Source organism: Novosphingobium olei (assembly GCF_012927405.1).
GTDB classification, from domain to species: Bacteria; Pseudomonadota; Alphaproteobacteria; order Sphingomonadales; family Sphingomonadaceae; genus Novosphingobium; species Novosphingobium olei.
In genome coordinates this window covers 245,343-470,441 of the sequence record NZ_JABBGM010000001.1, presented here as the reverse complement: position 1 = coordinate 470,441, position 225,099 = coordinate 245,343, and the positions used below count along the sequence as shown (strand labels likewise).

Here is a 225,099-nt window from a genome sequence, read left to right as displayed (position 1 = left end):
CGCGGCGCATGCGGCGCACGATGATCGCCCCGCCAAGCACGACGCCGAGGAAGAACAGGATATAGGTTGCAAGCAGGGGCGCAGTGCGGCGCACGATCGTGGGGCCCGGGGTCTTGGCACGCCAGGTGATCCAGCCGATCCGTTCACCATCCGCTTCGTCCAGCGCGATGGCATTCAACGAGGCGCCGGGCGCGTTCGGGGTGAAGCGCAGTTCGGGCAGCAGCAGATCCTGCCGCATCTGCGGCAGCGTGCTGTTTTCCATGAAGCGCAGGCTGGCGACGAAGGCCGGTTCGCGCTGGAGCAGTCCGTAATTGCGGTCCGGTACGATCGAGGCGACGGCAAGGAAGGCGGGCCGCCCGTTGTACAGCACGGGTTGCGCCGCCCAGCGGGTCAACGGCCGGCCGGCGGCATCGGCAGGCCAGGTGCCATCGGCAAGGCGCAGGGTACGCTCCGCCTTGCCGAACGTCGCGCCCGGCAGGTGCGCCTGCGCAAGCAGCGCATCGACATCGGCCTCGATCAGCGGATCGAGACGTGGGGCGACAGGCTTGCCCTCCGCCCACGCGTGGACCGGCCGGCCATCGGGCCGCAGCAGATAGAGCCGGTCCGTGCCGAAGTTGGTCCAGAAGAAGGCGCCGAGGTAATAGTTCGACCACGCCACGTTGTCGCCGAGCACGGCGTTGTTCATGGCATCGTCCCAGGTCAGCTGCACTTTCTGCGTAGCGACGAAATCGCGCATCGCGCGATCGAGGTACTGGTTGGCAAGGCCACGTTCGTCCTCGCGCGCCAGTTCATCGGCCACGCTGGTGGAATGATTGAACGCTGCAATGAGCGCGAGCGTGAGCGAAAGCAGCGCGACGAACGTCGCCAGCGCCACCCAGCCCGTGCGCAGACCTTCGGCCATTCGCCGTGCCGCACGCCTGCGCGTAATGGATCTCGCCGTCCCCATGCGGGACGTCTTAGAAGGCCGGTGCGAACAAATAGTTAGCAAGCCTTACGCCTTGCGCCGTGGAACCCGGAGCGATCGTCGTGGTTCTGCTGGTCAGACCGTTCCGTTTCGGAGCGACCCAATAAGGGAGAGCCCCATGCTTCTGACCATCGCCCTTGTCCTGCTCGTGCTCTGGGCGCTCGGCGTTTTCGCGTTCAAGGTGACCGCGGGCGTAATCCACATTCTGCTGGTACTGGCCATCATCGTCGGCCTGGTGCAGCTTTTCCGTGGACGCCGAACGATCTGATATCCCCTATTCGTCCCTCTGGCCGTCACATCCAACGATAGACGGGTTGCAATCCGCCACGCAATGCTGCCATCTTCCCCCGGTGATTCCTTAATCAGGTAACTGGGAGTAATTTGTGATGCGCGAGCGGCTTCAACAATACATCGACGGCCAGTGGGTCGATAGCGAAGGCGGCGTCCGCCACAATGTGATCAATCCGGCGACGGAAGAGCCGACCACCGTGGTCACGCTCGGCACCAAGGCCGATGTCGACAAGGCGGTCGTGGCTGCCCGCCGGGCGTTCAAGACGTTCAGCAAGACGAGCCGCGAAGAACGCCTCGCGCTCCTCAACCGCATCGTGGAAGAATACAAGAAGCGCGTGCAGGACCTTGCCGTTTCGATGGCCGAGGAAATGGGCGCCCCGGTAAGCTTCGCCTCGACCGCGCAGGTCGGCGCGGGCATCGGTGGTTTCCTGGGCACCATCGCCGCGCTGCAGAACTTCGAGTTCGTTGAAGATGCGGGCGCGTTCAAGGTGGCTTACGAGCCGATCGGCGTGGTGGGGATGATCACCCCGTGGAACTGGCCGCTGAACCAGATCGCGCTGAAGGTTGCGCCGGCACTGGCCGCCGGCAACACCATGATCTTGAAGCCGTCGGAAGAATGCCCGTCCAACGCGATGATCTTCGCCGAAATCCTGGACGCGGCAGGCGTACCGCCGGGCGTGTTCAACCTGATCAACGGTGACGGTCCGGGCGTGGGCCAGGCAATCAGCTCGCACCCCGACATCGAAATGGTCAGCTTCACCGGTTCGACCCGCGCCGGCATTCTCGTCGCCAAGGCGGCGGCCGACACGGTCAAGCGCGTTCATCAGGAACTGGGTGGCAAGTCGCCCAACCTGGTCCTGCCCGATGCCGACTTCGCCACGCACCTTGCCCCCACCGCCATGGGGCCGCTGGTCAACACCGGCCAGTCCTGCATTTCGCCGACCCGCGTGCTCGTCCCGCGCGAACGCGAAGGCGAAGCGGCGGCTTTCCTTTCGGCGATGTATTCGGCGACCCCGGTGGGCGACCCGATGCAGGAAGGCAACCACCTCGGCCCGGTGGTGAACAAGGCGCAGTACGACAAGATCCGCGAACTTATCCAGTCGGCCATCGACGAAGGCGCGAAGCTGGAAACCGGCGGCACCGATCTGCCCCCGGGCGTCAACCGTGGCTATTTCATCCAGCCGACCGTGTTTTCGGGCGTAACCCCGAATATGCGCATCGCGCAGGAGGAAATCTTCGGTCCAGTCGTAACCGTGATGGCTTACGACAGCTTGGAAGAAGGCATCGAGATCGCCAACGATACCGCCTATGGCCTGTCGGCCGTCATCTCGGGCGATCCGGCCAAGGCGGCCAAGATCGCGCCCGAACTGCGCGCCGGCATGGTCGCGATCAACAACTGGGGTCCGAGCCCGGGCGCGCCGTTCGGCGGGTACAAGCAGTCGGGCAACGGGCGTGAAGGCGGCCTCTATGGTCTCAAGGACTTCATGGAAATGAAGTCGATCAGCGGCCTGCCTGCCTGATCCATTGCTGATGCACGAACGAGGAGGGCCGCCTGAAAGGGCGGCCCTTTTTCGTGGCTGGCTCGAAGGACACCAGCCCGCAAGCGACATCACGGCCGTGCGCGGGATAACGGCAGGAAGGGCAGCCCTTCGACACGCTCAGGGACGGCGGTGCTGCTGATCAGATTTGGCGCAGCACCACGCTGAGGCGTCCGCTCAGTAATCCTTGCTAGCCTTGAGGTTGATCGATTCGCGTCCGATGGTGGAGACGGTGCCAAGCAGCGCCAGCCAGCGGGTGATGCGGAATTCGATCGAGGTCGCCGAATAGCCGCGTCCGTCGGTGACCAGTTCAACGAAGAAGCGCCGCCCAAGATACTTGCCGACCGCGATCGAGGTACCGCGCCCGGTGGCGGCGTCCGCACCGACGATCCGGAGGCGATCGAGGCCGATGGCGCTGCGCAGCTTGTTGATGGGATCAAGGCCGCCGCCACCGCGCAGGGACGCGAGGGCCGAGGCGAGCTGCACCGCTTCGGGAGCGGAAATCTGCGTGATCGAGCTGCCGAACAGCAGGCGGCTGAGCAGTTCCTCCTCGGGCAGCGAGGGCGTGGACGTGAACGCAATGATCGGCTTCTGCGCCGTGCCGCCGATGCTGATCTTGGCGCTGATATCGTTGGCATCGCCTTCCGCCACGATATCGAGCTGCGGATCGATCGGGGTTTCGCCTGTGAAGCGGATGCGGCCGCGGGTCAGTTCGAAGCGCTTGCCCGCAAATTCATAGCCGCCGCGCACGACTTCGGCAGTGCCGAGGATGCTGGGTGCCGACGTATCGCCGCGCAGGCGGATGTCGGCGCCCCATTCGCTGTCGAGCCCCATGCCGCGCACATCGATCCGGTTGGCGCCGGCGGCATCGATCAGGAAGCGCCAGGGCGCAGAGCGGACCCGCGCCGGCGCAGCGTCGGCGGGCGTGTTGATCTCGGTGGTCTTGATCACCGGCAGCTCGGTGGCGGCGTTCGCCATCCCGAGGCGCCAGCGCGCCTGTTCGATGCGCAGACGGCCGGCGATCGTGCCGCCAACGCCATTGCTGACGATGCGCAGCGGACCAGTGACGGTGGCCCCCATGTCATCGCGGTTGATCAGCTGGGCATTGCTGGCGGCAAGGCGCAGATCGAGCTTCACGCCGCCGGTCGAGACATCGGACAGATCGACCGTACCACTGCCGCTGACCTTTCCGCCGTTCGCCGTGGTGCCCGAGAAACGGGCAAGGCTGAGGCGCGAATCGGCGAAAGTGCCGACTGCTTCGACGTTGCGGATATCCGATCCGGTCAGCGTCGATTGCACACGCAGCGAGCGCGAGGCGACCGCGCCCGACAGCACCGGATTGTCGATGGAACCGCTGACGTCGGCGGCGACGCCCAGGGGGCCGGTCAGGTCGAACACCTCGAGCGCGGCGAGCCGCCAGAGCGCGTCGGCGGGGCCGGAATAGCGCAGCTGACCGCGCAGGCGCCCGGCACGGAGCCTTTCAGCCATGGTGCCACCGCGCGGCAGGTTGTCGATGCGCGCCTGCAGGCGACCACGCACCGCGCCGCTCTCCTTCATCACGGCGCGCGTTTCGAGGCTGGATGCGTCAAGCTGGGCGACAAGAAACAGGTCGAGTGGGCGGGAGGTGAGGACGAGACCGGACCGCGTGAGATTGCGCACCTGCAGCGCGGCGTGGCCCTGCGGCGCGCCGGTGCCATCGTTGCGGTAATCGACCACGCCCGAGGCGAGACCGCCGAGCCCGAGATCGGCGACGACGATGTCGAGCACCGAAAGCGGCATGCGCGAAACGGCCAAGTGCAATTCAGTCGGGCCGCCGAGCAGGTGTCCGTCGGCGATGATCACGCCGCGCCCGAAGTTGACCTGGGTCGGCTGAAGCCGCCAGCCGCCGCCGGCCTTTTCGTCCTGCTTTTCCATGACCATGCGGCGCGGCATGGTGATCGACCGGCCGGCATACTGGCCCGAGACGAAGGCGATGATCTTGTCGGGCGCGAACGCGGCGGTGCCCTGCAGATCGAAGTCGGTGCCGCGGCGGCCCGACATGGACGCGGTGACCGAACCCGAACCGTTGACGATCGCGGCGTTGGCCGCCAGCCGGCCGATGAATACCTTGCCGAGGCCGATGCCCTGCGCCGCGACGTTCGCGTTCACGGTGGAGTTACCGTTTGCGAACAGGCCGTCGACATCGACGTTGGCCATGCCGATCGAGATCGGGTTCGCGCCTCCGAAGCGCGCGTTGCGCGCGTTGACCAGCGCCGTAACGCCCTGCCCGCCATCGCGCGGTTCGAGGTGGACGGTACCATCGAGCCCGCCTCCGCGCATGGCGAGATCGCCGGTCACGCCCGCCTTTCCGAGCACGACCGCGCCGGTCACGTCGGTCTGGTAGACGTGGAATTGCTGGATATCGATTCGCGTGTCGCCACCGGGAGGCGAGACTAGGCCGAGCGAGCCTTCAAACGGGCCAAGGCGGGAATCGCCCTTGGTATCGATGCGGAAGCCATCCCCCACCGGCGCCAGCGCAACGCGCACGTCCTTGAGCCCGGCGGCGGGCAGCGGGCTTGCCAGCACGAGCACGGCGTGGGGGCCGTCCTTCTCGATCGTGGCATCGACGGTGAACGCGCCGTAATCGGCATGGCGGCCGCGCCCGACGATCGTGCTGCCACCGCCAGGCAGGACCTTGCCATCGAGCGCGAGATCGAGCTTGCGCGCGGTGATGCGTCCGCCGCGGATGGTCAGCGGGATGGCCCCACCCATCGCGACGTTGCCGTTGAAGCGGATGCCGCCGCCCGTCAGCGTCTGCAGCGTGGCGTTGTCGACGCGCGTCATCCGGCCGGCCGCATTGGCCTGGACCGACCAAGGCAAGCCGCTGCCGACCTTGAACAGGATCTTGGCATTGGCATCGACCGCACCGAGATTGGGCGCGGTAAAACCGCGCGCAGTGACAGGGCCGGCCAGCGCATAACCGCCTCGGGCGATATCGCCGCGCAGGGTCAGACGGGCAGCAAGCCCGCGCAGGTTTATGGCGATATTGTCCGATGACAGCGAATTGCCGGACAACACGATGTCGGCATTGGCCGTCGCCCCCGACAGGCGCGGATCAAGCTCTGCATTGCCCGTGGCGAGCTTGCGCGCGGTGAGCGCGACCGGCAGGCGCAGGGTCTTGCCATCCCAGTGGGCGGTTCCGGCCGTACGCAAGTCTTCGGCCGCGATGGTGCCTGAGCGCAAGCGAGCCACGCGCAAATCGTGCTGGATGGAAAGATCGTCGAACGGTCCGTCGAACGTGGCGTCGAAGCGGACGCCGGCGAGCTTTGGATCGGCAAGCACTCGCTCTGGCCAGGTGAGCGCAAGCTTCGTGGCAAAGTCGTTGGCGCGATTGTTGCCCAGATCGATGGCGCCGCGGCCCGCCATGCGGAACGCCGCACCGGTGGCGAAGACCTGGCCATCGGCAAGGCTGCGCGCGAAAGTGCCGTCGTAGAACAGCGAAAGCTTGTCACCCACCGCGCTGCGAGCGCTGCCCTTGAGGACGTCTGCGGGGAAGACCTGCCCCGCCAGGCGGTATTGTCCGGCGCGGTTGTCGAGGAGGAACGCGGCGAACTTGGCACCGCCCTGCGAAGCCCAGGCAATGCCATGCCAGTTGCTGAAGCTGCCGTTGCCGAAGACGCGGGCATGCATGTCACGCTTGATGCCCACCAGCCCGGCAAGAAGGCCGTCCTTGGGCGCATCGGCAACAACGCGCAGCTCGAACTTGTCGCGATCGGGCTCGCTGTCGAGGTGGACGACAAGCCGGTCACGACCACCGAGGCGCGAGTTGAAATCGATCAGCGCGCGGCCACCCCGGATATCTGCCTTCGACCACAGGTCGATGCGGCGCCGCTCGCCCATGATGCCCTTGGCGACGGTCAGATCGTCGAATTCGAGCTGATCGATGCGGATATCGAAGTTGGGGAGGATCGGCTCGTCAGGATTGCCCGGGTTCATCCGTGGCGTGCGCAGCAGCGTGGCGCGGTGGACGAGCAGCTTGCGGATATCGAGCCCCCGCTTCATCCACGACAGCGGACGCCAGTCCAGCTCTGCCTCGGGAATGGTCATGAAGCGGCCCTGGGGGTCGCTCAGCACCACATTGCGCAAGGTGGCGCTGCCGAACAGCGAACCTTCGATGCGGCCGATGCGGATGCGCAGGCCGGAGCCCGGCGTCAGCGCGGCGATGCGATCGACCACGAAGCGGTGGCCGAGCGAGCTGTCGAGCACGGCGAAGCCAGCGAGCAGCAGCCCGATCGCGGCTATCGCGGCAAGTGCGACATTGCGGCTCCAGCGCACGGGCCGGCGCCAGCGTGCCGGCCTTGCCGCGACCGGAGCATCTTCGGCCGGAGGAACGGTCTCGCCCGCCATCAGAACGCCTGCCCGAGCGCGACGTAGACCCCGATCCGGCTATCGCCCTTGCGGCGGTTGAGCGGCGTGCCGACGTCGATGCGGATCGGGCCGAAGTTGGTATCGTAGCGCAAGCCGACACCTGCACCGACCTGCAGGCCGGACAGTGTCGGCGTTCCACCCGTGCCGACGCTTCCTGCATCGACGAATGGCACCACGCTGACCGCACCGCCGACGAGCCCGGTCTTGACGCGCGCTTCGAGCGAGAATTCGGCTAGCGAGCGCCCGCCGGTGGGATTGTTGGAAGCATCGCGCGGGCCGACGGCCTGGTAGCCATAGCCACGCACCGAGCCGCCGCCCCCTGCATAGAACCTGCGCGAGGGGGCGATGTTGGCAAGGTCGGTGCCCTGGATGGTGCCGAGGCGGGTGCGCGCCGCGAGCACGACCTTGCCCGCCACCGGCAGGTAGGCCGAGGCATCGAACTGCGCCTTGAGGTAGGTCGACTTCGTGCCGTCCTGCACCGAAAGCTCGGGCGAAAGACGCAGGCCGACGCGGAAGCCCTTCTTGGGATCGAGCAGGCTGTCGCTATCGTCGAATTGCGCCGACAGCGGGATCGCGCCGATGAAGTAGGTGGTCCGCGGGGTGTTTGCTGCGGCCGAATCCTGCAATTCGCTGGTGGCCACCGCTTCCAGGCCTACCGACCAGACGAACGGCTTCTGGAACAGCAGCGTGGTCTGCCGCTCGAAGCTGGCAATGAACGAAGCCGTGCGCGCATTGAACGCATCGGTATCGCGCGTCTGGGCATAAAGGTCGGCCGTAAGGACCTGATCGCGGCCCCAGAAATTGTTGCGGCGGAACGTGACTCCGGCAAGCTGTTCGCGCGTGCCGAGCACGCCGCGCACGCGCAACATGCCTTCGGGCGGGAACAGGTTGCGGTGTTCCCAGCTGCCTTCGAGGCGCACGCCTTCACCTGTGGAGTACCCGATCAGGCCGGCAATGGTCCGCAACGGTGCCTTGGTGATGTCGACATCGATATCAACCGTGCCCGGCTGGCCGAGCGATGCCGCCGTCGCCTCGCGCGCCTTGACGGTGACGGACGAGACGAGCCCGGTGGCGAGGACCGCCTGGCGCAGATCGTCCACCAGCGAACGCTTGTAGAGATCGCCCGGCTCGAACCGCGCAATTTCTTCGAGGTGGTGGCCAGAGAGGAATTTGGGCATCGAGCTGACGATGCGCCCGAAAGCGTAAGTGCCGCCGGTGGTGACGGGAATGGCAAGATCGCCGGTGCGCGGTTCGTGGTCGATGGTCAGCTCAGGTTCTCCGACCTTGGCAAAGGCATAGCCGGTTTCGCCGAGCGCGGTGTCGAGATGGGTGCGTTCCTCGACAATGCGGTCGGAATTGACCGGATCGCCGGAGTTGAGCTTGAATGCCGCACGGAGCTTGGCCGCATCCGCAGCCTGGGCGATATCGCCGAGGTCGATCTTCGCCAGCTTGTACTGCGGCCCTGGGATCACGTCGAAGCGGACGACCGCCTTGTTGACATCGACCCGGGCGCGCTGGCCGGAAGCTCCTCCGCCCTCGCCCGGGCGCTCGATACCGGCAATCGACTGGATCACCTGCGCATCATAGTACCCATAGACGCGCATGACCTGCTGCAGGAGATCGATATCCTCCTTCGCGCGACGGGTCAGCTGGGCGAGATTGTCGTCGTTGTCGTCGAGCGCCTTGAGGTTCGACAGCCCGCCGAAGCGGGCGGCAATCGCATCGCGTTCGGGCAAGGCCGCATCGGGCGGGAAGGCGAGTTCCACCTGATTGCCGACCTTGACGATCGCGGCGTTGGCAATCTGCGCCTTGGCGCTACTCTCGCCTTCGGGAACCGCGGTGTCGAGCAACTGGCCGGCCTGCTTGGCCTGTTCTTCCGCCAGCGCGATATCGGGATCTGGCGTAAGCGGCTGAATCGCCGGCAGATCGGTTTCATCCGGCCAAGGCAGCGCGATTTCCGGCATGGCCGACATCGGCGCCAGGGTATCGGGACTCTCGATCGAGGCAATGTCGGGCACGGGGGTACGCGCTGCATCGGTATCGCCGGCCCATGCTTCGGGATTGTCGAGCGCGGAATCGGGGATCAGATCCTCCAGTTCCTTGTCGGCATTACGGGATTGGGCAACAGCGGGAACGGGTTGGGCAAGAATGGCGATCGCAGCGCAAACGCTCGCAAGGCCGCCAGAGCGCAGAAGCTCAAGCCTCGCCCGAAAAATTCCCGCACTCGACAACGTCCTTGCCGGCACCCGCAGGAACGCCGCTCGCACTGCGCTGCAGCGATGCGGCGCGAACGATGGCATCGGCTTGCTCATCGGGGTCGAAACGCACCCATCCTTCGCGGCCCAACCGCTCCATAGGGCGGAAACGGACCTTATACTGCATGCGGTCGGATCCTTCGACCCAATAGCCGAGGTACACGTAGGGCAGGCCGATCCTCGCGGCGTGGAGGATGTGGTCGATGATGATGAAAGTGCCAAGCCCGGTCCGCGTCTCGTGATGGGGGTCGTAGAAACTGTAAATCATCGAGAGCCCGTCTCCCTGATGATCGGTCAGGCAGGCCCCCACGAGTTTGCCCGGGCTGCCATCGGCAGTAGGCTCCCTGTATTCAATCACATAACTTTTTACCGGCGTGTGTTCCACCATGTCGGCGAAATCCATTTCGTCCATGGTGGCCATCCCCCCGCCCGGGTGACGGACCGAAAGGTAACGCTGCAAGAGCTCAAACTGTTCCGGCGTGGACCAAGGCTTGCAGATCGTCATGACCAGATCGGAATTGCGCTTGTGGATGCGCTTCTGCGAAGCCGATGGCTGGAAGGCTTGCGCGACGACACGGACCGAGACGCAGGCGGTGCAATCGACGCAGCTGGGCCGGTAGGCGACGGTCTGGCTGCGACGGAAACCGATGCGCCCCAGCGCATCGTTGAGCTCGTCGGCGTTGTCGCCCTTCAACTCGGTGAAAACCTTGCGCTCGCTGCGGCCCGGAAGGTACGGGCACGGCCCGGGGCTGGTGACGAAGAAGCGGGGAAAGCGTACGGGCGCAGTCACGGCCGGCAAGATTCCTCAGTCGCCAGCGGCCCACCCGCCGGCTCGGTCCTGCAACAATGCATGAGCCGGCCGATTGGTGAAAGAGCCTTAACCACGAATGCGCGAATTGCGGTGCAGTTTTGCCCCGCCCGTGACCTTTCCGTGCCGCTTCGACACGAGTAGGCGCAAGGAAAGCGCGGTCAGGCGAGCTCGACCTGGATGACGTCGTAGCCGCTGTCGCGCAGGGCGCCCACCAGCCCGTCAATCTGTTCGCGATCGCGCGCTTCGCATTCGATCTCGGCCGTAAGCCCCTTGGCCGGAAGCGACGTGAAGATGCGATTGTGCCAGACTTCCAGGATGTTGACCTGATGGCGGTTGAATTCCTCGACCACCTTGAACAGCGCACCCGGCCGATCCTGCAGCGTCAGCCGCAGCCGTGCGAGGCGGCCGGAGCGGGCAAGATCGCGCAGCAGCACGTTGGCAAGGAGGCGAGTGTCGATGTTGCCACCGCACAGCACCAGCCCGACCTTGCGACCGGCGAAGCGCTTCTTGTGAGTCATCAGCGCGGCTAGCCCGGCGGCACCGGCGCCTTCGACCACGGTCTTTTCGATCTGCAGCAGCATCGCGACGGCGCTTTCCAGCGCCGGTTCACCGACCAGCACGATGTCGTCGACAAGCCGACCGATCGTGGCAGCGGTGAACACGCCCGGTTCCTTGACAGCGATGCCTTCAGCCAGGGTGTCGCCGCCGCAGGGCAGATCGAGGTGCTTGAGCTTGGCGTACATCGACGGGAACAGCGAGGCCTGCACCCCGACCAGCCCGATCGAAGGCTTGATACCGCGCGCGGCGGTCGCCATGCCGGAAAGGAGCCCGCCGCCCCCGATCGGCACGACCAGCGTCTCGATCTCCGGCGCATCCTCGAGCATTTCGAGCGCGACGGTGCCTTGCCCTGCCGCCACCCTGGGATCATCGAACGGGTGGACGAAGGTCAACCCGAGTTCGGCTTCGAGGGTGCGGGCGTGAGCATAGGCTTCATCGAAGGTTTCGCCCTCGAGCACGACGTTGCCACCGACAGCTTCGGTCTGCATCACCTTCACCATTGGCGTGGTGCGCGGCATCACGATGGTGACGGGCACACCAAGCCGGGTGCCGTGATAGCTGAGCCCTTGCGCATGATTGCCGGCCGAAGCGGCAATGACGCCCTTGGCGCGTTGTTCGGCGGAAAGCTGAAGCAGCGCGTTCAGCGCGCCGCGTTCCTTGTAAGCCGCGGTGAACTGCAGGTTTTCGAACTTGAGCCAGATTTCGGCGCCGGTGATCGCACTCAGCGTCTTGGAATGGAGCGTCGGCGTGCGCACGACCTGCCCCGAAATTCGCTCCGCCGCCGCGCGCACGTCGGCAAGCGACAGCACGGGCGCATCGGCGCCGGGCTGCTGGGCGGTCTGGAGAGCGAGGTTTTCCATAGGCGCCGCCCTAGTCGAAAGCGTTCGTGATGAAAACCCGCGGATTGCCGCGGACGTGCTCAGTCCTGCTTGAGCGGGCGCACCGGCCGAAAGAGGTTCATGACCCCGACGACGACGATAATCGCAAAGGTATCTGCGACCCAGTCGCGAATGTCGCAATCGCGGTGCAAGGCGGGGATCGACTGGACCACTTCGATCAAGGCCCCCAGGAACGAAAGCCGCTCAATGATGCGGAAGCGCGGCGTGTGGCGAAACGCGAGGACCGCCAGGAAGGACAATGTCGCGAAGGCGACGATGTGCTCCACCTTGTCGCCGTACCGGTCGAGCGGGACGCGCGGCGGCTTGGGCAAGACAGCCATGACCACCGCGAACGAGGCGGCGAGCCAGAAGGCCCCAAGTTCGGCAAGGTCGATGAGCCGACGAATCCGGTTGCGCTGCAGCATGGCCCGCCGATTGCCGCAGCGCGTGCAGGCGGGCAAGCGAAACAACGCCGCGCCTGTGCACCCCGTTTCCCCAGCCTTTGACTTGGCAGCACTTGCAAAGCGGCGGAAATTGGCCGATTCCTTGACCATGTTACCGGCGATCTTCGGCCTTTCGGGCCCGGTCCTTACCGCTGACGAGCGCGCGTTCTTCCGCGATGCCGATCCGGCGGGCTACATCCTGTTCGGCCGCAACGTCGAAAGCCGTGCCCAGTTGCGCGCGCTGACCGACGATTTGCGTGCGCTGCATGGACGCGAGCGCACGTTCATCTGCATCGACCAGGAAGGCGGGCGCGTCGCGCGTATGAAGCCGCCGGTCTGGCAACCCTACCCGCCCGGAGAACGCTTCGACCGGCTGTGGGACACGGCACCGGCGAGCGCCATCGAGGCGATGCGGGCCAATGCGCAGGCTCTCGGCCTCGATCTTGCTGAAGCGGGCATCAACGTCGATTGCCTGCCGCTGCTCGACGTGCGCGAGCCGGGCGCACACGATGTCATCGGCGACCGTGCGCTGGGTGCGGAGCCGTTGCGCGTCGCCGCGTTGGGCCGCGCTGCCCTGGACGGGCTGGCCCGCGCGGGAGTGATGGGGGTGGTCAAGCACATGCCCGGGCACGGGCGCGCCATGGCCGACAGCCACAAGGAGCTGCCCACCGTCACCGCTTCGGCCGAGGAGCTGGAACGTGATCTTCAGCCGTTCCGCACGCTGAAGGATGCAGCGATCGGCATGACCGGGCACATCCGCTTCACGGCGTGGGACGCCGAGAACCCGGCAACGCAATCGCGCTTCGTGATCGAGGAGATCATCCGCAAGTCGATCGGCTTTGCCGGGCTGCTGCTCACCGACGACCTCGACATGCAGGCGTTGGGCGGCACGGTGCCCGAACGCGCTGCCAAGGCTCAGGCGGCGGGCTGCGACATCGCGCTCAACTGCTGGGCAAAGATGGACGACATGGTCGGTATCGCCAATTTGCTGACGCCGATGAGCGATGCAACTGCGGCAAGGCTCGAGCGGGCGTTGGCTCCCACCACCGCGTTCGATGCGCCGGCCGACATGGCGCGCCAGGCGGCGCTGGCCGACAAGCGCGACGCGCTGCTCGCGCTTGCCTGATGGAAGATGCATCGTCCCCGCCGACGCTGTTTGACGGCGACGAAGCGTGGGATGGGCTGCCTGCAAATGCCGCCACGCGCGACGACGACGCACTGCATCTCGAACTCGACAACTGGGAGGGGCCGCTCGACCTGCTGCTCGATCTGGCGCGGCGGCAGAAGGTGGACCTGAGGACGATATCGATCCTCGATCTGGTCGACCAATACCTTGCCTATATCGACGAAGCCGAAGCGCTGCGGCTGGAGCTTGCCGCGGACTATCTGGTGATGGCGGCCTGGCTCGCCTACCTCAAGTCGCTGCTGCTGCTGCCGCGCGATCCCGAGATGCAGCCGAGCCCCGAGGAACTGGCGCTGCGGCTGCAACTGCGCCTGCAGCGGCTTGGCGCGATGCGCGAAGCGGGGGCTCGGTTGATGGCCCGCGACCGGCTGGGACGTGACGTGTTCCTGCGCGGCGCGCCCGAGGGGCTGCGCGTCGATCGCCGCAACCGCTGGCAAGCCGACTTGTTCGCCGTGATCCAGGCCTACGGCACCGTGAAGGCCCGCACCGCGCCGGTCGTGCACATGGTCAGAGAGCGGGCGGTGATGACGCTGGAATCCGCACTGGCCCGGGTTGCCGCGTTGCTCGGCACCACGATCGACTGGCAGGACCTGCGCAGTTTCCTGCCACCGCGCGGCGAGCCCGGATGGGACGATCCGGCCCTGCGCCGTTCCGCGCTCGCCTCGAGCTTCGTGGCCGCGCTCGAGCTCGCCAAGCAGGGAAAGGCCGAAATTGCGCAGGACGAAACGTTCGGACCGCTGCGGCTGAGACCGGCGGCGGCTGCGTGAGCGATCCCGACGATCTGATCCGCGCGGTCGAGGCAACGCTGTTTGCCAGCGAACGCGCTTTGAGTCCGGAGGAAATCTCCCGACACCTGGGTGGTGCCATGGTGCGCAATGCACTGGCGGAATTGCAGCGGCACTACACCGGGCGCGGGGTCGAACTGGTGGAGCGCGGCGGACGCTGGCACTTCCAGACCGCCGGCGATCTTGCCCACCTGCTCCGGCGCGAAAAGGAAGAAGTCCGCCGCTTGTCCCGCGCGGCAACCGAGGCGTTGGCGATCATTGCCTATCACGAACCTGTCAGCCGCGCGGAAATCGAGGCAATCCGCGGCGTTCAGACGGCCAAGGGCACGCTCGACGTATTGATGGAAGCGGGCTGGGTCAGGGTTGCCGGAAGGCGCGAGGTGCCGGGCCGCCCGACGATCTATGCGACCACGCCCGATTTTCTGGCGCACTTTGGCCTGTCCAGCCGGCGCGACCTGCCCGGAATAGACGAATTGCGCGCAGCGGGCCTGCTCGATCCCGTCGAGGATGCCTATGCGCTATTGACGGGGGGCGAGGACGGCGACAGGGGGCCGGAGTCCGAAAAGGAAGACGAATCTTCCTGAGCATTGCTAGCAAGTCGGACGCCGATGTCCTATCTGGGGGGCGAAGGAGAATAGTAATGGGTGGCCTTTCCCTACCGCACCTGATCATCCTTGCGCTGGTGGTCCTGATCCTGTTCGGCCGTGGCCGGATTTCCGAAATGATGGGCGATTTCGGCAAGGGCATCAAAAGCTTCAAGCAGGGCATGAACGAAGAGACCGACCGCCCGGTGACGCCGCCGCCGGCCCAGCTCTCTCAAGTTGCGCCGCCGCCTGCGCCACAACCGGTGCCGACCGATCACCAGAACAACACCCCGTCTGCCTGACCTTCAGCGGCGTCTGGCCTGACCCATGTTCGACGTAGCGCCTTCGGAGCTGCTGCTGGTTGTCATCGTGGCGATCGTCGTGATCGGCCCGAAGGACCTGCCGATGGCGCTTCGCACGGCTGGCCGCTGGATCGGTCGCATCCGCCGCGTGTCCAATCACTTCCGCTCCGGCATCGAGACGATGATCCGCGAAGCCGAGCTCGAGGAAATGGAGCGCAAGTGGAAGGAGCAGAACGCGGCGATCATGGCCGCGCATCCGCAGGGAGATCCTGCTGCGGGGCAGACGATCGAGGCGGCGCAGGATCAGAACGCGCCGGTGGACCCGTCGATCGCGGCGCATGCACCAACCGAAGCGCTTGCCGCACCGGTCACTGAGCACGGGGCAGCGCACGCGCCGGCCAAGGCGCCCGAAACGCCATGATCCCCATTCGCGACATAGACGAAACACAGGCACCGCTGCTCGACCACCTGATCGAACTGCGCGCCCGGCTGCTGCGGTGCGTCTACGCACTCGCGATCGCGTCGGCGGTAAGCTATTATTTCGTCGATCAGATCCTGGCGATTCTGGTCCATCCGCTGTCCACCGCCTTCCCCGATGGCCATGGCAAGCTGATTTACACAAAGCTTTATTCGGCGTTCTTCGTAAACCTGAAGGTCGCGCTTTTTGCCGGCTTCCTGTTCAGCTTTCCGGTGGTGGCCAACCAGCTGTGGGCGTTCGTGGCGCCGGGGCTCTACGCGCGCGAAAAGAAGGCGTTCCTGCCGTTCCTGATCGCGACGCCGGTGCTGTTCACGATGGGGGCCAGCCTTGCCTACTTCATCGTCATGCCGACCGCGTTCAAGTGGTTCGTCGGCTTTCAGGGCGACAAGGGCGGGCTGCAGCTGGAAGCGCTGCCGGGGATCGAGGAATACCTCAATCTGGTGATGCAGTTCATCCTCGCCTTCGGGGTCAGCTTCCTGCTGCCGGTGCTGCTGATGCTGCTCAATCGCGCCGGAATTATCACGCGGGCCCAGCTGGTCGCCGCGCGGCGCTATGTCATCGTGGGCATCACCGCGCTGGCAGCCGTGATCACGCCGCCGGACGTTGTCAGCCAGCTGATGCTGGCGGTGCCCTTGCTGGTCCTGTTCGAAGGCACTTTGGTGGTCATGCGCTTCGTCGAGAGGAAGGATGCCGAAGCGAAGGCGGCGGAAGACGCTGCTGCGAGCACCCTGCCGACCACGCTTCCCTGAAGCGCCCCAGCCCTCTCAGAAAACTGGGGCGGAAAGCCTTCGCTTCCCGCCCCGTATGTCGGGGGTCATTGGCATTTGATCCGGCTCGGCCCCAAGCGGGACTTGGGAGGGGGATCGATCCCCGCCCGGTGCCGTGCCGGACGCGACAAGGTAAAAGGTGTACGCCTGGGAGTCCCTGTCGCAACGCAGCTTCCGGGAACCGCAGTGCCCCTTCCGCCTTCCGCGTCGGGGCCCTCAACGGCCCTTCGAAGGTTTGGTTTCCGACGACGTAATGCCTTTTGCATCCGGGTCGGCCGCATCCCAGACCTTGCCCCCGCCGACCCAGGTTTCCAGCACCTTGGTCTTGCGGATTTCTGCCGGTGACGCCGACATGGGATCGGTGTCGACGAAAATGAAATCCGCACGCAACCCGGGCGCCAGCCTACCGAAGCGGCTTTCGGCAAAGCCCGCGTAGGCCGCCTGGCTGGTATATCCCGCCAGCGCCGTCGCGCGATCGACCTTCTCCTGCGGCTGCCAGCCGCCGGGCGGAAGGCCGTTTTCGTCTTCGCGGCTGATGGCCGCGGCTAGGCCGGCCCACGGGTCCGGCTTTTCAACCGGAGCGTCCGATCCGAACGCGAGCGTGGCGCCGGTGCCCTTCAACGACTTCCACGCATAGGCGCCCCTGAGTCGGTCCGGCCCGAGACGCGCTTCGGCCATGACGCGATCCGACGTCTGGTGAACCGGCTGCATCGACGCCACGATCCCGCCGTTTGCGGCAATGCGCCCCATCCTCGGCCAGTCGGCCGGATCGATGACCTGGGCATGTTCGATGCGCCAGCGGCGATCGCCCTTGTAGGTCTGCGACAGGTCATCGATGGCGCCGAGCAGCGTGCCATTGCCGGCATCGCCGATGGCGTGAACGGCGACCTGGAAGTTGTCCATCGCGGCGCGGCTCATCAGGTTGCCGAGCTGGGTCTGGTTAAGCTGCGGCAATCCGCGGGTATCAGGCTTGTCGGCATAAGGCGCCTTGAGCCACGCCCCGCGCGAGCCGAGCGCCCCGTCCATGTACAGCTTGACCCCGTTCAGGCGCAAGCGATCCGCGTAGAGCCAGGGCGACGGCCCCGGGCCGCCGATCAGCTTCATCGCATCGACGCCCATCGCATAGGACATGATGCGGACGTACAGCTTGTTGGCATCGCCCGCGCGGCGGAAGGTCTGCCAGTCTTCGATGGTCGAGCCCATGTCGGCGACGGCGGTGAGCCCGTAGCGGATGAAGATGCGCTGCGCTGTGGCGAGGGCGAGATCGCGGTCGCGCGCGCTGGGGGGCGGAACAGCCTTGGCAACGAGGTCCTGCGCCGCATCAACCAGCACGCCCGCCGGTTTGCCGCTGGCATCCTTGTCGATGCTGCCCCCGGCAGGCGCCTGGCTGGAAGAGGTCACCCCGGCCGCCTTCAACGCGGCGGTATTGGCCCAGCCCGCATGGCCATCCACGCGTTCGAGCCAGACCGGACGATCCGGCACGATCATGTCGAGTTCGGCCGCCGTGGGAAAACGCCCGAGCTTCCACTTTTCCTGGTTCCAACCGCGCCCGATGATCCACGCGCGATCGGGATGTTCGGCAGCGAACGCGCTGATCTTGTTCAGCGCATCGGCCAGCGACGTGGTCTCCGACAAATCGAGCGTGAGTGCGGCAAAGCCGGTGCTGAGCACGTGCAGGTGCGCATCGATCAGGCCGGGCAGCAGGATGCGTCCCTTGCCGTCGATGTGAAAGCGCACGCCCTTCTTCGAAGGCTTCTGGCCGGGCGCGTAAACCGCCTTGATCGTGCCCGCATCGTCGAGAACCATCGCGCCGACCTGCGCGACGGTGCCGTCTGCGCCGACAGTGTATCCCTTGAAATTGTCGACAAGGACATCGGCATGCGCCGGCGTTGCGAATGCGCCGGCAAGAAGCGTGGTGAGCAGGAACCTTGAAGTCATTGACAAGCCTTCATGAGTGAGGCCTGCGACGCTAACCGATGGCGATGATCAGGCCGAGCCTTTTTTCGGCAGCCGGCGAATGAGCGCACTGGTATCTTCCCGGCCGCCGCCCATCGCCTGAACATCGGCGTAGAACTGGTCGATCAGCGCGGTGGTCGGCACGCTGGCGCCCAGGTTGCGCGCTTCCTCGATGGCAAGGCCCAAGTCCTTGCGCATCCAGTCGATGGCGAAGCCGAAATCGAATTCGCCCTTGGCCATCGTGTGGAAGCGGTTGTCCATCTGCCAGGATTGGGCAGCCCCGCCGGAGATGGCCTCGAACACCTTGTCGAGATCGAGCCGGGCTGCCTGGGCAAAGCGGATCGCCTCGGACAGGCCCGCGAGAGCGCCGGCGATGCACATCTGGTTGGCCATCTTGGCGGTCTGCCCCGCCCCGGACTTGCCGACGTGGACCACGCGCTTGGCATAGGCGGAAAGAACGGGACGCGCCGCCTCGATCGCCTTTTCACTGCCGCCACACATGATGGCGAGCGTTCCGGCCTCCGCGCCCGACTGGCCGCCGGTGACCGGGGCATCGACGCAAAGAAGTTCCTTGTCACGCCCTTCCACCGCGATCTGGCGGGCGATGCGCGCCGATACTGTCGTATGGTCGATGAACAGCGCACCGCGACGGGCGCCGGCGAAAACCCCGGTGGGGCTCAGGACTACATCGGCAAGATCGTCGTCGTTGCCCACGCAGGTGATAACCGCATCGGCGCCTTCTGCCGCTTCTGCAGGCGTCGCCGCGACGCTGGCGGCAAGGCCGGGATTTGCCGCTTGCCAAGCCTCGATCCGCGCCGGCGAGCGATTGAAGATGGTCAGTCGGTGCCCGGCCTTGCCAAGGTGACGCGCCATCGCTCCACCCATCACGCCCAGGCCGATCATCGATACATTCAACGGCTCGCTCATTTCGCAATCCTGCTGGAAGTCGCGCGCCGTCCAGTCAGCGCTTGACCTGGCACTTCAGGCCACCTGACTGCAGCGCATTGCACAGGGCGTTGGCGCTGGCAACGTCAGCCGAGACGGCTTGCAGGCGATAGACCGTGCCGATGTCCGCGCGCCCTTCGACGACGCGATGCGACAGGCCCTTGAGCTGCTCATGCACGCTCGAAAGCTTGCTCCATGCAGCCTCTGCCGCAGCGTTGTTCGAAAACGCACCGATCTGGACGCCCACGCCCGTCCCTGCCGGCGCCGGTGCGGCAGTCGCCGCGGCCGACGCGGTGGCGCTGGGCTTGGGCGCAGGCGGAGGAGTGCTCGCGCTGCCCGCGATCACGGCGGGAGGCTTGCCCCCTTCGCTGACGGTAAAGCTGGAATCGCCCGTGCCCTGGAAAGTCTTGCCACCCGGATCCTTGGGCGCAACCTTGTAGGGCTCGCGGCTTGCCTCGATCAGGCTGCCATCGGCAGGCGCGCTGCTCGTGCTTGCGCGGTGAGACAGCCAGTAGATTCCGCCGACCAGCGCAGCGAGCAGGACCAGCGCAAAACCTGCAAAGGCGAAAAGGCGACCGTTGCCGCTGTCGACCGGATCGTCGAGATCGACGTCGTCAGCGCTTTCGAGCCACGGCAGGCGCTGTTCGTCGCCCAGTGCGAGGCGCTCTGCAGCCGTCCGTTCCGCTTCGCTCTTGTCGTGATCGTCCCAACCGGACGTGACGCCCTCGCCCCCACTCATGCCTGCCTCACAATTCCTCGGCCGCCGCTACCCCGAGCAGGGCGAGCCCGTTACGCACAACCTGCCCGATTTGGTTGGCAAGGAAAAGCCGGGCTGCGGTCAGCGCGGCATCCTGTGCCACGATGAACCGCTTTTCGGGGCGATCATTGCCCACGTTCCAGTAGGCGTGGAACGCGGCGGCAAGATCGTGGAGGAAAAAGGCCACGCGATGCGGTTCGCGCGCGGCCGCCGCACCTTCGACGACGCGCGGGAATTGTGCGGCCAGCTTGATCAGCCCGAGCTCTTCTTCGCCCAGCAGTGCAAGGTTTTCGCCGGCTGGTGCAAACCCTTCGGCCGATGCCTTGCGCAGCGTAGAGCAGATGCGGGCGTGGCAATACTGCACGTAGAAGACGGGGTTGTCCTTCGAAGCTTCGACCACCTTGTCGAAATCGAAGTCCATCTGCGCGTCGGGCTTGCGGGTCAGCATGGTGAAACGCACCACGTCCTTGCCCACCATCTCGACCACGTCGGCAAGCGTGACGAAGTTGCCGGCACGCTTCGACATCTTGAACGGCTGCCCACCCTTGAGCAGGGCGACCATCTGCACGAGCTTGATCTCGAACGGCTTCGGCTGCTGACCTTCGGCGCTGGTGAGAGCCGCTACCGCAGCCTTGATCCGCTTGACCGTACCTGCATGGTCGGCGCCCCAGATATCGACCAGAGCATCGGCGTTCTGCGCCTTCTGAAAGTGGTAGGCGAGGTCGGCGCCGAAGTAGGTCCAGGCGCCGTTCGACTTCTTGATCGGACGATCCTGGTCGTCACCAAACTTCGTCGAGCGGAACAGCGGCAGTTCGACAGGCTCCCAGTCTTCGGGCGTCTTGCCCTTGGGTGCTTCGAGAATGCCATCATAGACCAGATCGTGCGCGCGCAGCCACGCTTCGGCGGCATCGACCTTGCCCGAAGCCTGCAGTTCGGCCTCGGAACTGAACAGGTCATGGTGGATGCCGAGCAGCGCGAGGTCCGCACGGATCATGTCGAGCATCGCGGAAACCGCCTTCGCGCGGAACAGCAGCAGCCATTCGCTCTCGGGCGCAGTGGCATAGCGATCGCCGAACTCGGCCGCGAGCGCCTGGCCCACGGGAACGAGATAGTCGCCAGGGTAAAGCCCTTCAGGGATAGCGCCAACGTCTTCGCCCAGCGCCTCGCGATAGCGGACGTGGGCCGAGCGGGCGAGCACGTCGACCTGCGCGCCGGCGTCGTTGACGTAGTATTCCTTGATGACCTTGTGACCGGCAAATTCAAGCAAGGCCGCCAAAGCATCGCCGACCACCGCGCCACGACAGTGGCCCATGTGCATCGGCCCGGTGGGATTGGCTGAAACGTATTCGACGTTCACCGTCGTACCGCCGCCGACCGCCGAACGACCATAATCGCCCTTGGCCCGCGCAATCAGCGCAAGCTCGGCAAGCCAGGCATCGACGGCCAGACGCACGTTGATGAACCCGGGGCCCGCGATCTCTGCCGAAGCGATGCGCGGATCCTTAACCAGTTCCTCCACCAGCGCAGCGGCAAGCGCGCGCGGATTGGTGCCGGCAGGCTTGGCGAGCACCATCGCCGCGTTCGTCGCCATGTCGCCATGGCTCGCATCGCGCGGCGGTTCGCACGTCACTGCGCCGCGCGGAAGGCCCGCTCGAAGCATACCAGCGGCGGTCAGCGCATCCAGCGCGGCATCGATCACGTTCGCGACCTGGGCGAACACGGGCTGGGTCTGGTCGGGCGTCGTCTGATCAATCATGGCAGGCCCGTTAGCGGACCTTGCACGAAAGCGCTACCGGCTGGGTTAGCGGGTAGCGTTGTAGGCGAGTTGATCGTTGGTCAGCTGGAAACCGACGAGCAGTTCGAAGCTCGCCTTGGCAAGCGCCGCCTTAACATCGGGCTGAGCGAGAGGGTCGGTCGCCGCGTCAGCGTCTCCGGGCTTGCGCTTCTTGTTGAGGCGATCGCGCACTTCGCGCGGAAGGGTTGCCTCGGCACGGTCCACAGACGAGCTGGCACTGCCGCGAGCGCTCGCACGCTCCTGACCGTCGGCAAAGTCGATACCGATCGTCCCAACGCGCTTGGCCAGAACCTGCGTACCACCGCGCATCACCACGCTGAAATAGGGGATGTCGACATGGCGCGCACCGCGCGTGTCGGTCCGGCGAGCGACGACGTCGAAGGTGGCGTTCGACGTCAGCTTCGCGCCATTGGTCGCATCGTCGCACGTGCTGCGAAGGTTGGTGATCGACGCCACCACATCGATCGCCCCCGAATCAGTCCGTCCGGGCGCATTGAACAGCGTGATGTCACCGGTCATTTCCGGGATCGCGACAACCGGGCACGGGCTGCGCAGCGCGGTCACGCCAATGCTGTCGTCGACGACCAGCTCGCCCTTGTTCTTGGCACAGCCAGCCAGCGCCAGGACGCCAAGGGAGACGCCAAGGACGGCGCCGAACGTGGCGGGGCGGCGGGTGCTGAAGATCATTGAGGCAAGTTCCTGTCAATCGGGCGATCGGCTTTGGGCCACCTCTAGCCAGCCCGACCCGCTTCGGCAATGGCGCAACCGGACGCGGCCGGTTCGCGACAAGGCGAGGCGGACGGGCTACCGTCGAAGCGCTACCGCTGCTAAGGGGGCGGCGATGAACGCCACCTTTCCAGACGAGACTGCCGCGAAGGCTCCCCTGCAGCTTCTGATCGCCGCCCCGCGAGGGTTTTGCGCCGGGGTCGATCGGGCCATCGAGATCGTCGAGCGCGCCATCGAGCGGTATGGCGCTCCGGTCTATGTCCGGCACGAAATCGTGCACAACAAGTTCGTCGTGGACAGCCTGAAGGCGAAGGGCGCGATCTTCGTCGAGGAACTGGAGCAGGTACCGGACGGCGTGCCGGTGGTATTTTCGGCCCACGGCGTACCCAAGGTCGTGCCAGCAGAGGCGACCGCGCGCGGGCTCGACTGGCTCGACGCAACCTGCCCGCTGGTGAGCAAGGTGCACCGTCAGGCAGAGCGCAAGGTAGAAGCAGGCAAGCACATCCTGTTTATCGGCCACAAGGGGCATCCCGAAGTGATCGGTACGATGGGCCAGGTGCCTGAGGGCGCGATGACGCTGGTTGAGACGGTCGACGACGTCGAAAATCTGAACTTCGCGGACGACGCCCACCTCGCCTTCCTGACCCAGACGACGCTGTCGGTCGATGACACCGCCGCGATCGTCGATGCGCTCAAGGCGCGCTTTCCGCAGATCGTCGGCCCGCGCGCCGAAGACATCTGCTATGCAACGTCAAACCGCCAGGCAGCCGTCAAGGCGATCGCCTCGCGCTGTCAGCTGGTGCTGGTGATCGGAGCGCCCAACAGTTCCAACTCCGTGCGGCTGGTCGAAGTGGCAGAACGCGAAGGGGCGCGGTCGCGATTGATCCAGCGCGCCGCGGAAATCCAGCCCGAATGGCTGGATGGTGTCGAGACGCTGGGTCTGACGGCAGGCGCTTCGGCGCCCGAGTTGCTGGTGCGAGAGGTCGTCGAACGACTGCGCGATTGGCGCTCGGTGTCCGAGGAAACCATCGTGAGTGCAGAGGAGCACATGGTGTTCAAGCTGCCGCGCCAGCTCGTCGGCTGAAGTCGTCACCGTGGCAGTCTATACGCATCTCGGCGCCGAAGACATGGCGGCGCTGATCGCCGAATTCGATGTCGGTACTCTGGTTTCGGCCAAGGGCATCGCCGAGGGCGTGTCGAACAGCAACTGGCTGATCGAAACCACGGGGCAGGATGGCCGTGGCGCCCGCTTCATCCTTACGATGTACGAATTCCGCATCGATATCGGTGAATTACCCTATTTCCTGTCGCTGCTCGACCACCTTGCCGCGCAGGGTTGTCCAGTGCCGCGCACGATCCATTCGCGCGATGGAAGGCTTTACCTCGAACGCCCCAACGCGGCGGGGGAACTGAAAGCGCTCGCACTGATCGAGTATTTGCCGGGGGTTTCGGTTTCGGAACCCACTGCCGCGCAGGCGCGCGCCGTGGGTCAATCACTGGCGCAGATGCACGAGGCGGCGGCCTCCTTTCGGGGCGTGCGCGCGAATGGCATGGGCGTTGCCGAATGGCGGCGGCTCGCTGACGCCTGTGGCGTCGATGGCCTTGCCGAGATCTCTCCCGAGCTTGCCCGCATAGTTGCCGAAAACCTGCCGCGGCTTGAACACGACTGGCCGGCTGGGCTGCCGGCGTCGGTCATCCATGCCGACCTTTTTCCCGACAATGTGCTGATGCTCGGCAGCACGGTCACCGGCCTGATCGACTTCTACTTCGCCTGCAACGACACGACCGCCTATGACGTGGCCGTGACCCACGCCGCGTGGTGCTTCGATGCAAGCGGCACCAGCTTCCGGCCCGACCTGTCGCAAGCGCTGCTCGAAGGCTACCGCGACCGTCGTCCACTTTCCGCGGCCGAGCTGGCGGCGCTGCCCCGGCTCGCGCAGGGCGCCGCAATGCGTTTTGCCATGAGCCGTGCCTATGACTGGCTCAACACCCCAGCCGATGCGCTGGTGACCAAGAAGGACCCAATGGCCTTCGCGCGCCGTCTGGAATTCTATCGGGATCATCCCGAGGTGTTTGGACCGGAAGTGTTCGCCGCATGAAGCATGTCGAAATCTTCACCGACGGCGCGTGCAAGGGCAATCCCGGCAAGGGTGGCTGGGGCGCGCTGTTGCGCATGGGCGAACACGAACGGGAAATGGCCGGCTCCGAACGCGAGACGACCAACAACCGGATGGAACTGATGGGGGCGATCAAGGCGCTCGAGGCGCTGAAGCAGCCTTGCAAGGTCACCCTTCATACCGACAGCAAGTACGTGCTCGACGGGATAACCAAGTGGGTTTTCGGCTGGCAGAAGAAAGGCTGGAAGACCGCCGACAACAAGCCGGTGAAGAACGAGGACCTGTGGCGGGCGCTCGTCGCAGCGGCGAGGCCGCACCAGATCGAATGGGTGTGGGTAAAAGGCCACGATGGCCACCCCGAAAACGAACGGGTCGACAAGCTGGCCAGCGACGCCGCGATCGCAGCGTAACAGGTGGGCGCCGCCGAAGCCGCGCCCACCCGATGTCACATTCTTATAACGAGCTGTCGGAGTGATGCCGCAGCGGATCAGGCGGCAGTGGTATCGACCACTTCTGCGCTCGGCCCGTTCTTCAGAATGGATTCGATCGCATTCTTCGCGCTGGCCTTGCTCGCATAACCCTCCGTCCAGAAGATCGTCTCGGCATTGTGACAGAAATAGGCCACGAATTCACCGGCCTTGTTCTTCCTGATCTCGAAACGATGTGCCATGGCTACCCTCCTGTGTCGGCGTCAGGCAGCGAAACTAGCACCATGTCGCGCGGTTTTCACCGAAGGAAACGATCCGGATCGTAGGTCTTCGCGTTGATGCGTTCGGTCAGCGCATCCGCCCCAAGCCCCAGCAAAAGCTGCGCACCCAGGCGGGCCGCGGCCGGTGCCGTCTGGATACCGAACCCGCCCTGGCCAGCGAACCAGAAGAAGCCCGCAGCTTGTGAATCGAAACCGTAAACGGGCAGGCGATCGGGCGCAAAGCTGCGCAAGCCAGCCCAGCGACGCTCCAGCGCATCGACCTTCCAGTCGACGACCTGCTCCATGCGATCGATCGCGACGGCAACGTCGAGCTCCTCCGGCGCGGCGTCACGCGCAATATCGGGCGTTTCGTCGTGGGGAGAGAGCCAGAGGCGGTCGCCCTGCGGCTTGAAGTAGAAGTCCTCGTTGATCCCAAGGGTCAAGGGCAGGTCTGCCGGCGGGACCGGTGACGTCCGCAACTGGACGACGGTGCGCCGCAGCGGGCGGATACCGATTGGACGAGCGCCGGCAAGCTCGGCCAGGCCGTCTGCCCACGCGCCGGCAGCGTTAACCACCAAGCTCGCTCGCGCCTCGCCATCGCGCCACCGCAAGCGCCAGTCGCCAGCGACCCGTTCCAGGTGCTCCACGCGTGCACGGACTCGCAAGACAGTGCCGGTCCGGTTCGCCATGGCGAGATAGTGCTGGTGCAGGCCGGCAACGTCGATGTCGGCGCAATCGGGCTCCCACGCAGCACACGTCCAGTCTTGGCGCAGGCCGGGCACGCGATCCGCGAGCGCCGCACGGCCAAGCAACTCCACGGTGACGCCGTGCTTCGCGAACGTATCGACGAAACCTTCGACCTTTGCCCGGTCGACCTCTCGCCCGATGTTGAGCGCCCCACGCGGGCTGAGATAACCTCCATCGCGCAAAAAGCGCCCCGAAGCCTCGGTAAGAGGTAGAACGCCGGGGCCGCCGTAGGCTTCTTCCCAGAACGCTGCGGATCGTCCTGTGGTATGGTAGCCCGGCGTATCCTCCGCCTCGACCAGCAGGACGCGCGCATGGGGCGCGCATTCCGCCGCCAGGCTGGCGCCGGCCATGCCAGCACCGATGATCGCCACGTCGAAAACTTCGTCCATACCTGCGATCACCCCTGCGGCGGGGGCGCGCTCCGGTCAAGGAAGTCGTCGATGATCTTGAGCACACGGTCGCGCACGGGATCGACCTCGCGCAGCAGTTCGTGCCGTGCTTCCGTTCCCCAGACATGCAGTTCGGCATGCGGAAGCCGGGACGAGGCCCGCTCAATCGCCTTGCAGGCCACAAGCCTGTCGTGCCGGGCAGCCAGAAGCAGGACAGGTGCGGTCACGGCTTCCAACAGCCCCGGTTGATTCAGCACTGCAACCGACTGCGCGGCACGCTCGACCCAGCCCCAGGTTGCCGGACCCATCGCAAGTTCGGGACGGGCCTGCTTCCACCAGAGCTCGTCGGCATAGCGCTCGACATCGTGCGTAAGCAGTGCGGCTCGCGTCGCAAGCTTCTCACCCGGCTTCTCGCTCGTTTTCCAGGCCAGGCGCGATGGATCGCCAATGTGGCACATCAGGCGAGCGACAGCGTGCTGGACGAACCTGGGAATCGGGGTGACGAATCCGAGCATCGGTGCGCTGAGCACCACCGCGGCCGGATCGACCATCCGTTCCGCCAAAGCGCGCAGCACGAGATGACCGCCCATCGAATGTCCGACCAGGACGTGGGGTCCGGGGGCCGTGGCAGTCCATTCGCCCCACAACGCGGCGAGATCGTCGATCCAGATCGAGAAGTCGGTCACGTGCCCGGCCATCGGGTTCGGCGAGAAGCGGCCGGAGCCCGCCTGGCCGCGCCAGTCGGCGGCGGTTACGTGCCAACCCTGATCGGCCCAGTAAGCCAGTGTTTCCAGATATTTTTCATAAAAGTCAGCGCGTCCGGGAAGGAACAGCAGCGAGCCCCTTACACCATCAGGGTGGCTTGCCGGCATGGGCCAGTCGATGCGGCGAATCGGATGCCCATCGCGCGCCGCCCACGTCGTTTCGTGTGCGGCCGAAGGGATGCCGCGCCGGTCGAAAGCCATCGTCATGCCCTTGCTCCGCACCTTCACCTGCTGCCCAATTGCCACGAAGGAGGCGCATTATGCGCCGTTTTCTGCGGCCGATCTTGGTTACCGTTTGGTAAGTGATTGTCCGGTATGACTACGGTCATGCAGGAAACCACCCTCGTCTACGCACTGGTCGCAGCGCTGGCAATCGCGCTCCTGACTGCGGCCTTCACCGACCTGAAGCGGCGCCAGATCGACAACTGGCTCAACGCGGCGATCGCGTTGGCGGCGCCACTTTACTGGTGGGCGCAGGGACTGTCGCTGTGGCCAGACGTTGCCATGCAGATCGGCGTGGCGGTTGCCGCTTTTATCGTTCTGGCAGGACTGTTCGCGATCAAGGCCATGGGGGGCGGCGACGTGAAGCTGCTGACCGCGCTCGCGCTCTGGCTGCCGGCGCAATTGTTTCTGAAGATGCTGCTGGTGATGTCCATCGCCGGCGGCGTTCTGACCATCGTGCTGGGCATGTGGTACATCACCCGTCGCCAGCGCGACAAGATCAAGATTCCTTACGGCGTGGCCATTGCCGGCGCCGGACTGTGGGCGCTGAGCCCCCAGCTGACCGCCGCCTTCCGCGCTGCGGGTTTCCAACAATAAATATTAACCATTTTGGTCGATTGATGCCGGCCAATCGAATTCGTTCGACACCATTCAACAGGGCGAGATCGTAGCATGGACAAGAAGAAGCTTTTGCTGCTGGTGGGGGCGCTGATCGTTGCGATCGGCACGGCCTTCGCCGCCAGGAGCCTGTTTTCCGGCGCGACCACGCCGCAAGCAGAGGCCGCAGCAAAGGTGCCCGAAGGCCCCAAGGTGCTGGTAGCCCAGCGCGCCCTGCCGGTCGGCACGATCATCACCGCGGACTCGATCGGCTATCAGCCCTGGCCCAAGGACATGGTTCAGGACGCCTACTTCGTCGAGGGCGAGGCGGACATGAGCAAGATGCTCGGAACCGTCGTCCGTCATCCGATCACGGCGGGCGAACCCATCACGCAAGGGTCGCTTGTTGCGCCTGGCGACCGCGGCTTCCTTGCCGCCGCTCTCGGGCCGGGCATGCGCGCCGTGACCATTCCGGTCAGCGCCCGCACCGGTGTTGCCGGCTTCGTCTTCCCGGGCGATCATATCGACCTGGTCCTGACCCAAACGGTCAAGGGGGGCGACGATGCCATGGCGCTGAAGGCGGCGGAAACGATCCTGCGCAACCTGCGCGTCCTTGCGACCGACCAGTCTACCGACCAGGAAACCGTCGACGGCAAGACCCAGGTTCGCCAGTTCAGCACCGTCACGCTCGAAGTGACGCCCAAGATCGCCGAGGAAATCGCCGTCGCGCAGACCATCGGTACGATCAGCCTTTCGCTCCGCTCGCTGGCCGACACGTCGACCGAGCTCGACCAGGCGATTGCCTCGGGCGCCGTGAAGCTGCCCGCCGGTGCGACCAAGGAGCAGGAAGAAGCGCTGCTCAAGACCGCTCTCAACAAGCCGCGTGAAGGTGGCACGACCTTCGTCACCGGTGGAGACGTCTCCCGCTTCCAGCGCAAGGCTTCGGGTCGCTCGGATTTCGACTCCATGCAGCGCCCCACCCCGGTTGCCGCGCCTGCCTCGCCCATGCCTCAGATGGCGCCGCCTGCCGGTGGTGTGATGATGGCTCGCGGCCCGATCGTCCGCGTGACCCGCGGCAAGGAAGTCGAAACGGTCTCGGTGGGGAGCAAGTGATGCGCCGCCGGATCGACACGAACAATCGCCGCACGGTTGTGAAAGGCAAGACGATGAAGTCCCCTACCCTGTCCATGCTGCTGGGCGCCACGATGATGGCTGGCATGCTTGCCACCCCGGTGCTCGAAGCGGCGCACGCCCAGAGCGTTACCGCTCCGGCCCGATCGCTGGCGCTGTCCATCGGTCGCGGTGAGCTGGTGACGCTGCCGGGCAAGATGGCCGATGTGTTCGTCGCCAACGACGCCATCGCCGATGTCCAGGTGAAGGCATCCAACCAGCTTTATGTCTTCGGCAAGGCCGGCGGCGAGACGACTGTCTATGCCAGCAACTCGGCTGGCGCGGTGATCTGGTCGGCCAACGTGCGGGTGGGTACCAATCTCGACAGCATCGACCAGATGCTTCACCTCGCCATGCCCGAAGCGCGCATCGCCACCTCGACGATGAACAACACCGTCCTGCTGACGGGCACTGTTGGCGCGCCGGAAGACGCTGCGGAAGCCGAACGGCTCGTGAAGGCCTTCGTCGGCGAAAAGACCAACGTGATCAGCCGCCTAAAGATGGCCACGCCACTGCAGGTCAGCCTTCACGTCAAGTTTGCCGAAGTGAGCCGTACCCTCGTCCGCAATCTCGGCATGAACTGGACGAGCATCGACAGCTCCAGCGGCTTCAAGTTCGGCATCGGACAGGGCCGCTCGGGCTGGGCGTCGACGGTGACCAACGATCCCAACCTGCCGCTTGGCGTCGGCAATTCGGTGACGGGCTACACCACCGACCCGACTGCAGTGACCGCGAACAATCCTCTCGGTCTTGTCCAGAAGTCGGGCACCGCCGTCAGCGCGCTGACCGGAGCAACGACGCTCGTCGGGCAGGGCAAGCTTTTCGGCCTCGACCTGCTGGGCGCGCTCGATGCGGGTGAGACCATCGGGCTGGTGACCACGTTGTCGGAACCCAACCTCACCGCGCTTTCGGGCGAAACCGCCGACTTCCTTGCAGGCGGCGAATATCCCATTCCGATCAGCCAGGGCCTTGGCGCCACCTCGGTGGAATACAAGAAGTACGGCGTCAGCCTGTCCTACACCCCGACCGTGCTTGCAGACGGACGCATTTCCATTCGCGTCCGCCCGGAAGTGTCAGAACTCTCGTCCGACGGTGCCGTGACGCTCAACGGGTATTCGATCCCGGCGCTCACCATCCGGCGCGCCGAGACGACGATCGAACTGGGATCGGGCCAGAGCTTCATGATTGCCGGCCTGATGCGCAACGGCAATCAGAACAGCATCACCAAGCTGCCCGGTGCCGGCGACCTGCCGATTCTAGGCTCGCTGTTCCGCTCGACCGCGTTCAAGAAGGGCGAGACCGAACTGGTGATCGTGGTGACGCCATATCTGGTGCACCCGGTCGATGCCAACGACATCAAGCTTCCGACCGACGGCTTCCGTGCGGCCGATGCCGTGAGCCAGCTCCTCGGCAACATGGAGAACAACGGGGTGACCGGTGGCGACCGCCACAAGCCGAGCGAAAAGCCCGGATCGGTCCAGCCTGCCCCGAAGGTCGGCGCGCTCGATCGCCCGGCCGAGGTTGCCCCAGCCGATGATCGCCAGACCGGCGCGGCGCCGCGTTCCAAGGACAAGAAGTCCGCAGCTGCCGCCCCCGGCTTCAACCTGAAGTGAGAAGGAAACCCGAGATGTCCACCATCAAGCCTTCCAGCTTCCGCACATTCGCGAGCCTTGCCGCGGTTTCGCTCGCTCTCGCCCTTGGCGGATGCGCCGGAATGCCGACCAATGCCGCGCTCGACAGCGTCCACCAGCCGGTGGTGCAGCGTGACAGCTACACCATCGATCTCGCGACCGATGCCGGTCAGGGTGTCTCCCCTGCCGAGCAGCGCCGCCTGGCGGGCTGGTTCGAGACCATGGACCTTGCCTACGGAGACAAGGTCGCCATCGACGATCCCAACGAATCGCCCGATGTGCGAAACGCAATCGAGAACGTGGCGGGCCGCTTCGGCATCACTCTTGCCCCGACAGCACCGGTAACCCAGGGCGAACTGTACCCCGGCACCGTGCGCGTGGTCGTCACGCGCACCATAGCCTCGGTGCCCGGCTGCCCCGACTGGTCGGCCAAGTCGGATGCCAACATTGGTAACGCCACCTCCAAGAACTACGGGTGCGCCATCAACGGCAACCTCGCCGCCATGGTCGCCAACAAGGAGGACCTTGTCCACGGCGCCCGGACCCGCGGCGAGACGGTGGTGATGAGCTCGAGCAAGGCGATCGAAAGCTATCGCTCGATGGAGCCGACGGGGAAGTCCGGGCTCAAGGAAACGTCCACTAAGTCCGGCGGGGGTAACTGATCGATGAGCAGCACCTGGAAAAACGGCAATCGCGATACCTTTGCCGCGTTCATGTGCGACGATGCAGCGCTCGACGTGCTGCGTCCCGTCGCCGTCGACATGGGCTGGCAGCCCGAAAAGTGCGCCAAGGGTGGTCTGCGCAACGCGGTGCAGTCGCTGTCGATCAGCGCGAGCCCTGCTATCCTGATGGTGGACCTGTCGGAAAGCGGCGATCCGCTGAACGACATCAACGCGCTGGCTGAAGTTTGCGAGCCCGGTACCGTCGTGATCGCGGTGGGCCAGGTCAACGACGTCCGTCTCTACCGCGATCTCATCGCCTCGGGCATTCAGGATTATCTGCTGAAGCCGCTGTCGCCGGGACAGGTGCGCGATGCACTGGTCCAGGCGCAGGCGATCTTCGCTGCGCCCAAGAGCCATGATGCAGCCACTGCCAAGCGCCACATCTCGACCGCGATAGTCGGAACGCGTGGCGGAGTTGGCGCCTCGACTCTGGCGACCTCGATCGCCTGGCTGTTCAGCGCCGATCACAAGCTTCCGACCGCGCTGCTCGATCTCGACGTCCATTTCGGCACCGGCGCGCTGACGCTCGATCTCGAGCCCGGTCGCGGCCTGACCGACGCGATCGACAACCCCAGCCGCATCGATGGCCTGTTCATCGAACGGGCGATGATCCGTGCGAACGACAATCTGGCGATCCTTTCGGCCGAAGCCCCCATCAGCGCCCCGCTGATGACCGATGGCAGCGCGTTCGTGCAGCTTGAGGAAGAGTTCCGCCATGCCTTCGAGATGACGGTCATCGACCTGCCGCGGAACATGCTGATAAACTTCCCGCACCTGCTCGCCGATGTGAACGTGGTCGTCGTGGCTACCGAACTGACGCTTGCCGGCGCGCGCGACGCGATCCGCGTGCTGTCGTGGCTCAAGACCAATGCCGCCCACGCGCAGACGGTGGTGGTCGCCAACAAGGTGCACGCCGGCGTCGGAGAGATCAGCAGGGCAGACTTCGAAGGCTCGATCGAACGCAAGATCAACATCGTCGTGCCTTACGACGTCAAGGCGGCGGCCAACGCCGCCAAGCTTGGTCAGACCTTCGTTGCCGCCAACCGCGGGACGAAGGCGGGTATCGCAGTGCGCGAACTCGGCGATGCGATCATGGCGCTGCAGGACGAAAAGGGCGAAGCGGAAAAGCCGGCCCGCAAGGCTGCTGGCGGTTCGCTCCTCGGCTTGATCGATTTCAAGAAGATGCTCGGCTCCAAGGCCAAGGCCTCGGCCTGAGCCATTCCAGCGACGGTCATGGTCAACGAACACGCGGTCAGCGAGGCAGGATAACGCGATGAACATCGCCCAATTGCTCATCATGTCGATCGGGATCATGGCGGTCCTGGTGCTGAGCTACGCCGCCTTCAGCGGGCCATCGGCGACCAAGGAAAGCTCGCGCCGGCTCCAGGCGGTGCGCTTTCGGCATTCGGACAACGCGGTCGACAAGGTCGAGGCGCAGTATCGCAAGGCCGTCGCCGCTCGAAAGCCAAAGGCCTATCGGCCTGCGGGAAGCAGTTCGCGGCTCGAAGCGCTCGAGATGCGGCTGCACAAGACAGGTCGCAGCTGGACGCTGAGCCAGTACCTTTACGTCTCCGGCGGCCTTGGCCTGGTGGTCATGGTGCTGCTCTATCTCAAGACCTCGGCTCCCCTGCTTGCGCTGGGCGGAGGCGTGTTCATCGGTGCCGGTCTGCCCCACCTGGTGGTGGGCCGCGCGATCAGCCGCCGCGTCAACAACTTCGTGGTGCGTTTTCCCGATGCGTTGGAACTGCTCGTCCGCGGCCTTCGCTCGGGCCTGCCGATCAGCGAGACGCTGGGCCTGGTTGCCACGGAAGTTCCCGGCCCTGTGGGCGAAGAGTTCAAGATGATTACCGACCGCATCAGGGTCGGCCGGACAATGGAGCAGGCGCTTCAGGAAACGGCGGACCGGCTCGACATGCCCGAGTTCAGCTTCTTCTGCATCACGCTCGCGATCCAGCGGGAAACCGGCGGCAACCTTGCTGAAACGCTGGCGAACCTCGCCGACGTGCTGCGCAAGCGCGCGCAGATGAAGCTCAAGATCCGCGCCATGAGCTCGGAATCCAAGGCCTCGGCCTACATCGTCGGTGCGCTGCCCTTCATCGTGTTCGGTCTGATCTACTCAATCAACCCGACGTACATGGAAAAGTTCTGGCTGGATCAGCGCCTGATCGTGACGGGCATTGGCGGCTTCGTCTGGCTCGGCATCGGCGCCTTCATCATGGCCAAGATGGTCAACTTCGAGATCTGACGGGAAGACGGCAAGACCCATGCTTACGACACCGCACGGCCCCACCCTTCTCGGCTTCAACGTCATTGCCGTCGGCTCGATCCTTGCCGGGATCGCTGCCCTTGCCGTGATGCTCGCGATCTACGCTGCGATCACCGTGCGCGATCCGATGTCCAAGCGGGTCAAGGCGCTCAACGAACGACGCGAGCAGCTCAAGTCGGGCATCATGACGGCCAATGCGCGCAAGCGTGCCAGCATCGTCCGTCGCAACCAGACCACGGATTCGATCCGCAGCTTCCTGGAATCGCTGAAAGTTCTGCAGGACAGCCAGGTGAAGGTCGTCCAGCAGCGGCTTGCGCAGGCGGGCATCCGCAAGAAGGAATGGGCCGTCGCGGTTATTCTTGGCCGCATGATCGGGCCGATCGTGCTTGGCGGGATCGCGCTTATCGTGGTCTATCTGATGAACCACTTCCCCGAATGGGGCTCGTTCAAGCGCTTTGCCGCTTTTGCAGTATTGGTGATCGGTGGCTACAAGGGCCCCGACCTTTTCGTCAGCAACATGGTAACAAAGCGCACGGCTGCCATTCGCAAGGGCCTGCCGGACGCGCTAGACCTGCTGGTGATCTGCGCAGAGGCCGGCCTGACGGTCGACGCGGCGTTCAGCCGCGTGGCCCGCGAACTCGGGCGTGCCTATCCTGAACTCGGCGACGAATTCGCGCTTACCGCCATCGAACTCTCGTTCCTGACGGAACGCCGCCAGGCCTTCGAGAACCTTGCCTACCGGGTTGATCTCGAATCGGTGAAGGGCGTCGTCACGACGATGATCCAGACCGAGCGCTACGGCACGCCGCTTGCGTCGGCACTGCGCGTGCTTTCGGCCGAATTCCGCAATGAACGCATGATGCGCGCCGAAGAAAAGGCGGCACGCCTTCCCGCGATCATGACCGTTCCGCTGATCCTGTTCATCCTGCCGACGCTGTTCATCGTCATTCTCGGCCCGGCGTCGTGCTCGATCGCCGACAGCCTTGGCGGCAACGGGGCCTTTGGGTCGAAATAAGTCAGGCGGCGGCGCGTCTCGGCGCCCCGCCCTCCTCTCAGGCCGGAACGACGGTCTGTTCGATCGCGCCGAAAACGCTGTGTCCGGCAGCATCGCGCACCTCGATCCGCACGACGTCGCCATGACGCAGGAACGGCGTGCGGGCTTCGCCGTGCAGGATCTGCTCGACCATGCGCTGCTCGGCGATGCAGGCATAACCGCGCCCACCTTCCCCGACCGGACGGCCAGGCGATCCGTCGGGATCGCGGTTGGAAACGGTGCCCGAGCCGATGATCGAGCCCGCCGCCACACGACGCGTCTTGGCAAGATGCGCGATCAGCACGCCGAAGTCGAAAGTGCACTCTTCGCCCGCCTGCAACCGACCGAAAGCCTGGCTGTTGAGGTCGATCGACAGGCGATGGTTGAGCTTCCCGCCCTGGAATGCCGCGCCCAATGTGTTCGGCGTGACGAAAACCGGCGAAAAATGGCTCGCCGGCTTGGACTGGACGAAGCCGAAGCCCTTCGCCAGTTCGCCCGGGATAAGGTTGCGCAGTGATACGTCGTTGACCAGGCCGACCAGGCGAATGGCATCGAGCGCGGCTTCGGCGCTCGCTCCCCGATCGACATCGCCGGTCACCACCACCACCTCGGCTTCGAAATCACCGCCCCATGCCTCGTCGGGCAGGACCAACGGTTCGCGGGCCCCACGCAGGTCATCGCTGCCGCCCTGGTACATCAACGGATCGGACCAGAAGCTTTCGGGTAGCTCCGCACCGCGGGCCTTGCGCACCAGTTCGACGTGATTGACGTAAGCACTGCCATCGGCCCACTGATAGGCGCGCGGCAAGGGTGCCGCCGCTTCACGCTCGTGAAAGCGCTTGCGCGGGATGGCACCATGTTCGAGCTCGATTGCGAGCGCCTCCAGCAGCGGGGCGTATCGATCCCAGGAATCGAGCAGGCTCTGCATCGTCGGCACGATATGATCGGCGTCGGCATACCAGGCGAGGTCGTTCGAAACGACGATCAGCCGCCCATCGCGGCCCTGCGGCAGGGATGCGAGCTTCACTTGGCGTCGCCTTCGAGCGCGCTGACGGAAGCGCGCAACTTGTCGAGCAAAGCCCGCAACTTCTCGATTTCGCGCGGGGACAGCGCGGCAAAGATCTTTTCGTAGATATCGAGCGCCTGGGGCCAGATCTTGCCATGCATGTCGAGCCCTGCCTCGGTCAGCTCGAGGTGATGCGATCGGCCGTCGGCCTCGTTCGGGCTGCGGCGGATAAGCCCGCGGTCTTCAAGCACCTTGCAGGCACGATTGACGGCAACCTTGTCCATCAGGGTGAACCGGACAAGATCCCGCTGCGTCAGTTGGCCTGCATCGCCAAGCACGGCCATGATCCGCCATTCGGGAATCTTGAGCCCGAATTCGTTGCGGTATTCACCTGCGATAAGACCGCTCACCGCATTCGAGGTGATGGCCATTCGGTAGGGGACGAAGTCTGCAAGGCGGGTCTGGGATGCGGGCATGCCATTTGGTATCCACTGAAACTAGCGGAGGTGCAAGTGAAAGAATGTGACAGCGACCGTTGCCTGCGCCTTTAGATAATGCCCATCATGCGGGCATAGTGAAATTTTCTTTACAGCGCCAAGCGTCCAGCTATCGCGTCAAGCCTGCTGATCAGAGCTCTGTCGCGCTTGGCTGGCGCTGTCATGATAGCATTGTCGAGCGCATGGTCGATCGGACTCCCGGCGCGCTCGGGCGGAAGCAGGCGAGCAAGCTCGTTCACGGTGCGGCGAGCGAGCGCTGCATTTGCATGCATCACCTGCACCACCTGATCGACTTCGACATGTTCGCCATCGCGCCAGCTGTCGTAATCGGTCACCATTCCGAGCAGCGCATATGGAAGTTCCGCCTCCCGCGCGAGACGCGCCTCGGGCATCCCGGTCATGCCGATGACATCTACCCCCCACTGGCGATACATGCGGCTTTCGGCGCGGGTCGAGAACTGCGGCCCCTGCATGGCAAGATAGCAGCCACCACGATGCACCTTTGCCCCAGCCGCCTGTGCAGCGTCGGCTGCAAGGGACGAAAGCCGCGGACACACCGGGTCGGCGAGCGAAACGTGCGCGACGAGACCTTCGCCGAAAAAGCTGCCGTCGCGGCCGCTCGTGCGATCGATGAATTGATCAACGGCAACGAAGCTGCCCGGAGCGAACTCTTCGCGCAGGGAGCCGATGGCCGATATCGCGATCAGATCGGTCACGCCGCACCGCTTCAGCACGTCGATATTGGCGCGATAGTTCACGCCTTCAGGCGGAATGCGATGCCCTTCGCCATGGCGTGGCAAGAAGGCGAAGCGAACTCCAGCAATCGTACCGATCGTCACGGGACCGGACGGTGCACCGAAAGGTGATGCTATCTCGATCCGCTGCGTATCTTCGAGCAAGGCCAGGTCATAGACACCTGAGCCGCCGATCACACCGATCCGCCAGCCTCGCTCAGGCCGCGGGGGGGGCAAGGATCCCGGCCATGATGAAGTCGACCGTGTGCTCGCGATAGCGGTCGCGAAGGTTTTCGGTCAGCGTGTCCGTGCCATAGCAATGCCGCAGCACGAGCCGGGCCGAGAAGAACCTGTCCGCAGCGCCGGTAACAGTGAAGTAGAACAGCTGCGGGTCGATCTGACGGAAAACACCCTTCTTGATGCCTGCCCCGATGAACTTGTCATAGGCCTGCCCCAGCGGCGTCAGATATTTGTCAGCGATCCGCTGCGCTTCGGATTCATCGCTGTCGCGAACAAGCCGCATCAGCAGGCGGTTGAGGTAGGGATAGGCGTAGTAGGTATCGATGCAAGCCGCGATATGGCGACGCAGCTTGACCTCGGGGTCCATGCTGTCCTTCTCGACGAGCGCATCGACCGACTTCACGATGGTGGTCATGTCGCGATCGAGCAAGGCCTTGAGAAGGCCCGCCTTGTTCCCGAAATAGTACTTCACCAACGCGGAGTTCAGACCCGAGCGAAGGGACAGCTCCGACAAGGATATGTCGACCTGATCCCCTTCGCGCATGATCGACGAAGCCGTGTCGAGCAACAGCTCGCGCGCGCCTTGCTGCTCCACGATGTCGCTGCTTTCCCCTGTTGCGCCCATTCCTACCTGTTCTCGCTCACTCGTAGCCCGGTTCATCCCACCACGGATAGAACGCGGGCATATCCGAAGAAACACGTGCTGGGTAGTTGGGCGCGCGCTTTTCGAGGAAGCTGGCCACACCTTCCTTGGCATCTGCCCCGCGCGAGAGCGTGTAAATGGCGCGGCTGTCGACGCGATGCGCCTTCATCGGGTGATCGTATTGCGGATTGTGCCACAGCATCGCCCGCGTCATCGCAACGGAAACGGAGCTGGTGTTGTCGGCAATCTCGCGCGCCAAGGCATTGGCGGCAGGCAGCAGATCTTCAGGCTCGTGCACCGAGCGAACGAGGCCGCCGCGCAGTGCTTCCTCCGCATCGAACACGCGCCCGGTCATGCACCACTCGAGCGCCTGGGGCAGTCCGACGATGCGCGGCAGGAACCAGCTCGACGCCGCTTCGGGCACGATGCCGCGGCGCGCAAACACGAGACCGAAGCGCGCCTTCGTCGAAGCAAGGCGGATGTCCATCGGCAGCTGCATGGTGACGCCGACGCCGACAGCAGCCCCATTGATCGCACCGATGATCGGCTTCTTGGATTGGTAGAGGCGCAGTGTCAGCAGACCACCGCCGTCACGCACGCGCGGGTCGGACAGATCCTCGACCGCCTCGCCGCTTGAAAACACATGCTTGCCGTCCTCGGGCGTGAGGTCGGCCCCGGCGCAGAACGCGCGGTCGCCGGCACCAGTCACGATCACCGCCTTGACGCTGTCGTCAGCGTCGGTGCGATCGAAGGCATCCTGCATTTCCAGCATCATCGTGCCGGTGAAGGCGTTCATCTTCTCCGGGCGATTCAGGGTCAGCGTGGCGACACCATCGGCGATGTCGAGGATGATCTGCTTGTATTCGGTCATGGATCTCTCCCGGGGAAGGAAAAAGGGCCGGGGTTCTTGTGCCCCGGCCCTTTCAATTTCAGCTTTCGATCAGCGCGGCGCCATGCGGATGGCACCATCGAGGCGGACGTCTTCACCGTTGAAGTAGCCGGTCTCGATCATGCAGAGAGCGAGATTGGCGTATTCCGCTGGATCGCCCAGGCGCTTGGGGAACGGCACCGACGCGGCCAGCGCGGCCTTCACGTTGTCGGGCGCCGCAGCCAGCAGCGGGGTATTGAAGATGCCCGGCAGGATGGTGTTGACGCGAATGCCTTCGCTCATCAGGTCGCGGGCGATCGGCAAGGTCATGCCGACGACGCCGGCCTTCGACGCCGAGTACGAAGCCTGGCCCATCTGACCATCCTCAGCGGCAACCGACGCGGTGTTCACGATCGCGCCGCGCTCGCCGAATTCGCCCACCGGATCGAGCGTCATCATGCCCGCAGCCGACTTGGCGATGCAACGGAACGTGCCGACCAGGTTGATCTGGATGATCATGTTGAAGGCGTCGATCGGGAAGTGCTTGATCGAGCCGTCTTCCTTCGACCGGCTGGCGGTCTTGATCGCGTTGCCGGTACCGGCGCAGTTCACCAGGATGCGCTCCTGGCCGATCGCAGCGCGCGACTTCGCAAAGCCGGCATCGACGCTTTCGTCGCTGGTCACGTTCACTTCGCAGAAAACGCCGCCGAGTTCGGCCGCCAGGGCCTCGCCCTTTTCCTTGTTCAGATCGAACAGGGCGACCTTCACGCCCTTGGCAGCAAGCGCGCGGGCGGTTGCGGCGCCAAGGCCGGAGGCGCCGCCGGTAATGACGGCGGACACGGTATTGTCGAGCTTCATGGTATCATCCTCCCAGGGAAATTTCTCAGAGCGCCTCGACGATGGTCACGTTGGCGACGCCGCCGCCTTCGCACATCGTCTGCAGCCCGTACTTGCCGCCACGGGCCTTGAGGCCATGCAGCAGGGTCGCCATCAGCTTGGTGCCCGAAGCGCCGAGCGGGTGGCCGAGCGCGATCGCACCGCCATTGACGTTGAGCTTGGCGGGATCGGCATCGTGATGCTTCAACCAGGCCATCGGCACCGAGGCGAAAGCCTCGTTGACTTCGTAAAGGTCGATGTCGCTGATCTTGAGACCAGCCTTCGCCAGCGCCTTGTCGGTGGCGAACAGCGGCTCTTCGAGCATGATCACCGGATCGCCGGCGGTCACGGCCAGCGTGTGGATGCGGGCAAGCGGGGTCAGGTTGTACTTCTTGAGCGCCTCTTCCGAAACGATCAGGGCAGCCGATGCACCGTCGCAAATCTGGCTCGAGGTCGCGGCCGTCAGCTTGCCATCGGGGCTCAGCAGCTTGACGCCGGCAATGCCTTCAATCGTCGCGTCCATGCGGATGCCTTCGTCGACGGTGTGCTGTGCGGCACCCTCCGGCGTTTCGATGTCGATCGGCACGATCTCATTCTTGAAGGCGCCGGACTCGGTCGCCGCCTTGGCCTTCTGGTGGCTCTCGAACGCGAACTGGTCCATCATCTCCTTGGAGAAGCCATGCTTGTTGGCGATGGCTTCGGCACCCGCGAACTGCGTCCAGCCGGCTTCACCGTAGCGCTCGACGATGCCCGGCGAACGATAGGTGCCAAGACCCTCCTTCATGTAGAGGATGGCGGTCGAACCCATCGGAACGCGGCTCATGCTCTCGATGCCTGCGGCAATCACCACATCCTGCGTGCCGCTCATCACCGCCTGCGCGGCGAAATGGATCGCCTGCTGCGAGGAACCGCACTGGCGGTCGATGGTCACGGCCGGGACCGATTCCGGCAGAACCTTGGAAGCGAGCACGGCCATGCGGCCGACCTGCTGGGCCTGTTCGCCGCCCTGGCTGACGCAGCCCATGATGACGTCTTCGACGGCAGCCGGATCGATGCCACTGCGCACGACAAGCGCGTCGATCGTGGTTGCGGCAAGGTCGACGGGGTGAACGCCGGCAAGACGACCGCCGCGCCGTCCACCGGCGGTGCGCACTGCGTCAACGATATAGGCGGTTGCCATGGTACTCGACTCCTCTCGACAGGATCTGTTTAATTGAGCGATTAAACAGGATCGATGGCGATGGTCAAGCACCCATGAGGCGATATTTCACTCAGGCGATCAGGCGGTCGGTCCGTGCAGCCACTTCGCGCCAGAGGCCATGGCCACCCAGCCCTGCGGCCTTGCGCCCCAACACGCGCGCCCAATGCGCGTCACTGCCGAATTCGCTGCGCCAGTGCATCAGGCGGCGGGTGTAGCGGTTGAGGGCGTATTCGATGGTAAAGCCGATCGCACCATGGACGCGATGCGCGATCGGCACAGCACGATCGACAGCAAGGCCAAGACGATACTTGCCCGCGGCAATCTCGAATTCTGCATCCCCGGCATCGAGTGCCGCGGCGCAGGCGGCGGCAGCGGCATCAACGGCGGCAGCTTCCTCGGAAAACTCCGCCAGCGCCTGCTGCACAGCCTGGAACTTCGCTAGCGTGCGGCCGAATTGGACGCGCGTGTTGACGTGGTCGATCGCGAGCGTGAACGCGGCTTCCATCGCGCCTGACGCCTGCGCCAACCGCGCGAAAGCGCCCAGCCCGTCGAGATTGGCGGCGCAAGGTGCGGTGGCCGTCGGCTCACCCGCAAGCTTGATCAGGTCGGACGGCTCTCCGGCCAGCGAAGCCCCTTCCTCGACCGCGAAGGCGCCGTTGGCGTAAAGCGACAGCGTGCCGTCGCGCACCATGACGACCGCATCGGCATGGCGACCAAAGGGGGCGCGACCATTCGCGGCGACGAACGTCACCAGCCCTTCGGGCGCGGCGATTCCCGCCTGCGCCAGCAAGGCGTGGGCGATAATCGGTTCCGCGACCGGCGCGGCCACGGCGTTGAGGCCCGCAAGGCGCAGCACCGCCAGGACGTCGCCCCAATCGCCGCCGAACCCGCCTTGGTCGGCAGGAATTAGCAGCGTGGCGAAACCCGCTTCGGCAAGTCGGGGCGCAGCGTCCTCGAACGATGCTGTGGCGAGATCGGCGAACAGTCCTTCGGCCATCTCGACGAGAAGTTGACGGTTTTCACTCATCCCAGATTCCTCACCGGAGCCCAAGTCCCTTGGCAATGATCCCGCGCAGGACTTCGGGCGTACCGCCGCGCAGCGAGAAGCTGGGCGCGGCCAGCAGGTAATAGGCAAGCAGCTGGGACAGCGCGCTGCTTCCCGCAAGATCCGTATCGGTCGCCGCCTGGACCAGACGCGGCAGCGCCTGTTCGTAGGCATTGCCGAGGTCCTTGACGATCGCCGCCTCAACGATCGGATCCTCGCCCGCGTCGAGCTTGGCCGCGGTCGACATCGACATCTGGCGCAGCGTCCACATTTCGGCGGTAAGCCGTCCGATCAGCTCGGCGATCTCGTCAGCGGGATTCGGGCCGATCGCGTCGATCAGCGCAACGAGCAGGACATGGCTCGAAAGATACCGTTCGGGTCCTGATCGTTCGAGCGCCAGTTCGGCCGTCACCTGCCTCCAGCCCTGCCCTTCGACACCGACCAGCGCGTCGTGCGGCAGCAGCACGTCCTCGAAGAAGATCTCGTTGAAGTGGTGCGTGCCGGTCATGTCGATGATCGGCCGGATCGTGATCCCCGGCGTGTCGAGGTCGATCATCAGCTGCGACAGCCCCTGCTGGCGCTCGCTGCCTTCCTCGGTGCGCAGCAACGTCAGCGCAGCATGGCTCTTGTGCGCACCGCTGGTCCAGACCTTCTGGCCGTTGACCAGCCAGCCCTCGTTCGTCTTCTTCGCGAAGGTCCGCACGCTGGCGAGGTCGGAGCCCGAATTGGGCTCGGACAGGCCGATGCAGGCATAGATCTCGCCGCGCGCCATGCCCGGCAGGTACTTCTCCCGCTGCGCCTCGGTGCCATAGCGCACGAGCAGCGCGCCCGTCTGGCGGTCGGCGATCCAGTGCAGCCCGGCCGGCGCACCTGCCGCAAGCAGTTCCTCGAGCACGACATAGCGTTCGAGCATGGTCCGCTCGTGGCCGCCGTACTGCTTGGGCCAAGTCATCCCGAGCAGGCCCGCTGCGCCCATGGCGCGCGAAAACTCGGGGTCGAAGCTGAACCAGCAGTTCGCCCGCTGCAGCGGGGTCCAGCGATGTTCGTGCTCGGCCACCAGCGCGCGCACCTGCTGGCGCAACGCCGGAATGTCACCTTGCGGACGGAAGGGGTGAAGCGGGAATATTTGCATCGCTGCGATGCCTATGGCAGCCCCCGCACAACCGCAAACCGAAAGCCGGTTTTTCACGATGTTGAATTACCCTTTCAGGCAACGAGAAACAGGAGATGCTGCCATGACCAGTCCGTTCCTATCCGTCGAGCGCCGTGGCCGCGTCGCCATCCTCACGATGAGCCGCCCTGAATCGATGAATGCGATCGGCACGCTCGAGGATTGCGACAATATCGTCGACACTTTCTTCCAGCTCGGCAACGATCGCTCGGTCAGCGCGATCGTGCTCACCGGATCGGGCCGCGCCTTTTCAAGCGGTGGAAACATCAAGGGCATGAAGGAGCGCCAGGGCATCGGCGTTCTGGACCAGCCCGACTCGACCCGTGCGAACTACCGCCGGGGCGTGCAGCGTGCGACGCGTGCCATGCTCGACTGCGAAATCCCGATGATCGCCGCGATCAACGGCCACGCCATCGGCTTGGGGCTCGACCTTGCCTGCCTGTGCGACATTCGCGTCGCCGCAGAAAGCGCAAAGATGGCCGCAAGCTTCATCAAGGTCGGCATCGTGCCCGGCGATGGCGGGGCGTGGACGCTGCAGAAGATCGTCGGCTATTCGAAGGCCGCCGAACTGTTCCTCACCGGACGCACGTTCGATGCCGCCTATGCGCAGAGCATCGGCCTCGTCGGCACTGTCGTGCCCGACGCCGATCTCATCGAAACCGCCGTCGGCATCGCCAACGAAATCGCTGCCAATTCGCCGCGCGCGCTGCGCCTCACCAAGAAGCTGCTGCGCGAAGCCCAGCACGGCCGCGCGCACGACGTGCTCGAACTGTCCGCCGCCTACCAGGCGATCGCGCACGAAACCAAGGATCACGCCGAAGCGGTCGCCGCGATCCTCGAAAAGCGCGCGCCCAATTTCACCGGAGACTAACGTTCATGGCGGGCGAGGCCGACTTCATCGCCGCGCTGCGCGGCCTCGCCACCCATCCTGCCGCGCGCGGGCTGGCCGATGATTGCGCCGTGCTGCGTCTGGGCAGCGAGACGCTTGTCCTCACCCATGACGCGATGGTGGAGGGCGTCCACTGGTTGCCCGGGCAGGATCCCGCCGACATCGCCTGGAAGCTGGTAGCAACCAATCTTTCCGACCTCGCCGCCAAGGGCGCGGAGCCGCTTGGCGTATTGCTGGGCTACGCGCTGGGCGATGATGACAGCCGCTTCCTCGAAGGCCTGCACGAGGTGCTCCGCGTCTACGATGTGCCGCTGCTGGGCGGCGATACAACGGGCGGCGCCGGAAGGCGCACCTTCGGGCTGACGGCACTCGGCCGCGCCACCTGCGATCCCGTCCCGGCCCGATCTGGAGCGAATGTGGGTGACAGCCTGTGGCTGACCGGCCCGGTCGGAGCGGCGATGCTGGGGTTCGAGGCCTTGCGCGACGGCCTTGGCGATGTGGACACGACCGCTTTCCGCCGCCCTGTCCCGCGCCTTGCCGAAGGGCGCGCCCTCGCCCCGCTTGTCAGCACGATCATGGACGTGTCGGACGGCCTGCTGATCGATGCTGCCCGGCTGGCGCAGGCGAGCGCCGTCACGCTGGCGCTCGACCTTTCACTGATTCCCGTGGTTCCTGCCCTCCCCGCCGATCGCATAGACGATGCACTGCGCTGGGGAGACGACTACGAATTGCTATTCACCTTGCCCGCCGGAACTGTCCCGCCGGTGGCGGCCCACTGCATCGGACGGGCGTTGGTACAAGTCGACCATCCCCTGCTGCTCGACGGCAATCCTCCGGCTGGCACGCTCGGTTATTTGCACGATTGACGCAGATCATCGAAAGGCTTGCAGGCCTGCCATAAACCTATAGCTTCCCTGCCAACCCGCAACGACGGGGTGCGGCTTTCAAGGCCGTTTGAATAAGGGGGATGCCAAAGTGAACTTAGTCACATTGTCCATCATATTAGGGTTGCTGGCCGTCGTTTATGGCTTCGTGACCAGCCGCCAGGTGCTGGGCGCACCTGCCGGCAATGCCAAGATGCAGGAAATCGCCGCCGCCATCCAGGAAGGCGCGCAGGCCTACCTCAAACGCCAGTACACCACCATCGCCATCGTCGGCGTGGTCGTTGCCGTCATCGTCGCCTGGGCACTTGGAGCAATAAGCGCGACCGGCTTCGTCATCGGCGCGGTCCTTTCCGGCGTTGCCGGCTTCATCGGGATGAACGTCTCGGTTCGCTCGAACGTGCGCACCGCAGCCGCCGCACAGAGCGGGCTGCAGGCAGGTTTGACGCTTGCCTTCCGGGCGGGCGCGATCACCGGCATGCTCGTGGCGGGCCTCGCCCTTCTCGCGATTGCCGGCTTCTTCTGGTACCTGACCGGCCCCGCGGGCCATGCCGCCAACGATCGCGTGGTCGTCACCGGTCTCACCGCTCTGGCGCTCGGGGCCTCGCTCGTGTCGATCTTCGCGCGTCTCGGCGGCGGCATCTTCACCAAGGCCGCCGACGTCGGTGCCGACCTCGTCGGCAAGGTCGAAGCGGGCATCCCCGAAGACGATCCGCGCAACCCGGCGGTCATTGCAGACAACGTGGGTGACAACGTCGGCGACTGCGCCGGCATGGCCGCAGACTTGTTCGAAACCTATGTCGTCACCGTCGGCGCTACCATGGTCCTCACCGCGCTGCTGGTGAAGGGTGTTTCCAATCTGATGCCTTTGATGAGCCTGCCGCTGCTGATCGGCGGCGTGTGCATCGTCACCTCGATCATCGGCACCTACTTCGTCCGTCTCGGCAGCTCGAACAACATCATGGGCGCGATGTACAAGGGCTTCCTCGTCACCGCGATCCTGTCAATCCCGGCGATCTGGTTCGCCATGCAATACGCGCTGGGTGACATGAACACCCCCATCGGCGAAGAGGCCTATTCAGGCCGGATGCTGTTCTACTGCGGTCTCCTCGGTCTTGCCATCACCGGCCTGATCATCTGGATCACCGAGTACTACACCGGCACCAACTACCGCCCGGTCAAGTCGATCGCGCAGGCCTCGGTCACCGGCCACGGCACCAACGTGATCCAGGGCCTCGCCATCAGCCTCGAAGCCACCGCGCTGCCGACGCTGGTGATCGTCGCCGGCATTATCATCGCCTTCAAGCTCGCCGGCCTGATCGGCATCGCCTATGCCGCCACCTCGATGCTGGCGCTGGCCGGCATGGTCGTCGCGCTCGATGCCTACGGCCCGGTCACCGACAATGCCGGCGGCATTGCCGAAATGGCGGGGCTCGAGGATTCGGTCCGTGAAAAGACCGACGCGCTCGATGCCGTGGGCAACACAACGAAGGCCGTGACCAAGGGCTATGCGATCGGTTCGGCGGGCCTTGCCGCGCTCGTCCTGTTCGCTGCCTACACCACCGACCTGCGGGAATTCTTCCCGACGCTGACCGTCAACTTCAGCCTCGAAAATCCCTACGTCATCGTCGGGCTGCTGCTCGGCGCGCTCCTTCCGTACCTGTTCGGCGCAATGGGCATGACGGCAGTGGGTCGCGCAGCCGGCGATGTCGTCGTCGACGTGCGTGAACAGTTCCGCGAAAACCCGGGCATCATGACTTACGCCTCCAAGCCCGACTACGCCCGCACGGTCGACCTGGTGACGAAGGCCGCGATCAAGGAGATGATCGTGCCCTCGCTGCTACCGGTGCTCGCGCCGGTCGTGGTCTACTTCGTGATCTCGGCGGTCGCGGGTGCGGAGAACGGCTTTGCCGCTCTCGGCGCGCTGCTCCTCGGCGTGATCGTCGGCGGTCTGTTCGTTGCGCTTTCGATGACCTCGGGCGGCGGCGCGTGGGACAACGCCAAGAAGTACATCGAGGACGGCCACCACGGCGGCAAGGGCAGCGATGCCCACAAGGCCGCGGTGACGGGCGACACGGTCGGCGATCCCTACAAGGATACCGCGGGCCCTGCCGTCAATCCGATGATCAAGATCACCAACATCGTGGCGCTGCTGCTTCTTGCAGCGCTCGCGGGTCACGCGGCGGGATAAACCCGCGCGGCAGACGCCCCGAGTTGGGGAGAGGGTGCAACCCCCGCCGGTCGCAGGACCGGCGGGGGTTGGCTTTTTTGGACCGCACGCCATGCACACGCGCGGTTGACGTAAACGTCAACGCGTAGCATCGAGTTGCAATGAGCAACGAATCCTTCATCGCCCCGTCGCCCGAAGAACTTGTCGCCGACATGCTCGATCTGCTGAACGTCGAGGATCGCGGGGGCGACCGCTTCCGGGGCAAGCGCAAGAAAGGCGGCGTCGGCCGCGTCTTCGGCGGACAGGTCATCGGTCAGGCGCTCGCCTCGGCCGAACTCACTGTGCCCGCCGATCGCCCTGTGCATTCGCTGCACGCCTACTTCGTCCGCGGCGGCAACGAGGATTACGAGATCGACTTCCGCGTGGAGCGGGATCTTGATGGTGGCAGCTTTTCCAACCGCAGGATCGTCGCCAGCCAGCAGGGTCAGACGATCCTCAATATGCTTGCCTCGTTCCACAAGCGCGAGGAAGGCGCATGGCATGCGGCTCCCATGCCCGATGTCGCGGGGCCTGAAACGCTGGCGAATGAAGCGACCTTGCGGCGGCAGGCGGCAATCGCTGCCGGACGAACCCCGCGCGGCCCGGCACGCCCACGCCCGATTGAATTGCGCCCGCTCGATCCACTGCACTGGATGCAGGAAGAAGCCCGCGCGCCGGTCTCGAACGTCTGGTTCCGCGCGGCGGCCCCGCTGCCCGATGATCCCAAGATCCACCGCGCCGTGCTCGCTTATGCGAGCGACATGACCCTGCTATCCACCTGCGTCCTGCCCCATGCGGAGCTAAGCTGGGCGAAAGGCACAATCATGTCGGCCAGCCTGGACCACGCCATCTGGTTCCACGACGATTTCCGCGCGGACGAGTGGCTGCTCTACACCTGCGAAAGCAACTGGGCAGGCCGCGCCCGCGGTTTCAACAGCGGCCGCATCTATGCGCAGGACGGGCGCTTGGTGGCCAACGTGACTCAGGAAGGACTGATCCGGCCGATCGCTCCAAAGTCGAAATCCTGATCGATCAGTTCCACAGGACAGAGCGGTAGCGATCGAAGCAGCGTTCGCCGCATCGCAAACGGATCAACGCCCCCTCTGCCATGGCCGTGGCGCGGGCGGGATCTTCATCGACCGACGGCCGGATCGCTTCGCGGTTCCAGTCTTCCGAATGCTTCACGTCGAGCACGGCATGCAGCGAGAAATACCGCCGCTCCTTTTCGCTGAGGCCAATCCGCCGCAGCCCCTCCGCGGTGCAGGCTGAGCGCCCGGGCGCCGTCAGTTCGATCACCCCCAGCGCGCCAACGCTATGCCAGGCGTAGCGGCGGCTGCTGGCCATTGCCGTCATCGCGTTGGCGAGCGCCAGGCTTTCCCAGCAGGTCTTTTCGATCGTGGGATCCAGATCCAGCGTCTCGACCAGACCGTTCAGCATCGGACCGTGCATGCCCTTGACATTGCCCCGACCCATTTCGTCCCAGTAATTGCGCGCCAGTTCCATCTTCGCGCTCGTAGGCAGCTTTACCTGCGTCATGGCGACGAGATCGTCGAAACCGGCTTCACCGGCAGCTTCCTGTTCAAGGAACCAGCAGATGTCGCTTCGCTCCGCCTCGTTCGCGATCCACGGGAACAGAGCATCGCCCTGCCCCGGCCCATCCTTTAACAGGCCCTCGAACCAAGCGATGAAGCCATCCGGATCTGTCGGCACCCGCGCCGCTTCATCGACGACCTGCGCGCGCAATTCCTCCAGGAACGCGCCTTCCAGACGCAGCATCACATGGTCGAGATGGAGACGATCCGCCCAATCCTTCGTCGGCATCGCGGGCGCCAGCCTCTCCCGGTTCCAGTGGGCGAGTCGTCGCTGGAAGGCGTCGTTGAGGAACTGCGACCGCGAAGCGATCGCATCGGGCAAACTGGCCATTTCAAAAATCCGTTCTGCGACAATATCTTACTCAAGGTAACCAGCCGTATAGGGGCTGGTTCCTGTCACAGCGGATTGCGTTGGTCGGCTTTTCAGCGGCCAGCGGGGCAGAGCATATCGCGCAATACGGGCGCAGCGATCATCGCGTCGGCGACGGCGGGCAGCGCGCGTGGGTCGCTTGCCGGATTGGCCAAGGTGGCAGCCACGGCGCGGAACATCGCGCACTTCTGCGGATCGGTTGCCCCGCCGCCATAACGGTTGGCCACCTGGGTCACGTACCGATCGTAGCCGGTCCCCCGTGTCGTCCCGAACAGCCGCTGGACCGCCTCATGCGCGCCGTTGAAGCGTGCAGCATTCACGCTGAGCATGCCTTCGTACACGGGGCGAAGGTCGACCCCGGCGCGCGCGCAGCGCAGCGACACCGCCATCATCAAGGTTTCGAACTCGATCAGCTTGCCCGAGCGGACGAGCTCCGCAGTACCGCTGTCGGCGCCGCACGCCTGTGCGCTCGCCGTTTGCGCAGAAAGCGTGGCGACTGCTCCCAGCGCCGCGAGCACTGCCTTGCCGCGCATCGTCACTTCGCCCCGGCGCAAGGTGCGACCGGTACGGCCATCAGCTCGTCGAAGGCGCGGACCAGCGCGGCCTGCTGCGAGAACGTCGTCGCCGCATCGGCTTGATAGGCGCGCGCCTCGGCGGCAAGCGCGTTCATCGCCTCGGTATCCTTGCCCAGGTCATAGCCGTCGTAGATGCCCTGCAGTGTCTTGAGATAGGCCACCGCCGCATCGTTGTTGCGCTTGGCGGCGTCGACCGCCGGCCGGTAGATCGTGTCGTGATAGCGGTTGCGATCCTCGGCGGAGCAGAAGCTTGCCGGAAGGATGAGTTCCGGAACCGAAACCATCTGCGGATGCGGCGGCAGGGCATAGCGCGACGATATCGGCGATACCGGCGCGACCGCAGCCGGCAGGGTTGCCGGCGCAGCCGTCCCGGCGGCCGGGGTTTCCTGCGTATGCGCCAGATCGGCCAGCATCTGCCCCAGCGTGGCGCCGGCACCAGCGGCAGCGGCCGCCGAAACCGGCAGGCCACCGGGAACGCCGACCGGCGAGGCCATCGCCAGCGCTGGCCCGTTCGAGGATGCAGACGGCGCCGGGGCAGGCGCGGCGACGGCCGGGCTTGCCACGGGGTTCGCTACGGGCGTGGCCGGCGGCTGCGCCGCAGCGGGGGCTGCCGTTGCCGCCTGCGTCAGCGGGGCCTGCGTGCCCGCCGGCACGTGTCGCAGCATCTGCACCTTCGCGCGTGCCAGAGCGGCAAACGTACCCTGCGGATATTGCTGGAGATAGGCTTCATAAAGCGATGCGTCCTCGCTCGAACCGATCGACTGCCAGAACGTCAGCTCGAACGGCGAACCGACTCCATTCGCGGCCTGCGCCTGCGCCATCGGTGCCTGCATCAAGAGCGCCAATGCAGCGACGCTCACCCCTGCCCATCCCGCTTTCTTCATCGAACCCGTCCCCGCTTCGGCCGATGCCGACGGCATCGCGCACTTGTCCCACAGCAAGGCCACTATCGTTCATCGACGTCGCCATGCCTTCAACAAGGGGGGTTAACCTGACACTTACCGTAATGGTACGTATCGCGCGGGTCCGTAACGCTAGTTCTCAGCCGCTCGGGTGGTAAAAGTCATACACGGTCTGCGCCACGGTCCCGCTCACCCCGGGCGCGCGCTGCAGATCTTCCAGGCTTGCCGCGCGGACCTTCCCCGCCGTTCCGAAGTGCAGCAGCAAGGCCCGCTTGCGCGCAGGGCCGATGCCCGGAATCTCGTCGAGCGGACTCGCCGTGATCGCCCGGCTGCGCTTTTCGCGATGCGCGCCGATGGCAAAGCGATGGACCTCGTCGCGCAGGCGCTGCAGGTGAAACAGCACGGGCGAATTCACCGGCAGCATCTTTTCGCGGCCATCGGGGAAGTGGAACACCTCGCGCCCTTCGCGGCCGTGGTGCGGGCCTTTCGCGATCGCGATCAGCGGCACGTCCTCCACGCCGATCTCGTCCAGCGCTTCCTTGACCGCGCTCATCTGTCCCTTGCCGCCATCGATCAGCACCAGGTCCGGCCACATGCCGTTCTCACGGTCGGGATCCTCTTCCTGTGCGCGCGAAAAGCGGCGGCGCATCACTTCGCGCATCATCCCGAAATCGTCGTCGGTCTGCGCCGACTTGATGTTCCACTTGCGGTACTGGCCCTTGAGGAATCCTTCGGGCCCCGCGACGACCATCGCGCCCAGCGCATTGGTGCCCTGGATGTGGCTGTTGTCGTAGATCTCGATCCGCTGCGGCACTTCCGAAAGCTCGAGGAACTCGGCCATCTCGCGGTTGACCCGCGCCTTGGTCCCGCTCTCGGCCATGCGGCGGTCGAGCGCCTCGACGGCATTGCGGCTCGCCTGCTCCATCAGCCGGCGCCGATCGCCACGCTGCGGCACGGAAATCTCCACCTTGCCGCCTGCCGGAACGGACAGCGCCTCGGCCAGAAGCTCGCATTCCGGCAGGTCGCGATCGACCAGGATCAGCCGGGGTGGCGGCACTTCCTCGTAGAATTGCGCCAGAAAGGCCGTCAGCACCTCGCCCTCGTCCAGACCTTCGGTATGGCTGGGGAAGAAGGCTCGGTGCCCCCAGTTCTGGCCGCCGCGGATGAAGAAGGCCTGGATCCCGATCTGTCCGCCCTTGGCTGCCAGCGCGAAGACATCGGCATTGCCGACCCCTTCCGCATTGATCGCCTGGCTGCCCTGGATGAAGGTCGCCGCCCGGAGCCGGTCGCGCAGCATGGCAGCGCGTTCGAAATCGAGCGCCTCGGCCGCTTCTGCCATCTGCGCCTCGATCTCCTTCTGCACGGCGCCCGACCTGCCGCCCAGGAAGTCCTTCGCCTGGCGCACAAGCTCGGCATACGATTCCTCGTCGATGCGGCCGACACAGGGGGCGCTGCAGCGCTTGATCTGGTAGAGCAGGCAGGGCCGGTCGCGCCGCGCCATGAAGCCGTCGTTGCAGCTGCGCAGCAGGAACAGCTTCTGCAGCGCATTGATCGTGGTGTTGACGCTGCCGGCGCTGGCGAACGGTCCGTAATAATTGCCCTTGGCCCGCCGCGCCCCCCGGTGCTTCATGATCCGTGGATAGGCGTGATCGGCGCGCAGCAGGATGAACGGAAACGACTTGTCGTCGCGCAGCAGCACGTTGTACGGCGGCCGGTAGCGCTTGATCAGCTGCGCTTCCAGCAGCAGCGCCTCTGCCTCGGAATTGGTCGTGACGATCGTCATGCTGCGCGTCTGGCTGACCATGCGCCGCAGCCGGTTGGAAAGCCGGTCGACCTGCGTGTAGTTGGCCACGCGGTTCTTCAGCGCGCGCGCCTTGCCGACATAGAGCACGTCGCCACGCGCATCCTGCATGCGATAGACGCCCGGCTTCGGCTTCAGCGTCTGCACCACCTCGCGGATTGCAGCGACGCCCGCTTCGATGTCAGGCTGCTCGGCCCCGCGCACGGCGTACGTCGCCTTGTCCTCGTTGAAGCGCTCGGCGCCCTTGGGGTTGGCTGGTGTTCCGGCTGGGGTACGCGACATGGCCTGCGAGATAGGACCTGCCGGGGCATTACGCAAACGTCCGAAGGGGGTCGCTTGCACCGTCGAAAGCATGGCAGATGCATGCGTGCGATGTGTCCGCCCCCTTCACCCCGCCCTCTGGTACGCAAGCCGGCAATGCCGGCCGCAGGGCCGATTCACGCCTGCGCCTTGGCGCTGGGCTTCCCTGCCGACTGGTGCTGTTGAGCGGCACGCTGCCGGGCCGGGTCGAGGACATCTCCGCGACGGGCGCGCGGATCGCCGTTGCCGCGATCGTCGCGTCCGGTTCGGAAGGCGTTCTGGAGGTGAACGGCGTCGAAGCTTTCGGCGAAATCGTCTGGTGCCGTAGCGGGCGGGTCGGATTCCACTTCGAGGAAAAGCTCGCGCTCGAACAGCTCGTGCGGCTGCGCCACTTCTCCGATGGTTTCGGCGAGCACGAACGCATGCGGCGCGAACGGATCGCGCATGAGTTCGTGACCGGCCGTCGGGTCTGAACCCTCAGAACTGCTTGCGGAACTCCAGCTTGATCACCCGCCCAGCCGGATCGAGATAGCCAGCCTGATAGCGCAGCGGAACGTCGCCATTGCCATCGGTCACCTTCTGCTGTGCATCGAACAGGTTGTCGACGCCGATCGACAGGCGCGCGCCCTTGAAGAACGGTGTCTTGTCGGCAAGGCCCGGCACGCGTCCAAGATCGGCGAAGAGCCGCATGTTGAACGTCGCGATGGGCGCGAAGTCGAGCCGCGTCGATCCCGGCGCGCCGCTTGAATCGACATGCGTTCCTCCGGTGTAGGTGCCATTCAGCCGCAGCCCGAAGCCGCGATAGAAGCCGCCTCCTTCCAGCTGGATCGAATGCCGCGCAACACCGCTGCCCGATACCGCATCGCCATCGAGCAGGTTCAGCACCGCTCCGCCCGGCACGATCTGCACGGTGTTGGTGAACTGGATCGTGTGGGTCAGCGACAGGTTCCAGCGCCCCCGCCCGTCATTGCCGCCCCCACCCGGACCGCCACCGCCAGGACCGCCCCCACGCATCCGTCCGAACCCGCCGCCGGACCCGCCCGGGCCACCGGGTGGCGGACCGCCAGCGCCCATCCCACCGGGGGGAGGGCCGCCCATACCGCCCATCATGCCGCGAAAGCCGCCGCGCCGCTGGGCCTGCGAAGGGTCCGGCTTGCCGAAGTTGCCGGCGATATTGATGCCCCAGCGCAACCGGCTCGATTTTTCCGACGCGAAGGTCACCGGGCTCTGGTCGACCGACACGATCCGCCCGTTCGCATCGCGCACCACCCGGCCCGGGAACGCGGCCTCCACCGCCGGGGTCAGCAACGGAAAAGCATTGGTCGTATCGGTCGAACGGTTGCGGAAATACTCCACGATCAGCGACGAATTCTTGAGGAACGGCAGCGTCCAGTTGGCCGCCAGCTTGATGTCGTGCTGGCGCTCCTTGCGCAGATTGGGGTTGCCGCCGTTGATCACCGTGGCAAGCACCGTCTCGCCGCGCGTGAAGTCATACAGCGCCACGCCCTGCGTCACCGTGGTCGGCGCCCCCAGGTCTGACAGCCCCGGCGCTGCCTGCGTGGCGATATAGCTTGCGGTCAGGCTCAACTTTTCGGTCGGCCCCCAGGTCAGTCCCGCGCCATAGTCGGTCAGGCTGCCGAAGTCGGACAGGTGGTGAACCTCTCCGTTGAGGTTGAGCGACAGGTCGCCGATCGCGCTGCCGAAGTTTTCACGCCGGCTGGTGATCGGCACATCCAGGCTGAAGCCTGCCTGCACATCGCCACGCGTCAGGCGGATATCCCCCGATGTCGTGCGCGTGTCCGAAGACCGGATGCCCGAATAGGCATAGCCCGCCTTCACCGTCAGCGACGCCGGTCCGCCGGGCAGGGTCAAGGGCTGCCCGGAAAGCGTCGCCAGCGACGTCAGGCTGTTGGTCACGCTGTGCGCGCGGTCGGCGCCTACACCCACGATCGCGTCTTCCGGGATCGGGCCATCGGCCCCGAACGCGCCGCTGTCGACCAGCGCCTGCAGCCCGGTCAGGTTGGCGCGGTTGTCGATGCGGCTGTCGGTCACGACATGGCTGCCGTCCGCCGTTGCGGAAAGCTGCCAGCTTCCGAGCGGCTTGTTGAGCCCTGCCCCCAGCGACATCGTGGTCGTCTTGCGGCGCGTGGTCAGCGCCTCGGGATCGAGCAGCGTGCGGGCATAGGCCGTGCCGGTCGCCGGGTCGGTCAGCGTCACGGTGTTGAGCCCGTTGAGGCTCTTGGCGTCGTCGCGCTGCACCAGGGCGTTGAGCGTCAGACCTGCCCCGCCGCCAAGCGGCTTGGCCCAAGTCGCGTTCAATTGCGCGCTGGTCGTGTCCGACAGCAGCGTGCGATACTCGGCGGCATTGGGATCGCCAGCCACTTTCACGCCGCTGCTTGCGGTCTGCACGATGCCGCGCTCGGCCTCGGTCAGCGGGCTCTGCTTCTCGAAGCTGCCGGTCACATTGAGCCGCGCGCCCTTGTCGATCCGCGCCAGCGTCAGCTCCTGCTTCCAGTCGGTATAGCCGCCCCGCGCGGGCAGATTGAGGTCGCTTTCGCTGCCGAAACTCTTGAAATTGTCCTTCAGGATGAAGTTCACCACCCGCTGATCGGGGCGATAGCCGAACTTGAGCGCAACTTCCTCGGGCAGCACTTCCACTCGCCGGATCGCCTCGGGCGGAAGCCCGCGCATCTCACGGAAATTGGATATGCGCATCCCGTTGAGCAGGATCACCGGCGAACCATCACCCCGGCCGCGTCCGGAACCGGTTTGCGGCGCCAGCGCCGCCAGCAGTTCCTGGATCGAACCTGCGCCATAGGACGCGATCTCTTCCTCATCGAGCGTCACCAGCGGCGGCTGCGCGGCCGCGACCTGCCCCTTCAGCCGCGTCGCCACGACCAGGATCTCGCCAGCATCGTCGATCCCATCGCCATTGCTGTCGACCGGAATATTGTCGCCGTTTACCGACGCGGGCGGCGTCGGGTCCTGCGTCGTCTGCGGCTGTTCCGCTGCCAGTGCCAGCACCGGCAGGACAACCGACGCCGGGGCGCCAAGCATGGTCGAAATAAGAAGTCTGTTCATCGCTCTGCTTCAAAAGGAAAATCGGCGCCACGGCGCAACAACCCCGTAGCTGGCTTCCCGGTCCCGGCGAGACAACGACCCTTTGGTATCATTCTGTCGCAACCGCCCCGGTGCAGACGGTTGCAACACGCTCTTTTCTTTTGCGCGCCGGGCCGCTATGCGCGCGGCGCGCGGTCGCTTGTCCATGCCAGGTGCCCGTTTCAAGGTATCGACTTCCAGCAGGCATCAAGCGAAAGGCGCCCGTTTCCGCCCATGGCGAAAGAAGAACTCCTCGAAATGCGCGGCACGGTGGTCGAGCTGCTGCCGAACGCCATGTTCCGGGTGAAGCTGGAAAACGATCACGAGATCCTCGGCCATACCGCGGGCAAGATGCGCAAGAACCGCATCCGCGTGCTCGTCGGTGACGAAGTTCTCGTGGAACTGACGCCCTACGATCTGACCAAGGGGCGCATCACCTATCGCTTCATGCCCGGTCGCGGCGGCCCCGGCGGCTTCTGATCATCGCCATGTCCGCGCCAGCCGCCGACCAGCCGCTGGTTCTCGCTTCCGCCAGCCCGCGTCGTCTCGAACTGCTCGCCCGCCTCGGCGTCAAGCCCGATCGCGTACTTGCCACCGATATCGACGAATCCCCGCTCAAGGGCGAATTGCCCCGCGCCCACGCCGTCCGCCTCGCTGCGGCCAAGGCGCGCGCTGCTGCCGCGCTTGCCCCTGATGCGCTGATCCTGTCCGGCGATACGGTGGTGGGCGTTGGCCGCCGCATCCTGCCCAAGGCAGAAGACGAAGCGACCGCGCGCCAATGCCTCGCGCTGCTGTCCGGCCGCCGCCACCGCGTCTTTTCCGCAATCGCCGTGCTTTCGCCCGACGGCATTTTGCGCGAAGCGCTGAGCGAAACCATCGTGCGCTTCAAGCGGCTGAGCGCGGAAGAGATGGAAGCCTACATCGCCGGCGGAGACTGGCGCGGCAAGGCCGGTGGCTATGCCATCCAGGGCGCCGCCGAAGGGTTCTGCCAGTGGCTCTCGGGCAGCCACTCGGGCGTCGTCGGCCTGCCGCTCTACGAAACGCGCCGCCTGCTGCGCGCGGCCGGGGTCGCGCTTGGCTGAATGGCTCCACGAAGCCGGGATCGGCGAAGAACGAGCCATCCTGGTCGAAGGCGGCAGCATCATCGCCGCCCGCATCGATTGGGGCGAACCGCTGCGCGCAGGCCATGTCGGCACCGCGCGCATCACCCGGCGCCTTGCCGGGACCCGGCGCGGTTTCGCCCGCTTTGTCGATGGTAGCGAAACACAGGTCGATTCGCTGCCGCCAAGCGCCACCGAGGGATCGGCCCTTCGCCTCAGGATCACGCGCGGGGCCATTGCCGAAAAGGGGCGCACCAAGCTGCCCCAGGCGCGGCCCGCTGCGCCTGACGAACCAGACCGCCCCGCACCCGACCTGCTCGAATCCCTGCGCGCCGAAGGCCACACCGTGCGCAGCCTGCGCGTGACCGACCGCGATTTCGATCAGGCCGGCTGGGATGAACTGGCCGAAGAAGCGCTGTCTGGCGAAATCGCCTTCGACGGCGGCAGCCTTGCCATCACACCCACTCCGGCGATGACGCTGATCGACATCGACGGGCCGCCGCCCCTCCCCGCGCTGTGCCTCGCCGCCGTCCCCGCCATCGCCAGCGCGCTGCCCCGCCTCGATATCGCTGGGTCGGTTGGCATCGACTTTCCCTCACTGCCCGAAAAGCGCGATCGCCAGGCCGTAGACACTGCGCTGGCCGCCGCGCTCGATGGCATGAAGGTCGAACGAACCGCCATGAACGGGTTCGGGTTCGTCCAGCTTGTCTCGCGCCTCGAACGCCCGTCGTTGCCAGCGCGCTTCGCCCGCCATCCCGCCGGGGCCGCCGCGCGCATGCTGCTGCGCCGGGCGGAACGTGTGCAGGAGCCCGGGGTGCTGCATCTGATCGCGCCAGCCGCCGTGCTGCGCGCCATCCCCGGCGATTGGCTTGCCGAACTCGCCCGTCGGACGGGCCGCGAAGTGGTGTGCGAAGAACGCACCGGACTTGCCCTTGGCGGCGGTTTCGCGCAGGCGGTGGCACGATGAACACCCCGCCATCTTCCCAGGGCAAGCGCTGCCCGATCTGCGGCAAGCCCCGCAAGACAGAGCATGCCCCCTTCTGCTCCACCCGTTGCCGCGACCGCGATCTGGTCCGCTGGCTGGACGATGGCTACGCAATTCCCGGGCCTCCCGCGGATCCCGAAAGCGAAGCGTGATCGGGCAGCGCCCGTCGCGCAAAATTTATGCACGCCGGGGCTGGACAAGCCTCGCCCCGTTCGCCATAGGCGCGCTTCCAATCGCCCGCGACCGCCCGAAACGGCCGCCGCGGACCGGATGCCCGGGTAGCTCAGTTGGTAGAGCACGTGACTGAAAATCACGGTGTCGGCGGTTCGACTCCGTCCCCGGGCACCACCTTCCCCTCTTCATATTTTCGCTGAGCCGAGGGTCCGTCCCAACGCCACCACTCCGGCATGCGCCTTGTCCCGGCGATCGCAACAACCATCCGCACATGCTGCGATCGATGCTGCGCGGCGAACGGCGGGATTCGGCCCCTTCCGACGCCTGGCGTTCGTGCCTTGCGATGCGTATTCCAGTCGCTATCTGTACGGGATGGTCACCAAGACTCGTCTTCCGAGATCCGCCCCGGACGCGCGACGAGACGACATCGTGCGCAAGGCGAGCGATCTCTTCCTCGAAGAGGGCTTTGCCGCGACTTCCATGTCGACCATCGCGCGCGCCGTCGGGGGATCGAAGGCGACGCTCTACAAATACTTCCCCACCAAGGAAGCCCTGTTCGAAGCGGTCATGGAAAACTGTTCGCAGATCGTGCTGGGCCCGATCTGCAACTCCAGCATCCCGCGCGAAAGCCCGAGAGCATTCCTCACCGCAGTGGGCGAGCGCCTGATGCAGGGCATCTACACGGCCGAAGCCATTGCCCTCAACCGGGTTGTCGTGGGTGACAGCGGCCGGTCGCCCGAGATCGGCCGCGTGTTCTTCGCCGCCGGGTCCAATCGGCTCAAGACCGAAGTCGTCCGGCAACTCGAGGAATTCTCCAAGGCAGGCGTGCTCAAGCTTCAGAACACGCTGACATCGGCCGAGGACTTTCTCTCGCTGTTGAGCGGGGATCTGCACCTGCGGATCGTGGCAGGCGTCCGCAAGGCGCCCGACCAGCCCGAGATCAGGGCTCACGTGGCACGGATCGTCGACATGCTGCTGCAACTGTGGACGCCGTCAGCCCCATCGGCACACCCGGCGGACTAAGCGTCCGATCCGCGGCAACCGGGCAGCCTTACCCTAGCTGGACGAGGATCCGGCCGTTCTCGGCACGCACCTGGTAGGTTTTAAGGTCGTCCCACACCGGTCCGCCGGTTGCCTCGCCGGTCTTCACGCAGAAGCGGCCCTGATGGAGCGGGCAGATCACTTCGCCGTTCTCGAACTTGCCCTTGGTCAGCGTGGCGCTGCCGTGCGTGCAGATACCCTGCATCGCGTAGTAACTGCCATCGTGGCGGAACAGGGCAACCAGCCGGCCTTCGACGGGCACGGACAGGCAGCCCGCCGCGATCAGGTCGTCTTCACCACAGGCATCCAGCCATTCCGCCACTCTTGCCGCTCCCTTCGAACCAGGCGGGTTGCATAGGGACACCGCCGCGCCCCGGCAACCGCCGGCTCGAAGCGCAACACTCAGCGGCCGTGCTGGCCGTCGTCCACCCGCACGCAAGTGCCGGTCACCGCGTCCGATGCGGGCCCGACCAGGAACAGCAGCGTCGAATCGAGCTGCGCCGGGTTGCCGAGGCGCTTGCGCGGCATGTGCTGGCTGATGTCGCCCATGCGTTCGAGCATGCCGGCCAGCATCTCGGATTCGAACGCGCCGGGTGCGATCGCGTTGACGTTGATGTGGTTGCGCGACCATTCGACCGCGAGCGTTTCGGTCAGACGCACGACCGCCGCCTTGGTCACCGAATAGAGCGCCGCGCCATTGCCGCTGTAGTGGAACGCTGCTTCCGAGGCGATGTTGACGATGCGGCCGGGGTTCTTCGCCTCGATCAGCCGCTTGGCGACTTCCACTGCCATGATCCAGGGGGCGCGCAAGTTGATGTCGAGCACGCGGTCGACCAGTTCGAGGTCCATCTTGTGCGCGCGCTGTGCATCGGGGATGCCGGCGTTGTTGACCAGGATCGTCACCGTGCCGAGCGCGGCTTCGGCCTTGGCCACCGCGGCGACGAGGTCTTCGGCCTTGGTCGCATCCATCGCGATCGCCACCGCTTCGCCGCCGCTGGCCCGAATCTCGTCGGCGAGCGCCTCCAGCCGGTCCATGCGGCGCGCGCAGAGCGCAACCTTGGCACCACTCGCCGCCAGCACCTTGGCAAAGCGCAGGCCAAGGCCGGAAGAAGCGCCGGTCACCAGCGCGACCTGGCCGGTCAGATCGGTCGAAGCATTGGGCAGCGGATAATCCATGGCACATCCTCTCATGGCCGGAAGGTCCTGGCCCCGGCTCTTGTCCTTGCGAATTGCGGTTGGGTGCGCCGGCCCGTCCTGCTGGGACCAGGCCGGCGCTCGCCCGTGTTACTGCGCGAAGGCAGGCTTCTTGCGGCGGACCAGCGTCTGCGCGTTGGTGTATTCGAGCAGGCCTTCAAGCCCGCCTTCGACGCCCACGCCCGACTGCTTCATGCCGCCGAACGCCGCCAGCGGCGACAGGTGCTGCGTTTCGTTGACCCACACCGTGCCCGACTGGATGCGCTGGGCGAGTTCGAAAGCCTTTTCCTCGTCGGTCGACCAGACCGACCCGCCAAGGCCGTAATCCGTCGCGTTGGCGCGCGCGATCACGTCGTCGTAGTCGTCGAACTGAATCAGCGGCAGCACCGGGCCGAACTGCTCTTCCTGCACGATGCGGCTGTTCTCGGGCGGGTTGTCGAGGATGGTGATCGGAATGAAGTAGCCCGGAACGTCGGCCTTCTCGCCGCCCATCAGGAACTTGTAGCCCTTGTCCTTGGCGTCCTGGATCAGGTCGAGCACGCGCTCGTACTGCGGCTTGTTGTTGATCGGGCCGATCTGCGTCCCCTGCTCCGAACCGTCGCCGACCTTCACCGTCTTGGCATAGGCGACGATGGCATCGCGCAGCGGTTCGTACACGTCCTTGTGGATGTACATGCGCTTGGTGGCAATGCAGATCTGGCCGTTGTTGGTGAAGGCCGCCCAGAACAGCTGCTCGGCGATCTTCTCGACATCGACGTCGGGCATGACGATCGCGGCGTCGTTGCCGCCCAGTTCCAGCGTCACGCGCTTGAGCGTGGGCGCGGCCGAAGCCATCACGCGGCGGCCGGTCTGGGTGGACCCGGTGAAGCTGATCTTGTCGAAGCCGGCATGGCCAGTCATCCACGGGCCAAGGTTATCGCCGCCGGTCACGACATTGAGCACGCCGGCGGGCAGGATCTCGTTGGCAAGCTCGGCGAACTTCAGCGTGCACAGCGGGGTGAACGGCGAAGGCTTGAGCACCATGGTGTTGCCCGCGAGCAGCGCCGGGGCGACCTTGAACATGGCCAGGATCATCGGGAAGTTCCACGGCGCGATCGCGCCCACCACGCCCAGCGGCACGTGGCGCGTGATGCTGATGCGCTCGTCCGAATCCTCGTTGACCGTCTCGGGCAGGTCGAGCGCGGTGAACGCCTTCAACCAGTAGCCCGCGCCCATGATCTCGCCCTGCGCTTCGGTGCCGGGCTTGCCCTGCTCCTTGGTCAGCAGGCGGGCGAAGCCTTCGATGTTGCCGAAGATCGCATCGCCCAGCGCGTTCAGCTTGGCCTTGCGCTCCTCGATCGGGGTGGCGGCCCAGCCCGGGAACGCCTTGCGCGCCGCGGCGACGGCAGCGTCGAGATCGGCCTCGGTCGCGTCGGGCACGCGCGCCAGCACTTCTTCGGTCGCGGGGTTGAGCACGTCGAGCGTGGCGCTGCCGGCGACCAGTTCGCCGCCGATCAGCATCTTGTAGGTGTCGTTGAATTCCATCGGAATCTCCGTCTGGGAGGAAAGGGGGTTGCGTCAGGGGACGAGCACGACCTTGATACATTCGCCGCGCGCCTGCGCCGCGATCGCCTCGTTGATCTGGTCGAGCGGGAAGGCCTTGATCAAACGCTCGAACGGGAACTTGCCCTGCGCCTGCAGCGACAGCAGTTCGGGGATGAAGTCCTGCGGCACGGCATCGCCTTCGATGATGCCCAGGATGCGCAGGCCCGGTGTCATCAGCGCGGCGATGTTGACCGTGATCGACGCTTCCATCGCCTTGGGCACGCCGACGAGGCCGATCACGCCGTGCGGGGCAAGGTTCGCCAGCCCCGTCTCGATCACGCCGACATTGCCGGTGGTATCCAGCGCGGCATCCACGCCGAGCGGCAGGATATCGCGGATCGCGGTGGCGAGATCGCCCGCCGCAGGGTCGATCACGTGCGTAGCACCCAGTTCGAGCGCGATATCGCGGCGCGACGCCACCGGTTCGACCAGCAGCACATGGCTGCAACCACGCACCTTGCCGGCCATGACGGCGGCAAGGCCGACCGGGCCGCCGCCGAACACGATCAGCGACGAGCCTTCCTTGCAGGCCATCGAATTCATCACCGCGCCCGCACCGGTCATCAACCCGCAGCCGAGTGGCCCCAGGTATTCGAGCGGCAGGCTGTTCGAGGCCGGCACCTTGACCACGTTGCTGGCGCGCGTCACCGCCAGCGTCGAGAACGACGACTGGCCGAAGAAGTGTGATGAGATGCGCTCGCCATCGTTGCCGGCATAGGCGGTCGAGCCGTCTTCCAGCCGCATGCCGGCATAGTTGAGCGGCACGAAGGTATTGCAATAGCTCGGCAGGTGTTCCTCGCAGCGCGGGCACCCGCCACAGCTCGAAAAGCCGAGAACCACCTGGTCGCCCACGGCAAGGCCAGTCACGCCCTCGCCCACCGCCTCGATCGTGCCCGCGCCTTCGTGGCCAAGCACGCCGGGCTTGGCAAAGGCATCGAACTGGTCACGGAATACGAGGTCGGTGTGGCACAGGCCGACGCCAGCGATCTTCACCCGCACTTCGCCCGGACCCGGAGGCGAAACCTCGATCTGCTCGATGGTGAAGTCGACATTGGCGCCGCGCGCGACGGCGGCTGTTGCAGTGGTCATCCAGGACTCCCGGGTTCTTGGCCGCGCATGCACCACGCGGGCACCCCTCTTTAATCGTGCAATTAAACCGCGTCCAGCCCCTCAGGGCGCGATTGTGACGCTACGGCGCCAAAGAAAAACCGCCGCCCCTCTGGTGAGGGACGGCGGCCTTTCCGTCATGCTTTGGCGAAGCGCTTAGAACGCGGCGCGCAGGCGGACGCCATAGGTGCGCGGTGCACCCAGGTAGCCGTTGACGTCGCCGGTCTGCAGCGGAGTCGCAAAGCCATAGGTGAAGTAGGTCTTGTCGAACAGGTTCTGCACCCAGCCCTCGACGGTCAGGCCGGACTTCGGCAGCTTGAAGCCGAGGTTGGCGTTGACCAGGCTGACCGCGCCCTGCTCGGTAAGCCCGGCGGTGTTGATCAGCTGGCTCGAGGTGTACTGGTACTGGGCACGGGCGGTCAGGTTGACCGTCTCGGTGATCGGCTTGTCGATGTTCAGCGTCACGTTGCCCGACAGCTTCGGTGCGAAGCGGAAGCGCTTGTCCGACAGCACCGGATCGATGTTGGCATCCTTGCCGAAGTCGGCCTTCGGGATCCAGGTGCCATCGATCGCCAGTGTCACGCCGTCGGTCAGCTCGAACAGGTTCTCCAGTTCCACACCGTAGTCCTTCGCCGACTTGGCGTTCAGAACGGTGAACTGCAGGCCGACGAACTGCGCAACCTGCAGGTTCGACAGGTCGTAGTAGAACAGCGCGATGTTGGTGCGCGCGCGACGGTTGAAGTACTGGATCTTGGCGCCGACTTCGAACGCGTTGACCGTTTCTGGCTTGTAGGTCGGGTCCTTCGGAGCCGACAAGCCCGCACCACCGTTCAACAGGCTCACGGCAATCTGCTGGCTCGGCGACAGCTTGGCGAAGGCCGCCGCGTTGTTGAGCAGCGTGCCCGCCGCGTTGGCATCGATGTTGACGCCGCCAGCCTTGAAGCCGCGGTTGTACGTCGCATAGAGCATGACGTCGTTCACGGGGCGGTACTGGAGACCGAAGGTGCCCGAGAGTGCCTTGTTCGTAATCTCGCGGTCATAAGCAGGGCTGGGCGCCAAGCCGAGCAGGGTGAAGAGCTCGGTGCTCGAACCGTTGGGCGAAGCACGGTAGAACGGGTTAGAGAACGAACCCTGCTTCTTCTCGATCGAGTAACGCAGGCCGGCGATCACGTTGACCTTGTCGCCCACGGCGAAGTCGAGGTGCGCAAAGCCGGCGTACGACTTGGCCTTGCCCCGCATCCGTTCGATCGCCCAGGTACCAGGCGTCGCGTTGGGCGAAACCGGGCCGAGACCCTGCGAAGCCAGATAACCGTTGATCCCGGCGAGCGGCCCTGCGAGCAGCGTGCTCCAGTAAGCCTGGCCCTGCGAGGCCCAAGGCAGTTCACGGCCCATCTTCAGCTTTTCGTCCGAGAAGAACGCACCGAACACCGCGTCGGCGTTAAGCGCCTCGATCTTGGTGTTGTAGGTCAGTTCCTGCGAGATGAAGCGGCTCGAGAAGTTCTCGTAGTAGCGGAAGATGTCGGCGCCGGTGAAGTCCGGGTCCATGTCCTTCTGGTCCACGGTGAACTTGCGCACCGCCGTGACCGACTTGAGCGTGCCGGCACCGATGCCGAAGTCCATCTGCAGCGTGCCACCGAAGTCCTCGATGACCTGGTTGCCCTTGCCGTTGAGCGTCTGCTCCCAGTCCGAAGCCTTGGTCGACGGAACCACGCCGCCGTTCAGGCGGGTGAGAGCATCAACCAGCGGCTGGGTCGGACCATCCTTGAGGTTGGTCGTCGCGTAGCAGCAGTTGCCCGCGCTGTGCGAATAGTCGCCGATCAGGCGGATGGTCACGTCCGACGAAGGTTCGAACAGCAGCTGCGCCTTGACCGCCTGGGTGGCGTCATTGTTCAGGTGCTGGCCGTTGGTGGGGTTGGTGTAGAAACCGTCACGCTTCGAAGCGAGGCCCGCGATGCGGAACGCCACGGTGTCCGACAGCGGCACGTTGCCCGCCGCCTTCACGATCAGCGAATCGTAGTTGCCATAGGTGGCGTCGAACAGGAACTCGGGGCGCGCGGTCGAAGGCTTGGCCGAAGCCAGCAGCAGCGCACCAGCGGTGGTGTTCTTGCCGAACAGCGTGCCCTGCGGCCCGCGCAGGACCTGCAGGTTGTCGATGTCGAGGAAGTTCTGCAGCGCCGAGGCCGCACGGGTGCGGTACACGCCGTCGATGAACACGCCGACCGAACCTTCGAACGAACGGCTGTTGCCGGTCGTGCCCAGGCCGCGGATGACGAGGTTGGCCGAAGACGACGAGATGTTCGACACGCGGAACGTCACCGACGGGGTGATCGTGCCGATGTTCGAAACGTTGTCGACACGCGCTTGCGCCAGCGTGTCCGAATTGGCCGCGGTGATCGCGATCGGCACGTTCTGGAGGTTTTCCGAACGGCGCTGCGCGGTAACGACGATTTCCTGGAGACCGCCGGTGTCGTTCGATTCCGCCTGTGCCTGCTGGGCCAGGGCGGGGGTCGCGATCACGGCTGCAAGGATTGCGCCAGCGGTGCTGGCGCGCCAGATGCCTTTCATACTGCTCCCTTTCGAAAGGCGGGCGCGGTCGCGTCCGCCGATGCCACTTGCGCCACCCCTCTTGCCACGGGGGTTGGCTACGCTGCGTTAACTGCGTCAATTCGCCAGTTAAATCTTGACATATCCCGACATGATCATGACAGATCGCGACATGGCCAACACTCCGATGGCGCATGCGTCTTCCATGCAACAGTTTGTCCGCTTTGCCCGGATTTCCGGTATCGATCTCAATGCGATACTCGATCACGACATGCTGGACCTGATCGCTGCGAGCAGCACGGCGGAAACGGTACCGGCCCATGCCATGGTCGACATCATGCAGCTCTGCGCCATCGTCGCGCGCCGGCCCGACATCGGCACCGCCTTTGCCATGTGGTGCAACCTGCGCGGCTATGGCCCGTTGAGCCTGTTGTGGGACCACTGCCCCACGGTCGAGGATTCGATCCGCATCAGCGCGCGCTTCCTCCATCTCGAAAGCGAAGCGCTCGGCTCGCGCATGCGCGAACAGGGGGACGAGATCGTGCTGCAGCAGTTCATCGCCATCCCGGCGCGGTTCGGTGGCAGCCAGTATCTCGAATCAACACTCACCCTGCAGATGCGCGTGCTGCAGCTGGTGCTGGGGGAAGACTGGCATCCCCTGCGCATGGAATTCGACCACCCCGCACCGCCCAGCCTAGCCTTTCACCGCAACGCCTTCCGCTGCCCGGTCGTATTCGGCGCCGATCGCTCCGCGCTCATCCTGGCGCGAGCGGACATGCGCCGCCCCTCGCCCAACGGCAACGCCCACCTCCTCGCCTTCCTCGAACGCCAGCTTGCCGGCGAAGAGCAGGCCCGCACCGCGCGCGATTCGGTCCTGCGCGTCGAGCGGCTGATCGCGGCCAACCTGTCGAGCGGCCGCATCACGCTGGAAACCGTCGCGCAAGGGCTCGCCATCGGCCCGCGCAGCCTGCAGCGCCGCCTGACCGACCAGGGAGAAACCTTTGCCAGCGTGCTCGAACGCGTCCGTCGGCGCGCGGCCGAGGAATACTTCGCCAACGAACGCAAGCCGAACCTGACCGAGCTTGCCCACCGCCTCGGCTATGCCGAAGCAAGCGCCGCCAGCCGTTTCCTGCGCACCAGCATGGGCTGCGGCGCCAAGGTCCTTACGCGCCGTGCCCATGCCCGCCGCATGGCGGGGGCCACGGGATCGCGTCAGTAATGCCGGAGAATGCCATGCTTGCCGTCGATGCAATCGATCACGTCGTGCTCAATGTCCGCAATGTGGAAGCATCAGCGCGCTGGTATGTCGCGCACCTGGGCATGGAGCGGCGCGAACAGCCCCGCCCCGATGGCACGGCGCCCCGCGTCAGCCTTCATTTCGGGCAGCAGAAGATCAACCTGCGCCCGATCTCGGCCAGCCAGGACGAATGGTTCACCGGGCACGCCCCCATGCCCGGCAGCGACGACTTGTGCTTCCTCACGCAGAGCCCGCCCGAAGCCGTGGTCGCGCACTTTGCCGCAGCGGGCCTCGCCATCGAAACAGGCCCGGTCGAGCGTTCGGGCGCGCGCGGTACGCTCCGCTCGGTCTATGTGCGCGACCCCGACGGCAATCTCGTCGAGGTCGCGAGCTACGCCTGATGTTCAGACGGCAGTGAAGTCCGGCTTGCGCTTGGCCAGGAACGCGCCGATGCCTTCGCGCCCTTCGGCGCCGTCCGCCGCCGCGGCAATCGTCGCCGCCTCGGCTTCGAGCTGTTCGGCAAGGCCGCGCGTCTGGCCATCGACCAGCAGCTTGCGCGCCGCGCCCAGAGCGCGGGTCGGCGCCGCCACCAGCTTCGCAACTACCGCCTCGACCTCGGCCTCCAGCGCCTCGGCCGCGACCGTGCGGGTGATCAGGCCCAGGCTCGCCGCCTCGGCCGCGCTCACCCGGCGGTTGGTCAGGATCATGTCCTGCGCCGTGCGCAGCCCGACGAGGCGCGGCAGCGCCCAGCTCATGCCGCCGTCAGGCGTCACGCCGATGCCGGTATAGGCGGCGGTGAAGTGGCTGGCTTCGCTCGCCAGCACGATATCGCCCAGCGCCACCAGGCTCAGCCCAGCACCGGCCGCCGGACCGTGGACCGCCACCACCAGCGGCTTGTCCATACGGCTCAGCACCAGCACCGCTTCGTGCAGCTTGTCGGCCAGCGCGCGCAGGAAAGTGCCCATCTGGTCGCCCGCCGCAGCAAAGCTGCCGATGTCGCCGCCAACGCAGAACATCCGCCCCGCGCCCGACAGCACCACGCAGCGTACCGAGGCGTCCTCGGCACAGGCCTGCGCTGCGGTCAGCAGATCCTCGGCAAGGCCCATGTCGATCGCGTTGCCCATGTCCGGGCGGTTCAGCACGATGCGGCCGACGCCGCCGGCAATGGTGTGAGTCACGCTCGTCACTTGCACTTCTCCATCGCTTCGCGCGCCAGCGCAGCCAGCCGGGGAAAAGCCTCGGCGCGCTCCTTGGCCTGCGCATTGGTCGCCGTGCCGCGCAGCACCCGGCCCTTGATCCCGTGGAAGATCGCCGCCAGCCGGAAGAAGTTGAACGCCAGGTAGAAGTCCCAGTTGGGAATGCTGTCTCGCCCGGTCCGCTTGCAGTAGGCGGCGATGTATTCCGCTTCGGTCGGCAGCCCCAGCGCCACCGGGTCCTCGCCGCCGATGCCGGCAACGATATCGGCCGGCATGCGGTACATCATCGCATGATAGGCAAAGTCCGCCAGCGGGTGGCCCAGCGTCGAAAGCTCCCAGTCCAGCACCGCGACCACGCGCGGTTCGGTGGGGTGGAAGATCATGTTGTCGCAGCGGAAGTCGCCGTGGACCACGCTGGTTTCGTCGCCCTCGGGGATCGCCGTCGGCAGCCATTCGACGAGCGCGTCCATGTCCGGATTGCGCCCGGCAAGCTCGTCCTCGAGGTACTGCTTCGACCAGCGCCCGATCTGCCGCGCGAAGTAATTGCCCGGCTTGCCGTAATCGGAAAGGCCCGCCTTCTCCACGTCGACCGAATGGAGCGCCGCGATCGTCGCGTTCATCGCGTCGTAGTAGGCGGCGCGGCTCTCCTTCGGCACTTCGGTGAAGCCCGCGTCCCAGAAGATGCGCCCGTCGACCAGGCCCATGATGTAGAACGCGCTGCCGATCACGCCGTCGTCGTCGCACACGCCATGCACCGGCGGCACCGGCACGTCCGTCGGGCCCAGCCCGGTCAGCACCCTCGCTTCGCGCAGCACGTCGTGCGCGCCCTTCAGCAGCGGCCCCGGCGGCTTGCGGCGCAGCACGTAGCCGGCACCCGGCGTGGTCAGCTTGTAGGTCGGGTTCGACTGCCCGCCGTTGAACTGCTCGACCGTCAGCGGCCCGGCAAAGCCCGCCACGTTCGCTTCCATCCAGCGCGCCAGCGCATCCTGGTCGAACGCGACGCGGACTTCACCCGCGCCGATGTTGGCCTTGGCGACGTCAGTGGGCATTGGCATGCTTCCAGTCGCGACGGATCTTCTTGGCAAGGCTCCACTTGTGGACCTCGGTCGGGCCGTCATAGATGCGGAAGGCGCGGATTTCGCGGAACATCGTCTCGACGATGGTCTTGTCGGTCACGCCGGTGCCGCCCATCACCTGCACGCACTTGTCCGCCACGCGCATCAGCGCTTCGGACACCGCCACCTTGGTCATGCTGCTTTCGACCGTGCCCAGCGATCCGGTGTCGAGCACGCTGGCGCACCAGTCGATCATCAGCTCGGCCTGCTTCAGGTCGATCATGTTCTCGGCCAGCATGAAGCCAACGCCTTCGTGGTCGATCAGCTGCTTGCCGAAGGCCATGCGGCGGTTGGCATAATCGCTGGCGATTTCCTGCGCGCGCATGCAGCCCCCCAGCCAGCGCATGCAGTGCGACAGGCGGGCAGGGCTCAGGCGGATCTGCGCATACTTGAAGCCTTCGCCTGCATCGCCCAGCATCTGGTCTGCCGGCACGCGCAGGTTGTCGATGGTGATCTCCGCATGGCTGCCGGGCATCGAGCTGTCGATGGTGTTGGGCACGCGGGTGATCTGGATCGCCGGGTCGGGCAGGTCGACCAGGAACATGCACGCGCCGCCCTTGCTGTCGGGATCTTCCGACCGGGCCATCACGATGCCGACCTTGGCCCCTTCCGCGCCGGTGATGAACGCCTTCTTGCCGTTGATCACCCAGTGGTTGCCGTCCTTGCGGCAGGTGGTGATCATCATCGAAGGGTCCGCGCCCGCGCCCTGCAGCTCGGCCGGCTCGGTCATGAAGAAGGCCGAACGTGCCTCGCCCGAAACCAGCGGCTTGAGGAAGCGCTCCTTGAGGTCGGGGCTGCCGACCTTGCCGATCAGGTACATGTTGCCTTCGTCGGGCGCCTGCGTGTTGCAGGCCAGCATGCCGAGCGGCGTAAGGCCCGACTTGATCAGGATGACCGCCGTCTCGCGCTGGTTGAAGTGGCCGCCATCGTGCTTGATGTGCGGGGTCAGCACGCCCGCCTCGCGCGCCAGCGCACGCAGTTCCTGCACCAGTTCGTCGGTCGGTGCGCCATGGTGGTCGCGGCGGGGGTCCTGCTCATAGGGGAACACCACTTCGCGCACGAACTTTTCGACACGCGCGGCAATCTCCAGCGCTTCGGTGCTGATCGTCATCCTGCCCTCAACCCTTCATCTTAATCGGACGATTAAACGCATCGTCCATAGGCGGGCGGCGATGATCCGCCAACCCGCCAAGTTGTCAGGCCGGTCGCCTGACGTGCAGCCTCGTATGGCCGCCTTACTTCGCCGCCATGCGGATCGCGCCGTCGAGGCGGATCGTCTCGGCGTTGATCATCGGGTTCTCGATGATCGACTGGGCGAGCTGCGCATATTCCTCCGGCTTGCCCAGGCGGCTGGGGAACGGCACCTGCTTGCCCAGCGAATCCTGCGCTTCCTGCGGCAGCGAGGCGAGCATCGGCGTCCAGAAGATGCCCGGCGCGATCGTGTTGACGCGGATGCCGTAGCGCGAAAATTCGCGCGCGATCGGCAGCGCCATGCCATGCACGCCCGCCTTCGAGGCGGCATAGGCGGCCTGGCCGACCTGGCCTTCGAACGCCGCCACCGATGCGGTGTTGATGATCACGCCGCGCTCTTCGCCCACCAGTTCGGCATCGAAGATGCGCGCGGCGAACTTCGACAGCACGTTGAACGTGCCGATCAGGTTGATGTTCACGATCTTGGCAAAGTCAGCGAGCGGGATCGCGCTGCCGTCACGGTTGATCACCTTGGCCGGCGGGGCGATGCCGGCGCAGTTGACCAGGATGCGCGCCTTGCCGTGCGCCGCTTCGGCAGCTTCCAGCGCGGCCTGCACCGAAGCTTCGTCCGTCACGTTGACCGAGAAGAACTTGCCGCCGATCTCCTTGGCATGGGCTTCGCCCGCCTCGGCGTTGAGGTCGAACAGCGCAACCTTGGCCCCCAGCGAAGCGAGCCGCGCCGCGGTTGCTGCGCCAAGCCCCGATGCACCGCCGGTGACGACCGCGGCAAGTCCGTTGATCTGCATGTTCAAACTCCCGATTCTGCAAAAATCTACTCGCGAGTAGATTGCATTCTTGCCGGTAGTGCGTCAATCAAAAGCGGTGAACGAACCGCCTGCCCAAAATACCAAGTCGCCCTTCCCCGACGCTGCCCAGCGCAAGGCTGCACGCGAAGCCAAGCGCGAAGCGGTGCTGCTGGCGGCGGTGCGGATGTTCAACGAACGCGGCTTCCACGCAACGTCGCTCGATGATGTCGCGTTGAGCCTCGGCGTATCCAAGCCTACGATCTACCACTACCTCGGCAACAAGGATCAGGTGCTGCTCGAATGCGTGTCGATCGGCCTTGCCCAGTTGCAGCAGGCGGTCGAGGAAGCGCGCGCCCGCCCCGGCGCCGGGATCGACCGGCTGCGCTATTTCCTTGAACGCTATGCCCAGGTGAACATGGACGATTTCGGTCGCTGCGTGATCCGCACGGGCGAGGAACTGCTTGTCCCTGCCAGCGCCGCCAGCTTCCGCGCCAAGAAGCGCGAGATCGACGATGCCCTGCGCAGCCTGATCGACGAAGGCGTGGCGGACGGCACCATCACCGCCCCCGATCCACGCCTGCTGGCCTTCACGCTGGCCGGCGCGCTCAACTGGCCGGCGCGCTGGTTCGATCCGGCCGGGCCGATGACCCGCGAAGAAGCCGCGCACGGCATGGTAGACGTCCTCCTGCACGGATTCGCCCCGCGCTCCTGACCCGTGCTAAGCGCCGGGAATGACGAACCTTTCCTGTCCCAAGCTGTCCTGCCACTGTGGCTCCATCGCGATCACCATCGACACCCGCCCCGACTTCATCTTCGCCTGCAACTGCTCGCTCTGCCGCAAGACCGGCGCACGTTGGGGCTACTTCGCGCCGCAACAGGTGCAGGTCACGGGCGAACCCACGCGCTACCGCCGCACAGACAAGCCCGATCCCTCCGCTGATATCGCCTTCTGCCCAACCTGCGGCGCAACCACGCACTTCACCCTCACCGAAAGCGCCGTCGCCGCCCACGGCAACACGATGATGGGCATTAACATGGCGCTGCTTGCCGAAAGCGACCTCGCCGGCATCGAAATGCGCTATCCCGATGGCGCCAACTGGGACGGCACCAGCCCCTTCACCTACGTCCGCGAACCGCGCCTGCTCGGCTGAGCCCGCCTTGCCGAATGGGCGGGACCTGCGCATAGTCCCGCCCCATGAACCCGGTCCGCACGTTCCTGGCTGCCGCGCTTGCATTGGCGCTCGCCCCTTCCGCGCAGGCGCGCGCGCCGCTCGATTGCCCGTTGCGCGACGCGCCGTTCTCGGCCGCATCGCCGCTGGTCGATATCCTGCTCAGCAAGCCTGCCACAGCGGCCTTCGAACAGGCGGCGCCGGGCATGCTCGCCAAACTGCCGCCGCTGATGACGGGGACCGCCGCTCCCACCTTCGGCGCGATCGTGACCCCGCGTGAAGCGCTGATGTTCGTCGGCGCCGATACCGCATCGGTTGACCGGGTCGACGTCGCGCTGCGCAAGGTGGCTGTAACGCCCGCGGACCGCACCGCGCGCTGCGCCCGCTACGACGCTGAACGCACCCCCTACCGCCTTGCCCCCGGCAAGCCCGCGATCCTCCTCTTCGAAAAGATGACCGGCTTTCGCGACACGCCCAGCGTGCTCGCCGCCCACGCCATGGTCGTCGATCTGGCGAAGGCACGGGGCTGGCAAGTCGTCTCAACCGACCGCGCCGGACTGATCAACGCCGCCGATCTTCGCCGCTTCCGCGCGGTCGTGTGGAACAACATCAGCGGAGATGTGCTGACGCTGACCCAGCGCCGGGCCTTTCGCAGCTGGGTCGAAAACGGCGGCGGCTATGTCGGGATGCACGGCTCGTCGGGCGATCCGGTCAGCTTCTGGCCGTGGTATGCCGATACCCTGATCGGCGCGCGCTTCGCCGGCCATCCGATGAACCCCCAGTTCCAGCAGGCCCGCGTGCTGGTCGATAATCCCCGCTCGCCGATGGCCAAGGGCCTGCCGGCTTCATGGTCGATGACCGATGAATGGTACAGCTTCGTTGCCAGCCCGCGCGCCGTGCCGGGCACGCATGTGGTCCTCGCGCTGGACGAAGCGAGCTATGCGCCCGGGACCGGCTTCGGCCGCGATCTGCGCATGGGCGATCACCCGATCGCCTGGACCCGCGCCGTGGGCAAGGGGCGCATGGCCTATTCCGCGATCGGCCATCGGCCGGAAGTCTATGCCGATCCCAACAACCGCCGCCTGATCGAAAACGCGCTGGCTTGGACGATGCAGCTCAAGGACGGAGAGGCCGCAAACTGACCCGCGCCAATCGCGCGGGGGGTCAGCGCAGCTCCAGCGGAACTTCGGCCAGCACGTTGGCATCGGCGGCGATCTGGCCCAGCCACACGGCCAGCGCCTCCCAGTTGCGCATGCCGATCTTGGACACGATCGTGCCCTGCGTCATCGCCCAGCTCTTGCGCGCGGCCTTGATCCGCGCCGTACCCGCCTCGGTCAGGGTGGCCACGCGGCTGCGCGCCGGGCCATCCGCCACCGCCACCAGCCCGTCGCGCTCCAGCGGCACCAGCGCCCGGGTCAGCGAACTGCGATCGAGCAGCTCCCGCTCGGCAAGGCGCGCCAGCGGCAGCTCGCCCGCCCGCGCCAGCGTGTCGAGCAGGCTGTACTGCGCAAGGCTCAGGCCATGGGGCGCCAGCGCGCTTTCGTAAAAGCGGGTCAGCGCGCGATTGGCCTTGCGGACCGTCGTCGCGACGCAGGGCTGCTTGGTCGATCCGGTGCGTTGCATACGCAAGTTGTATCGCTAATCTCTGCGCAGAACAAGTACGTGACTGTCCTACACCGCCCCGGCTCGCTAAACCCAAGCGATGATCGCCCGTCAACCTTCCGTAAACCACGCAATTCCGCGCCTTTGCGCGATTGGCCCGCTCCGCGCACAGCCGCGTGGCTTTCGTTCAGGCGGCATCTGCGAGTTTTGCTTTAGAAGTCTGTCAACTTTGTCAACTTGCGCGATTTAGCAACGCCGTTCTGAGGCACGAACAGACCACTTCCCCGCGCTGGTTGATCAGCTCGTGGCGGAAGGTCACGATCCCCGCCTGGGGCCGCGATTTCGATTCCTTCAGCTCCACCACCTCGCTCGTCGCCCGCATCGTGTCGCCGATGAACACGGGCTTGGGCATCACCAGCTTGTCGTAGCCAAGGTTCGCCACCAGCGTCCCCAGCGTGGTGTCCCCCACCGACAGCCCCACCATCAGCGCGAAGGTGAATGTGCCGTTGACAAGGATCTGCCCGAACTCGCTGGCCTTGGCCGCCTCGGCATCGATGTGCAGCGGCTGCGGATTGTGGGTCATCGTCGAAAACAGCAGGTTGTCGGTCTCGGTCACGGTGCGCCGGATCTCGTGCTCGATCCGGTCGCCCACCTGCCATTCATCGAAGTAACGCCCTGCCATCAGCTAAACTCCCGTTCCGGCCCCCGACCCCGCCCACCCTGAGCTTGTCGAAGGGCCGCTCTTTCCTTTGACGCAAACGCTGAACCCGGAGAACAAAAGCAGTGCTTCGACAAGCTCAGCATGGACGGAGTTGCCGACAGCCCGCTCGCTATTCCGCCTTCTCCACTTGCGCCAGCAGCGCTTCGACCTGCACTTGCGCCCCTGCCTCCACGGTCAGGCCGGTGACCGTCCCGTCGAACGGCGCGGTCAGCGCGTGCTCCATCTTCATCGCTTCCAATACCAGCAGCTTCTGCCCCTTGGTCACCCGTTCGCCGTCGGCAACGTCGACCGAGATCACCCGCCCCGGCATCGGCGCACGGATCGCACCGTCGCTGGCAAGACCCCCTGCCCCGCCCTCGGTCCGCGCAAGCCGCAGCACGAAGCGCTCGCCGCCTTCGTCCACGCCGGTTTCCGCCTCGGCGGGCCAGCCGTCGAACACCGGCCCATCCGGCAGGGCGGCTTCGAAGCGGCGGCCGAACTGGTCGGCCAGCCGCACATCGCGCCTGGCCGGAGCGTTCAGGCGCAGGCCCGACTGGCTGCTCCACGGCGTATCGCCCGGCGTCCCCGCCAGCCGCGTCGCGGCCAGCGCCAGCGCCTCGGGCGAAGGTTCGGGCCGCACCGCCAGCGTTTCCAGGTTGCGCTCGATCAGCCCGGTATCGACCACGCCCGCCTCGAACGCGGCGTGGCCCAGCAGGCGCCACAGGAACCCGGCATTGGTCACCAGCGGGCCGACCATGCCTTCGTCCAGAGTCTGGCGCAGGCCCTTGATCGCTTCGGACCGGGTGGGGCGATGAACGATCAGCTTGGCGATCATCGGATCGTAGAACGGCGAGATCTCGGCCCCCGCCTCCACCCCGGTGTCGATCCGGGCGAGGATCGTGGGGTACCGGAAGTCATCGACCCGCCCGATGCTCGGCAGGAAACCCTTGGTCGGGTCCTCGGCATAGAGCCGCGCTTCCATGGCCCAGCCGTTGATGCGCAGCTCACCCTGCTTCTTGGGCAGCGGCTCGCCACTCGCCACGCGCAGCTGCCATTCGACCAGATCGACGCCGGTGATCGCTTCGGTGACGGGGTGTTCCACCTGCAGGCGGGTGTTCATTTCCATGAACCACACCCGGTCCGCCCGCAGCCCTTCGGAACCGTCGGCAATGAATTCGATCGTGCCGGCGCCCTCGTAATCCACCGCCTTGGCCGCACGGACGGCGGCGGCGCAGACGGCTTCGCGCGTCGCTTCGTCCATGCCCGGCGCGGGGGCTTCCTCGATCACCTTCTGGTGGCGGCGCTGGAGCGAACAGTCGCGCTCGAACAGGTGCACCACGTTGCCATGGGCATCGCCAAACACCTGCACTTCGATGTGGCGGGGGCTGAGGATGTACTTTTCGATCAGCACGCGATCATCGCCGAACGAGGACGCCGCCTCGCGCCGGCAGGACGCCAGCGCCTCGGCAAATTCGGCGCTCGCATCGACCCGGCGCATGCCCTTGCCGCCACCGCCGGCCACCGCCTTGATCAGCACCGGATAGCCGATGGCATCGGCCTCCGCATGCAGCCGCTCAAGGCTCTGGTCCTCGCCGAGGTAGCCCGGCGTCACCGGCACGCCCGCCGCGATCATCCGCGCCTTGGCCGCATCCTTGAGGCCCATCGCCGTGATCGAGGCCGGCTTCGGCCCCACCCAGACGAGCCCCGCATCGAGCACGGCCTGCGCGAACGCGGCGTTCTCGGACAGGAAGCCGTAGCCCGGATGGATGGCTTCTGCCCCGGTCGCGAGCGCAGCAGCGATGATCTTCTCGCCCACCAGATAGCTTTCACGCGCCGGCGCGGGGCCGATGCGCACCGCCTCGTCGGCGCTGCGGACATGCAGCGCGTTCACGTCGGCATCGGAATAGACCGCCACGGTACGGATCCCGAGCGCGCGCGCCGTGCGGATGACGCGACAGGCGATCTCGCCCCGGTTGGCGATGAGGAGGGACTGGATCATGGGCGACTTCCTAGATCCTTCCCGAGCTTGCTCGGGGAGGGGGACCATGCGAAGCATGGTGGAGGGGTATTCGAATGCTGCGCGACACTTCGCCCGATCCGCGAACCGGAACGATCAAGAGGGCGAGACGCCAGCGGCGCCAGATGTCGCTGCCGGAAGTTCTGCTCTGGCGAGAGCTGAAGGCGCGTCCCGATGGCATCAAGTTCCGACGCCAGCACCCGAGCGGCCCGTATATCCTCGATTTCTACTGCAGCGACGCGAGGCTGGCGATCGAGGTGGACGGGCGATCGCACGATATGGGCCAACGTCCGCAGCGCGATACGTTGCGCGACGCCTTCTTTGCGGGCGAAGGCATCGCGACACTGCGAATTGCGGCTGCGGAAATCCTCGACGACGCGAAGCGGGCTGCGGAGGCAATTGTCAGAGCTGCGCGCGGTCGGCTGCCCCTCCACCACCCGGCTGCGCCGGGCGGTCCCCCTCCCCGAGACAAGCTCGGGGAGGAACTCGCTTAGCCCCCTCACATCCGGAACACCCCGAAGCGGGGTGCCTCCGGAATGGGGGCCTGGAGGCAGGCTTCGAGGGCGAGGCCGACGACGTCGCGGGTCTGGGCGGGGTCGATCACGCCGTCGTCCCAGCCCCGCGCCGTGGCGTAGTAGGGGTTGCCTTCGTCTTCGTACTTCTGGCGGATCGGGGCCTTGAAGGCTTCGGCTTCCTCCGGCGTCCACTTGTCCGCATCGCGGTGGACGGTGGCGAGCACGCTGGCGGCCTGTTCGCCGCCCATCACGCTGATCCGCGCATTGGGCCAAGTGAACAGGAAGCGCGGGGAATAGGCGCGGCCGCACATGCCGTAGTTGCCCGCGCCGAAGCTGCCACCGATCAGCACGGTTATCTTGGGCACCTGCGCCGTGGCGACTGCCGTGACCAGCTTGGCGCCGTGCTTGGCGATGCCTTCGGCTTCGTACTTGCCGCCGACCATGAAGCCGGAAATGTTCTGCAGGAACAGCAGCGGAATGCCGCGCTGGCAGGCGAGTTCGATGAAGTGCGCGCCCTTCTGCGCGCTTTCCGAAAACAGCACGCCGTTGTTGGCCAGGATCGCCACCGGCATGCCCCAGATATGGGCGAAGCCGCAGACCAGCGTGGCACCGTAGAGCGCCTTGAATTCGTGGAATTCGGACCCGTCGACGATCCGCGCGATGACTTCGTGCACGTCGTAGGGCGCACGCACGTCTTCGGGGATGATGGCGTAAAGGTCTTGCGGATCGTATTTCGGCAGTCTTGGCTCCCTCCTCCCGTTCGCATCGAGCGAAGTCGAGATGCCGCGCGCCTGTGTCTCGACTACGCTCGACACGAACGGACTTTGGAGATGGGACACAATATCCCTGACAATCGTCAGCGCATGTTCGTCGTTGTCGGCAAGGTGATCGACCACGCCGGACTTGCGTGCATGGAGATCGCCGCCGCCGAGGTCTTCGGCGGTGATTTCCTCGCCCGTTGCCGCCTTCACCAGCGGGGGGCCGGCGAGGAAGATCGTGCCCTGGCCCTTCACGATCACGGTTTCATCGCTCATCGCCGGGACATAGGCGCCGCCGGCAGTGCAGCTGCCCATCACGCTGGCGATCTGCGGGATGCCGCGCGCGCTCATGTTCGCCTGGTTGAAGAAGAAGCGGCCGAAGTGGTCGCGGTCAGGGAATACTTCGGCCTGATTGGGCAGGTTCGCCCCGCCGCTGTCGACAAGGTAGATGCACGGCAGGTGGTTTTCCTGCGCGATCTCCTGCGCGCGCAGGTGCTTCTTCACCGTCATCGGGAAGTAGGTGCCGCCCTTCACCGTCGCGTCATTGGCGAAGATCATGCACTGCCGGCCCGAGACGCGCCCGACGCCGGTGATGATGCCCGCGCCGGGCACCTCGTCGCCGTACATGCCGTTTGCGGCGAGCTGGCCCACTTCGAGGAACGGCGAGCCGGGATCGAGCAGGCGCTCGACGCGGTCGCGCGGCAGCAGCTTGCCACGGCTGACGTGGCGGTCCCGGCTGCGCGCATCGCCGCCGAGCGCGGCCTGCGCGACGCGGGCGCGCAAGTCATCGACCAGCGCCCGGTTGTGCGCGATCCGGGCCTGCGCCTGTGGGCTCGAGAGGTCGAGGTTGGTAGGAAGGACGGGCGCGCTCATCGGCGGAGCTCCGAGGCGAAGGCTGGATCAATCACGCGGCAGCTCCCGGATTTCGACAGTGCCGCCCGTTTCGTAAACGGGGTTGCCGGCAAGGAAGGTCTCGGCCTCGGCAAGGCTTTCCGCGCGAATGCGGATAAAGCCGGTCAGCGGCAAAGGTGCCTCGGCGTTGCCGCCTGTCTTGCGGTAGCGTCGGCCCGCGCCGATCGCGCTGCCACCGTCGAAGCGGCCCGACTGGCCGAGGCGTGAGAAGTACTCTGCCCAAGCCGCGCCGGTTTCGGCGCCGCCATCATCGTGCATCAGCAGGATGTAGTCGTTCACGAACCCGCTCCGATCAGTTCGCGCCCGATCAGCATGCGGCGGATTTCGTTGGTGCCGGCGCCGATATCGAGCAGCTTGGCATCGCGCAGATAGCGTTCGACCGGCCAGTCCTTGGTGTAACCGGCACCTCCCAGCGCCTGCACCGCTTCGCCCGCGACGCGGAAGGCGCTTTCGCTGGCGAGCAGGATCGCGCCCGCCGCGTCGAAGCGCGTGGTCTGCCCCGCATCGCAGGCGCGGGCCACGGTGTAGACATAGGCGCGCGCCGATTGCAGCGCGACGTACATGTCGGCAACCTTCGCCTGCATCAGCTGGAACGCGCCGATCGGCTTGCCGAACTGCTTGCGTTCGCGGACGTAGGGAATGACCGTGTCGAGGCAGGCCTGCATGATGCCGATCTGCATGCCGGCGAGGACGACGCGTTCGTAGTCGAGGCCACTCATCAGCACGCCGACGCCGCCGTGGAGCGGGCCCATGACGTTCTCTTCCGGCACGAAGCAGTCTTCGAACACCAGTTCGCAAGTGGGCGAACCCCGCAGGCCCATCTTGTCGATCTTCTGCCCGATCGAGAAACCGGGCATGTCCTTTTCGATCAGGAACGCGGTGATGCCACGGCTGCCGGCTTCCGGCGCGGTCTTGGCGTAGACCACCAGCGTATCGGCGTAGGTGCCGTTGGTGATCCAGAACTTGGTGCCGTTGAGGCGGAAACCGCCCGCGACCGGGTCAGCGCGCAGCTTCATCGAGACGACGTCAGACCCGGCACCCGTTTCGGACATGGCAAGGCTGCCGACATGTTCGCCCGAAACGAGCTTTGGCAGGTACTTCGCTTTCTGGTCCGGATTGCCCCAGCGGCGGATCTGGTTGACGCAGAGGTTGGAGTGCGCGCCGTAGCTGAGGCCCACCGAGCCACTGGCGCGGCTGACTTCCTCCACCGCGATGACGTGGTCGAGATAGCCGAGGCCGAGCCCGCCCCATTCCTCTTCTACGGTCACGCCGTGCAGGCCCAAGGCGCCCATCGGTTCCCACAATTCGCGAGGGAAGCGGTCGTTGCGGTCGATCTCGGCAGCAAGCGGGGCGATCTGTTCGTCGGCGAAGCGGCTGGCGGCTTCGCGGATCATCAGCGCGCTTTCGGTCAGGCCGAAATCGAGATCGGGCGTCGCACGCAAGGCATCCTCCATACTTGTTTGCGCGCGATGCTATCACACCGGTGGGCAATGACCACTTGGCGCAGCTTCATGCAGTGCATAGAAGAATGCTATCATGGACCGCCTTCTGCTCCGCTATTTCCTCGCCGTGGTCGATACCGGATCGTTCAGCCGCGCGGCCGACCTGACCCGCGTTTCGCAGCCGACCGTCTCGGCCGGGATCGCGCGGCTGGAGCGCGATCTGGGCGCGCCGCTGTTCGTGCGCAGCAACCGGCGGGTGGAGCTGACCGAAGCCGGCGCGCGGCTGGTGGAGCCCGCACGGCGGATCGAGGCGGCGTTCCTCGAGGCGCAGGCGGCGCTCGCCGAAACCCATGCGGTCACCACGATCCGGCTGGGGCTCGCATCGACGCTGGCGGCAGGTTTCGTCGAGGCGATCGTCGCCGCCTGCCGCGCGCTGCCGGGCGTGCGGCTGGAGCTGGTGGAGCGGCGCGCGGGCGAGCTTGCCGCGCTGCTCGATCGCGGGCGGGTGGACCTGACGCTGGGCCCGCTGGGAGCGAGCGAGGCGCGGCGCGCGCTGGCGCTGTCCGAGGAGCCGTACCTGCTGGCGCTTTCCGAAACGCATCCGCTGGCGGGCGAGGACACGGTTTCGGCCGATGCGCTGGTCGACGAGCCGATGCTGGTGCGCCGCAGTTGCGAGGCGCTGCCGCTGGTCAGCCAGTTCTTCACCGCGCGCGGCGTGCGCCCGTTCATGGCCGCGCGATCGATGAGCGAGGAGCGCGTGGCGGGCTATGTGCGCGCGGGGCTTGGGCTGACCGTGATGCCGCAAAGCCTTGGCGCGCCGGGCGTGGCGCTGCGCCCGCTGGCGGGCTTCGGCCTGACGCGGACGGTGGGTCTGGTGCTCGAACCCGGCGAGCATGGCCGCGCGGCGCGCAGCGGGGTGGTCGAGGCGATCCGCAGCGTGGCGGACCGCCGGGCAGTCAGCGGCGGCTAAAGTTCGCGACGATGCGCGCGGCGGCTTCGTTCACGTCTTCCCAGGTTTCGGCGAAGGCCTGTTCGTCGCCGTAGTACGGATCGATCACCGCAGTGCCCGCGCGGCCGGGGACCAGGTCCATGAGCAGGCCGACCCGCGCGAGCGGACGGCGTGGTGCGAGCGCCTGCAGATCGCGCAGGTTTTGCGGATCGAGCGCGTAGACGAAATCGAAGGTGCGGAAGTCATCCTCGCGCACCTGGCGCGCGCGGTAGGACGAAATGTCGATGCCGTGGCGCAGCGCTTCGGCCTGGGCGCGCGGATCGGGCGGATTGCCGACGTGCCAGTCCCCGGTGCCGGCCGAATCGATGGTCAGCGCGATGCCCGCCTCCACCGCGCGCGCGCGCAGTGCTGCTTCTGCGAGCGGGGAACGGCAGATGTTGCCGAGGCACACGAACAGGATCCGCGGCTGCATCAGCGGCCGGCCGGGTTCAGGACGTGGCAGAGTTCTCGCTTGTCGTATCGCATGGGATCGCAATTCCTCGCTGGCCTGGCCTGCCAACGCCGATCAGGAACGGATCCTCTCCCTGCCGCGCAGAAAACCTGCTGCGCGACGAAATGTCCAGCCACTTGTTACGTACGAGTACTTGCCCGATGGCGCCGCCGAGCGTTTCGCCGGGGCCGAGCAGAACGAGCCGGTCGGGCGCGAATTCGCGCAGGGCGACGGTGATGGCGGTGGTGAAGTCGTAGGGCTGCAGGATCTGGTGGCCGAAGGTGTAGTCCCACAGCGCGGCAGGGTCGGTCACGGCGCGGCGCCAGATTGCGCCCCGCCCGTCGATCAGGGGGATCTGCGGCTGGCCGAACCAGTCCAGCGGCAGCGAGGCGCGCGCAGCCGCGGCGCTCGGGTGCATCAGCGGGGTGTGGAACGGGCCGTGGCCGGGCAGCCGCATCGGCGGGCGCGACAGCACTGGCAGCGCCGCTTCGAATGCGGCGAGCGCGGCGGACGGTCCGGCGACGACGAGCATGCCGCCAAGGCGGATCGAGGGCAGCACGCCGTGCGCCTGCATCAGCGCTGCGACCTGCGCCTCCAGCGAGGGATCAACGCGCCAATCGTCATCGGCGAGGACCAGCACGCTCTGCCCGCCTTCGTCGTGCGCCTGCGAATTGACGCCCATGGCATCGGCGATGCGGAAACCGGCTTCGGCATCGACCGCACCGGCGCAGGCGAGCGCGGTGTACCAGCCCATCGAATTGCCGGTGACGGCGACCACTTCGAACCGATCACGATCGAGCGCAAGGAAATCGAGGTAGGCGCAGGCGTGGATCAGCGGCGCGGCGACATCGCCCTTCAGGTGCGCGGCGGTGAACTTGGGCGCGGCATCGAGCGCGGTCAGCGCTTGCTTGCCACCCTGTTCGCGGATCGCATCGAAGCGCGCGAGCAGCGGGTGGCCGGCGTGATGACGCGCGAGGTAGCCGAGTTCGGGCGCGTTGTAGGTGCCACGTCCGGGGCAGACGACGACGATGCGTTCCCGCTCAGCCACGGACCATCTCCAGCGCGCGGGCCACGATCATGTCGCGGCTGGGCAAGGTGTGGGTGGCGGCGCGCGCCAGCGGGATGAAGCTGTCGGTCGCGGCAAGGCGGGCGGTCGGCTTGCCGGGCTGGCGTTCGGCGAACAGCGCCATCAGCGCCTCGCTCTGCGATCCGGTGACGCGGCATTCGTCGACGATCAGCACCTTGCAGCAAGGTGCGGTGGCGGCAAGCAGCGCATCCTCCGGCAACGGCGCGAGCCAGCGCAAGTCGATCACCCGCGCGGCGACGCCCTGTTCCGCCAACAGCTTCTGCGCCTGGCGCGAAAGGAACGTGCCGTTGCCATAGGTGACGATGGCGATGTCGGTGCCATCGCCATGAATGCCCGGTTCGCCGATGCGCACGACATGGTCGCCGGGGGCGGGGTAAAGCCCGGTCATCTCGCCATCGCCTTCGGCATGAAGATCGCGCGTCATGTAGAGCGCGATCGGTTCGACGAAGACGACCACGCGCTGTTCCTCGTGCGCCAGCCGCACGCATTCGCGCAGCATCGCCACGGCATCGCGCCCGTTCGACGGCACGGCGAGGATCACGCCCGGAATATCGCGGAAGACGGCGAGGCTGTTGTCGTTGTGGAAGTGCCCCCCGAAGCCCTTCTGGTAGGGCAGCCCGGCAATGCGCAGCACCATCGGATTGGTGAACTGACCATCCGAGAAGAACGACAGCGTGGCCGCCTCGCCCCGGATCTGGTCCTCGGCATTGTGGACATAGGCGAGGAACTGCACTTCGGGCAGCGGCAGCAGATTGTTGTGTGCAGCGCCAATGGCGAGGCCGAGGATCGCCTGTTCATCGAGCAGCGTGTTGATCACGCGGGCCGAACCGAAGCGCTGGTGCAGCTTCTGCGTGCAGGCATAGACGCCGCCCTTGGGCCCCACGTCCTCGCCACAGACGATGGCGTTGGGGTATTGCAGCATCACGTCGGCAAGCCCCCACGAAATGAGCTTGGCCATGTGCTGGGGCTTGGCCATCGCGCTTGCTTCGTCGGCGAAGATCGCGGCGCGCGCCTCTGCCGAAGCGAGCGGGCGATCGCCGCCCTCGCGCCTGGGCGGAATTATGCTGGCCATGACTTCGGCCGCGTCTTTCAGCTTGGGACGGCGGATCGCCTGTTCGACCGCAGAGGCGAGCGAGGCTTCGATGGCGTTGTATTCGGCCGCGATTTCGGCGGCGGTCATCACGCCTTCCTCGATCAGCAGAGCCGCGCTTGCCAGCAGCGGATCGCGCGCTTCGTCGGCGGCGATGTGGTCCTTGCTGAGATAGGCGAGCTGCATGTCGTTGCCGGCATGACCATAGAGCCGCACGGTCTTGAGGTGCAGGAACACCGGTTTGCGTTTGGCCCGCGCAAATTCGATCGCCTCGCGCGCGGCGCGGTGGGCATCGGCAAGGTCGCAACCGTCCGCCGCGATGTAGCGAAGCCCTGCGCGGTTCGACCAGTTGGCCTCGATCCAGCCGGGCGGAGTCCGCGTAGAAATGCCGATGCCGTTGTCTTCGCAGACGAACACGATCGGCATCGGCGTGTTCTGGAACGCAGCCCATGCGGCGGTGTTGAGCGCGCCGACGGCCGTCGAATGGTTGGCGCTGGCATCGCCGAACGAACAGATCACCACACCGTCGCTGGCCAATTCGGTATCGGTCCAGCCCATGCGGCGGGCGATGCCGATGGAGAACGCCGCGCCGACCGCCTTGGGCAAGTGGCTGGCGATGGTGCTGGTCTGCGGCGGGATCATCAGCCGCTTTGATCCCAGCACCTTGTGCCGACCGCCCGAGATCGGATCTTCGGCGCTGGCGGTGAAGGACAGCAGCATGTCCCACGCCGGGGTTTCGCCGGGCACGCGGCTGGCGCGGTGGATCTGGAAGGCGGCATCGCGATAGTGGAGGAAGGCGATGTCATCGACACGCGATGCTTCCGCCAGCACGGCGTTGCCTTCGTGGCCGGAGGATCCGATCGTGTAGAACCCTTCGCCGCGCGCCTGCAGCTTGCGGCTGAGGCGATCGAGCTGGCGGCTGGTCATCTGCGAATGAAGCAGCGCGGGAGCGCGCGTGGGCGACAGGCCGGCCTCGGCAAGGCCAAGGTTGGAGCGGCGGCGAAGCGTGCCGCCCTCAAGCGCGCCGAGGAACTTGAGGTGAACCTGTTCGGCGGCATCCATCAGCGCAATCCGGTTTCATTGGCAATCATGCTGCAATGGCCTAGCCCAGCAGGATCACCGCGTCACCCCCGCGCGTGCATGCCCTTGCGCCGCAAAACCGCCTGCCTGCCAAGCGCCGGATCGTCGGTGAAGAAGCCGTCGATCCCCGCCGCAATCACGCGGTCGATCAGCGCGAGGCAGCCCGCATCGTTGCGGGCGTTTTCCGGCCCGTTGCGCAAGTCCTTGGGCAGGAAGCGGTTCTCCGGACGGAAGGTGTAGCAGCCCGCGAGCAGGCCCGCCTTGTGCGCATCGGCGATAAAGCTGGTGACGGGCGCGCTGGTGCCATCGGTCGCAAGCGGCACGATCCGCGACCATGCGGGTGCCGCCCAATCGGCATAGCCTGCGATGGCGGAAAGGCCGGCGGGCGTTGCCATCTCGCGATACGTCAATGCTTGCCCTTGCGCCAAGGCATCGGCGGGACTTGCGCCATCATCGTCGAACAGCTGCATCAGCTGAACATTGGCCATCGGCCGCAGCGCCTTGCGCAACCGCTTCAGGTTGGAAACTTCGAACGACTGGACGATCAGCGGCACGCGGTGCAGCAGGCCGTGACGGCGCACCGCCGCAAGGAACAGCGCCTCCATGTCGAAGCCCAATGAGGCGAACCAGGTCGAATGCTTGATCTCGGGGATCAGGCCCACCGTCCGCCCCGTGCGCGCGTTCGAAGCCTGGAGGAAGCCGACGATCTGATCCAACGTGGGCACCGGGAACTGGCCGTCGAAGCCTTGGCTGATCGGGCGCACAGCACCGAGCCGTTCGCGCGCGCGCAGTGTCTGGAGTTCGGCCAGGGTGAAATCGGTGGTGAACCAGCCGTCCTGCTTCTGGCCGTCGATCACCCTGGTGGCGCGGCGATCGGCGAATTCGGGGTGGTCGGCAACGTCGGTGGTATCGGCGATGTTGGGTTCGTGCCGGGCAACGAGGTGCCCGTCCTTCGTCGGCACGAGATCGGGTTCGATGAAATCCGCCCCGTCGGCGATGGCGCGTTCATAGGAGGCGAGTGTGTGTTCGGGCCGCAGCGCGCACGCGCCGCGATGGCCGAGCACCAGCGGCGATGCAGGACGCCTAGGCATCGTGCCGCCACGCACAGCCGGCGCCATTGCCAGCGCGGCCGTGCCTGCAAGAACCGTGCGCCTGCTGAACGATGCGTCCATCCTGTCCTCCATCTCTCACGCTGCGGCTAGGCGGGGGACAAGACAACGCCGTGACAGCGTTCAATCGCCATCGCGCGCTGCGTAGCGCCGCGCGATCGTGGCGCAGGCCATCAGCTGGGCCTGGTGAAAGATCATCACCGGCAGGATGGCGGCGCCGGCTACTGCAGGCGGGAAGATGATCTTGGCCATCGGCGCGCCGCTCGCCAGCGATTTCTTGGATCCCACGAACACGACGGCAATCTCTTCCGCGGTGCCGTAACCCAGCAGGCGCGCGATCAGCGTGGTAAGGCCAAGCACCAGCGCCAGCAGCAGCAGACACAGCCCCAGCACCGCCAGCATCTGCAGCGGCGCAACCTTGTGCCACAGCCCTTCGGCCACGGCGGCGGCGAACGAGGAATAGACCGCCAGCACGATCGTGCCGCGATCGGTGAAGGTCAGCAGCTTGCGGTTGCGTTCGGCCCAGGCGCCCAGCCAGGGGCGCAGAAGGTGGCCCAGCACGAAGGGCAGCAGCAGTTCGGTGGCGATCTTGACCACCTGCCCCGCGGAAATTCCGCCCTGCGTGCCGAGCAGCGCGCTCGCCAGGAACGGGGTGACCATCACTCCGAACAGGTTCGAGAACGCCGCCGCGCAGAGCGCCACCGCGACATTGCCGCGGGCGATCGAGGTGAAGGCGATCGAGGACTGCACCGTCGAAGGCAGCGCGCAAAGGTACAGCACACCGGTCCACAGCGCCGGTGGCAGCAAGCCCGGCATCGCGAAGTGGAAGGCGATGCCGAGCAGCGGGAACATCACGAACGTGCAGGCGAGGATCAGCAGGTGGATCTTCCAGTCGGTCGCCGCCGTTACCAGCGTTTCGCGCTTCAGCCGCACGCCGTGGAGAAAGAACAGCAGCGCGATGGCGGCGGTGGCGATGGCATCGACGATCTCGGCCGCCGTGCCGGTCGCGGGGAACAGGCTGGCCAGCGCGACCGTCGCCAGCATGATGAGGATGAAGGGATCGATCTTCACAGCAGGCTCACGATTTCGACCGGAGGGAGAGGAACGGCGCCGGGCTGTTCGCGCCAGTGCCGGGCATTGAGCACGCCGCCATCAGCGCGCAGTTCGGCGACCAGCGCGGGATCGATGCGGGCGTGCACCCAGCCCGCCGCCCCCTCTTCACCCATCGCCAGCACACCATCTTCGGGCATGGCCCAAGCGCCGCCGCGCACCGCATCGGGCGGGCCATAGACCCCTGCCGCTCCGCGGTTGACGTCGACCGCCGGAGACCATGACGCCTCGCCCACGGTGGGCGACTGGACCACGTAGCATTGCCCTTCCAGCGCGCGCGCCTGCGATCCGATCCGAACGCGCCAGTAGCCGTGCAACGAATCGGTGCAGCTTGGCACCAGCAGGACTTCGGCGCCTGCTTCCACTGCTCCACGGGCGAGCAGCGGAAATTCGCTGTCATAGCAGATGGTCACGGCGATGCGGCCCAGCGCGGTATCGAACAGGCGCAAGGTGCTGCCCGGCGCGATGTTCCACTGTTCGCGCTCGAACCGGGTCATCACCAGCTTTTCCTGTTCGCCACGCTTGCCGTTGGGGGCGAACAGGCGGGCGACGTTGCGGAACCGGCCGTCGGCACCACGGCGCGGCGCGCTGGCCGCCAGGATGTGCACGCCATGGCGCGCGGCAAGCTCTGCGTGCAGATCGTCGGCCCTGGGCAGCAGGTCCGAGACGGTCGCGATCGAGCCTTGCAGGTCGCCCATCGTTTTGGGATCGAGCGAGGCAAGCTCCATCGCGCCGTATTCTGGAAAGACCAGCAGGTCCGCGCCGCCCTCGACCGCCAAGGCGACCCAGCGTTCGAGCTTTTCGGCGTAGGCGGCCCAGTCCGCCAGCCGGTCGATCGGATATTGCGCGGCAGCCACCTGCCAGCCGAACGCGCTCATGCGGCCAGACTCATTTGGGCCCCCAGTGGCGCAGCCAGTACTGCATGGGCTTGTCGCCTTCCTGCGCCTCGCCATGTTCCTTCCAGGCGAGATGGGTGACGAGGCCGTCGATCGGCGCATAGCCGCGCCGCGTCCAGAACGCATCGAGCGGCGTATAGCCGGCGGGCCGCGCCGGGTGGTCCGTCGGGCGGATCACGGCGGCGAAGCAGGCCGCCTCAGCCCCGCAGGCGCGGGCCTGCGCCTCGCGCGCATCGAAGAACGCGTGGCCGATGCCAGCACCGCGATATTCGGGCAGAAGCACGCTTTCGCCGAAGTAGAACAGGCGGGCCGTGTCGATCCCGCGCTGTTCGAAGGGAGCGCGGAACTCCGCCTTCTGGTGGCGCATCGGTGCAGCGGTGGCGGCGCCGACGATGCGCGGGCCGTCGAACGCCACGACCAGCACGGCATCCTCCGAAGCGGCATATTCGGCAAGGTAAGCGCGCTCGTAGGCTTCGTCGCCATCGTAGAGGTAGGGATAGGCGGCGAAGACCGCGATGCGCAGGGCGGCAAGATCGCCCAGCGCGGCGTGCACCTCGGCGCCGGTCAGCGGCCGAACCGCGATGGTCATGCGCCGATGACCTGCGCTTCCCAGTCGGCAAGGTTGTAGTACATCGTCAGCCGCGTGATCCGGCCCTGCTCGATCGCGAGGAAGGCGCCGGCGGGAAGCACGTAGGTCTGTCCATTGGCTTCGGGCAGGCCCTCGTCGGTCGCCAAATATTCGCCGTGGACGACGAATTCGGCGGCGGCGCGGGTGCCGTCGTCGTTGGCCATCAGCACGATGTCGGACAGCTGCTCGGCATAGCAGCGTTCCATGTGGGCGAGGAATTCGCCAAAGGCCGCCTTGCCGACGACGCGCTTGCCCTGGTTGATGTCGTGCGCGACGTCATCGGCAAGGCAGTCGAGCATGCCCTGCCAGTCGCGCGCGTTGAACGCGGCGTAGTAGCGGGTCAGCAGCTCGATCGTCTGGGCGCGGGCCATGGGCGGATCTCCTTCGAGAGCGCCCTTAGCCGCTGGGGCGAAGCGCTGCCAGTGGGGCAGCGCGCCCTAATTCTTAGCTGTCGGCGATCATCGCGGTGAAGCTGCACTCGGTCGCGATCTTGTCGCCGAGCATGGCGCGCCCGGCGAACTTGCAGACGCGCGCACGCTTCTGGGTGAATTCGACGTGGAGATCGAGCAGGCAGCCAGGCTCCACCGGCGTGCGGAACTTCGCTTCCTCGATCGCCATGAAGTAAACGAGCTTGCCCGAGCCGGCGAGGCCCAGCGTCTCGACCGCGAGGACGCCGGCGGCTTGGGCCAGCGCCTCGATCTGCAAGACGCCCGGCATGATCGGGCGACCGGGGAAATGACCCTGGAAGAACTGTTCGTTCATCGACACCGCCTTGATCGCGTGGATTCGCTCCCCCACGATCAGTTCGGCGACGCGATCGACCAGCAGCAGCGGATAGCGATGCGGAAGCGCTGCCATCACGCCCTTGATGTCGTAGGAAAGCGGCGCGGGCGCGCTCTCGACGGTTTCTTCGGTCATTCCCCGGTGCGCTCCGACTTAGCGGCCGGACGGCTTCTTGGTGTTGGTGGCGGGCGCGGCAGCCGGAGCGGCGGCACCGGCAGCAGCCTGCTGCTGCGCCTGCTGTTCGCGCTGGGCGCGCGGCAGCCAGCCGGCGGGCGGCACCAACTGCGCCGACGGCAGCAGGGTGTTGAGCTCGTTCAGGATGTCCTGGTTGAGGTTGTAGACCTGGTCGGCCTTGATGATGCCCTGCGAGTCATAGACGATGGTGACCTTCTTCTTGGTCATCGCCGCCTGGGTCGCATCGTCCAGCTTGTCGCCGATCTGTTCGAGCACGTACTGCTGCGACAGGTTGAGCGGTGCGAGGATCTGCTGGATTTCCTGTTCGCCGGCCTGCTGGATCTGCTGGATCTGCTCGTACTGCTGCTGCAGCGCGGCGCGGTTCGGGGTGGCGACCTTCGAATCCGCCTCGAGCTTGGCGATGAGCGGCTTGAGCTGCGCTTCGATCTGGGCCTTGCGGGTGTTGGCCTGGTCGATCTGGGCCTTGTAGGTCACCGGACGCTGGCTCTGCGCGGTCTTGTACGCGTTCGAGGCCGCGACGACGGCAGGCGGGTTGGCCACGGCGATGCCGGCGACGGTGGTGCCGCCCGGAGTGGCCTGGGCCATAGCGGCCGGAGCTGCCGAAACGAGAAGGCCCGCGATCAGGGCCGAAGCAATGCGGAGTTTCATCAGAACTGTGTTCCCACGTTGAAAGTAAAGGCCTGCGGGTCGTCGCCGTCGACCTTGGAAAGAACCTTGGCGAAGTCGATGCGGAACGGACCGAACGGCGAGTTCCAGTTCACGCCGACACCGACCGAAACGCGCGGCTTGGCGGAATTGCCGACGAAGCTTTCGGTGAACTTGCGCGACACCGTGTAGCCCGAGGGCACGGTGTAGTTGATCCAGTTCGCCGCGTTGTTCGGATCGGGGGTGACCGCGACGTACTTGGTGTCGCCAGTCGTGCTGTTGGCGATTTCGAGCACAAGCGGATTGGTGGTTGGGGTCTTCACGCTGAACACCGCACCGGCATCGACGAAGATCGACGGACGCAGGCCCAGTTCACGCGCGCCCGAACCCAGCGGGATTTCGAGCTCGGCGTGGGCGAGGTAGTAATACCGGCCGCCGATGGCATCGTCCTGCCAGTCGTTGCGATCGGTGCTGGTGGTGCCGTTCTTTCCGCTGGAATCGAAGCCGGTGTAGAACTTGCGCAGCACGCGCGGACCGACACCGCGGATGTCGAAGCCGCGCAGCTGCGGCTGGCCCAGGAAGAAACGGTCGGTCAGGCGGATGCCGTCGACTTCATTGCCGTTTTCGTCATAGCGCTTGGCAAGCGGCTGGATCGCGCCGCCTTCGCCGCGCAGCGAGAAGACGAAGCCCTTGCCGATCGGGAAGTACTTGGCCGCGTTGGCGGTGATGCGGGCATACTTCACCGAACCGCCCAGCCCCGCAAAGTCGGTGCCGACCACGATCGAGCTGCCGCGCGTGGGACGCTGGCGATTGTCGAGCGAATCGTAGATCACCGAGGCGCCGAGGATCGAGCTGGTGCGCTTGCCGATCGCATCGCACAGATAGAAGCCGCCCTTGAACGGGTCGCATGCGCCGTCCGTGTAGTAGAGCGTCTTGTCGAGCGTGACGTTGTCGAAGTTCAGCGTGTAGCGGCCGACCAGCGACATGTATTCGGTCAGCGCGACGCCGATGCGGGCCTGGAAGCCGGTCGTCGCCTGCTTGTAGGTCGTATTCCGGCTCGAGTTGTAATAGTTGAAGCTGTTGTAGTCGCGCCGGTACACGTCCATGCCGAACGAGACGTTGCGATCGAACAGGTACGGTTCGGTGAAGCTGAGCTGGATCGAGCGCGAGTAGCGCGAATAGTCGACGCTGGCACCCACCGTCTGGCCACGGCCGCGGAAGTTGTTCTGCTGGATCGAGGCCTGGAAGATGAAGCTTTCAAGGCTCGAGAAGCCGGCCGAAAGCTGCAGCTGCCCGGTGGGCTTTTCCTCGACGTTGGCTTCAAGGATGATGCGGTCGGCCGCCGAGCCCGGCTTCTGTTCGACCTCGAACTTTTCCTGGAAATAGCCGAGCGACTTGATGCGGTTCGACGAGCGCTTGATCTGGAACGAGTTGAACGCATCGCCTTCGGCCAGGCGGAATTCGCGACGGATGACCTTGTCCTGCGTCAGCGTGTTGCCGTTGACGTCGACGCGTTCGACGTAGACGCGCGGCGCATCGGCGATGCGGAAGGTGACCGACATCGTCAGGTCATCCTTGTTGCGGTCGAAGTCCGGACGCACATCGGCGAAGGCATAGCCGAAGGTACCGGCAGTCTCGGTCAGGCTGTCGACGGTGTCTTCGACCAGCTTGGCGTTGTACCAATCGCCCTTGTGCAGCGACAGGCGCTTGGCGAGCGCGGCGCCGTCGAAATCGCGCAGCTGGCTTTCCACCTTCACATCGCCGAACTTGTAGCGCTTTCCTTCCTCGACCACGTAGGTGATGATGAAGTCGCGCTTGTCCGGCGTCAGCTCTGCCACGGCCGAAACGACGCGGAAGTCGGCATAGCCCTTGGTCAGGTAGAACTGGCGCAGCTTCTGCTGGTCGAAGGCCAGGCGATCGGGATCGTAGCTGGTGCCGCTGGAGAACAGGCGGAAGGCGCGCGCCTGCTTGGTCACCATCTCGCTGCGCAGCTCGCTGTCGGAGAAGGTGTCGTTGCCGATGATGTTGATCTGGCGGACCTTGGACTTGGGCCCTTCGGTGATCTCGAACACGATGTCGACGCGGTTCTGGTCGAGCATCACCATCTTCGGCTCGACCGAGGCGGCGAAGCGACCCTGGCGCTTGTAGAGCTCGATGATGCGGGCAACGTCGGCGCGGACCTTCGACCGGGTGAAGATCTGGCGCGCGGTCAGCTTGATTTCGGGGAGGATCTTTTCCTCCTTCAAGCGCTTGTTGCCTTCCAGGATGATCCGGTTGACCACCGGATTTTCCTTCACCGTGATCGTGATCGCGCCGTTATCGTTGGTGAGCGAGACATCGGCGAACAGCTCGGTGGCGTACAGGTCCTTGAGCACCTGGTCACCGGCAGACTGGCTGTAGGTGTCGCCCACGCGAAGGCGGATGTAGGACAGGATGGTGTCCGGCTCGAGCCGCTGGGCGCCTTCGATCTTGATCGAGCGCACGGCCTGGATCGGTGCAGAAGGATCGACGGCGGGCGCCGCCTTGGCCGGAGCGGCCGGCGCCTCGGTCGCGATCGGAACCGCCTTGCCCGTCTTCTGCTTCGGGGCTGCCAGGGCAGCTTCCGGCATGGCGACCAGCGCGGTCGTCGCCAGCAGGGCCACGGCCAGGGAGGAAACACGCTTCACGGCGGGGTTCGCCCGGGCCATGTCAATTCCAGTCATCACCAAGCGCCATCCCGTATATCTGTGCAGCCGCACCGCGCGAGAGCTGGCCCCTGCTACCCAGCCCGCCGTTCGGCAATCGCAGCCCTGTGCCCGATGCAGCCCCGCCAATCAAGCAAGCAAGCCCATCGCAGCGCGTTTAGCCCCGCAATATTGTGAAAAATTCCGTCTCGCCGCAAAGCGCCGATCTGCAACGGCCTTCAACGCGCGAAATCGAGTTACCCTCCGAAGATGCTCAGCGACGCCACGTCGTTCAGCGTGACGAAGAGCATGAGCCCCAGCACCAGCGCGAGTCCGGTGCGGAAGGCCCATTCCTGCCCGCGCTGGCTCACCGGTCGGCGGCGGACAGCCTCGGCCGCGTAGAGCGCGAGATGGCCACCATCGAGCACCGGAATTGGCAAGAGGTTGATGAACCCCAAGTTAATGGAGATCATCGCGATGAAGAACACGAACGCCTCCCAGCCTGAGGCCAGTTGCTCGCCCGAATACTTGGCGATCTTGATCGGTCCGCCAAGCTCCTTGACCTCGCGCTTGCCGGTCAGGATCTGGCCGATCCCGGTCACCATCATGCCGATGATATCGCGCGTCTGGCCAAGCGCCGCCACCGTCGCGCCGACGGGTCCGACGGGCACGCGTTCGATGCTGGCGGGACCGATGCCGAGGAAGCCGATCTTCTGTTCGTTGCCGAAGCGGTCGCGCAGCACCTTCGAGGCCGCTTCCATCGGCAGCGCGATGCGCGTGCCACCGCGATCGACGACCACGTCGAGCGGCTCGCCAGGGTGCTGCGAAACCTCGAGGCGCACGTCGAGGAAGCTGTCGACGCTGCCCCCGCGCAACGAAACGATACGATCGCCGACCTTGATTCCGGCCTTGTCGGCCACCGAGCCTGCCTGCACCGCACCGATCACCGGCGGCACCACGACCTTGCCATAGGCGAGATTGAAGCCCGCCAGAATCAGCACCGCAAGCAGCAGGTTGGTCACGGGCCCCGCCAGCACGACCAGCGCGCGCTGCCACAGGGGCTTGGCCTGGAAGGTGCGGTTGCGCTCCTCTGCCGGCAGCGAAAGCCAGGCGGGGTCGCTTTTGCCCGCCGCGTTCATGTCACCCGCGAACTGGACGTATCCGCCCAGCGGCAGCGCCGACAGCTTCCAGCGGGTGCCGCGCTTGTCGGTCCAGCCGAACAGTTCGCGACCGAAGCCGATCGAGAAGCTGTCGGCCTTGATCCCGAACAGCCGCCCGGCAAGGTAGTGGCCGAGCTCGTGGATGAAGACCAGCGGCCCGAGCACGAGCACGAAGGCGAGAAGGGTGATCAGCAGGCCGGGGGAATGCAGTTCCGGGGTCAACGAACAGGCTCCATCGTCTCGCGCGCCCTGATCCTGGCTTCCCGATCGATCGCGACCACTTCGTCAAGCGAAGCGGGCGCAGGCGGAAGGCCGCGCGAAAGCACGTCTTCAGCACATTGCACGATTCGGGTGAACGCGATCTGACGATCAAGGAAAGCTGCGACAGCAACTTCGTTCGCGGCGTTGAGCACAGCCGCCGCAGCACCACCCGCGACCGCAGCCTCGCGCGCCAGCCGCGTTGCCGGGAAGCGCACCTCGTCGGGCGCGCGGAAGGTCAGTTCGCCGATCGCGGCGAGGTCGAGCGGGGCACAGGGCGTGTCCATGCGCCTGGGCCAGGCAAGCGCCGAGGCGATGGGCACGCGCATGTCCGATGGCCCGAGTTGCGCCAGCGTCGAACCATCGCGGTATTCCACCATCGAATGCACGATCGACTGCGGATGGACGATGATCCGCAACCGCTCCACTCCCACCGGGAAGAGGTGGAACGCCTCGATGAATTCAAGGCCCTTGTTCATCATCGTGGCCGAATCGACGCTGATCTTGGCGCCCATCGACCAGTTGGGATGCTTGACCGCCTCGGCCGGAGTGGCGCCGTGCAGCCGTTCGAGGCTCCAGTCGCGGAACGGCCCGCCGCTGGCAGTCAGGGTGATCCAGCGCACGTCCTCGATGGCGTTGCCGACCAGGCACTGGAAGATCGCGTTGTGTTCGGAATCGACCGGCAGCAGCGTTGCTCCCGACCGTGCCACGGCGGCGGTCATCACCTCACCAGCGGAGACCAGGGCTTCCTTGTTGGCCAGCGCCACGGTGCGGCCCTGCTCTATGGCGGCCATCGTCGGGGCGAGCCCCGCGCAACCGACAATCGCGGCAACGGTCACGTCCGCGCCGCGCGACGCAGCCTCGACCAACGCACCGGCGCCGCCCGCCGCCTCGATGCCGCTGCCCGCCAGCGCTTCGCGCAAGTCGCCAAGGCAGCTCTCGTCGGCCACCACGGCCACCGCCGCACCGAATTCGCGGGCGAGTGCGGCCAGTTCCTTCGCCTGGCAGTTCGCGGTCAGCGCGACGACATCCCACGCATCACGATTGCGCCGTACCAGATCGAGCGTCGATGCGCCGATCGAGCCGGTCGCGCCCAGCACCGAGATCGTGCGGGGCCCGCTCATGATCCCGCCCCCAGAGCCCAGAGCGTGCCGACGACGATCGCCACCGGCAAAAGGCCGTCCACCCTATCGAACAGCCCGCCGTGCCCGGGGATCAGGCGCGAGGAATCCTTCACGCCTGCCCGGCGCTTGAGCCAGCTTTCGTAGAAATCGCCGGCCTGCGCGACAACGGCAAGGGCCGCACCGGCAAGCGCGGCAAAGCCGACGTTGGTGATGCGCAGCGCTTCACCAAGGCTTGGCCCGGTCGGTCCGATGGCGGAGATGAGATAGCCGCCGAACAAGACCGCAAGCGCGGTCCAGATGCCCGCCGCCGCCATGCCGCCGGCAAGGCCGGCCCAAGTCTTCGATGGGCTGATCCTGGGCGCGATCTTCGGCCCCCCGAGCGCGCGGCCAGTGAAATAGGCGCCGGTATCGGTGCAGATGACCAGGCCCATGATGCCGATCAGCAGCGGGGTCGGCATCACGATCAAGGCAAAGGCCGCCCAACCGATGTAGAGCGCGCCGGTCAGCACCGCCGCCGACATGCGGGCGGGATCCGGCGCAATTCGCGAGGCAAGGCGGACGTATTCTCCGAACACGACGAGCCCGGCCACGGCGAGGAATCCATCGAGCACCAGGCCGCCGCGCCACAGGGCCACCCCGGCGATCGCCAGCATGACCACCGCCGACGCGATGCGCACTGGCAGGTCGGCGTTCTTCTTCGCCGCCGGCGCGACCACCGTTTCAGCGTCCGCCAAAGCGACGCTCCCGCTGCGCGAACTGGGCCAGCGCATCGGCCAGGTGATCAGGCGTGAAATCGGGCCACAGCACGTCGAGGAAACACATCTCGGCATAGGCCGCCTGCCACAGCAGGAAGTTCGACAGCCGCACTTCGCCCGAGGTGCGGATGAGCAGGTCGAGCGGCGGCATGTCCGCGGTGTCGAGCTCGGCAGAGATCGTCTCGACCGTCACCGCGCCCTTGCCCGCCGCCTTGGATGCCGCGCGCGCGATCTCGTCCTGCGCGCCATAATTGAGCGCGATGGCGAGCGTGGTGCCATCGTTGCCGGCCGTGCGCGCCACGGCCTTGTCGATCAGCTCGACCACGTCGGGCGCGAAAGCCGAATGGTCGCCGATGATCTTCAGGCGCACGTTGTTGGCGGCGAATTCGTCGAGGTCATCGACGATGAAGCGCTTGAGCAGCCCCATCAGCGCGCCGATCTCGTCTTCGGGACGGCGCCAGTTCTCGGTCGAGAAGGCGTAGAGCGTCAGCGCCTCCAGCCCCATCTCGCGCGCGGCACGAACGGTGCGGCGCACCGCCTCCACCCCGCGCTGGTGACCGAAGGCGCGCGGCATGTGCCGCCTCTTCGCCCAGCGGCCGTTGCCGTCCATGATGATCGCGACGTGGCGCGCGCCGTGCGTCGCCGGCCCGCAGATGCCCGGCGTCCGCTCGGTCTGGGCCGGCTTCAGGCTCACTTGCCGAGGATTTCCTTTTCCTTCTCGGCCGCAGCTTCGTCCGCTGCCTTGATCTGCTCGTCGGTCAGCTTCTGCAGCTCGGTTTCCGCGCGCTTGCGGTCGTCTTCCGAGATTTCCTTCTTGTTCTCGTCGGTCTTGAGCGCGTCCATGCCATCGCGGCGGACGTTGCGGATCGCGACGCGCGCCTTTTCCGCATACTGGCTGGCGAGCTTGGCCAGTTCCTTGCGGCGCTCCTCGGTCAGGTCCGGGATCGGCAGGCGCAGGTTGTTGCCATCGTTGATCGGGTTGAGGCCGAGTCCTGCCGAACGGATCGCCTTTTCCACCGGGCCAATGTTCGACTTGTCCCACACCTGCACCGACAGCAGCCGCGGTTCGGGCGCGGAAACGGTGGCAAGCTGGTTCAGCGGCATGCGCGAGCCATAGACTTCGACGGTGATCGGATCGAGCAGCGCGGTATTGGCGCGGCCGGTGCGCAGACCGGTAAGATCGTGCTTCAGCGCTTCAACGGCGCCCTTCATGCGGCGCTCGAGATCGGCCTTGTCGTACTTCGCCATGAATCAGGCTTCCTTCTGAACGATGGTCTGGGTGCCCTCACCAGCCAGAACGCGGGCGAGATTGCCCTGTTCGCGGATCGAGAACACCACGATGGGAATGCGGTTGTCGCGGCACAGCGCAACCGCGCTGGCGTCCATCACCTGCAGGTTGTCGGCCAGCACGGTGTCGTAGTCGACCGTGTCATAACGCTTGGCCGCCGGGTCCTTCTTGGGATCGGCATTGTACACGCCATCAACGCTGGTGCCCTTGAGCAGCGCGTCGCACTTCATTTCGGCGGCGCGCAGCGCAGCGCCGGAATCGGTGGTGAAATAGGGTGCGCCGACGCCAGCGGCGAAAATCACGATGCGGCCCTTTTCGAGATGGCGTTCGGCGCGGCGGCGGATCACCGGCTCGCAGACCTTGTCCATCTCGATCGCCGACTGCACGCGGGTGGGCACGCCCAGCTGCTCCAGCGCGCTCTGCATCGCGAGCGCGTTCATCACGGTGGCCAGCATGCCCATGTAATCGGCCTGGGCGCGGTCCATGCCCTTGGCGGCACCCGCCATGCCACGGAAGATGTTGCCCCCGCCGATCACCAGGCAGATTTCGAGCCCGCTGTCACGTGCCGCCTTCACCTCGCCCGCCAGCGCGGCGACGAAATCGGTGTCGATGCCGAACTGCTGGTTGCCCATCAGCACCTCGCCCGAGAGCTTGAGCAGGATGCGCTTGAACTTGGGGAGGTTCATGGGAAAGGACCGATGCTAACTGAAGGGGCGCGCTCGGGCGCCCTTATACCCCCAAGGGGCCGCGTGCCAAGGGCGAGCGCACAGCTTTTGCGCGGATGCGGGATCGCCGTGACGGACGCGGTGTCGCGGACACGAAAATCCCCGCGCCAGCAAGCCCGGATCGACCCGGACCGCCCGCGCGGGGACTTCCTGAAGCCTATGCGCTTACTTGATGCCGGCGGCAGCAGCCACTTCGGCAGCGAAGTCGCTCTCTTCCTTCTCGATGCCTTCGCCGAGCTGGAAGCGGACGTAATCGACCAGCGCGATCTTGGTGCCGGCAGCCTTGCCAGCCTGCTCGACGACCTGCGAGATCGGGGTCTTGTTGTCCATCACGAACAGCTGGCTGAGCAGCGCGTTTTCCTTGGCGTACTTGGCGACGGCACCGTCGACCATCTTGGCCTGGACTTCGGCCGGCTTGCCGCTCTCGGCCGCCTTCTCGGACGCGATCTTGCGCTCGCGGGCGATCAGTTCGGGATCGAGGTCGTCAGCGTTCAGCGCCAGGGGGAAGGCCGCGGCGATGTGCATGGCGATCTGCTTGCCCAGCGGCTCGAGCACGTCGGCGCCGGCTTCCGATTCGAGCGCGACGAGCACGCCGATCTTGCCGAGGTTGGTCGCGGCCGCGTTGTGCATGTAGGGCACGACCACGCCGTTGGTGACCGAAACGTGCTTGATGCGGCGCAGCTGCTGGTTTTCGCCGATGGTGGCGACGTTGTTGGTCAGCTTGTCGGCCACGGTGCCGCCGTCGGGGTAGGCAGCGGCCTTGAGCGCTTCGACTTCGGTGGCGCCGGTCGACAGCGCAACTTCGGTGGCCTTGCGGACGAAGTCCTGGAACTGGTCGTTCTTGGCGACGAAGTCGGTTTCCGAGTTGACCTCGACCGCGACACCCTTGGTGCCCGAAACGGCGACGCCGACCAGGCCTTCAGCGGCCGTGCGGCTCGACTTCTTGGCGGCGGCGGCAAGGCCCTTGGCGCGCAGCGCGTCGACTGCGGCTTCGAAATCGCCGGCGGCTTCGTCGAGCGCCTTCTTGCAATCCATCATGCCGGCGCCGGTGCGCTCGCGCAGGTTCTTCACGTCAGCGGCGGTGTAAGCCATCGCAGTGGTCCTTTGTTCTTGAAAACGGGTGAGGCCGCAGCAGGTGCCGCGGCCCGTAGATCGTGTCCGGGTCAGTTCGATGACGGCGCTCCCCATGGAGCGCCGTCATGCGAGATCCGGCAATCAGGCTTCGACAGCCTCTTCGGCCGCCGGCTCGTCCATCGCGCCGAGGTCCGCACCCGAAGCGATCATCGCGTCGCGGCCGCCCTTGGTGGCAGCAGCGGCAACGGCTTCGCAGTACAGACGGATCGCGCGGCTGGCGTCGTCGTTCGCCGGGATCGGGAACGCGATGCCATCGGGCGAGACGTTCGAGTCGAGGATGGCGACGACCGGGATGCCAAGGACGTTGGCTTCCTTGATCGCCAGCTCTTCCTTGTTGGCGTCGATCACGAACATCACGTCGGGAATGCCGCCCATGTCGCGGATGCCGCCGAGCGACAGCTCGAACTTGTCACGCTCGCGGGTGAGCTGGAGCACTTCCTTCTTGGTGAGGCCGGTGGTGTCGCCCGAAAGCTGCTCTTCCAGCGCCTTGAAGCGCTTGATCGAGCCCGAGATGGTCTTCCAGTTGGTGAGCATGCCGCCCAGCCAGCGGTGGTTGACGTAGTGCTGGCCCGCAGCGCGCGCGGCCTGGGCGATCGGCTCCTGCGCCTGGCGCTTGGTGCCGACGAACAGGACCTTGCCACCGGCCTGGACGGTCGCCTGGATGAATTCGAGCGCGCGCGCCATCAGCGGCACGGTCTGCGAAAGGTCGAGGATGTGGATGCCGTTGCGCGCGCCGAAGATGTACGGCTTCATGCGCGGGTTCCAGCGGTGGGTCTGGTGGCCGAAGTGGGCGCCGGCCTCGACGAGCTGATTCATGGTGACGACGGGAGCCGCCATAGGTCTTTCCTTTCCGGTTCTGCCTCCGGGAAACTGGAACCTGCTGCGGAGGAACCCGCGGGCACGGCACCGGTATGTGTGTTTCCCGTGTGGATTTGCCTGACATCGCGGACAAGGAGCGGGCTTGCTGCCGAATCCCCGTCAGGCGCGGCGGCGCTTAGCGCAAGGTGCGCACTGAATCCACCGAAAAGCGAACGCCATCCTGATTCGCGGGTCGTGCCCATTCCGATTCGACAGCCGGGTGGCGAAGTCTGGGGTTGCGAGCCGCCAAGCGCTGCAGCGCACTGTTCTGCGCCCTGTCGGCAAAGTGTTGGAATTCCGCCAGTTTCTGAGGAAGTCGCAAATCGGCCACCGTTGGTCGCGGATTTGGCTTGACGGGCGAGAACAAAAAGAGAACAAACGAAGCATCGGCGAATGGAACGGGAACACCGCGCCAGAGCCGGAGTTATCCACAGGCAATCCACCCGTTGTCAAGCTTTCGCGACGGACCGGTTTGCAACGGGTTTGAAAGGCCGACGGAAATGCTCGCAGTTCTCGCTTCGCTCGTGATCGCAGGTGCCGGTGTTGCAGCGGTCGTGTCGATGATCGCCACCGTCCGCAACCAGAAGGGTGCCCTTTCGCGCCTGCTGGGTGACGTGCGCTCGCTTGAACAGGACCGCGTGTTCCTGGTGCACATGACGGGTGAAAGCCGTCCGGCCTCGCCCCTCTCGTTCGCCCGCCTGCGTCGCGCCCCGCAGCGCGCCGTTCGCCGCTCTACGACGCCGGGTGCGCCGCAGACGCAGCGCGCTGCCGCCTGACCCGCGCGTAACGGACCACACCAATGGGAACAAGCGCGAGGTAGACGACGCAGATCGCCGAAAGTGTGAGCCAGGGCTCGGTCAGCAGCGCGGCGATCACCAGACCGAACAGCGCGATTACTTCAAGCCGGATGGACCGGCGCGGGCGCATCGCCCCCCAGCCCAGCGTCGCCATGTTCGAAATCATCATGAACGCGATCAGCGCGGCCCAGATCGCCACGGCGATCGGCTCGCGGAATTCCTCGCGCCCGCTGGCAATCCACAAATAGAGCGGCAGGAACGATAGCCCGGCCCCGACCGGTGCCGGCACGCCGGTGAGGAAACCGGCGCTCTTGTGCGGCTGCTCCGCCATATCGATGCGGGCGTTGAAGCGGGCAAGGCGCAGCGCGCAACATACCGCCAGCGCAAGCGCGGCGAACCAGCCGAAGCGCGGAACTTCCTGCAAGGACCACAGATAGAGGATCAGCGCCGGCGCGACGCCGAATGAAATCGCGTCGGACAAACTGTCGAGCTCGGCGCCGAAGCGAGACTGCGCTTTCATCAGCCGGGCAACGCGACCGTCGATCCCGTCAAGAACACCGGCCACGATCACTGCCAGAACCGCGCTGCGAAAATCGCCGCCGATGGCGAAACGGATACCCGTCAGGCCACAGCAAAGTGCGGCCGACGTGATCGCATTGGGCACCAGCGCGCGCAGTGTTAGCCCGCGCGGCAGGCGCTGCCGACCAAAGTCATCGGAATCGAACGGACCGCCTCCCGGCGAAGGACTCACTGGCTGACGCCCTCGATCACCGGCGCCTGTCCGATCCGCGCGAGCACGGTTTCCCCGGCAACGACCTTCTGGCCCATCAGGACCTGCGGCTCGGTACCTTCGGGAAGATAGACGTCAACGCGGCTGCCGAACCGGATGAGGCCGACACGCTGGCCGGCAGCGACGATATCTCCTGCCTTGACGAACGGCACGATGCGCCGGGCAACCAGGCCCGCAATCTGCGTGAAGCCGATTTTCACGCCGTCACCACGCTCGACGAGGAAGTGCTGGCGCTCGTTTTCCTCGCTCGCCTTGTCGAGATCGGCGTTGAGGAACTTGCCCGGGATATAGACCACGCGGCGAATGGTGCCGCCGATCGGCGTGCGATTGATGTGCACGTCGAACACTGACATGAAGATAGACACGCGCGTCACCGGCGTTTCGCTCATGCCGGCAATTCCGCTGCCGTCGTCGGCGGACAGCTCGCGAGGCGGCGGCACCTTCTGGATCAGGGTGATGAGGCCGTCGGCAGGCGAGGTGATCAGGCTGTCGTCGCGCGGGGTGACGCGAACCGGGTCGCGGAAGAAGGCAAGGATGCCCAGCACCAGGCCACCGATTGGCCAAGCCAGCGTTTCCCACGCCATGAACGCACAAACCGCGCAAACCGCCGCGGCGATCAGAGCGAACTTGCGCCCTTCGGGATGGATCGAGGGCCAGCTCCAGCCTGCGCTGCCGCGGCCCCGGTTGTCTAGAATGTCTCCGGGCATTGCCTTCATCTAGGCGCAGACGGCAGCGGGGACAAGCGCACTGGGCCATCGGCGTCCGCGCCGATCGCCGCAGCACATCCAAATCCTGTATTTATACGCTTGTTCAATGACTTGTTGACGCTATGCGAGCCGTCGGGGCGGCTTGGCCCCGGTCTGATGGAGTTGACGCTTGCCGCATCGATCGCTTGAAATCTGCCCCGTGTGCCGGTTGCCGGTGCCGGAATGCGACGCGATCCAGGTGGCACGCGGCGTCGCCCTGCGCTTCCTGCGCGACTATGCTGGCTATGCCGAGACAGAGGCGCTTGCGGCACTTGAGCGCAACCTGCCTTTTGCCTTCCACCACCATCCGCCCGCACCAGGCGCGCCCCGCGCGCCCAGTTGATCGCTACAGGTCAATGCGGCGGCATGACCCGCGCGAGGAAACCGATCACGGCAGCATTGAACAGGTCGTTTCGGTCGCCCGCCACCATGTGCCCGGCATTGCCGATGTCCGCGACCTCGAGCGTCGGTACCCTGCGGCGCAAGTCCTCCACCCCCTCGTCGGTCACGATGTCGGATTTCATTCCGCGCACCAGCAACGTGGGAATGCGCTTGCCCCAGTCCGACGCGCTCAGCATGTCGGGGATGGTCTGGTGGTCCCGCTCGCCCTGGATGAAGCGGGGATCCCAGTGCCACCGGAATCGCCCGTCGTCGCCTTCACGCAAGTTCTTGCGCAAGCCATCGAGCTTGGTCGGGCGCGGTCGATCGGGGTAATAGGCCGAAATCGCGTCCGCTGCTTCCTCGATGCTGGCAAAGCCGTCGGGGTTGGCGGTCATGAAGCCGACGATGCGCTCTACGCCTGCAGGTGCGAGCTTGGCGACCACGTCGACCAAAACGATCGCCGCCGGTTCGAGCCCATGGCTTGCAGCCGCCATCGCCGACAAGCCGCCCAGCGATGCCCCGACGAAGGCATAGGGCCGGCCGGCCGCCTCGATGATGCAACGCAGGTCCTCGACCCGGCGCAGGATCGAATAATCTCCTTCGGGTTCCCAGTCGCTTTCGCCGTGGCCGAGCAGATCGTAGTTGAGCACGTGGTAGCCCGCCTCGGCCAGTTCGTGCCCCGCGCGGTCCCAGCTGTGGCGCGTCTGCCCTCCGCCATGGCCGAGAACGACCGTCGGCGCGCCCTTGGGGCCGAACTCGTCGGCCGTGATGGCGATCCCTCCCGTTACCGAAATTCTTATCGTGTTCATGGACGCAAGGGTGCCGCAGCACGCAAGGGCGTGCAAGGCAATTAATCGGTCGATTAAGCCGGGGCTGGCTCTGCGCCGACAGCGCGGGAAAGGCTGGTGGTGGACAGGGCTAGATTAGTGGCTTCGTCCAGAAAACCTCAGAAAACCGTCAGTTTCCGACAGTCCCTGTGGGGCATTGTGTAGCAATCGGGTGGGGCGGTCGCAATCCGGATGTTTGAGGATTGTCCACCGCACGCGAGAGATGCACCCGACTAAAAAATATCGTTCCCATAGCCGACAGCTCGGGTGAGCGCGGCCAGCCGTCGGCCTATGCCTTCTAGACCGGGATAAACGGTTGAGGCGTCAGTGCCCATAAACATGAGGTCTAGCAGCACCTGCCCCTTGGCTGCCTTTGGTATCACGATCTTGTGCAGCCTAGGCTCGAATCCAGATGGGTAAGCCTCGAAATCCCGCTGGTCGAGCGGAGTGAAAATCGGCCCGCTTCCGAACTCTTGAATTGTGAAAACGCTCTTTTGAGCAGAAACACGCGAATCTAATGCAGGTGGATTGATGCGGAGAACTGGGCCTTTGTAAGTCTGCGGTATGCTTGATACCAGAAACGGCCCAATGTCCGCATCAAGCACAAAGAGCGCGGCGTCCACTTCCTGTTCATCTTCGACTGCAAAATACATGGCAATCAGCGGATCGCATGTCCAATCAAGCAGACGGGTGGGCACCCCAAAATGTTGCGCTATGACAAGGTCGTTGAGCGTGCTTCGCTTGAGCTGCCCCAGCTGAGTTGCAGCTCGCGCAAAGAAAGCATCGATGAGCTGCTTCTCACCGATCTCAAAGTGCGATTCCGGGAAGGGGTCTTGCGCACTGTTGTGCCGGTAAAGGCTGGGAATAAGAGGCCAACTAGCGCTCCCTTGGCCGCGAAAGATTGAGAAGGTACTCCGAAGGTCATCCGACAGGATTAGCTTCAACAGACCCGCCGCACCATCGCGTCCATCCCATTCAATAACGGTTGCTGGCATATTTCACCCCATTCGCGGCCTGCAACGCGTACGCGCCAAAACAGGTTAAAAAAAGCAGGGCATAGGGAAAAGACGCGCGGACTAACCTAAGCGCTGCATCAGATTGCGAACCGACGACGGGTGCCACTGCCCTCCGCGTGGTGTCACGATGCCGCGCAGGTTCAGTTCCTTCGCAATCTCGGCAAGCGAGGTCGCACCAGCCGCCCGCACATCGGCAAGCGTCTCTGCATACTCCGCCGCCCGCTCCGAAGCGTTCGCCCGCACGGCCTCAAGGGCCGCTGCAGTCCCCTTCCCAGCCCTGCGGATCGCTGCGGCACCGTTAGGATTCCCCAGCTTCGCCCCGCGTGCCTTGGTAGCCTCAAGGGGCAGCTAGTCCGGTCTGTAGGGAGCTTGCGTTCGTGCTGGGCCACGGCGGCCAATGATTTGGTTCGTGGACTAATCCACCTCGGGCATGTTGGCTGCGGCGGACTTCGCTCTGCTGTCACACATGGCTACGAGCATGGACGCAACTTTAGAGGCCCAACCGTCCTAGCAAGTTCCTAACGGAAGACGTGTGCCACACACCGGCTCGTGCCGTTTTGATGTGGTTGTCGTTCAACGCTGCGGCCATCGCTGTGAGGGTCGAGATGCCGGATGACTGAAGGGCTACGACGGTGTCGCGCAGGCTCTCAGCAAACGCGTCAGCCCGCGCTATCATACCTTTGACCGCAGCCTCATTACCCTTCCCCGCCCGGCGAAGTGCTGCGGCTCCGTTGGGGTTCCCTAGCTTCTGCCCTCGGGCCTTCGCCGCTGCTAGTGCTGCCTTCGTCCGCTCCGAGATGCGCTCTCGCTCGTCCTCATTGATTACCGCAAGCAGTCCGATTGTGAGGCGGTTGACGTCCGGGTTATCTGCGCAGGTGAAGTCAACGCCGCTGTTACGTAGTTGAAGCGTGAAGGCGGCATTGCGGCTGAGGCGGTCGAGCTTCGCTACCACAAGCTTCGCACCGGTCAGTCGAGCGTGGTCAAGAGCCGCTTGGAGCTGAGGCCGGTCATTCCGCTTGCCGCTCTCAACCTCGGTAAACTCGGCAACGATCTCCCACCCCCTGCTGTTGCAGAGTGATCGCACTGACTGGCGCTGGGCATCCAGACCGAGTCCTGAGCGACGTTGGGAATCGGTCGAGACACGATAATAGGCGGCAACACGGCACATAAGAGGCTCCAACAACCTTGCGCAACGACCGTTACGCCATCTTGTAAGGGCAAGCTAGGATGCGGGAGAACGGCCTGCCGCAGGATCGACCCGCTTCGACTCAAAGCATTCTGGCATGTGGAACGGTCCCCTTCCGGCCCCTCCCCACCTCAGTAAGGCGACGGCTCCGCACTGGGCGGGAACGGGAGGCATAGATGGAGACGGACAAAGTGATCAGCGGCAAAGGCGCAGTTGCGGTCAAGCGACAGAACGACTTTCTGGAGAAGCTCAGGCTGGATCGCGCGGCTCGGGAAGCCAGCAGCAAGGGCCGCGATAGCCGCACCCTCTCCGACTGATTGCAGGCCGGAGTGCCGCCGGTGACACCGCCAGCCCTCTAGGGACCAGCGTAACTGCACCGGCGGCGGGCCTCCCACGGCCAACTGGGCACCCCCAAGGGGGGAATGGCGCTCTTCTCCGATGCGTTATGCCGCTTCGGATTTTTGCAGGAAAACTATCGGCCCGCGCGGAAAAACCAGCCGGGTGCGGGGCGCAACTCTGAGGCGTCGTCCTGCGTCATCAGGAACGCCCTCAGGGCATCCGCAGGTTCCCGGAGCGCAAAGCGAGCGAAGATGTCGCGTGTCGCATTGCCCAAGCGGGCCGCGAAGGTCGCCGCCGGGAACCGGCAGGCTGAAATGGGTGTGGTCATTGGGAGGTGCTTTCTTTGAACAGACCGCGCTCAGGGGGTTTGTTCGTTGCTGCTTTTCGCAGCGTTTTCGGGGGCAGGAGACGCGAAGGCTCCCTCGGTGCACCGGGAGTACCCAGCACAGGCCGACGGGCCTCCTGCGTCTCGAAACGGGGCCTTTAAGCCGCCAAGGATTGGGCGAGCTTCGCCCTGATGACCGCGACCTTTGCAGGGCACGGCTTGCCGCTGATGGTGGCCTCTCGAGGCACCGGGCGGAGCGCATGGAGCGGGCAGCCGCCATTGACGCAGTCTGCGACTTGCTCGCGCCATGTTCCACGGCTGAGCGGGTCGTACGTGCACTCCTTGCACTTGGCGTTGATGGCGGAGCGGAATGAGTGTGACATGGGAGGTGGTCTCCTACTGGCACGCCAAAGGCCCCTGCCGGGTTTCCGACAGGGGCGCTTGCGTGCGGGTTCGGTTGTTGGGCTTGGATTTGTTCAGGGACGAAAGGGCCACGAGGGCCTGAAGGTCATCCCAGAGTGCAGACGACCCATCGAAGGGTCGCGGCTGGCGGAGGGGCGTATCGTGTTCCTAAGGATGCCCCGCCGCCGTCACGGGCTCACGGATTGCGAGAGACCCCGTAGTCGTCTTTCCAGCTCCGCTCCTTGCGGGGCGCGGGCTGACCAGCCGACAGGGCCTGAGGGGCGTCTGTGGTTTCCGGCGGTGACGGCGGAGGCATGACCGGGGCGATTCGACCTGTCTCGGCTATCGGCGTGCCGATATCGATCCTGATCATCCCCGGCGCGATCTCCGTGACCGTTTCCCGCGTTCGCTCTGCGTAGTTTGCAGCCGCACTCGAGTACGGATCGACTTGCGGACCATCGTCCCGGGGCGGCCTGCCACGCCGCACCCGAGAGCTGATGGAATAGAAGCCGCGCATCAGGTTGCGTTCCGGTTCAACGCCGCGAGGCGGGTTGCCTGCGAGTTGATCCGGTCTTCGCGATTGATCTGCGCAGCCCGACGCTTTGCTTCCGCATTCTCGTCGATCTGGCGGGCGATCTCCTTGCGGGCCTCCACCGTCTCGAACATCGCCTGCTTCAGGCGCTTTGCAGCTTCCAAGCCCGGACCTTCGTCCGTGTGCAGAAGGCGCATGCGAATAGCGAGCGAGTGCTGCTCTGCCTCAATCGCGCGGCGGCGCTCGGCAGAGACCTTGTAAACGGGGACCGCAACCGCCTTGCCCGTTTCAGGGTCAACCTTGGTCACATGATGGGCCACGGCAACAAGCTCGTCGCTCAGGCGGTCAAACTCCTTGGCGGCGTCGCTGTACTCCCGCGTGAGCGCCATCATCTCGCGATGATACGGCGTGGCCTCGCTGCTAAGCCCGGTCATAGCGCGAATGCTCGGGCGCAGGCGCTTGATGACGTCTGCAGTGAACTGCTCTTCCATCGCCTCGCGCTGATCGACAGGGACAGACAGCAGACGCTGGCGAACTTCGCCCTGGAGGTCGGGGGTCAGCGCGGTGAGCTTGAGCTTTCCGAAGCTGCGGCCTTCTGGAAGGTCGTACGGGGCGAGAACGTCGTGGAACGGGTCCAAGCGCATGACAGCATCCACGTGGTGCTGGTCTTCGGGGGCGATGTCGTAGGATGGCGCATCAGTCGAAGTGCCGTAACCTTCGACAGAAGACACGAGGACCGTGTCGTTGGGCGCAGAGGTGTTGTCGGTAATTTCCATGTGTGTGGCTTTCGTTTGGGAGGCGCGGCAGACAGCCGCAATCACCCTCCTGCCGAATGAGGCTGGAGGGGGGGGGGGAGGATCAGGGAAACGATCCGGGAGATTGCCTTGGTTGTCCGGCGGTGATCCTGAATGAAACCAATAAGGAACCTTGATCTGACCGGGGGCGGAGGTACAATCTCCAAGAGGCCTGACTAATTGACCGCACCTCGCAGCGTGGTCGTCAGACGAACTTTTAATGTTCTATCTCCGAGGGTGAGGGCCAATCGGCCAAGCAGCGCGCAAAATGTTTCCCTTATCGAGAGGGAGGGTTAATCGGCTGGTTATGGCGAAATGGCTGCATAGCGTCGGCATGCGACGTCGGGTGGGCCTCTTCGTGCAGCTGGTAACCGCCGGTCATCCGGATGGACGGCAGGACGTCGCGGGTGACCCAGTTCTGGAACTTGGCGACTTCGGGGCGGGACGGATTGGCGCGGAGGATCAACTTGTAAAGGCCGCTCTCGGTGACGGCGTTCGCCGACCCAGTGCTGCCCACAAATGCCTGCGCCGCGCCGTGACCCTGAGAGTTAGCGAGGGTCCGCTTAGAGACCCGCGACCGTTCGTCGGCGTCCAGTGCGGTGAGGTGCTGTGACTTGCCACCGGCTGTCGTTAGCCCGATGCACACACACACGTCCTTGGCATGGAAGAGAGGCACCCCGTCGAGGTCGATGGTGCGCAGCTGGTGTCCGTTGAAGTCGAAGGGGCGCTGTTGCCGTGTGAAGCCTCCATCAAATGGAGGGAAACCCCTTGTCTGAGACGGGGTAAGTCTACTCTGCGGAGGGCGTAGCGTATGTCCCCGCCTACTTTAGCCCCATGAAGTTCGCGGGGCCACCCCGCTATCCATGATCTGCGGCAGGACTTCGTGGCGCACGTAGCGGTCGAAGGCCTTGGCCTCGGGCTTGTTGCTGCGCTGGATCAGCTTGAACAGGCCGGGGCGGCTGACGAGGACTAGCTGGCTATCGAACTTACCGAAAAGGGCGATGACCGAAGGCTCATGGCTTTCTCCCATGACCCCCTTGCGGCGGATCGTCCTCTTCTCGTCCGCATCGAGGCGCGAGGTGTGCTGACCGGCGCCCGCCGAGATGTCGAGCCCGACGCAGCGGCACGCATCTACCCCGACGAACCAAGGTTCACCGTCGATCTTGATGCCGCGAAGCTGCTGGTCGTTGAAAGCGAACATGGGGATGACGTTGGTGTTCATGACCCTCAGCCCCCTCAGCTCGCTGCCTTGCGCATTCTTCGGTGATCCCTTGAGGCACCGCCGGTGATCCTGCAGTTCCCCCTAGGTATATCCTTCAATCCATCCCCCCCCCGAGGATGAGGGACAATTGCCATGGCCGTAATTCCGGCCATAGCAGCCCATACAGCGCAGGGCGGACCTCGCAGGCCATCTGGGGGCCCTCCCGAGCTGCTTTCGCGCCGTAGCGGTCGTTTTAGCCGCTTCTCGCCGCCTAAACCGGCATCCCCTCGCGAGCGTACAGGTGCGAAAGGTCCAGCCCCGGATAGTTGAGCCGGGCAATCGCATCCGCCTTCTGACGCGAAGACAGACCATCGCCGTAGATGCGGCTTGATCCCGCCTCAGTTCGACGCGCCAACGCCAGCGCCGTCCTTTCCGGCAACTCCGCCGCTCGCAGCCGGTCCTCAAAGTTATGGCGGAACGAGTGCATACCCAGCTTCCGGCCTTCCAATCCGAGGCTCTTCACGTGCTTGCTGAACCGTTCACCGAGCTTCGCCCCGAACTGCCCTCGGCTGTTTGCGGTGCCTTCAGGGAATAGCTGGGCCTCACCGGAGGCCCGACGCTCGGCGACAAAGGCGAGAAAGCCCATCCGCAAGAGTTCAGGATGGATCGGAAGCGTCCCCCGCGATTCCTTGGTTTTGAGCCGGTTGTCGCCGAATGGCCTGACTTGGATGACGGGCACGCCGTCCTCTTCCTCGATATCCGCAACCCGCAGCCCCGCCGCTTCGCCGTTTCGCAGGCCGTGGAAGAGGCAGAGCAGCGGAACCCAGAAGCCCCCCGCCTTGTCCCCGCCGGGCACCCACGGCCCCGCCCAAGCGCCCGAACGGAACAAGGTGCGGAGTTGATCCACCTTGAAGGGGTCGCGCCGGTCCTCGTCAGCGACCGGATCGTGGACCGACAGGCCTTCGAAGGGGTTCGAGGTGACCCACTGCTCCTTGCGCGCCCAGTTGAACATGGAGGCGATGTGCAGAAGGTATCCGTCGTTGATGGTCTTCGGGGATAGCGTAGGCAGTCCCAGCTTCGTCGCCTTCTCGGCAGCTAGCCGCACGGTCAGACCGACAAGCTCCTTCCGCTTGCCAAGATTGGTGGGAACAGTCTCGAGTAGAGCGACAACGCCGCGCGCATCCTCTCGCGTGATGGTGCCCACTCCCCGCTCCGCGAAAAGCTCGCGCAGCAGACGGAACACCGGGATCACGGCCTTCTTGGAGGAACCGCTCCACCGGGGCGACTTGTCGGCCTCGTAGGCGGTCATGAGGTCGGCCATGGTTCGCCCTGGCGGTGCCGTATCGGGCACAGGCGCGTCCCGAAGTAGACTGTCACGGGGCGAATAGTCCAAATCGCCAGACAGCGCAGCGACAGCAGCCTCGTGTAACTCGACAAAGGCTCGCATCAGCATGCGGTGAAGGTTCAGGGACGATGGGGAATCATCTTCCAGTGTCAGCCCCGCTTGGCGCGTCAGGGTCTTTGCGGCTGCCAGCACTGGACCGAAGTCGTTTCGCCCCAGCATGGCCTTCATCGTCTGCAGGCGCTCCTGCGTGTCCTTTAGCAGGTCACGCTGTTGCAGGAGGTCAATCGGTCGGCGCACGACAAACGCAGGCAGGCTCTGCCGGTAAAAGTCCGCAGCCATTCGGTGGGCTTCTGCTTCCGTCAGTTCCCCTCGAGGCACCAGAGCGACACGCTCCCTCGCCTCTGCAACGCGCCTTTCGTACTCAGCGGCGATCAGTGGCAGGCGCTGTTGCGCCACCTTTCTATCCTCCTCGCCGGTCGAAGCGTTGAACTCGCCCTTGAGAATCACCGCGACATCGCTCGGCCAACGCTTCCGCACTTGCCACTTGGCGGATGCCTTCCTGCGAGACAGCTTAAACACGTTCTCCATCCCTTCCGTGTAGCGGCTTTGTGTAGCAGCGGAAGGTCGGAAGTGTCGGTTTTCTAGGGTTTTCCCGGCTTAGAAGGCTGGTGGTGGACAGGGCTAGATTCGAACTAGCGTACGCTTGCGCGGGCAGATTTACAGTCTGCTGCCTTTAACCACTCGGCCACCTGTCCACACCAGATTGCCGGTGCGAGGCGTCTCCTCAAAAAGAGGTTGGCCTGCTGTTTCTGGCGCCTCGAAAGACGCCGTCCGGCCGAGAGAGGCGCCCCTTTGGCGAAGCATCGCTTGCCTGTCAATGGGTCGGCTGGCATGGGCCGCGCGATATTTTTTCATCATCAGCCCAAGTCAGAAGGTAATCGCAATGCCCCCGCACAATCGCGACCGTGATACAGCCGCCCGGCCCAGCCGCGCCTTGCGCGGGCGTGCGGGCCGCATGCAGGGCGGCAGAGGCTCTGGCCGTGGCAGTGCCGGCGCCGTGCGCCTGTGGGGCCGCCACGCCATCGAAGCGGCGCTGACCAACCCGAATCGCACCGCCAAGAAGCTGTGGGGCACGCGCGAGGCGATCCAGGCGATGCTCGACGATCACGATGCCGAGCTGCCCACCTCGCTGCCGGTGGAATATGCTCAGGCTGCCGATCTTGCCCGCCTTGTCGCGCGCGATGCACCGCACCAGGGGCTGGTGCTCGATTGCTTGCCGCTCGACGACGTCGCGCTCGACGACGTGCTGGACGAGGCGGAGGGCCGCACGCTGGTGATTCTCGACCAGGTGACCGATCCGCACAACGTCGGCGCGATCCTGCGCAGCTGCGCCGCGTTCGACGTCGCCGCGCTGATCACGCAGGACCGCCACGCCCCGCCCGAATCCGGCACGCTGGCCAAGGCGGCCTCGGGCGCGCTCGAAACGGTGCCCTGGGTGCGCGTGGTCAACCTGTCGCGCGCGCTCGAATCGATTTCGGAAGCCGGCTACTGGCGGATCGGGCTCGACGGCGACGGCAAGGCGACTTTCCCGCAGGCCCTGCCCGCCGGCCCGGTCGCGCTGGTGCTCGGCGCGGAGGGCGAAGGCCTGCGCCACAACGTGGCCCAGCACTGCGATTCGATCGCCCGCCTGCCGATCAGCTCGGCGATCGAGAGCCTAAACGTTTCGAATGCCGCCGCAATCGCGCTTTACGCGGTCGCCACGCGTGCGGCGATGGACGAGGACTAAGCTGCTCGCACTTGGAGGGGCCTTGCGCCATGCTGATGGGCTGGTGCCCTTGATGCAAAGAGGAATGGAGCGCCCATGAAACGCCTTTTGGAACGGGTGACCCAGCCTCCGATCTTCGTCCGCAACGCTACTGCGGGTGTTGCGCTGCTGGTCCTGCTCGCGGCCTGCATGCTCGTCCCCGGCCGCTTCACCAGCGATCTCGCCATCCATCGAGACGGCACCTTCAGCTTCCGTTACGCAGGCGAGATCGTGCTGATGCCGCTGGCGCTTCCCCAATCGACCGGGGCGGGCGGCGCAGCAGGCTTGTCGCGCGAGGATACCGAGGAGCGCTTCGTCGAGGAAACCTGCACCACGCCCGCCGGCGATACCCGCGCCTGCAGCGCAAGCGAACTTGCCCAGCAGAAGGCGCGCTGGTCGGCCTCCCGCAGCAAGGCGAAGCCCGGAAAGCAGGCGGAGGATGCCCGCACGCGCCAGATGATGGCCGCGATGATGGGCGGGCTCGACCCGAACGATCCGCGCGCAGCGCAGGAATTCGCCGCGCGCCTTGCCCGCCAGCAGGGCTGGACCTCGGTCGTGTCGAAGAGCAACGGTCGCTTCGACGTCGTCTACGAAGTCTCCGGACGGCTCGACCACGACTTCAGCTTCCCGTTGATCGAGCGCCTGCCGATGGTCGTGCCCTTCGTCACGGTGGTGCGTCGCAAGGATGGCAGCGTGCGGATCGATGCCCCGGCCTTCACCCCCAGCGCCAGCAATCCGCAGTTGCAGGGACTGGCTGCCGCCACGGCTGCGAAGGACACGCCGGTGATGCTGGACGGGCAGTTCACCCTGCGCACGGATGGGCAAGTCCTCGCCAACAACACCGATGAAGGGCCGCAGAGCGATCCTGCGGGTGGACAGCGGCTTACCTGGAAGGTCGACGGCCGAACCGGCGCCGCTCCCACCGCGCTGGTCCGGCTGGCGAACTGACCGGCGGCGTAACGCCGCTTGCCCGGCGTGGACTGCCAAAAGGAAAGGGCCGCCCCGGTCGATCCGGTGCGGCCCTTTTGCAATTGCGACTGCTTCCCTGGGGTGGTGACCCGAAACCGGTCCCCCGGGAAAGCGTCCGTCTTAGTTGACGGCGTCCTTGAGGCCCTTGCCGGCCTTGAACTTCGGCTGAGCCGAAGCCTTGATCGACATCGGCTCGCCGGTGCGCGGGTTGCGGCCCGTCGAGGCCTTGCGCTTGGCGACCGAGAAGGTGCCGAAACCGACCAGGCGCACTTCGTCGCCCTTGGCGAGCGCGGCCGAAACGGAATCGAACACGGCTTCGACCGCCTTCGTGGCATCCGCCTTCGAAAGGCCGCTCGCGTCGGCAACTGCGCTGATCAGATCGTTCTTGTTCATTGCGGAACCCCCTACCTTTTCTTGGGAAAACTGCGGTTTGGAATCGCCTTTCGGGTGCGCGGGAAGAGAGACGAGAAAGAATCCGCTGTCAAAGGATATTGAGACGAAAATCCGCCGTTTATCCCCGGAATCCCGTCGAAATACGACGAGACCCGGCGGCGGCGCAATTTCGTTGCGCTGCCGCCGGGTCCGTCATGCTTTTAAGAATCAAGCGAGGGCAGGTGTATCAGTGCGCCGTGGGTGCTGGCGCCTGTCCGGCGATGGCCGGTGCCGGCTGGCTGGCGAGGTCATCGGCCTCGGTCCATTCGATCGGCTCGGGCCGCGTCAGCAATGCCCTCGCCAGCACTTCATCGACATGCGCGACAGGCACGATCTCGAGCCCGGCGAGTATGTTGGCCGGGATGTCGGCCAGATCCTTGCGGTTCTCCTCGGGGATCAGCACCGTCTTGATGCCGCCGCGCAAGGCGGCCAGCAGCTTTTCCTTGAGCCCGCCGATCGCCAGGACGCGGCCACGCAGGGTAACCTCGCCGGTCATGGCGACGTCGGCACGAACCGGAATGCCGGTCAGTGTCGAAACCATCGCCGTGACCATGCCGATCCCGGCGCTCGGCCCGTCCTTCGGCACCGCGCCTTCGGGCAGGTGGATGTGCAGGTCCTTGCGCTGGAAGATCGACGGCTTGATGCCATAGGCGGGGCTGCGCGCCTTGACGAAGCTGAACGCCATCTGGACGCTCTCGCTCATCACTTCGCCCAGCTTGCCGGTGGTGCGCACCGCGCCCTTGCCCGGCACCGTCACGCTTTCGATCGTCAGCAGTTCACCGCCGACTTCGGTCCAGGCAAGGCCGGTGACCGCGCCGACCTGGTTCTCCTCGTCGGACACGCCATGGCGGAACTTGCGCACGCCTGCGTAGTCGGCAAGGTTTTCAGGTGTAACGACGACGGCATCGGCCTTCTTTTCAAGGATTTGCCGCAGGGCCTTGCGCGCAAGACGCGCAATCTCGCGCTCGAGCGTGCGCACGCCCGCTTCGCGGGTGTAGTAGCGGATCAGGTCGCGCAAGGCGGCCTGGGTCAGCTCGAACTCACCCTGCTTCAGCCCGTGCGCCTCAACTTGCTTCGCAACCAGGTGCCGCTCGGCGATCTCGACCTTCTCGTCCTCGGTATAGCCTTCGAGCCGGATGATCTCCATGCGGTCGAGCAGCGGTTGCGGCAGGTTGAGGCTGTTCGCGGTGCACACGAACATCACGTCCGACAGGTCGACGTCGACTTCCAGGTAGTGATCCTGGAACTTGGCGTTCTGTTCGGGATCGAGCACCTCTAGCAGCGCCGATGCGGGATCGCCGCGGAAGTCCTGGCCGAGCTTGTCGATCTCGTCGAGCAGGAACAGCGGATTGCTCGTCCCGGCCTTGCGCAGGTTGGTCACGACCTTGCCCGGCAGCGAGCCGATGTAGGTGCGGCGGTGGCCGCGGATCTCTGCCTCGTCACGCACGCCGCCCAGCGACTGGCGCACGAACTGGCGGCCCGTCGCCTTGGCGATCGACTTGCCAAGGCTGGTCTTGCCCACGCCCGGCGGGCCGACGAGGCACAGGATCGGCCCCTTCAGCTTGTTGGTGCGCGCCTGCACGGCAAGGTATTCGACGATGCGGTCCTTGACCTTGTCGAGCGCGTAGTGATCGGCATCGAGGATCGCCTGCGCGCCCGGGATGTCCTTTTTCAGCTTGCTGCGCTTGCCCCACGGCAGGCCCAGCAGCACGTCGAGATAATTGCGGATGACGGTCGCCTCGGCGCTCATCGGCTGCATGGTCTTGAGCTTCTTCAGCTCAGCCTGTGCCTTGGCGCGCGCTTCCTTCGACAGCTTCAGGCTGTCGATTTTCTCCTGAAGTTCCTGCAGTTCGTTGGCTTCCTCGCCATCGCCGCCGCCAAGCTCGCTCTGGATCGCCTTCAGCTGCTCGTTGAGGTAGTACTCGCGCTGGGTCTTTTCCATCTGGCGCTTCACGCGGCCGCGGATCTTGCGCTCGACCTGCAGCACGCCAAGCTCGCCCTCCATGAACGAGAGCACCATCTCGAGCCGCTTGAGCGGATCGCTCTCCGACAGCACGGCCTGCTTGTCGGCCACCTTTGCCGCGAGGTTGGCGGCCACCGCATCGGCCAGCTTGCCCGCTTCCTCGATATCGCCCAGCTGCGATCCGGCATCCTGCGGCAGCTTCTTCGACAGCTTGGCATATTCGCCGAACTGCTCGACCACCTGGCGCATCATGCCTTCGACTTCGGGGCCATCGACTTCGTCGGCCTCGATCGGTTCGACCTGCGCGATCAGCATCGGGCCGTTGGCGCCGCTTTCCTCGCGCAGCGCCTGGATGCCCGCGCGGCGGTGGCCTTCGACCAGCACGCGCACGGTGCCATCGGGCAGCTTCAGCAGTTGCAGCACCGAAGCGACCACGCCGGTGTCGTAAAGATCGTCGCGATCGGGATCGTCGCAGCCGGGATCGAGCTGGGCGAGCAGGAAGATGTCCTTGTCGCCGGCCATCGCCGCCTCAAGCGCGGCGACCGACTTTTCGCGGCCGACGAACAGCGGCACGACCATCCCGGGAAACACCACGATGTCGCGCAAGGGGAGCAGGGGATACAGATTCATCTTTTTTTCTTCCGTCCGGCCGCGCGGGCCACATGAATGCCGCAGCGGCGCTTGTCCCAGATATGGGAGGCCGCATCGCACCCTGCAATGGGATTTGCCACAAGGGTTGTGGATGGGCCCCTACTCCTTCTGGGCGCAGCGCTACCGAACCGCTGTAAACCCGATATTAGGTATAATTGCGCATTCGCTGCAGGGCCCCCTGCATTGGAGGGCGCAAGAGGACTGGCCTGAAGCTTGCGATGATCCGGACACGCACAGTCATCGTCGTGGGCGCAGGGGCCAGTTGCGAACTGCAGATGCCTTCCGGGGCAGAGCTGATCGCCCGGCTGATCCAGGCCTACGACTTCTCGCGGCTCGGCACCGATGCGCAATCGCGCGAAACCGTCATGCTCGCCCGCCAACTGGCAAAGCTGGGCGAACGCACCGGCCATGACATCAACGCCATGCTGCATGCCGCGCAGCGCCTGCGCTCGGCAGCGCGCGTCGGGCGCTCGATCGACGCGGTGATCGACCAGTACGACCACGATCCGCAAGTCGTCGCCGCCGGCAAGCTCGCCATCGCCTTTCTGGTCGGCCAGGCCGAAACGCGCGCCACGCTGCGCGATGCGCCGCGCCTGCCGGGGGACCTGCCGCTGCTCGGCAAGCCCGAGGAGACGTGGCTCTACTGGCTCGGCCAGCTGTTCACGTCGGGGCTGCCCCGCTCGCAGCTCGACAAGGCATTCCAGAACGTGACCTTCGTCTCGTTCACCTACGACCGCTCGCTCGAACACTTCCTGCCCTTCGCGCTGTCGATGGCCTATGGTCTGACCTTGCGCGAAGCGCAGGAGATCGTCGCCCGCAACCTTGTCGTTCATCACCCCTATGGCGTGGTGGGGCGGCTGCCCTGGCAGAGCGGGCAGGATGCGCACGCCGAATGGGCAGGCAGCGACCAGGCGTGGAACATCCAGGCGATCGCCGGGCAGATCCGCACCCATGCGGAACGCGTCGCCGATCACGACTATGTCTCCCGCCTGCGTCGCAGCGTGGCCGAAGCCAAGCGCATCGTCTTCCTGGGGTTCGGCTTCCACCCCCAGAACCTCGACCTGCTGTTCGACCGCACGATCAGCCACAACCCCGAAGTGCTGGCCAGCATCCACGGCATTCCCCCGTCGAACCGCGCGCTGCTTGCGCGACAGCTCAAGAAGATCTGCGGCCTCGAACACGACGACCTGCTGACGCTTGCCGACCAGCGGGCGTGGGAAATGCTGCGCGATCACGCGCTGTTGCTCGAGGCCTGAAGGGTTACAAAAAATAATATTTCCCGGTTTGCACCCCTGCCCGGCGGTCGTTACCCGCCATCGCCGGGGGAAACGTGAAACCTGAAGGTTACCAACATAAGCGATCGATCGCGCGCGTCGGACTCGCTTCGCTGGCGCTAAGCGGCGCATCGCCCCTTGCCGCCCAGCCCGCGGCCCAGACCAACCCTCAGATCGTGGTCACTGCCCCCGGCGGCGGGATCGACCGCGATGATGCGCTGGAGATCGACCGCGACGCGGTATCGCGCGCCGGCCGGCCCGATGCGCTCGGCGCGCTGGTACGCAACGTCGCCGGGATCACGCTGCAGGATGCGCAGGGCAACCCGTGGCAGCCGACGCTCGCCTATCGCGGCTACCTCGCCTCGCCGCTGCAGGGCGAAGCGCAGGGGCTTGCGGTCTATCTCGATGGCGGCCGCTTCAACCAGCCGTTCGGCGATACCGTCGGCTTCGATCTCATCCCCGACGCCGCGATCCGCCGCATCACGCTGCTCGATTCGAGCCCGGTCTACGGCTTCAACGCGCTGGGCGGGGCACTGGTGATCGAAACCGCAACTGGCCGCAGCGATCCTGGCTTCACCATGAGCCTTTCGGGCGGCAACTACGGCCGGCGCGAGGCGGCAGTCTCGGCAGGCGGCGCGCAGGACCGGTTCAGCTGGTTCATCGCCGGGCAAGCCCGTCGCGAGAACGGCTGGCGCGACCACAGTCCCTCGCAGCTCGCCAACCTGTTCGCCGACGTGGGGTTTGACGACGATTCGACCGGCGGCCTCCATGCCAAGCTGCTCGTCGCGGATACCGACCTGACCGGCAATGGCGCCGCTCCAGTCGACCTGCTTGCCGCGCGGCGCTCGGCGGTGTTCACCTGGCCCGACCGCGCGCGCAGCCGCTACACCCGCCTCAGCCTGCATCCGCGCCTGCTGCTTGGACCCGACAGCAGGATCGAGGCGACGCTTTACGGACAGGACCTCAGGCTGACCGGGCTGAACGGCGATACCGCCGACATCGCGCCCTGCCCCGACGACGAAGCCCGGCTCTGCGCACTCGACCTTGAGGACGAGGACGCGCTGCTGGTCGGTATGGACAGCCTCCGCGCCGGCCCGCCTGCCAGCGAAGCGCCGATCTACGGCGTGCTCAACCGCGCCATGCTGCACTCCCGCAGCGGCGGCGTGCTGGTGCAACTGATCGACGAACGCCCGCTGCTGGCTGGCACCAATCACCTCGCCCTCGGGATGAGCCACGATGCGGGTCGCACCGACTTTGCAACATCGGTCGAAGTCGGACGCGTAGGCGAAGACCGCCAGGTCACTGGCCTGGGCCAGAGCCTTGCGCCAGGTGGCCCGATCGGCCCCATCTCGGTCCAGGCGCGCAACAGCGCCTGGGGCCTTTTCCTTTCGGACACTGTCCCGCTGCTACCCGGCCTGCAGGCCGAAATAGGGCTGCGCTGGAATCAGGGCACGATCACGCTCGAGGACCGGCTGGGTGACGATCTCGACGGCACCCATCGCTATTCGCGCGTCAATCCCGGCATCGAGTTCGACTGGGCCGTGACCAGGGGCCTGTCGCTGCGCGCCGGCTATTCCGAAACCAACCGCATGCCGACCCCGGCGGAACTGTCCTGCGCCGATGAAGAGGCTCCCTGCAGCCTCGCCAACTTCTTCGTTGCCGATCCCCATCTCAAGCAGGTCGTCGCGCGCAGCCTCGAAGCAGGCGCGGTGGCCAGTGGGCGCGTCGCCGGCTGGCAGCTCGACGGACTGCTTTCGCTCTACCGGACCGTGAATCAGGACGATATCCAGCATGTCGCCTCGCGCGTGCGCGGCCGCTCATGGTTCACCAACATCGGCCGCACGCGCCGGCAGGGCCTCGAAGCCACGCTCAAGCTCGCCCGCAACGGCTGGCGCATTGCGGCGAGCTACGCCTTCACCGATGCGACCAGCCTGTCGGCATTGACCCTGTCCAGCCCGGACAACCCCTTCGCCGATCCGGAAACCGGCACGATCCGCGTCGAACGCGGCAACCGCCTTCCCGGCATCCCGCGCCACAGCGCCACCCTGTCGATGGACTATGATGCGAAACGCTTTGGTCTCGGCGGCGATCTCGTTGCGCGGTCGGGCCAGGTTCTGTTGGGCGATGCGGCCAATCTCGATCGCCCGGTTCCGGGCTACCTGATCGCCAACCTGCGCGCACGGCTGGCGCTGGGGCGCGGGGTTTCGCTCACCGGCGAAGTGCAGAACCTGTTCGATCGCCGCTATGCGACCTTCGGCACCTATGGTGAAATCGGCGAGGTGCCGCTGCCCGAAGCACCCGACGCCGATGGCACGCGCTTCTATGGCCCCGGTTCCCCCCGGCGCTGGACGGTCACCGTCTCGGCGAAGTTCTAATAATCTAGCGCTTTTCCGGCAGCGGCTGGACCACCGGGTTCGACACGAAAGTCGGCGCAGGCGGCGGGGATGGCACGGCAGCCGCCACTGGCGCGGGTGTAGGCTCGGCGGCCGGCGGAGCTACCGTTGCCGGAGCTGGTGCTACCGGCGCAGGCACCGGCTTCTTGTCGCGGCCGCGCAGATGGTCGATCTCGGCCTGGCGCTGCGCAAGGTAGGCCTTGCGATAGGACCCATAGGGATCGTCGCTTTCGCGCATCTGCCGCAGCTCGGCATCGGTCTGCACGCGATCGTCGAGCGACTTGATGACGTTCGAGGCGACGACATAGGCCGGATTGGTCAGCGGCTTGCCCACCGCCGCCGGCAGCAGGGCACGGTCGATGGTCAGGCCGATCACGTCGCGCAGCGATGTCGGGCCGACCAGCGGCAGGAACAGGTACGGCCCCGGCCCCACGCCGTAGTATCCCAGCGTCCAGGCAAGGCCGTTGCGGCGATAGGGCAGGTTGAACGGCTTGGCCTTAGCCACGTCGATCAGCCCGCCGACGCCGATCGTGGAATTGATCGCGAAGCGGCCGACGGTTTCCGCTGCCTTGCCCGGCTTCAGCTGCAACAGGAAATTGAGCGCGACCACCGGCTCGGTCAGGTTCGACAGGAAATGGCGCAAGCCCGCCCGCACCGGGCTCGGCAGCGCCTTCTGATATCCGCGGGCGAGCGGTGCAACGAACTTGTCGTCGACCTTCTGCACCACCTCGTAGGATTTCAGGTTCACCGCCTGCATCGGATCCTGCGGCGGCGGCTTGCTGTGCCCGGAAACCACGATCTCGTTGCCTTGGACCGGCGGCGGCGGGGGCGTGTTACCGCCAGCAGCGGTTGCCGGTGCGGCGGGATCCGGCGCAGCAGGCGAAGGTGCGGCGACATCGGTCCCGGCTGCCGGAGCAACCGGCGCAGAACTGGAGGGCGCAGCCTCGGAGGAAGCCGGCGTCGCGGGCGCGGATGGCAGGGGTCCGGATGTGACAGGTACCGTCGCATCCAGCGCAGCCGTGGCCGCAGGCGTTTGGGTGGCGGTGACGGGAACAACAGGGGCCGGCTGGGCGGCCAGGGCCGCGGCTGCAGCCAGGGTGGACAGGCTCAAGGCGTCTTTTGCTCCTCGTGAACGGTCGGGCGGGCAAAACCACGCGTTCCGTTACACCGCCTTATAGAAAACTGTCACGTTGTCGACACAACTCGCCGCTGCGCCGCACTGCGAAGCGACCAACGGCGCGCCACGCAAGCTGGCCGGATCGGGTCAGTGATGAGCGCGCTTGCGCCTGGCAGGCGAATGGCGAGGAGCCTTGCCGACCTGGGCCAGGTTGAACCACATCTGGCGCGTCTCGCCGGTCTTCACCACCCGTACGGTCAGCACGTCGAACTTGCCGCCCTCGGTCACCGATTCCTGCGAAACCGGCGTCGCGCCCAGCAGGTTCACGATCGCATATTCATCGCGCAGGCGCGTGATCGGATAAGCCGTTTCGCGCGACGCGCCATCGCCCTTGGCCATGATTGCCTGAAGCCGAGGGGTCAGCGTGGCCGCCTTCGCCACCGGCACGACCGCCTTGCTCGCCGACGGGACCGGTTCCGAAGTTGCGGCCGTTGCCAGAGCCAGCGCCGCGATCAATGCCAACATGTCCTACCCCCTGCTTGAACTCTTCAATGGCGCGGCCCGTCCGTTCAGAACGGCAGCTTGAAGCCCGGCGGAATGCCGGCCGCCATCTGCACCTTCTGCATTTCCTCGCCCGCCGCCGCGTCGGCCTTGGTGCGGCAATCATTGAACGCCGCCGCGATCAGGTCTTCGAGGATGCCCTTTTCCGACACCACCAGCAGGCTGTCGTCGACGCTAACGCCGATCACCCGCCCCTTGGCCGAAGCGCGCACCTTCACAAGGCCGCCACCGGCCGCGCCTTCGACCTCGATCGCGTCGAGGCGCCCTTGCGCGTCCTCCATCTGCTTCTGGATCGTCTCGGCGGCCTTCTGGGCGGCCTGGATCATTTCTTCCATCGACTTCATGCGCGTCTGCTCCACGGCTTGCGGGAATGCTCGAGCGAGCTTTCCTCGTCGACGATCTTCGCCTGCGGGAAGGCAGCAAATGCCGCCTTCACAAGGGGATCGTCCATCATTTCGTTCTCGGCCTGCTTGTCGCGCAGTTCCTTCGCTTCGACAAGGCTCGGCAGCGCGATCACGCCATCGCCCGCCTGCCCGCGCTCCACGACCCAGGGTTCGCCAGTGGCGCTCTGCAGCGCCTTGCGGATGTCCTGCGTCGGATCGCCCGGCAGCCCCGGCGCCTGTTCATAGCGCAGGTACCCCTGCCGCAGCTCGATCACCCGCACCGAAAGCCGCATCGACGATCCGGTGAGCGGGGACAGGTGCTCGACCTGTTCGACCAGTTGCTCCCAATCGAGCGCAACCGGCACCGGTGCCGCACGCGCCACCGGCCCTGCTTCGCCTGGCGCGCCTTCGCTCGCCTGGACGACCACGGGGCGAGAGGCGATCTCCTCCAGCTTCTTCACCAGCCCAGAAGGATCGGGCATGTCCGCGGCGTGCAGCACGCGCAGCAGCGCCATCTGCGCCGCAGCGAGCGGATCGGGGGCCGTGCGCACTTCCTCGTGGCCCTTGAGCATCAGCTGCCACAACCGGTGCAGCTGGCCCGCGCTCAACGCCTTGCCCCAGTCCTCCAGCGCCTTGCGCTCTTCGGCGGAACGGCCGTCGGCACTGCCCGACACCTGCGCCACGGTCACCTTGTGGACGATGTCCATCTGCGCCCGCATCAGCGCGACCGGCTCGATCCCCAGCGCATACTGGTGCGCCACTTCGGCCAGCAGCGCATTGCCATCGCCGCTCAGGATCGCCCCGAACAGGCGGCGCTGCATCGTCTTGTCGGCAAGGCCGAGCATCTCGCGCACCGCTTCGGCGGTCACCTTCGTCGGGCCTTCGCCTCCGGTCGCAAGGTCGGCATGGCTGATCGCCTGGTCCAGGATCGACAGCCCGTCGCGCACCGAACCTTCGGCCGCCGCCGCGATCATCGCCAGCGCCTCGTCCTCGGCCTCGACGCCCTCCTTGCCGCAGACCATGGCGAAGTGGCTGGCGAGCAGGCTGGCCGGAATACGCTTCAGATCGAAGCGCTGGCAGCGGCTCAGCACCGTGACCGGCAGCTTGTCGACCTCGGTCGTGGCGAACAGGAACTTCACATGCGCCGGCGGCTCTTCCAGCGTCTTGAGCAACGCGTTGAAGGCATTGCGGCTCAGCATGTGGACTTCGTCGATGATGTAGATCTTGTAGCGCGCGCTGACCGCGGCGTAGCGCACCGCCTCGATGATCTCGCGCACGTCGTCGACACCGGTGTGGCTCGCCGCGTCCATCTCGATAACGTCGATGTGCCGCCCTTCGGCAATGGCGACGCACGGTTCACACACGCCGCACGGGTCGATCGTGGGCCCGCCCTGCCCGTCCGGCCCCACGCAGTTCAGCGCCTTGGCGATCAGCCGCGCGGTGGACGTCTTGCCCACCCCGCGGATGCCGGTCATCAGGAAGGCGTGCGCCAGCCGGTCGCGCTTGATCGCGTTGGCCAGTGTCTGGACCATCGCGTCCTGCCCGATCAGCTCGGAGAACGTCTGCGAACGGTACTTGCGCGCCAGCACACGATAGGGCGTGGCGGGCGTCGTCACCGGCTTGGCTTCGGCCACGGGCGCAGGCGGAGTCACAGCAGCGGGTGCCGACGCTGTCGCTGCTGCTGGTGCTGACACGGCTGCCGGTGCCGGCGCAGGATCGCCGAACATCGATGCCTGCCCCGCCGCCTCGAGCTCGTCGGCGCTCGGGCCCTTCTCTTCCTCCTCGGGAAGATCGCCAAACATGTCGGTGGATTCGCCCATCACCGCCTTAGGTAGGGCCTCCCCCGTCACTTGTCGAACGGGTCACGCGCAGTTCGTCGTGGATTGCGAGATTGCCTATCTATGATAGGTTGCCGACTCATGAGCAAGCTCCTCACCGCGCGGATGACGGCCGACTACGACGGCCCGCTGGTGATCTTCATCATCGGCATGCGGATCAACCGCGCGCTCAAGGTGCACAAGTGGCTTCCCGTGATCCGGGCGATGGGTCCGATGATCGCCGGCCTGCGCACCGTCACGCTGATCCAGTACTGGCGCGATTTCGAAAGCCTGGAAACCTACGCCCGTGCCCGCGACAAGCGGCACTGGCCGGCCTGGGCCGCGTTCAACAAGGCCGTGGGCACCGACGGGACCGTGGGCATCTTCCATGAAACCTACGTCGTCGCGCCTGCCGGGCACGAAGCGATCTACGTCAACATGCCGCCCTTCGGCCTCGGCCGCGTGGGCAACCTGGTCCCCGCCGAAGGAAGGCGCAGCGAAGCGCGCGAGCGGATGAAGCAGGCCGGCACCGCGCCCGACGCCTGAAAAAGAAAAAGGCGGCCTGAAGACCGCCTTTTCGAAAAGGAGCCGGGCGACCCGCCGCAACTCGTTGTGGCTGCTTCCTTCCGGACCTGACCAGGTTGGCGAACGCAAACGTCCACCCGACTCCCGGACCGCCATATGGTGCGGCGCGGGCGGTTTGTCCAGCCCGCTTGCCACCAGCCCGCTTACTTGAAGTTGTCGGCGTAGCTCTGCAGCTTCAGCCGCTTGGGCGGCGTCGGGATCACGTGCGCCGCAATGCCGTACTTGTCGGCATAGGCCTTGGCCTCGTCGAGCGAGCCGAAGCTCAGCGTCACCTGCGCCTGCGTATCGCCGGACCCGGCCCAGCCCATCAGCGGATCGGGGCGCTGCGCCTCCGACCGTTCGAATTCGAGGAGCCAGTCGCTCGTCCGGGCCTTGCCGGACTGCATGGCGTTCTTCGGGCGCTGGTAGATGCGTGCGGTCATGGCGCGAGGCTTTCTTGCGAATCGCGTCGCAAATCAAGTCCGCATTAGAGGCAGCCGCTCGCTTACTTTCCGCCCACCTACTTCCGCGAAGCCTCGAACGCGTTGCGGGTCTTGAGGCTGGGGTCCTCGGTCCACGGCGTCTCGGGCCAGCGATGCTTGGGGTAGCGGCCCTTCATGTCCTTGACCACGTCCTTCCACGATCCGCGCCAGAACCCCGGCAGGTCCGCCGTCGTCTGGATCGGCTTGCCCCCGGGCGAAGTCAGCGACAGCAGCAGCGGCCGCGGCGGCTGACCGACGGCGGGATGGCAGTCCAGCCCGAACAGCGCCTGCACGCGCAGTTCCACCATCGGCCCGCCTTCGTGGCCATAATCGATCGCATGGCTCGTGCCGGCGGGCGAGCGGAACTCGGCCGGCGCCAGCTTGTCCAGCGTCTGCCGCTCGTTCCAGTCGAGCCGGTTGAGCAATGCATCGTGCAGCTTGCCTGGGCTAACGTCGAGATCGCGCCGCCCTGCAAGCATCGGCGCCAGCCAGTCGTCCAGATCGGTGATCAGCGCCGCCTCTGAAAGCGCCTCAAGCCCCGCATAGGTCCCGCGCACGATCAGCGCCCGCGCGCCTGCCCCCAGCGGCAGTATGCCAAGGCCCTCTGCCCGCACCCGCTCCAGCAGCAGCGCCACCACCGCGTCGGGATCGGGCTTCGGATCGGGCACCCGCGCCAGCACCACCTGCCCCAGTCGCCGCTCCAGCCGCGCCTCGACCCGGCCTGCCTCGGCGTTCCACCAAAGCGCGTGACGCTCTTCCAGCCGATGCCCCAGCCAGCGCGCGATGTCGGCTTCGTCCAGCGCGATGCCGCCCATGATCCGCGCGCCCTTCGCCTCGCCCTGCGCATCGCCGATGACCAGCCATTTCGCCGTCACCAGCGGCGATGCCGGATCCAGCCGGTAGCCCCGCCCACCAGACGCCAGCCATTCCTCCCCGCTGGCAGAGCGCGCCCGCGCGATCCGGTCTGGAAAGGCTTCGGCCAGCAGCACGCCCAACGGAACGTCTGCCGCCCCGCTCTTGCCCGCCAGCTTGCGCGCCATCTCGGCCCAGCGCCCCGCCAGCTTGCGCGAAGCCTCGGCCCTTGCCCCCCGCTCACCGTTCCAGCGGTCGAGCCGCAGCGCCAGATCGTCCGAACGCCCGCCAAGCCCGCGCTCCTGCAGCAGCAGAGCCAGCCGCGCGGCCTGCGTCTCGCAGCCGCGTTCCGCCGCAAACAGCAGCATGTGCGCCAGCGCCGGCTCCATCGGCAGCCGCGCCATCGCCCGGCCATGATCGGTGATCCGCCCCTCGTCATCGAGTGCGCCCAGCGCCCGCAGCTGCGCCTGCACCGCCGCCATCGCCGGGGCAGGCGGCGGATCGAGCCACGCCAGCGCGCCCGCATCGGCCGCCCCCCACTGCGCCAGCGTCAGCGCCAAGGGACCGAGGTCGCTGGTCAGGATTTCGGGCGGCTCGAACGCCGGCCGCCCGGCGTGCCCGGCCTCTTCCCACAGGCGGTAGGCAACGCCCGGCCCCTGCCGCGCCGCGCGCCCCGCGCGCTGGGTCGCAGCGGCTTGGCTGGCGCGATGCGTGACCAGCCGCGTAACGCCCGCGACCTTGTCGAACTCCGCGCGGCGCGAAAGTCCCGCATCGACCACCACCGACACGCCGTCGAGGGTCAGCGAGGTTTCGGCGATGCTCGTCGCCAGCACCACGCGCCGGCGCCCTTGCGCATCCCGCCGGATCGCCGCGCGTTGGCCCGCAGGCTCCACCTGTCCGTGCAATGGCAACACCAGCGCGGAAGGCAACTTCTCGCGCAGCAGGTCGGCGCAGCGCTCGATCTGGGCCACGCCGGGCAGGAAGGCGAGGATGTCCCCGCTTTCCTCCCGCCACGCCTGCATCACCGCCGATGCGACCTGCTGCTCCACCTTCAGGTCCGCCCGCGCGCCCAGCCAGCGCAGCTCCAGCGGGAACGCCCTCCCCTCGCTCTCCACCACCGGCGCGTCACCCAGAAGGCGCGCGAACCGCGCCCCGTCCAGTGTCGCCGACATGACCACGATGCGCAGGTCCTCGCGCAGCACGCCCTGCGCCTCGATCGCCAGCGCAAGGCCCAGATCGCTGTCGAGATGCCGCTCGTGCGCTTCGTCGAACAGCACCGCCGAAACTCCGGTCAGCTCCGGATCGTTGAGGATCGTCGCCACGAAGATCGCTTCGGTCATCACCAGAACGCGCGTTCGGGCTGACCGCTTGGCGTCGAGCCGGGTGACATAACCGATCGTGCCACCCGCTTCCTCGCCCAGCAGTTCGGCCATGCGCTCGGCCGCCGCGCGCGCCGCCACGCGACGGGGCGACAGCACGATGACCTGGCCGGTGCACCATGGCTCGCCGATCAGCGCGGGCGCCACCGCGGTGGTCTTGCCCGCCCCCGGCGGCGCGATCAACACGGCGCTCGGCCCCTCGCGCAGCGCATCGAGGAGGTCGGGCAGCACGGCATGGATCGGAAGCTCGCTCACACAGGTCGCCTTAGCCCCCGCCAAAGCGCACCTGCAAGCTGCACACGTCTTGACCGCGTCATCCGGCGACGGCAGTCAGGTTGCGAAAAGAAACCGGCCACAGCGGCCCATGGGGGAATTTCGCAAGATGCAACACCGCCGCCTCGGCACATCCGCCATCGTCGTCTCGGACATCTGCATGGGCACGATGACCTTCGGCAGCCAGACCGACGAAGCCGAAGCCTTCCGCGTGCTCGACGAATGCTTCGACGCCGGCATCAACTTCTACGACACCGCCGAAGGTTATCCCGTGCCGCCCGATGCCAAGTGGGTCGGCCGCACCGAAGAGATCGTCGGGCGCTGGATGAAGACCAAGCCGCGCGACGCCATCATCCTCGCGACCAAGGTTTCCGGCCCCAGCCATGTCTGGTTCAAGAGCCCGCTGCGCTCCGGCATGACCGCGCTCGATCGCCGCAACATCGTCACCGCGATCGAAGGCAGCCTGAAGAAGCTGCAGACCGACTACATCGATCTCTACCAGACCCACTGGCCCGACCATGACACCCCTTACGAGGAAACCATGGAAGTGCTCGACGAGCTGGTCCGCGCAGGGAAAGTCCGCATCCTGGGCTGCTCGAACGAAACCAGCTGGGGCCTGATGAAGTCGATCGCCGCCAGCGAGCGCGTCGGCGGCGCACGCTACCAGACGATCCAGAACAACTTCAGCCTCAACAATCGCCGCTTCGAAGACGAGCTGGCCCAGGTCTGCCGCAAGGAAGGCGTCAGCCTGATACCCTATTCGCCGATCGCCGGTGGCGTGCTTGCGGGCAAGTACAACGGCGGCGCCCGCCCCGATGGCGCGCGCTTCTCGCGCTATCTCGCGATGGAAGGCCGCCAGGCCGCGATGGGCCGCCGCTTCGTCAACGACAAGTCGCTGGCCTCGACCGAACGCTTCGCCGCCATCGCCGCCGAACACGGGCTCGATCCAGTGACGTTCGCCGTAGCCTGGTCGAAGCAGCACGATTTCGTCGCCTCCACCATCGTCGGCGTTTCCAGCCAGGCGCAGGTCGCCCCGATCCTCGCGGCGGCCGATCTCGTCCTTCCCGACGAAGCGATGAAGGCGGTCGACAAGGTCAGCCGCGAAATCATGTACCCCATGGGTTGATCTGGTCAGCCCCGCACGCGGGGGTCTGGCGCCGCGTCGAAATCCCGACGTACGGGGCCCGACGTGCAGGGCCCGAAGTGCAGGGAATGCCGCGCTCGTCCGTTCATGACCGGTACGGGCGCATTGCGCTATCGGGGGCGCACGGCATGAAGACCACCTTTGAGATTGTCATCGCGCTGGCGACCAGCATCCTCTTCACCGGGGCGGCTGTCGGCGCGGGCATTCTCGGCATCGGCGTGGTCTCGGCCGGCGGCTGCTTCTGGCTCTGGCGCAAGCTGCGCGGGCCGCGCTCCTGACAGGTATGCGCGCCCCGCGATTTTCCTACTCCGGCACGGTCGTGGCACAAATGGCGCCATGTCTTGCCTGCGCGCCTTGCATGAACAACTAATCGCCCTAGGCGATCAATTTCGTCTTACTGATCGATTGCAATTATTCCCCAGGACACTGTCAACTTTGTCAACTTGGCCTCTGAAGGACCGTTTGACGGTCGCGAATCAGGGGCGATTCAGTGCGGGGTCAGAACCGGCGAGCGACGGCAAATTCGGCCGCTTCGGTCATTGCCGCCTTGGCCGCACCATCGGGGAAGCGGGCGATCGCATCGATCGCGCGGGCGGCATAATGGCGGGCCCGTTCGCGCGTCGCGTTGACGGCATCGTGGCGGCGGATCAGCGCGACAGCATGCGCCAGGTCTTGGTCCGAATTGCGGTCGCCGGCAATGGCCGCACGCCAGAACGCCCGCTCGTCCTCGGTGCCGCGCGCATAGGCCAGGATCACCGGCAGGGTCATCTTGCCCTCGCGGAAATCGTCGCCCTGGTCCTTGCCCATTTCCGACGCATCGGAATCATAGTCGATCGCATCGTCGGCGAGCTGGAACGCAATGCCAAGGTTGCGGCCATAGGCATCGAGCGCCATCTCGTCCTCGTCCGATCGTTCGGCCACCACGGCGGCGATGCGGCAGGCGGCGGCGAACAGCGCGGCGGTCTTGGCGTTGATGATGGCGAGGTAGCGCTCCTCGCTCGTCTCGATCTGGCGCTGGGCAACCAGCTGGTCCACCTCGCCCTCGGCGATCACCGCGCTGGCATTGGACAGGATGCGCAGCACCTTCAGGCTGCCGTCCTCGACCATCAGTTCGAAGCTGCGGCTGAACAGGAAGTCGCCCACCAGCACCGTCGCCGGGTTGCCGTAGACGATGTTCGCGGTCTTCTTGCCGCGGCGCATGTCAGACCCGTCCACCACGTCGTCGTGCAGCAGGGTTGCGGTGTGGATGAACTCCACCGTGGCGGCCAGCTTGTAGTGCCGGCTGCCGCCGTAGCCCAGCAGGCTGGCGCTGGCGAGGGTCAGCATCGGGCGCATCCGCTTGCCGCCGCCCGCGATCAGGTGGCCGGCCAGCGCCGGGATCAGCGGGATGCGCGACTGCATGCGATCGAGGATCACCGCATTGACGCTGTTCATGCCATCGGCGACCAGCGCCATCAGCGGCTGCAGCGAAGGTGCGGCCTTGCGGGGAAGCGGGTGGACGTTTCCAGTCATCGTTTGCCCGATTGGCGAACGGTCCCGCGCTTGGCAAGTCGCAAGTTGCGCCTTAGGGGACCCGTCGGGCAATTCGCAGCCGGGGACGGACCCGGGTGTGGGCCGGGCAAGCGGGGATTTCGAGATGAGCGACGATCAGGTTCTGGCCGGGTACCGCCAGAGCATCGACAACATCGATGCGGCGATGATCCACATCCTGGCCGAACGGTTCCGCATCACCCAAGCTGTAGGTGCCTACAAGGCCGCGAACAAGCTCCCCGCTTCGGACCCCGGCCGCGAAGAGCGCCAGATCGCCCGCCTGCGCAAGCTGGCCGAGGACGCCCGGCTCGATCCCGAATTTTCCGAAAAGTTCCTGCGCTTCATCATTCAGGAAGTGATCCGCCACCACGAACGGGCGGCATCAGGATCGCCGGCGGCCTGACCGAAGCAGGCCGGCTTCAGTCTTCCAGCGGAACGCCCGGCAACTGCTTGGCGGTGCGGATGGTCAGGCTGGTCTTGACGCTCGCCACGTTGGGCGCGGGCGTCAGCTTGCTGGTCAGGAATTCCTGGAAGCTCTGCAGGTCGCGGCTGACGATCTTAAGGATGAAGTCGATCTCGCCATTGAGCATGTGGCACTCGCGCACTTCGGCCAGCGTGCGCATGTGCTCCTCGAACTGGCGCAGCGATTCCTCGGCCTGGCTCTTCAGGCTGACGAGCGCGAAGACGGTGATCGCAAAGCCGAGCTTCGAGGAATCGAGATCGGCGTGATAGCCCCGGATAACGCCCGCTTCTTCCAGCGCGCGGACGCGGCGCAGGCACGGCGGCGCGGTCAGGCCGACGCGCTGCGCCAGCTCGACGTTCGTCACCCGTCCTTCGTCCTGCAATTCGGCGAGCAGCCGCCGGTCGATCGCGTCCAGTGTCGCCATTCTTTCCTACCGCAGCCCAGCCTGCGACCTTCCGCCTAAGACCGGGCGAGGAAGCTTGTCGACCGGGACCCCGGCAACTTTCCACACCCAATCGGCGTAAAGACGATAATAATGTTGTGACATACCGCAATCGTGCCACATTGCAACGCAATCAATGTGGACCTTTCAGGCGATTCCACAATTTGTTAGGGTCTCGTACGCTAGCGCGGCCGGCCCGAAACGGCCATGGTGCGGCCGCCCGCCGGGATCAGGAGAGCAAGGCTGCAATGATCGTTGACGACCGCCTGGCAACCGTGTTGCGCACGAATGCGACGGGGCGGCTGTCCTTGCGGATCCAGTTCCGCCAGCTGGCCGACCTGCTTGGCAGGGAGATGGCAACGCCGCCCACGCCGGTGCAGGCCGCCGCCCTCACCCGCCTCGAAACGATCGCCGATACGCTGGACGAAGACGATTGCGCTTCACTGCTGCGCTCGGGCGGTCTGCGTTCGCCCGCGCTCGTCTGGCGCTTCGTCCAGCGCAGCCCGGAACTGGCGATGGCGGCAGTGGCCGGTGCCAACCTGTCCGAAGCCGACTGGCTCGATCTGATTCCCGAATTGCCGGTGCGCGCACGCGGCGCGCTGCGCCATCGCCGCGATCTGGGCGACAAGGTCCACGATCTGCTCGCCCGGCTCGGCGTCAACGATTTTGCGCTGCCCGAACCCGACGACTATGTGCCCCAGCCCGTGATGGCCGCGGCAATGGCGATAGCGAACGCGCCGATCCGGACGCCCGAGCCCGAACCGATCGCCGACGATGCAGCGCACGACGACGAGCGCGCGCCCGAGCACAGCTACAAGCCTGACGACGGACAGACGCCGCCGCCGCTCGAACTCGTTTCGGCGCAGCAGGAAAGCCTGCTTTCGCCCCCGCAGCGGGAAGGCATCGGCGACATCGTCCGTCGTATCGAGGCCTTCCGCCGCTTCCGCGAAAGCCAGCCGCCCGCGCGCGCCACGGACGAAGAGGCGGAACTGGAAGCCGTCGCCGCCGAAGCGCCCGCCCCGCGCATCGTCACCGCGATCGACATCCGCATCGATGCCGAAGGCATGATCGTGGCCGCCGATGCCGCCCACGCGCCGATGCTGGTCGGCCATCGCCCCTTCACCGGCGAAGTCGATGCCCCCGCCACCTGCGATGCCGACACGCTGCGCGCCTTCCGTTCGCGCCTGCCGGTCGAAGCCGGGCTGATGACATTCGAAGGAACCGCGCCGGTCGCCGGTTCATGGCGCGTCGATGCCGTCCCATCGTTCGCTCGCGAAGGCGGCCATTACACCGGCTATCACGCCCGCCTGCGCCGCCCCGAACCCGTGCGCGCGGCAGCGGCCGCCAACGATGACGAAGGCGACAGCAGCACCGATCGCCTGCGCCAGCTGCTTCACGAACTGCGCACCCCGATCAATGCGATCCAGGGTTTTGCCGAGCTGATCCAGCAGCAGATCTTCGGACCAACCCCGCACCAGTATCGCAGCCTTGCCGCCAGCGTCGCCTCCGACGCCGCGCGCATGCTGGCAGGGTTCGAGGAAGTCGAGCGGCTTGCCCGGCTCGAGACCGGCCAGGTCGAGCACGAAGGCGGCGAGACCGACCTGTGCGCAGTGCTGACCCGGCTGGTCAGCCAGCTCGAACCTGCGATCGGCCCGCGCGAAGTGCGCCTGCGCCTGGCCATCCCCGAATCCCCGGTGATGGTCGCGATCGAACCCATCGAGCTTGAACGCATGCTGTGGCGCATGCTGTCGGTGATTGCCGCATCGGCCGCGCCGGGCGAACGTCTGTCGCTCTCGTTGGGCGAGGCTGCCGGCTATGCCCGGCTGGTCCTGCCGCTGCCCTCGGCCCTGGCGATGCGCGACGATGCCGCGCTGTTCGCGCCCGACAACCGGACAACGCCCAGTTCGCCGACGCAGGCCATGCTGGGCAACGGCTTCGCCTTGCGCCTTGCCGCAGCCGAAGTCCGCTCGGTGGGCGGACATCTTGCCCGCAGCGCCGCCCGGCTGCTGGTCGATCTGCCGCTTGCCGGCGCCCACCCTGCGGCTTCGCCCGAACGCCCGCGCGGCGTCGCCTGAACGCCGCCCCCTCGATGCGCCAATCCGGCATCCTAGACCTGCCGCGCCCGGAAGATTTCGTCCGTTTCGCATCCGATTTCGGTCAGCGCTTCCTGGTCACGATCGACGCGGAAGAGGAGTTCGACTGGTCCAAGCCGTTCGAGCGCACCGGCCATGGCCTTGCCCACGTGCCGCGCCTCGCCAAGTTCCAGCAGTTCTGCGAAGGCTTCGGCGTGACTCCGCTATGGCTGGTCGATCACCCGGTGGCCGGTGATCAGCGCGCGGCCGAAGCGCTTGGTCCAGCCGTGCGCGAAGGGCGCGCCGACATCGGCATACAGCTGCATCCCTGGGTCAGCCCGCCGCATGTCGAAGAACTCAACGTCCACAACAGCTTTGCCGGCAACCTGCCGCCCGAGGTGGAGCGGGCCAAGATCAGGGCGTTGCGCAATCTCGTCGAACAGGCGTTCGGTGCACCCCCGCTGGTCTATCGCGCCGGCCGCTATGGCGTGGGCCCGGCCACGGCCCCGATCCTGGGCGAATGTTCGATCGCGATCGACAGCTCGGTGCGCTCGCGCTTCGATTATTCGAGCCATGGCGGGCCCAATTTCCGCGATCACCCGGTCATCCCCTGGTGGATCGACCGCACCCGCGGGCTGATGGAGCTGCCGCTGACCACGGTGTTCTGGGGCCCGCTGCGGGGACAGGGGCACTGGCTGTACCCCGCGCTGTGGCGGGTTCCCCGTCTGCGCGGGCTACTGGCGCGTACCGGCCTGCTCGAACGCATTCCGCTGACGCCCGAGGGCATCAACGCCGACGAAGCGCTGCGCGGCATCGACATCGCGCTCGACGATGGCCTGCCGGTGCTGGTGTTCTCGTTCCACAGCCCTTCGCTGCGCCCCGGCAACACCCCCTATGTGCGTGACGAGGATGACCTTGACCGCCTGTACGATTGGTGGCGCAAGGTGTTTGCCTACCTGCAGCAGCGCGGCGTCCGTCCGACGGGCGTTCAAGAACTGATGCGCGCCGCACAGGTTTGAGCCCGGCTTGCCAAGCGCGGCTGCCGCCACTAACGCAAATTCCGCGTGGGCCTGTAGCTCAGCGGTTAGAGCTGGCCGCTCATAACGGCTAGGTCGCGGGTTCGAATCCTGCCGGGCCCACCACCCTGCGCACCATGATCAGCCGGCCGCCGATGGCTCTGCCGTGCGGGCCGCCGTCATGGGACAACCACCGCCCGTGGCGCGGAAATCGGCAGATTGCTTGTAAGCGCGGCGGCGGGCGCGGTTGACGTTGCCCAGCGGCTGGTGAGCGGCAAGGCCGTTCCACGGCGAAAAGTGCAGGGCCTCGTCGATCCGGGCGACCTTCTCCGCGCTCCAGCTATCCTGCGGTTCGATGCGCAGCGTCGCCACCTGCACGAAGGGCGCCTCGTCCTCTTTCCATTCCACGCTGGCATCCTCGATCGGCTGCTTGTCGAGATCGCGCAGCAACTGCACTTCGAACGCCCATTCGCCGGTCAGGGAGCGGGCATCCTCGCGAAGGGTTTCGCGTAGGCCATCGGGCCGGCCTGACGTGTCGATCTCGGTGCCGGCCAGCGCGGTGAGCGATGGGGAGATCGGGCGCAGTCGGTACTTGGCCACGTAGTCGCCGTGGCGGAACGGCGTCGTCGAAAAATAGGTCTCGCCCAGCGGATGGACCTGCCGCGCACCGCCCATCGCGGCGAGCGCGCCCGATTCCAGCCCGACTTTGCCCAGTGCACCGTTGATGAAGCCCAGCACGCTGGACAGCGCGACCTTGGCGCCTTCGGCACGGTCTGTCGTCGCGGCCAGCAGCTTCAGCTTGCCCGCGAACTTCTTTGCCGATGGCGCGGCGAAAATCGGCGCGTTGACCATCAGGAAATCCTGCGCATCGCCATCGGTATCGGGCAGCATTTCGCCGCCCACCCCTTCGACCTTGAGCGCAAGGCCGCGCGGCAGCACGACGTTGTCATCGAGGATGTCGCCGGGGTTGGTCGAGACGCGCAGGGCCGCGCGGTATTCGCCCGGCTGCGCGAACAGCCCCTGCGCCAGCTCGCGCGGCAGCGTGGCATCTACCGTGAACGTGCCTTCGAACAGCGCGTGCGCCTTGGCGTGAACCGCGCGCACGGGCTTGCCGTAATCCTTGAATGTCGTTTCCAGGATATGCGCGAACGAGGCTTCCAGCGAAGCGTCGGTCTCGTCCTCGTCATCGAGCGGCTGTTCGAGCGAAGGCGAATAGGGGATCGGAGGGGCGATCATCTCTTGGTGTCCTTTCAGGCGACTTTGGCCGTCGCCGGAGCGAAGGGGTCGGGAAGCTGGTCGATCAGCTTGTCGAGCGTCAGCGGGAAGCTGCGCACGCGCACCCCGCAAGCGTTGTGGATGGCATTGGCAATGGCGCCAGCCGCACCGCATATGCCCAGTTCGCCCACGCCCTTGGCCTGCAGCGGGCTGGCCGCCGCATCCCGCTCCTCGAGCAGGATGACCTCGATCGCCGGAACGTCCGCGTGAACCGGCACGTGATATTCGGCGAGGTCGTGGTTGACGAGGTGGCCGTCGCGCAAGTCGAACGCCAGTTCCTCGGTCAGTGCGCTGCCGATGCCCCAGACCATGCCGCCAAGGCACTGCGAGCGCGCGGTCTTGGCGTTGAGCACGCGGCCGAAGCCGAACGCCCCGGTCATCCGTCGCACCCGCGTTTCGCCGGTGAAGGCATGGACCGCGACTTCGGCAAAGAACGCGCCGTAGCTCGCCTGGGAGAAATCCTTGGCCGTCTTGCCGGGCTTGATCGAACCGGTTTCGGCCAGCGGCTTTTCCTGCACCAGGCCCGCGATCGGCTGCTGCTTGCCGCCGCCACTTGCGACGCCGTCCTTCAGCTGCAGCTCCTCGGCCTCGCACCCCAGTTTCTTGGCCAAGGTTTCACGGATCGCCTCGCAGGCGCGCATCACCGCAGATCCGGTGGAGATCGCTCCGAAGCTGCCGCCCGATCCTGCGCCAGCGGGCAGGCGCGTATCGCCCAGTTCCACTTTCACGCGCTCGATCGGCAGGCCGAGCATCTCGCCGGCGATCTGGCCGAGAATGGCATAGGAGCCTGTGCCGATGTCGGTCTGGTCGGTTTCCACCAGCGCACTGCCATCGGGATTCAGCGTCACCCGTGCCTCTGCCGGGACCATCATGTTGACGCGCGCCGCGCTGGCGACGCCATGGCCGATCCACCAGTCGCCCTCGCGCGTCTGGCAGGGCGTGGGCTGGCGCCGGTCCCAGCCGAAGGCCTTAGCTCCAGCTTCGAGCGCCTCGACCAGCATCCGCGAGGAATAGGGCGTGCCTTCAACCGGCACAGTCGCGGGCAGGTTGCGCTTGCGCAGTTCGATGGGGTCCATGCCGATCGCCTCGGCCAGTTCGTCCATCGCCGCCTCGAGCACCTGCATGCCGACCGCTTCGCCCGGTGCACGCACCGATCCTGCGGTCAGGCGGCTGATCCGCGCGACCTCCACCTTGAGCAGGCGGTTGTCGCCGCCGTAGAGGAATTCGGTCGCCTGCGTCACCGGCTCGGCGAAGTCTTCTTGCGGAAGGTTGGAGACGAGCGCCTCGTGCCCCAGCCCCACGATGCGCCCGCCCGCATCGGCAGCGAGCCGCACCCGCTGGCGCGTTTCGGAGCGCCGCATAACCGTCTGGAACACCTGCTGGCGCGTCATCACCACGCGCACCGGCCGGCCGATCTCTCGCGCCGCCACCGCCGCCGCCACGGCTTCGTGCGTGATGCCCAGCTTCGAGCCGAAGCCGCCGCCGACATAAGGCGCAATGATCCGCACCTTGTCCGGCTTGATCGAGAGGCAGTCGGCGATCTCCTTCACGTTGTGCGACAGCATCTGGTAGCTTCCGCGCAGGATCAGGCGGTCGTCCTGCCATTCGGCAATGGTCACGTGCGGCTCCATCGCCGCGCTGGCATGGCCGGGCGTGTCGTAAGAAACATCGATAGCGAACGCAGCCTCGCGCATGGCGGCGTCAAGATCGCCGCCTTCGATCGGCTTGCTGTCCGACGGGGTCTCGACCTCTGCCTGCGGGCTTTCGGGATCGAGCGGCACCGGCTTTTCCGCCGGATCGTAGTCCACGCGCAGCGCGAGCGCCGCGTCGCGGGCCTGCTCAAACGTTTCGGCGACCACCACGGCCACTGGCTGGCCGAAATATTCGACCGTGGTCACGTCCTGCGCCGGCGCCTTGCCCGCCGTCCCTTGCGCGGAGCGGCGCACCATCGCCTTGTCCGCGATCACCGCCATCACGCCCGGCATCGCCAGCACCGGATCTGCATGGATTTCGCGGACAGTCCCTTGCGGGATCGAGGCGAGCACGAGCACGCCTTCGGCGCAGTTAGGCAGATTCCATTCCGCCGAATAGGTCGCCGCGCCGCTCACTTTGAGCGGACCTTCCGGCCGGTCGAGCGGCTTGCCGATCAGGCCCTGGCCCGTGCGGTCGAGCAGGTTGCGCTCGTCGGGCCGGTTGTACATGTCCGAAAACGGAAGGCGCATGGGATCAGCCCTTTGCCGGGTTGGAGAGGGTCGCTTCAGCAAGCGTCGCGGCCAGCGCGCGACGTGCCAGCACGATCTTGAAGTCGTTTTCGCCAAAGCCGCGCGCATCACGCAGCAGCACGTCGGCGGCCTTGTCGAACAGCGCGGGCGAAGGCGTTTCGCCCACCAGCGCTTGCTCCACTGCGCGATCTCGCCAGGGCACGGTGCCAAGGCTGCCGAAAGCGAGCGCACAGCGCGCGATCCGCCCGTCTTCCATGGCAAGGTCCGCCGCCACCGAGACCAGCGCGAAGGCATAGGACGCGCGGTCGCGCACCTTGCGATAGATCTGCATTCCGCCGCTCGGCGCGGGCAGCCGCACCCCGGTGATCAGTTCGCCCGGAAGAAGCGTGTTGTCGCGCGACGGGTCGTCGCCCGGCTGGCGGTGGAACTGGCCGACCGGAATGGTTCGCTCGCCATCGGGCCCTTGCGTCAACACTTCGGCGTCGAGCGCCAGCAGCGCTACCGCCATGTCGCCGGGATAGGTCGCGATGCAAGCATCGCTGGTGCCGAGCACGGCGTGGATGCGGTTGAACCCGCCCAGCGCGCCGCAACCCGTTCCCGGTGCGCGCTTGTTGCACGCCTGCGTGGTGTCGTAGAAATAGCCGCAGCGCGTGCGCTGGCACAGGTTTCCGCCCGTGGTCGCGCGGTTGCGCAGCTGCGGGCTGGCCCCGGCCAGGATCGCTTGCGCCAGCAGCGGCCAGTCGCGCCGCACCCGGCCATCGGCGGCGCAATCGGCGTTGGTGACGAGCGCACCGATGCGCAGGCCCTCGCCGTCGGGAGCGATCTGGTCCAGCCCCGTGCGCCGGATCGAAACCAGCCGATCGGGCGCCGCGATCTGCAGCTTCATCAGATCGACCAGGTTGGTGCCCCCGGCAATCGCCGTGGCGCCAGCGCCAAGCGCATCGAGCGCATCTTGCGCATCGGCCGCGTGATCGAGCGTGAAGGCCTTCATGCGCTTGCCTCCGCGTCGATACGGAGGGGCCCTTCCGCCGCGATCACTTCTTCGAGCGCGGCGATGATGTTGGAATAGGCGCCGCAGCGGCACAGGTTGCCGCTCATCCGCTCCTGAAGTTCGGCGCGGGTCACCACCGGCGCGGCGGCAATGTCCTCGGTAACCGCGCTCGCCCAGCCTTCGGCAAGCTCGCTCATCAGCGCCGTGGCGGAACAGATCTGGCCCGGCGTGCAGTATCCGCACTGAAACCCGTCGTGGGCAACGAAGGCGCGCTGTAGTGGCGCCAGCGCGTCCGCCGAACCGATCGCCTCGATCGTTTCGATCGCATCGCCATCGTGCAGCTGCGCCAGCGAAAGGCAGGAATTGATCCGCCGCCCATCGACCAGCACCGTGCACGCGCCGCACTGGCCGTGATCGCATCCCTTCTTGGTGCCGGTCAGGCCCAGATCCTCGCGCAGCCAGTCGAGCAGCGTGCGGCGGCTGTCGTGTGGCAACGGGTGCTCGGTCCCGTTGACACGGGCATGCATCGGTGAGTTGGCCAAGTCGGAAGGTCCCTGCTTGAGCCAGCGGCGATCGTCGGCTCCACCGCCCGGAAACGTGCAAGGCCGCGCTTCGATCCTGACGGGCGAAAGTCGCGCTTCGATGGGTAACGCGCGCGCCGGGTGCGCGAAACCATTTTCGTCTGAAACCGTATTGCCGCTGCGCGCGCCGACCGTCCGCGCGTGCACCACAGGACCGATCCCGATGATGGAGGCCTTCCTTCCTGCTTTCCCGGATGATGCCATCGCCGCCACTCCGGCGGACTGCTTGCGCTTGCTCGCGCGCGGTGCGCAGGCGGGAATCGATGGCGTTCTGGTCACCCTCGTCGGCATCGAGGGCCGTTCGTCGCGCAGCATCGGAACGCAGATGGCCGTGCTGGCCGATGGGCGCAGCATCGGCTCCTTCTCCGGCGGCTGCGTCGAACGCGCGGTGATCGAGGAAGCGCGCGACGTACTGGTGCAAGGCACGCCCCGTACCGTGCGGTTCGGCGCCGGTTCGCCCTATATCGACGTGCGCCTGCCTTGCGGCGGCGGGATCGACCTGCTGTTCACGCCCGCGCCGTCTCCCGAACGGATCGCTGCTGCGCTCGCCACCCTGGAACGCCGCCGCTGCGCCACGATCGACCTTAGCGGCTGGCGGCAGACCTACCGCCCGCGTCCGCGCCTCGTGGCGCTTGGCCATGGCGAGGATCTGGCGGCCCTCGCCCGGCTCGCTCGCCGCTTCGGCCTTGCTGTGGAGGCTTTTGCGCCCGAAGGCGATCCGCACCGCGATCCCGACATCGCGCCGCTCACCCTGCGCACCCGGCTGCCCGACATCAGCGGCGACGCATGGACCGCCTTCGTATTCGCGTTCCACGATCGCGACTGGGAGGAATTCCTCCTGCCGCAGGCGCTCGCGCTTCCCGGCTATTACCACGGTGCTGTCGGCAGCCGCGCAACCCATCGCGCCCGCTGCGAAGCGCTTGCCCGGGCGGGCGTGCCTGCCCACCGCATCGACGCGCTGCGCGGCACCATTGGCCTTATCCCGGGTGCGCGCGATCCCGCCACGCTGGCGCTGTCGATCCTCGCGGAGATCGTGCAGGACTACAATGCCTGCGCCGGCGCGCCCGACTGGATGGCGTCAGCCCCCGCTTTGCCTGCCCACCATGCCGCCTGACGCGTTTGCGCTGGTCCTGCTCGCCGCTGGACGCAGCGAGCGCTTCGGCGGCAACAAGCTCGCCGCCAGCCTGGGCGGACGACCGGTGATAGAGCACACACTGGCCGCACTCGCCCCTCTGCCGCTGCGCTGGCGTTTCGCTGTCGTTTCGGCGACGACACCGCCGCTCCCCGGCTACCACACGCTGCGGCTCGATCCCCCCGATTCGCCCCAGTCCGCCTCGCTGCGGCTCGGCGTGGCTGCCGCGCAGGCGAGGGGCGCAAAGGCCGTGCTCGTCGCCCTTGCCGACATGCCGTTGGTGCCCACGGCCCACTTCGCCGCCCTGCTCGACCGGTTCGACGGCACCCGTATCGCCAGCCAGGCTGGCGGGGTACCGATGCCGCCCGCCCTGTTCGGCGCTTCGTGCTTCCGCGCCCTTCAGTCCCTCACTGGCGACCGCGGTGCGGGGCTGCTGCTGCGCGACGCTCCCGCCGTTCCCCTGCCCGAAGGCGCCGATCTCGATATCGACACGCCACAGGACCTCGCGCTGGCGGCTCAGGCCTAGGCTTAGAGAAGAAACCGCGCGCCCCGCGATGGAAGCGACGTCTAATTCGGCGCGATAACCGCCACGCGCTGATCGATCGCACCAAAAGGAGCGGCGCCATCGCTCGACTTGGCCACCATGTGCACGCTGTCGCCATCGGCCATGAACGGGGTTTGCGGTGCGCCGTGGGCGATGATCTCGATCGCGCGTCGTTCTGAAATGCACGCCGATCCACGCGTGGCATAGGTCGCGTTGGAGACGGTGCCCGATCCGATCACGGTGCCGGCAACCAGATCGCGGGTGCGTGCGGCATGCGCGACCAGTTCCGGGAAGGAAAAGGCCATCTCGCTGCCATCCACGCGGCCGAAGCGCTTTGCGTTCCAGTCGACGCCGAGTTCAAGGCAGACGCGCCCATCGCGCCAGTCGGACCCCAGGACGTCGGGCGTGACCGCAAAGGGCGCCATGCTGCACGGCGGCTTGGCCTGAACCCAGCCGAACCCGGTCTTCATCTCGATGGGCGCGATCGCGCGCAGCGACCAGTCGTTGATCTGCACCAGCAGGCGGATGTGCCGCGCCGCCTGTTCGACGCTGACGCCCATCGGCACGGCATCGACGATGACGCCGAATTCGCCTTCGAAATCGATCCCGTCGGCCTGGCTCGGGAAGCGGGCTGTCTCGGTCGGCGCGAGAAAGCGGTCGGAAAGGCCCTGGTACATCAGCGGGCGATCGGTGGGCACCGGATCGAGCCCGAAGGCGATCTGCATCAGTTCGCCATGGGTGGTGTAGGCCGAACCATCGAGCCATTGCCACGAACGCGGCAGCGGCGCGCGCACGTTGGCAGCGTCGAGTGCGTCCCAATCGCCGCTGTCCTGCGCGGCGAGCGCGCGCAAGGCGGGCTCCGCCGCATCCCAGCGCTCGATCGCGGTCAGCAGGTTGGGCCAGTCTGCCCCGGCGGCGCACCAGCGCGCGCCGTCGTCGGAAACGATCATCAGTTCGCCGTCGGGCGTACCGTTGGCGCGGGTGGCAAGACGCATGGGTTCAATCCTCGAAGATGGCGACGGCGCGGGTCCAGCCTGCCGAGGCGCCCTTGATCTTGTGCGGGAAGCAGCTGACGGTGAAGCCGCTGGCGGGCAGCACTTCGAGGTTGTGCAGCTTTTCGAGGTGGCAGTAGCCGATGTCGCGCCCGGCCTTGTGCCCTTCCCAGATCAGCGAGGTATCGCCCGTTTCCTTGACCTTCTGCGCGGTGTAGCTGAACGGCGCATCCCACGACCAGGCATCGGTACCGGTCACCCGCACGCCGCGGCTGGTCAGGTACATCGTCGCTTCGTAGCCCATGCCGCACCCGATGTTGACGAAGTCGGGATTGCCCACCGCCTTGCCCGCCGCGGTGTTGATCAGCACGATCTCGAGCGGCTTCAATTCGTGCCCGATGCGCGCAAGCTCGTCCTCGACATCCTGCGCGGTCACCACGTAGCCATCGGGGAAGTGCCGGAAATCGAGCTTCACGCCGGGCTGGAAGCACCATTCGAGCGGCACCTCGTCAATGGTCATGGCCGGCTTGCCGCCGTCCTGCGTGGGGTGAAAGTGCCACGGCGCATCGAGGTGCGTGCCGTTGTGCGTGGTCAGCGACACCTTCTCGGCGGCAGCGAAGCCTGCGCCGTCGGGCGTGTCCTGTGCCGTCACGTCGGGGAAGAAGAAGCCGAGCTCGCCCACCGTATCGCCGTGCTTCTGGTATTCGATGTGCGGCCGCATGAACGGCGGATCGGTCACCACCTCGTTTTCGAGATAGATTGACAGGTCCACGAAACGACGGGTCATGGTCTTCTTCTCCCTGCGCCTTTCAGCGCGCAATCAATTCGGCACGAAGTCCGGCAGGCGTGATAAGCGCCGCCAGCGCGAAGCCGAAGGCCAGCTTCGCCAGTAGCGCAGGCCACCAGGGCAGCTGCGCCAATCCGGCAAGCGTCAGTCCTGCGCCCGACAGCGCGATGCCTGCAACCGCACCCGCAACGCCGCAACTGACGCCGCGCAAAAGCAGCCCGCGCGGCATCCGCGTCGATCCACGGACCGGGTCGATGGTGCCCGATCGCAAGGCGCGGCGGGCAAGCGCGCCCGGAACCAGCGTCGCCATCAGTCCGATCATGAAACCCTGCGGACCAAAATCGAGCACATACCCCCCGCTTCCCCACACCGGCACGCTTGCGGAGTTCCCGAAAACGGCAAGGAAGAACAGCGCGCTCAACACCGTGTTGATCACGATGCTGACGCGGGTTTCGCGGCGGATATAGGCGGGTCCTGTCATTCAGGCAGCGGTACCCCCAAGGGTCTCGGCAAACCAATCAGAGATCAGGTCGCGACCATAAGCCATGTTGTCGGCCCCGACATGTTCCACCCCGCCTTCGCGCGCGGTGAAGATCACCTTTTCCCGCCGCGGCGAGTTGACCAGCTGGTCGTAAAGGTCATCGGCATAGGCGACGCTGATCTGGCGGTCGTTGGCGCCGTGGGTGACGAGGAACGGCACCTTGATACGGTCCATGTGGCCGTTGAGGTTCATGTCCGCGCTGCGTTCGAAGAACTCGTCCATGTCCTTCGCGCCGAATGCCCACATCACGTGCGCCCAATAGTGCGGCACAGGGTTTTCGCCCTCGCGCTTCAACCGCTTGTCCTGCACTTCGCGCCAGTTGTGGTTGGCGCCCCACACCGCGCCGCTGGCAAAGCGCGGTTCATAGGCGACGGCGCGCGGGGCGAAGTGGCCACCGAGCGAGATGCCCGTCATGCCGATGCGCGCGGGGTCGACGTCTGACTGAGTCTCGAGCCAGTCGACAGCCTTGCTCGCCCAGCTTTCCGAATGCGGATCGACCGGCAGGTCCTGCAGCCGCAGCGCCTCGCCCGAGCCGGGCTGGTCGACGCAGAGCGTGGAGATGCCGCGCCGCGCCAGTTCTTCGGGCAGCCGGGTCCAGTAGAGCAGTTCCTTGCAGCTATCGAGGCCGTTGCAGAACACCACCACCGGCTTGGCGCCCTCGCCCGGCGCGCGGGTGTAGAGCGCGGGCATCGTGCCATGTGCGAGCGGAATTTCCACCCGCTTGCGGTTGATCTTGCCCAGTGCGGTGGACTTGTCGAAGGCGGCGCGCGCCTTTGCAAAGGTTTCCTTGCGGCCCGGATGCCCGTGGCCCTGCATCCGCTCGGCGGTGATCAGGTATAGCGAGGCGCGTTCGAGCTTGTTTGAAGCCGAGAACAGCCGCCCCTTCGCTTCGTCTTCGGCGGCAAGCGCCAGCAGCTTGTCGCCCATCGCCACCCATTGCGCCATGAATTGCGGCGTGCCGGCGTCCGCGCCACTTGCCGCCGCATCGCGGATCGGCTGGCACATGTCGATGATCTCGCCGATCTGGCCCCCGCTTTCGAGCGCGATGGCTACCGACAGGTTCCAGATATAGTTCGGAAAATATTCGAAGAGAGCCACCGGACTGCCTCAGAAATAGGGGTGCGGATTGACGGTGTGGTCGGCGATCGGCTGCAGCACGTCCCAGTGCTCCACGATCTTGCCGTCCTTCAGGCGATAGATGTCGGCCACGGACCCGCCGTTGCCCTGTGCCCCGGTGCGGCCGTGCAGGTGTATCACCGCCACGTCGCCATCGACGATGATGCGCTTGATTTCGAAGCGCGATCCTTCGGCGCCGAACATGGGCGCTAGGGCATCGATCGCGGCACGCCGGCCATCGACGATGCCGGGGTTGTGCTGGATGTAGTCCGGGGCGACGTAGCGTTCGAAGGCGCCGCGCACGTCGCGCAGATCATAGAAGCGGTGGGCGAAGGCAGTGACGATCGCGCGGTTGCGTTCGGTCTCGCCGCGCCCGCTCCGCGCCACTGCAGGCGCGGAGGCCAGCGCCAGCAGCGCCAGCAGGGGCAAGGCTGCGCGCCGGACAATCACGCTTCGACCGCTTGGAACAGGCCTGGGTTGGGCGCCGGGTGCGGCAGCGTCTGCGGCCCGCCCGTGCCGATGCCCCACTGGTCCATCACCAACGGCGCGGGCGCGTGGACCTTGTGCTGATGCGTCTCGAAATCGACCTCTTCCAGTTCAGAGGTGTATTCGGTGACGAAGCCGCCCGGCGTCACGAAATAGCTGAAGGTGTTGTTGCCGGCGGTATGGCGGCCGGGGCCCCAGCCGATGTCGATGCCCTTCTGCTTCAGCCGGTGCACGCCGCGCATCATGTCGTCGACCGTCAGCACGTCGTAGGCGACGTGGTTCAGGCACGGCGGTCCGGGCAGGATGGCGATGCGGTGATGCGCCGAATTGCAGCGCAGGAAGCACATGAAGTCACCCAGCCAGTCGGACACCTTGAAACCCAGCACGTCCGTAAAGAACGCGACCATCTCGTGGTGCTTCGGACTGTGCAGCACGATGTGGCTGATCTTGACCGGCAGCCCTTCCCAGCGAGTCAGGTCGCGCGCGGGGCCCTTGGCGACATCGCTCGAAACTTCGAACAGCAGGCCATCGGGCGAAAAGAAACGGAAGCCATAGCCGCCGCCAGGCGTGGTCAGCGCATACGGAGCGGCAGCGATGCGGCAGCCCGCCGCCTCGACCTTGGCAAACAGGGCGTCGACATCGGCGCGGCTGTCGGCGGCAAGCGCGATCACGTCGACGCGGTTGGTCTCCGCCTTGCGCAGCTGCACGACGTGGTGCTCCTGCGCACCGGGTGCCTTGAACCAGGCCATGCCTTCGGCCTCGGCCACGGGGTCCAGCCCCCAGGTTTCGGCGTAGTAGGCCTTCTCGGCGTCGAAGTTTTCGACTCCGTAGCCGACGTAGCGGATTTCGGTGACGCGGCTCATGGCGTGTCGCTCCTTGGCAAGATCAGATGGGTTGCGAAACGACGGCGAACATCTCGCCCGTCGCCTTGTGATTATCGACCGGCGGCGCTTCGCCGAGCTGGCCCTTGCAGATGGCAAGGCTCGCCTCGACGATGTAGCGGCAGCGTTCGTAGCGGCGATCGCGATAGGCTTTGAGCGCGGTCTCCACCTCCGGGTGGCGTTCAAGCTCCTCGGCCAGCACGATCGCGTCCTCGATCGCCATGCCCGCGCCCTGGCCCAGATGTGGCGTCGTCGCGTGGACCGCATCGCCCAGCAAACCGATGCGCCCCCGGCTCCAGGGCCCGTGGACCATGGTCGCTTCGAGCGGGCGATAGACCACCCCGTCATCGTCGGTGATCTGGTCAGCAAGGGCACGGATCTGCGGCGAGCAGCGGGCGATCCTGGCGCGCATCTCTGCTGCGATGCCCTCGCGCGGATAGCGCGGATTGCCCGGCTCGGGCGTGGTCACGAACATGTACATCGTGTCCGCACTCATCGGCACGAGGCCCACGCCGGTGGGGCCGTTGTAGATCTGCAGCGCATCGAGATCGGCGGGACGCGGGAAGTTGTAACGCCACACCGCCTGACCGGTGAATTGCGGCGTCTCTGCCTGCGGCAGGATTTCGGCGCGGGTCTGCGAATAGACGCCATCCGCACCGATCACCAGATCGAAGGTTTCGCGGCCGCCATCGGACAAGTCGACGGTGACGGCCTTGCCGTCATCGGCGAACGAGGTTGCGGTAACACCCAAGCGGATCTGCGCGCCGTGGTCCCTTGCCGCTTCGCCCAGCACCTGCTGCAGGGCACGCCGGCCGATGCCGACGTTGGCGGGCTTGCCTTCGACCAGCCGCGGCGCGGGCACGCGTGCAACCTTGCTGCCATCGGGCAGGAAAATCTCCACCGCATCGAAGCCGCAGGCCGCATCGAGGAAGCGATCGAGCACGCCCAGCTGGTCCATCGCCCGCACGACATTCGCCTGCTGGATGATACCAACGCCGTAGACCGACCATTCCGGGTCGCGTTCGACAATGGTGACGTCATGCCCCTTGCGGCTGAGCGCAATGGCGGCGGAAAGGCCGCCGATGCCGGCGCCGATGATAAGGGTGCGCAATGGGATCTCCCGGGTCCGCTAAATCTTGTGCCGCCCAAGCTAGTCATGCGCGCGCCATCACAAAAACGATTTGTTCTGATCCATGACGATCCATGCTATTTATGGCACATGCGCTTCAAGGGACTCGACCTCAACCTGCTCGTCGCACTCGACGCCTTGCTCGAGGAAGCGAGCGTCACGCGGGCGGCTGAGCGGCTCTATCTCAGCCAGCCGGCGGCCAGCGCGGCGCTGGCCCGTCTGCGCGAATGGTTCGGCGATCCGCTGCTCAGCGCCCATGGCAAGCGCATGGTGCCGACCCCCTATGCACTGCGCCTGAAGCCGATGCTCAAGTCGGTGCTGACCGAACTCGACGTGCTGGTGGGCCAGCCGACGAACTTCTCGCCAGAGACCGAGCAGCGCCGGGTGCGCGTGTGCACGGCGGACTACATCACCAGCGTCGCCTTGGCGCCGCTGTCGCTGCGGCTGGCCGAGCTTGCGCCGGGTATCGCGCTGGAAGTTGTCCCGCCCGACGACAATGCCGGCGGCCTGCTTGACCGGGGAGAGATCGACCTGCTGATCGTGCCCGCCGAATGGGCGAGCCTTGACCATCCGGTGCGTCCGCTGCTGGAGGAACACCACGTCGTCGCTGGTTGGAACCGCAACCCGCTGTTCCAGCGCGAAGGTGCCATCGACAAGGCCGCCTTCACCGCGGCTGGCCATGTCACCGTGCGGATCGGGCGATTGTCGCGCCTTTCCTTTGCCGAGGCGCAGTTGCGCGCAGGTGGGATTACCCGGCGCGAAGAGGTAGTGGTTCCGGGCTTTGCGCAAGTGCCGCCGCTGCTGGTCGGCACGCAACGGCTGGCAGTCATGCACGCGCGGCTTGCGCAGGATGCGGCGCGGCATTACCCGATTGCCTTCGCCCCCCTTCCCTTCGCGATGCCGCCGATGCGCGAAACGGTGCAGTACCACCGCGCGCGCGCCAACGATCCCGTGCTGCTATGGCTGCTCGACCGGCTGGACGAAGCGGTGTCCGAGCGGGACCGGCAGAACCCGGTCCCGGTTGCCGCCTGACCGCCCCGCCGGGCAGTCCGCGTCAGATCACCCCGGCCCTCATCTGTTCCACCGCATGAGCGCAGGCACGCGCGGTCAACGCCATGTAGGTGAGCGAGGGATTCTGGCACGCCGACGAGCTCATCTGCGCGCCGTCGGTCACATAGAGGTTGGCCACCTGGTGGGCGCGGCTGAAGCGGTCGAGCACCGAGGTCTGCGGGTCCCAGCCCATGCGCGCGCCGCCCATCTCGTGGATCGCGCTGCCGCCGGGGCCGGGACGGTCCATGCCCATCAGCACCTTGCCGCCCGCAGCCGTCATCATCACCGCCGCCTGTTCCTTGGCATCGGCAAGCGCCGCATGTTCCTCTGCGCCGTGGGCGAAGTGGACTTCAAGCTGGGGCACGCCGCGCGGATCGGTGGCCTTGCCCAGCGTCAGCCGGTTGCTGGCGCGCGGCAGACTTTCGGCAAACGTGACCAGCACCATGCGCCACGGGCCGACCTGTTGCAGATCGTCCTTGAAGCCCGCGCCGGTGCCCGCCATCCGCTTGCCCCGGCTCCAGCCGCTCTGCAGTGCGCCGCCCTGATAGGAATAGCCGCGCGTGAAGCCCTGCCCGTCGAGCGTTTCGAGATTGCGGAAGCGCGGGATGACGATGCCCGTAGGGCGGTTGCCGAAGCTGGTGCGGTCTGAAAATCCGGGGAACTCGGCGATGACAGACAGCGTGTTGGCGTGGTCCATGATGTGCGTGCCAAGCACGCCCGAGCCATTGGCGAGGCCATTGGGCATCGCCTCGCTTGCCGAATTGAGCAGCAGGTGAACCGAGTTGAAGGCCCCTGCATTGAGGAAGACGAGCCGCGCGGTGGCAGCCTTGCGCGCCCCCGTCTTCGTCTCGATCCAGCGCACGCCCGTCACGCGGCGGGTCTTGGGGTCGTAATCGACCTTTTCGACTTGCGCGTCGGTGACGACGGTGAGCAACCCGGTCTTCGTCGCTGCCGGAAGCGTCGAGGACTGGGTGGAGAAGTAGGCTCCATAGGAACAGCCGCGCGCGCAGATCGAGCGGTACTGGCAGTGCGAGCGGCCCTCGGCCTCCTTGGCCTCCGTCAGATTGGCCGTGCGCCCCACCGTCAGGCAGCGTTCGGGCCACTGCGCGGCGATCCTTTCGCGCACGGCCTGTTCGACCACGTTGAGCGCCATCGGCGGCTGGAAATGACCATCGGGCAGTTGCGCAAGCCCTTCCTTCGCGCCCGACACGCCAACGAACTCCTCGACCTTGTCATACCACGGCGCGAGTTCGGCATAGCGGATCGGCCAGTCGGTGCCGTGGCCGTCGCGCTTGTTCGCACCGAAATCGTAGTCCGACCAGCGATAGCACTGGCGCCCCCACGTCAGCGAACGACCGCCCAGCTGGTAGGAGCGGAACCACGTGAAATCGGTGTCCGCACCGGTCTCGTAGGGGTTGTCCTTGTCGTTGACGAAGTGCCCTTCGGTGAATTCGTTGAAGTGCCGGTTCTTGCGCTGCACCGCGTATTCGCGGGCATAGAGCGCGGCATCGCCGAGGCCGCGGAACGGCAATTCCCACGGGGCCTTGGTCTCGGTGTCGTAGTCGACCTGATGCTCGATCTTGCGGCCGCGCTCGATCATCAGGACTTTCAGGCCGGCTTCGGTCAGTTCCTTGGCCGCCCAGCCGCCGGTGATGCCCGAGCCCACCACGATCGCGTCAAACTGGTGCTGCATCAGCCGAACTCCACTGCGGTCCAGTCGCTCGACCAGGCCCGGTATCCGGGGGTCAGCGGGATGTCATTGTCAAAGCGGCCGGGCACGAGTTCGTAGCGCAATTCCTGCGCGGCGCCGGTCTGGCTGGTATAGTAGCCCGTGAGGATGAGGCCCTTGACCAGGGCCCACGGCGACGGATCGGCCGGCGGCGGTCCCGGCGGGAACGCTGTCGCATCGAGCTTGGCAAGCATGGCGGCGCGAGCCTGCGGTGCAGCACCGAGGAAATCGCCGCCGCCGGCGCGGTCGAGCGTGCGTTCGAGCCAGAGCAAGTGGTCGAGCGAGCCGTCGGGACGCAAGGGCATCGGTTCGCCGGCAGGGCTGGAGGCGCTCGCCGGTTCGCGGCTGCCGTCAAGACCATGGGCAAGGGCGAGGATCAGGAAGTCGCCGACGCCCACCTCCCCAGCTCCCGGCGTGCCGGTGCGCGGGATCACGAGCTGGCTGACCTCGCGCGCCAACACGCGCTGGCGCGCCGTCGGCAGGTCAGCGTCGGCCATGTCGCTGAGCCGGACGGCGGCGACGGGAATGCCGAGCGCCAAGGCCAGCAGGGCAGCGCCCGAGAGGAATTCGCGGCGATCGACAGCCATGATCAGAAGCCCATCAGCTTGCGGTTGAGCGCGCGGTCCGAGCCGCTGTCGGCGAAATCGTCGAAGGCGCGGTCCGTGGTGCGGATGATGTGGCGCGCAATGAACGGCGCGCCTTCGGCCGCGCCCTGTTCGGGATGCTTGAGCGCGCATTCCCATTCGAGCACGGCCCAGCCGGCGTAGTCGTACTGGGCCATCTTGCTGAAGACCTGCCCGAAATCGACCTGCCCATCGCCCAGGCTGCGGAAACGGCCGGGACGATCGACCCAGTTCTGGTAACCGCCATAGACGCCGATGCGGCCCGAGGGGCGGAACTCGGCGTCCTTCACGTGGAAGCACTTGATGCGTTCGTGGTAGATGTCGATGAAGGCGAGGTAATCGAGCTGCTGCAGCACGAAGTGGCTGGGATCGTAGAGGATGTTGGCGCGCGGGTGGTTGCCGGTGCGCGCAAGGAACATCTCGAAGGTGATGCCATCGTGAATATCCTCGCCGGGATGGATCTCGAAGCCGATGTCGACGCCGTTTTCATCGAACACATCGAGGATCGGCTTCCAGCGCCGCGCGAGCTCGTCGAACGCGTCGTCCACCAGCCCCGCCGGGCGCTGCGGCCAGGGGTAGAAATAGGGCCAGGCGAGCGCGCCCGAGAAACTGGCGTGGGTGGTAAGGCCAAGGCGGCGACTTGCAACGGCGGCAAGGCCCATCTGCTCTACCGCCCAGGCCTGCCGCGCCTGCGGGTTGCCGCGCACTTCGGGAGCGGCGAAGCCATCGAACAGCGCATCGTAGGCAGAGTGCACCGCCACCAGCTGGCCCTGTAGGTGGGTCGACAGCTCGGTGATGGCAAGGCCCTTGGCGGCGAGCTTGCCCGTCACTTCGTCGCAGTAGTCCTGGCTCTGCGCGGCCAGCGCCAGATCGAACAGGCGCGTATCGTTCGATGGCAGCTGCAGACCCTTGTAGCCAAGCGCAGCAGCCCAGTCGGCAATCGCGTCGAGCGAATTGAACGGGGCCGCATCGCCCGCAAACTGCGCGAGGAAAATGCCGGGGCCCTTGATCGTCTTCATGGCTGAACCTCTTTCAGATATCGAGCGTGACCCAGCCGGCGCGGGCGCGGCTGGCGGCAACGGCGGCGGCAATGAAGGCCATCGAGCGCAGGCCTTCGGCAATGCCCGGCAGCAGCGGCGCCGGCTCGCCCCGCAGCTGCGCGGCGAAATCGCGGTAGAGGTTGGCAAACGCTTCGAGATAGCCTTCGGGGTGGCCGCCCGGCGTCCGGCTGCGCGCGGCAGCATCGGGGCCGAGCAGCCCGGTGCCGGCGCGGATCACCTCGCTGCTGCCATCGAGCCGATTGAGGATCAGCGTGTTGGGTTCCTCCTGCCGCCAGGTGAGGCCGCCCTTGTCGCCATAGATGCGGAAGCGCAGGCCGTTCAGTTCGCCCACCTCGATCTGGCTGGCGAGCAGCACCCCGCGCGCGCCATTGGCGAAGCGCAGCAGCACGGTGCAGTCATCGTCGAGCGCGCGCCCGGGAACGACCGCGCCAAGGTCCGCGAGCAGTTCGGTGACGGCAAGACCGGTGACGAATTCGGCGAGGTGGAAGGCATGGACGCCGATGTCGCCGATGCAGCCGCCATCGCCCGCGCGCGCCGGATCGACGCGCCATTCGGCTTGCTTGCCCGCAGCTTCGCCTGCGAGCCAGCCTTGCGGATATTCCACCACCACCTTGCGCACGGTGCCGATCGCGCCAGCGGCGATGCGCGCGCGCGCTTCGCGCACCAGCGGATACCCGGAATAGGTGTAGGTCAGGCCATAGGGCAGCCCTGCCGCCGCGACGAGGGCGGCCAGTTCCTTCGCCTCTGCCAGCGTGGCGGTCATCGGCTTGTCGCTCAAAACCGGAATGCCTGCGGCAAGAGCGGCGCGCGCGGCGGGCAGGTGGTGATGATTGGGGCTGACGATGGCGACGAAGTCGATCCCGTCATCCCGCGCAGCTTCGCCCGCCAGCATGGCCGCGACATCGCTGTAGGCGCGCGCCGGATCGATGCGATAGACTTCGCCCGCCGCCGCCGAGCGCGCTGCGTCGGACGAAAAGGCGCCCGCGACCAGCTCGATCTCGCGATCCATCTCGGCCGCAATGCGGTGGACGGGGCCGATGAAGGCCCCCGGCCCGCCGCCGATCATCCCCATGCGCAAACGTCGAGTCATGGCTGCTCTCCCGTGGAGCCGAACAGGCTACGTGGCAGGGCCGCTGCGCACAATGCAGCAGCTCCGAGAATGGCGGCCAGCACCACCGCGGCGATCGTGGTGCCGTGGCCTGCGAACCACGCGCCGCCCACGACAGCCGCCCCCAACGCCCCGCCGACCTGCTGTGCGGTCTTGAGCATGCCGCTGGCAATGCCGGCATGGGCGTGGCGAACGCGGGCCAGCGCAATCGGCGTCAACGGTCCGGCTACCATGCCCATGGCGAGCCCCGTCGGCACCAGAAGCACGGCGAGCAAAGCGGTCGGCGGGGCAGTGGGCACCAGCAGCAGCACCGACGCGCCCAGCAGTGCCATCGCGCTCGCGCCAACGAAAGGGATCCACTTGCCGAGTCTGGGCAACAGCTTGCGGCCGACGAAGGCGATGCCGAGCGATACGCCCACGCCGAACGGCGCCAGCAGCAACGCGGTATCGAGCGGGCTGCGCGCCAACAGGTGCTGCACCGCGAGCGCGAAGACCAGTACGAAGCCGCTCACGCCCGCCGAAAAGCAAACGGAAGCCGATAACCCCAGCGTGAAGGCGCGTTCGTGAAACAGCGTCGGCTCAATCAGCCGATCCTTGCCTACGCGCCCGCGCGCTCGGGCATGGGCCAGCGCCAGCACCGCAATCAGAGGAACGGCGCCGAGCAGCGCGAGCGTCCACACCGGCCAACCAAGCTCGGGCCCCTGCACCATCGGCACCAGCAGTGCGACCAACCCTGCGCCGAGCAGCGCGGTACCGCCAAGGTCGAGGCCCTGCGCATCGGGCGAGCGCGCATCGGGCAGGAAGCGCGTGCCTGCCGCCAGCGCGACGACCCCGATGGGAAGATTGATCAGGAACACCGCACGCCAGCCAAGGCCGAACGGGTTCGCCGCGATCAACAGCCCCCCGACGATCGGCCCGAGTACGGCGGCGATGCCCCCCAGCGTCCCGAACCACGCAAGCTTGGCGATGCGTTCGGTGGGCGAGAACAGGACTTGCACCACTGCCATCACCTGCGGCCCCATCAGCGCGGCTGCGCAGCCTTGCGCCACGCGACAGGCGACCAGTTGGTCCGCGCTCTGCGCCATGCCGCAACCCAGCGAGGCCAGCGTGAAGGCCGCAACGCCGGCCAGGAACAGGCGGCGATATCCGAACAGGTCACCCAGCCGCCCGCCGGCGACAAGGAACACCGAAAAACTGAGGAAATAGCCCGCCACCATCCACTGCGCCGCCGCGTTCGATGCGGAAAGCTCCTGCTGGATCGCAGGCAGCGCGGTGTTGACGATGGTGGAATCGGCGATGTCGAGCACGAACGCGAGCATGACCGTAAGCAAGGCGAGATTTCGCCGGGTATCGGCCTGCGGGGACATCGGCATGCGGGCTTTCGCAAAAAGAGTTGGGCGCCGGCCCACTTTGGAACCGGCGCCCGTCTGGACTAGGCGGAGATCAGATCTTCCAACCGAAGCGCACGCCCCAGGTGCGCGGCGGCTGGAACTGATAAGTGTTCAGGTTCGACACGAAGTTACGCTGCGCGTTGGCGAGCACGACCTTGTCGGTAAAGTTGCGCACGAACGCGGTCACCGACCACTGGCCGTTTTCCGGCTCGTAGGTCAGCGAAGCGTTGCCCGTGGCATAGGGGCGGCTCTGCGTGTCGCTGTTGTTGAACACAGAATAGTAGAACGCCGAGCTGTACTTGCCGTCGATGCGTGGCGTCAGCTTGCCGCTGCCGACCGGGAAGGCATATTCGATGCCGCCCGAAACCGACAGGCTCGGTGCGTTGGGCAGGCGGTTGCCGGTGATGTTGAACGAACTGGGCGGGTTGTCGCCATCGACCACGACGATGTCGTTGCCGTTCACATCCTTGCCGAAGCGGGTGTGCAGGTATGCGGCGTTGAAGTCGATCCGGCCGCCTTCGCCGAACAGGGCGATGGTCTGCAATTCGGCACCGTAGATCTTGGCGCTGCCGACGTTGAAGATGCCCGACGAGCAAGTCGGACACGACGTCTGCGAAGCCTGGTAGCCCTTGTAGTCGAAGTAGAACGCCGCCGCGTTCACCTGCAGGCGATTGCCAAGGAAGCGGTTCTTGGTACCGATTTCGAAGGCGTCGAGCTTCTCGGGCGAATAATCGACCGAGGCGCCGCTGCCATTCGAGTTGAAGCCGCCCGCCTTGTAGCCGCGATCGTACTTGGCATACAGCAGCGTGTTGGACGTGGGCGTGTAGTCGAGCCCGGCGTGCCAGGTCGCTTCGCCATGCTTCATGTTGCCGGCACCATCGGTGGTGACCGTCACGAACGGCGGCACGAAAGGCGAAACCAACGCGCCGATGATCAGGTTGGCACTACCGGTGCGGACCTTGCTGTCCCAGGTGTAGCGACCGCCCAGCGACAGCTTGAGCTGCTCGGCCAGCTTGACCGCGACCTGGCCGAACACGGCGTCGGACTTGGTCTTGATCTTGTAGTCGAACTTGATGCCGTACTGGCCGGCATAGCTGTGATCCGCCAGCGGACCGCCCGGCGCGAACAGCCCCGTCATCTCCACGTTGTAGAGACCGGAATCGATCGTGTTGTCTTCCTGGAAATGGAAATAGCCAGCCTGGAAGAACACCTTGCCGTTGGCATCGTTGTTGATGCGCACTTCGTGGTTCCAGGTGCGCGGATCCTCGCCCTGGATGAACTGGCGGTTGGCGGGATAGCCCGGACCGGTTGCGTCAAGCCGGTGATTCCACGTCTGGTGGTCGTATCCGCCTGCGTACGTCAGCGTAAGATCGCCCGGCAGCCGGTCATAGCTCGCTTCCCAGCGGACGCGATCGCCCTTCAGGCGATTTGACGTCGGCGCATAGTTGGGAAACGACTTCGCATCGCCGAAGTCAGGACGCGTGCGCAGAGCGGAGGTGAGCGCGACATCGCCCACCGCGTGGATGTCATCGTGCTGGTACGAGGCCCAGAGCTTGAGCCCGTCGACCGGCTGCGCCGCCATCTGGATGCGGCCCGACGTGGTGTTGTCGTCATCGCCGCGATCATCGATCACGGTTAGCTTGCGATATCCGTCATGCTGGCGATGCGTGCCCGAAATGCGGAACTGCAGGCGGTCGTTGACCGGCACGTTGGCGCCTGCTTCGACGTTCAGCGCGTTGTAGTTGCCGACTTCGATCGAGCCATAGGTGCCCGCGTCCTTGCCCGGGCGGTTGGTGATGATCGAGACCAGGCCCCCGGTCGAATTGCGGCCATTGAGCGTGCCCTGGGGCCCCTTCAGCACTTCGACGCGGGCGATGTCGTACATCGACGTGCCGATCGAGAACGAGCGGTTGGTGTAGAATCCGTCGCGCGCGATCGGAACCGACGGATCGCCCACTTCGGTCACGTCGGTCGAAGCCACGCCGCGCACCGCGACATAGGCTGCGCCGGTGGCCGAGGTGACGTTGACGCTGGGATCGATGGCGGAGAGCGCCTGGACGGTGGCAATGCCCTTTTCGGCAAGGTCTGCACCGGTGTAGACGGTGAGTGCCACGGCGGTCTTCTGCGCGCTGGTTTCCGCGCGAGTTGCCGTGACGATGATTTCCTTCAGGCCATCCTCGGACGATGCGCCGGTGGCGGCGGCATCCTGCGCGGCGCCCTGCGCGGCGCCCTGCGCCATCGCAACATGTGGCAAGGCAAGCGTGCTGGCGCCGATCATCAGCGCCGCGGCAAAGCTGCGGTTCATTGCATTCCTCCCCGAATCGACGCCGTATCGCATGTCGACGTCAAACTAAAATCAGCATTCCAATTTTGATACCGCCTGTCAAGATCCGGCGCTCGATAGCGAGCGTGGTCCGGCGGGCATCAATATGGTGCGAGGCAAATACCATATGGATTGCCGTATGATCACGGAAACGATTTGTTCTTATCGTTTTCCATCCACGCCATCGATGATTGGCTGAACGCGATCAGGCGCTTGACAAGCGCGCCAGACCAGCGCGATACCATAAAACCAGAATAGCGGTTCCAATTTGACCGCGATCAATGCGAATCCGGGAGAGGTCGATGTCAGCCCCAGAAAGCGCCACCGTGTCAGGCGCCCGCCAGCCTGGCCTTATTCAGGGCATGATCGTCGTCATCGCGGGATTCCTGCCGATCATCGCGATAGTTTCGATGTTCCCTGCCGTACCCGCGATCATCGCCCATTTCCACGATGATCCGGCCGCGATGGTCAAGGTGCCGGCGATGGTGTCCGCACCAGGGCTCACCATCGCGCTCTTGGCGCTGTTCGCGGGTTGGCTGGTCGATCGCTATGGCCGGCGCAAGCTGCTGCTGGTGTCGACGCTGACGTATGGCTTCTTCGGCGCGGCGCCCTTCTTCCTCGACGATCTGAACGCCATCTACGCCTCGCGCCTGCTGCTCGGCGTGTCCGAAGCGGCAATCCTGACCACGCTCAACACGCTGATCGGGGATTACTGGGACGAAGCCGGCCGCCATCGCTGGCTCTCCATCCAGGGCATCGCCGGCCCGTTTCTGGGCAGCGCGGTGATCTTTGCCTCGGGCTACCTCACCGCGATGCGCTGGAATGCCATCTTCCTGATCTACACCGTCGGCTTCCCGATCTTCATCGCGATGTGGCTTTTCCTGTTCGAACCGCAGAGCGATGCCAATGCCCGCCGGATGCTGGGCATCGGCGAGGATGCGCGGACGGCGTTCCCGTGGCGAAACGTCCTGGGATACGCCGCGATCACGCTGTTCGGCGCCTCGCTCTACTATGTCTTCATCATCAACGGCGGCATCGTCTGGCAGGAGCTGGGGGTCAAGGATTCGGGCGAGATCGGCCGCCTGAGCACCCTGCCCAGCCTGTTCGTCATCGTCGGCGCGGTGATCTTCTGGCTGACCGGCAAGCTCGGCTCGCGCTTCCAGCTCGCGCTGTTCCTCGGCCTCATCGCCACCGGGCTTACGCTGATCGGCATCGCGCACGACTGGCGCTGGATGGTGGCCGCCATGGCCGTGCAGCAGACCGGCGCCGGCATGGCAGTACCGACACTGATCGCCCTCGCCCAGTCCAAGCTACCGTTCGAACATCGCGGTCGCGGCATGGGGGTGTGGACTGCCTGCTTCTTCTTCGGCCAGTTCTCCTCGCCGCTGCTGGTCAGCCTGATCCGGCAGGCGACCGGCACGATGCAGGGTGCGTTCTTCGTCGCTGGCCTGCTCGGCCTCGTTGTTGCCGCGCTCGCCTTCTTCCTTTTCGCGCCGCGTCGCACCGATGCGGCCGCCCTCCAAGCCGGAGCCTGAGCTTTAACCATGACATCCAAGATCAAAAGAGGCGTCAGCCTTTACAGCTTCCAGGAAGAGCTGTTCCTTGGCCGGATGAACGTGGAGGACTGCGTGTCCTTCGCCACGTCGATCGGCGCGAACGGTATCGAGATCCTGCCCGAACAGAACATGCCCACCTTCCCCAACCTGTCCGATGCGCAGGTGGAGGAATGGAAGGCGATGCTGGCGCGTCACGGCGCGCACTTCACCGCCTATGACATGTTCCTCGATACCAAGGTCCGCAAGGACCGCCTGATGACCGACGACGAACAGGTCGAGAGCATCCGCCGCGACCTCGTCCTGTGCAACCGGCTCGGCATCAGGAACATGCGCGTGCTGGTGTTCGTGCGTCCCGACATCCTTGGCGCTTGCGTGCCCTATGCCGAAGAACTGGACGTGCACATGGGCGTCGAAGTGCACGCCCCGTGGCACCTCGAACATGCCTGGATCCTGCGGACGATCGACGAAGCCGATCGTCTCGGCACCAAGCACCTCGGCATCCTGCCCGACATGGGCATCTTCATGAAGCACTATCCGCCCGCCTTCCGCGCCCGCTTCGAGCGGCAGGGCGCGCGGCCCGAAGTCGCGCAGTTCATCGTCGACAGCCATGAAGCCAAGATCATGGCCGAATACACCATCTACGAAGTCGCGGTGAAGATGGGCGGTAACAAGGCCGAAGTGGCGATGGCCGAAACGCTGCGCCATGCACCTTATGCGAACCCCAAGCGGATCGGCGATTACGCCCCCTATTTCCGCCACATCCAGGCCAAGTTCTACGAAATGAACGAGGACTGCACCGACCCGGCGATCGCTTACGACGAAGTGATCCCCGAACTGGTCAAGTGCGGCTGGGAAGGCACGCTTTCGAGCGAATACGAAGGCAACCGCTGGATTCAGGACGTGATGGAAGTGGACAGCCGCGAGCAGGTCCGCCGCCAGCACGCGATGTTTGAGCGCCTGATCGCCGAGGCTGAGGCCAAGTACGGCGCGATGGCTGCGGCATGATGCGGCAGCTTAGCCTCCTGCTGCTCGCCAGCTGTGCGCTGGGGCTTTCCAACCCGGCGGCAGCCCAGGCGGGCATGCCGGAGGTGGCCCGCGAAACCGTGCCCGCGCCGGCGCAGCCCGGCGCCCTCGCCTTGCCCACGGCCACCCCTGGTCCCGATCGCGAAATCTGGCACACCGACGCCGGGCAACTGGCGGTGCGCAATGTCACGCGCCCCACGCTTAATCCGTTTCTGCCCGTGGGACGCGGCACCGGCGCGGCGGTGATCATTGCGCCGGGGGGCGGCTTCCTTGGCCTGGCCATCGAAAAGGAAGGCTGGAACGTTGCCCGCTGGTTCGCCAACCATGGCATCGCCGCTTTCGTCCTCAAGTACCGCGTGCTGCCGACGCCGGTTTCGCAAAGCGAGTTCGCCGACAAGCTCGCCGGGGCTATCCGCGGTGAGAAGGTCGGCTTCGGCCCGCCTGACGATACCCCGCCCGAAGCACTGGCCGATGGCCTCGCCGCCCTGCGCCATGTCCGCGCCCACGCCGCCGATTATGGCATCGACCCGGCGCGCATCGGCTTCATGGGCTTTTCGGCGGGCGGATTCCTGACCCGCAGCGTGGTCGAACATGCGGGCGCCGACATGCCGGCCTTCGTCGCGCCGATCTATCCCAACATGCGGCCGATGACGGTGCCCGACAACGCGCCGCCGATGTTCGTGGGCATAGCTGCCGACGATTTCCTGATCGGCATGGCCGGCGGCCGGACCGCCCTGGTCGACAGCTACCGCAAGGCCGGCAAGCCGATCGAATTCCACCTGTTCGACCACGGCGGCCACGGCTTCGGCCTGGGCAACCGCGACGACACCACCTCCCAGTGGCCCGACCTGATGCTTGCCTGGCTCAAGGTTCGCGGCCTGATCAAGGACCAGAACTGATGTTCGACAAGTACATCATCGACCCCGCCACCCTGCGCAACACCGGCCCGGCCGACGCGCCGACCGGCTTCGCTTTCGAATCCAAGCTCGGCTATTATCGCGGCCTCGGCCTTTCGATGATCGAGGAACTGAACGTCTCGGTCGATGGCGAGACGCTGCCGCGCGATGCGGTCCGCTTCGACGAAGGCAACGGCCCGATCTCGCTTGACGAGATGGAAACCGCCTTTGACCGACGCTGGCCCTTCGGAACTCCGGCGACGATCCTGGTGTCGCGCGAAGGCGGCTTCCCCAAGGGGGCGCACACGCTCGGTCTCGTCCAGAAGCTGCGGGTTTCGTACCTGCCCTTCCCGTCGTTCAATACCGACGAAAAGCAGGTGGACTTCGCCTGAACTCAGCGCGGCGGTGATTGGAGGAAGGCGGCGATCATGCGGGAGATATCCTCCTTCAGCACGACCCAGTCGCCTTCCCACGCCGCCTCGATCGCGGAACCGAAGCCGAGATGCCGCGCGAACGGCGCATAAAGGATGCGGAACGCGGACTCCGTCGCGCGGATCGGATCCTCGTGCCGAATCTCTTCCCGCCGGGCCAGCACGGCGGTGATGAACGCCTCGGCCGATTCCGCATAGAATTGCTTGCCGGTCTGCGCGACGACGGGATCGGAACTCGCCCGCACCATCAGCGGTCGCATCAGCGCAGCATGCTTGCGCAGCGTTTCGGCGACGGCATCGACCAGCCGGCGGACCAGATCGGCAAGATCGCTGGCGTCCTCGCGCGCGATGGCGATCTGCGCCAGCATCTCCTCGTTGACACGGCCCAGCACCCGGAACTGCACCGCGTGGATCAGAGCGTCCTTGCTGTCGAAGCGGCAGTAGATCGACCCGATCGAAACCTTGCCGGTCCTGCTCACCTCGTTGAGCGTGAATTCGTCGGATCCACGGCTGGCCAGCAGGTTCTCGGCGGCCACCAGCATCCGCTCGAAGCTTGCCTTGCTTCGGCCCTGCTGCGGAGCGCGCACATTGGTGGCGAGGCCTGCTTCCGCAGGAGCTTCCTTGGACATGCGGTTTCCTTTGCAGGCCGAAGCGGCAGCGTCAACGCTTCCGATTTAGCCATGGACAAATCAGAATTGGCGTTCTAATTCGATTTTGACGGCACCCCCGCAGGAGCACGAATCCTGCCCGCGGGCAAGGCCCTTGCCGGTTGCCGGTCTGTTACCTGTGGGGAGGAATCGATGCGCTTTTCCGTGTTCCTGAACGCTCGTTCGATGAGCCCGGCCGAAGATGGCCGCTTGATCACCGATCTCGTCGATCACGCAACGCTTGCCGCGCAAAGCGGCTTCGAAGCCGTGTTCATGCCCGACCACCACTTCAACGGCTACATGCCGGTGGCCAGCGACAGCTTCATCCTGGCCGGCTATCTCGCCGCGCGCCTGCCCGACATGCACTTCGGCTTCTCGGTCGTGTCGGTGCCGCTGCATCATCCCGTTCGCTTCACCGAACGCGTCAACGTGCTGGACCACCTGACGAAGGGCAAGCTGCTGGTCGGCGTCGGTTCGGGCACCACGCCGGAAGAAATGATCGGCTTCAACGTCGATTACCGCGATGCCAGCCCGCTCGCCGAAAAGAACCTCGAAATCGCCGAGCAGCTCTGGGCCAAGCGAATGGACGACCCGGCCGTGCTGATCGACAACGGCCCCTACCAAGGCCGCGTGCTGCAGCGCATCACGCCCACGCCCTACGGCCAAAACCATGCCCGCCTGATGCCGGTGGCGATGAAGGAAGCGAGCGCCCGCCGTGCCGCCGTCAATGGCTGGCCCGCCTTCATCCCGGCCTTCACCCCGCCCAAGATCGGCGGCACCGAACCCTTCGTCCACGTGAAGAAGTACTTCGATATCTACAAGGGCATGCTGCTTGACGCCGGCCATAGCGACGCGGTGGTCAAGGACGCGCTGTCGTGGACCACGCACACCTATCAGGCGGTCCACGTCGCCGAAAGCGACGAACAGGCCCGCGAGGAACTGGAAGTGATCCTCAAGTCCTACCAGGCGGCGGTCGAGCGCGAGGCGGAATTCAACGCCCGCGCCGAAAGCAACGAGGCCAACACCAAGACCGACCGCACACCCAATGCGCTGACCGACGACTGGATCGGCACCTGGTGCCTTTACGGTTCGCCCGAAACCGTGATCGAACACCTCAAGCCCTATGCCGAACTCGGCATCGGAAACGTGCTGTGCGGCACCACCACCGGTCCGCTCACCGAAGAACGGCTCCGCCTTGGCGATCAGACCCTGCGCCTGATGGGCGAAAAGGTCATTCCGGCGCTGAAGGGGCTGTAAGGTGAAGGTCGTCGGCATCGGCGGAACCCTGCGCGATGGATCGAGCACCGAGCGCCTCGTCGGCGCGGTACTCGCCGCCTGCGCGCGCAAGGGTGCCCAGACGCAGCTGTTCGGGGGATCGACTCTGGCGGCCCTGCCCCACTTCGATCCGCAGGGAGGTGAGCGGACGCAGGCAGAGGCGCAACTGGTCGAAGCCGTGCGCGCGTGCGATGCGCTAGTGATCGGCTCGCCCGGATACCACGGCGGCGTATCGGGTCTGGTCAAGAACGCGATCGACCTTCTGGAAGACCTGCGCGAAGATGCCCGGCCCTATTTCGACGGGCGCCCCGTGGGTCTGGTGGTCAGCGCCGCCGGCTGGCAGGCTACCGGCGTCACGCTCGGCGCGCTGCGCGGCATCGTTCATGCGATGCGCGGCTGGCCCACGCCGCTCGGCATTGCGGTAAACTCGGTGGTGCAGCGCCCCTTCGCCGCCGATGGATCGCTGGCGGATGACGACATCGCCGGCGCGGTTGAAGCACAGGCAACGCAGATCATGGCATTTGGCAAGGTCCCGGCATGACCCTTTCGCTTGAAGAACAGGCCCGGCTCACCGCCGGGGCCACGATGTGGACCACCGGTGCGGTGCCCGAACTGGGCCTGCGCGAAGTTGCCATGGCCGATGGTCCGATGGGTGTGGCCAGCGGCCGCATCGATGAACGCGATGTCTCGATCCTTACCCCTGCGCCGGTTTCGCTTGGGGCCAGCTGGGATCTCGATCTGCTGGAACGGGTCGGCGCGCTGGTCGGCAACGATGCGATCGGGCGCGGCGTCGATGCGCTGCTCGCCCCCAACGTCAACCTTGCGCGCAGCCCCAACGCGGGCCGCGCGTTCGAATACTATTCGGAAGATCCGCTGCTCGCCGGGCTGTGCGGAGCAGCGTGGACGCGCGGCATCCAGTCCACTGGCACCGGCGCGGTCGCCAAGCACTTCGTGTGCAACGACAGCGAGACCGAGCGCGATACCCTCAACGCGGTGATCGACGAACGCACGCTGCGGCAGGTCTACCTCCTGCCCTTCGAGCTGTGCTGCGAAGCGGGCTGCGGCGGCATCATGACCGCGTACAACCGCGTCAACGGCGATTGGTGTGCCGAAGCAAGCGAACCCTTGCGCATCGTGCGCGAAGAATGGCGCTATGACGGCGTGTTGATGAGCGATTTCTTCGCCACGCACTCCACCGCGCCCACGCTCAACGCCGGCCTCGATCTGGAAATGCCCGGCCCCGCCCGCTTCCTTGGCGCAAAGGCCGCCGATGCCGTTGCGAGCGGCGAAGTTCCGGCCGAACGCCTCGCCGATGCGGCCGACCGCGTCATGCGTTTCGCCCGCCGCTTCGGCGGCGCCAAGACCCCGGCAGACCTCGATGCGGACGATATGCTGACAGAAGCGGCTGCGGCGGGGATGGTCCTGTTGCGCAACGACGGCCTGCTGCCGCTCGCCTCCGATCTCGCCACGATCGCGGTGATCGGCCCCAACGCCACCGCCCCGTGCTATCAGGGCGGCACGTTCGCGCGCATTGCCGTTACCCCCGACGCCCCTACGCCGTTGCAGGCGCTTGAAACCGCGTTCGCCGGACGCGCCACGATCCTTCACGAACCCGGTGTCGATCCGCAGCCGCGCCTGCCTTCCTTGCCCGTCGCGCCGATGGTCGATCTTGGCGATGGCTGCAGCGATGGCATGACCGTCGAATACTTCGCCGGGCACGATATCGCCGCCGAGCCACTCACCCGCGAAACCCGCGCGACCAATTCGCTGGTCTGGTTCCACGGCGTCCATGAACAGGCCCGCTTCAACGAAGCCGGGGCGGTGCGCGCGCGCGGATGGTACGTCGCGGCGGCCAGCGGGCTGCACCGCTTCTATGTCGGGGCAACCGGTCCCGTATCGTTGAGCGTCGATGGCGTGCCGATCGTGGTGCGCCAGGAACAGCCCGCCGCGTCCGATATCATGGGTGTGCTCAAGGCTGGCGATGCCGCGCATGCCGATCTCGCGCTCGAAGCCGGGCAGCGGGTCGCGGTCGATGTGGTCTTCCGCTTCGCCCCGGCCCGCGCGCAAGGCTTGTGGTACGGCGTGCGCGCGCCCGATACGCCCGATGCCATGCTCGCCCGCGCGGTCGAAGCCGCACGCAAGGCTGATGCCGTCGTGCTGATGCTGGGCGAAACCGCCGATGCCAGCGTCGAAAGCAAGGACCGCGCCGATACCCGGCTCGATTCCGGCCAGTTGCGCCTTGCCGCAGCGGTCCTCGCCGCCAACCCGCGCACGGCGATCGTGGTCAACGTCGGCCATGCCTTCGATGCGAACTTCGCGACCGATGCCGCCGCCCTGCTCGTCGCGTGGTATCCGGGGCAAGCGTTCGGCACCGCGCTGACTGATGTCCTGCTCGGCACGCGCGAACCGGGCGGACGCCTGCCGGTTACGCTCGCACGCGAAGAGGCGGATTATCCCGCCTTCGACCTCAAGCCAGCGCCCGGTGGCGATCTCGCCTACAACGAACGGCTGTTGCTGGGGTATCGCGGGCTGCGCGCGCGGGGCACCGCGGCGCTTTTCCCGTTCGGCGCGGGCCAGGGCTATACCACCTTCGCGCTTGGTCAACCGCGTGTGGAAGGCGGGCTGATTCACGTGCCGGTTACCAACACCGGCGCGCGCATGGGTGCAGAAGTCGTGCAGGCCTATCTCGTCGACAGCCCGTTCGCGCTTGTCGGCCATGCCCGGATCACGCTGGCACCGGGCGAAAGCGGCGAAGTTGCTCTTCGCCCCCATCAGCACATCCTGCGCGATATTGCCGCGCAAGACGGCATTGCCATCCGTATCGGCCGTTCGGCCGAAGACGAAGCCTTCATCGTCGATTTCCCGGCCGCCTGATCTGGCGGCCGGCGCGGCCTCTACGCGCAATCCCTTTGCCCGGCTGAAGGAACCAAACCCCCTTGGTGGGGGTTGGGCGGGCAAAGGGAAGACACTATGATTGGCAAGATCGTTTCCGCCTTGATCGGCAAGAAAATCGCTTCGCGCACGCCTGGTGTCGATGGTGGCACCGGAGCGGTCATCGGCTTGGTCGCCGAAACTGCGCTGCGTCGCATGGGGCCGTTGGGCTTTGCCGCGGCTGCTGCCGGTGGCTGGGTTGTTTCGCGCCACCTCAAGAAAAAGCAGGCTGCTCGCACCGGCCAGCCCGCCTGATCAGCACGCTGGCCGGGCTCGATAGCCGGCCAGGCTTATTTCATTTCCGTTCGTCGTGCTCCGTCAAATGGGGCAGGCCGCCACGTAGCGCGCCTGCCTGCGGGGTGCTGCGCGCGCCAAAGGCAAGGACCTCTCGATGGCCAAACCAACCAAAGCCGCCAGCACTCCCACCCGCCCCCAGGGTGAACCCGCAGCCCCCGCGCTCGACAACGCGCTGGCAGATCATCAGCCCGGCGGCATCGCCACCTCGCACAAGGATGCAGCCGGCAACGCGGGCGAACTTCACCAGAACGCTGCAGAAGGCAGCCCGCCTGCCGCCTACCTCACCGACAATTTCGGCCATCGCATCGCCGACAACCAGAACAGCCTCAAGGCCGGCGCACGCGGGCCCACGCTGCTCGAAGACTTCATCCTGCGCGAGAAGATCTTCCACTTCGATCACGAGCGCATCCCCGAACGCATCGTCCATGCGCGCGGTTCGGGCGCGCACGGCGTGTTCGAGGTGACCAAGGCGATCCCCGAACTGACTAAGGCCGGCCTGTTCCAGAAGAAGGGCACCACCTGCCCGGTGTTCGTCCGCTTCTCCACCGTCGCGGGCGGCGCCGGATCGGTCGACACCCCGCGCGATGTCCGCGGCTTTGCCGTCAAGCTCTACACCGATCAGGGCAACTGGGACCTTGTCGGCAACAATATCCCTGTGTTCTTCATCCAGGACGCGATCAAGTTCCCCGACCTGGTCCATTCGGTGAAGATGGAGGCCGATCGCGGCTATCCCCAGGCCGCCAGCGCGCACGACACCTTCTGGGACTTCATCGGCCTGATGCCAGAATCGCTGCACATGATCATGTGGGCGATGAGCGACCGCGCCATCCCGCGCACGCTGCGCATGATGGAAGGATTCGGTGTCCACACCTTCCGCTTCGTCAACGCAGCCGGCGAAGGCAAGTTCGTCAAATTCCACTGGAAGCCGGTGCTCGGCATGGAATCGCTGATCTGGGACGAAGCGGTGAAGATTGCCGGTGCGGACCCCGATTTCCACCGTCGCGACCTGTTCGAAAGCATCGACGCCGGCAGCTTCCCGGCATGGGACCTCGGTGTGCAGGTGTTCGACGAGGACTTCGCCGCCGCGCAGCCCTACGACGTGCTCGATGCCACCAAGCTGATCCCCGAAGAGGATGTGCCGGTCCAGATCATCGGCCGCATGACGCTCAACCGGAATGTCGACAACTTCTTCGCCGAAACCGAGCAGGTCGCATTCCTGCCCACCAACGTCATCCCCGGCATCGACTTCTCGAACGATCCGCTGCTGCAGGGCCGCCTGTTCTCGTATCTCGACACGCAGAAGTCGCGGCTTGGCACCACCAACTTCCACCAGATCCCGATCAATGCGCCCAAGTGCCCGTTCCACAACATGCAGCGCGACGGGCTGATGCAGACGCTGGTCCCCACCGGCCGCGCCAACTACGAACCCAACTCGCTTGACGAAGCAGGGGAGCCCAACGGCCCGCGCGCCTGCCCCGCCACGGGCTTCTCCTCGTTCGAGGCGAACGCCGAACGCAACGATCCCACCGAAAAGGTCCGCGTCCGCGCCGAACTCTTCGCCGATCACTACAGCCAGGCGCGGCTGTTCTTCCGCTCGCAGACCGACAGCGAACAGGCGCACATCGCCTCGGCGCTGGTTTTCGAACTGTCCAAGGTTTCGCTCGAACATGTCCGCACGCGCGTGCTCTCGCGCCTGCGCAATGTCGATGAAACGCTCGCCCGGCGCGTTGCCGATGGCCTTGCCATGCCGCTTCCCGAAGCGGCCCCCGCCGCGCGCGAACCGGTCGAAATGAAGCCGTCGGACGCGCTCTCGATCCAGAAGAACGCCAAGGCCACGTTCGAAGGCCGCAAGCTCGGCATCCTCTTCGCCGAAGGATCGGACAAGGCCACGATCGACAAGCTCAAGGCCGATGTCGAAGCCGCCGGCGGCTCGGTCTTTCTTGTCGCGCCCAAGGTCGGCGGGTTGCAGGTCAAGGGCGGCACGCTCAAGGCCGATGGCAAGCTTGACGGCTCGCCCTCGGTCATGTTCGACGCGGTCGCGTCTGTGCTGATGCCGGCCGAGGCGGAAAAGCTGAGCAAGCAGGGCGCGGCGGTGCAATGGTTCATGGATGCCTATGGCCACTGCAAGACCATCGCCCATTGCAACGGCACCAAGGTGATCCTCGAAAAAGCCGGGATCGAACCGGACGAAGGCGTGTTGCCCAACGAACAGCTGATGAAGGTCGGCCCTGCCCGCCACTTCGCCCGCGAACCCAAGATCCGCGATCTCGCCTGAGGAGACGACACCCCATGGCAACCAAGGCCTCACCCAAGCCCCGCAAGACCGACCCCGCCACGGCCAAGGCCGAGGCCATCGCGCTCGCCAAGGAGATCGCGCCCGATGTGCCCGTGCGCATCGGCCAGACCCCGGCAACCGATCTGCGCGGGCTGCCCGACATCTTCGGACGCCTGGTCGAAGACCACGATCGCCATCGCGCCCTGCTGGCCATGATCGAGGCGACCGATGGCAAGAGCAAGGATCGCCAGAACCTGTTCGCGGAACTGGTGCGCGAACTCAAGGCCCACGCCGCCGCCGAGGAACAGGCGCTGTGGTCGACCGTGCTGCGCAACCCCGAAACCACCGAGTTTGCCCGCCACGCCGTTGCCGAGCACAAGGAAATCGACAAGATGCTCGATGACCTCACCGCGCGCGACATGGGCACGCCCAAGTGGATGGAGCGGTTCGAGGCGCTGCGCGAGGAATACCTGCACCATATCCGCGAGGAGGAGCAGGAACAGTTCGTCGAAAGCGAAAAGATCCTCACCGATGCGGATCGCCAGCACATGATGGCCGTGTTCGAACGCCGCAAGCGCGAGGAAAAGGCCGCCGTCGAAATGAAGCCTAAGCTCAAGATCGAGGAAATCGGCTGACATGACCGTAACCCCTGGCGGTCCCGAAGACCCCCGCAACCCCGAGGCCGCAGCCCGCGCCATCGAGGTGCCCGAACCGGCGGGGGGCTGGGGCTCGATGCAGGGTATTGCGGCTACCGAGCTGTCGCAAAAGGCGGGGCCGGGCGCGCTCGAAACGCTGGCCCACCTCAACAAGCCGGACGGCACCGCCTGCACATCGTGCGCATGGGTCAAGCCGCCCAATCCCTCGGCTTTCGAATTCTGCGAAAACGGCGCCAAGGCCACCCTGTGGGACCTCACACGCGAACGCTGCACACCCGACTTCTTCGCACAGCACACCGTCACCGAACTTCGCGCGCTGAGCGCCTACGATCTCGAAAACGAAGGCCGCCTCACCGAACCGATGCGCTACGATGCGGCGACCGACCGCTACATCCGTACCACCTGGGACGAAGCCTTCGCCGCGATCGGTGCCCAGTTGCGCACCATTCCGCCCGAAGCGATAACGTTCTACGCCAGTGGCAAGGCGGCCCTCGAACCGAGCTACCTCTACGCCGCCTTCGCGCGGATGCTGGGGCACAACAACCTGCCCGACAGCTCGAACATGTGCCACGAAACCACTTCGGTCGGGCTCAAGAAGGTGATCGGCTCGCCCGTCGGCACCTGCCAGCTCGACGATTTCGAACACTGCGACGCGATCTTCTACCTCGGCCAGAACCCCGGCACCAACTCCCCCCGCATCCTCCATCCGCTGCAACAGGCGGTGAAGCGCGGCTGCCGCATCGTGGCCTTCAACCCGCTGAAGGAGGCGGGCCTCGTCGAATTCGTCAATCCGCAAAGCCCGGTGCAGATGCTCACCGGCAAGGCGACGCGGCTTGCGCACCTTTACCTGCAGGTCCGCCCCGGCGGCGATCTCGCCGCGCTGATGGGCGTGTGCAAGCATGTCTTCGCGCGCGACACGGCGGCGCGCGCGGCGGGCGAGGCCCCGGTGCTCGACGATGCCTTCCTGGCCGAACACACACACGCCTTCGATGCCTTCCGCACAAAGGTCGATGGCACCAGCTGGGAAGCGCTCGAACGCGCCAGCGGGGTGACCCGCGCCGAAATGGAAGCGGCGGGCCAGGTCTATGTCGAAGCCAAGGCCGTCATCGGCATCTACGGCATGGGCCTGACCCAGCAGGTCCACGGCAGCGAGGCGATCGGCATGCTCGTCAACCTGCTGCTGCTGCGCGGCAACATCGGCCGCAAGGGCGCGGGCTGTTCGCCCATTCGCGGCCACTCCAACGTGCAGGGCCAGCGCACCGTGGGCATCACCGAAAAGGTCGCGCTCGCCCCGGTCGAGAAATACCGCGAAGTGCTCGGCCTCGAAACCCCGCCGCAGGACGGGCACAACACCGCCCACTTCCTCGAAGCGCTGCTCGCCGGGCGCAACCGCGCCTATGTCGGTCTGGGCGGCAACCTCGCCATGGCGGTGCCCGATCACGAGCGCGTCCATCCCACTTGGCGCAACATGGACCTCACCGTCCACATCGCCACGCGGCTCAACCACACGCACCTGCTGCCCGGCAAGCAGAGCTGGATCCTACCCTGCCTCGTCCGCTCGGAAGAGGATATCCAGGCGAGCGGCAACCAGTTCGTCAGCGTGGAGGACAGCTTCAGCCACATCTACAGCTCGATGGGCCGCCGCAAGCCGGCCAGCGAGCACCTGCTGAGCGAAACCGCGATCCTGTGCGAGCTCGCCAAGGCGACGCTGCCGTTCAACCCGCGCTGGCTGTGGGACGAATGGCGTGGTGATTATGCCCGCATCCGCGACCTGATCGCGCGCACCTATCCCGACCAGTTCGCCGACATGGACCGGCGGATGCACGAACCCGGCGGCTTCTTCCGCGGCAACGATGCCCGCCGCCGCGTGTGGAAGACAGACAGCGGCAAGGCCGAATTCACCGATCCATCCGTGCTCAACGCCGGGGGCGACACCAGTCCCGAAGGCGCGCTGCGGCTGGTCACGCTGCGGTCCAACGATCAGTTCAACACCACGATCTACGGCCATTCGGACCGCCTTCGCGGCCTTTCGGGCGAACGCACCATCGCGCTGATCAGCCCCGTCGAAATCGCCCGGCTCGGCCTCGCTGAAGGCCAGCGGATTACGCTGGTCACCGCGATCGAGCCCGAAACCCGCCGCGCGGTCGAAGGGCTCAAGGTCGTCGCCTACGACCTGCCCGCAGGGACGATCGCCGGCTACTTTCCGGAACTCAACCCGCTGGTCCCGCTCGGCTTGCGCGAAAAGCTGTCGGACACCCCGGCCAGCAAAGGCGTGCCGGTGCTGGTCGAAGCCTGAGGTTCAAGCCTGAGCGAGCCAAACAAAAGGGCCGGGAAGATCGCTCTTCCCGGCCCTTGTTGTCTGTGCCTTGAACAGGTCTGGCGATCAGGCGCCCTGCACTTCCGTCAGGTCAACCTTGATGCCCGGGCCCATCGACGAGGACAGGCCGACCTTGCGGACGTACTTGCCCTTGGCGCCGGCGGGCTTCGCCTTGACGATCGCGTCGACGAACGCGTCGAAGTTGGCGCGCAGCGCTTCGTTCGAGAACGAGAGCTTGCCGATGCCGCCGTGGATGATGCCGGCCTTTTCGACGCGGAATTCGATCTGGCCGCTCTTGGCAGCCTTGACCGCATCGGCGACGTTCGGGGTGACGGTGCCCAGCTTCGGGTTCGGCATCAGACCCTTGGGGCCCAGCACCTTGCCGAGGCGGCCGACGATGCCCATCATGTCGGGCGTCGCGATCACGCGGCCATAGTCGAGGTTGCCGTTCTGCATGTCCTCGAGCAGGTCTTCGGCGCCAACCTTGTCGGCACCGGCGGCCAGCGCGGCTTCAGCCTTGTCGCCACGGGCGAACACGGCAACCTTCACGTCCTTGCCGGTGCCCGAAGGCAGCGTGACCATGCCGCGGACCATCTGGTCGGCGTGGCGCGGATCGACGCCGAGGTTCAGCGCGATTTCCAGGGTCTGGTCGAACTTGGCGGTGCCGAGGTCCTTCAGGAGCTGGATCGCTTCGTCGATGCCGTGCAGCTTCTGGTTGTCACCGAGCTTGGCGGCCAGCGCCTTCTGCTTCTTGGTCTGGGTAGCCATGGTCTCAGCCCTCCACCACTTCAAGGCCCATCGAACGGGCAGAACCCTCGATGATCTTGGTGGCCTGTTCGATGTCGTTCGCGTTCAGGTCCTTCATCTTGGCCTGGGCGATCTCGGCGAGCTGCGAGCGCTTGATCGTGCCACCCGAAGCCTTGCCCGGGGTCTTCGAACCGGACTTGATGCCGGCGGCCTTCTTGATGAAGAAGGTGGCGGGCGGGGTCTTGGTCACGAACGTGAACGAACGGTCGGCGTAGACGGTGATCACGGTCGGAAGCGGCGTGCCCTTCTCGACTTCCTGCGTGGCAGCGTTGAACTGCTTGCAGAATTCCATGATGTTGACGCCGCGCTGACCCAGCGCCGGGCCGATCGGCGGCGCGGGCTTGGCTTCGCCTGCAGAAACCTGCAGCTTGATATAGCCTTCAATCTTCTTGGCCACAGGGGCCTCCTTTCTTCCTGTCGCCCGCAAGGCGGGCTCAGAGTGAGCGGTCAGGCGAGAAGCAATGCCCCTCTTCCGCGCGGAATCGCGCGGACGCCCCGGCGGGGAATCCGTACGAAGGCTGGCCCCTTACCGGCATCGTCCCGCAAACGCAAGCGCACAGCCGCTTTGCGCGTCATCGCGAACCTGATACCGGCGCGCGATGCGCATTGCCCTGATCGCCACGCACCATGCCGACTACGCGGCCAGCCTCGCGGTCGCGCTGGCCGAACGGCACGATGTGATGCTGGTGCTCAGCCGCCGCAACAGCGGCCGCCAGATCCGGCCCGAATCGCTCGAATGGCTGCGCCGCCGCCTCACGCTGCACATCGTGCCGCATCACCTTGCCCCGCTGCAGCCGGTGATCGCGGCGCTCTGCGCCCGGCACATCGCCCGTTTCCGCCCCGACGTGGTCCATGTCCAGGAACACCCCACGCGCTCGATGGCGCAACTCGCCCGGCTGCTGCGCGGCAAGCTGCCGTTCGTCACCACGGTGCACGATCCGCTGCCCCACAGCGGCAACGACGACAAGGCCGCCCGCACCTTCGCTCGCGCCTATGCCACCCTGCGCGCGGCGAGCGACCGCCTGATCGTCCATGGCGAAAGCCTGGTCGATGATCTTGCCGGCACCGGGCCCCGGCGCGACCGGATCGCGGTGATCCCGCACGGCGTCCTGCACTTCGGCCGCCACGGCGCCGCAATGGCGCCCACCGCGCCCGATCCGCGCCGCCTGATCTTCTTCGGCCGGATGGAAGCCTACAAGGGGCTCGCCGAACTGCTCGATGCCAACGACCTGTGGCTGGCCCAGGGCGTGCCTGTCCAGCTGCTCGTCGCCGGCGCCGGGCCCGAAGCCACGCGCCTTGCCGCGCGCATGGCCGCTGCTCCCAACATCACGCGAATGCCGGGGCGGATCGAACAGGATGAACTGGAACGCCTTGTCGCCGGCTCGGCCGCAGCGGTGCTGCCCTATCGCGATGCCACGCAAAGCGGCGTCATCGCCAGCACCTATGGCGCGGGCCGTCCGGTGATCGCCACGCGCGTCGGGGCGCTGGCCGAAGCGGTGCAGGATGGGGGGCTGATGGTGCCGTCGGGCGATGTGCCCGCGCTGGCTGAAGCAGGGCGGCGGCTGTTCGAAGAACCGGACCTGCTGCAAACGCTGGAACGGGCGGTGCACGCTCGCCGCACGGGCGACTTGTCGTGGGCGGACATCGCCCGCCGCACCGCCGAACTCTATGCAGCGGCGGGCGCGGGGCGGGCCTGAACCCGCCCGCGCCGTGCGCGCTTACTTGACGAGCTCGACTTCCTCGAAGCTCAGCTCCACCGGGGTGGCGCGGCCGAAGATCGACACGGCAACCTTCACGCGCTGCTTCTCGAAGTCCAGCTCCTCGACGGTGCCGTTGAACGAAGCGAACGGGCCGGCGTTGACCTTGACCGAATCGCCGATCTCGTAGTCGACCGCGACATGCTTGCGCGGCTCGGCGGCGGCCTGCTCGCGCGCGCCGAAGTAACGGGCGGCTTCCTTTTCGGAGATCGGCTGCGGCTTGTTGTTGTTGCCCAGGAAGCCGGTCACCTTGGGGGTGTTCTTGACGAGGTGGTAGATGTCGTCGTTCATCGTCAGCTTGGCGAGGACGTAGCCGGGCATGAACTTGCGCTCGACGGCGACCTTCTTGCCGCGCTTCACCTCGGTGACGGTCTCGGTCGGCACTTCGACCGATTCGACTAGCTGCGAAAGCCCCATGCGCTCGGCTTCCGAGATGATCGATTCGCGAACCTTGTTCTCAAAGCCGGAATAGGCGTGGATGATGTACCAGCGGGCCATGTCGTTTCCTTGGATCTCTACCGGGTCAGGCGAGCGACAGCAGCCACTGCACGATGAAGCCGAACACCGTGTCGATGCCGAGGAACAGCACCGACAGGATCACCATCATCACGGCCACGAAGATCGCGGTGGTGATCGTTTCCTGCCGGGTCGGCCATACGACCTTGCGCGCTTCGGCGCGGACCTGGTTCATGAATTCGCCGGGTGTGGTCTTGGCCATCGCTTGTCCCGTCTCGCCTTCGCTTGCCTGAAGAATGGGTCACGCCTTCCGCCTAGGGGACATCGCCGCCCCGGACATGTCCGGGAGGGGCTTGGCGATGTTCCGATGTCGGAAAGTGCTGGTCATTTAGTCGCAAGCGCCAAGGATGGCAAGGACCTGCGCGCTTTGCCCTACGACTGGCGCAAGGCCTGCCCCGCGAGGCGCAGGCGCCACGCTGCGCACGATGCTGCCGGGCGCCGGAACACGATGATGGATGAAAAATCGGCGGCGGCTTGCCGCAACGCCGCTCAGGCGGTCGTTGCGGCAGCGCTGGTTCCGGCAATGGCAGGAGTGGGGGGACTCGAACCCACGGCCCTCGGTTTTGGAGACCGATGCTCTACCAACTGAGCTACACTCCTGTGCCGGAGACGCGCCCTTAGTGGCTTGACGCAGGCGATGCAACCGGCTGACAACGATAAATGTAAGATATGGCCCGCGAGGACCCGATCATCCCGCCCGAGCTGCTGCTCAGGGCCTACCGGGCCGGCATCTTCCCGATGTCGGACAGCCGCGACGATCCCGAAATCTATTGGGTCGAACCGCGCCAGCGCGCGATCCTGCCGCTTGAAGGCTTCCACCTGTCGAAATCGCTCGCCCGCACGCTGCGGCGCGGGCGCTTCACCGTCACCTGCAACGCCGCGTTCGATGCCGTGATCGATGCCTGCGCCGCGCCGCGCGAAGGGGCCGACGACAGCTGGATCAGCCGCCGCATCCGCGAAAGCTATCGCGAATTGCACCGCCTGGGCCATGCCCACTCGATCGAAAGCTGGGTGGCGGGCGAAGATGGCCGGTTGCAGCTGGTCGGCGGACTCTATGGCGTGGGCTTCGGCCGCGTGTTCTGCGGCGAAAGCATGTTCAGCCGGGTGGCCGATGCGTCGAAGGTGGCGCTCGCCTGGCTGGTCGCGGCGATGCGGCGTTCGGGCATGGAACTGCTCGACTGCCAGTTTTCCACGCCGCACCTGATGTCGCTGGGCGCGGTGGAGATCCCGCAGTCGCAGTACACCGCCCTGCTGGCGCAGGCGCTGGGCCGGCCTTACGCGGGCGGCGGTTCTTCGGCCGGTGCGTCTTCATCCGCCGCCGGCGCGGCGGGCTTTGCCGACGGGGCGGGCGTGCCCGAGGGCTTTGCCGCGCTGCTCGACGATGCGGGCGCGGCGGGACTGTCCTCCTCGCCCGGGAACTTCATCGCGCAGTCCTTGACCCACACGTCATAGACCGGGTGCTGGACCACGTTGAGCGAGGGCGAATTGCGGAACAGCCAGCCCGAGAAGACCTTCTTCCAGCTGAGCTTTTCCTGGGTGGTCGCGCGCTCTTCGACATAGAGCTGGACGAACGCGCCGGTTTCGGGCGGGTCTTCCCACGGCGCGGTCTTCTCGCAAGTGGCGAGCCGGACGATGGCATTGCCGATGCGGCGCGATTCGCCGGTGCGCAGGACCAGGTCCTGGGTGATGTTGTTGCGCTTGTTGAGGAAGCCGAGCGTTGCCACGCGGTCCTTGACCGGGGTGCCGTATTCGCTTTCGACCACGCCGCTGGCAGATGCCGCAGGACCCGCGGTCTGCGTCGCTTCGGGCGGAGGGGCGGCCTCTTCCTGGCCCTTGCACCCGGAAACCACCGCCGCGCCGAGCAGCAGCACGAATGCCGGCTTGGCGGCGCGGAACATCAGGCTTCTGGCGACGCTTCGGGAGACCAGGCTTCGTAGTCGCCGGTGGCCGCAGCGCGCTTGCCGCCGCGCTCGAGCGCGCCCTGCGGGCGATAGGCGGCCGACGTGCCGGTGGCGTTGGGGGTGTAGTCCACTTCCCAGATGCGCGGCGGCGGCAGGTTGCTTTCGGGCACGCCGTCGAAGCTGCCGTGCAGCCAGCCGTGCCATTCGGCCGGCACGCGGCTGGCATCGTTCGGGCCGTTGTAGATCACCCAGCGGCGTTCGCGGCCGGCGAAGGGGTGGCCCTTGGGATAGGGCTTCTTCGCGCGGTAGTACTTGTTGCCCTGTGCGTCGGTGCCGACCTGCTCGCCATTGCGCGCGCTGTCGAGCATGGTGCCGAAGGTGGCGCCGTCCCACCAGGTGAAGATCTTGCCGAGGATGCTCATGGGCCCTGCGCTTAGCCGCGAACGGGGGGAGTCGGCAAGCGCAGGATGCGCCCTATGCCACCCTTAACCGGCACGAGCGCCGCGCTTGCCATTCCGCTTACCATTCCACCAGCGTGCCGGGCCCGATGCCGAGTTCCTTCGCACGCCCGGCGTTCAGCTCCAGCACGGCGGCAGCCGGCGCGTCGGCGGGCAGCGGGGTCAGGTCATAGGGCACCGCATCGGCGGCGATGTTGATCACGCGGTGGTCCGGACCGATGAAGATGATGTCGAGCGGAAGGATCGTGTTCTTCATCCAGAAGGCCACGCGCTGCGGCGGATCGTAAGGAAAGATCATGCCTTCGTCCGCGCCCATCACCTTGCGGAACATCAGCCCGCGTTCCTGCTGCGGCAGGGTTTCGGCGACTTCGACGGTGAAGGCATGGCGCCCTGCGGCCGTCACTGCGGTCAGCGGGATGACCTTGAGCCCGGCGGCGCTGACCTTTTGCGTCGCCCCATCGGGTGCCGATGCGGGCGCTGCGGCCACGGCCTTGGCCGCGCCCTGCCGCGCATCGGCGGGCGAACAGGCCGCCAGCGCGCCGGCAATCCCGGCGACAAGCGCCAGTGACACGAACCTAGTCGAAATCTTCATCAACCCAACTTTCCGCTTCTTCGATGGTGCGAGCATCGACCATGGCCCGCGCGCTGGCAAGGGGGTGGCCGGCGCGCAGCATGGCCGCCACCTGCTTTTCGCGCGCGGCGGGATCGTGGCGCCCCCCGCCTGAATCGCGCCCGAACGGCCCGAACCGCCGCTTGCGCGCCATGACCAGCGCGGCTTCGCGCCGTTCGCGCGCCGAGCCGAGCCCATCATCGCGAAGCCCTTCGCCGATTCCGGCCGCGCCCAGCGCCTGCCCGATCCGCCGCGCGCCATAGCCTCGGCGCAGCAGGCCCTGCCCCTTGGCGCGGGCAAAGACGGCATCGTCGACATAGCGCAGCGCCACCATCCGCGCCACGATGGCGGCAACGTCGGGCGCTTCCTCCCCTTCCCACCCCCGTTCGCGCAGCTTGCGCTTGAGGTAATCGGCCAGCTTGCCCGCGCTGGTGGCGAACCGGGCGACATAGGCCAGCGCGAGTTCGTCAAGCCGGGCGGCATCGAGCGGGCGCGGGGCGCGCCTGGCCGACCGATCGGGGCGCTGCGAGGAGGGGGTGCCTTCATCCACGCCATATTCGTGCCACAGTCCGCACTAAATGAGAACGGTGCCTGCCGATGCCGCCGATGCGCGCGATGGCGGGTGAAGACAGTCATGGACCATTCACCTGCGAGCGCAGAGAGGGTTCGCAAGGTAACGACAAGAATTCGGGGTATCGCATGACCGTTCAAGGTTCCGTCGCCGAGAAGGCGGCCCTTATTCCGACTCCCAACGACGATGCGCAGCCGCGCCGTTACGCCGACTTCGACACCTTTTGCGAGGCGCTCGACTATGCGGCGAATGGAGAACGCGGATTCAACTTCCACGATCCGCGTGGACAACTTGCCCGCGTCTATCCGTTCAGCGAACTGCGCGCCGATGCGCTGGTCGCCGCGCACCGCCTGATCGCCCACGGCGTGCAGCCGGGCGACCGCGTCGCGCTGATCGCCGAGACCGGCCCCGAATTTGCCGCGCTGTTCTGCGGGGCGATGTATGCGGGCGCCTGGCCGGTGCCGCTGCCGCTGCCGACAAGCTTCGGCGGCAAGGAAAACTACATCGATCAGCTGGCCGTCCAGCTCGGCAGCTCTGACCCCAGGATGCTGGTCTATCCCGGCGAGATCGCCGAGATGTGCGCCGCCGCCGCCGCGCGGCAGGGCTGCCCCGGCCTGTCGTGGGCCGAATTCGATGCTGTCGCCCCCAGCGATGCGCCGCTGCCGACGCCCGATCCCGACGCGATCAGCTATCTGCAGTATTCGAGCGGTTCGACCCGCTTCCCCCATGGCGTAGCCGTGACCCATCGCGCGCTGATGGCCAACCTGGCCGGCCATTCGCACGGCATGGAGATCGATGTCGGCGACCGGTGCGTCAGCTGGCTGCCGTGGTATCACGACATGGGCCTCGTCGGCTGCTTCCTCTCGCCGATCGCCAACCAGGTTTCGGTCGACTATCTCAAGACCGAGGACTTCGCCCGCCGTCCACTGGCCTGGCTCGACCTCATCAGCCGCAACCAGGGCACGACGCTCTCCTACTCCCCCACCTTCGGCTATGACATCTGCGCGCGCCGCATCTCGAGCCAGACCAATGTGGCCGAACGCTTCGACCTTTCGCGCTGGCGCGTGGCGGGCAACGGCGCGGACATGATCCGCCCCGACGTGATGCAGGGCTTTGTCAATGCCTTTGCCGGCGCCGGGTTCAAGGCGAGCGCCTTCCTGCCGAGCTACGGCCTTGCCGAAGCGACGCTGGCCGTCACCATCATGCCGCCGGGCGAAGGCATCCGCGTCGAACTGGTCGAGGAAGAGCGCCTGTCGGGCACCCCGCGCGACCTGTCCCGCCCTGCCCGCTACCGCGCCATCGTCAACTGTGGCGTTCCGGTGCGCGGCATGGAAGTGGAAGTGCGCGGCGAGAACGGCGAGATCCTTGCCCACCACCACATCGGCAAGGTGTGGTGCCGGGGCAGCTCGGTCATGCACTCGTACTTCCGCGATCCCGAAGCGACCGAGGCCTGCATGGTCGACGGCTGGCTCGACACCGGTGACATGGGTTACGTCAACGAAGGCGGCTACCTGTTCATCGTCGGCCGGGCCAAGGACATGATCATCATCAACGGCAAGAACCACTGGCCGCAGGATATCGAGTGGGCCGTGGAACAGCTGCCGGGCTTCCACCAGGGCGACATCGCCGCGTTCTCGGTCGAGACCGAGAATGGCGAGGAAGCACCCGCCGTGCTGGTCCACTGCCGCGTGTCCGATCCCGAAGAGCGGGTGAAGCTGCGCAACGAGATCCGCGAGAAGGTGCGTTCGATCACCGGCATGAACTGCGTGGTCGAATTGGTGCCGCCGCGCACGCTGCCGCGCACCAGCTCGGGCAAGCTGAGCCGCGCCAAGGCGAAGAAGCTGTACCTTGCCGGCGAGATCGAGCCCTACCAGCTCGCCGCCTGAACACGCTTCAACACCATTGCGAAACACCGAGTCGGCAGGGGGCAACCCCTGCCGATTTTCGTTGAGGCGGGGGCGTTGAAGGGCCTTCCTAAATCGGCCAAGTTGACAAAGTTGACAGACCACAAAGGGGAAAGTGTCAATTTGCCCCTGCCGACGGGGGCGCGCGCCGTGGCCTGGCCGATCGGTTCGACCAAGTTGCTGATTTATCGGGAGAGGGCTGGCGGGCATGGGCGCATTTTAGGCAGGAGATGCGCTGTAGGACATGGGTCAGGGCGAGTTGGAAACATGTTGTGGGCACAGTATGTATACGCAACACTCGGATTTCGCTTACTGACTTCATCCCCGCTTCGTCACCCCGGACTTGATCCGGGTCCCGCTTTTGGTCGCCGAAATTGGGGTTGGAGAGGGCAGCGGGACCCCGGGTCAGGCCCGGGGTGACGGTGGTGTAGGCTGGGCTGTTTTCCGTCGCGCTCCTGCCCGTGCCGAGGAGGATCAGAACGGCACTTCGGCGCCGTCCCAGGCGTAGAGCTTGCCGGTGTCCGCTGCGCCGAGGCCGTCGAGCACAGCGAGCAGGCGCTCGGCGGAATAGGCCGGGGTGAACAGCTTTTCAGGCGCGACGCCCTTCTGGAACGGGGCGGAAAGGCCGGTGTCCACGGTGCCGGGATGCAGGGCCACGACCACGGCTTCGCGGTGGGTGCGGGAAAGTTCGATGGCGAAGTTGCGGATCAGCATGTTGAGCGCGGCCTTGGCGGCGCGGTAGCCGTGCCAGCCGCCGAGCCGATTGTCCGCAATCGAGCCGACGCGCGCCGAGAGCGCGGCGAACACGGCGCGCCGGTCTCGCGGAAGCAATGGCAGGACGTGCCTGGCGATGATGGCCGGGCCGATGGTGTTGATCGCGAAGCTTTCGGCAAGGTGTGCGCCATCGAGCGCGCGGTAGGATTTTTCCGGGCCAGTGCCGTCCGCCAGCGTAAGGCGGCCGGTGGCGACGATGGCGATATCGAGCGGCGCGGCGATGCGGGCGCAGGCGGCGGCGACGCTGGCTTCGTCGGTGAGATCGAAGGCGAAGCCGCGAACCTTGCCGTGATCCCCGTGCCCTCCTCGTGATCCGGCCCAGACTTCGGCGACGTTTTCCCGCGCGGCCAGTGCGTCCACCAGCGCGGCGCCGATGCCGCCGCTGGCGCCGAAGACCGCGCAGCGCAGGTTCATCGCTTCCACGCGTTCCGGTCGGCGGCGATCCGGCCCACGGCGGCCAGCACGGCTTCGTCCTGCGGGCGGATGTCCTGCGGCGCGTCTGCCGGTTCATAGAACGCGGTGGCGAGCAATGGCGCCTTGCCCGGGGGGAACAGAATGGCGATGTCGTTGATCTTGCTGTACATTCCCGGTGCCATATACGTGCCCGTCTTGTCGCCGCTGCGCCAGTCGGCCGGCACACCCGCGCGGATGCGCTTCAGACCTGTGGTGGTCTCGCTCATCCAGCGCAGCAACATGTCCCGCGAGGCAGGGGTGAGCACATTGCCGGCGAGGACTTGCGCAAGGCTCGTCGTGATGGCGCGGGCCGAGGTCGTATCCCGAACCTCGCCAGCGGGCACGATGTTGAGCGCGGTCTCGTAGCGGTCCAGCCGACTCACGGTATCGCCCAGCGAACGCCAGAAGGCGGTGAGCGCTTCGGGGCCGCCGAGGCGCTTCATCACCATGTTGGCGGCAAGGTTGTCGCTGGTCTGCTGCGCCGCCTGTGCCAGCGCGACGACGGTCAGGCCCTGCGGGCCGCTGGCGGCGCCGGTGACGGGCGAGTTGGGCAGCAGGTCGAGCAGCGACCAGACGAGGCGTTCGTCGGCGGGGAGGCGGCCGGCATCGACTTCGCGCAAGGTGAGCGCGGCAAGGCTCAGCTTGAAGGTGGAGCACATGCCGAAGCGTTCGTCCTCGCGCCAGCCGAAGCCCTGCCCGGTGCCGGTATCGAGAATGTACGCGCCGAGCCTGCCGCCCGCACTGCGTTCGAGCCGTCCGAGCATCTGGATGCCGTGGAAGGGCTTGGGGGGCCTGGGCGCCCTTTCCCGCGCCAAGGCGGGCGTGGCGGCAAGCGCAGCGATCAACAGGGCGAAGCGGCGACGGTCGAGCATGGGATCCGGCATGGGGGGAGCGTATCGCCGGTGGCGAGAGGAAGAAAGGGCGAGGCGCCAGCTTCCCGTCGACCTGAGCTTGGGCGGACGGTGGGTGGCCCGGGGCGCTCGGGAAAAGTGGGCGCGCCAATCGACCAACGGCTGTATTGCATCGACAACACAGCTTGCACCGCAGCGCGGGGACGGTCATCTTGGGCGCAACCCGCCCATTGTGCGAGCGACAGGAACACCATGGCCAGTACCGCGACCGAGACCGCATCTCCCATCACCCTGACCCCGCCCGATCCGGTGCCGGTGGTCGCGCCGACGCAGGCCGCGGGGCTGGTGCCGGTGAGCGACGATGCCAAGTCCAAGCTCGAGGCCAAGGTGGATGCCTTCGTCACCGACCTGGTTGCGCAGGATGCGCAGAGCCCGGAATTCGGCAAGCGCGTGGACCAGCTGACCGCGATGGGGCGCAAGGAGATCAGCGCGGCGGCGGGCATGTCGAACCGGTTCCTCGACCGGCCGATCCGCGCGATGGACAAGGACACGGGCGTGGGCGCGGACCTTGCCGCGCTACGCCGCACGGTGGAGGACCTCGATCCCGGCCGGCAGGGCAACCTGTCTTCAGGCCGCAAGTTCCTGGGCATCCTGCCCTTCGGCAACAAGCTGAAGCGCTATTTCGACGGCTACACATCGGCGCAGGGGCACATCAAGGCGATCCTCGAACGGCTCGCGTCCGGCAAGGACGAGCTGCTGATGGACAATGCCGCCATCGACGTCGAACGGCAGAAGCTGTGGGAGGCGATGGGCAACCTGGAGCAGATGATCCACATCTCCAAGGTGCTGGACCAGCGGCTGGAGGATGCGGCGCTCGATCTTGACCACAGCGATCCGGCCAAGGCCAAGGCGATCCGCGAGAGCGCGCTGTTCTATACCCGCCAGCGCACGCAGGACCTGCTGACGCAGATGGCAGTGACGGTGCAGGGCTACCTGGCGCTCGATCTGGTCAAGAAGAACAACGTCGAACTGGTCAAGGGCGTCGACCGCGCCAGCACGACCACCGTGGCGGCGCTGCGCACGGCAGTGACCGTGGCGCAGGCGATGACCAACCAGCGGCTGGTGCTGGCGCAGATCACCGCGCTCAACACCACCACCGCCAACATCATCGACAGCACCGGCAAGCTGCTGCGCGAGAACACCGGCAAGATCCACGAGATGGCGGCGTCGAGCACCATCCCGATGGAGACGCTGCAGCGCGCGTTCCAGAACATCTACGACACGATGGACACGATCGACACGTTCAAGCTGAAGGCGCTGGACGCGATGAAGCAGACCGTGGACACGCTTTCGGGCGAAGTCGAGAAATCGAAGGGCTATATCGCGCGGGCCGAAGGCGCGGCGCAAGCGAAGTCGCTTGGCGGCCCTGAAACATCGCCGCTGCTGTCGCTGGAGGGCTGATGAGCGCTTCGCAGAGTGACCGCATCCTGGCCGAGGCGCGCCAGTCGCTGGTGCGCCAGCGCGAGGGCGGGCGGCGGGTAACCGGCCGCGCGATCGGACAGCGTTCTGCCGAAGTGCGCAGGCGGCACATCGGCCGCAAGGTGGCGCGCGTGGCCATGGCGGTTTCGGTGGTGCTGCTGGGCGCGATGGTCGCCGGGCTGGTGATCGACGGGATCGGCTTTACGGGGCTGGTCGTGACGTTCTTCGCCGTGCTGGCGGCGATCTGGTTCTTTTCGACCTATCCCCGGTTGAAAGTGCCCGACCTTGCCTCGCTCAACACGGGCGATGCGCGCACGCTGGTGGCGCGAACCGAGCTGTGGCTCGAAGCGCAGCGCCCGGCCCTGCCCGCGCCGGCGGTGTCATTGGTCGACCGCATCGGCGTGCAGCTGGATGGGCTGGGGGTTCAGCTCGAAGGGCTGGACGGGTCGCTGGCGCCGGTCGGCGAAGTGCGGCGGCTAGTGGGCGAGCACCTGCCCGGCATGGTCGAAAGCTGGCGCAAGATCCCGCCGCACTTGCGCAAAGAGCAGCGCGGCGGCCGCGATGCCGACGAGCAGCTGGTCGACGGCCTTGGCAAGATCAGCCAGGAAATCGACGAGATCAGCCGCAATCTGGCCGCGGGCGACCTCGACGCGCTGGCCGTGCGCGGGCGCTATCTTGACTACAAGTACGGCGAAGGGCTTGAAGCCGCGCCGCAACTGGCAGCCCCCAAGGAACCGTCGTGAAGATTTCGATCCCCCATACGCTCGGCAAGGAAGAAGTCCGCCGCCGCCTGCACGCCCGCGCTGGCGAGGCCGAGGGCAAGGCTTCGGACATGCTGGGCGGGGCGGTGTCGATCCAGATGACCTGGCTGGACGAGGACCACCTGAAGATGGACGTCAGCGCGATGGGCTTTGCCATCCCCTGCGCGCTGGAAATCCAGGACAAGGCGATCGAGTTCGACGTCGAGATCCCCGCAGGGCTCGGCTTTGCGCGGGGCATGATCGAAGGTGCGATCCGCGAAAAGGGCGACAAGCTGCTGCGCTGACGCGGCGGGTATCAGATGTCGCGGCGGTGCAGTTCTAGCAGCGCCTGCGGCAGGCGGAGCGTGCTCGACACCAGCCGCGTTTCGAGCAGCAGGTAGATCAGCGCCACCATCAGCAGCGCGATGGCGATGAAGAAGCTGATGCCGGTGGCGGTGCGGAATTCACGGCCCGCCATTTCGCCCACGAACAGCGTGCCCACGGTGATGCCGATGGCGATGCCGCTCAACACCAGCAGCAGCAGTGCGTGGCCGATCAGCTGGATACGGCGATCGACATAGCGGATCTCTATCACCACGGCATCGTGCGCTTCGCCGGTCGTGTCGGCGTGAAGCTGCTGCAGCGTGCGCGAGCGATCGACGACGCGACCAAGCCGGGTGGTGAGGATGTTCATGATATTGCCGATGGCGACGAGGACGAACACCGGCGCCAATGCCAGCTGGATGGTCTGGGCGATCATGCCTTCACGTTTTGCCGCAAATGCACGGCTTCGCAAGGGTTGCGGATACGAATGAGGATGGCACGGAAGGGCTGGAAGCCTCTGGCCGATCTTGGACCGGTGCTCCCCATCGAATCCCGTCTGTCCTGAGCCTGTCGAAGGACCGTCCTTGTCCTTTGGGCCTTGTGCACCGGCGCAAGTGAAGAGCAGCCCTTCGACAAGCTCAGGGCGGACGGGGATTGGCTGAGTGCGCGTTGGCCGGTCAGGCGGCGCGGACGAGGATGTACTGGCCGTCTGCGGGAAGTGTCAGCGCGTCGAGGCCGGGGGCCGATGCGCAGTCGCCGGGCTGGAGCACATCGTCGCCAAGGCGCACTTCGCCTTCGCGCGGGATGACCAGCAGGGGCCCCGCATAGGCGGCGCGCAATACGTCGTCGGGCAGGCCTTCGACGCGATGAGCGGTGAAGTACTTGCCACTGGCGAGTTCGACGGTGCCGTGCGCGGGAATGTGCTTGCGCAAGGCAGGATCGAGCTTTTCGCCCTTCGACACGGCAATGCCCTTGTCGAGATGGAGTTCGCGCGGGCGGCCGTAGTCGTAAAGGCGGTAGGTGATGTCCGAGTTCTGCTGGATCTCGATCAGCGAGACGCCCGCGCCGATGGCGTGGACGGTGTTCGCCGGGATGTAGAAGAAATCGCCGGGCTTGACCGGGTGCCAGACCAGCATGTCCTCGATGCTGCCATCGAGCGCGGCGGCGCGCATGGTTTCAGCATCGACCGGCCCGGTGAAGCCGACGCCGAGCGTGGCGCCGGGTTCGGCATCGATCACCAGCCAGCATTCTTCCTTGCCGCCATAGCCGGTGGCCTCGGTTTCGCCCGAAGCAGCGGCCTGTTCGTCGCTGGGATGGACCTGGACCGAAAGCTTTTCGCTGGTGAAGATGTACTTGACCAGCAGCGAGGGCACATCGGCCGGCGGTTCGAACCAGATCTCCCCGATCCGCTGGCCTTCGGGCGCGACGAAGGGCGCGGGCAGGACGTCCTTGCCCCAGGGCTTTTCGACGGTGCGGATGGGAAGCTTGCTCACTGGCCCCTCACTGATTGGCGGCGCCGTGCAGCTTGCCGACGAGTTGAGCGCCCTCGGGCGTGCAGACCAGCACTTCGTCCTTGTCGACCACAACGATCAGGTTCGAGGCGCCGACGACATTGACGCGCGGGCCGTCGGAATGGACGAGGACGTTGGTGCAGTCCTTGAGTTCGGCAGGGCCCTTCACCGCGTTGCCCGCTTCGTCGCGGTCGAGCGCTTCGTGCAGCGCCTGCCAGTTGCCGATATCGGACCAGGCCATGACGGCGGGGACCATCGCGGCGCGGCTGGTGTTCTCCATCACCGCGTAATCGACGGATTCGCTTTCGATCCTGGCGAAGGCGGCGGGATCGGGATGGAAGCGCATCCCATCGGCGCTGCCCGCATCGACCGAAGCCTTGACCGCGTCGTGGATGGCCGGGCGGTGGGCCTTGAGCTCATCGAGGAACGTGCCGGCGCGGAAGGCGAAGATGCCGCCGTTCCACGAATAGCCGCCGTGGCTGAGGAATTCGAGCGCGCGGTCGAGATCGGGCTTTTCGACGAACTTCTCGACGCGGGCGCCGGCCGTGCCCTCGATCGCCTCGCCGCGCTTGAGATAACCGAAGCCGGTTTCGGGCGCGGTCGGCGCGATGCCGAACGAGACCAGCCAGCCGTTCGCGGCGAGCGCGGCGGCTTCGCGCGCGGCGGATTGGAAGGCATCGCAATCGCCGATGTGATGATCGCTGGGGCAGACCAGCATGACCGCGTCTTCGGGCAGGCGCAGCGCGGCGAGCGCGATGGCGGCGGCGGTGTTCTTGCCTTCAGGCTCGACGATGATCTGCGTGCTCGCCCGGTCGGGCAGCTGTTCTTCGACATGTTCGAGATGGGCGGCACCGGTGACGATCACCGGATCGCCGAAACCGGCAGCCTTGTCGCAGCGCAGCACGGTGGCTTCGAACAGGGTGGAATCGCCGACCAGCGGCAGGAAAGGCTTGGGCTTGGCCTTGCGCGAGCGGGGCCAAAGGCGCGTTCCGCTACCACCGCAGAGCACAACCGGAATGATGTCGTTCATGAAATCCCGTCTTTTTCCACGCATACCCTTCTGAAAAATCAGAGGGTTATTCCATCAGTTGCAAAATTTCCGCGATTGTCGTCGTGGCGAACCCGACGGCACTGTCGGAGATACCATAGGGAACCAGCAGCGTTTCGCCCACCTTCAAAGCGCCACAGGTGTAGACCACATTCGGGACATATCCGAAACGGTCGGCATCGATCGCGGTCAACAAGGGTGTGCGACTGCGAGCGATCACCTTCGACGGATCGTCGCGATCGAGCAGGGCGCAGCCGAGCGCGTACTTGCGCATCGCGCCAACGCCGTGGGTTAGCAGGAGCCAACCCGCTTCGGTGAGGATCGGAGCACCGCAATTGCCGATCTGGACGAATTCCCAAGGGTACTTCGGCTCCATCAGCAGGACGCCGTCATCGTCCCAGCAATCGAGCCGGTCCGAATACATCAGGAACAGGTTCTTCCCATCCTGCCGCCCGACCATGCAGTAGCGGCCGTTCACCTTCTGCGGGAACAGCGCCATGCCCTTGTTCCGTCCAGCGCGGCCTTCGATCGGTTCGAGCACGAATTCGCGAAAATCGCGGGTGCGCAGCAGTTCGGAGCGGATCGAGCTGCCCGAATAGGCGGTATAGGTGCCCACCCATTCGAAATCGCCGGCCCCATGATCGAAGCGCACCAGCCGCAAGTCCTCGAGCCCGCCCTTCTGTTGTTCGGTGATCGGAAAGATCACCGAGTTGGACAGGCTGGACTCGGCATGCCGGTGCACGGTGACGGCACTGTCGGCGTCGACCAACGAGGTATCGTCGATTCCCATCGCGGTGGCGAAGTGGCTCTGCGGCCAGAGCTGGAAGGTGCCGTCGGCATGGGCGATGCCTTCGCGGAACACGATCGAGCTGATGTGACCCTCGCCCACCGCGCGCAAGCTCATCACGAAGCGGACAGCGCCGCCGGTCATGCCCGACTGATCGGGATGCGGCACCACGCTGGGGTTCATCAGCGCGGCGGCGGCATAAGTGTATTCATGGCAGAAATAGGCGCCGATCAGCTTCTTGCGGACAGTGTCGATCGCATCGCCATCAAGGCAGAGGCGTTCCTCCACTTCGCTATAGCGTTCGAGGAAAAGCTGCTCGGTCTGCCAATGACGCTCCTCGAAATCGGCGAGCACGCGCACGTACTCCTCCGCCGCCTCCCTGTGCGGAAGGGCAAGAATGTCGGCAACGAGGCGCGCCGGGCGCGATCCTTGCGCGGTGTCCGACGACCATCCCAGATGGAATGGCCGCAGGACTACCCGCGAAGGATCGGCATGCAGACGTTCGTCAAGAATTCGCAAGCTGGTGTGCGTCCTGCTGCGGTCGGTCGACAAGTGCACTCCCCAGGATTCGTGCCGTTTCGGTCGGACGGCCCCTTGGCCGTGCGCGCCGGGCCAGCGCCTGCATCGCGTAATATGAAAGCTGGAATGCCAGAATCGATTCCGCGCCGCAATTCTCGTTCGCGCCCTGGGGTGTAATGCCATCACGGCAACGGCCCGAAGCGATATCGCCCAGAGCAACGCCGCGGTCGTTTTCGCCAAGATACCAGCGGTAGGCAGCCTCCGCATGATCGAGCCAGGCCTTGTCGCCAGTCGCATCCCAGGCGACGGCGCAGGCATCGATTGCAGCCCAGGCTTCGAGCGGTTGCTGGTCGAACGGCATCGATTCGAACGGGCGGTGGAAGGTTTCCGACCCGATTGCGCGGAAGCGGCCGCTGGCGGAAATCTGCTGGCGGCAGATGAAGCGCAGCGAATCGAGCCCGCTTTCGAGCCAATCGGGCCGATCCATCAGCCGCGCCGCCTCGATCAGCGCCTGCGGCATGCGCGGGTTGTCATAGCCGAGAACGGTTTCGAACCAGGCCCAGTCGGGCCGGCGCTCGGCCTGAAGCAGGCGGTGCAGCATGTCCGCGCCGCGCAGCACGATGTCCCGCGCCTGTGCATCGTCGGGCAGAACCTTGAGCGCCTCGATCGCGCCGAGCATGGTGAAGGCCGTGGCGCGCGGATAGGACACCTCGGACAGCGGGCCGGCGGCTATATCGAACCACTGGCGCGCCCAGGCCCGCAGGCCCGCATCGGGCGCGTGGCCGATGGCGTGGCCCAGCGCCCACAGGGTGCGGCCGTTGCTGTCTTCCGAACCGATGCTTTCGCACCACGTCCGGTCGAACGCCATGAAGTTGCGGAAGCGGCGCTCGTCAGGGTTCCAGGCATACTGGATGAAGGAGGCGTAGACCGTGGCCCAGCGCTGGCGTTCGGCCAGCGGCACCGCGTCCGCCTCGCCCATCAGGATCAGCGCGCGGACGTTGTCGTCTATGCAGTAGCCGTGGCGGCGATCGGGGACGATGCCGATGGCATGCTGGTACATGCCGGTATCGTCGCTCATCGCCCGTACGCCGGTAAAGCCGGGCGTGGCAAGCACGTTGGCCGGCTTCACGCTGGCGACGGCCACGTCCTCGACCAGGCCGGCGGTGGCTTCGGCAAAGCGGGGCCAGATCGTTTCGCGACCGCGGGCGTAGGCGCGGCGCTGCATCGCCGAAAGCCGGTCAGGATCGCCGAGCAGCGCGTTGACCGCATCGGCCAGCGCGTCTGCCGAACGCGGCGGCACGAGCATGCCGACGTCATCGGACAGCAGTTCGGTCGCATGGACGTAAGGGGTGGACACGACCGCCTTGCCCAGCGCGACGGCATAGCTGAGCGTGCCCGATGTCGACTGCTGGAGGTTGGGATAGGGCGTGACATAGATGTCGCAAGCCTCGATCGCGTCGAGCAGTTCATCGGTGTCGAGGAAGCGGTTGTCCCACACGATGTTGCCGGCAACGCCAAGCTTTTCGGCGAGCGCGACCAGGCGGTCGCGATAGGCTTCGCCTTCGCTGGCGACGAGGTTGGGGTGCGTGGCGCCGACGATCCGATAGATCGCTTGCGGATGCTCCGAAACGATCGCGGGCAGCGCCTCGATCATCGTTTCGAGCCCCTTGCCCGGGCCCAGCAAGCCGAATGTCATCATCACCGGGCGATCCGACAGGCCGAGGCGGGCCTTGAAGGCTTCGGTGCGGCCGAAGGGCCGATCGGGGGCGCCATGCGGGATCACCGCGATGCGCGCCGGATCGACGCCATATTCCCGCGCGAGAAGCCCACAGGAATGCCGGCTCATCACCATGATCCGGCTGGCGCGACGCAGGATGTGATCAAGCACGCGGCGCTGGTCGGCGCTCGGTTCCGCCAGGACGGTGTGGAGCGTGACGATCAGCGGCGCGGCGACTCGATCGATCAGATCGAGCACCATGTCGCCAGCCTCACCACCGAAGATGCCGTATTCATGCTGAAGCCAGACCGCATCCACGCCGTCTTCGTTGATGCGGCGCGCGGCGATCCGGTAGTCCTCAACCGAATCGGCGCGGATCACGCTGCGCGCGTCGGGATAGGCGTGCGGGTCGCTGGGGCTGTCGATCACATGGAGATCGACCGATACGTCACTGCGATGCAGACCGATCTGTTCGAACAGGTCGGTGGTGAAGGTGGCGATCCCGCACTTGCGCGGGCGGAACCCGCCGATCAGCGCCAGACGCAGGGGCTGGGCGACAGCCTGGGGGATGTTGGCGGGCGATTCGGCAAAGAAAGGCAGAACGGCCGCAGAGCCGGTCAGCTGGCGCTGGCGGCCGAAAGCAATGTGATGTTCGATCGTCATCGATAGCAGGCCCCGAATGTCCAGAAACTGTGCGTACGATGAACCAAACGCCGCAAACGCGATTCAGTTGCGCCGCGATGCAGCAAGATTTGGCTTCCTCATGGAGATTTTGTCGCATTTATCCTTCATTTCAAGGGTTGAAACAAAAGACATATTGCTCGCTTGTGCAGCAATCAGGGCGCGAACCAGCGCTGCTCCCAGCCGAAGGTCGCTTCGACGGGAACACCGTTCTGATCGAGGGCCGGCCGGAAGCGGAAGCGGTCCGTGGCGAGCTTGCAGGTGATGGCATCGGCGGAAGGATCGCCGCTGGGCCGATAGACCCTGCAACCGGCGACCCGCCCATCGGTTCCAACCGTCAGCAGGATCACCACGCTGCGCCCGATCCGGCCATCGCGCCCTTCGCGCGGATAATCGCGCGCCGAGGTGATATCGCCGGCGACCTTGACTGGCCGCGTGGCGACATACCGTCCACCCGCACCATTGCCCGTACCACCGCTGCCCGTGCCGGCGCCGGCCGAACCGCCCCCGGTGGCATCGCCTGCCGCGCTGGCGCCTGACCGGGTATCGTTGCCGGTGGAGGCAGCCGGCGCGGCGTTGACCGGAGAGGATACAGGCAGGCGGGGCTTTGGCGCGACGACCTGCGTCGCCTTGGCCTTGCGCGCTGCTGCGCCCTCCCTGCCCTGCTCCTGCCGCGAGGTCACAGGCGTTGCGCTTGGGGTCGGCGTGGGGCTGGGCGCGGGTTCGACAAGCGCGACATCGGTTGCCACCAGCACCGACCGCGCAGGTTCGGGCAACAACCCTGCCGCGCTCAATCCGCGCAACACGATAAGCGCGAGTCCGAAGTGAACGATGACGACAAGAGCAAAAGCCACGGCGCGGGGGCGTCGCCCCAACTGGTCCGCGCTGGCAAAGGCGTTGGGCGCCGAAAACGAATCGGGTTCGGCCGCCTGAACCAACTCACTATGAGAAGACGATTTTTTCACTCTGAACAGACCGGATCGGACTCAATCTGCGGAAAATGCGATGTGCGGTTTGCTGCAACGGACCAAACCGGGTTAATATCCTGAGCAATAGTGTACTGTGATATACCGCTTAGGGCCGGAAGGGGCCACAGTCGTGGTGGGCTTTCGCCCGGTTAGGAAGAATATGAAGATACTCGTCGTCGAAGACGAACCCTTGCTGGCCATGCTGCTCGAGGAAAGCCTCGCCGATCTGGGCCATGAATCCGTCACATCCGCCGCGACTGTCGATCAGGCGCTGGCTGTGCTGGACAGCAACCCCATCGATTGTGCGCTGCTCGATTTTTCGCTGGGGCGCGACACCACTTCTGCGCCGGTGGCCCGCAGGCTGCAGGAACAAGGCACGCCGTTCTATTACCTGAGCGGGCATGCTTCGCTCGAGGATACCGACGAAACCCCCGATGCGCCGCTGCTGGTCAAGCCGGTAAGCCTCGATGCGCTGAAGAACGCGCTGAGCGCGATGGGCCGGACAACGCGCGCCGCCTGATCGGCGAACCAGCGCTGACGCCGCCCGCCGCGACGGGTAGCGTCAGGCAAGACCGTGATATTGGCGATACCAGTCGACGAAGGCGGCAACGCCGTCGCGCACGCTGGTGCGCGGCTTGTAGCCCAGATCGCGCTCCAGGTCGGAAACGTCGGCAAAGGTATCGGGAACGTCGCCCGCCTGAAGCGGCAGCAGGTTGCGCTCCGCCTTGCGGCCGATCGCCTCTTCGAGCGCCTCAATATATTCGGTCAGCTTGACCGGTGCGTTGTTGCCGATGTTGTAGATCCGGTAGGGCGCATTGCTCGTGGCCGGATCGGGGTTGCGGGCATCCCACGCCGGATCGGGCTGCGCCGGCTTGTCCAGCGCCCGGATCACGCCTTCGACGATGTCGGTAACGAAGGTGAAATCGCGAGTGTGGTTGCCATAGTTGAACACATCGATCGGCTTGCCGGCGATGATGTTCCTGGCAAACAGGAACAGCGCCATGTCTGGCCGCCCCCACGGTCCATAGACGGTAAAGAAGCGCAGGCCCGTGGTCGGCAGGCGGTAGAGATGGCTGTAGCTGTGCGCCATCAGCTCGTTCGCCTTCTTGGTCGCGGCATAGAACTGCAGCGGGTGGTCGACCCCGACGTGCTCGCTGAACGGCATCGCCTTGTTCGCGCCGTAGACCGAGCTGGTCGAGGCATAGACGAGGTGTTCTACCCCGCCGTGGCGACAGGCTTCGAGGATGTTGGTGAAGCCGACGATGTTGCTTTCGACATAGGCGTGCGGGTTCTCGATCGAATAACGCACTCCGGCCTGCGCCGCGAGATTGACCACCTTGCGGATATCGTTGCGGGCGAAGGTGTCTTCGACCACCGCCCGATCGGCGAGATTGGCGCGCACGAAGGTGTAGGACGCATTGGTGCGCCGCGCCGTTTCCTCGAGGATGCGCAGGCGCGCTTCCTTGATCGCGGGATCGTAGTAGTCGTTCACCACGTCGAGCCCGACGACATCGTCGCCGCGTTCGAGCAGGGTCCTGGCGGTGTGAAAGCCGATGAAGCCGGCGTTGCCGGTCACGAGTATCGCCACGTATGCGCTCCGTCCCCGTCGGGGCTGGAGAATTGCGCGCCGACGCCATGGCCGCTCTAGGCGGCGTGGACAAATTCCGCAACGCCACGGTTTCCCTGCTGAAGGCCCCGGCAAGGAGCGAGGCCGCAGGTGGAGTGGGCCTCCATCAAGGCCGAGTGACGCCGCCGGGGCCTTCACCAGGGAAACCCCTTGGGGCTGGACCAAAAAGCGCCATCGCAGCGTCGGCTCGGCTCGCAATATTCCCGATATTGCTCCGCCTCGCCTTCTCGCGCTGGCGCTTTTTGCCTCCAGCCGTGGCGCTGTGGAATTTGTCCACGCCGCCTAGGCCATCGACTTGTGCGACGTAAAGTCCGTTAGCTGCGGCAAATCGCGTTGCGCCGGACCCATGCTGCGGGCATCACCGCGCGATGACCGGTCTTTTGCGAACGATACTGCTGATGCCATGGTGGACCGCCACGCTGGCAACCGGGGCCAAGAGCTTCATCGACCACCCCTTGATCGGATCGCGACGGCTGAACGAGGCGGGTCTGCACGTGGCGAGGGTACGTGCCGCGCACGCCATGGCCGCCCGACGGCGCGCGCGCGTCGCTCCGCGCGTAAGGGCCGAAGACCGCGAGGCGTTTGCCCGCGACGGCTTCGTCATGCGCCGCAACTTCCTGCCGCCGGCGGTGTTCGCGCGCCTTCACGAAGGCCTGGCCGCGTGGCAGGGGCCATGCCGCGACATGGTGCAGGGCGATGCGGTGACGCGCCGTTTTGCGCTCGATCCGGCGCTGCTGGCGGCAATCCCCGAACTGCGCGCGCTATCGCTGCATCCCGAATGGCAGGCGCTGATCCGCTATGTCTCGAGCTTCGATGTCGAGCCCGTCTCGTACGTCCAGACCATCCTGGCGCGTCGTGGCGATGGAGAGCGGACCGCGCAGACCGACCCGCAACTGCGACTGCATGCCGATGCGTTCCAACCCTCGGCCAAGGCTTGGCTGTTCCTCGACGACGTGCCGGAGGACGAAGGGCCGCTGACTTATGTTCCCGGCTCGCACCGGTTGACCGAACAGCGGCTCGCCTGGGAAAAGCGCATGAGCCTTGCGGCGCCCGAAGCCGAACGGCTTACCGCGCGCGGTTCGTTCCGGGTGCAGGAGGATGACCTTGCCGAAATGGGCCTGCCGGGGCCGATGCGCTTTGCCGTGCCCGCCAACACGCTGGTGGTGGCCGACACGTTCGGCTTCCATGCGCGCGGGCCATCGGTGCGCCCTTCCCGCCGCACCGAGATCTGGGCCTATTCGCGCGGCAACCCTTTCGTGCCGGCGGGCATGCCGGACTATGCTGCGGCGCAGGCGATCAATTCGCGGCGCGTCAACGCCTACTGGAAGGGGCGCGATTTGGTGTCGCGCTGGATCGGCCAGCCCTGGCAGGATGTCGGCCCGCGCAATCCGTTCGACGGAGGGTAGACGGCGAAAGGGTCCGTTTGGGATGGTTTAAAAATATCATCCTTACTGTAAGGTTTGGAACCATACCGAAATCTATCTTGTTGCATTGCAGCGAAAGTTGTGTCTTAAATTGGCGGTAATTTGTTAACCACGGACAGTACTGCGATGGGCAATCTGCTGAATCAGGCTAGAAACCGGGATACGGCAAAGTCTGATCCTTCACCAGACGACCAGAAATTTACTGCAAAGCTTCCCCAGACATCAGTGGAACTCATCAGCCGGGGACGTTCGGTCATTCAGACCGAAGCGAAGGCATTGGACAGACTTTCAACCTGCTGGACGAGAGTTTCGCGGAAGCCGTACGCCTGATCCTTGCTACGTCGATGCGCGTTGTGGTCACCGGAATGGGCAAGTCGGGACACATCGGTCGCAAGATCGCAGCGACCTTTGCCGCGACGGGCACGCCGGCGATCTTCATCCACCCGGCAGAGGCAGCGCATGGCGACCTTGGCATGATCGTAGCCGGCGACACGCTTCTTGCGATCTCCAATTCAGGCAATACTGCCGAACTGCGCCCTATCCTGGCTCATGCGACGAAACTGGGCTGCAAGGTCATCGGTATTGCTTCGGCGGTCGATACATTGGTGATGCGCCGCGCAGACGTGCGACTGCTGCTGCCCAAGGCACGGGAAGCCTGCCCGGCCAACATTGCCCCCACCACCTCCACTACGCTGACCGCGGCGCTTGGCGACGCGCTGGCGATCACGACGATGCAGGTGCGCGGCGTGACGCGCGAAGGTTTGCAGGCGCTGCACCCGGGTGGCGCAATCAGTGCGCGGCTGATGCCGGTGACCGACGTGATGCGCGGCGCGGACCACATGGCGCTGGTTCCGCCCGACCAGCCGATGCGCGACGTGCTGGTGACGATGACCGAGAAGAGCCTCGGCATTGCCGGCGTGATCGATGGCGATGGCCGCCTGATCGGGGTCATCACGGACGGCGACCTGAGGCGCCATGTCGACACGTTGCTGACATCCTGCGCGGCCGACGTGATGACGCGCAATCCCAAGACCATTTCGATCGCCGCGCGGGCAGGCGATGCGCTGGCCGTCCTCGCCGAAAGCAAGATAACCGCGCTGTTCGTGGTGGACACCGGCAACAGCGCCTTCGATTGGGAAGATCTTGGCCGGCCGGTGGGTGTGATCCACATTCACGATTTCACGGTGCCGGGCGCGGGCTGATCGCGGACCGCTGGCCCCGCCCGCGCTCCAATCGCGAGGGGCAGACGAAAATCGACGCAAAGTAAACCGCGGCTTTCCGAGGATTTAACACTAATCCTCTATCAGGCTGCCGTTAACGCGCGAGTCGTCCAAGCCCTATGCCATTGAAAGTCCTTATCGTTTTCGGAACTCGCCCAGAGGCGATCAAGATGGCGCCGCTGGTTCGGGCGCTGTCGGGCACGGCGGGATTCGAGACGCGCGTCTGCGTGACGGCGCAACATCGCGAAATGCTGGACCAGGTGCTGGCGATCTTCGACATCGTGCCGCACTACGATCTCGACATAATGAAGCCGGGCCAGACGCTTTCGGGCATTACCAGCGCGATCCTGAACCGGATGGCGGAACCGCTGGCCGACTTTCGCCCCGATATCGTGCTGGTCCATGGAGACACCTCGACGACCTTTGCCACCACGCTCACCTGTTTCTACCAGCAGATCCCGGTGGGCCATGTCGAAGCGGGGCTGCGCACGGGCAACCTCTATTCGCCCTGGCCCGAAGAGGCGAACCGCAAGCTGACCGGCGCGCTCGCCAGCCTGCACTTCGCGCCGACGGAAAGGTCGCGCGACAACCTGCTCGCAGAAAACGTCTCGGCCGCGGACATCCACGTCACCGGCAACACGGTCATCGATGCGCTGCTGATCATCAAGAATCGGCTCGAAGCCGATGCCGCGCTTGCCGCGCAGGCCTCCTCCCGGTTTTCGGGATTGCTGCGCGAGAACGCGCGGTCCGTGCTGATCACTGGGCACCGACGCGAAAACTTCGGCGACGGATTCGAACGCATCTGCGAGGCCATCTCGCAGCTGGCGGCGCGGCATCCCGATGTCGATTTCGTCTACCCAGTGCATCTCAACCCGCAGGTGCGCGATCCGGTCGGCCGGATCCTGGCTGGAAAAGGCAACGTCCACCTGATCGAGCCGCAGGAATACGTGCCATTCGTGTCCTTGATGGCGCGGAGCCACCTGATCCTGACTGATTCGGGTGGTATCCAGGAAGAGGCCCCGGCGCTGGGCAAGCCGGTGCTGGTGATGCGCGAAACCACCGAGCGGCCCGAGGCGGTCGGCGCCGGGACGGTCAGGCTGGTCGGCACCAGCATCGACCAGATCGTCGATGGCGTGAGCGAACTGCTCGAGGACGAAGACATCTATCGGCGCATGGCTTTTGCGCACAACCCCTATGGAGATGGCCAGGCGTGCGAACGGATACGGAAGGTGCTGGAGCAGTGGGCATGAAGACGGTCAAGCGACAGCCGGCCGCGGTCGGCAAGGCCGGCCGGGACGCGCGCCCACAGCGCATCTCGGTGATCGGGCTGGGATACATCGGCCTGCCCACCGCCGCGGTTTTCGCATCGCGCGGGATCGAGGTGATCGGCGTGGACACCAACGCCGGCGCGGTCGAGACGATCAATCAGGGCCGCATCCACATCGTCGAGCCCGATCTCGACATGGTGGTGCAGGCGGCAACATTTCAGGGAAAGCTGAGGGCCACGCTCGTGCCCGAACCTGCCGACGCCTTCCTCATAGCCGTGCCGACGCCGTTCAAGGACGAGCACGAGCCCGACCTTTCGCATATTGAGGCCGTGGCCAAGGCAATCGCGCCAGTGCTGAAGGCGGGCAACCTCGTGGTGCTCGAATCCACCTCCCCCGTGGGTGCGACCGAAAAGCTGGCAGACTGGCTGGCGGCGGCGCGCACCGACCTGACCTTCCCGCAGCAGGCGGGCGAGGCTTCGGACATTCGCATCGCCTATTGCCCTGAACGGGTACTGCCGGGCCATATCCTGCGCGAACTGGTCGCCAACGATCGGGTGATCGGCGGGATGACACCGCGCTGTTCCGAAGCGGCGGCGGCGCTTTATCGCACGTTCGTAAGCGGGGAATGCGTCATCAGTGACGCGCGCACGGCCGAGATGTGCAAGCTGACCGAGAACGCCTTTCGCGACGTGAACATCGCCTTCGCCAACGAGCTGTCGTTGATCTGCGACAAGCTGGGCGTCAGCGTGTGGGAGTTGATCGCGCTAGCCAACCGGCACCCGCGGGTGAACATCCTGCAGCCTGGCGCGGGCGTCGGCGGGCACTGCATTGCCGTGGACCCGTGGTTCATCGTGTCGCAGACGCCCGAGGAAGCACGCCTGATCCACACCGCGCGGCAGGTGAACGACCACAAGCCGCATTGGGTGACGGGCAAGGTCATGGCCGCGGTGAATGAGGTCGCCGCCAAAAAGGGGATCAAGGCGGGCGAGGTAAAGGTTGCGGCGTTCGGGCTGACCTTCAAGCCCAACATCGACGACATGCGGCAGAGCCCCGCGCTGGAGATCGTGGGCAACCTCGCCCCGTTCTTCCCGCACGGCATCTGGGCGGTCGATCCCTATATCGACGAGCTTCCGGCCGACCTTGCCGCCAAGGGCGTCACGCTCGTGCCGATGGCGCAGGCGTATGAGACGGCGGACGTGCTGGTGCTGCTGGTGGACCACCGCCAGTTCATCGAAAACCGGCCCGAGCGCCGCGCCGGCACGCGCACGATCGACACGCGCGGCATCTGGAGAAGCTGACCGCGCAAACCAACAGTGATCGGCAGTGCCAAAGGTTCAGCCGATCGCCCGCACGAGAAGGCCCGTGGCTCAAGCAAGAAGATGCTCCTCTTCGTGGCGGCTTCTTCTGCTTGCCAAGGGAGCAGCCTCTCACGCAAGACACCTCCGGCCAGGCTGCTCCATCAGCCATCGCCGGTGAGATGAGCGCCATTTCCGAAAGCCAAGGTCGAGACATGCAGGTTGCAGTGGGAAGCGAAATAGTTTTCGCGAACGATCGTCCGTTCGTCCTCATCGGGGGCATGAACGTGATCGAAGACGAAGCGATCGTGATGGAGGTGGCGCAGTCCTTCGTCGATGTGACGACGAAGCTCGGCATCCCCTATGTTTTCAAGGCCTCGTTCGACAAGGCCAACCGGTCCTCGATCACCTCGTTCCGCGGCCCGGGCCTCGAGCGCGGATTGGAGGTACTTGCTGCGGTGAAGGCTCGGTTCGGCGTGCCCGTCCTGACCGACGTCCATGAACCGTACCAGGCCGCGCCGGTGGCGGAAGTGGCCGATATCATCCAGTTGCCGGCCTTCCTCGCGCGCCAGACCGATCTGGTCGTGGCGATGGCGAAGACCGACGCGGTGATCAACATCAAGAAGCCGCAGTTCCTTGCCCCGCACGAAATGGGGCACATCATGCGCAAGTTCGCCGAAGCCGGGAACGAGAAGATCATCCTGTGCGAACGCGGCAGCAGCTTCGGCTACAACAACCTCGTCGTCGACATGCTGGGCATGGACATCATGAAGCCGATGGCGCCGGTCGTCTTCGACGTGACCCACGCGCTACAGAAGCCGGGCGGCCGTGCCGACAGCGCGGACGGCAGGCGGGGCCAGGTGGCGGCGCTGGCCCGATCGGGAATGGCGCTGGGGATTGCTGGCCTGTTCCTGGAAGCGCATCCCGATCCGGACAAGGCAAAGTGCGACGGCCCGTGCGCCTTGCCGCTCCACACGCTTGAGCCATTCCTAGCGCAGGTGAAGGCTATCGACGACGTGGCAAAGTCGCTGCCGGTGCTGGTCACGGGCTGAGGATTCAGCCGGCGAGCCGATCTGCGCCTCCGCTTTCGAGGCAGCTTCGCCTACCTTAATCCATGCCGCGTTCGGCTAGGATCCGCTCGATCGAAGGGACATCGCTCGGATTGTTCAGCTCGATGGCGTCCCAGGTCAGCGGATCGAGATGCACCAGGCCGACCGCAAGGCCCAGATCGAGGAAGCGCAACTGCTCAAGTCCTTCTAGCTGCTCAAGCGCGCTTGCCGATGCGGCCTTGTAATCGCGCAGGGCCTGCGGGCGGTAGGCATAAAGACCCAGGTGCAGGCTGATCGGCGGAAATTCCTCCTCTGCCGCTGCCACCGGAAGGTAGGGAATAAGGCGCTTCGAGAAGTAGAGCGCCCGGTTGTTCCGGGTGGATACGACCGTCGTGCCGCCGACACGCCCTTCGGCGGCATCGGCAGCGAGATGGGCGTAGGTCGTTCGCGAACAGCGAACGGCCGGAGTCACCATGGTCAGCGCCGGATCTGCGGCGAGAGTTGCCACCATGTCGCGCACGATATGCGCAGGCGAGAGCGGCGCATCGCCCTGCAAATTCACGATCACTTCAGCAACGTCACCAAGCCGAGCGATGGCATCGGCACAGCGTTCGGTGCCGTTGGCACAGCCCAAATCTGTCATCACGACGTTGCCGCCGAAGCTGCGCACCTCGTCAGCAATCCGGTCATCGTCGGTTGCAACCCAGACACCGGTGCAACCTTCAACCGCCGTGGCACATTCCCAGCTGCGACGGATCAGCGTCTTCGCCTCCCCATTCGCGCCTCGCAGCGCGACAAGCGGTTTACCGGGATAGCGGCTCGACGCGTAGCGCGCAGGGATGATGATGGCAAAAGATGGCAACGGCATTCGCCATCGGTAACGTCAATTGAGGCCGATGCGAACGAAATCGTGGATATGGATGATGCCTACCGGAACCCGCACCCCATCATCGTCTGCCTGAACCACGAAGGCCGCGGAAATCTTGAGGTCGTTCAGCACTTCGAGCGCGGCCTCCGCGCTCATGTCGCCATCAAGGCATTTGGGCGCTGCGGTCATAACCTCCTTGGCCGTAACGTTGGCCAGCACATCGAAATGGCGCCGCAAGTCCCCGTCGGTGATGACGCCGAGCAAGGCCCCCTGCTCGTCGACGATGCCGGCAATGCCGAAACCGCGAGACGTCATGACCGAGATCACGTCGGGCATCCGCGCATTTAGCGTCACCAACGGCATCGATTTCGCGCCATGCATGAGGTCTCGCACCGGAAGCAGGCGCAGTCCGATCGCGCCGCCTGGATGAAGAAGCTTCATGCCGTCTTGTGAGAAGCCCCGCATGTCCATCACCGCCATGGCGAGAGCATCGCACAACGCGAGTTGCATGGTTGTCGAGGTCGTCGGCGCGATGTTGGCATGGCACGCTTCGCGTGCTCTAGGCAGGCAGAGTTGAACGTCTGCATGGCGCATGACCAATGATTCAGGGCGCGAGGCGATGCCGATCACCGGAACTTCGAGCGCGCGGGCATGGCGCAGCAGGGAGTGGAGCTCGGTCGTGCTGCCCGAGTTTGAAATGACCAGTAGGACGTCGCCGGGCACCAGCATGCCAAGGTCACCGTGCGCTGCCTCTCCCGGATGGACATAGAACGACGGCGTTCCTGTAGCGGAGAAGGTCGCTGCAGCCTTGCGACCGATCTGGCCGGACTTCCCCATGCCGGTGACGATTACTCGCCCCTTTGCGTCAAGAATCGTATGACAGGCCTCAACGAAGTTCTGGTTCAACGATTGCTCGAGCTTCTGCAAAGCCTCGATCTCGATCCGAATAACTTCGGCTCCACGACTGATCGTGGCTTTTTGACCGGCCTCGAGAGCGATGAGATCGGCTTCCATCCGTTGGCCCTAACTTACCTGCACCGCCATCATCGATGATGGAGCGATAGGAATGGACGACCTGCGAACCAGACGAGAACGCTATGGAAAGCGTATCCGAAGCGGCGAACAGGTCGAACTTTGGCTAACCTTTGAGGCGGGAATTTCGCCCCAATGCTGCGCTTGCTAACTGCTTGGTACTCTGAATGAGGGCAACAAGCGATACTAAAATTTCAAGTAACTGCCGAGATGATTACTCTAAAAAATCCATAATGGAGCAAATTTCGATCGATCAAACTTAGCTTCAATGCCGCGGTGCGAGATTGGTTTCCGGCCCAAGAAAATTATGTTGCAGCCGAGGCTTGGGTCTTGGTTGCAGCCCGCCTCACAAGGAGGTGGGAGCAGCTATTTCCCGCGGGCAATGAGGACACACACCCCGCCTGACGCGATCCTGTGGAAGGACCATATCGTGCCGGAATGACAGGAAGTTTCGGTAGGCAACCTGCAGAGCGGCTTGCCGCTATTTCACCGGACGTGGACCAAATCCACCGACATCACTCTGGCAATATCGGATGTCCTTCGAAACGGGCGATGGCATGACGCACCACCATCGCCAGCGCTTCTTCGGAAAAGAAGCCTCCGGGTATCAGGCAGCGATCGATCAGCACGCGGCGGAATGCAGCAAACACTTCGAGGTCTGGTGCAACGGGGTTGCCCCAGAACGCATCGAGCCCGTCCTGACAGGTAATACCAGGCACATCGTAGATTGCGCTGCCAAGCACGACGACGGGCTTGCCAAGCATGAGGCCCAGCGTGCCGCTGGTGCTGTTGATCGTCACCATGCCGAGAGATGCGCGCGCAATTGGTACAATATCACCGCCCGGCAGATAATCGATGCGCTCGGCGACTCCGAATTCTTCGGCGACTTGATAAGTGGTGCGGCGCCAGTCGCGCACCCAGTTGTCGAGAGGGTGCTCCTTGACCAGCAACCTCGTCTCAGACGGAGCGAAGCGCGCAAACGATGCGATTACCGTGCGCAGCGCCTCGGCCATGCCGCCGAACGGTGAATGCAGCAGGATCTGCGCATCAGAATCAAGCTGAAGCGGAAAAAGAAAAAAGGGCGCAGCCTGCGCGCATTCGACCTTGGCGAACACCCGCTCCGTTTCGAGATTTCTCTGCTTGCGCTGCAGAATCTTGCGGGCCCAGCCCTTGCCCTCGACAAGGGGCGGCCAGGGGCGATGGTTGTCCCAGTTCGAGTAATACCAGCGCGTGGTCACGTCAGCGATGTTGTAGAGCAAACCTTCAAGTGCGCGCCTGCGGAAGGACGACGGCACCTGGCGGTGCTCTGGCACCGGAGGCAAGGTGGCAGCCATCGACCGGAACCATTCCGGGTCACTGGGAAGGCTCGAGTGGCCATTGACACCCTCACGTTCGAGCGTGACCCAGTCCGGCCGGATGTACCCTTCCTCGAATACGTGGACGGCAACACCGAGTTCACGACAGATCCGCGTCGCGCGAATGTGATGCTGGCGACAGTCACCGAATAGGATGACGTCCGTGATACGCCGCTCGGCAAGAATTTGTGCGAAGACAGCGGGCCACGCTTCAAGCGTGCCGCGATAGTCGATTCCGTTCGGCAGCCGCCAATAAAGCCGATCACCCCCGTTGAAGTTCACCTTGTGAACCTCGTGCCCGGCGGCGCGGAGGCCTTGTCCCAACCGACGAAACAGGGGGCCCATCAGGCCCTGCAACAGCAAGATCCGGCGCTTTTCCGGCGCAATTGAACCAACTGCCACGGACTTGCGTGAATAATCCGATGAAGCAGCTACATTGACAGCATCAGCCAAAGACATCCGCCCGGCCATAGCTGCAAGCAATGGCTTCGTCGACGGCGTATTTCCTCAACGGAACGCAATAATCGATGACTCGGTTTACGTGTGTTGTTAATGCGCCACCAGACCGCCGTGGCAATGCCCCGGCCGCCGCGTGGGAGCAACGTCGCTGTCTTTAGTGTTGATGTCCGCAGTCCTCGTTGCAGTCGCCCTCACCGCCGATGCCTGTGTTCGTCCGACCCTCACCGGAAGGATCCCGGCTGTGCGAAGCACCGCAGGTGTCGCGCTTCTGTGCCTTCTCGTGCTGACGGCATGGGGCCTGCTCATGCTGGTGATCGGCAAGGCCACCGGGGCGGCCATCATCGTCGGGGGATTTGCCACGCTGCTGGCGACAGTTTCGGCAGCGAAGCGCCGCGTCCTGGGCGAGCCGCTGCTGTTCAGCGATTTCGCCCTGCTGTTCGCGGTGTTTCGTCATCCGCAGTTTTACTTTTCCGCGCTCGCGCGATGGCAAAGGTCTGCCTTGCTGGTCTGTGCGCCGCTGGTCCTTCTTCTGTTGGCCTGGGCGATCTTGCACGGATCGCAGGCCGAGCGGGTCTGGGGGCTCGCGATATCGGCCGGCAGCGCGATCGGGATTGCGCTCGTGCTGCGGCTGCCGGCAGTTGCGCGGCTCGCCCAGGACCCTGATGCCGATGCCGATGTGGCCCGCCACGGCCTGATCGCGACGCTCTTTCTGCATGCCGTAAGGTGGCGGCAGACGCCCGACCCGGCGCCCTTGCACGCAATCGACCGAAGCACCTTTGCGCAGGACAACCGCCTGATCGTGGTGATCCAGTGCGAATCGTTTGCCGACCCGGTTGAACTGTTCGACGACAACGCTCTCGCGTTGCCGTCCCTCGTCGCGGCACGGCGTCGCGCACGGCAGTGGGGTGATCTGGCCGTGTCCGGGTTCGGCGCCTACACCATGCGCACCGAATACGGGGTGATCTTCGGGAGAAGCGAAGGCCAGCTCGGCTTCAGGCGCTTCGATCCCTACCTCACCGCGCTCGGCGAGACGAGCTTCGCGCTGCCCGCGCGGCTTGCGCCCGGCAATTGGCGCAGCCTGTTCGTTCACCCGCACGACATGCGCTTCTACAATCGAGCCGAAATCCTGACGGCAGGGGGTTTCGCCGAGTTGGTGGGAGAGGAGCGATTTGCGCCTCCGAGAGAAGGCGAAGGGCGCTATGTGAGCGACGCTGCCATCGCCGATGCAATCGTCGATCTCGCGCAAGAGGCCATCGGCCCCACGCTGATCTATGCTGTCACGATCGAGAACCACGGACCATGGGACGCAGGCGGCGGCGATCTTCGCGAAGGTTATCTGCGGCTGGTTCGGAACGGCGATGCCATGCTCGGCAGCCTGATCGAACGCCTGGATAGACTCGAGCAGCCGGTGACTCTTGTATTTTTCGGCGATCACCGGCCGAGCATTCCCGGCCATGTACAACCCGGAGGGGATCGGCATACGCCCTATGTCATCGTCGACCTCGCACAGAGCAGCAGGGGCGACGACGGATTATCCGCAGCGCAGCCGGTGGGGCTCACCCCCGCTGGTCTCCATCAGGCGATTTTCGAAAGCGCCTTGGCGCGCTAGCGCTCCTGCGGTGCAAGAGCTCTCAACAAGCGATCCCGCATGGCGCGAGGGAGCATGCGATCCAAGAGGCGAAGAATTACAAAGGTGCGGGGCACAACAAGATGCACAACACCCTCTTCAGCTGCCGCGACGATACTGTTGGCTGCGACCTCGGGCGAGAGAATGCCCGGCTTGGGCCCCGGTACCCGCCGTGCGGCAGCCGTGTCGACAAAGCCTGGAGATACCATTGTGACGGACACACCATGAGGCTTCAATCCAATGCGCAACGCATCAGCAAACCGGGCCAGCCCCGCTTTCGATCCGGCGTAGCCTGCGGCAAAAGGAAGCGCATGGAACGCGGCTGCCGATCCGATCAGCACGATGCGCCCCGCCTGCCGCATCGCCATTTCCTCACCCAACGCGGACGCCATGGCAGCAGGGGCGACAAAGTTGACGATGCCCAGCCTTGCCACCTGATCAGCCGCTTCGATCACTTGGCCAGCTCCTTTGACATCGCCCAAGCCAGCCGCAAACACAGCACAATCGAATGGCGTCGCTGCATCGTCAGCAACGATCGCCTGACAAGCCGCTGCCACGTCCTCTATATCCAGAAGCCGGCTGCTGACCGCGTCGGCGCCAGCGGCAATGCAGGCTTCGATCGTCTTCAGCAAACGGACCGGATCGCGCCCCCACAAGCACAGGCGCGCACCACGCTTGGCGTAATCGATGGCGATAGCCGCGCCAATTTCTCCGGATGCGCCGACGATAAGGACGTTCCGGCAGGCGGTGGAATCAGCGTCGGAAAGAGGCGGGCTGTTCATCGCATCGCCCCTTAAGATTGCTGGGCCAGTGTGTATACTCGCCACAATCGCTGTCGCACCGCAGCAATCGCTCGCAATTCCTCAGTTTACTATAACCAAATTGATCTACATGGCCAAATTGCAGGATCAAATATGCCGGCCCACTACTTGACACTCGAGAGCTAGTTTTGTTGACAGAGAAAATTATGGCGCTGCACAATGACCAATCCGGGGCCCTTCGGCTTTTCCGCAGTGAGGCGCTGGAGCGCTTGAGCATCGTTTCGCTCACGGCATTTTGTGCCACTTGGGCAGTTGCGCTGCCTGTCATCGCATTGGTCGGGTTGAGTACCGCTGGCTTTGACCTCTTGGTCGTGCCCCTGCTTTGCGTGGGCGTGCTGGTGTGGAGCCTGTTCGAATATGCCATGCACCGGTTTGCCTTCCACTGGTCTTCGGAAGTGGCGTTTGTCCGATCGGCGGTCTTCGTCCTTCACGGCAATCACCACGTCAATTCGAACGACCCGCTGCGCAATCTGATGCCGCCGATCGTCAGCATTCCGATTGCGGCAGCCGTCTGGGGGCTGTGCGTGCTGGCACTTGGTGCCAGCGGCACGTGGCTGTTCCTTGGGTTCATCAGTGGATACGTGTTTTACGATGTGATCCACTTCGGCTGTCATCAATGGCCAATGAAGGGGCGCATCGCCAACGTCCTGAAGCGCCATCACATGCGGCACCACCACGGCAGCGAGGCGGGCAACTTCGCTATCACCACACCTTTGTGGGACAAGCTGTTCGGCTCGACCATCAAGTCTCAGCGAAAGCGCTCGAGCGCGTAGTGACGCCCCTGCACGTGCAGGGCAGCTAGCGGTCTTTGTCTTACAGGGCCAACTGGTCGATTGCCCGATCGACGATGTCCAGATGCTCATTCCAGGTCGGGGCGTGCCATTGCGCCAGCCTTGCGCGTTGGGCGATGGCAGCCGCACCAACGCGGGCGTGATCCCGGATCAGGGTCATCCAGCCGGGCCCGTCAAGCGGGTCCAGGTAGTCCGGCACGGCGCCACCGACTTCCCGATGGGCTGCGATATCGCTGCAGATGACGGGCACGCCCGCATCCAGCGCTTCTGCCACCGGCATGCCAAAACCTTCCGCGAACGATGGCATGAGCAGCGCCCGCGCGCCGCGAACAATGCTGGCGAGCCGAACGTCGGAGCATCCGTTGATTTCTTCGACGTAGGGATGGAGCGCAGCGCAGCGCTCAAGCATGTCGAGGACCTGCTCGTTCTCCCAGCCTCGGCGTCCCACGATCACGAGGCGGGGAATCTCGTGTGGGGGCAAGGTCTCAGCCATACGCCGCCAGAGATTGAGCAGAAGCAGGTGGTTCTTGCGCGGCTCGATCGTCCCGACACAGACGAAATAGGGCTGTGCTTGGGCTGCCGAAGCATTTGCTTCAGCCTGCGCCGCAATGTCCTGGGGCAGTTTCTCGGTGCCGAGCAAGGCAACATGGATGCTGGGCACACGGCCCGCTGCTTGCGCAAAAGATGCCAACGACCTGCCGGTCGCGGCCGAATTTACGATCACCGCATCGGCCAAATCGGCGACGGTCTGCATGCGCAGGCGATGCAACCGCGCGCCCGACTCTCTCGCATATTCAGGATATTCGATCGGGATCAGGTCATGCACCATGCACAGGAAGGATGCGCGCTCGCTCTCCAGCATGGCCTTGACCGCCTTTGGCCGGGTGAGATGATGCGGCGAAACCTGCACATAGACCGGCACGTTGGTTGCGGCTCGCTCTCTTGACCGTCGGGGTCGCAGGCGCAGCAGCGTAGGCATCACCGAGGCGAGAGAACGCTGCCGCGTCTCATCGCTTCCCGTCAGCCAGCAACGCTCTAGCCAATCGAGATAGCCCAGCGCCGCGTTGCGCGGCACGCGCCCCTTCCAGCCTAGCGGGTGGACCGCAGCGAAGTGCAGATTGTCGCCATAGCGCTCCAGCAATCCACGGGCATAGGCCATCTCTACTCGGTCGACGCCGGAGGGCGTGTGATGACGGATGCGCGAGATCAGGCGCGAAATGTCGAGGATCACCGTCGTCATCGGAGCTTTGCCATGAAGCGCCCCTGCCACCGCCGGACCGGCAGCAGCCAGTCGAGCCAGTTCGGCATCCGGTGCGCGGCCATCCGGGCGATCAGCGTTTCAGGAGGACAGGGCAGATGCGTCACCGGATCAAGGTAGCGGGGGTAAAGGATCAGCACGCCGGCGACGAGCTGGTCGAGTGAAAGGTCGCGCCCGCGGCGCGAGGGCACATCACCCAGATCTGTCGTCAGCCCCCAGCCGGCATAGAAAGGCGTACCATGACAAGTAACCTGCCGCCCCCTTAACAGCGCTTCGAAGCCGGTGAGCGAGGTGATGACGTGCACCGCATCCACGACATCGAGCAAGACAGCCATGCTAGGCTCGCGCACGATCCTGTCGGCAAGGCGGAGCACCTTGTCATCCGGAACTGCGCCCTTGCGATGACCGGCATCGACGTCGGGATGCGGGCGGAACCAGATCTCGGCGTCCGGCTCCATCGCCCTGACGCGGCGCAGGAATTCGAGGTTCGACGACAGGCCGCCGCCACCTGCCACGACTGACATGTCGTCTTCCACTTGCGCCGGCACCAGCACCAGGCGCCGCCCGGTCTGGCGCGGTGGTGGCGGGGCGCTCTCCGCGGCGGCGTACTTGCTGATCTGCGCGCTCACGATCGTGCGGCGCAGCGCGGCGGCGCGGGTCACAAGCGATTCGGGAAAGGCATGTGTTGCGAGGATGTGCTCAAGATCACTGGGGGCGGATGGGTCGAAATGAATGCCCCGCTGGTCGACCACGACCGACGATGGCGGGACGAGGTTGCTGCCCAGCCCGACCGATCGGACGAAGCCATCCTCGACCCGCACCAGAGGAGGCATCCGATCAGGCGCGACCCTGCTGATGGCAGCCGCGCGCGAAGGCCAGATCGCGATTCCACCGCCCGCGCGTTCGGCCTGCCGGATTGCGGACGAAGCGCGCCGGGCAAAGGAAATGGCTCGCTCGGGAACCCACAGGAATGTCGCGATCTCCCGCCGTTTCCACCAGGCCATGCCAAAGGCCACGGCAATGGCGCGGTTTTCCTCGATGATGCGGCGCCAGTCGGCCAGCTGGTCGATCACCTGCTCGATCGAGGCCGCTTCGCCGTTGAACGGGTCGAGATATTCCACCTGGCCCAGGAGCGCTCGCGCCCTTTCGGCCAGCTCGGCCGCGCTGTCGCCCCTTCGCCCGTGCTTGCCATCGGACAGCAGTCTGACCGGTGCGCCGATGATGGCGGCGATTGCCACCCACTCGTCGTCTCCATGCGCCACCAGCAGGCGATCGGCATCGAGCACCGACCAGGGATCAACATCCCCGTACCAAGCCCCACCTTCTTTACGCGAGAGCTGAGTGGCGAAGGACTGCAGGGGTAACGGAACAGCCCACAGCACCTGACCGCCGGCAAACTCTGTCGCAAGCGTCCTGATTTCAGCCTCGGACGCCGGGCGGACGATAACGCTCGGCGGGCTTTCCAGTCTGGCCGGAACAGCCCAGAACGCCCCCCCCACCCGCGCCGCCCGAACGCGTTCGAGCGATACATCCGGTGGCCGAACGGCCGCGCTAGGGTGGCGCGAGACTGTTGCCGTACGCCTTGGAAAGGGGGGCGCGCGTAAAAGGGGAAGATCAGTCATTCAGATCGCTGGCGATACCAACCCATAGGGCAGAAAGATATGGGCGCAGCGATATGTCCAACCCGCGCTCGTGGAAAGCGGGTATGCAGACCGTATTTGCATCTTGTGGGCGGATATCGTCGGTGAGGGCACCTAGCGCGCGTCGGCTAGCTTTCGAGAATGGCCGCCAGCGCCGCCGCCACGGCATCGAGTGTGGCGGGATCGGTCCACGTCGGATGAGGGCGCGAGGTATCTGCAAGCTGACTTTCGCGCGCAGAGAGAATCCCGCCGAGCGAAGAGCCCATGAACAGCAGCCGCTGATTGACCATAGCTGGCGGCATCGGCGCCAGCAGCCGCCGCACATGATCTAGGCAGCGCAGGTAGCCCGAATTCCAGCGCCCTTCCAGCGCATCCATGAACAGTTGCCGGTTGGACAACTGCAGCACCACGACGAAGCGGTTGTAGCAATCGCTCCAGGGCGAATTGGCGGGCAGCAGCGACGTCTGCACAAGCAAGCGAGTCACGTCGAACAGGGTCTCCGGACCGCCTCGCGCCTCAAGTTGATCGAGGTGATGATTGCGCAGCTCATCGATCAGGCGCGCCCCATGCGCAATCACGGCGCGAACGAGCGCTTCCTTCGATCCGAAATGATAACCGACTGCGGCGTGGTTCTTTTGCCCGGCAAGTTCCGCAATCTGGCGGACCGTCACACCTTCCACCCCGTGCTCGGCAAACAGCCGCAAGGCCGCTTCCTTCAGCATTTCTGCCGGATCGATCCGTGATGCTGCAGCGCTGGTTGCCATGGGCACGAAATACCCTTTGACAGCGGTTTAAGTCAATCACATTATCCATCTGGATAACAGATTCGGTCGCGTCGAACAGCGCAGACCGAACCGGTGATGGAGGATGCGTGATCGAGCAGGACGCAATACCGGGCGTAGACCTGACGGCGCTGAGAGGCTGGATGGATAGCCGAGGGCTGGGTTCTGGCCCGCTGGATGCGGTGCAATCGCTTTCGGGCGGCACACAGAACATCCTGCTGCGCTTCATCCGTGCAGGGCGCACCTACGTCCTGCGCCGCCCCCCGCCACACCTGCGTGCAAATTCGAACGAGACCATGCGCCGCGAGGCCCGCGTCCTGGCTGCGCTTGCCGGAAGCGATGTGCCGCACCCCGGGCTTATCGCCGCCTGCCCCGAGGATGACGTGCTGGGTGCCGCGTTCTACCTCATGGAGCCGATCGACGGCTTCAATGCGACCCAAGGGCTCGAGCCCGTCCATGCCGGCGATGCTGCCGTGCGCCACCGCATGGGGCTCGCCATGGTCGATGCGATCGCTGCCCTGAGCAAGGTTGACTATGCAGCAGTCGGGCTGGCCGATTTCGGCAAGGTCGACAGCTGGCTTGGCCGTCAGGTAGGACGCTGGGCTGCTCAGCTCAAGAGCTACGAGGAGTTCGCCGGCTGGACCGGACCGCAGGCCATTCCCGGCGTGGACAAGGTGGCGCGTTGGCTTGAAAGCCACATGCCACCCACATTCCAGCCCGGCCTGATCCATGGTGATTTCCACCTCGCCAATGTGATGTTCCGGCACGACAGCGGCGAACTTGCCGCCGTGGTCGACTGGGAATTGTGCACGCTTGGCGATCCGCTGCTGGACCTGGGCTGGCTGGCCGCCACCTGGCCCGAAGACGGCGTACGCCGGGCCACCGACGTCGCCATCACGCCATGGGAAGGCTTCGCCACGATCGAGGAGATGGTCGCGCGCTACGGCCAGCAGACCGGGCGCGACCTTGCCCACTTCGACTGGTACGCGGTGCTCGCCTGCTACAAGCTCGGCATCATTCTCGAAGGATCGAACGCCCGCGCGTGCGCGGGCAAGGCGCCGCGCGAAATCGGCGATCGCCTCCACTCCCATACCATCGACCTGTTCGAGCGCGCGCTGCGCCGCATCGGGTAAGCAAGAAAGAGCTGCGAATGATCAACGATACCGACTTTACCGGCAAACGGGTGCTGGTCGTGGGGGGCTCAAGCGGCATCGGCAATGGCATTGCTCATGGCTTCCGCCTGCGCGGAGCGCAGGTCCATGTCTGGGGCACGCGCGCCGATGCGGGTGACTATGATGCGGCGGACGGCTCGGATCTGGCCGGCCTTGGTTACACCTGCGTCGATGTGGGTGATCCCGACGCGATCGAGGCCGCGCCCGCCCCGTTCGACGGGCTCGACGTGCTGATCCTGTGCCAGGGCACCGTGGTCTACAAGCGCGGTGAGTTCGAGCGCCCGGGCTGGGATCGCGTGATGGCCGTCAATCTCGACAGCCTGATGCACTGCTCGCGCAAGTTCCGCGTTGCCCTTTCGGAAACAAAGGGCTCGATCGTGATCGTCAGCTCGATTTCCGGTCTCAAGGCCAATATCGGCAACCCCGCCTATGCCGCATCGAAAGCGGGGGCAATCAGCCTGACCAAGACGCTGGGCCAAGCCTACGCGGCAGATGGAATCCGGGTAAACGGCCTTGCCCCCGGTCTCGTCGATACCAAGCTGACCAAGGTCACCACGCAGAACCCGCAGCGTCTGGAAGGTGCGCTTGCCGCCATTGCGCAGCGCCGCGCCGGAACGCCTGAAGACATGGCGGGGGCAGCAATCTTCCTTGCATCCCCGCTCGCATCCTACGTCACCGGCCACACGCTCGTGGTCGATGGCGGCCTCTCTCTCTGATTTCTCTCAAAAAGGCACCTGCAATGATTTTCGAACATACCGACAAGGTGAAGGATTTGATCGCCAAGGTCGAAGCCTTCATGGATGAACACATCTACCCCAATGAAAAGGCCTATGGCGAATTCGTGTCCAACCAGGACAACCTCTGGAAGGAATGGCCCGGGATGGAAGCGCTGAAGGAAAAGGCGCGCGAGCAGGGTCTTTGGAACCTGTTCCTCCCGCACGAGTATGGCGAATTCTCGCCCGGCCTGACCAATCTCGAATATGCGCCGCTTGCCGAAATCTTTGGCCGCGTGCCGTTCTCGAGCCAGGTCTTCAACTGCTCGGCGCCCGACACCGGCAACATGGAAGTGCTCGCAAAGTTTGGCACTCCCGCACAGCAGGAAAAGTGGCTCAAGCCGCTGCTCGACGGCACGATTCGCTCTGCCTACGTCATGACCGAGCCGCAGGTCGCGTCCTCGGACGCCACCAATCTTGAACTGTCGATCATTCGCGATGGCGACGAGTACGTGCTCAACGGGCGCAAGTGGTGGATCTCGAACGCCATGCACCCGCGTTGCGACATCTGGATCGTCATGGGCAAGAGCCGCTTCGACGGACCGCGCCACAGCCAGCATTCGCAGATCCTGGTCGAACCCAAGACCCCGGGCATCACCATCGTGCGCCATCTGTCGGTGTTCGGTTCGCACAACTCGCCCGGCGGCGAATGCGAGCTGCGGTTCGACAACGTGCGCGTTCCGGCCGAGAACCTGTTGCTTGGCGAAGGCCGCGGATTCGAAATCGCGCAGGGTCGCCTCGGGCCTGGTCGCATCCATCACTGCATGCGCTCGATCGGGCAAGCGCAGCGGGCGCTCGAATACATGGCGCGCCGGGCTGACAGCCGTGTCGCCTTCGGCAAGAAGCTCGCCGACCAGTCGAGCATTCGCCAGGATGTTGCGCGCAGCTTCTGCGAGGTCGAGATGGCCCGCCTGCTGACGCTCAAGGCGGCCGACGCCATGGACCGCTTCGGCAACAAGGTCGCCAAGGACCTGATCGCGGCGATCAAGGTCGTGGCTCCGACCATGGCGCAGACCGTGTGCGATCGGGCCATCCAGGTGCACGGCGGCATGGGCGTGAGCGGCGACACGCCGGTCGCCTCGTTCTTCACGCTCAATCGCTTCGTCCGCCTGACCGACGGACCCGAGGAAGTGCACATGAGCCAGCTCGGCAAGCAGAAGATCCAGGAATACGTGCAGAGCAACGCACGCTGACCTGACGGTATGGGGGCAAGGCAGAGGTTACGGGCCGTCTGCCTTGCTCCATGATCAAGACCCGGAATCCCGGGCCACGGCGGGAGAGAAATGATGGGCTGGATCAAGAGCGGCGATGTCACGCTGAGCCCGGCGCAGTTCGACGAGCGCGCCCGCAAGGCCGCCACGGTGCTGCAGCAAGCCGGCATCGGATCGGGAGACGGTGTAGCGTTCTACCTGCGGAACGATCTCGCTTACTTCGAAGCTTCGTTCGCCGCCGGCATCGTTGGCGCCTACCCGGTACCGGTAAACTGGCACTACACCCCTGACGAAGCCGGATACCTGCTGCGCGACAGCGGGGTGAAGCTGATGCTGATCCACGCGGACCTGCTGCCGCCGATCGCCGAAGCCATCCCGGAAGGGCTGCAGGTGATCGTGGTCGAAACCCCGCCCGAGGTTCGCAATGCCTACCACCTTGGCGAGATCGACCTGCCCGCCGGGCTTCCCGTCTGGGGCCGGATGGTAGACGCCGCCGCACCGTTCGAGGGCGAGCCCCTGCCGCCGCTCGCCTCGATCATCTATACCTCGGGCACGACCGGCCGACCCAAGGGCGTGCGCCGCGCTCCCGCCTCGCCCGAACAGGCCGAGGCCGTCACCCTCATGCTCGGCCGGTCCTATGGCTATATGGATGTGATCGAGGGCCGTGCGCCGCCCGAAAGCATCGTCACGGCAGTCATCGGACCCGTCTACCATTCCGCGCCGAACGCCCATTCGGCCTTCTCGATCCGGCTTGGCGCAAATGTCGTCGTGACGCCGCGCTTCGATGCCGAGGAGCTGCTGGCGCTGATCGAACGCGAAAGGATCACGCACCTCAACATGGTGCCGATCATGTTCAACCGCCTGCTGCGCCTGCCCGATGAGGTGAAACGCCAGTACGATCTGTCCTCGCTGCGCTTCATCACCCATGCCGCCGCGCCCTGCCCGCCGCCGGTCAAGCGCGCGATGATCGAATGGTGGGGGCCGGTCATCAACGAATATTACGGCTCGACCGAGATGGGCAACGTGACCAGCCTGACCTCGGAGGAATGGCTGTCGCACCCAGGGTCGGTTGGCCGGGTCATGCCCGGCGTGGATGTGCGCGTCGTCGACGAGGACGGCAACGACGTGCCCCCGGGCACTGTCGGCGAAGTCATCGGCAAGAGCCGGATCGCGACCGAATTCACCTACCAGAACGCGCCGGAAAAGCGGGCCGCGATGGAGAAATACGGCCTCATCACGCCCGGCGACGTCGGCTACTTCGATGCCGACGGGTTCCTCTATTTGTGCGACCGCAAGAACGACATGATCATCTCGGGCGGCGCCAACATCTACCCCGCCGAGATAGAGGCGGAGCTGCACAAGCTGCCCGGCGTTGCCGATTGCGCGGTGTTCGGCATCCCCGACGAGGAGTTCGGCGAAAGCGTCATGGCGGTGGTCCAGCCGATGCCGGGCATCGCCCTGCACGAGGACGATCTCAAGGCCGACCTGCGCCGCGTGCTCACCGCCTACAAGGTGCCGCGTCGGATCGACTTCGCCGACAGCCTGCCCCGCGAGGATTCGGGCAAGATTTTCAAGCGCAAGCTGCGCGAGCCCTTCTGGGCCGGGCGCGATCGCGCGATCTGAGGGAAAAGAGACGATGAAGGCGCTACGCTACCACGGCGAACGGGACATCCGCCACGAGAGCATGGACGATCCCGTGCTCCAGTCCGACCGCGACATCATCGTGAAAGTGGATGCCTGTTCGATCTGCGGGTCGGACCTGCACATCTATCACGGCCATGGCTATTCGGACGACATCGGCTTCTGCGTCGGCCATGAAGCGGTCGGCGAAGTCGTCGAAGTGGGCCGCGGCGTGCAGCAGCTCAAGAGCGGGGACAAGGTCATGATCCCGGCGGCCGTGGGATGCGGCGCGTGTCGCCATTGCCTGTCGGGTGTCGTCAATCTTTGCGAGAACAACGCTTCTGGCTGCTATGGTCTTTCGAACAAGCTCCAAGGCTCGCAGGCTGAAGCTGTGCGCGTGCCAGCGGGCGACGTCAACGCGGTAAAGATGCCTGATGGCGTGACCGCCGAACAGGCCCTGATGATGACTGATGCGCTTGCCACCGCCTGGTATGGCGCGCGCATGGCGGACATCGTGCCGGGATCGAGCGTTGCTGTGGTGGGGCTCGGGCCCATCGGCCTGATGGCGGTGGACAGCGCCTACCTGATGGGCGCGCACGTGGTCTATGCGATCGACCCCATTGCCGAACGGCGTGCGCTTGCGGAGCAATCCGGCGCGATCGCGCTTCATCCCGACGAAGCGATGGATCGCATCAAGCAGGACACGCATGGGCGCAAGCTAGACAGCGCGATCGAGGTGGTCGGGCAGGACAAGACAGTCGATTTTGCACTGCGGCTGGTGCGGCCGCGCGGGACGGTGTCGGTGATCGGCGTCCAGCAATCACGCCGCTTCGCCTTCCCGCTGGAGCGCGCATTTGCGCAGGGGCTTACGTTCCGTACAGGCACGTGTTCGGTTCCCGAGGAACTGCCCGCACTGTTTGCGCTGGTGCAATCCGGACGGCTGCACCCGGAACGCTACATCAGCCATCGCCTGCCGCTGTCGCGGGGCGAGGAGGCTTATCGCCTGTTCGAGGCGCGAGAGGCCGGCGCGCTCAAGATGGTGCTGATCCCTGACTGATCGCAAAAATGGACGGCGGCGGAGCCCAGGTTACTCCGCCGCCGCCATCGCCTGGGTCGCTTACAGCAGCTTCCAGGTGATTGGAACGGTCACGGTGGTCGCCCCACCGGGGGGCGGCGGCAGCGTGCCTGCGCGCGAAGGAAGCGCCAGCGCTTCCCGGTCCAGCGTCGACGATCCAGACGGAGCTACCAGTTCGGTCTTTTCGACGGCGCCGCTGGCCGAAATGAACACCTTCACGCGGGCAGTGCCTTCTTCGCCGCGCATCTGCGCCGTGCGGGGATAAGTCTGCTTGGCCGCGATGGCACGCGCCACTTGGGCAATCCAGGCGGCGGGTTGCGCAGCTGCGGGCAGTGGCATCATGGCCAGCGCGGCGAGTGCCGCGCCGAAGATCTTGGTCGTTGTCTTGGTCATGTCAGGGTTCCTTGGTGGCGTTGGGCTGGCTTGGGTTGAAATGAAGGGCGGGTCAGAATTCGGACCAATCTTCGGCGTCGAGCTGGCGCGCGGCGCTTCCCTCGAAGCTCGGCGCGGAGCCCGAGCTCGGGGTACGGGGCACCGAGGCGATCCGCGCAGCGGGCGCTGGTTCGATAAAGGCCTCGACAGGCGGATGTGCGGAGGCCCGCGCCGGCACCGCAGCCGGGACCGGCTGGACCGGATCGGAGCGTCGCATGGCGTCGGCGCCCACGCGGAAGCGCGCCACCTGCTGCACCAGGCTTTCGGTCTCGACTGACAGGTTGCGCGTACCCGCCGAGGTTTCCTCGACCATTGCCGCATTCTGCTGGGTGAAAGAGTCCATCGCCGCGACCATGGCGGAAATGTCGGCAATGCCGGTCGCCTGCTTCTCGGCAGCCTCGGCGATCTCCTCGACAAGGTTGGACACGGCAGCGACTTCGCCGACGATCTGGCGCAGTGCGTCGCCGCTGCTTTCGACGAGCGAGACGCCTCCGCCGACCTGATCGGTGCTGGTACCGATCAGCGCCTTGATGTCCTTTGCCGCATCGGCCGATCGCTGCGCCAGGGCGCGCACTTCGTTGGCGACCACCGCGAAGCCCTTGCCGGATTCCCCGGCGCGCGCCGCTTCGACGCCTGCGTTGAGAGCAAGCAGGTTGGTCTGGAAGGCGATGCCATCGATCACGTTGACGATCTCGGCCATCTGGCGCGAGGATTCCTCGATGCTGCGCATGGCATCGACGGCACGACGGGCGATGTCCTCGACCCGTCCGGCCGTATCACGCGCCACGGCAAGCCGACCGCTGGTCTGGCGCGCATTGTCGGCGGTTATCTTCACGGTTCCGGTGAATTCGGCGAGCGTGCGCGCCGTTTCGGCCAATGAACTTGCCTGCTGCTCGCTGCGATCCGAAAGATCGGACGCGGCAGCGGCAATCTCGGTCGTGCCAAGCTTGATCGTGGTGCAGCCTTCGGCGATCTGGCCCAGCACGCCCGACAGTGCGGCAACGGCTGCGTTGTAGTCGGCGTGAAGCTTGGCGAATTCCCCGGTTCCATTCTCGGGGACGCGATACATAAGGTCGCCCTGGGCGAGTGCCGAAAGGCCTCCGCCGATCGCGGCGATCGTCGCTTGCGTGGCGGCGGTGCGCTCCTTTTCCGCTTCAGCGCGCGCGTGGTCGGCAGCAAACAGGTCCTTGAAGCGATCGAGTGCCCGCGCGAGGTTGCCGATTTCGTCCGAACGCGACAGGCCGGGCACGGCAACCGCGTGGTCTCCGCTGATCAAGCGTCCGACGGCATCGCTCATCCGGTTGAGGGGGCGGGCAATGTTCTGCATCAGTAGCACCAGCAGAATCACCGCGCTGGCCAGCCCCGCACCGATCGCTGCCAGCATGAAGGTGCGCGAGCGGGCGAACAGACGATCGCTGCGCGCCGACACGGCCGATGCGCCCTTGGTATTGAGTTCGATCAGCCGAAGAACATTGTCTTCAAGGTTGTAGAACGCATCCAGCGTTTCGCCGTCGAGCATATCCTTGGTCGTCGGGTCGCCTGACTTGGCCTTCTGGAACAGCGTCTCGCTCTGGGCAGCATAGGCCTGCCAGGCGGTCGCAAACTGGTCGAAGGCAACCTTCTGGTCACCACCGACCCCGAGCTTGCCGTAGTCCGCGATCAGGCCGTCGATAACCGCGCCGGCATTGCGGGCCAGCTTTTCGGTACGCGGTGAAGGTGCCGCGACAAGGTCGGTCTGCTTGATGCGGTATTGGGAAATGTAGGCGTGGATATCGCCAAGGTTCTGCGAGGCAGGCAACCAGCGCGTGCGCAGTTCGGTTGAAGTGCGGTTGACTTCGGCCATCTGGTCGATGGCGAACAGCCCCATCGCCGTCATGACTGCGAGGAGGAAGGCAAACGCTGAGATGAGCTTTGTTGATATGTTGAAACGAATCATTCCATGTCCCAAGCGCAAATGCTTCCAGATGCTTGGGAAATAGGGCCGCCGCGTCAGGGACAGGTAAGCGCCGGACTGCGGGTCTTCCCTTGGGACGGAATTAACCATGAGCCGCTTCCGGCTTGGAAAAGCCCATGCGGATTTGCCAAGATCACATCATGAAACGTCGATTCGTCCTTGCCGCTGCCATTCCGCTCCTACTGCTCGCCACGGGCGCTGCGCCGCGTCACAGTGCGCGGACGACGCCCGCTCCCGCGCCGATCCCGCTCGCCGATACCGTGCGCGTGACGATGACGACCGAGCTCGGCCCGATCGTGCTCGATCTTGATGGCAAGCACGCGCCGATCACCACGGCCAACTTCCTGCGCTACGTCGATCTCAAGCGCTTTGACGGGATCGTGTTCTACCGCTCGATGCATCTCGATTGGGGCACGCCGCCCAATGGTCTTGTCCAGGCAGGCCTGCGGGGTGTGGCCACCAAGATCCTGAAGCCGATCGCGCACGAACCCACCAGCCAGACCGGCCTGAGCCACAAGGCTGGCACGATCTCGATGGCCCGCTTTGCCCCCGGGACCGCGACGGCGGACTTCTCGATCATGGTGTCGGACATGACCGGGCTGGACGCCAACCCTGAAGCCACGGATCCCGAAGCGCAGGCTGGCTATGCCGCGTTCGGCCACGTGGTCGAAGGCATGGACGTGGTGCGCAAGATCTGGGACGCGCCGATCTCGCCCACGGCCGGAGAGGGCGGGCTCAAGGGCCAGATGATCGAAAAGCCGGTGAAAGTGCTCACCGTCCGCCGCACGCCCTTGCCGGCGACTGCGGCTGCAACGGCAGCGGCTCCGGTCAGCCCCTGACCGTCTCCACGCCGCGGACGATCGCTGCTTCGATCAGGGCGTGGTCCGCGTCGTCCAGGCAATAGGGCGGCATGACATAGATCGTGTTGCCCAGCGGGCGCAGCAGCACATCGGCCTCGCGGAACAGCGCCATCAGGCGGGGCGCGAGGTTGGACAGATAACCGCCGTCGGTCACCTCGACATCGACAGCGGCAACCGTGCCGCAGCGGCGCGGATTGACGATTCCCGGAACGTGCGCCAGCCGATCGAGCATCGCCTGCTGGCGCGCCCCCAGCGCCGCGATCCGCTCAAGCACCGGCTCCTCGCGCCAGATCGCCAGATTGGCGACGGCCGCGGCACAGGCGATCGGGTTCGCGGTATAGCTGGACGAATGGTAAAACATGCGGGCGCGGTCGGTCGACCAGTGGGCCATGAAGATCTCCTCGCGCGCCATGGTCACCGCCAGCGGCATCGAGCCGCCGGTCAGCCCCTTGGCGAGGCACAGGATGTCAGGCACCACGCCCGCCTGTTCGCAGGCAAGCAGGGTGCCGGTGCGGCCCCAGCCGGTCATCACCTCGTCCGCGATGAACAGCACGTCGTGCCTGCGGCATATCTCGGCCATCGCGCGCAAGATGTCGGGGGAATAGACCAGCATTCCGCCCGCGCCAAGCAGCAGAGGCTCGACGATGAAGGCCGCTGCGCCGCCACGGCAATGCGTTTCCAGCGCCTCCAGCGTCGCGGCGCCATCGCCTTCGGGGAAAGGCACGGTGGCCACGTCGAACAGCAGCGGCTCGTAGGGCTTGTTGAACACCCCGCGCTCGCCGATCGACATCGCGCCGATGGTATCGCCGTGGTAGCTGTGTTCCATCACGATGATGCGCTGGCGATCGATGCCTCGGTTGGACCAGAAGCCGAGCGCCATTTTCAACGCTACTTCGACGCAAGTCGAACCGCTGTCCGAAAAGAACACCCGGGTCAATTCGCGCGGCATGATTTCTACGAGGCCTGCAGCGACCTGCTCGGCCGGCTCATGCGTCCAGCCGGCGAAGATCAGCTGGTCGAGCTTTTCGGTCTGCGTCCGCACCGCCTCCATGATGCGCGGATGGCAGTGTCCGTGCGTCGTCACCCACCAGCTGGAAATCGCATCGAGCACCCGGCGCCCGTCGGCGGTGTAGAGCGCAGCGCCCTGCGCGTGGGTCACCAGCGGCACGGGCTCCTGCAAGCCATGCTGGGTAAACGGGTGCCAGACGGACGAGGGCATCAGGCGAAATCCGCGACGCTGAAATTCTCGGCAAAGGCGGCGGTCAGGCTGTCGCGCGTTAACGAATCGAGGCGCGGCAGGCGGCCCAGATTCCTGACATTGCCCATCGCGCAGATCGTCATCTGGCTGTCCGCCACTTCATCGCCCACGAAGGCCACGCCATGGATCGGCACCGCGCGCGACCGCAGCGCCTCGATCGTCAGCAATGTGTGGTTGATCGTGCCAAGGCTGGTGCGCGCGACGATGATCGCGGGGATGTTCCACCAGGCGAATACATCGGCATATGTCGTGTTGCGGGTGATCGGCACCAGCGCCCCGCCCGCCCCTTCGACCACCAGCGGCGAGATCTCTGGCAGGGCCAACCGGGAAAGGTCGATCGCTACCCCATCGATCTCTGCCGCGCGGTGCGGCGAACAGGGCGTTTCCAGGAAATAGGCCTCGGGCAGAACACGTTCTGCAGGCACGCCACCCATCTGAATGACCACGTCATGGTCCGCGCCATCGTCGCGACCCGACTGGATGGGCTTCCAGTAGTGCGCTTCCATGGCGCCTGCCAGGGCCGCCGAAAACACCGTCTTGCCAATACCCGTATCGGTTCCGGTAACGACGAAGCGCGTCACTTCAGGGCCTCCTCCAGTGTCGATGCCAGTGCATCGACATCGTTCGTGGTTGCGTTGAGCGTCAGCGAGATGCGCAGGCGGCTGGTGCCCTGCGGCACGGTCGGCGGGCGGATGCCGCGCACGTCGAAGCCAGCGGTCTGCAGCTTGTCCGCCACCGCCATCGTCCGGGCATCGTCGTGCAGGATCAGCGGCAAGATCTGCGATCCGCTGGGCTCCACGCCGAGCGGTGCAAGCCTTGCCTCGGCATGACAGACCAGTGCGGACAGGCGCTCGCGCCGCTCCGGCTCATCGGCCAGCATGCGGATCGCTTCGCGCACTGCGGCGCAGACCAGCGGCGATGGCGCGGTCGAAAAGATGAAGGCACGCCCCCGGTTGACCAGGAAGTCGCGAACGATCCGGGGCCCCAGCACCAGCGCGCCTTCGCAGCCCAGCGCCTTGCCGCAGGTCCGCAGGATCACGGTGTCCGGCCGTCCTTCAAGGTGCCCGGCAACGCCGCGCCCGTCGCGCCCGAACACGCCGGTGGCGTGCGCCTCGTCAATGAACATGATCGCATCGTGGCGCGCCGCCACTTCGGCGAAGGCGTCGACCGGGGCGATATCGCCGTCCATCGAATAGAGCGTTTCGAACGCCAACCAGATGCGGCCGGTGTTGCCGCGGGCACGCCATTCGCGCGCCGCGTCGTCGAACGCCTGCGGATCGTTGTGTGCCGCCGACACCGCCGTGGCCCGGGTCAGCCGCAGCCCTTCGTGCATCGAGGCGTGGACCAGCTCGTCATGGATGATCAGGTCCCCGCGCTGCGGCAGGGTGGAAAGCATCGCGGCATTGGCGGCATAGCCTGCCGAGAAGAACAGGGCGGCTTCGCTGCCGAAAAAGGCGGCGGCTTCGGCTTCGAGCACCTCATGCTCGGGATCGTTGCCGCGCAGCAGGCGCGATCCGCCCGATCCCAGCGGTACGCCCCGCTCGATCGCGTTCTTCACCGCCTGCGCCAGGCGCGGCGAGGAAGACATCGCCAGGTAGTCGTTCGACGAGAAATCGATGCCGCGCCGGGGCGTCAGCGAACGCAATCGCGCCCGTTCCCCCAGAGCCGCCAGATCGGCCTTGTGCCCCTGCCACAGGCCGGAGGCGGAAAGCGTCACCGCTTCTGCCTCCGCGCCAGTCACGCCGCGCACCCGCCCGAGCAACCGCTCACGGCCTTCATCGCGCGCAGCGGCTCCTCGCCTTCCATCGGCTTGAGGCCGAGGCGCGCGAACATCGCCGCATCGGCATCGTCGCCTGCGTTGGCGGCGGTCAGCAGCTTGTCGCCCGTGAAGATCGAATTGGCCCCGGCCATGAAGCACAGCGCCTGCGTCGCCTCGCTCATGCTCTCGCGCCCCGCCGACAAGCGCACCATCGACAGCGGCATGGTGATCCGCGCCACGGCCACCGTGCGCACGAATTCGATGTCGTCGATCTTGGCGAGCGGCGTGTCGGCCAGCATGTCGCCCAGCACGGTGCCCTTGATCGGCACCAGCGCATTCACCGGCACGCTTTCCGGGTGCTGCTCCATCGTTGCCAGCGCATGGACGAAGCCGACGCGATCGCTGCGCGTCTCGCCCATGCCGACGATCCCGCCCGAGCACACGTTGATGCCGGCGTTGCGCACGTTGTCGAGCGTCTTGAGCCGGTCGGCGAACGTGCGGGTGGTGATCACTTCGCCATAGCGTTCGGGCGATGTGTCGATGTTGTGGTTGTAATAATCGAGCCCTGCGTCGGCGAGCTGCGCAGCCTGGCCTTCGTCCAGCATGCCCAGCGTCATGCAGGTTTCGAGCCCCATCTCGCGCACGCCCTTCACCATCGCGACGATGGCAGGCATGTCGCGCTCCTTCGGGTTGCGCCAGGCAGCGCCCATGCAGAACCGCTTAGAGCCCGCATCGCGCGCCTGCGCGGCAGACTGCAGCACCGCCTGCACGTCCATCAGCTTGGTCGCGGCAACGCCGCTCTCGGCCTTGACCGACTGCGAGCAGTAGCCGCAATCCTCGGGGCAACCGCCGGTCTTGATCGACAGCAGCGTGCACAGCTGCACCTCGCCCGCGCGGTGGTGCGCCCGGTGGACCTCGGCCGCGCGGAACACCAGCTCGGTGAACGGCAGGTCGTAAAGCGCGGCAATCTCCTCGCGCGTCCAGTCGTTGCGGACCGAGGATGCGGCGGCAGCAGGGGCGGCGCGCACGGAGGCTTCCGGGGCGGAAAGCGTGGCGGTGTCGGACATTGTCATCTCCCTGCAATCAGCGATTCATCGCGCCCTTAATCCAAAAGTGCCGGGCATGCTTGCGTAAAAATGTTTCCTGCCAGATCGCCGCGTTAACGCGGAGAATGCTCGCCTTAAGGCAATCGAAGGATTGGCATGGCAGGGCCAGAGCTCGCTATGTGTCGATTGGCCGATCGCCAAGGGGAAGCTGCGTCTCGTGAACAAACCCGTCGAATCCATCGGTGTCATCGGGCTGGGCTATGTCGGCCTGCCGCTGGCCGTCAGCTTTGCCCGCCACTATCGCGTCGTCGGCTTCGACATAAGTGCCCATCGCATCGCCACGCTGCTCGCCGGCATCGACTACACCAACGAAGTCACGAGCGAAGAGCTGGCCGCCTGCGCGCTTGAAGTTACCGACGATCCCGCCGCGCTCGCCGGGTGCCCGGTCATCATCGTCACCGTGCCCACCCCGGTCGACGAAAGCCGCCGCCCCGATTTCTCCGCGCTCGATGGCGCCTGCCGCACCGTTGGCGCCGTGCTGCGCGATTCGGGCGCGCGCGGCACGATCATCGTCTTCGAATCGACCGTCTATCCCGGCGCCACCGAAGAAGTCTGCGCGCCGATCATCGAACAGGTGTCCGGCCTCAAGTGCGGGACAGACTTCAAGCTCGGCTACAGCCCCGAACGCATCAATCCGGGCGACAAGGAACATCCGTTCGAAAAAATAGTGAAAGTCGTCTCGGGCCAGGATCCCGAAACGCTCGAAACGCTGGCTGCGCTCTACGGTTCGGTCGTCACCGCCGGAATTCACAAGGCCAGCTCGATCAAGGTCGCCGAAGCCTCGAAGGTGATCGAGAACACCCAGCGCGACATCAACATCGCGCTGATGAACGAAATTTCGAAGATCTGCGATCTCGTCGGCATCCGCACCAGCGAAGTGCTTGCTGCGGCGGGCACGAAGTGGAACTTCCTGCGCTTCTATCCGGGACTCGTCGGCGGCCACTGCATCGGCGTTGATCCCTATTACCTCACCGCCAAGGCCGAACAGCTCGGTTACCACCCCCAGGTGATCCTCGCGGGGCGGCGCATCAACGACGCGATGGGCGGCTATGTCGCGCAGCGCGCGGTCAAGATGATGGCGCAAGGCGGGCGGCCGCTGGCCCAGGCCCGTGTCGGCATCCTCGGCCTCACCTTCAAGGAGAACGTGCCTGATATCCGCAATTCGAAGGTCGAGGACATCGTCACTGAGCTGCGCGAATTCGGCGTCACGCCGATTGTCCACGATCCGCTGGCAGACGTCCGCGCGGCGGAACACGAATTCGGGATAACGCTGTCTGCATTCGAAGATCTGGCCGATCTCGATGCGCTGATCCTCGCCGTGTCGCACCGCGCCTTCGTCGATCTGCCGATTGATCGCCTGCTGGCGATGCTCCGCCCCGATGGTGTCATCATCGACGTGAAGTCGATGCTCGATCCTGCGCGTCTGCCCGACGGGCAGCGCTACTGGAGCCTGTAAAGAAAGGGGCGGCCAGCATTTCTGCGCCGCCCCTGAAGTCTACATCATGCGCTCACGTCCATCCTGAATGCGCCAACCGCCACTCGGTTCCTTGCGCAGTCAGACAACGATCGATGCGGCGAGGCGACCGGCCACCGCCAGCAGTTGCGCCGGATCGAACGGCTTGCCGATCACCGGCCTGTCGCGGAAATCCTCGGGCAGGTGCTCGCGTCCGTAGCCGCTGACGAAGGCGAAGCCGATCCCGGCCGCATCGAAGGTCGACGCCACCTTGTCGACCTTCTCGCCATGAAGGTTGCCGTCGAGCAGGGCGAAATGCGGCTGCAGGCGCGCGGCGGCGGAAATCGCCTCGGCGCAGGTCGTCGCCGGGCCGAGCGGGGTCGCGCCGGCATCTTCCAGCAACATCTCCAGCTCCATCGCCACCAGCGGCTCATCCTCGACGATCAGCACACGGCAGCCGGCAAGCGGCAGGCGATCACCAGCCGGTTCGGCGCGGGTGACGGTGCGTGGCGGCATCGCGCACGAAGCCCCCTGCGCCAGCGGCATGCACAGCGCCCATTCAAGCCCTTCGGCATGGAACTGGGCAACGGCCTTGCCGCCCAGGCTCGATTCGATCAGCCGCGTCCCGAACCCAGAACGTTCAGGGCTGCGCACCGGCGGCCCGCCGCTTTCCCGCCAGTTCAGCAGCAGATTGCCGTCCTGCGTCTCCCAGGTGACGTCGACTCGGCCGGTGCCATTCGAAAGTGCGCCGTACTTGATCGCATTGGTGACCAGCTCGTGGAACACCAGTGCCAGACGCAGCGCAGGTTCGGGTGCGAGCTGCGCTTCCGGTCCCGACGCCACCAGCCGCTCCGGGGCTACGGCGCCCAGGGCAAGCTGCTCTTCGACCAGACGCCCTACGCTCGCCCCTTCCCATGTCGCT

The 225,099-nt window shown here is 65.8% G+C and carries 213 protein-coding genes, 4 tRNA genes, 1 other RNA gene and 1 pseudogene (2 of these 219 running past the window's edge); 85 read left to right on the top strand and 134 right to left on the bottom strand.

Annotated elements, in window-relative coordinates; translation table 11 throughout:
• Positions 1–901, bottom strand: the 5' portion of a protein-coding gene (locus HHL27_RS02170) for a putative bifunctional diguanylate cyclase/phosphodiesterase (RefSeq protein ID WP_240959255.1). It extends 1,346 nt beyond the left edge of the window; the window shows 901 of its 2,247 coding nt (coding positions 1–901); the start codon lies at positions 899–901; its stop codon lies beyond the left edge, outside the window.
• Positions 902–1,082: 181 nt separating this feature from the next.
• Here HHL27_RS02170 and HHL27_RS02165 point away from each other — a divergent pair, with 181 nt between their 5' ends.
• Both HHL27_RS02165 and HHL27_RS02160 read left to right on the top strand, forming a co-directional pair.
• Entirely contained in the window at positions 1,083–1,232 is a 150-nt protein-coding gene (locus HHL27_RS02165; RefSeq protein ID WP_169491716.1) for a lmo0937 family membrane protein, read from the top strand.
• A gap of 118 nt (positions 1,233–1,350) precedes the next feature.
• Positions 1,351–2,775 carry an aldehyde dehydrogenase family protein gene (locus HHL27_RS02160; RefSeq protein WP_169491715.1) on the top strand — a complete coding sequence of 475 codons (1,425 nt, stop codon included), beginning with the start codon at positions 1,351–1,353 and terminating at the stop codon, positions 2,773–2,775.
• Between the two features lie 195 nt (positions 2,776–2,970).
• On the opposite strand, the gene HHL27_RS02155 is transcribed toward HHL27_RS02160, so the two are convergent.
• The 5 genes from HHL27_RS02155 to HHL27_RS02135 form a co-directional block, all read right to left on the bottom strand.
• Positions 2,971–7,179, bottom strand: coding sequence for a translocation/assembly module TamB domain-containing protein (locus HHL27_RS02155; protein WP_169491714.1), 4,209 nt, complete (start codon positions 7,177–7,179; stop codon positions 2,971–2,973).
• Positions 7,179–9,500, bottom strand: a complete 2,322-nt coding sequence (locus HHL27_RS02150) for an autotransporter assembly complex protein TamA (RefSeq protein WP_169491713.1) — start codon at positions 9,498–9,500, stop codon at positions 7,179–7,181. Before HHL27_RS02150 ends, HHL27_RS02155 begins: the two co-directional genes overlap by 1 nt.
• On the bottom strand, positions 9,397–10,245 hold the full coding sequence (locus tag HHL27_RS02145; protein ID WP_169492083.1) for an arginyltransferase: 849 nt from the start codon (positions 10,243–10,245) through the stop codon (positions 9,397–9,399). The genes HHL27_RS02150 and HHL27_RS02145 overlap by 104 nt, the downstream gene beginning before the upstream one ends.
• 179 nt (positions 10,246–10,424) lie before the next feature.
• Positions 10,425–11,684: a threonine ammonia-lyase gene (locus tag HHL27_RS02140; RefSeq protein ID WP_169491712.1), complete on the bottom strand. Its 1,260-nt coding sequence runs from the start codon at positions 11,682–11,684 to the stop codon at positions 10,425–10,427.
• Between the two features lie 59 nt (positions 11,685–11,743).
• Positions 11,744–12,127, bottom strand: coding sequence for a VanZ family protein (locus tag HHL27_RS02135; RefSeq protein WP_169491711.1), 384 nt, complete (start codon positions 12,125–12,127; stop codon positions 11,744–11,746).
• Between the two features lie 127 nt (positions 12,128–12,254).
• Here HHL27_RS02135 and nagZ point away from each other — a divergent pair, with 127 nt between their 5' ends.
• The 6 genes from nagZ to tatC are packed head-to-tail and all read left to right on the top strand — an operon-like array spanning position 12,255 to position 16,226.
• The gene (gene nagZ / locus HHL27_RS02130; protein ID WP_169492082.1) at positions 12,255–13,271 is read left to right on the top strand and encodes a beta-N-acetylhexosaminidase; all 1,017 of its coding nucleotides are present in this window, start codon (positions 12,255–12,257) and stop codon (positions 13,269–13,271) included.
• A complete protein-coding gene (locus HHL27_RS02125; protein WP_169491710.1) occupies positions 13,271–14,095 on the top strand; it encodes a segregation and condensation protein A in 825 nt (274 codons plus the stop codon). Before nagZ ends, HHL27_RS02125 begins: the two co-directional genes overlap by 1 nt.
• Entirely contained in the window at positions 14,092–14,697 is a 606-nt protein-coding gene (scpB, locus tag HHL27_RS02120) for an SMC-Scp complex subunit ScpB (protein WP_169491709.1), read from the top strand. Before HHL27_RS02125 ends, scpB begins: the two co-directional genes overlap by 4 nt.
• Positions 14,698–14,753: 56 nt before the next feature.
• On the top strand, positions 14,754–14,999 hold the full coding sequence (locus HHL27_RS02115) for a Sec-independent protein translocase subunit TatA (RefSeq protein ID WP_169491708.1): 246 nt from the start codon (positions 14,754–14,756) through the stop codon (positions 14,997–14,999).
• 25 nt (positions 15,000–15,024) lie between these two features.
• Positions 15,025–15,420 carry a Sec-independent protein translocase protein TatB gene (gene tatB, locus HHL27_RS02110; RefSeq protein ID WP_169491707.1) on the top strand — a complete coding sequence of 132 codons (396 nt, stop codon included), beginning with the start codon at positions 15,025–15,027 and terminating at the stop codon, positions 15,418–15,420.
• Complete coding sequence (gene tatC / locus HHL27_RS02105; protein ID WP_169491706.1) at positions 15,417–16,226, top strand: twin-arginine translocase subunit TatC; 810 nt, start codon at positions 15,417–15,419, stop codon at positions 16,224–16,226. The genes tatB and tatC overlap by 4 nt, the downstream gene beginning before the upstream one ends.
• Positions 16,227–16,460: 234 nt before the next feature.
• Here the strand turns inward: tatC and HHL27_RS02100 are convergent, their stop codons facing one another.
• The 5 genes from HHL27_RS02100 to HHL27_RS02080 are packed head-to-tail and all read right to left on the bottom strand — an operon-like array spanning position 16,461 to position 22,384.
• Complete coding sequence (locus HHL27_RS02100; protein ID WP_169491705.1) at positions 16,461–18,182, bottom strand: amidohydrolase; 1,722 nt, start codon at positions 18,180–18,182, stop codon at positions 16,461–16,463.
• Positions 18,183–18,230: 48 nt separating this feature from the next.
• On the bottom strand, positions 18,231–19,127 hold the full coding sequence (locus HHL27_RS02095; RefSeq protein ID WP_169491704.1) for an NAD(P)-dependent oxidoreductase: 897 nt from the start codon (positions 19,125–19,127) through the stop codon (positions 18,231–18,233).
• Positions 19,128–19,161: 34 nt separating this feature from the next.
• Positions 19,162–19,884, bottom strand: a complete 723-nt coding sequence (locus HHL27_RS02090; RefSeq protein WP_169491703.1) for an SPOR domain-containing protein — start codon at positions 19,882–19,884, stop codon at positions 19,162–19,164.
• A 7-nt stretch (positions 19,885–19,891) separates the two neighbouring features.
• On the bottom strand, positions 19,892–21,658 hold the full coding sequence (gene argS, locus HHL27_RS02085) for an arginine--tRNA ligase (protein ID WP_169491702.1): 1,767 nt from the start codon (positions 21,656–21,658) through the stop codon (positions 19,892–19,894).
• Between the two features lie 45 nt (positions 21,659–21,703).
• Positions 21,704–22,384: a hypothetical protein gene (locus HHL27_RS02080; protein WP_169491701.1), complete on the bottom strand. Its 681-nt coding sequence runs from the start codon at positions 22,382–22,384 to the stop codon at positions 21,704–21,706.
• Between the two features lie 154 nt (positions 22,385–22,538).
• Between HHL27_RS02080 and ispH the strand changes: the two genes are divergently transcribed.
• Genes ispH through rnhA form a run of 3 tightly spaced genes read left to right on the top strand, consistent with a single transcriptional unit; the run spans position 22,539 to position 24,950 of the window.
• Positions 22,539–23,507 (top strand): 4-hydroxy-3-methylbut-2-enyl diphosphate reductase, encoded by a 969-nt coding sequence (gene ispH, locus HHL27_RS02075; protein WP_169491700.1) that lies wholly within the window; start codon positions 22,539–22,541, stop codon positions 23,505–23,507.
• A 10-nt stretch (positions 23,508–23,517) separates the two neighbouring features.
• The gene (gene thrB / locus HHL27_RS02070; RefSeq protein WP_169491699.1) at positions 23,518–24,522 is read left to right on the top strand and encodes a homoserine kinase; all 1,005 of its coding nucleotides are present in this window, start codon (positions 23,518–23,520) and stop codon (positions 24,520–24,522) included.
• A complete protein-coding gene (rnhA, locus tag HHL27_RS02065) occupies positions 24,519–24,950 on the top strand; it encodes a ribonuclease HI (RefSeq protein ID WP_169491698.1) in 432 nt (143 codons plus the stop codon). Before thrB ends, rnhA begins: the two co-directional genes overlap by 4 nt.
• A gap of 77 nt (positions 24,951–25,027) precedes the next feature.
• Here the strand turns inward: rnhA and HHL27_RS02060 are convergent, their stop codons facing one another.
• From HHL27_RS02060 to HHL27_RS02050, 3 genes are read right to left on the bottom strand one after another with little or no spacing between them, the layout of a single operon-like run.
• Positions 25,028–25,210: a YegP family protein gene (locus HHL27_RS02060; RefSeq protein WP_169491697.1), complete on the bottom strand. Its 183-nt coding sequence runs from the start codon at positions 25,208–25,210 to the stop codon at positions 25,028–25,030.
• A gap of 56 nt (positions 25,211–25,266) precedes the next feature.
• Positions 25,267–26,364, bottom strand: a complete 1,098-nt coding sequence (locus tag HHL27_RS02055; protein ID WP_169491696.1) for an NAD(P)/FAD-dependent oxidoreductase — start codon at positions 26,362–26,364, stop codon at positions 25,267–25,269.
• A gap of 8 nt (positions 26,365–26,372) precedes the next feature.
• Positions 26,373–27,335 carry an alpha/beta fold hydrolase gene (locus tag HHL27_RS02050; protein WP_169491695.1) on the bottom strand — a complete coding sequence of 321 codons (963 nt, stop codon included), beginning with the start codon at positions 27,333–27,335 and terminating at the stop codon, positions 26,373–26,375.
• A gap of 120 nt (positions 27,336–27,455) precedes the next feature.
• On the opposite strand from HHL27_RS02050, the gene HHL27_RS02045 reads away from it, so the two are divergent.
• The 7 genes from HHL27_RS02045 (at position 27,456) to HHL27_RS02015 (ending at position 34,751) form a co-directional block, all read left to right on the top strand.
• On the top strand, positions 27,456–27,947 hold the full coding sequence (locus HHL27_RS02045) for an A24 family peptidase (RefSeq protein WP_169491694.1): 492 nt from the start codon (positions 27,456–27,458) through the stop codon (positions 27,945–27,947).
• Between the two features lie 75 nt (positions 27,948–28,022).
• Positions 28,023–29,060, top strand: a complete 1,038-nt coding sequence (gene cpaB, locus HHL27_RS02040) for a Flp pilus assembly protein CpaB (protein ID WP_169491693.1) — start codon at positions 28,023–28,025, stop codon at positions 29,058–29,060.
• 53 nt (positions 29,061–29,113) lie between these two features.
• On the top strand, positions 29,114–30,730 hold the full coding sequence (locus HHL27_RS02035) for a type II and III secretion system protein family protein (protein ID WP_169491692.1): 1,617 nt from the start codon (positions 29,114–29,116) through the stop codon (positions 30,728–30,730).
• A 14-nt stretch (positions 30,731–30,744) separates the two neighbouring features.
• The gene (locus tag HHL27_RS02030) at positions 30,745–31,410 is read left to right on the top strand and encodes a CpaD family pilus assembly protein (protein WP_169491691.1); all 666 of its coding nucleotides are present in this window, start codon (positions 30,745–30,747) and stop codon (positions 31,408–31,410) included.
• Positions 31,411–31,413: 3 nt separating this feature from the next.
• A complete protein-coding gene (locus tag HHL27_RS02025; protein ID WP_169491690.1) occupies positions 31,414–32,685 on the top strand; it encodes a P-loop NTPase family protein in 1,272 nt (423 codons plus the stop codon).
• A 58-nt stretch (positions 32,686–32,743) separates the two neighbouring features.
• Positions 32,744–33,715 (top strand): type II secretion system F family protein, encoded by a 972-nt coding sequence (locus HHL27_RS02020; protein WP_169491689.1) that lies wholly within the window; start codon positions 32,744–32,746, stop codon positions 33,713–33,715.
• A 19-nt stretch (positions 33,716–33,734) separates the two neighbouring features.
• A complete protein-coding gene (locus HHL27_RS02015) occupies positions 33,735–34,751 on the top strand; it encodes a type II secretion system F family protein (protein ID WP_169491688.1) in 1,017 nt (338 codons plus the stop codon).
• Positions 34,752–34,788: 37 nt separating this feature from the next.
• Here the strand turns inward: HHL27_RS02015 and HHL27_RS02010 are convergent, their stop codons facing one another.
• The 9 genes from HHL27_RS02010 to HHL27_RS01970 form a co-directional block, all read right to left on the bottom strand.
• A complete protein-coding gene (locus tag HHL27_RS02010; RefSeq protein ID WP_169491687.1) occupies positions 34,789–35,796 on the bottom strand; it encodes a fumarylacetoacetate hydrolase family protein in 1,008 nt (335 codons plus the stop codon).
• Positions 35,793–36,251 (bottom strand): MarR family winged helix-turn-helix transcriptional regulator, encoded by a 459-nt coding sequence (locus HHL27_RS02005; RefSeq protein ID WP_169491686.1) that lies wholly within the window; start codon positions 36,249–36,251, stop codon positions 35,793–35,795. Before HHL27_RS02005 ends, HHL27_RS02010 begins: the two co-directional genes overlap by 4 nt.
• Before the next feature lie 110 nt (positions 36,252–36,361).
• Positions 36,362–37,204 (bottom strand): S-methyl-5'-thioadenosine phosphorylase, encoded by an 843-nt coding sequence (gene mtnP / locus HHL27_RS02000; protein ID WP_169491685.1) that lies wholly within the window; start codon positions 37,202–37,204, stop codon positions 36,362–36,364.
• 19 nt (positions 37,205–37,223) lie between these two features.
• Entirely contained in the window at positions 37,224–37,871 is a 648-nt protein-coding gene (locus HHL27_RS01995) for a TetR family transcriptional regulator (RefSeq protein WP_169491684.1), read from the bottom strand.
• 16 nt (positions 37,872–37,887) lie between these two features.
• Entirely contained in the window at positions 37,888–38,760 is an 873-nt protein-coding gene (locus tag HHL27_RS01990; RefSeq protein ID WP_169491683.1) for a crotonase/enoyl-CoA hydratase family protein, read from the bottom strand.
• A gap of 69 nt (positions 38,761–38,829) precedes the next feature.
• Positions 38,830–39,615 carry an SDR family NAD(P)-dependent oxidoreductase gene (locus tag HHL27_RS01985; RefSeq protein ID WP_169491682.1) on the bottom strand — a complete coding sequence of 262 codons (786 nt, stop codon included), beginning with the start codon at positions 39,613–39,615 and terminating at the stop codon, positions 38,830–38,832.
• Positions 39,616–39,640: 25 nt separating this feature from the next.
• Positions 39,641–40,813: an acetyl-CoA C-acetyltransferase gene (locus HHL27_RS01980; RefSeq protein ID WP_169491681.1), complete on the bottom strand. Its 1,173-nt coding sequence runs from the start codon at positions 40,811–40,813 to the stop codon at positions 39,641–39,643.
• A 91-nt stretch (positions 40,814–40,904) separates the two neighbouring features.
• Positions 40,905–41,861: an acyl-CoA dehydrogenase family protein gene (locus tag HHL27_RS01975; RefSeq protein ID WP_169491680.1), complete on the bottom strand. Its 957-nt coding sequence runs from the start codon at positions 41,859–41,861 to the stop codon at positions 40,905–40,907.
• A 10-nt stretch (positions 41,862–41,871) separates the two neighbouring features.
• Positions 41,872–43,011: an acyl-CoA dehydrogenase family protein gene (locus HHL27_RS01970; RefSeq protein WP_169491679.1), complete on the bottom strand. Its 1,140-nt coding sequence runs from the start codon at positions 43,009–43,011 to the stop codon at positions 41,872–41,874.
• Between the two features lie 103 nt (positions 43,012–43,114).
• Between HHL27_RS01970 and HHL27_RS01965 the strand changes: the two genes are divergently transcribed.
• The 4 genes from HHL27_RS01965 to HHL27_RS01950 all read left to right on the top strand — a co-directional run bounded on the left by HHL27_RS01965 (position 43,115) and on the right by HHL27_RS01950 (position 48,057).
• Positions 43,115–43,921, top strand: a complete 807-nt coding sequence (locus HHL27_RS01965) for a crotonase/enoyl-CoA hydratase family protein (protein WP_169491678.1) — start codon at positions 43,115–43,117, stop codon at positions 43,919–43,921.
• Positions 43,922–43,926: 5 nt separating this feature from the next.
• Complete coding sequence (gene thiL / locus HHL27_RS01960; protein WP_169491677.1) at positions 43,927–44,805, top strand: thiamine-phosphate kinase; 879 nt, start codon at positions 43,927–43,929, stop codon at positions 44,803–44,805.
• A gap of 109 nt (positions 44,806–44,914) precedes the next feature.
• On the top strand, positions 44,915–47,011 hold the full coding sequence (locus HHL27_RS01955) for a sodium-translocating pyrophosphatase (RefSeq protein WP_169491676.1): 2,097 nt from the start codon (positions 44,915–44,917) through the stop codon (positions 47,009–47,011).
• Between the two features lie 140 nt (positions 47,012–47,151).
• Positions 47,152–48,057, top strand: a complete 906-nt coding sequence (locus HHL27_RS01950; protein ID WP_169491675.1) for an acyl-CoA thioesterase — start codon at positions 47,152–47,154, stop codon at positions 48,055–48,057.
• Positions 48,058–48,061: 4 nt separating this feature from the next.
• Here HHL27_RS01950 and HHL27_RS01945 read toward each other — a convergent pair whose 3' ends face one another.
• From HHL27_RS01945 to uvrC, 4 genes are all read right to left on the bottom strand, one after another.
• Entirely contained in the window at positions 48,062–48,952 is an 891-nt protein-coding gene (locus HHL27_RS01945) for an iron-containing redox enzyme family protein (protein ID WP_169491674.1), read from the bottom strand.
• A 92-nt stretch (positions 48,953–49,044) separates the two neighbouring features.
• Positions 49,045–49,524 (bottom strand): hypothetical protein, encoded by a 480-nt coding sequence (locus tag HHL27_RS01940; protein WP_169491673.1) that lies wholly within the window; start codon positions 49,522–49,524, stop codon positions 49,045–49,047.
• Positions 49,525–49,526: 2 nt separating this feature from the next.
• Positions 49,527–50,450, bottom strand: a complete 924-nt coding sequence (locus HHL27_RS01935; RefSeq protein WP_169491672.1) for a hypothetical protein — start codon at positions 50,448–50,450, stop codon at positions 49,527–49,529.
• 157 nt (positions 50,451–50,607) lie between these two features.
• The gene (gene uvrC / locus HHL27_RS01930) at positions 50,608–52,551 is read right to left on the bottom strand and encodes an excinuclease ABC subunit UvrC (RefSeq protein WP_169491671.1); all 1,944 of its coding nucleotides are present in this window, start codon (positions 52,549–52,551) and stop codon (positions 50,608–50,610) included.
• Between the two features lie 77 nt (positions 52,552–52,628).
• Between uvrC and HHL27_RS01925 the strand changes: the two genes are divergently transcribed.
• A complete protein-coding gene (locus tag HHL27_RS01925) occupies positions 52,629–53,042 on the top strand; it encodes a PilZ domain-containing protein (protein WP_206069317.1) in 414 nt (137 codons plus the stop codon).
• A 4-nt stretch (positions 53,043–53,046) separates the two neighbouring features.
• Here the strand turns inward: HHL27_RS01925 and HHL27_RS01920 are convergent, their stop codons facing one another.
• Complete coding sequence (locus HHL27_RS01920) at positions 53,047–55,650, bottom strand: TonB-dependent receptor (protein WP_240959253.1); 2,604 nt, start codon at positions 55,648–55,650, stop codon at positions 53,047–53,049.
• Positions 55,651–55,902: 252 nt separating this feature from the next.
• On the opposite strand from HHL27_RS01920, the gene infA reads away from it, so the two are divergent.
• From infA to HHL27_RS01890, 6 genes are all read left to right on the top strand, one after another.
• A complete protein-coding gene (gene infA, locus HHL27_RS01915) occupies positions 55,903–56,148 on the top strand; it encodes a translation initiation factor IF-1 (RefSeq protein ID WP_169491669.1) in 246 nt (81 codons plus the stop codon).
• An 8-nt stretch (positions 56,149–56,156) separates the two neighbouring features.
• On the top strand, positions 56,157–56,750 hold the full coding sequence (locus tag HHL27_RS01910; RefSeq protein ID WP_169491668.1) for a Maf family nucleotide pyrophosphatase: 594 nt from the start codon (positions 56,157–56,159) through the stop codon (positions 56,748–56,750).
• On the top strand, positions 56,743–57,735 hold the full coding sequence (locus HHL27_RS01905; protein WP_169491667.1) for a ribonuclease: 993 nt from the start codon (positions 56,743–56,745) through the stop codon (positions 57,733–57,735). Before HHL27_RS01910 ends, HHL27_RS01905 begins: the two co-directional genes overlap by 8 nt.
• Complete coding sequence (gene yacG / locus HHL27_RS01900) at positions 57,732–57,905, top strand: DNA gyrase inhibitor YacG (RefSeq protein WP_169491666.1); 174 nt, start codon at positions 57,732–57,734, stop codon at positions 57,903–57,905. The genes HHL27_RS01905 and yacG overlap by 4 nt, the downstream gene beginning before the upstream one ends.
• A 120-nt stretch (positions 57,906–58,025) precedes the next feature.
• Positions 58,026–58,101, top strand: a tRNA-Phe gene (locus tag HHL27_RS01895).
• Positions 58,102–58,356: 255 nt separating this feature from the next.
• Entirely contained in the window at positions 58,357–58,950 is a 594-nt protein-coding gene (locus HHL27_RS01890) for a TetR/AcrR family transcriptional regulator C-terminal domain-containing protein (RefSeq protein WP_169491665.1), read from the top strand.
• A gap of 28 nt (positions 58,951–58,978) precedes the next feature.
• Here HHL27_RS01890 and HHL27_RS01885 read toward each other — a convergent pair whose 3' ends face one another.
• The 5 genes from HHL27_RS01885 to HHL27_RS01865 all read right to left on the bottom strand — a co-directional run bounded on the left by HHL27_RS01885 (position 58,979) and on the right by HHL27_RS01865 (position 65,418).
• A complete protein-coding gene (locus tag HHL27_RS01885; RefSeq protein ID WP_169491664.1) occupies positions 58,979–59,290 on the bottom strand; it encodes a Rieske 2Fe-2S domain-containing protein in 312 nt (103 codons plus the stop codon).
• Between the two features lie 80 nt (positions 59,291–59,370).
• Entirely contained in the window at positions 59,371–60,144 is a 774-nt protein-coding gene (locus HHL27_RS01880) for an SDR family NAD(P)-dependent oxidoreductase (protein WP_169491663.1), read from the bottom strand.
• A 108-nt stretch (positions 60,145–60,252) separates the two neighbouring features.
• Entirely contained in the window at positions 60,253–61,686 is a 1,434-nt protein-coding gene (locus HHL27_RS01875) for an aldehyde dehydrogenase family protein (RefSeq protein ID WP_169491662.1), read from the bottom strand.
• Positions 61,687–61,719: 33 nt separating this feature from the next.
• A complete protein-coding gene (locus HHL27_RS01870; RefSeq protein WP_169491661.1) occupies positions 61,720–62,835 on the bottom strand; it encodes an NAD(P)-dependent alcohol dehydrogenase in 1,116 nt (371 codons plus the stop codon).
• Positions 62,836–63,009: 174 nt separating this feature from the next.
• On the bottom strand, positions 63,010–65,418 hold the full coding sequence (locus tag HHL27_RS01865) for a TonB-dependent receptor (protein WP_169491660.1): 2,409 nt from the start codon (positions 65,416–65,418) through the stop codon (positions 63,010–63,012).
• 184 nt (positions 65,419–65,602) lie between these two features.
• On the opposite strand from HHL27_RS01865, the gene HHL27_RS01860 reads away from it, so the two are divergent.
• Positions 65,603–66,616, top strand: coding sequence for an AraC family transcriptional regulator (locus HHL27_RS01860; RefSeq protein WP_240959251.1), 1,014 nt, complete (start codon positions 65,603–65,605; stop codon positions 66,614–66,616).
• Positions 66,617–66,630: 14 nt separating this feature from the next.
• Positions 66,631–67,035, top strand: coding sequence for a VOC family protein (locus HHL27_RS01855; protein WP_169491659.1), 405 nt, complete (start codon positions 66,631–66,633; stop codon positions 67,033–67,035).
• 3 nt (positions 67,036–67,038) lie between these two features.
• On the opposite strand, the gene HHL27_RS22320 is transcribed toward HHL27_RS01855, so the two are convergent.
• From HHL27_RS22320 to HHL27_RS01840, 4 genes are all read right to left on the bottom strand, one after another.
• Complete coding sequence (locus HHL27_RS22320; protein ID WP_338114800.1) at positions 67,039–67,821, bottom strand: enoyl-CoA hydratase/isomerase family protein; 783 nt, start codon at positions 67,819–67,821, stop codon at positions 67,039–67,041.
• Positions 67,818–68,879 carry a phosphotransferase gene (locus HHL27_RS22315; RefSeq protein ID WP_240959248.1) on the bottom strand — a complete coding sequence of 354 codons (1,062 nt, stop codon included), beginning with the start codon at positions 68,877–68,879 and terminating at the stop codon, positions 67,818–67,820. Before HHL27_RS22315 ends, HHL27_RS22320 begins: the two co-directional genes overlap by 4 nt.
• The gene (locus HHL27_RS01845) at positions 68,869–70,056 is read right to left on the bottom strand and encodes an acyl-CoA dehydrogenase family protein (RefSeq protein ID WP_169491657.1); all 1,188 of its coding nucleotides are present in this window, start codon (positions 70,054–70,056) and stop codon (positions 68,869–68,871) included. Before HHL27_RS01845 ends, HHL27_RS22315 begins: the two co-directional genes overlap by 11 nt.
• A gap of 124 nt (positions 70,057–70,180) precedes the next feature.
• A complete protein-coding gene (locus tag HHL27_RS01840) occupies positions 70,181–70,942 on the bottom strand; it encodes an SDR family NAD(P)-dependent oxidoreductase (RefSeq protein WP_169491656.1) in 762 nt (253 codons plus the stop codon).
• 76 nt (positions 70,943–71,018) lie between these two features.
• On the opposite strand from HHL27_RS01840, the gene HHL27_RS01835 reads away from it, so the two are divergent.
• The 3 genes from HHL27_RS01835 to HHL27_RS01825 are packed head-to-tail and all read left to right on the top strand — an operon-like array spanning position 71,019 to position 73,253.
• On the top strand, positions 71,019–71,654 hold the full coding sequence (locus tag HHL27_RS01835) for a TetR/AcrR family transcriptional regulator (RefSeq protein WP_338114799.1): 636 nt from the start codon (positions 71,019–71,021) through the stop codon (positions 71,652–71,654).
• A 19-nt stretch (positions 71,655–71,673) separates the two neighbouring features.
• Positions 71,674–72,093, top strand: coding sequence for a GFA family protein (locus tag HHL27_RS01830; protein WP_169491655.1), 420 nt, complete (start codon positions 71,674–71,676; stop codon positions 72,091–72,093).
• A 44-nt stretch (positions 72,094–72,137) separates the two neighbouring features.
• Positions 72,138–73,253, top strand: a complete 1,116-nt coding sequence (locus HHL27_RS01825; protein ID WP_169491654.1) for a ThuA domain-containing protein — start codon at positions 72,138–72,140, stop codon at positions 73,251–73,253.
• Between the two features lie 22 nt (positions 73,254–73,275).
• Here HHL27_RS01825 and HHL27_RS01820 read toward each other — a convergent pair whose 3' ends face one another.
• The 3 genes from HHL27_RS01820 to HHL27_RS01810 all read right to left on the bottom strand — a co-directional run bounded on the left by HHL27_RS01820 (position 73,276) and on the right by HHL27_RS01810 (position 76,412).
• Positions 73,276–73,734 carry a MarR family winged helix-turn-helix transcriptional regulator gene (locus HHL27_RS01820; protein ID WP_240959315.1) on the bottom strand — a complete coding sequence of 153 codons (459 nt, stop codon included), beginning with the start codon at positions 73,732–73,734 and terminating at the stop codon, positions 73,276–73,278.
• A 211-nt stretch (positions 73,735–73,945) separates the two neighbouring features.
• Positions 73,946–74,395: a MaoC family dehydratase gene (locus tag HHL27_RS01815; protein WP_169491652.1), complete on the bottom strand. Its 450-nt coding sequence runs from the start codon at positions 74,393–74,395 to the stop codon at positions 73,946–73,948.
• Positions 74,396–74,543: 148 nt separating this feature from the next.
• Positions 74,544–76,412 (bottom strand): acetyl/propionyl/methylcrotonyl-CoA carboxylase subunit alpha, encoded by a 1,869-nt coding sequence (locus tag HHL27_RS01810; RefSeq protein WP_169491651.1) that lies wholly within the window; start codon positions 76,410–76,412, stop codon positions 74,544–74,546.
• 74 nt (positions 76,413–76,486) lie between these two features.
• Here HHL27_RS01810 and HHL27_RS01805 point away from each other — a divergent pair, with 74 nt between their 5' ends.
• Positions 76,487–76,924: an endonuclease domain-containing protein gene (locus HHL27_RS01805; RefSeq protein ID WP_169491650.1), complete on the top strand. Its 438-nt coding sequence runs from the start codon at positions 76,487–76,489 to the stop codon at positions 76,922–76,924.
• 5 nt (positions 76,925–76,929) lie between these two features.
• Here the strand turns inward: HHL27_RS01805 and HHL27_RS01800 are convergent, their stop codons facing one another.
• The 3 genes from HHL27_RS01800 to HHL27_RS01790 are packed head-to-tail and all read right to left on the bottom strand — an operon-like array spanning position 76,930 to position 80,057.
• Positions 76,930–78,576, bottom strand: coding sequence for a carboxyl transferase domain-containing protein (locus tag HHL27_RS01800; protein WP_169491649.1), 1,647 nt, complete (start codon positions 78,574–78,576; stop codon positions 76,930–76,932).
• 27 nt (positions 78,577–78,603) lie between these two features.
• The gene (locus HHL27_RS01795) at positions 78,604–78,894 is read right to left on the bottom strand and encodes a YciI family protein (RefSeq protein WP_169491648.1); all 291 of its coding nucleotides are present in this window, start codon (positions 78,892–78,894) and stop codon (positions 78,604–78,606) included.
• The gene (locus HHL27_RS01790; protein ID WP_169491647.1) at positions 78,891–80,057 is read right to left on the bottom strand and encodes an isovaleryl-CoA dehydrogenase; all 1,167 of its coding nucleotides are present in this window, start codon (positions 80,055–80,057) and stop codon (positions 78,891–78,893) included. The genes HHL27_RS01795 and HHL27_RS01790 overlap by 4 nt, the downstream gene beginning before the upstream one ends.
• A 94-nt stretch (positions 80,058–80,151) precedes the next feature.
• Between HHL27_RS01790 and HHL27_RS01785 the strand changes: the two genes are divergently transcribed.
• Positions 80,152–81,027, top strand: a complete 876-nt coding sequence (locus HHL27_RS01785; RefSeq protein ID WP_169491646.1) for a LysR family transcriptional regulator — start codon at positions 80,152–80,154, stop codon at positions 81,025–81,027.
• Here HHL27_RS01785 and HHL27_RS01780 read toward each other — a convergent pair.
• The 19 genes from HHL27_RS01780 to rpsB form a co-directional block, all read right to left on the bottom strand.
• Positions 81,014–81,478 (bottom strand): low molecular weight protein-tyrosine-phosphatase, encoded by a 465-nt coding sequence (locus HHL27_RS01780; RefSeq protein ID WP_169491645.1) that lies wholly within the window; start codon positions 81,476–81,478, stop codon positions 81,014–81,016. The two genes, HHL27_RS01785 and HHL27_RS01780, sit on opposite strands and share 14 nt — an antisense overlap.
• Positions 81,479–81,494: 16 nt before the next feature.
• A complete protein-coding gene (locus tag HHL27_RS01775) occupies positions 81,495–82,544 on the bottom strand; it encodes an ACP S-malonyltransferase (RefSeq protein ID WP_169491644.1) in 1,050 nt (349 codons plus the stop codon).
• A complete protein-coding gene (locus tag HHL27_RS01770) occupies positions 82,537–84,735 on the bottom strand; it encodes a dehydrogenase E1 component subunit alpha/beta (protein ID WP_169491643.1) in 2,199 nt (732 codons plus the stop codon). Before HHL27_RS01770 ends, HHL27_RS01775 begins: the two co-directional genes overlap by 8 nt.
• Positions 84,736–84,797: 62 nt before the next feature.
• Positions 84,798–85,925, bottom strand: a complete 1,128-nt coding sequence (locus tag HHL27_RS01765) for a glycerophosphodiester phosphodiesterase family protein (protein WP_169491642.1) — start codon at positions 85,923–85,925, stop codon at positions 84,798–84,800.
• A gap of 60 nt (positions 85,926–85,985) precedes the next feature.
• Positions 85,986–86,933 carry a bile acid:sodium symporter gene (locus HHL27_RS01760; protein ID WP_169491641.1) on the bottom strand — a complete coding sequence of 316 codons (948 nt, stop codon included), beginning with the start codon at positions 86,931–86,933 and terminating at the stop codon, positions 85,986–85,988.
• Positions 86,930–87,850 carry a carbon-nitrogen hydrolase family protein gene (locus tag HHL27_RS01755; protein WP_169491640.1) on the bottom strand — a complete coding sequence of 307 codons (921 nt, stop codon included), beginning with the start codon at positions 87,848–87,850 and terminating at the stop codon, positions 86,930–86,932. Before HHL27_RS01755 ends, HHL27_RS01760 begins: the two co-directional genes overlap by 4 nt.
• Before the next feature lie 10 nt (positions 87,851–87,860).
• On the bottom strand, positions 87,861–88,457 hold the full coding sequence (locus HHL27_RS01750; protein WP_169491639.1) for a GNAT family N-acetyltransferase: 597 nt from the start codon (positions 88,455–88,457) through the stop codon (positions 87,861–87,863).
• The gene (locus tag HHL27_RS01745) at positions 88,454–88,867 is read right to left on the bottom strand and encodes a ketosteroid isomerase-related protein (RefSeq protein WP_169491638.1); all 414 of its coding nucleotides are present in this window, start codon (positions 88,865–88,867) and stop codon (positions 88,454–88,456) included. The genes HHL27_RS01750 and HHL27_RS01745 overlap by 4 nt, the downstream gene beginning before the upstream one ends.
• Positions 88,868–88,940: 73 nt before the next feature.
• Entirely contained in the window at positions 88,941–89,414 is a 474-nt protein-coding gene (gene fabZ / locus HHL27_RS01740; RefSeq protein WP_169491637.1) for a 3-hydroxyacyl-ACP dehydratase FabZ, read from the bottom strand.
• 18 nt (positions 89,415–89,432) lie between these two features.
• Positions 89,433–90,122 (bottom strand): OmpH family outer membrane protein, encoded by a 690-nt coding sequence (locus HHL27_RS01735; protein WP_169491636.1) that lies wholly within the window; start codon positions 90,120–90,122, stop codon positions 89,433–89,435.
• The gene (bamA, locus tag HHL27_RS01730; protein WP_240959247.1) at positions 90,122–92,821 is read right to left on the bottom strand and encodes an outer membrane protein assembly factor BamA; all 2,700 of its coding nucleotides are present in this window, start codon (positions 92,819–92,821) and stop codon (positions 90,122–90,124) included. The genes HHL27_RS01735 and bamA overlap by 1 nt, the downstream gene beginning before the upstream one ends.
• A gap of 218 nt (positions 92,822–93,039) precedes the next feature.
• Positions 93,040–94,164 (bottom strand): RIP metalloprotease RseP, encoded by a 1,125-nt coding sequence (gene rseP / locus HHL27_RS01725; protein WP_240959246.1) that lies wholly within the window; start codon positions 94,162–94,164, stop codon positions 93,040–93,042.
• Positions 94,161–95,324 (bottom strand): 1-deoxy-D-xylulose-5-phosphate reductoisomerase, encoded by a 1,164-nt coding sequence (dxr, locus tag HHL27_RS01720; protein ID WP_169491635.1) that lies wholly within the window; start codon positions 95,322–95,324, stop codon positions 94,161–94,163. Before dxr ends, rseP begins: the two co-directional genes overlap by 4 nt.
• The gene (locus tag HHL27_RS01715; protein ID WP_240959245.1) at positions 95,321–96,058 is read right to left on the bottom strand and encodes a phosphatidate cytidylyltransferase; all 738 of its coding nucleotides are present in this window, start codon (positions 96,056–96,058) and stop codon (positions 95,321–95,323) included. Before HHL27_RS01715 ends, dxr begins: the two co-directional genes overlap by 4 nt.
• Positions 96,045–96,689: a polyprenyl diphosphate synthase gene (uppS, locus tag HHL27_RS01710; protein ID WP_169492076.1), complete on the bottom strand. Its 645-nt coding sequence runs from the start codon at positions 96,687–96,689 to the stop codon at positions 96,045–96,047. The genes HHL27_RS01715 and uppS overlap by 14 nt, the downstream gene beginning before the upstream one ends.
• Positions 96,690–96,769: 80 nt before the next feature.
• Entirely contained in the window at positions 96,770–97,327 is a 558-nt protein-coding gene (frr, locus tag HHL27_RS01705) for a ribosome recycling factor (protein WP_169491633.1), read from the bottom strand.
• A gap of 3 nt (positions 97,328–97,330) precedes the next feature.
• Positions 97,331–98,053, bottom strand: coding sequence for a UMP kinase (gene pyrH / locus HHL27_RS01700; protein ID WP_169491632.1), 723 nt, complete (start codon positions 98,051–98,053; stop codon positions 97,331–97,333).
• Positions 98,054–98,257: 204 nt separating this feature from the next.
• Positions 98,258–99,184 (bottom strand): translation elongation factor Ts, encoded by a 927-nt coding sequence (gene tsf, locus HHL27_RS01695; protein ID WP_169491631.1) that lies wholly within the window; start codon positions 99,182–99,184, stop codon positions 98,258–98,260.
• A gap of 123 nt (positions 99,185–99,307) precedes the next feature.
• The gene (rpsB, locus tag HHL27_RS01690; RefSeq protein WP_169491630.1) at positions 99,308–100,063 is read right to left on the bottom strand and encodes a 30S ribosomal protein S2; all 756 of its coding nucleotides are present in this window, start codon (positions 100,061–100,063) and stop codon (positions 99,308–99,310) included.
• A 521-nt stretch (positions 100,064–100,584) separates the two neighbouring features.
• Between rpsB and HHL27_RS01685 the strand changes: the two genes are divergently transcribed.
• The gene (locus HHL27_RS01685; RefSeq protein WP_169491629.1) at positions 100,585–100,860 is read left to right on the top strand and encodes a hypothetical protein; all 276 of its coding nucleotides are present in this window, start codon (positions 100,585–100,587) and stop codon (positions 100,858–100,860) included.
• On the opposite strand, the gene HHL27_RS01680 is transcribed toward HHL27_RS01685, so the two are convergent.
• Together HHL27_RS01680 and HHL27_RS01675 are read right to left on the bottom strand one after the other, a co-directional pair.
• The gene (locus HHL27_RS01680) at positions 100,817–101,632 is read right to left on the bottom strand and encodes a CDP-alcohol phosphatidyltransferase family protein (protein ID WP_169491628.1); all 816 of its coding nucleotides are present in this window, start codon (positions 101,630–101,632) and stop codon (positions 100,817–100,819) included. The genes HHL27_RS01685 and HHL27_RS01680 overlap by 44 nt on opposite strands.
• Entirely contained in the window at positions 101,629–102,378 is a 750-nt protein-coding gene (locus tag HHL27_RS01675; RefSeq protein ID WP_169491627.1) for a phosphatidylserine decarboxylase, read from the bottom strand. Before HHL27_RS01675 ends, HHL27_RS01680 begins: the two co-directional genes overlap by 4 nt.
• 169 nt (positions 102,379–102,547) lie before the next feature.
• Here HHL27_RS01675 and HHL27_RS01670 point away from each other — a divergent pair, with 169 nt between their 5' ends.
• Positions 102,548–102,760, top strand: a complete 213-nt coding sequence (locus HHL27_RS01670; protein WP_169491626.1) for a hypothetical protein — start codon at positions 102,548–102,550, stop codon at positions 102,758–102,760.
• Between the two features lie 10 nt (positions 102,761–102,770).
• Here the strand turns inward: HHL27_RS01670 and HHL27_RS01665 are convergent, their stop codons facing one another.
• The 4 genes from HHL27_RS01665 to HHL27_RS01650 form a co-directional block, all read right to left on the bottom strand.
• On the bottom strand, positions 102,771–103,607 hold the full coding sequence (locus HHL27_RS01665; RefSeq protein WP_169491625.1) for an alpha/beta fold hydrolase: 837 nt from the start codon (positions 103,605–103,607) through the stop codon (positions 102,771–102,773).
• A 251-nt stretch (positions 103,608–103,858) separates the two neighbouring features.
• Positions 103,859–104,620: an FRG domain-containing protein gene (locus HHL27_RS01660; RefSeq protein WP_169491624.1), complete on the bottom strand. Its 762-nt coding sequence runs from the start codon at positions 104,618–104,620 to the stop codon at positions 103,859–103,861.
• 81 nt (positions 104,621–104,701) lie between these two features.
• Positions 104,702–104,884, bottom strand: a complete 183-nt coding sequence (locus HHL27_RS22665; protein ID WP_338114798.1) for a recombinase-like helix-turn-helix domain-containing protein — start codon at positions 104,882–104,884, stop codon at positions 104,702–104,704.
• Positions 104,885–105,131: 247 nt separating this feature from the next.
• Positions 105,132–105,809 carry a recombinase family protein gene (locus HHL27_RS01650; RefSeq protein ID WP_169491623.1) on the bottom strand — a complete coding sequence of 226 codons (678 nt, stop codon included), beginning with the start codon at positions 105,807–105,809 and terminating at the stop codon, positions 105,132–105,134.
• A gap of 194 nt (positions 105,810–106,003) precedes the next feature.
• Here HHL27_RS01650 and HHL27_RS01645 point away from each other — a divergent pair, with 194 nt between their 5' ends.
• Positions 106,004–106,144: a hypothetical protein gene (locus tag HHL27_RS01645; protein ID WP_169491622.1), complete on the top strand. Its 141-nt coding sequence runs from the start codon at positions 106,004–106,006 to the stop codon at positions 106,142–106,144.
• 1,265 nt (positions 106,145–107,409) lie between these two features.
• Here HHL27_RS01645 and HHL27_RS01640 read toward each other — a convergent pair.
• From HHL27_RS01640 to HHL27_RS01620, 5 genes are all read right to left on the bottom strand, one after another.
• Entirely contained in the window at positions 107,410–108,201 is a 792-nt protein-coding gene (locus HHL27_RS01640; RefSeq protein WP_169491621.1) for a hypothetical protein, read from the bottom strand.
• A 295-nt stretch (positions 108,202–108,496) separates the two neighbouring features.
• Positions 108,497–108,910 (bottom strand): BRO-N domain-containing protein, encoded by a 414-nt coding sequence (locus tag HHL27_RS22850; protein WP_420874027.1) that lies wholly within the window; start codon positions 108,908–108,910, stop codon positions 108,497–108,499.
• Positions 108,911–109,045: 135 nt separating this feature from the next.
• A complete protein-coding gene (locus tag HHL27_RS01630) occupies positions 109,046–109,441 on the bottom strand; it encodes a BRO-N domain-containing protein (protein WP_169491619.1) in 396 nt (131 codons plus the stop codon).
• A 250-nt stretch (positions 109,442–109,691) separates the two neighbouring features.
• Positions 109,692–111,353 (bottom strand): site-specific integrase, encoded by a 1,662-nt coding sequence (locus HHL27_RS01625; protein WP_169491618.1) that lies wholly within the window; start codon positions 111,351–111,353, stop codon positions 109,692–109,694.
• Positions 111,354–111,434: 81 nt separating this feature from the next.
• Positions 111,435–111,520: transfer RNA gene (locus HHL27_RS01620), tRNA-Tyr, on the bottom strand.
• A gap of 188 nt (positions 111,521–111,708) precedes the next feature.
• On the opposite strand from HHL27_RS01620, the gene rlmB reads away from it, so the two are divergent.
• Together rlmB and HHL27_RS01610 are read left to right on the top strand one after the other, a co-directional pair.
• The gene (gene rlmB, locus HHL27_RS01615) at positions 111,709–112,551 is read left to right on the top strand and encodes a 23S rRNA (guanosine(2251)-2'-O)-methyltransferase RlmB (RefSeq protein WP_169491617.1); all 843 of its coding nucleotides are present in this window, start codon (positions 111,709–111,711) and stop codon (positions 112,549–112,551) included.
• Positions 112,552–112,626: 75 nt separating this feature from the next.
• The gene (locus HHL27_RS01610) at positions 112,627–113,517 is read left to right on the top strand and encodes a hypothetical protein (protein WP_169491616.1); all 891 of its coding nucleotides are present in this window, start codon (positions 112,627–112,629) and stop codon (positions 113,515–113,517) included.
• Positions 113,518–113,658: 141 nt separating this feature from the next.
• Here the strand turns inward: HHL27_RS01610 and HHL27_RS01605 are convergent, their stop codons facing one another.
• Together HHL27_RS01605 and lon are read right to left on the bottom strand one after the other, a co-directional pair.
• Complete coding sequence (locus HHL27_RS01605) at positions 113,659–114,030, bottom strand: HU family DNA-binding protein (protein WP_338114814.1); 372 nt, start codon at positions 114,028–114,030, stop codon at positions 113,659–113,661.
• A gap of 127 nt (positions 114,031–114,157) precedes the next feature.
• A complete protein-coding gene (gene lon, locus HHL27_RS01600; protein ID WP_169491614.1) occupies positions 114,158–116,563 on the bottom strand; it encodes an endopeptidase La in 2,406 nt (801 codons plus the stop codon).
• A gap of 239 nt (positions 116,564–116,802) precedes the next feature.
• On the opposite strand from lon, the gene HHL27_RS01595 reads away from it, so the two are divergent.
• Together HHL27_RS01595 and HHL27_RS01590 are read left to right on the top strand one after the other, a co-directional pair.
• Complete coding sequence (locus HHL27_RS01595) at positions 116,803–117,840, top strand: hypothetical protein (protein ID WP_169491613.1); 1,038 nt, start codon at positions 116,803–116,805, stop codon at positions 117,838–117,840.
• Positions 117,841–117,914: 74 nt separating this feature from the next.
• Positions 117,915–120,233 carry a TonB-dependent receptor gene (locus HHL27_RS01590; protein ID WP_338114797.1) on the top strand — a complete coding sequence of 773 codons (2,319 nt, stop codon included), beginning with the start codon at positions 117,915–117,917 and terminating at the stop codon, positions 120,231–120,233.
• A gap of 4 nt (positions 120,234–120,237) precedes the next feature.
• Here the strand turns inward: HHL27_RS01590 and HHL27_RS01585 are convergent, their stop codons facing one another.
• From HHL27_RS01585 to HHL27_RS01570, 4 genes are all read right to left on the bottom strand, one after another.
• Positions 120,238–121,362: an MlaA family lipoprotein gene (locus tag HHL27_RS01585; RefSeq protein ID WP_240959244.1), complete on the bottom strand. Its 1,125-nt coding sequence runs from the start codon at positions 121,360–121,362 to the stop codon at positions 120,238–120,240.
• Positions 121,363–121,515: 153 nt separating this feature from the next.
• On the bottom strand, positions 121,516–121,893 hold the full coding sequence (locus tag HHL27_RS01580; protein WP_169491612.1) for a DUF4919 domain-containing protein: 378 nt from the start codon (positions 121,891–121,893) through the stop codon (positions 121,516–121,518).
• 44 nt (positions 121,894–121,937) lie between these two features.
• Positions 121,938–122,273: a YbaB/EbfC family nucleoid-associated protein gene (locus tag HHL27_RS01575; RefSeq protein ID WP_169491611.1), complete on the bottom strand. Its 336-nt coding sequence runs from the start codon at positions 122,271–122,273 to the stop codon at positions 121,938–121,940.
• Positions 122,270–124,132 (bottom strand): DNA polymerase III subunit gamma/tau, encoded by a 1,863-nt coding sequence (locus tag HHL27_RS01570; RefSeq protein ID WP_206069315.1) that lies wholly within the window; start codon positions 124,130–124,132, stop codon positions 122,270–122,272. The genes HHL27_RS01575 and HHL27_RS01570 overlap by 4 nt, the downstream gene beginning before the upstream one ends.
• Before the next feature lie 99 nt (positions 124,133–124,231).
• Here HHL27_RS01570 and HHL27_RS01565 point away from each other — a divergent pair, with 99 nt between their 5' ends.
• Entirely contained in the window at positions 124,232–124,675 is a 444-nt protein-coding gene (locus HHL27_RS01565; protein ID WP_169491609.1) for a DUF4188 domain-containing protein, read from the top strand.
• Between the two features lie 32 nt (positions 124,676–124,707).
• Here the strand turns inward: HHL27_RS01565 and ffs are convergent.
• From ffs to hrpB, 3 genes are all read right to left on the bottom strand, one after another.
• Positions 124,708–124,802: signal recognition particle sRNA small type (ffs, locus tag HHL27_RS01560), an RNA gene on the bottom strand.
• 55 nt (positions 124,803–124,857) lie between these two features.
• Entirely contained in the window at positions 124,858–125,136 is a 279-nt protein-coding gene (locus tag HHL27_RS01555; protein ID WP_169491608.1) for an ETC complex I subunit, read from the bottom strand.
• 77 nt (positions 125,137–125,213) lie between these two features.
• Entirely contained in the window at positions 125,214–127,661 is a 2,448-nt protein-coding gene (gene hrpB / locus HHL27_RS01550; RefSeq protein ID WP_169491607.1) for an ATP-dependent helicase HrpB, read from the bottom strand.
• A 127-nt stretch (positions 127,662–127,788) separates the two neighbouring features.
• On the opposite strand from hrpB, the gene HHL27_RS01545 reads away from it, so the two are divergent.
• Positions 127,789–128,805 carry an aldo/keto reductase gene (locus HHL27_RS01545; RefSeq protein WP_169491606.1) on the top strand — a complete coding sequence of 339 codons (1,017 nt, stop codon included), beginning with the start codon at positions 127,789–127,791 and terminating at the stop codon, positions 128,803–128,805.
• Between the two features lie 146 nt (positions 128,806–128,951).
• Positions 128,952–129,101 (top strand): hypothetical protein, encoded by a 150-nt coding sequence (locus HHL27_RS01540; RefSeq protein ID WP_169491605.1) that lies wholly within the window; start codon positions 128,952–128,954, stop codon positions 129,099–129,101.
• A 220-nt stretch (positions 129,102–129,321) separates the two neighbouring features.
• Here the strand turns inward: HHL27_RS01540 and HHL27_RS01535 are convergent, their stop codons facing one another.
• Positions 129,322–130,335 carry a polyprenyl synthetase family protein gene (locus HHL27_RS01535; RefSeq protein WP_169491604.1) on the bottom strand — a complete coding sequence of 338 codons (1,014 nt, stop codon included), beginning with the start codon at positions 130,333–130,335 and terminating at the stop codon, positions 129,322–129,324.
• 124 nt (positions 130,336–130,459) lie between these two features.
• Between HHL27_RS01535 and HHL27_RS01530 the strand changes: the two genes are divergently transcribed.
• The gene (locus tag HHL27_RS01530; RefSeq protein WP_169491603.1) at positions 130,460–130,756 is read left to right on the top strand and encodes a chorismate mutase; all 297 of its coding nucleotides are present in this window, start codon (positions 130,460–130,462) and stop codon (positions 130,754–130,756) included.
• Positions 130,757–130,772: 16 nt separating this feature from the next.
• On the opposite strand, the gene HHL27_RS01525 is transcribed toward HHL27_RS01530, so the two are convergent.
• Positions 130,773–131,240, bottom strand: a complete 468-nt coding sequence (locus HHL27_RS01525) for an Lrp/AsnC family transcriptional regulator (protein ID WP_169491602.1) — start codon at positions 131,238–131,240, stop codon at positions 130,773–130,775.
• Between the two features lie 266 nt (positions 131,241–131,506).
• Here HHL27_RS01525 and HHL27_RS01520 point away from each other — a divergent pair, with 266 nt between their 5' ends.
• From HHL27_RS01520 to HHL27_RS01510, 3 genes are all read left to right on the top strand, one after another.
• Entirely contained in the window at positions 131,507–133,333 is a 1,827-nt protein-coding gene (locus tag HHL27_RS01520; protein ID WP_169491601.1) for a sensor histidine kinase, read from the top strand.
• Between the two features lie 14 nt (positions 133,334–133,347).
• Positions 133,348–134,349: a polysaccharide deacetylase family protein gene (locus tag HHL27_RS01515; RefSeq protein WP_169491600.1), complete on the top strand. Its 1,002-nt coding sequence runs from the start codon at positions 133,348–133,350 to the stop codon at positions 134,347–134,349.
• A 47-nt stretch (positions 134,350–134,396) separates the two neighbouring features.
• Positions 134,397–134,472, top strand: a tRNA-Ile gene (locus HHL27_RS01510).
• A gap of 15 nt (positions 134,473–134,487) precedes the next feature.
• On the opposite strand, the gene HHL27_RS01505 is transcribed toward HHL27_RS01510, so the two are convergent.
• The 4 genes from HHL27_RS01505 to HHL27_RS01490 are packed head-to-tail and all read right to left on the bottom strand — an operon-like array spanning position 134,488 to position 139,562.
• Positions 134,488–135,582 carry a catalase family protein gene (locus tag HHL27_RS01505; protein ID WP_169491599.1) on the bottom strand — a complete coding sequence of 365 codons (1,095 nt, stop codon included), beginning with the start codon at positions 135,580–135,582 and terminating at the stop codon, positions 134,488–134,490.
• A 14-nt stretch (positions 135,583–135,596) separates the two neighbouring features.
• Positions 135,597–137,843 (bottom strand): xanthine dehydrogenase family protein molybdopterin-binding subunit, encoded by a 2,247-nt coding sequence (locus tag HHL27_RS01500; RefSeq protein ID WP_169491598.1) that lies wholly within the window; start codon positions 137,841–137,843, stop codon positions 135,597–135,599.
• Positions 137,844–137,847: 4 nt separating this feature from the next.
• Positions 137,848–138,834: an FAD binding domain-containing protein gene (locus tag HHL27_RS01495; protein ID WP_169491597.1), complete on the bottom strand. Its 987-nt coding sequence runs from the start codon at positions 138,832–138,834 to the stop codon at positions 137,848–137,850.
• On the bottom strand, positions 138,831–139,562 hold the full coding sequence (locus tag HHL27_RS01490; protein ID WP_420874023.1) for a 2Fe-2S iron-sulfur cluster-binding protein: 732 nt from the start codon (positions 139,560–139,562) through the stop codon (positions 138,831–138,833). Before HHL27_RS01490 ends, HHL27_RS01495 begins: the two co-directional genes overlap by 4 nt.
• A gap of 16 nt (positions 139,563–139,578) precedes the next feature.
• Here HHL27_RS01490 and HHL27_RS01485 point away from each other — a divergent pair, with 16 nt between their 5' ends.
• The gene (locus tag HHL27_RS01485; RefSeq protein WP_240959242.1) at positions 139,579–140,529 is read left to right on the top strand and encodes an XdhC family protein; all 951 of its coding nucleotides are present in this window, start codon (positions 139,579–139,581) and stop codon (positions 140,527–140,529) included.
• Complete coding sequence (locus HHL27_RS01480) at positions 140,519–141,073, top strand: nucleotidyltransferase family protein (protein ID WP_169491596.1); 555 nt, start codon at positions 140,519–140,521, stop codon at positions 141,071–141,073. The genes HHL27_RS01485 and HHL27_RS01480 overlap by 11 nt, the downstream gene beginning before the upstream one ends.
• A gap of 41 nt (positions 141,074–141,114) precedes the next feature.
• On the opposite strand, the gene HHL27_RS01475 is transcribed toward HHL27_RS01480, so the two are convergent.
• The 7 genes from HHL27_RS01475 to HHL27_RS01445 are packed head-to-tail and all read right to left on the bottom strand — an operon-like array spanning position 141,115 to position 147,005.
• Positions 141,115–142,086: a fumarylacetoacetate hydrolase family protein gene (locus HHL27_RS01475; protein WP_169491595.1), complete on the bottom strand. Its 972-nt coding sequence runs from the start codon at positions 142,084–142,086 to the stop codon at positions 141,115–141,117.
• Positions 142,087–142,090: 4 nt separating this feature from the next.
• Positions 142,091–142,870: a cyclase family protein gene (locus tag HHL27_RS01470; RefSeq protein WP_169491594.1), complete on the bottom strand. Its 780-nt coding sequence runs from the start codon at positions 142,868–142,870 to the stop codon at positions 142,091–142,093.
• Between the two features lie 22 nt (positions 142,871–142,892).
• Positions 142,893–143,351: a hypothetical protein gene (locus HHL27_RS01465; protein ID WP_169491593.1), complete on the bottom strand. Its 459-nt coding sequence runs from the start codon at positions 143,349–143,351 to the stop codon at positions 142,893–142,895.
• Complete coding sequence (locus HHL27_RS01460) at positions 143,352–144,509, bottom strand: alpha/beta fold hydrolase (RefSeq protein ID WP_169491592.1); 1,158 nt, start codon at positions 144,507–144,509, stop codon at positions 143,352–143,354.
• A gap of 9 nt (positions 144,510–144,518) precedes the next feature.
• Positions 144,519–144,977, bottom strand: a complete 459-nt coding sequence (locus tag HHL27_RS01455) for a nuclear transport factor 2 family protein (RefSeq protein ID WP_338114796.1) — start codon at positions 144,975–144,977, stop codon at positions 144,519–144,521.
• A complete protein-coding gene (locus tag HHL27_RS01450; protein WP_169491591.1) occupies positions 144,974–145,876 on the bottom strand; it encodes a VOC family protein in 903 nt (300 codons plus the stop codon). Before HHL27_RS01450 ends, HHL27_RS01455 begins: the two co-directional genes overlap by 4 nt.
• Positions 145,877–145,898: 22 nt before the next feature.
• Positions 145,899–147,005: an FAD-dependent oxidoreductase gene (locus HHL27_RS01445; protein ID WP_169491590.1), complete on the bottom strand. Its 1,107-nt coding sequence runs from the start codon at positions 147,003–147,005 to the stop codon at positions 145,899–145,901.
• 108 nt (positions 147,006–147,113) lie between these two features.
• On the opposite strand from HHL27_RS01445, the gene HHL27_RS01440 reads away from it, so the two are divergent.
• On the top strand, positions 147,114–148,055 hold the full coding sequence (locus HHL27_RS01440; RefSeq protein ID WP_169491589.1) for a LysR family transcriptional regulator: 942 nt from the start codon (positions 147,114–147,116) through the stop codon (positions 148,053–148,055).
• Positions 148,056–148,077: 22 nt separating this feature from the next.
• Here the strand turns inward: HHL27_RS01440 and HHL27_RS01435 are convergent, their stop codons facing one another.
• The 6 genes from HHL27_RS01435 to HHL27_RS01410 all read right to left on the bottom strand — a co-directional run bounded on the left by HHL27_RS01435 (position 148,078) and on the right by HHL27_RS01410 (position 156,290).
• Positions 148,078–149,766: a GMC oxidoreductase gene (locus HHL27_RS01435; protein WP_169491588.1), complete on the bottom strand. Its 1,689-nt coding sequence runs from the start codon at positions 149,764–149,766 to the stop codon at positions 148,078–148,080.
• Positions 149,766–150,389 (bottom strand): gluconate 2-dehydrogenase subunit 3 family protein, encoded by a 624-nt coding sequence (locus HHL27_RS01430; RefSeq protein ID WP_169491587.1) that lies wholly within the window; start codon positions 150,387–150,389, stop codon positions 149,766–149,768. The genes HHL27_RS01435 and HHL27_RS01430 overlap by 1 nt, the downstream gene beginning before the upstream one ends.
• A 2-nt stretch (positions 150,390–150,391) precedes the next feature.
• Complete coding sequence (locus HHL27_RS01425; RefSeq protein ID WP_169491586.1) at positions 150,392–151,444, bottom strand: sugar phosphate isomerase/epimerase family protein; 1,053 nt, start codon at positions 151,442–151,444, stop codon at positions 150,392–150,394.
• Positions 151,445–151,457: 13 nt separating this feature from the next.
• Positions 151,458–152,576 (bottom strand): Gfo/Idh/MocA family oxidoreductase, encoded by a 1,119-nt coding sequence (locus tag HHL27_RS01420; protein ID WP_240959241.1) that lies wholly within the window; start codon positions 152,574–152,576, stop codon positions 151,458–151,460.
• Positions 152,573–153,967: an MFS transporter gene (locus tag HHL27_RS01415; RefSeq protein WP_169491585.1), complete on the bottom strand. Its 1,395-nt coding sequence runs from the start codon at positions 153,965–153,967 to the stop codon at positions 152,573–152,575. The genes HHL27_RS01420 and HHL27_RS01415 overlap by 4 nt, the downstream gene beginning before the upstream one ends.
• Positions 153,968–154,037: 70 nt before the next feature.
• Entirely contained in the window at positions 154,038–156,290 is a 2,253-nt protein-coding gene (locus tag HHL27_RS01410; RefSeq protein ID WP_169491584.1) for a TonB-dependent receptor, read from the bottom strand.
• A gap of 320 nt (positions 156,291–156,610) precedes the next feature.
• Between HHL27_RS01410 and HHL27_RS01405 the strand changes: the two genes are divergently transcribed.
• From HHL27_RS01405 to HHL27_RS01390, 4 genes are read left to right on the top strand one after another with little or no spacing between them, the layout of a single operon-like run.
• Entirely contained in the window at positions 156,611–157,843 is a 1,233-nt protein-coding gene (locus HHL27_RS01405; protein WP_169491583.1) for an MFS transporter, read from the top strand.
• 9 nt (positions 157,844–157,852) lie between these two features.
• A complete protein-coding gene (locus tag HHL27_RS01400) occupies positions 157,853–158,869 on the top strand; it encodes a sugar phosphate isomerase/epimerase family protein (RefSeq protein WP_169491582.1) in 1,017 nt (338 codons plus the stop codon).
• Positions 158,866–159,786, top strand: a complete 921-nt coding sequence (locus tag HHL27_RS01395) for an alpha/beta hydrolase (RefSeq protein WP_240959240.1) — start codon at positions 158,866–158,868, stop codon at positions 159,784–159,786. The genes HHL27_RS01400 and HHL27_RS01395 overlap by 4 nt, the downstream gene beginning before the upstream one ends.
• Positions 159,786–160,175 (top strand): C-glycoside deglycosidase beta subunit domain-containing protein, encoded by a 390-nt coding sequence (locus tag HHL27_RS01390; protein ID WP_169491581.1) that lies wholly within the window; start codon positions 159,786–159,788, stop codon positions 160,173–160,175. The genes HHL27_RS01395 and HHL27_RS01390 overlap by 1 nt, the downstream gene beginning before the upstream one ends.
• Positions 160,176–160,177: 2 nt before the next feature.
• Here HHL27_RS01390 and HHL27_RS01385 read toward each other — a convergent pair whose 3' ends face one another.
• Complete coding sequence (locus HHL27_RS01385; protein ID WP_169491580.1) at positions 160,178–160,843, bottom strand: TetR/AcrR family transcriptional regulator; 666 nt, start codon at positions 160,841–160,843, stop codon at positions 160,178–160,180.
• A gap of 171 nt (positions 160,844–161,014) precedes the next feature.
• On the opposite strand from HHL27_RS01385, the gene HHL27_RS01380 reads away from it, so the two are divergent.
• From HHL27_RS01380 to HHL27_RS01350, 7 genes are all read left to right on the top strand, one after another.
• On the top strand, positions 161,015–162,118 hold the full coding sequence (locus tag HHL27_RS01380; RefSeq protein ID WP_169491579.1) for an LLM class flavin-dependent oxidoreductase: 1,104 nt from the start codon (positions 161,015–161,017) through the stop codon (positions 162,116–162,118).
• Between the two features lies 1 nt (position 162,119).
• The gene (locus tag HHL27_RS01375) at positions 162,120–162,677 is read left to right on the top strand and encodes an NAD(P)H-dependent oxidoreductase (RefSeq protein WP_169491578.1); all 558 of its coding nucleotides are present in this window, start codon (positions 162,120–162,122) and stop codon (positions 162,675–162,677) included.
• Positions 162,674–165,010 carry a beta-glucosidase gene (locus HHL27_RS01370; protein WP_169491577.1) on the top strand — a complete coding sequence of 779 codons (2,337 nt, stop codon included), beginning with the start codon at positions 162,674–162,676 and terminating at the stop codon, positions 165,008–165,010. The genes HHL27_RS01375 and HHL27_RS01370 overlap by 4 nt, the downstream gene beginning before the upstream one ends.
• Positions 165,011–165,106: 96 nt before the next feature.
• Positions 165,107–165,322, top strand: coding sequence for a hypothetical protein (locus tag HHL27_RS01365; RefSeq protein ID WP_169491576.1), 216 nt, complete (start codon positions 165,107–165,109; stop codon positions 165,320–165,322).
• Between the two features lie 136 nt (positions 165,323–165,458).
• Positions 165,459–167,639, top strand: a complete 2,181-nt coding sequence (locus HHL27_RS01360) for a catalase (RefSeq protein WP_206069313.1) — start codon at positions 165,459–165,461, stop codon at positions 167,637–167,639.
• A gap of 14 nt (positions 167,640–167,653) precedes the next feature.
• Positions 167,654–168,274, top strand: a complete 621-nt coding sequence (locus tag HHL27_RS01355) for a hemerythrin domain-containing protein (RefSeq protein ID WP_169491575.1) — start codon at positions 167,654–167,656, stop codon at positions 168,272–168,274.
• A gap of 1 nt (position 168,275) precedes the next feature.
• On the top strand, positions 168,276–170,591 hold the full coding sequence (locus tag HHL27_RS01350; protein WP_169491574.1) for an FdhF/YdeP family oxidoreductase: 2,316 nt from the start codon (positions 168,276–168,278) through the stop codon (positions 170,589–170,591).
• Positions 170,592–170,678: 87 nt separating this feature from the next.
• Here the strand turns inward: HHL27_RS01350 and rplA are convergent, their stop codons facing one another.
• Positions 170,679–171,380 carry a 50S ribosomal protein L1 gene (gene rplA / locus HHL27_RS01345; protein WP_169491573.1) on the bottom strand — a complete coding sequence of 234 codons (702 nt, stop codon included), beginning with the start codon at positions 171,378–171,380 and terminating at the stop codon, positions 170,679–170,681.
• Between the two features lie 4 nt (positions 171,381–171,384).
• A complete protein-coding gene (gene rplK / locus HHL27_RS01340) occupies positions 171,385–171,816 on the bottom strand; it encodes a 50S ribosomal protein L11 (RefSeq protein ID WP_169491572.1) in 432 nt (143 codons plus the stop codon).
• 202 nt (positions 171,817–172,018) lie between these two features.
• Here rplK and HHL27_RS01335 point away from each other — a divergent pair, with 202 nt between their 5' ends.
• A complete protein-coding gene (locus tag HHL27_RS01335; RefSeq protein ID WP_169491571.1) occupies positions 172,019–173,116 on the top strand; it encodes a glycosyltransferase family 4 protein in 1,098 nt (365 codons plus the stop codon).
• Positions 173,117–173,137: 21 nt separating this feature from the next.
• Here the strand turns inward: HHL27_RS01335 and nusG are convergent, their stop codons facing one another.
• The 3 genes from nusG to HHL27_RS01320 all read right to left on the bottom strand — a co-directional run bounded on the left by nusG (position 173,138) and on the right by HHL27_RS01320 (position 174,292).
• Positions 173,138–173,674: a transcription termination/antitermination protein NusG gene (nusG, locus tag HHL27_RS01330; protein WP_169491570.1), complete on the bottom strand. Its 537-nt coding sequence runs from the start codon at positions 173,672–173,674 to the stop codon at positions 173,138–173,140.
• A gap of 25 nt (positions 173,675–173,699) precedes the next feature.
• Positions 173,700–173,894, bottom strand: a complete 195-nt coding sequence (gene secE / locus HHL27_RS01325; RefSeq protein ID WP_169491569.1) for a preprotein translocase subunit SecE — start codon at positions 173,892–173,894, stop codon at positions 173,700–173,702.
• Positions 173,895–174,216: 322 nt separating this feature from the next.
• Positions 174,217–174,292, bottom strand: a tRNA-Trp gene (locus tag HHL27_RS01320).
• A gap of 69 nt (positions 174,293–174,361) precedes the next feature.
• On the opposite strand from HHL27_RS01320, the gene aat reads away from it, so the two are divergent.
• Positions 174,362–175,144: a leucyl/phenylalanyl-tRNA--protein transferase gene (gene aat / locus HHL27_RS01315; RefSeq protein ID WP_206069311.1), complete on the top strand. Its 783-nt coding sequence runs from the start codon at positions 174,362–174,364 to the stop codon at positions 175,142–175,144.
• A gap of 35 nt (positions 175,145–175,179) precedes the next feature.
• On the opposite strand, the pseudogene HHL27_RS01310 reads toward aat, so the two are convergent.
• The 4 genes and pseudogenes from HHL27_RS01310 to HHL27_RS01295 form a co-directional block, all read right to left on the bottom strand.
• A pseudogene (locus tag HHL27_RS01310) lies at positions 175,180–175,590 on the bottom strand (DUF2155 domain-containing protein); the annotation flags it as partial.
• Positions 175,590–176,015: an NADH:ubiquinone oxidoreductase subunit NDUFA12 gene (locus HHL27_RS01305; RefSeq protein ID WP_169491568.1), complete on the bottom strand. Its 426-nt coding sequence runs from the start codon at positions 176,013–176,015 to the stop codon at positions 175,590–175,592. The gene HHL27_RS01305 and the pseudogene HHL27_RS01310, both read right to left, overlap by 1 nt.
• A gap of 97 nt (positions 176,016–176,112) precedes the next feature.
• Positions 176,113–176,643 (bottom strand): DUF192 domain-containing protein, encoded by a 531-nt coding sequence (locus HHL27_RS01300; protein ID WP_169491567.1) that lies wholly within the window; start codon positions 176,641–176,643, stop codon positions 176,113–176,115.
• Positions 176,627–177,211 carry a RecX family transcriptional regulator gene (locus HHL27_RS01295; protein ID WP_169491566.1) on the bottom strand — a complete coding sequence of 195 codons (585 nt, stop codon included), beginning with the start codon at positions 177,209–177,211 and terminating at the stop codon, positions 176,627–176,629. The genes HHL27_RS01300 and HHL27_RS01295 overlap by 17 nt, the downstream gene beginning before the upstream one ends.
• Positions 177,212–177,360: 149 nt before the next feature.
• Here HHL27_RS01295 and HHL27_RS01290 point away from each other — a divergent pair, with 149 nt between their 5' ends.
• On the top strand, positions 177,361–179,118 hold the full coding sequence (locus HHL27_RS01290) for a fatty acyl-AMP ligase (RefSeq protein ID WP_169491565.1): 1,758 nt from the start codon (positions 177,361–177,363) through the stop codon (positions 179,116–179,118).
• A 492-nt stretch (positions 179,119–179,610) separates the two neighbouring features.
• Here the strand turns inward: HHL27_RS01290 and HHL27_RS01285 are convergent, their stop codons facing one another.
• Together HHL27_RS01285 and bla are read right to left on the bottom strand one after the other, a co-directional pair.
• Complete coding sequence (locus HHL27_RS01285; RefSeq protein ID WP_206069310.1) at positions 179,611–180,324, bottom strand: SDR family NAD(P)-dependent oxidoreductase; 714 nt, start codon at positions 180,322–180,324, stop codon at positions 179,611–179,613.
• Positions 180,321–181,247: a class A beta-lactamase gene (bla, locus tag HHL27_RS01280; protein ID WP_206069309.1), complete on the bottom strand. Its 927-nt coding sequence runs from the start codon at positions 181,245–181,247 to the stop codon at positions 180,321–180,323. Before bla ends, HHL27_RS01285 begins: the two co-directional genes overlap by 4 nt.
• A gap of 219 nt (positions 181,248–181,466) precedes the next feature.
• Between bla and HHL27_RS01275 the strand changes: the two genes are divergently transcribed.
• From HHL27_RS01275 to HHL27_RS01265, 3 genes are read left to right on the top strand one after another with little or no spacing between them, the layout of a single operon-like run.
• On the top strand, positions 181,467–182,675 hold the full coding sequence (locus HHL27_RS01275; RefSeq protein WP_169491564.1) for a toxic anion resistance protein: 1,209 nt from the start codon (positions 181,467–181,469) through the stop codon (positions 182,673–182,675).
• Positions 182,675–183,436, top strand: coding sequence for a hypothetical protein (locus HHL27_RS01270; protein ID WP_169491563.1), 762 nt, complete (start codon positions 182,675–182,677; stop codon positions 183,434–183,436). The genes HHL27_RS01275 and HHL27_RS01270 overlap by 1 nt, the downstream gene beginning before the upstream one ends.
• A complete protein-coding gene (locus tag HHL27_RS01265; protein ID WP_169491562.1) occupies positions 183,433–183,738 on the top strand; it encodes a polyhydroxyalkanoic acid system family protein in 306 nt (101 codons plus the stop codon). The genes HHL27_RS01270 and HHL27_RS01265 overlap by 4 nt, the downstream gene beginning before the upstream one ends.
• An 11-nt stretch (positions 183,739–183,749) precedes the next feature.
• Here HHL27_RS01265 and HHL27_RS01260 read toward each other — a convergent pair whose 3' ends face one another.
• The 6 genes from HHL27_RS01260 to HHL27_RS01235 all read right to left on the bottom strand — a co-directional run bounded on the left by HHL27_RS01260 (position 183,750) and on the right by HHL27_RS01235 (position 190,874).
• Positions 183,750–184,193, bottom strand: a complete 444-nt coding sequence (locus tag HHL27_RS01260) for a DUF2721 domain-containing protein (protein WP_169491561.1) — start codon at positions 184,191–184,193, stop codon at positions 183,750–183,752.
• Positions 184,194–184,434: 241 nt separating this feature from the next.
• A complete protein-coding gene (locus HHL27_RS01255) occupies positions 184,435–185,250 on the bottom strand; it encodes a cupin domain-containing protein (protein WP_169491560.1) in 816 nt (271 codons plus the stop codon).
• A gap of 7 nt (positions 185,251–185,257) precedes the next feature.
• On the bottom strand, positions 185,258–186,298 hold the full coding sequence (locus HHL27_RS01250; protein WP_169491559.1) for a mannose-1-phosphate guanylyltransferase: 1,041 nt from the start codon (positions 186,296–186,298) through the stop codon (positions 185,258–185,260).
• A 46-nt stretch (positions 186,299–186,344) separates the two neighbouring features.
• Positions 186,345–187,622, bottom strand: coding sequence for a glycoside hydrolase family 130 protein (locus HHL27_RS01245; RefSeq protein WP_169491558.1), 1,278 nt, complete (start codon positions 187,620–187,622; stop codon positions 186,345–186,347).
• Positions 187,609–190,002 carry a glycosyltransferase family 4 protein gene (locus HHL27_RS01240; protein ID WP_169491557.1) on the bottom strand — a complete coding sequence of 798 codons (2,394 nt, stop codon included), beginning with the start codon at positions 190,000–190,002 and terminating at the stop codon, positions 187,609–187,611. Before HHL27_RS01240 ends, HHL27_RS01245 begins: the two co-directional genes overlap by 14 nt.
• Positions 190,003–190,175: 173 nt before the next feature.
• Positions 190,176–190,874 (bottom strand): TonB family protein, encoded by a 699-nt coding sequence (locus HHL27_RS01235; RefSeq protein WP_338114795.1) that lies wholly within the window; start codon positions 190,872–190,874, stop codon positions 190,176–190,178.
• 274 nt (positions 190,875–191,148) lie between these two features.
• On the opposite strand from HHL27_RS01235, the gene HHL27_RS01230 reads away from it, so the two are divergent.
• On the top strand, positions 191,149–191,508 hold the full coding sequence (locus HHL27_RS01230) for a response regulator (protein WP_169491556.1): 360 nt from the start codon (positions 191,149–191,151) through the stop codon (positions 191,506–191,508).
• Positions 191,509–191,550: 42 nt separating this feature from the next.
• On the opposite strand, the gene HHL27_RS01225 is transcribed toward HHL27_RS01230, so the two are convergent.
• A complete protein-coding gene (locus HHL27_RS01225; protein WP_169491555.1) occupies positions 191,551–192,576 on the bottom strand; it encodes an NAD-dependent epimerase/dehydratase family protein in 1,026 nt (341 codons plus the stop codon).
• A gap of 437 nt (positions 192,577–193,013) precedes the next feature.
• On the opposite strand from HHL27_RS01225, the gene HHL27_RS01220 reads away from it, so the two are divergent.
• The 5 genes from HHL27_RS01220 to kdsA all read left to right on the top strand — a co-directional run bounded on the left by HHL27_RS01220 (position 193,014) and on the right by kdsA (position 198,874).
• Positions 193,014–194,021, top strand: coding sequence for a phytanoyl-CoA dioxygenase family protein (locus HHL27_RS01220; RefSeq protein WP_338114794.1), 1,008 nt, complete (start codon positions 193,014–193,016; stop codon positions 194,019–194,021).
• 362 nt (positions 194,022–194,383) lie between these two features.
• The gene (locus tag HHL27_RS01215) at positions 194,384–195,241 is read left to right on the top strand and encodes a KpsF/GutQ family sugar-phosphate isomerase (protein WP_240959239.1); all 858 of its coding nucleotides are present in this window, start codon (positions 194,384–194,386) and stop codon (positions 195,239–195,241) included.
• Positions 195,242–195,378: 137 nt separating this feature from the next.
• Positions 195,379–196,509, top strand: coding sequence for a non-hydrolyzing UDP-N-acetylglucosamine 2-epimerase (wecB, locus tag HHL27_RS01210; RefSeq protein ID WP_206069307.1), 1,131 nt, complete (start codon positions 195,379–195,381; stop codon positions 196,507–196,509).
• Positions 196,506–197,825, top strand: coding sequence for a UDP-N-acetyl-D-mannosamine dehydrogenase (gene wecC, locus HHL27_RS01205; RefSeq protein WP_169491552.1), 1,320 nt, complete (start codon positions 196,506–196,508; stop codon positions 197,823–197,825). The genes wecB and wecC overlap by 4 nt, the downstream gene beginning before the upstream one ends.
• A gap of 212 nt (positions 197,826–198,037) precedes the next feature.
• Positions 198,038–198,874, top strand: a complete 837-nt coding sequence (gene kdsA / locus HHL27_RS01200; protein WP_169491551.1) for a 3-deoxy-8-phosphooctulonate synthase — start codon at positions 198,038–198,040, stop codon at positions 198,872–198,874.
• A 55-nt stretch (positions 198,875–198,929) separates the two neighbouring features.
• On the opposite strand, the gene HHL27_RS01195 is transcribed toward kdsA, so the two are convergent.
• The 3 genes from HHL27_RS01195 to HHL27_RS01185 all read right to left on the bottom strand — a co-directional run bounded on the left by HHL27_RS01195 (position 198,930) and on the right by HHL27_RS01185 (position 202,579).
• Positions 198,930–199,739 carry a 3-deoxy-manno-octulosonate cytidylyltransferase gene (locus HHL27_RS01195; protein WP_169491550.1) on the bottom strand — a complete coding sequence of 270 codons (810 nt, stop codon included), beginning with the start codon at positions 199,737–199,739 and terminating at the stop codon, positions 198,930–198,932.
• A gap of 15 nt (positions 199,740–199,754) precedes the next feature.
• Complete coding sequence (locus HHL27_RS01190; RefSeq protein ID WP_169491549.1) at positions 199,755–200,753, bottom strand: KpsF/GutQ family sugar-phosphate isomerase; 999 nt, start codon at positions 200,751–200,753, stop codon at positions 199,755–199,757.
• A gap of 533 nt (positions 200,754–201,286) precedes the next feature.
• Positions 201,287–202,579: a capsule biosynthesis protein gene (locus HHL27_RS01185; RefSeq protein WP_240959238.1), complete on the bottom strand. Its 1,293-nt coding sequence runs from the start codon at positions 202,577–202,579 to the stop codon at positions 201,287–201,289.
• A gap of 310 nt (positions 202,580–202,889) precedes the next feature.
• Between HHL27_RS01185 and HHL27_RS01180 the strand changes: the two genes are divergently transcribed.
• Positions 202,890–204,194, top strand: coding sequence for an LTA synthase family protein (locus HHL27_RS01180; protein ID WP_240959237.1), 1,305 nt, complete (start codon positions 202,890–202,892; stop codon positions 204,192–204,194).
• Here the strand turns inward: HHL27_RS01180 and HHL27_RS01175 are convergent.
• Positions 204,191–204,994 (bottom strand): SDR family NAD(P)-dependent oxidoreductase, encoded by an 804-nt coding sequence (locus tag HHL27_RS01175; protein WP_169491548.1) that lies wholly within the window; start codon positions 204,992–204,994, stop codon positions 204,191–204,193. The two genes, HHL27_RS01180 and HHL27_RS01175, sit on opposite strands and share 4 nt — an antisense overlap.
• Positions 204,995–205,179: 185 nt before the next feature.
• Here HHL27_RS01175 and HHL27_RS01170 point away from each other — a divergent pair, with 185 nt between their 5' ends.
• A complete protein-coding gene (locus tag HHL27_RS01170; RefSeq protein WP_169491547.1) occupies positions 205,180–205,806 on the top strand; it encodes a sterol desaturase family protein in 627 nt (208 codons plus the stop codon).
• A gap of 40 nt (positions 205,807–205,846) precedes the next feature.
• On the opposite strand, the gene HHL27_RS01165 is transcribed toward HHL27_RS01170, so the two are convergent.
• From HHL27_RS01165 to HHL27_RS01155, 3 genes are all read right to left on the bottom strand, one after another.
• Positions 205,847–207,064, bottom strand: a complete 1,218-nt coding sequence (locus HHL27_RS01165; protein ID WP_169491546.1) for a glycosyltransferase family 4 protein — start codon at positions 207,062–207,064, stop codon at positions 205,847–205,849.
• The gene (locus HHL27_RS01160; RefSeq protein WP_338114793.1) at positions 207,061–208,368 is read right to left on the bottom strand and encodes a capsular polysaccharide export protein, LipB/KpsS family; all 1,308 of its coding nucleotides are present in this window, start codon (positions 208,366–208,368) and stop codon (positions 207,061–207,063) included. The genes HHL27_RS01165 and HHL27_RS01160 overlap by 4 nt, the downstream gene beginning before the upstream one ends.
• Before the next feature lie 482 nt (positions 208,369–208,850).
• The gene (locus HHL27_RS01155) at positions 208,851–209,486 is read right to left on the bottom strand and encodes a TetR/AcrR family transcriptional regulator (protein ID WP_169491544.1); all 636 of its coding nucleotides are present in this window, start codon (positions 209,484–209,486) and stop codon (positions 208,851–208,853) included.
• Positions 209,487–209,593: 107 nt separating this feature from the next.
• On the opposite strand from HHL27_RS01155, the gene HHL27_RS01150 reads away from it, so the two are divergent.
• The 5 genes from HHL27_RS01150 to HHL27_RS01130 all read left to right on the top strand — a co-directional run bounded on the left by HHL27_RS01150 (position 209,594) and on the right by HHL27_RS01130 (position 215,337).
• Positions 209,594–210,637: a phosphotransferase family protein gene (locus HHL27_RS01150; RefSeq protein ID WP_338114792.1), complete on the top strand. Its 1,044-nt coding sequence runs from the start codon at positions 209,594–209,596 to the stop codon at positions 210,635–210,637.
• A gap of 17 nt (positions 210,638–210,654) precedes the next feature.
• Positions 210,655–211,392 (top strand): SDR family NAD(P)-dependent oxidoreductase, encoded by a 738-nt coding sequence (locus HHL27_RS01145; RefSeq protein ID WP_169491543.1) that lies wholly within the window; start codon positions 210,655–210,657, stop codon positions 211,390–211,392.
• A gap of 23 nt (positions 211,393–211,415) precedes the next feature.
• Positions 211,416–212,642 carry an acyl-CoA dehydrogenase family protein gene (locus HHL27_RS01140; protein WP_169491542.1) on the top strand — a complete coding sequence of 409 codons (1,227 nt, stop codon included), beginning with the start codon at positions 211,416–211,418 and terminating at the stop codon, positions 212,640–212,642.
• 93 nt (positions 212,643–212,735) lie between these two features.
• The gene (locus HHL27_RS01135) at positions 212,736–214,283 is read left to right on the top strand and encodes an acyl-CoA synthetase (protein ID WP_240959236.1); all 1,548 of its coding nucleotides are present in this window, start codon (positions 212,736–212,738) and stop codon (positions 214,281–214,283) included.
• Positions 214,284–214,296: 13 nt separating this feature from the next.
• Positions 214,297–215,337, top strand: a complete 1,041-nt coding sequence (locus HHL27_RS01130; protein ID WP_169491540.1) for an alcohol dehydrogenase family protein — start codon at positions 214,297–214,299, stop codon at positions 215,335–215,337.
• A gap of 60 nt (positions 215,338–215,397) precedes the next feature.
• Here the strand turns inward: HHL27_RS01130 and HHL27_RS01125 are convergent, their stop codons facing one another.
• Entirely contained in the window at positions 215,398–215,748 is a 351-nt protein-coding gene (locus tag HHL27_RS01125; RefSeq protein ID WP_169491539.1) for an energy transducer TonB, read from the bottom strand.
• Between the two features lie 52 nt (positions 215,749–215,800).
• Positions 215,801–217,723 carry a methyl-accepting chemotaxis protein gene (locus HHL27_RS01120; RefSeq protein WP_169491538.1) on the bottom strand — a complete coding sequence of 641 codons (1,923 nt, stop codon included), beginning with the start codon at positions 217,721–217,723 and terminating at the stop codon, positions 215,801–215,803.
• Between the two features lie 158 nt (positions 217,724–217,881).
• Here HHL27_RS01120 and HHL27_RS01115 point away from each other — a divergent pair, with 158 nt between their 5' ends.
• Positions 217,882–218,580, top strand: a complete 699-nt coding sequence (locus HHL27_RS01115) for a peptidylprolyl isomerase (RefSeq protein WP_169491537.1) — start codon at positions 217,882–217,884, stop codon at positions 218,578–218,580.
• Here HHL27_RS01115 and HHL27_RS01110 read toward each other — a convergent pair.
• Genes HHL27_RS01110 through bioB form a run of 4 tightly spaced genes read right to left on the bottom strand, consistent with a single transcriptional unit; the run spans position 218,570 to position 222,685 of the window.
• Entirely contained in the window at positions 218,570–219,820 is a 1,251-nt protein-coding gene (locus HHL27_RS01110; protein ID WP_169491536.1) for an adenosylmethionine--8-amino-7-oxononanoate transaminase, read from the bottom strand. The genes HHL27_RS01115 and HHL27_RS01110 overlap by 11 nt on opposite strands.
• Positions 219,820–220,440: a dethiobiotin synthase gene (gene bioD / locus HHL27_RS01105; protein WP_169491535.1), complete on the bottom strand. Its 621-nt coding sequence runs from the start codon at positions 220,438–220,440 to the stop codon at positions 219,820–219,822. The genes HHL27_RS01110 and bioD overlap by 1 nt, the downstream gene beginning before the upstream one ends.
• Positions 220,437–221,600, bottom strand: coding sequence for an 8-amino-7-oxononanoate synthase (locus HHL27_RS01100; protein WP_338114791.1), 1,164 nt, complete (start codon positions 221,598–221,600; stop codon positions 220,437–220,439). The genes bioD and HHL27_RS01100 overlap by 4 nt, the downstream gene beginning before the upstream one ends.
• The gene (gene bioB / locus HHL27_RS01095; RefSeq protein ID WP_240959235.1) at positions 221,597–222,685 is read right to left on the bottom strand and encodes a biotin synthase BioB; all 1,089 of its coding nucleotides are present in this window, start codon (positions 222,683–222,685) and stop codon (positions 221,597–221,599) included. The genes HHL27_RS01100 and bioB overlap by 4 nt, the downstream gene beginning before the upstream one ends.
• Positions 222,686–222,881: 196 nt before the next feature.
• Here bioB and HHL27_RS01090 point away from each other — a divergent pair, with 196 nt between their 5' ends.
• A complete protein-coding gene (locus tag HHL27_RS01090; RefSeq protein WP_338114790.1) occupies positions 222,882–224,180 on the top strand; it encodes a nucleotide sugar dehydrogenase in 1,299 nt (432 codons plus the stop codon).
• Between the two features lie 99 nt (positions 224,181–224,279).
• On the opposite strand, the gene HHL27_RS01085 is transcribed toward HHL27_RS01090, so the two are convergent.
• Positions 224,280–225,099, bottom strand: the 3' end of a protein-coding gene (locus HHL27_RS01085) for a response regulator (RefSeq protein ID WP_169491534.1). The gene runs 971 nt beyond the window's last position; only the last 820 of its 1,791 coding nucleotides appear in the window; the start codon falls outside the window, past its right edge — the gene reads right to left on this strand; the stop codon is at positions 224,280–224,282.

Bases quoted from the DNA above. Each gene is read 5' to 3' on its own strand.
- bioB (WP_240959235.1), bottom strand. From the start codon at position 222,685: ATGTCCGACACCGCCACGCTTTCCGCCCCGGAAGCCTCCGTGCGCGCC.
- rlmB (WP_169491617.1), top strand. From the start codon at position 111,709: ATGCCCCCGCACAATCGCGACCGTGATACAGCCGCCCGGCCCAGCCGC.
- HHL27_RS01515 (WP_169491600.1), top strand. From the start codon at position 133,348: ATGCGCCAATCCGGCATCCTAGACCTGCCGCGCCCGGAAGATTTCGTC.
- HHL27_RS01810 (WP_169491651.1), bottom strand. From the start codon at position 76,412: ATGATCCAGTCCCTCCTCATCGCCAACCGGGGCGAGATCGCCTGTCGC.
- aat (WP_206069311.1), top strand. From the start codon at position 174,362: ATGGCCCGCGAGGACCCGATCATCCCGCCCGAGCTGCTGCTCAGGGCC.
- HHL27_RS02035 (WP_169491692.1), top strand. From the start codon at position 29,114: ATGAAGTCCCCTACCCTGTCCATGCTGCTGGGCGCCACGATGATGGCT.
- HHL27_RS01995 (WP_169491684.1), bottom strand. From the start codon at position 37,871: ATGGGCGCAACAGGGGAAAGCAGCGACATCGTGGAGCAGCAAGGCGCG.
- HHL27_RS01475 (WP_169491595.1), bottom strand. From the start codon at position 142,086: ATGCGTCTTGCCACCCGCGCCAACGGTACGCCCGACGGCGAACTGATG.
- HHL27_RS01575 (WP_169491611.1), bottom strand. From the start codon at position 122,273: ATGAAGTCGATGGAAGAAATGATCCAGGCCGCCCAGAAGGCCGCCGAG.
- HHL27_RS01360 (WP_206069313.1), top strand. From the start codon at position 165,459: ATGGCCAAACCAACCAAAGCCGCCAGCACTCCCACCCGCCCCCAGGGT.
- HHL27_RS01300 (WP_169491567.1), bottom strand. From the start codon at position 176,643: ATGAAGATTTCGACTAGGTTCGTGTCACTGGCGCTTGTCGCCGGGATT.
- HHL27_RS01305 (WP_169491568.1), bottom strand. From the start codon at position 176,015: ATGAGCATCCTCGGCAAGATCTTCACCTGGTGGGACGGCGCCACCTTC.
- HHL27_RS01425 (WP_169491586.1), bottom strand. From the start codon at position 151,444: ATGAAGACGATCAAGGGCCCCGGCATTTTCCTCGCGCAGTTTGCGGGC.
- HHL27_RS01495 (WP_169491597.1), bottom strand. From the start codon at position 138,834: ATGAAGGCCTTCACGCTCGATCACGCGGCCGATGCGCAAGATGCGCTC.
- HHL27_RS01645 (WP_169491622.1), top strand. From the start codon at position 106,004: ATGGAGACGGACAAAGTGATCAGCGGCAAAGGCGCAGTTGCGGTCAAG.
- HHL27_RS01800 (WP_169491649.1), bottom strand. From the start codon at position 78,576: ATGAGCGCGCCCGTCCTTCCTACCAACCTCGACCTCTCGAGCCCACAG.
- HHL27_RS01145 (WP_169491543.1), top strand. From the start codon at position 210,655: ATGATCAACGATACCGACTTTACCGGCAAACGGGTGCTGGTCGTGGGG.
- HHL27_RS01135 (WP_240959236.1), top strand. From the start codon at position 212,736: ATGGGCTGGATCAAGAGCGGCGATGTCACGCTGAGCCCGGCGCAGTTC.
- HHL27_RS02045 (WP_169491694.1), top strand. From the start codon at position 27,456: ATGCAGGAAACCACCCTCGTCTACGCACTGGTCGCAGCGCTGGCAATC.
- HHL27_RS01540 (WP_169491605.1), top strand. From the start codon at position 128,952: ATGAAGACCACCTTTGAGATTGTCATCGCGCTGGCGACCAGCATCCTC.
- HHL27_RS01165 (WP_169491546.1), bottom strand. From the start codon at position 207,064: ATGACGACGGTGATCCTCGACATTTCGCGCCTGATCTCGCGCATCCGT.
- HHL27_RS01950 (WP_169491675.1), top strand. From the start codon at position 47,152: ATGAGCAACGAATCCTTCATCGCCCCGTCGCCCGAAGAACTTGTCGCC.
- HHL27_RS01755 (WP_169491640.1), bottom strand. From the start codon at position 87,850: ATGAGCGCGTTCGGCTGGCAGGTGGCTGCCGCGCAATATCCGATCGAC.
- rplA (WP_169491573.1), bottom strand. From the start codon at position 171,380: ATGGCTACCCAGACCAAGAAGCAGAAGGCGCTGGCCGCCAAGCTCGGT.
- argS (WP_169491702.1), bottom strand. From the start codon at position 21,658: ATGATTGATCAGACGACGCCCGACCAGACCCAGCCCGTGTTCGCCCAG.
- HHL27_RS01735 (WP_169491636.1), bottom strand. From the start codon at position 90,122: ATGAAACTCCGCATTGCTTCGGCCCTGATCGCGGGCCTTCTCGTTTCG.
- rpsB (WP_169491630.1), bottom strand. From the start codon at position 100,063: ATGGCGGCTCCCGTCGTCACCATGAATCAGCTCGTCGAGGCCGGCGCC.
- HHL27_RS01865 (WP_169491660.1), bottom strand. From the start codon at position 65,418: ATGAAAGGCATCTGGCGCGCCAGCACCGCTGGCGCAATCCTTGCAGCC.
- HHL27_RS01825 (WP_169491654.1), top strand. From the start codon at position 72,138: ATGAACCCGGTCCGCACGTTCCTGGCTGCCGCGCTTGCATTGGCGCTC.
- HHL27_RS01980 (WP_169491681.1), bottom strand. From the start codon at position 40,813: ATGGCAACCGCCTATATCGTTGACGCAGTGCGCACCGCCGGTGGACGG.
- HHL27_RS01650 (WP_169491623.1), bottom strand. From the start codon at position 105,809: ATGTGCCGTGTTGCCGCCTATTATCGTGTCTCGACCGATTCCCAACGT.
- HHL27_RS02095 (WP_169491704.1), bottom strand. From the start codon at position 19,127: ATGAGCGAGCCGTTGAATGTATCGATGATCGGCCTGGGCGTGATGGGT.
- wecB (WP_206069307.1), top strand. From the start codon at position 195,379: ATGCCATTGAAAGTCCTTATCGTTTTCGGAACTCGCCCAGAGGCGATC.
- HHL27_RS01285 (WP_206069310.1), bottom strand. From the start codon at position 180,324: ATGAACCTGCGCTGCGCGGTCTTCGGCGCCAGCGGCGGCATCGGCGCC.
- HHL27_RS01770 (WP_169491643.1), bottom strand. From the start codon at position 84,735: ATGGATGCCGCCGAACAGGTTCACCTCAAGTTCCTCGGCGCGCTTGAG.
- HHL27_RS01940 (WP_169491673.1), bottom strand. From the start codon at position 49,524: ATGCGCGGCAAGGCAGTGCTCGCGGCGCTGGGAGCAGTCGCCACGCTT.
- HHL27_RS01580 (WP_169491612.1), bottom strand. From the start codon at position 121,893: ATGTTGGCATTGATCGCGGCGCTGGCTCTGGCAACGGCCGCAACTTCG.
- HHL27_RS01935 (WP_169491672.1), bottom strand. From the start codon at position 50,450: ATGAAGAAAGCGGGATGGGCAGGGGTGAGCGTCGCTGCATTGGCGCTC.
- HHL27_RS01625 (WP_169491618.1), bottom strand. From the start codon at position 111,353: ATGGAGAACGTGTTTAAGCTGTCTCGCAGGAAGGCATCCGCCAAGTGG.
- HHL27_RS01500 (WP_169491598.1), bottom strand. From the start codon at position 137,843: ATGCGCCTTCCGTTTTCGGACATGTACAACCGGCCCGACGAGCGCAAC.
- HHL27_RS01535 (WP_169491604.1), bottom strand. From the start codon at position 130,335: ATGACTGGAAACGTCCACCCGCTTCCCCGCAAGGCCGCACCTTCGCTG.
- HHL27_RS01250 (WP_169491559.1), bottom strand. From the start codon at position 186,298: ATGAACGACATCATTCCGGTTGTGCTCTGCGGTGGTAGCGGAACGCGC.
- HHL27_RS01365 (WP_169491576.1), top strand. From the start codon at position 165,107: ATGATTGGCAAGATCGTTTCCGCCTTGATCGGCAAGAAAATCGCTTCG.
- HHL27_RS01170 (WP_169491547.1), top strand. From the start codon at position 205,180: ATGGCGCTGCACAATGACCAATCCGGGGCCCTTCGGCTTTTCCGCAGT.
- HHL27_RS01370 (WP_169491577.1), top strand. From the start codon at position 162,674: ATGACCCTTTCGCTTGAAGAACAGGCCCGGCTCACCGCCGGGGCCACG.
- HHL27_RS01140 (WP_169491542.1), top strand. From the start codon at position 211,416: ATGATTTTCGAACATACCGACAAGGTGAAGGATTTGATCGCCAAGGTC.
- HHL27_RS01910 (WP_169491668.1), top strand. From the start codon at position 56,157: ATGTCCGCGCCAGCCGCCGACCAGCCGCTGGTTCTCGCTTCCGCCAGC.
- HHL27_RS02080 (WP_169491701.1), bottom strand. From the start codon at position 22,384: ATGATCTTCAGCACCCGCCGCCCCGCCACGTTCGGCGCCGTCCTTGGC.
- HHL27_RS01195 (WP_169491550.1), bottom strand. From the start codon at position 199,739: ATGCCGTTGCCATCTTTTGCCATCATCATCCCTGCGCGCTACGCGTCG.
- HHL27_RS01275 (WP_169491564.1), top strand. From the start codon at position 181,467: ATGGCCAGTACCGCGACCGAGACCGCATCTCCCATCACCCTGACCCCG.
- HHL27_RS01880 (WP_169491663.1), bottom strand. From the start codon at position 60,144: ATGGATTATCCGCTGCCCAATGCTTCGACCGATCTGACCGGCCAGGTC.
- HHL27_RS02015 (WP_169491688.1), top strand. From the start codon at position 33,735: ATGCTTACGACACCGCACGGCCCCACCCTTCTCGGCTTCAACGTCATT.
- HHL27_RS01555 (WP_169491608.1), bottom strand. From the start codon at position 125,136: ATGACCGCACGCATCTACCAGCGCCCGAAGAACGCCATGCAGTCCGGC.
- dxr (WP_169491635.1), bottom strand. From the start codon at position 95,324: ATGAGCGGGCCCCGCACGATCTCGGTGCTGGGCGCGACCGGCTCGATC.
- HHL27_RS02135 (WP_169491711.1), bottom strand. From the start codon at position 12,127: ATGCTGCAGCGCAACCGGATTCGTCGGCTCATCGACCTTGCCGAACTT.
- HHL27_RS02140 (WP_169491712.1), bottom strand. From the start codon at position 11,684: ATGGAAAACCTCGCTCTCCAGACCGCCCAGCAGCCCGGCGCCGATGCG.
- HHL27_RS01520 (WP_169491601.1), top strand. From the start codon at position 131,507: ATGATCGTTGACGACCGCCTGGCAACCGTGTTGCGCACGAATGCGACG.
- pyrH (WP_169491632.1), bottom strand. From the start codon at position 98,053: ATGAACCTCCCCAAGTTCAAGCGCATCCTGCTCAAGCTCTCGGGCGAG.
- HHL27_RS01435 (WP_169491588.1), bottom strand. From the start codon at position 149,766: ATGCAGCACCAGTTTGACGCGATCGTGGTGGGCTCGGGCATCACCGGC.
- HHL27_RS01335 (WP_169491571.1), top strand. From the start codon at position 172,019: ATGCGCATTGCCCTGATCGCCACGCACCATGCCGACTACGCGGCCAGC.
- HHL27_RS01190 (WP_169491549.1), bottom strand. From the start codon at position 200,753: ATGGAAGCCGATCTCATCGCTCTCGAGGCCGGTCAAAAAGCCACGATC.
- ispH (WP_169491700.1), top strand. From the start codon at position 22,539: ATGAACGCCACCTTTCCAGACGAGACTGCCGCGAAGGCTCCCCTGCAG.
- HHL27_RS01530 (WP_169491603.1), top strand. From the start codon at position 130,460: ATGAGCGACGATCAGGTTCTGGCCGGGTACCGCCAGAGCATCGACAAC.
- HHL27_RS01595 (WP_169491613.1), top strand. From the start codon at position 116,803: ATGATCCGGACACGCACAGTCATCGTCGTGGGCGCAGGGGCCAGTTGC.
- HHL27_RS01450 (WP_169491591.1), bottom strand. From the start codon at position 145,876: ATGAGCCGCGTCACCGAAATCCGCTACGTCGGCTACGGAGTCGAAAAC.
- HHL27_RS01155 (WP_169491544.1), bottom strand. From the start codon at position 209,486: ATGGCAACCAGCGCTGCAGCATCACGGATCGATCCGGCAGAAATGCTG.
- HHL27_RS01440 (WP_169491589.1), top strand. From the start codon at position 147,114: ATGCGCTTCAAGGGACTCGACCTCAACCTGCTCGTCGCACTCGACGCC.
- HHL27_RS22315 (WP_240959248.1), bottom strand. From the start codon at position 68,879: ATGCCCACTGACGTCGCCAAGGCCAACATCGGCGCGGGTGAAGTCCGC.
- HHL27_RS01780 (WP_169491645.1), bottom strand. From the start codon at position 81,478: ATGCAGCCGCGGATCCTGTTCGTGTGCCTCGGCAACATCTGCCGTTCC.
- rnhA (WP_169491698.1), top strand. From the start codon at position 24,519: ATGAAGCATGTCGAAATCTTCACCGACGGCGCGTGCAAGGGCAATCCC.
- HHL27_RS01565 (WP_169491609.1), top strand. From the start codon at position 124,232: ATGAGCAAGCTCCTCACCGCGCGGATGACGGCCGACTACGACGGCCCG.
- HHL27_RS01260 (WP_169491561.1), bottom strand. From the start codon at position 184,193: ATGATCGCCCAGACCATCCAGCTGGCATTGGCGCCGGTGTTCGTCCTC.
- thiL (WP_169491677.1), top strand. From the start codon at position 43,927: ATGGCGGGCGAGGCCGACTTCATCGCCGCGCTGCGCGGCCTCGCCACC.
- HHL27_RS01610 (WP_169491616.1), top strand. From the start codon at position 112,627: ATGAAACGCCTTTTGGAACGGGTGACCCAGCCTCCGATCTTCGTCCGC.
- HHL27_RS01385 (WP_169491580.1), bottom strand. From the start codon at position 160,843: ATGTCCAAGGAAGCTCCTGCGGAAGCAGGCCTCGCCACCAATGTGCGC.
- HHL27_RS01175 (WP_169491548.1), bottom strand. From the start codon at position 204,994: ATGAACAGCCCGCCTCTTTCCGACGCTGATTCCACCGCCTGCCGGAAC.
- HHL27_RS01875 (WP_169491662.1), bottom strand. From the start codon at position 61,686: ATGGAATTCAACGACACCTACAAGATGCTGATCGGCGGCGAACTGGTC.
- HHL27_RS01750 (WP_169491639.1), bottom strand. From the start codon at position 88,457: ATGACCATCGCGGTTCGGCCGCTGACCGGCGCCGAGGTGCACGCCGCG.
- HHL27_RS01685 (WP_169491629.1), top strand. From the start codon at position 100,585: ATGCTCGCAGTTCTCGCTTCGCTCGTGATCGCAGGTGCCGGTGTTGCA.
- HHL27_RS01355 (WP_169491575.1), top strand. From the start codon at position 167,654: ATGGCAACCAAGGCCTCACCCAAGCCCCGCAAGACCGACCCCGCCACG.
- HHL27_RS01395 (WP_240959240.1), top strand. From the start codon at position 158,866: ATGATGCGGCAGCTTAGCCTCCTGCTGCTCGCCAGCTGTGCGCTGGGG.
- wecC (WP_169491552.1), top strand. From the start codon at position 196,506: ATGAAGACGGTCAAGCGACAGCCGGCCGCGGTCGGCAAGGCCGGCCGG.
- HHL27_RS02050 (WP_169491695.1), bottom strand. From the start codon at position 27,335: ATGACGATGGCTTTCGACCGGCGCGGCATCCCTTCGGCCGCACACGAA.
- HHL27_RS01130 (WP_169491540.1), top strand. From the start codon at position 214,297: ATGAAGGCGCTACGCTACCACGGCGAACGGGACATCCGCCACGAGAGC.
- HHL27_RS01745 (WP_169491638.1), bottom strand. From the start codon at position 88,867: ATGGCCCGCGCCCAGACGATCGAGCTGCTGACCCGCTACTACGCCGCG.
- HHL27_RS01480 (WP_169491596.1), top strand. From the start codon at position 140,519: ATGCCGCCTGACGCGTTTGCGCTGGTCCTGCTCGCCGCTGGACGCAGC.
- HHL27_RS01220 (WP_338114794.1), top strand. From the start codon at position 193,014: ATGCCATGGTGGACCGCCACGCTGGCAACCGGGGCCAAGAGCTTCATC.
- HHL27_RS02030 (WP_169491691.1), top strand. From the start codon at position 30,745: ATGTCCACCATCAAGCCTTCCAGCTTCCGCACATTCGCGAGCCTTGCC.
- uppS (WP_169492076.1), bottom strand. From the start codon at position 96,689: ATGGACGGCAACGGCCGCTGGGCGAAGAGGCGGCACATGCCGCGCGCC.
- HHL27_RS01350 (WP_169491574.1), top strand. From the start codon at position 168,276: ATGACCGTAACCCCTGGCGGTCCCGAAGACCCCCGCAACCCCGAGGCC.
- HHL27_RS01945 (WP_169491674.1), bottom strand. From the start codon at position 48,952: ATGGCCAGTTTGCCCGATGCGATCGCTTCGCGGTCGCAGTTCCTCAAC.
- tatB (WP_169491707.1), top strand. From the start codon at position 15,025: ATGTTCGACGTAGCGCCTTCGGAGCTGCTGCTGGTTGTCATCGTGGCG.
- HHL27_RS02020 (WP_169491689.1), top strand. From the start codon at position 32,744: ATGAACATCGCCCAATTGCTCATCATGTCGATCGGGATCATGGCGGTC.
- HHL27_RS01660 (WP_169491624.1), bottom strand. From the start codon at position 104,620: ATGCCAGCAACCGTTATTGAATGGGATGGACGCGATGGTGCGGCGGGT.
- HHL27_RS01545 (WP_169491606.1), top strand. From the start codon at position 127,789: ATGCAACACCGCCGCCTCGGCACATCCGCCATCGTCGTCTCGGACATC.
- HHL27_RS01830 (WP_169491655.1), top strand. From the start codon at position 71,674: ATGACGAACCTTTCCTGTCCCAAGCTGTCCTGCCACTGTGGCTCCATC.
- cpaB (WP_169491693.1), top strand. From the start codon at position 28,023: ATGGACAAGAAGAAGCTTTTGCTGCTGGTGGGGGCGCTGATCGTTGCG.
- nagZ (WP_169492082.1), top strand. From the start codon at position 12,255: ATGTTACCGGCGATCTTCGGCCTTTCGGGCCCGGTCCTTACCGCTGAC.
- HHL27_RS01380 (WP_169491579.1), top strand. From the start codon at position 161,015: ATGCGCTTTTCCGTGTTCCTGAACGCTCGTTCGATGAGCCCGGCCGAA.
- HHL27_RS01240 (WP_169491557.1), bottom strand. From the start codon at position 190,002: ATGACGATCGAACATCACATTGCTTTCGGCCGCCAGCGCCAGCTGACC.
- lon (WP_169491614.1), bottom strand. From the start codon at position 116,563: ATGAATCTGTATCCCCTGCTCCCCTTGCGCGACATCGTGGTGTTTCCC.
- HHL27_RS01970 (WP_169491679.1), bottom strand. From the start codon at position 43,011: ATGCAAATATTCCCGCTTCACCCCTTCCGTCCGCAAGGTGACATTCCG.
- HHL27_RS01525 (WP_169491602.1), bottom strand. From the start codon at position 131,240: ATGGCGACACTGGACGCGATCGACCGGCGGCTGCTCGCCGAATTGCAG.
- HHL27_RS02060 (WP_169491697.1), bottom strand. From the start codon at position 25,210: ATGGCACATCGTTTCGAGATCAGGAAGAACAAGGCCGGTGAATTCGTG.
- HHL27_RS02115 (WP_169491708.1), top strand. From the start codon at position 14,754: ATGGGTGGCCTTTCCCTACCGCACCTGATCATCCTTGCGCTGGTGGTC.
- HHL27_RS02160 (WP_169491715.1), top strand. From the start codon at position 1,351: ATGCGCGAGCGGCTTCAACAATACATCGACGGCCAGTGGGTCGATAGC.
- secE (WP_169491569.1), bottom strand. From the start codon at position 173,894: ATGGCCAAGACCACACCCGGCGAATTCATGAACCAGGTCCGCGCCGAA.
- nusG (WP_169491570.1), bottom strand. From the start codon at position 173,674: ATGGCCCGCTGGTACATCATCCACGCCTATTCCGGCTTTGAGAACAAG.
- HHL27_RS01110 (WP_169491536.1), bottom strand. From the start codon at position 219,820: ATGCCCTCGTCCGTCTGGCACCCGTTTACCCAGCATGGCTTGCAGGAG.
- HHL27_RS01505 (WP_169491599.1), bottom strand. From the start codon at position 135,582: ATGATCGCCCCTCCGATCCCCTATTCGCCTTCGCTCGAACAGCCGCTC.
- HHL27_RS01925 (WP_206069317.1), top strand. From the start codon at position 52,629: ATGCATGCGTGCGATGTGTCCGCCCCCTTCACCCCGCCCTCTGGTACG.
- HHL27_RS02125 (WP_169491710.1), top strand. From the start codon at position 13,271: ATGGAAGATGCATCGTCCCCGCCGACGCTGTTTGACGGCGACGAAGCG.
- HHL27_RS01215 (WP_240959239.1), top strand. From the start codon at position 194,384: ATGCGCGTTGTGGTCACCGGAATGGGCAAGTCGGGACACATCGGTCGC.
- HHL27_RS01470 (WP_169491594.1), bottom strand. From the start codon at position 142,870: ATGACCCGTCGTTTCGTGGACCTGTCAATCTATCTCGAAAACGAGGTG.
- HHL27_RS01640 (WP_169491621.1), bottom strand. From the start codon at position 108,201: ATGGAAATTACCGACAACACCTCTGCGCCCAACGACACGGTCCTCGTG.
- HHL27_RS01675 (WP_169491627.1), bottom strand. From the start codon at position 102,378: ATGCCCGGAGACATTCTAGACAACCGGGGCCGCGGCAGCGCAGGCTGG.
- uvrC (WP_169491671.1), bottom strand. From the start codon at position 52,551: ATGTCGCGTACCCCAGCCGGAACACCAGCCAACCCCAAGGGCGCCGAG.
- HHL27_RS01820 (WP_240959315.1), bottom strand. From the start codon at position 73,734: ATGCAACGCACCGGATCGACCAAGCAGCCCTGCGTCGCGACGACGGTC.
- HHL27_RS02155 (WP_169491714.1), bottom strand. From the start codon at position 7,179: ATGGCGGGCGAGACCGTTCCTCCGGCCGAAGATGCTCCGGTCGCGGCA.
- HHL27_RS02055 (WP_169491696.1), bottom strand. From the start codon at position 26,364: ATGGACGAAGTTTTCGACGTGGCGATCATCGGTGCTGGCATGGCCGGC.
- tatC (WP_169491706.1), top strand. From the start codon at position 15,417: ATGATCCCCATTCGCGACATAGACGAAACACAGGCACCGCTGCTCGAC.
- HHL27_RS01815 (WP_169491652.1), bottom strand. From the start codon at position 74,395: ATGGCAGGGCGTTACTTCGATGAATGGCAGGTGGGCGACCGGATCGAG.
- HHL27_RS01290 (WP_169491565.1), top strand. From the start codon at position 177,361: ATGACCGTTCAAGGTTCCGTCGCCGAGAAGGCGGCCCTTATTCCGACT.
- HHL27_RS01965 (WP_169491678.1), top strand. From the start codon at position 43,115: ATGACCAGTCCGTTCCTATCCGTCGAGCGCCGTGGCCGCGTCGCCATC.
- HHL27_RS01840 (WP_169491656.1), bottom strand. From the start codon at position 70,942: ATGCAGATCAACGGACTTGCCGCGGTCGTCACCGGCGGTGCATCGGGG.
- HHL27_RS02025 (WP_169491690.1), top strand. From the start codon at position 31,414: ATGAGCAGCACCTGGAAAAACGGCAATCGCGATACCTTTGCCGCGTTC.
- infA (WP_169491669.1), top strand. From the start codon at position 55,903: ATGGCGAAAGAAGAACTCCTCGAAATGCGCGGCACGGTGGTCGAGCTG.
- HHL27_RS01845 (WP_169491657.1), bottom strand. From the start codon at position 70,056: ATGACGATCAGCACCGAAGCGCTGGAGATTGCCGCGCGTGTCGAAAAG.
- HHL27_RS01230 (WP_169491556.1), top strand. From the start codon at position 191,149: ATGAAGATACTCGTCGTCGAAGACGAACCCTTGCTGGCCATGCTGCTC.
- frr (WP_169491633.1), bottom strand. From the start codon at position 97,327: ATGGCGAAGTACGACAAGGCCGATCTCGAGCGCCGCATGAAGGGCGCC.
- HHL27_RS01785 (WP_169491646.1), top strand. From the start codon at position 80,152: ATGGACCGCCTTCTGCTCCGCTATTTCCTCGCCGTGGTCGATACCGGA.
- bla (WP_206069309.1), bottom strand. From the start codon at position 181,247: ATGCCGGATCCCATGCTCGACCGTCGCCGCTTCGCCCTGTTGATCGCT.
- HHL27_RS01990 (WP_169491683.1), bottom strand. From the start codon at position 38,760: ATGACCGAATACAAGCAGATCATCCTCGACATCGCCGATGGTGTCGCC.
- HHL27_RS01120 (WP_169491538.1), bottom strand. From the start codon at position 217,723: ATGATTCGTTTCAACATATCAACAAAGCTCATCTCAGCGTTTGCCTTC.
- HHL27_RS01125 (WP_169491539.1), bottom strand. From the start codon at position 215,748: ATGACCAAGACAACGACCAAGATCTTCGGCGCGGCACTCGCCGCGCTG.
- HHL27_RS01765 (WP_169491642.1), bottom strand. From the start codon at position 85,925: ATGGACGCATCGTTCAGCAGGCGCACGGTTCTTGCAGGCACGGCCGCG.
- bamA (WP_240959247.1), bottom strand. From the start codon at position 92,821: ATGACTGGAATTGACATGGCCCGGGCGAACCCCGCCGTGAAGCGTGTT.
- HHL27_RS01860 (WP_240959251.1), top strand. From the start codon at position 65,603: ATGCAACAGTTTGTCCGCTTTGCCCGGATTTCCGGTATCGATCTCAAT.
- HHL27_RS01270 (WP_169491563.1), top strand. From the start codon at position 182,675: ATGAGCGCTTCGCAGAGTGACCGCATCCTGGCCGAGGCGCGCCAGTCG.
- HHL27_RS02005 (WP_169491686.1), bottom strand. From the start codon at position 36,251: ATGCCCGCATCCCAGACCCGCCTTGCAGACTTCGTCCCCTACCGAATG.
- HHL27_RS01985 (WP_169491682.1), bottom strand. From the start codon at position 39,615: ATGAAGCTCGACAATACCGTGTCCGCCGTCATTACCGGCGGCGCCTCC.
- HHL27_RS01415 (WP_169491585.1), bottom strand. From the start codon at position 153,967: ATGCCGATGTCCCCGCAGGCCGATACCCGGCGAAATCTCGCCTTGCTT.
- HHL27_RS01630 (WP_169491619.1), bottom strand. From the start codon at position 109,441: ATGAACACCAACGTCATCCCCATGTTCGCTTTCAACGACCAGCAGCTT.
- HHL27_RS01115 (WP_169491537.1), top strand. From the start codon at position 217,882: ATGAAACGTCGATTCGTCCTTGCCGCTGCCATTCCGCTCCTACTGCTC.
- HHL27_RS01855 (WP_169491659.1), top strand. From the start codon at position 66,631: ATGCTTGCCGTCGATGCAATCGATCACGTCGTGCTCAATGTCCGCAAT.
- HHL27_RS02165 (WP_169491716.1), top strand. From the start codon at position 1,083: ATGCTTCTGACCATCGCCCTTGTCCTGCTCGTGCTCTGGGCGCTCGGC.
- HHL27_RS01400 (WP_169491582.1), top strand. From the start codon at position 157,853: ATGACATCCAAGATCAAAAGAGGCGTCAGCCTTTACAGCTTCCAGGAA.
- HHL27_RS02150 (WP_169491713.1), bottom strand. From the start codon at position 9,500: ATGCCATCGTTCGCGCCGCATCGCTGCAGCGCAGTGCGAGCGGCGTTC.
- HHL27_RS01805 (WP_169491650.1), top strand. From the start codon at position 76,487: ATGCTGCGCGACACTTCGCCCGATCCGCGAACCGGAACGATCAAGAGG.
- HHL27_RS01180 (WP_240959237.1), top strand. From the start codon at position 202,890: ATGCTGGTGATCGGCAAGGCCACCGGGGCGGCCATCATCGTCGGGGGA.
- kdsA (WP_169491551.1), top strand. From the start codon at position 198,038: ATGCAGGTTGCAGTGGGAAGCGAAATAGTTTTCGCGAACGATCGTCCG.
- HHL27_RS01975 (WP_169491680.1), bottom strand. From the start codon at position 41,861: ATGAGTGAAAACCGTCAACTTCTCGTCGAGATGGCCGAAGGACTGTTC.
- HHL27_RS01920 (WP_240959253.1), bottom strand. From the start codon at position 55,650: ATGAACAGACTTCTTATTTCGACCATGCTTGGCGCCCCGGCGTCGGTT.
- HHL27_RS01570 (WP_206069315.1), bottom strand. From the start codon at position 124,132: ATGGGCGAATCCACCGACATGTTTGGCGATCTTCCCGAGGAGGAAGAG.
- fabZ (WP_169491637.1), bottom strand. From the start codon at position 89,414: ATGACCGAAGAAACCGTCGAGAGCGCGCCCGCGCCGCTTTCCTACGAC.
- HHL27_RS02100 (WP_169491705.1), bottom strand. From the start codon at position 18,182: ATGACTTCAAGGTTCCTGCTCACCACGCTTCTTGCCGGCGCATTCGCA.
- HHL27_RS01870 (WP_169491661.1), bottom strand. From the start codon at position 62,835: ATGACCACTGCAACAGCCGCCGTCGCGCGCGGCGCCAATGTCGACTTC.
- HHL27_RS01485 (WP_240959242.1), top strand. From the start codon at position 139,579: ATGATGGAGGCCTTCCTTCCTGCTTTCCCGGATGATGCCATCGCCGCC.
- HHL27_RS01420 (WP_240959241.1), bottom strand. From the start codon at position 152,576: ATGACTCGACGTTTGCGCATGGGGATGATCGGCGGCGGGCCGGGGGCC.
- HHL27_RS01430 (WP_169491587.1), bottom strand. From the start codon at position 150,389: ATGGCTGTCGATCGCCGCGAATTCCTCTCGGGCGCTGCCCTGCTGGCC.
- HHL27_RS01390 (WP_169491581.1), top strand. From the start codon at position 159,786: ATGTTCGACAAGTACATCATCGACCCCGCCACCCTGCGCAACACCGGC.
- yacG (WP_169491666.1), top strand. From the start codon at position 57,732: ATGAACACCCCGCCATCTTCCCAGGGCAAGCGCTGCCCGATCTGCGGC.
- HHL27_RS01465 (WP_169491593.1), bottom strand. From the start codon at position 143,351: ATGACAGGACCCGCCTATATCCGCCGCGAAACCCGCGTCAGCATCGTG.
- HHL27_RS01405 (WP_169491583.1), top strand. From the start codon at position 156,611: ATGTCAGCCCCAGAAAGCGCCACCGTGTCAGGCGCCCGCCAGCCTGGC.
- tsf (WP_169491631.1), bottom strand. From the start codon at position 99,184: ATGGCTTACACCGCCGCTGACGTGAAGAACCTGCGCGAGCGCACCGGC.
- HHL27_RS02090 (WP_169491703.1), bottom strand. From the start codon at position 19,884: ATGAGTGGGGGCGAGGGCGTCACGTCCGGTTGGGACGATCACGACAAG.
- HHL27_RS01665 (WP_169491625.1), bottom strand. From the start codon at position 103,607: ATGAACACGATAAGAATTTCGGTAACGGGAGGGATCGCCATCACGGCC.
- HHL27_RS01410 (WP_169491584.1), bottom strand. From the start codon at position 156,290: ATGAACCGCAGCTTTGCCGCGGCGCTGATGATCGGCGCCAGCACGCTT.